181 protein-coding genes (1 of these 181 running past the window's edge) are annotated in these 190,862 nt (G+C 59.5%); 80 read left to right on the top strand and 101 right to left on the bottom strand.

All coding sequences use genetic code 11. The features are described 5' to 3' along the window. Positions 1-470: 470 nt before the first annotated feature. The 6 genes from ICA15_RS27935 to ICA15_RS27910 all read right to left on the bottom strand — a co-directional run bounded on the left by ICA15_RS27935 (position 471) and on the right by ICA15_RS27910 (position 8,252). Positions 471-1,859 carry a VOC family protein gene (locus tag ICA15_RS27935; protein WP_210555063.1) on the bottom strand — a complete coding sequence of 463 codons (1,389 nt, stop codon included), beginning with the start codon at positions 1,857-1,859 and terminating at the stop codon, positions 471-473. 88 nt (positions 1,860-1,947) lie between these two features. Continuing rightward, positions 1,948-3,168 (bottom strand): glycolate oxidase subunit GlcF, encoded by a 1,221-nt coding sequence (gene glcF, locus ICA15_RS27930; protein ID WP_210555064.1) that lies wholly within the window; start codon positions 3,166-3,168, stop codon positions 1,948-1,950. A 2-nt stretch (positions 3,169-3,170) separates the two neighbouring features. Then, positions 3,171-4,220 (bottom strand): glycolate oxidase subunit GlcE, encoded by a 1,050-nt coding sequence (gene glcE / locus ICA15_RS27925; RefSeq protein ID WP_210555065.1) that lies wholly within the window; start codon positions 4,218-4,220, stop codon positions 3,171-3,173. After that, positions 4,220-5,719, bottom strand: coding sequence for a glycolate oxidase subunit GlcD (gene glcD, locus ICA15_RS27920; RefSeq protein ID WP_210555066.1), 1,500 nt, complete (start codon positions 5,717-5,719; stop codon positions 4,220-4,222). The genes glcE and glcD overlap by 1 nt, the downstream gene beginning before the upstream one ends. A gap of 130 nt (positions 5,720-5,849) precedes the next feature. Beyond that, the gene (locus tag ICA15_RS27915) at positions 5,850-6,776 is read right to left on the bottom strand and encodes an alpha/beta fold hydrolase (protein WP_210555067.1); all 927 of its coding nucleotides are present in this window, start codon (positions 6,774-6,776) and stop codon (positions 5,850-5,852) included. A gap of 21 nt (positions 6,777-6,797) precedes the next feature. Further along, positions 6,798-8,252: a flavin-containing monooxygenase gene (locus ICA15_RS27910; RefSeq protein WP_210555068.1), complete on the bottom strand. Its 1,455-nt coding sequence runs from the start codon at positions 8,250-8,252 to the stop codon at positions 6,798-6,800. A gap of 315 nt (positions 8,253-8,567) precedes the next feature. On the opposite strand from ICA15_RS27910, the gene ICA15_RS27905 reads away from it, so the two are divergent. Further along, positions 8,568-9,641, top strand: coding sequence for a diguanylate cyclase (locus tag ICA15_RS27905; RefSeq protein ID WP_210555069.1), 1,074 nt, complete (start codon positions 8,568-8,570; stop codon positions 9,639-9,641). Positions 9,642-10,162: 521 nt separating this feature from the next. On the opposite strand, the gene ICA15_RS27900 is transcribed toward ICA15_RS27905, so the two are convergent. From ICA15_RS27900 to ICA15_RS27865, 8 genes are all read right to left on the bottom strand, one after another. Beyond that, positions 10,163-11,032, bottom strand: a complete 870-nt coding sequence (locus tag ICA15_RS27900; protein ID WP_042559747.1) for an oxaloacetate decarboxylase — start codon at positions 11,030-11,032, stop codon at positions 10,163-10,165. A 397-nt stretch (positions 11,033-11,429) separates the two neighbouring features. Beyond that, complete coding sequence (gene astA / locus ICA15_RS27895) at positions 11,430-12,464, bottom strand: arginine N-succinyltransferase (RefSeq protein WP_150604532.1); 1,035 nt, start codon at positions 12,462-12,464, stop codon at positions 11,430-11,432. 61 nt (positions 12,465-12,525) lie between these two features. Further along, the gene (locus ICA15_RS27890; protein WP_210555070.1) at positions 12,526-13,542 is read right to left on the bottom strand and encodes an arginine N-succinyltransferase; all 1,017 of its coding nucleotides are present in this window, start codon (positions 13,540-13,542) and stop codon (positions 12,526-12,528) included. 118 nt (positions 13,543-13,660) lie between these two features. Continuing rightward, entirely contained in the window at positions 13,661-15,010 is a 1,350-nt protein-coding gene (locus ICA15_RS27885) for an APC family permease (RefSeq protein ID WP_210555071.1), read from the bottom strand. An 81-nt stretch (positions 15,011-15,091) separates the two neighbouring features. Further along, entirely contained in the window at positions 15,092-15,844 is a 753-nt protein-coding gene (locus ICA15_RS27880; RefSeq protein ID WP_150616488.1) for an N-formylglutamate amidohydrolase, read from the bottom strand. Beyond that, positions 15,828-17,159, bottom strand: a complete 1,332-nt coding sequence (locus ICA15_RS27875) for a glutamine synthetase family protein (protein WP_210555072.1) — start codon at positions 17,157-17,159, stop codon at positions 15,828-15,830. The genes ICA15_RS27880 and ICA15_RS27875 overlap by 17 nt, the downstream gene beginning before the upstream one ends. After that, positions 17,156-17,800: a cysteine hydrolase family protein gene (locus ICA15_RS27870; protein ID WP_210555073.1), complete on the bottom strand. Its 645-nt coding sequence runs from the start codon at positions 17,798-17,800 to the stop codon at positions 17,156-17,158. Before ICA15_RS27870 ends, ICA15_RS27875 begins: the two co-directional genes overlap by 4 nt. A gap of 2 nt (positions 17,801-17,802) precedes the next feature. Next, positions 17,803-18,657: a MurR/RpiR family transcriptional regulator gene (locus ICA15_RS27865; protein WP_150604538.1), complete on the bottom strand. Its 855-nt coding sequence runs from the start codon at positions 18,655-18,657 to the stop codon at positions 17,803-17,805. 330 nt (positions 18,658-18,987) lie between these two features. Here ICA15_RS27865 and ICA15_RS27860 point away from each other — a divergent pair, with 330 nt between their 5' ends. Further along, a complete protein-coding gene (locus ICA15_RS27860) occupies positions 18,988-19,557 on the top strand; it encodes a histidine phosphatase family protein (RefSeq protein ID WP_210555074.1) in 570 nt (189 codons plus the stop codon). After that, the gene (gene cobF / locus ICA15_RS27855; RefSeq protein ID WP_210555075.1) at positions 19,557-20,312 is read left to right on the top strand and encodes a precorrin-6A synthase (deacetylating); all 756 of its coding nucleotides are present in this window, start codon (positions 19,557-19,559) and stop codon (positions 20,310-20,312) included. The genes ICA15_RS27860 and cobF overlap by 1 nt, the downstream gene beginning before the upstream one ends. A gap of 261 nt (positions 20,313-20,573) precedes the next feature. On the opposite strand, the gene ICA15_RS27850 is transcribed toward cobF, so the two are convergent. Genes ICA15_RS27850 through ICA15_RS27840 form a run of 3 tightly spaced genes read right to left on the bottom strand, consistent with a single transcriptional unit; the run spans position 20,574 to position 23,155 of the window. Continuing rightward, positions 20,574-21,755: an acetyl-CoA C-acetyltransferase gene (locus ICA15_RS27850; RefSeq protein ID WP_210555076.1), complete on the bottom strand. Its 1,182-nt coding sequence runs from the start codon at positions 21,753-21,755 to the stop codon at positions 20,574-20,576. 11 nt (positions 21,756-21,766) lie between these two features. Continuing rightward, a complete protein-coding gene (locus tag ICA15_RS27845) occupies positions 21,767-22,432 on the bottom strand; it encodes a CoA transferase subunit B (protein ID WP_150604542.1) in 666 nt (221 codons plus the stop codon). Positions 22,433-22,456: 24 nt separating this feature from the next. Beyond that, entirely contained in the window at positions 22,457-23,155 is a 699-nt protein-coding gene (locus ICA15_RS27840) for a CoA transferase subunit A (RefSeq protein WP_150595564.1), read from the bottom strand. 308 nt (positions 23,156-23,463) lie between these two features. Here ICA15_RS27840 and ICA15_RS27835 point away from each other — a divergent pair, with 308 nt between their 5' ends. From ICA15_RS27835 to ICA15_RS27825, 3 genes are all read left to right on the top strand, one after another. Continuing rightward, positions 23,464-24,339 (top strand): LysR family transcriptional regulator, encoded by an 876-nt coding sequence (locus ICA15_RS27835; RefSeq protein ID WP_150604543.1) that lies wholly within the window; start codon positions 23,464-23,466, stop codon positions 24,337-24,339. A gap of 155 nt (positions 24,340-24,494) precedes the next feature. Continuing rightward, positions 24,495-25,853, top strand: coding sequence for an MATE family efflux transporter (locus tag ICA15_RS27830; RefSeq protein WP_210555077.1), 1,359 nt, complete (start codon positions 24,495-24,497; stop codon positions 25,851-25,853). A 137-nt stretch (positions 25,854-25,990) separates the two neighbouring features. Next, complete coding sequence (locus ICA15_RS27825) at positions 25,991-26,548, top strand: YceI family protein (RefSeq protein ID WP_210555078.1); 558 nt, start codon at positions 25,991-25,993, stop codon at positions 26,546-26,548. A gap of 15 nt (positions 26,549-26,563) precedes the next feature. Here the strand turns inward: ICA15_RS27825 and ICA15_RS27820 are convergent, their stop codons facing one another. Both ICA15_RS27820 and ICA15_RS27815 read right to left on the bottom strand, forming a co-directional pair. Next, on the bottom strand, positions 26,564-27,601 hold the full coding sequence (locus ICA15_RS27820) for an AraC family transcriptional regulator (RefSeq protein WP_210555079.1): 1,038 nt from the start codon (positions 27,599-27,601) through the stop codon (positions 26,564-26,566). Between the two features lie 8 nt (positions 27,602-27,609). Next, positions 27,610-28,524: a GGDEF domain-containing protein gene (locus tag ICA15_RS27815; protein ID WP_150604547.1), complete on the bottom strand. Its 915-nt coding sequence runs from the start codon at positions 28,522-28,524 to the stop codon at positions 27,610-27,612. A gap of 404 nt (positions 28,525-28,928) precedes the next feature. Between ICA15_RS27815 and ICA15_RS27810 the strand changes: the two genes are divergently transcribed. From ICA15_RS27810 to ICA15_RS27785, 6 genes are all read left to right on the top strand, one after another. Next, entirely contained in the window at positions 28,929-31,472 is a 2,544-nt protein-coding gene (locus ICA15_RS27810) for a TonB-dependent receptor (RefSeq protein WP_210555080.1), read from the top strand. Between the two features lie 60 nt (positions 31,473-31,532). Further along, on the top strand, positions 31,533-33,437 hold the full coding sequence (locus ICA15_RS27805) for a phytase (RefSeq protein ID WP_210555081.1): 1,905 nt from the start codon (positions 31,533-31,535) through the stop codon (positions 33,435-33,437). Positions 33,438-33,527: 90 nt separating this feature from the next. Continuing rightward, entirely contained in the window at positions 33,528-34,238 is a 711-nt protein-coding gene (tolQ, locus tag ICA15_RS27800) for a protein TolQ (RefSeq protein WP_150595556.1), read from the top strand. 14 nt (positions 34,239-34,252) lie between these two features. Beyond that, positions 34,253-34,699 (top strand): protein TolR, encoded by a 447-nt coding sequence (gene tolR, locus ICA15_RS27795; RefSeq protein ID WP_150616474.1) that lies wholly within the window; start codon positions 34,253-34,255, stop codon positions 34,697-34,699. Further along, positions 34,696-35,514, top strand: coding sequence for an energy transducer TonB (locus ICA15_RS27790; protein ID WP_210555082.1), 819 nt, complete (start codon positions 34,696-34,698; stop codon positions 35,512-35,514). Before tolR ends, ICA15_RS27790 begins: the two co-directional genes overlap by 4 nt. Positions 35,515-35,693: 179 nt before the next feature. Then, positions 35,694-36,380, top strand: coding sequence for a GNAT family N-acetyltransferase (locus tag ICA15_RS27785; RefSeq protein ID WP_210555083.1), 687 nt, complete (start codon positions 35,694-35,696; stop codon positions 36,378-36,380). Between the two features lie 105 nt (positions 36,381-36,485). On the opposite strand, the gene ICA15_RS27780 is transcribed toward ICA15_RS27785, so the two are convergent. Then, positions 36,486-37,124 carry a TetR/AcrR family transcriptional regulator gene (locus ICA15_RS27780; protein WP_210555084.1) on the bottom strand — a complete coding sequence of 213 codons (639 nt, stop codon included), beginning with the start codon at positions 37,122-37,124 and terminating at the stop codon, positions 36,486-36,488. A gap of 85 nt (positions 37,125-37,209) precedes the next feature. On the opposite strand from ICA15_RS27780, the gene ICA15_RS27775 reads away from it, so the two are divergent. Beyond that, positions 37,210-37,797, top strand: a complete 588-nt coding sequence (locus ICA15_RS27775) for an NAD(P)H-dependent oxidoreductase (protein WP_150616470.1) — start codon at positions 37,210-37,212, stop codon at positions 37,795-37,797. 106 nt (positions 37,798-37,903) lie between these two features. Here the strand turns inward: ICA15_RS27775 and ICA15_RS27770 are convergent, their stop codons facing one another. Next, positions 37,904-38,845, bottom strand: a complete 942-nt coding sequence (locus tag ICA15_RS27770; RefSeq protein WP_210555085.1) for a class I SAM-dependent methyltransferase — start codon at positions 38,843-38,845, stop codon at positions 37,904-37,906. A 199-nt stretch (positions 38,846-39,044) separates the two neighbouring features. Here ICA15_RS27770 and ICA15_RS27765 point away from each other — a divergent pair, with 199 nt between their 5' ends. Continuing rightward, positions 39,045-39,458, top strand: a complete 414-nt coding sequence (locus tag ICA15_RS27765) for a response regulator (RefSeq protein WP_150604556.1) — start codon at positions 39,045-39,047, stop codon at positions 39,456-39,458. A 78-nt stretch (positions 39,459-39,536) separates the two neighbouring features. Continuing rightward, positions 39,537-40,205 (top strand): HAD-IA family hydrolase, encoded by a 669-nt coding sequence (locus ICA15_RS27760; protein ID WP_210555086.1) that lies wholly within the window; start codon positions 39,537-39,539, stop codon positions 40,203-40,205. A 154-nt stretch (positions 40,206-40,359) separates the two neighbouring features. On the opposite strand, the gene ICA15_RS27755 is transcribed toward ICA15_RS27760, so the two are convergent. Then, entirely contained in the window at positions 40,360-41,253 is an 894-nt protein-coding gene (locus ICA15_RS27755; protein WP_210555087.1) for a LysR substrate-binding domain-containing protein, read from the bottom strand. 112 nt (positions 41,254-41,365) lie between these two features. Between ICA15_RS27755 and ICA15_RS27750 the strand changes: the two genes are divergently transcribed. The 3 genes from ICA15_RS27750 to ICA15_RS27740 are packed head-to-tail and all read left to right on the top strand — an operon-like array spanning position 41,366 to position 43,616. Continuing rightward, a complete protein-coding gene (locus ICA15_RS27750) occupies positions 41,366-42,388 on the top strand; it encodes an aldo/keto reductase (protein ID WP_210555088.1) in 1,023 nt (340 codons plus the stop codon). Then, positions 42,385-43,182 (top strand): SDR family NAD(P)-dependent oxidoreductase, encoded by a 798-nt coding sequence (locus ICA15_RS27745; RefSeq protein WP_150616465.1) that lies wholly within the window; start codon positions 42,385-42,387, stop codon positions 43,180-43,182. The genes ICA15_RS27750 and ICA15_RS27745 overlap by 4 nt, the downstream gene beginning before the upstream one ends. Before the next feature lie 23 nt (positions 43,183-43,205). Further along, the gene (locus ICA15_RS27740; protein ID WP_210555089.1) at positions 43,206-43,616 is read left to right on the top strand and encodes an SRPBCC family protein; all 411 of its coding nucleotides are present in this window, start codon (positions 43,206-43,208) and stop codon (positions 43,614-43,616) included. Positions 43,617-43,786: 170 nt separating this feature from the next. Here ICA15_RS27740 and ICA15_RS27735 read toward each other — a convergent pair whose 3' ends face one another. Both ICA15_RS27735 and ICA15_RS27730 read right to left on the bottom strand, forming a co-directional pair. Continuing rightward, positions 43,787-45,181, bottom strand: coding sequence for a sensor histidine kinase (locus ICA15_RS27735; protein ID WP_150616463.1), 1,395 nt, complete (start codon positions 45,179-45,181; stop codon positions 43,787-43,789). Beyond that, entirely contained in the window at positions 45,159-45,842 is a 684-nt protein-coding gene (locus tag ICA15_RS27730) for a response regulator transcription factor (RefSeq protein WP_042559723.1), read from the bottom strand. Before ICA15_RS27730 ends, ICA15_RS27735 begins: the two co-directional genes overlap by 23 nt. A 171-nt stretch (positions 45,843-46,013) precedes the next feature. On the opposite strand from ICA15_RS27730, the gene ICA15_RS27725 reads away from it, so the two are divergent. The 5 genes from ICA15_RS27725 to hcnC all read left to right on the top strand — a co-directional run bounded on the left by ICA15_RS27725 (position 46,014) and on the right by hcnC (position 50,940). After that, a complete protein-coding gene (locus ICA15_RS27725; RefSeq protein ID WP_155401188.1) occupies positions 46,014-46,343 on the top strand; it encodes a hypothetical protein in 330 nt (109 codons plus the stop codon). A gap of 191 nt (positions 46,344-46,534) precedes the next feature. Continuing rightward, complete coding sequence (locus ICA15_RS27720) at positions 46,535-47,476, top strand: hypothetical protein (protein WP_210555090.1); 942 nt, start codon at positions 46,535-46,537, stop codon at positions 47,474-47,476. A gap of 491 nt (positions 47,477-47,967) precedes the next feature. Further along, on the top strand, positions 47,968-48,282 hold the full coding sequence (locus tag ICA15_RS27715; RefSeq protein WP_042562120.1) for a (2Fe-2S)-binding protein: 315 nt from the start codon (positions 47,968-47,970) through the stop codon (positions 48,280-48,282). Then, a complete protein-coding gene (gene hcnB, locus ICA15_RS27710; protein WP_210555091.1) occupies positions 48,279-49,688 on the top strand; it encodes an NAD(P)/FAD-dependent oxidoreductase in 1,410 nt (469 codons plus the stop codon). Before ICA15_RS27715 ends, hcnB begins: the two co-directional genes overlap by 4 nt. Further along, positions 49,681-50,940: an NAD(P)/FAD-dependent oxidoreductase gene (gene hcnC / locus ICA15_RS27705; RefSeq protein ID WP_210555092.1), complete on the top strand. Its 1,260-nt coding sequence runs from the start codon at positions 49,681-49,683 to the stop codon at positions 50,938-50,940. Before hcnB ends, hcnC begins: the two co-directional genes overlap by 8 nt. 165 nt (positions 50,941-51,105) lie before the next feature. Here hcnC and ICA15_RS27700 read toward each other — a convergent pair whose 3' ends face one another. After that, positions 51,106-52,914, bottom strand: coding sequence for a monovalent cation:proton antiporter-2 (CPA2) family protein (locus ICA15_RS27700; protein ID WP_210555093.1), 1,809 nt, complete (start codon positions 52,912-52,914; stop codon positions 51,106-51,108). A 264-nt stretch (positions 52,915-53,178) separates the two neighbouring features. Between ICA15_RS27700 and ICA15_RS27695 the strand changes: the two genes are divergently transcribed. Continuing rightward, positions 53,179-54,093 carry a LysR family transcriptional regulator gene (locus ICA15_RS27695; RefSeq protein WP_150604567.1) on the top strand — a complete coding sequence of 305 codons (915 nt, stop codon included), beginning with the start codon at positions 53,179-53,181 and terminating at the stop codon, positions 54,091-54,093. Here ICA15_RS27695 and ICA15_RS27690 read toward each other — a convergent pair. Both ICA15_RS27690 and ICA15_RS27685 read right to left on the bottom strand, forming a co-directional pair. Then, positions 54,083-54,850 carry a substrate-binding domain-containing protein gene (locus ICA15_RS27690; protein WP_210555094.1) on the bottom strand — a complete coding sequence of 256 codons (768 nt, stop codon included), beginning with the start codon at positions 54,848-54,850 and terminating at the stop codon, positions 54,083-54,085. The genes ICA15_RS27695 and ICA15_RS27690 overlap by 11 nt on opposite strands. Positions 54,851-54,862: 12 nt before the next feature. After that, entirely contained in the window at positions 54,863-56,155 is a 1,293-nt protein-coding gene (locus ICA15_RS27685) for an MFS transporter (RefSeq protein ID WP_210555095.1), read from the bottom strand. A 779-nt stretch (positions 56,156-56,934) separates the two neighbouring features. Here ICA15_RS27685 and ICA15_RS27680 point away from each other — a divergent pair. Next, the gene (locus ICA15_RS27680; RefSeq protein ID WP_150604572.1) at positions 56,935-57,243 is read left to right on the top strand and encodes an RcnB family protein; all 309 of its coding nucleotides are present in this window, start codon (positions 56,935-56,937) and stop codon (positions 57,241-57,243) included. A gap of 102 nt (positions 57,244-57,345) precedes the next feature. Beyond that, positions 57,346-57,816, top strand: a complete 471-nt coding sequence (locus ICA15_RS27675) for a hypothetical protein (protein WP_210555096.1) — start codon at positions 57,346-57,348, stop codon at positions 57,814-57,816. A gap of 75 nt (positions 57,817-57,891) precedes the next feature. Here the strand turns inward: ICA15_RS27675 and ICA15_RS27670 are convergent, their stop codons facing one another. Beyond that, positions 57,892-58,203 (bottom strand): protealysin inhibitor emfourin, encoded by a 312-nt coding sequence (locus ICA15_RS27670; protein WP_042559711.1) that lies wholly within the window; start codon positions 58,201-58,203, stop codon positions 57,892-57,894. Continuing rightward, positions 58,200-59,264 carry a M4 family metallopeptidase gene (locus ICA15_RS27665; protein WP_150616454.1) on the bottom strand — a complete coding sequence of 355 codons (1,065 nt, stop codon included), beginning with the start codon at positions 59,262-59,264 and terminating at the stop codon, positions 58,200-58,202. Before ICA15_RS27665 ends, ICA15_RS27670 begins: the two co-directional genes overlap by 4 nt. A 143-nt stretch (positions 59,265-59,407) precedes the next feature. On the opposite strand from ICA15_RS27665, the gene ICA15_RS27660 reads away from it, so the two are divergent. Both ICA15_RS27660 and ICA15_RS27655 read left to right on the top strand, forming a co-directional pair. Continuing rightward, entirely contained in the window at positions 59,408-59,746 is a 339-nt protein-coding gene (locus ICA15_RS27660; protein ID WP_210555097.1) for an FKBP-type peptidyl-prolyl cis-trans isomerase, read from the top strand. Positions 59,747-59,840: 94 nt separating this feature from the next. Beyond that, positions 59,841-60,560, top strand: coding sequence for a hypothetical protein (locus tag ICA15_RS27655; RefSeq protein ID WP_210555098.1), 720 nt, complete (start codon positions 59,841-59,843; stop codon positions 60,558-60,560). Between the two features lie 14 nt (positions 60,561-60,574). Here ICA15_RS27655 and ICA15_RS27650 read toward each other — a convergent pair whose 3' ends face one another. The 6 genes from ICA15_RS27650 to ftrA form a co-directional block, all read right to left on the bottom strand. Further along, the gene (locus tag ICA15_RS27650) at positions 60,575-60,826 is read right to left on the bottom strand and encodes a bacteriocin immunity protein (protein WP_210555099.1); all 252 of its coding nucleotides are present in this window, start codon (positions 60,824-60,826) and stop codon (positions 60,575-60,577) included. After that, the gene (locus ICA15_RS28730) at positions 60,826-60,990 is read right to left on the bottom strand and encodes a hypothetical protein (RefSeq protein WP_342345749.1); all 165 of its coding nucleotides are present in this window, start codon (positions 60,988-60,990) and stop codon (positions 60,826-60,828) included. The genes ICA15_RS27650 and ICA15_RS28730 overlap by 1 nt, the downstream gene beginning before the upstream one ends. Beyond that, a complete protein-coding gene (locus ICA15_RS27645; RefSeq protein ID WP_210555100.1) occupies positions 60,935-61,141 on the bottom strand; it encodes a hypothetical protein in 207 nt (68 codons plus the stop codon). The genes ICA15_RS28730 and ICA15_RS27645 overlap by 56 nt, the downstream gene beginning before the upstream one ends. A 166-nt stretch (positions 61,142-61,307) precedes the next feature. Continuing rightward, complete coding sequence (locus ICA15_RS27640) at positions 61,308-61,577, bottom strand: hypothetical protein (protein ID WP_210555101.1); 270 nt, start codon at positions 61,575-61,577, stop codon at positions 61,308-61,310. A 2-nt stretch (positions 61,578-61,579) separates the two neighbouring features. After that, complete coding sequence (locus ICA15_RS27635) at positions 61,580-61,960, bottom strand: DUF6124 family protein (RefSeq protein ID WP_210555102.1); 381 nt, start codon at positions 61,958-61,960, stop codon at positions 61,580-61,582. Positions 61,961-62,396: 436 nt separating this feature from the next. Continuing rightward, positions 62,397-63,371: a transcriptional regulator FtrA gene (ftrA, locus tag ICA15_RS27630; protein WP_210555103.1), complete on the bottom strand. Its 975-nt coding sequence runs from the start codon at positions 63,369-63,371 to the stop codon at positions 62,397-62,399. 102 nt (positions 63,372-63,473) lie between these two features. On the opposite strand from ftrA, the gene ICA15_RS27625 reads away from it, so the two are divergent. Further along, positions 63,474-63,902 carry a rhodanese-like domain-containing protein gene (locus tag ICA15_RS27625; RefSeq protein ID WP_210555104.1) on the top strand — a complete coding sequence of 143 codons (429 nt, stop codon included), beginning with the start codon at positions 63,474-63,476 and terminating at the stop codon, positions 63,900-63,902. On the opposite strand, the gene ICA15_RS27620 is transcribed toward ICA15_RS27625, so the two are convergent. Further along, complete coding sequence (locus tag ICA15_RS27620; protein ID WP_210555105.1) at positions 63,867-64,202, bottom strand: hypothetical protein; 336 nt, start codon at positions 64,200-64,202, stop codon at positions 63,867-63,869. The two genes, ICA15_RS27625 and ICA15_RS27620, sit on opposite strands and share 36 nt — an antisense overlap. Before the next feature lie 28 nt (positions 64,203-64,230). Between ICA15_RS27620 and ICA15_RS27615 the strand changes: the two genes are divergently transcribed. The 3 genes from ICA15_RS27615 to ICA15_RS27605 all read left to right on the top strand — a co-directional run bounded on the left by ICA15_RS27615 (position 64,231) and on the right by ICA15_RS27605 (position 67,223). Continuing rightward, positions 64,231-65,010 (top strand): ABC transporter substrate-binding protein, encoded by a 780-nt coding sequence (locus ICA15_RS27615; protein ID WP_115146805.1) that lies wholly within the window; start codon positions 64,231-64,233, stop codon positions 65,008-65,010. A 197-nt stretch (positions 65,011-65,207) separates the two neighbouring features. Next, on the top strand, positions 65,208-66,320 hold the full coding sequence (locus ICA15_RS27610) for a succinylglutamate desuccinylase/aspartoacylase family protein (RefSeq protein WP_210555106.1): 1,113 nt from the start codon (positions 65,208-65,210) through the stop codon (positions 66,318-66,320). Between the two features lie 186 nt (positions 66,321-66,506). Beyond that, positions 66,507-67,223 (top strand): alpha/beta hydrolase, encoded by a 717-nt coding sequence (locus ICA15_RS27605; RefSeq protein WP_210555107.1) that lies wholly within the window; start codon positions 66,507-66,509, stop codon positions 67,221-67,223. On the opposite strand, the gene ICA15_RS27600 is transcribed toward ICA15_RS27605, so the two are convergent. After that, on the bottom strand, positions 67,213-67,776 hold the full coding sequence (locus ICA15_RS27600; RefSeq protein WP_150604581.1) for a hypothetical protein: 564 nt from the start codon (positions 67,774-67,776) through the stop codon (positions 67,213-67,215). The two genes, ICA15_RS27605 and ICA15_RS27600, sit on opposite strands and share 11 nt — an antisense overlap. Positions 67,777-67,850: 74 nt before the next feature. After that, entirely contained in the window at positions 67,851-68,621 is a 771-nt protein-coding gene (locus ICA15_RS27595; protein WP_150604582.1) for a hypothetical protein, read from the bottom strand. Positions 68,622-68,769: 148 nt separating this feature from the next. On the opposite strand from ICA15_RS27595, the gene ICA15_RS27590 reads away from it, so the two are divergent. Beyond that, a complete protein-coding gene (locus tag ICA15_RS27590) occupies positions 68,770-69,306 on the top strand; it encodes a chalcone isomerase family protein (RefSeq protein ID WP_210555108.1) in 537 nt (178 codons plus the stop codon). Positions 69,307-69,559: 253 nt separating this feature from the next. On the opposite strand, the gene ICA15_RS27585 is transcribed toward ICA15_RS27590, so the two are convergent. Further along, on the bottom strand, positions 69,560-70,699 hold the full coding sequence (locus tag ICA15_RS27585; protein WP_210555109.1) for a cytochrome P450: 1,140 nt from the start codon (positions 70,697-70,699) through the stop codon (positions 69,560-69,562). 79 nt (positions 70,700-70,778) lie between these two features. Here ICA15_RS27585 and ICA15_RS27580 point away from each other — a divergent pair, with 79 nt between their 5' ends. The 3 genes from ICA15_RS27580 (at position 70,779) to ICA15_RS27570 (ending at position 73,675) form a co-directional block, all read left to right on the top strand. Beyond that, positions 70,779-71,540, top strand: a complete 762-nt coding sequence (locus ICA15_RS27580; RefSeq protein ID WP_210555110.1) for an ArsR/SmtB family transcription factor — start codon at positions 70,779-70,781, stop codon at positions 71,538-71,540. Positions 71,541-71,636: 96 nt separating this feature from the next. After that, a complete protein-coding gene (locus ICA15_RS27575; RefSeq protein ID WP_150595510.1) occupies positions 71,637-72,857 on the top strand; it encodes a putative DNA modification/repair radical SAM protein in 1,221 nt (406 codons plus the stop codon). Then, positions 72,854-73,675, top strand: a complete 822-nt coding sequence (locus ICA15_RS27570; RefSeq protein ID WP_210555111.1) for a TIGR03915 family putative DNA repair protein — start codon at positions 72,854-72,856, stop codon at positions 73,673-73,675. The genes ICA15_RS27575 and ICA15_RS27570 overlap by 4 nt, the downstream gene beginning before the upstream one ends. 191 nt (positions 73,676-73,866) lie before the next feature. On the opposite strand, the gene ICA15_RS27565 is transcribed toward ICA15_RS27570, so the two are convergent. The 5 genes from ICA15_RS27565 to ICA15_RS27545 form a co-directional block, all read right to left on the bottom strand. Further along, a complete protein-coding gene (locus ICA15_RS27565; RefSeq protein ID WP_150604587.1) occupies positions 73,867-74,886 on the bottom strand; it encodes a branched-chain amino acid aminotransferase in 1,020 nt (339 codons plus the stop codon). Between the two features lie 239 nt (positions 74,887-75,125). Continuing rightward, positions 75,126-76,499: a dihydrolipoyl dehydrogenase gene (gene lpdA / locus ICA15_RS27560; protein ID WP_210555112.1), complete on the bottom strand. Its 1,374-nt coding sequence runs from the start codon at positions 76,497-76,499 to the stop codon at positions 75,126-75,128. 7 nt (positions 76,500-76,506) lie between these two features. Beyond that, a complete protein-coding gene (locus tag ICA15_RS27555; protein ID WP_210555113.1) occupies positions 76,507-77,781 on the bottom strand; it encodes a dihydrolipoamide acetyltransferase family protein in 1,275 nt (424 codons plus the stop codon). Next, positions 77,782-78,840 (bottom strand): alpha-ketoacid dehydrogenase subunit beta, encoded by a 1,059-nt coding sequence (locus ICA15_RS27550; RefSeq protein WP_042559684.1) that lies wholly within the window; start codon positions 78,838-78,840, stop codon positions 77,782-77,784. It lies immediately after the preceding gene. A gap of 1 nt (position 78,841) precedes the next feature. Beyond that, positions 78,842-80,077, bottom strand: a complete 1,236-nt coding sequence (locus ICA15_RS27545) for a 3-methyl-2-oxobutanoate dehydrogenase (2-methylpropanoyl-transferring) subunit alpha (protein WP_150604590.1) — start codon at positions 80,075-80,077, stop codon at positions 78,842-78,844. 185 nt (positions 80,078-80,262) lie between these two features. Here ICA15_RS27545 and bkdR point away from each other — a divergent pair, with 185 nt between their 5' ends. After that, entirely contained in the window at positions 80,263-80,751 is a 489-nt protein-coding gene (gene bkdR / locus ICA15_RS27540) for a Bkd operon transcriptional regulator BkdR (RefSeq protein WP_103305884.1), read from the top strand. Here bkdR and ICA15_RS27535 read toward each other — a convergent pair. Together ICA15_RS27535 and ICA15_RS27530 are read right to left on the bottom strand one after the other, a co-directional pair. Beyond that, positions 80,726-81,622 (bottom strand): tyrosinase family protein, encoded by an 897-nt coding sequence (locus tag ICA15_RS27535; protein WP_210555114.1) that lies wholly within the window; start codon positions 81,620-81,622, stop codon positions 80,726-80,728. The two genes, bkdR and ICA15_RS27535, sit on opposite strands and share 26 nt — an antisense overlap. A gap of 125 nt (positions 81,623-81,747) precedes the next feature. Next, positions 81,748-82,611 carry an MBL fold metallo-hydrolase gene (locus ICA15_RS27530; RefSeq protein ID WP_210555115.1) on the bottom strand — a complete coding sequence of 288 codons (864 nt, stop codon included), beginning with the start codon at positions 82,609-82,611 and terminating at the stop codon, positions 81,748-81,750. A gap of 96 nt (positions 82,612-82,707) precedes the next feature. Here ICA15_RS27530 and ICA15_RS27525 point away from each other — a divergent pair, with 96 nt between their 5' ends. From ICA15_RS27525 to ICA15_RS27515, 3 genes are all read left to right on the top strand, one after another. Then, positions 82,708-83,049, top strand: a complete 342-nt coding sequence (locus ICA15_RS27525) for an ArsR/SmtB family transcription factor (protein WP_150595589.1) — start codon at positions 82,708-82,710, stop codon at positions 83,047-83,049. Between the two features lie 167 nt (positions 83,050-83,216). Then, entirely contained in the window at positions 83,217-84,461 is a 1,245-nt protein-coding gene (locus ICA15_RS27520; protein WP_210555116.1) for an FAD/NAD(P)-binding oxidoreductase, read from the top strand. A 9-nt stretch (positions 84,462-84,470) separates the two neighbouring features. After that, positions 84,471-85,271 (top strand): sulfite exporter TauE/SafE family protein, encoded by an 801-nt coding sequence (locus ICA15_RS27515; protein WP_210555117.1) that lies wholly within the window; start codon positions 84,471-84,473, stop codon positions 85,269-85,271. A 100-nt stretch (positions 85,272-85,371) separates the two neighbouring features. Here ICA15_RS27515 and ICA15_RS27510 read toward each other — a convergent pair whose 3' ends face one another. The 6 genes from ICA15_RS27510 to ICA15_RS27485 form a co-directional block, all read right to left on the bottom strand. Then, complete coding sequence (locus tag ICA15_RS27510; protein WP_150604594.1) at positions 85,372-86,652, bottom strand: TRAP transporter large permease; 1,281 nt, start codon at positions 86,650-86,652, stop codon at positions 85,372-85,374. Beyond that, positions 86,652-87,179, bottom strand: coding sequence for a TRAP transporter small permease (locus ICA15_RS27505; RefSeq protein WP_150604595.1), 528 nt, complete (start codon positions 87,177-87,179; stop codon positions 86,652-86,654). Before ICA15_RS27505 ends, ICA15_RS27510 begins: the two co-directional genes overlap by 1 nt. 77 nt (positions 87,180-87,256) lie before the next feature. Next, entirely contained in the window at positions 87,257-88,228 is a 972-nt protein-coding gene (locus ICA15_RS27500) for a TRAP transporter substrate-binding protein (protein WP_150616433.1), read from the bottom strand. 60 nt (positions 88,229-88,288) lie between these two features. Continuing rightward, the gene (locus tag ICA15_RS27495) at positions 88,289-89,182 is read right to left on the bottom strand and encodes an SMP-30/gluconolactonase/LRE family protein (RefSeq protein WP_210555253.1); all 894 of its coding nucleotides are present in this window, start codon (positions 89,180-89,182) and stop codon (positions 88,289-88,291) included. Positions 89,183-89,226: 44 nt separating this feature from the next. Continuing rightward, positions 89,227-90,051: an NAD-dependent epimerase/dehydratase family protein gene (locus tag ICA15_RS27490; RefSeq protein WP_210555118.1), complete on the bottom strand. Its 825-nt coding sequence runs from the start codon at positions 90,049-90,051 to the stop codon at positions 89,227-89,229. A gap of 399 nt (positions 90,052-90,450) precedes the next feature. After that, positions 90,451-91,746, bottom strand: a complete 1,296-nt coding sequence (locus ICA15_RS27485; RefSeq protein WP_210555119.1) for an OprD family porin — start codon at positions 91,744-91,746, stop codon at positions 90,451-90,453. Positions 91,747-92,052: 306 nt separating this feature from the next. Between ICA15_RS27485 and ICA15_RS27480 the strand changes: the two genes are divergently transcribed. The 3 genes from ICA15_RS27480 to ICA15_RS27470 are packed head-to-tail and all read left to right on the top strand — an operon-like array spanning position 92,053 to position 95,518. Then, positions 92,053-93,717: an MFS transporter gene (locus ICA15_RS27480; RefSeq protein ID WP_210555120.1), complete on the top strand. Its 1,665-nt coding sequence runs from the start codon at positions 92,053-92,055 to the stop codon at positions 93,715-93,717. Then, positions 93,714-94,859 carry an HlyD family secretion protein gene (locus tag ICA15_RS27475; protein WP_210555121.1) on the top strand — a complete coding sequence of 382 codons (1,146 nt, stop codon included), beginning with the start codon at positions 93,714-93,716 and terminating at the stop codon, positions 94,857-94,859. Before ICA15_RS27480 ends, ICA15_RS27475 begins: the two co-directional genes overlap by 4 nt. A gap of 38 nt (positions 94,860-94,897) precedes the next feature. Next, a complete protein-coding gene (locus ICA15_RS27470; RefSeq protein WP_095190174.1) occupies positions 94,898-95,518 on the top strand; it encodes a TetR/AcrR family transcriptional regulator in 621 nt (206 codons plus the stop codon). Positions 95,519-95,597: 79 nt separating this feature from the next. Here the strand turns inward: ICA15_RS27470 and preA are convergent, their stop codons facing one another. The 3 genes from preA to hydA all read right to left on the bottom strand — a co-directional run bounded on the left by preA (position 95,598) and on the right by hydA (position 99,835). Continuing rightward, positions 95,598-96,872 (bottom strand): NAD-dependent dihydropyrimidine dehydrogenase subunit PreA, encoded by a 1,275-nt coding sequence (preA, locus tag ICA15_RS27465; protein WP_210555122.1) that lies wholly within the window; start codon positions 96,870-96,872, stop codon positions 95,598-95,600. Then, positions 96,873-98,240, bottom strand: coding sequence for an NAD(P)-dependent oxidoreductase (locus ICA15_RS27460; protein ID WP_210555123.1), 1,368 nt, complete (start codon positions 98,238-98,240; stop codon positions 96,873-96,875). It abuts the gene before it with no gap. A gap of 155 nt (positions 98,241-98,395) precedes the next feature. Beyond that, positions 98,396-99,835, bottom strand: coding sequence for a dihydropyrimidinase (hydA, locus tag ICA15_RS27455; protein ID WP_210555124.1), 1,440 nt, complete (start codon positions 99,833-99,835; stop codon positions 98,396-98,398). A 624-nt stretch (positions 99,836-100,459) separates the two neighbouring features. On the opposite strand from hydA, the gene ICA15_RS27450 reads away from it, so the two are divergent. Together ICA15_RS27450 and ICA15_RS27445 are read left to right on the top strand one after the other, a co-directional pair. After that, positions 100,460-101,944, top strand: a complete 1,485-nt coding sequence (locus ICA15_RS27450) for an NCS1 family nucleobase:cation symporter-1 (protein WP_210555125.1) — start codon at positions 100,460-100,462, stop codon at positions 101,942-101,944. Positions 101,945-102,079: 135 nt separating this feature from the next. After that, positions 102,080-103,363 (top strand): Zn-dependent hydrolase, encoded by a 1,284-nt coding sequence (locus ICA15_RS27445; RefSeq protein WP_210555126.1) that lies wholly within the window; start codon positions 102,080-102,082, stop codon positions 103,361-103,363. 146 nt (positions 103,364-103,509) lie between these two features. Here the strand turns inward: ICA15_RS27445 and ICA15_RS27440 are convergent, their stop codons facing one another. Further along, positions 103,510-104,376 (bottom strand): CAP domain-containing protein, encoded by an 867-nt coding sequence (locus ICA15_RS27440; protein ID WP_210555127.1) that lies wholly within the window; start codon positions 104,374-104,376, stop codon positions 103,510-103,512. 231 nt (positions 104,377-104,607) lie between these two features. Next, positions 104,608-105,378 carry an alpha/beta hydrolase gene (locus tag ICA15_RS27435; RefSeq protein WP_210555128.1) on the bottom strand — a complete coding sequence of 257 codons (771 nt, stop codon included), beginning with the start codon at positions 105,376-105,378 and terminating at the stop codon, positions 104,608-104,610. Positions 105,379-105,490: 112 nt separating this feature from the next. On the opposite strand from ICA15_RS27435, the gene ICA15_RS27430 reads away from it, so the two are divergent. Beyond that, a complete protein-coding gene (locus ICA15_RS27430) occupies positions 105,491-106,435 on the top strand; it encodes an aldo/keto reductase (RefSeq protein ID WP_210555129.1) in 945 nt (314 codons plus the stop codon). Here the strand turns inward: ICA15_RS27430 and ICA15_RS27425 are convergent. After that, on the bottom strand, positions 106,432-107,331 hold the full coding sequence (locus ICA15_RS27425) for a LysR family transcriptional regulator (RefSeq protein WP_150604608.1): 900 nt from the start codon (positions 107,329-107,331) through the stop codon (positions 106,432-106,434). The genes ICA15_RS27430 and ICA15_RS27425 overlap by 4 nt on opposite strands. Positions 107,332-107,546: 215 nt before the next feature. Between ICA15_RS27425 and ICA15_RS27420 the strand changes: the two genes are divergently transcribed. Beyond that, on the top strand, positions 107,547-108,023 hold the full coding sequence (locus ICA15_RS27420) for a cupin domain-containing protein (RefSeq protein WP_150604609.1): 477 nt from the start codon (positions 107,547-107,549) through the stop codon (positions 108,021-108,023). A gap of 198 nt (positions 108,024-108,221) precedes the next feature. Here the strand turns inward: ICA15_RS27420 and paoC are convergent, their stop codons facing one another. The 4 genes from paoC to ICA15_RS27400 form a co-directional block, all read right to left on the bottom strand. Further along, on the bottom strand, positions 108,222-110,420 hold the full coding sequence (gene paoC, locus ICA15_RS27415) for an aldehyde oxidoreductase molybdenum-binding subunit PaoC (protein WP_210555130.1): 2,199 nt from the start codon (positions 110,418-110,420) through the stop codon (positions 108,222-108,224). Further along, the gene (locus ICA15_RS27410; RefSeq protein WP_150618139.1) at positions 110,417-111,370 is read right to left on the bottom strand and encodes an FAD binding domain-containing protein; all 954 of its coding nucleotides are present in this window, start codon (positions 111,368-111,370) and stop codon (positions 110,417-110,419) included. The genes paoC and ICA15_RS27410 overlap by 4 nt, the downstream gene beginning before the upstream one ends. After that, on the bottom strand, positions 111,367-112,041 hold the full coding sequence (gene paoA / locus ICA15_RS27405; protein ID WP_210555131.1) for an aldehyde dehydrogenase iron-sulfur subunit PaoA: 675 nt from the start codon (positions 112,039-112,041) through the stop codon (positions 111,367-111,369). The genes ICA15_RS27410 and paoA overlap by 4 nt, the downstream gene beginning before the upstream one ends. A gap of 246 nt (positions 112,042-112,287) precedes the next feature. Continuing rightward, positions 112,288-114,042, bottom strand: coding sequence for an L-lactate permease (locus ICA15_RS27400; protein ID WP_210555254.1), 1,755 nt, complete (start codon positions 114,040-114,042; stop codon positions 112,288-112,290). Positions 114,043-114,285: 243 nt separating this feature from the next. Here ICA15_RS27400 and ICA15_RS27395 point away from each other — a divergent pair, with 243 nt between their 5' ends. Further along, a complete protein-coding gene (locus ICA15_RS27395) occupies positions 114,286-114,492 on the top strand; it encodes a hypothetical protein (RefSeq protein ID WP_210555132.1) in 207 nt (68 codons plus the stop codon). Between the two features lie 57 nt (positions 114,493-114,549). On the opposite strand, the gene ICA15_RS27390 is transcribed toward ICA15_RS27395, so the two are convergent. Further along, a complete protein-coding gene (locus ICA15_RS27390; protein WP_150618141.1) occupies positions 114,550-114,825 on the bottom strand; it encodes a hypothetical protein in 276 nt (91 codons plus the stop codon). Between the two features lie 300 nt (positions 114,826-115,125). On the opposite strand from ICA15_RS27390, the gene ICA15_RS27385 reads away from it, so the two are divergent. Further along, positions 115,126-116,208 (top strand): hypothetical protein, encoded by a 1,083-nt coding sequence (locus ICA15_RS27385; protein WP_150618142.1) that lies wholly within the window; start codon positions 115,126-115,128, stop codon positions 116,206-116,208. Between the two features lie 2 nt (positions 116,209-116,210). Beyond that, on the top strand, positions 116,211-116,567 hold the full coding sequence (locus ICA15_RS27380; RefSeq protein WP_210555133.1) for a DUF1428 domain-containing protein: 357 nt from the start codon (positions 116,211-116,213) through the stop codon (positions 116,565-116,567). 385 nt (positions 116,568-116,952) lie between these two features. On the opposite strand, the gene ICA15_RS27375 is transcribed toward ICA15_RS27380, so the two are convergent. Beyond that, entirely contained in the window at positions 116,953-117,147 is a 195-nt protein-coding gene (locus tag ICA15_RS27375; RefSeq protein ID WP_150605187.1) for a hypothetical protein, read from the bottom strand. Positions 117,148-117,254: 107 nt separating this feature from the next. Here ICA15_RS27375 and thpR point away from each other — a divergent pair, with 107 nt between their 5' ends. Next, entirely contained in the window at positions 117,255-117,794 is a 540-nt protein-coding gene (thpR, locus tag ICA15_RS27370) for an RNA 2',3'-cyclic phosphodiesterase (RefSeq protein ID WP_210555134.1), read from the top strand. A 254-nt stretch (positions 117,795-118,048) separates the two neighbouring features. Here the strand turns inward: thpR and ICA15_RS27365 are convergent, their stop codons facing one another. From ICA15_RS27365 to ICA15_RS27345, 5 genes are all read right to left on the bottom strand, one after another. Next, positions 118,049-119,146: a polyamine ABC transporter substrate-binding protein gene (locus ICA15_RS27365; protein WP_210555135.1), complete on the bottom strand. Its 1,098-nt coding sequence runs from the start codon at positions 119,144-119,146 to the stop codon at positions 118,049-118,051. A gap of 221 nt (positions 119,147-119,367) precedes the next feature. Next, a complete protein-coding gene (locus ICA15_RS27360) occupies positions 119,368-120,243 on the bottom strand; it encodes an ABC transporter permease subunit (protein WP_210555136.1) in 876 nt (291 codons plus the stop codon). Beyond that, positions 120,240-121,121, bottom strand: a complete 882-nt coding sequence (locus tag ICA15_RS27355) for an ABC transporter permease subunit (protein WP_191626509.1) — start codon at positions 121,119-121,121, stop codon at positions 120,240-120,242. Before ICA15_RS27355 ends, ICA15_RS27360 begins: the two co-directional genes overlap by 4 nt. Before the next feature lie 29 nt (positions 121,122-121,150). Beyond that, complete coding sequence (locus ICA15_RS27350) at positions 121,151-122,293, bottom strand: ABC transporter ATP-binding protein (protein WP_150605182.1); 1,143 nt, start codon at positions 122,291-122,293, stop codon at positions 121,151-121,153. A 348-nt stretch (positions 122,294-122,641) separates the two neighbouring features. After that, positions 122,642-123,403, bottom strand: a complete 762-nt coding sequence (locus tag ICA15_RS27345; protein ID WP_210555137.1) for a gamma-glutamyl-gamma-aminobutyrate hydrolase family protein — start codon at positions 123,401-123,403, stop codon at positions 122,642-122,644. Between the two features lie 281 nt (positions 123,404-123,684). On the opposite strand from ICA15_RS27345, the gene ICA15_RS27340 reads away from it, so the two are divergent. The 5 genes from ICA15_RS27340 to ICA15_RS27320 all read left to right on the top strand — a co-directional run bounded on the left by ICA15_RS27340 (position 123,685) and on the right by ICA15_RS27320 (position 129,830). Continuing rightward, positions 123,685-125,061 (top strand): glutamine synthetase family protein, encoded by a 1,377-nt coding sequence (locus ICA15_RS27340; RefSeq protein ID WP_150605179.1) that lies wholly within the window; start codon positions 123,685-123,687, stop codon positions 125,059-125,061. 181 nt (positions 125,062-125,242) lie between these two features. Further along, positions 125,243-126,733: an aldehyde dehydrogenase gene (locus ICA15_RS27335; protein WP_210555138.1), complete on the top strand. Its 1,491-nt coding sequence runs from the start codon at positions 125,243-125,245 to the stop codon at positions 126,731-126,733. A 52-nt stretch (positions 126,734-126,785) separates the two neighbouring features. Beyond that, positions 126,786-128,069: an NAD(P)/FAD-dependent oxidoreductase gene (locus ICA15_RS27330; protein WP_210555139.1), complete on the top strand. Its 1,284-nt coding sequence runs from the start codon at positions 126,786-126,788 to the stop codon at positions 128,067-128,069. A gap of 488 nt (positions 128,070-128,557) precedes the next feature. Beyond that, positions 128,558-129,106, top strand: coding sequence for a cupin domain-containing protein (locus ICA15_RS27325; RefSeq protein WP_042558757.1), 549 nt, complete (start codon positions 128,558-128,560; stop codon positions 129,104-129,106). A gap of 304 nt (positions 129,107-129,410) precedes the next feature. After that, positions 129,411-129,830 (top strand): hypothetical protein, encoded by a 420-nt coding sequence (locus tag ICA15_RS27320; protein ID WP_210555140.1) that lies wholly within the window; start codon positions 129,411-129,413, stop codon positions 129,828-129,830. Position 129,831: 1 nt separating this feature from the next. Here ICA15_RS27320 and ICA15_RS27315 read toward each other — a convergent pair whose 3' ends face one another. Next, positions 129,832-130,527, bottom strand: coding sequence for a DUF4225 domain-containing protein (locus ICA15_RS27315; RefSeq protein ID WP_210555141.1), 696 nt, complete (start codon positions 130,525-130,527; stop codon positions 129,832-129,834). Continuing rightward, positions 130,520-131,020 (bottom strand): Hcp family type VI secretion system effector, encoded by a 501-nt coding sequence (locus ICA15_RS27310; protein WP_210555142.1) that lies wholly within the window; start codon positions 131,018-131,020, stop codon positions 130,520-130,522. Before ICA15_RS27310 ends, ICA15_RS27315 begins: the two co-directional genes overlap by 8 nt. 853 nt (positions 131,021-131,873) lie before the next feature. Here ICA15_RS27310 and ICA15_RS27305 point away from each other — a divergent pair. Then, complete coding sequence (locus ICA15_RS27305; RefSeq protein WP_224450927.1) at positions 131,874-132,296, top strand: hypothetical protein; 423 nt, start codon at positions 131,874-131,876, stop codon at positions 132,294-132,296. Positions 132,297-132,395: 99 nt separating this feature from the next. On the opposite strand, the gene ICA15_RS27300 is transcribed toward ICA15_RS27305, so the two are convergent. Next, positions 132,396-132,827: a hypothetical protein gene (locus ICA15_RS27300; RefSeq protein WP_210555145.1), complete on the bottom strand. Its 432-nt coding sequence runs from the start codon at positions 132,825-132,827 to the stop codon at positions 132,396-132,398. A 222-nt stretch (positions 132,828-133,049) separates the two neighbouring features. On the opposite strand from ICA15_RS27300, the gene ICA15_RS27295 reads away from it, so the two are divergent. Both ICA15_RS27295 and ICA15_RS27290 read left to right on the top strand, forming a co-directional pair. After that, positions 133,050-133,472, top strand: coding sequence for an HD domain-containing protein (locus tag ICA15_RS27295; protein WP_150605172.1), 423 nt, complete (start codon positions 133,050-133,052; stop codon positions 133,470-133,472). 129 nt (positions 133,473-133,601) lie between these two features. Then, complete coding sequence (locus ICA15_RS27290) at positions 133,602-134,621, top strand: AbrB family transcriptional regulator (RefSeq protein ID WP_210555146.1); 1,020 nt, start codon at positions 133,602-133,604, stop codon at positions 134,619-134,621. A 5-nt stretch (positions 134,622-134,626) separates the two neighbouring features. Here ICA15_RS27290 and ICA15_RS27285 read toward each other — a convergent pair whose 3' ends face one another. Further along, positions 134,627-135,247: a hypothetical protein gene (locus ICA15_RS27285; protein WP_210555147.1), complete on the bottom strand. Its 621-nt coding sequence runs from the start codon at positions 135,245-135,247 to the stop codon at positions 134,627-134,629. 164 nt (positions 135,248-135,411) lie between these two features. On the opposite strand from ICA15_RS27285, the gene ICA15_RS27280 reads away from it, so the two are divergent. Then, positions 135,412-135,858: a YMGG-like glycine zipper-containing protein gene (locus tag ICA15_RS27280; protein ID WP_210555148.1), complete on the top strand. Its 447-nt coding sequence runs from the start codon at positions 135,412-135,414 to the stop codon at positions 135,856-135,858. On the opposite strand, the gene ICA15_RS27275 is transcribed toward ICA15_RS27280, so the two are convergent. Genes ICA15_RS27275 through ICA15_RS27265 form a run of 3 tightly spaced genes read right to left on the bottom strand, consistent with a single transcriptional unit; the run spans position 135,843 to position 139,534 of the window. Further along, entirely contained in the window at positions 135,843-136,868 is a 1,026-nt protein-coding gene (locus ICA15_RS27275; RefSeq protein WP_210555149.1) for a DUF2955 domain-containing protein, read from the bottom strand. The genes ICA15_RS27280 and ICA15_RS27275 overlap by 16 nt on opposite strands. After that, entirely contained in the window at positions 136,858-137,988 is a 1,131-nt protein-coding gene (locus ICA15_RS27270; protein WP_210555150.1) for an HlyD family secretion protein, read from the bottom strand. The genes ICA15_RS27275 and ICA15_RS27270 overlap by 11 nt, the downstream gene beginning before the upstream one ends. Beyond that, entirely contained in the window at positions 137,981-139,534 is a 1,554-nt protein-coding gene (locus tag ICA15_RS27265) for a TolC family protein (protein ID WP_210555151.1), read from the bottom strand. The genes ICA15_RS27270 and ICA15_RS27265 overlap by 8 nt, the downstream gene beginning before the upstream one ends. 119 nt (positions 139,535-139,653) lie before the next feature. Between ICA15_RS27265 and ICA15_RS27260 the strand changes: the two genes are divergently transcribed. Further along, positions 139,654-140,172, top strand: coding sequence for a transporter suffix domain-containing protein (locus tag ICA15_RS27260; protein WP_150605166.1), 519 nt, complete (start codon positions 139,654-139,656; stop codon positions 140,170-140,172). Between the two features lie 63 nt (positions 140,173-140,235). Here ICA15_RS27260 and ICA15_RS27255 read toward each other — a convergent pair whose 3' ends face one another. Then, positions 140,236-141,012 (bottom strand): NAD(P)H-dependent oxidoreductase, encoded by a 777-nt coding sequence (locus ICA15_RS27255; RefSeq protein WP_210555152.1) that lies wholly within the window; start codon positions 141,010-141,012, stop codon positions 140,236-140,238. Positions 141,013-141,096: 84 nt separating this feature from the next. On the opposite strand from ICA15_RS27255, the gene ICA15_RS27250 reads away from it, so the two are divergent. After that, entirely contained in the window at positions 141,097-141,990 is an 894-nt protein-coding gene (locus tag ICA15_RS27250) for a LysR family transcriptional regulator (RefSeq protein WP_210555153.1), read from the top strand. A 250-nt stretch (positions 141,991-142,240) separates the two neighbouring features. Continuing rightward, entirely contained in the window at positions 142,241-143,026 is a 786-nt protein-coding gene (locus ICA15_RS27245; protein ID WP_042558769.1) for a DeoR/GlpR family DNA-binding transcription regulator, read from the top strand. 159 nt (positions 143,027-143,185) lie between these two features. On the opposite strand, the gene ICA15_RS27240 is transcribed toward ICA15_RS27245, so the two are convergent. The 5 genes from ICA15_RS27240 to ICA15_RS27220 all read right to left on the bottom strand — a co-directional run bounded on the left by ICA15_RS27240 (position 143,186) and on the right by ICA15_RS27220 (position 149,585). After that, complete coding sequence (locus tag ICA15_RS27240) at positions 143,186-144,469, bottom strand: NAD(P)/FAD-dependent oxidoreductase (RefSeq protein WP_150605163.1); 1,284 nt, start codon at positions 144,467-144,469, stop codon at positions 143,186-143,188. Between the two features lie 147 nt (positions 144,470-144,616). Continuing rightward, entirely contained in the window at positions 144,617-145,981 is a 1,365-nt protein-coding gene (locus ICA15_RS27235) for a glutamine synthetase family protein (protein WP_210555154.1), read from the bottom strand. Between the two features lie 502 nt (positions 145,982-146,483). Continuing rightward, positions 146,484-147,383, bottom strand: a complete 900-nt coding sequence (locus tag ICA15_RS27230; RefSeq protein ID WP_047300729.1) for a bestrophin family protein — start codon at positions 147,381-147,383, stop codon at positions 146,484-146,486. A gap of 35 nt (positions 147,384-147,418) precedes the next feature. Further along, the gene (moaA, locus tag ICA15_RS27225) at positions 147,419-148,417 is read right to left on the bottom strand and encodes a GTP 3',8-cyclase MoaA (RefSeq protein ID WP_047300730.1); all 999 of its coding nucleotides are present in this window, start codon (positions 148,415-148,417) and stop codon (positions 147,419-147,421) included. A 316-nt stretch (positions 148,418-148,733) separates the two neighbouring features. After that, positions 148,734-149,585 carry a CAP domain-containing protein gene (locus ICA15_RS27220; RefSeq protein WP_210555155.1) on the bottom strand — a complete coding sequence of 284 codons (852 nt, stop codon included), beginning with the start codon at positions 149,583-149,585 and terminating at the stop codon, positions 148,734-148,736. 199 nt (positions 149,586-149,784) lie between these two features. Between ICA15_RS27220 and ICA15_RS27215 the strand changes: the two genes are divergently transcribed. After that, complete coding sequence (locus ICA15_RS27215) at positions 149,785-150,405, top strand: cell wall hydrolase (protein WP_210555156.1); 621 nt, start codon at positions 149,785-149,787, stop codon at positions 150,403-150,405. Here ICA15_RS27215 and ICA15_RS27210 read toward each other — a convergent pair. After that, positions 150,402-151,289: a LysR family transcriptional regulator gene (locus ICA15_RS27210; RefSeq protein WP_210555157.1), complete on the bottom strand. Its 888-nt coding sequence runs from the start codon at positions 151,287-151,289 to the stop codon at positions 150,402-150,404. The genes ICA15_RS27215 and ICA15_RS27210 overlap by 4 nt on opposite strands. 103 nt (positions 151,290-151,392) lie before the next feature. Between ICA15_RS27210 and ICA15_RS27205 the strand changes: the two genes are divergently transcribed. After that, positions 151,393-152,805 carry an MFS transporter gene (locus ICA15_RS27205; protein WP_210555158.1) on the top strand — a complete coding sequence of 471 codons (1,413 nt, stop codon included), beginning with the start codon at positions 151,393-151,395 and terminating at the stop codon, positions 152,803-152,805. Positions 152,806-152,956: 151 nt separating this feature from the next. Here the strand turns inward: ICA15_RS27205 and ICA15_RS27200 are convergent, their stop codons facing one another. Next, entirely contained in the window at positions 152,957-153,670 is a 714-nt protein-coding gene (locus ICA15_RS27200; RefSeq protein WP_150618168.1) for a murein L,D-transpeptidase catalytic domain family protein, read from the bottom strand. Between the two features lie 151 nt (positions 153,671-153,821). Between ICA15_RS27200 and ICA15_RS27195 the strand changes: the two genes are divergently transcribed. Then, positions 153,822-155,438: a murein L,D-transpeptidase gene (locus tag ICA15_RS27195; protein WP_210555159.1), complete on the top strand. Its 1,617-nt coding sequence runs from the start codon at positions 153,822-153,824 to the stop codon at positions 155,436-155,438. A gap of 3 nt (positions 155,439-155,441) precedes the next feature. Here ICA15_RS27195 and ICA15_RS27190 read toward each other — a convergent pair whose 3' ends face one another. The 4 genes from ICA15_RS27190 to ICA15_RS27175 all read right to left on the bottom strand — a co-directional run bounded on the left by ICA15_RS27190 (position 155,442) and on the right by ICA15_RS27175 (position 158,879). Continuing rightward, positions 155,442-155,957, bottom strand: a complete 516-nt coding sequence (locus ICA15_RS27190) for a DoxX family protein (RefSeq protein ID WP_210555160.1) — start codon at positions 155,955-155,957, stop codon at positions 155,442-155,444. A 389-nt stretch (positions 155,958-156,346) separates the two neighbouring features. Then, on the bottom strand, positions 156,347-156,964 hold the full coding sequence (locus tag ICA15_RS27185) for a DNA-3-methyladenine glycosylase family protein (protein ID WP_210555161.1): 618 nt from the start codon (positions 156,962-156,964) through the stop codon (positions 156,347-156,349). Between the two features lies 1 nt (position 156,965). Continuing rightward, positions 156,966-157,763: an isocitrate lyase/phosphoenolpyruvate mutase family protein gene (locus tag ICA15_RS27180; RefSeq protein ID WP_150605151.1), complete on the bottom strand. Its 798-nt coding sequence runs from the start codon at positions 157,761-157,763 to the stop codon at positions 156,966-156,968. Positions 157,764-157,796: 33 nt separating this feature from the next. Next, positions 157,797-158,879 (bottom strand): bifunctional transcriptional activator/DNA repair enzyme AdaA, encoded by a 1,083-nt coding sequence (locus ICA15_RS27175; protein ID WP_150605150.1) that lies wholly within the window; start codon positions 158,877-158,879, stop codon positions 157,797-157,799. 179 nt (positions 158,880-159,058) lie between these two features. On the opposite strand from ICA15_RS27175, the gene ICA15_RS27170 reads away from it, so the two are divergent. From ICA15_RS27170 to ICA15_RS27155, 4 genes are all read left to right on the top strand, one after another. Next, positions 159,059-159,472, top strand: a complete 414-nt coding sequence (locus ICA15_RS27170) for a VOC family protein (protein WP_210555162.1) — start codon at positions 159,059-159,061, stop codon at positions 159,470-159,472. A gap of 232 nt (positions 159,473-159,704) precedes the next feature. Continuing rightward, a complete protein-coding gene (locus tag ICA15_RS27165) occupies positions 159,705-160,319 on the top strand; it encodes a biliverdin-producing heme oxygenase (RefSeq protein ID WP_210555163.1) in 615 nt (204 codons plus the stop codon). After that, the gene (locus ICA15_RS27160) at positions 160,316-162,553 is read left to right on the top strand and encodes an ATP-binding protein (protein WP_210555164.1); all 2,238 of its coding nucleotides are present in this window, start codon (positions 160,316-160,318) and stop codon (positions 162,551-162,553) included. Before ICA15_RS27165 ends, ICA15_RS27160 begins: the two co-directional genes overlap by 4 nt. Before the next feature lie 208 nt (positions 162,554-162,761). Continuing rightward, complete coding sequence (locus ICA15_RS27155; RefSeq protein ID WP_150605145.1) at positions 162,762-163,349, top strand: LysE family translocator; 588 nt, start codon at positions 162,762-162,764, stop codon at positions 163,347-163,349. Between the two features lie 99 nt (positions 163,350-163,448). On the opposite strand, the gene ICA15_RS27150 is transcribed toward ICA15_RS27155, so the two are convergent. Further along, positions 163,449-164,282, bottom strand: a complete 834-nt coding sequence (locus ICA15_RS27150; protein ID WP_210555165.1) for an AraC family transcriptional regulator — start codon at positions 164,280-164,282, stop codon at positions 163,449-163,451. A gap of 35 nt (positions 164,283-164,317) precedes the next feature. Beyond that, a complete protein-coding gene (locus ICA15_RS27145) occupies positions 164,318-164,821 on the bottom strand; it encodes a VOC family protein (RefSeq protein WP_150618176.1) in 504 nt (167 codons plus the stop codon). 144 nt (positions 164,822-164,965) lie between these two features. Between ICA15_RS27145 and ICA15_RS27140 the strand changes: the two genes are divergently transcribed. Next, on the top strand, positions 164,966-165,358 hold the full coding sequence (locus tag ICA15_RS27140) for a GFA family protein (protein ID WP_210555166.1): 393 nt from the start codon (positions 164,966-164,968) through the stop codon (positions 165,356-165,358). 569 nt (positions 165,359-165,927) lie between these two features. Here ICA15_RS27140 and ICA15_RS27135 read toward each other — a convergent pair. Beyond that, a complete protein-coding gene (locus ICA15_RS27135) occupies positions 165,928-166,758 on the bottom strand; it encodes an alpha/beta fold hydrolase (protein ID WP_150618178.1) in 831 nt (276 codons plus the stop codon). A 262-nt stretch (positions 166,759-167,020) separates the two neighbouring features. Here ICA15_RS27135 and ICA15_RS27130 point away from each other — a divergent pair, with 262 nt between their 5' ends. The 4 genes from ICA15_RS27130 (at position 167,021) to ICA15_RS27115 (ending at position 171,267) form a co-directional block, all read left to right on the top strand. Further along, positions 167,021-167,476: a (2Fe-2S)-binding protein gene (locus ICA15_RS27130; protein WP_007965305.1), complete on the top strand. Its 456-nt coding sequence runs from the start codon at positions 167,021-167,023 to the stop codon at positions 167,474-167,476. Positions 167,477-167,496: 20 nt separating this feature from the next. Then, entirely contained in the window at positions 167,497-169,659 is a 2,163-nt protein-coding gene (locus ICA15_RS27125; protein WP_210555167.1) for a xanthine dehydrogenase family protein molybdopterin-binding subunit, read from the top strand. 1 nt (position 169,660) lies between these two features. Further along, complete coding sequence (locus ICA15_RS27120; protein ID WP_210555168.1) at positions 169,661-170,239, top strand: hypothetical protein; 579 nt, start codon at positions 169,661-169,663, stop codon at positions 170,237-170,239. 62 nt (positions 170,240-170,301) lie between these two features. Next, positions 170,302-171,267: a sensor domain-containing diguanylate cyclase gene (locus ICA15_RS27115; protein WP_210555169.1), complete on the top strand. Its 966-nt coding sequence runs from the start codon at positions 170,302-170,304 to the stop codon at positions 171,265-171,267. Between the two features lie 29 nt (positions 171,268-171,296). On the opposite strand, the gene ICA15_RS27110 is transcribed toward ICA15_RS27115, so the two are convergent. After that, the gene (locus ICA15_RS27110; RefSeq protein WP_210555170.1) at positions 171,297-172,244 is read right to left on the bottom strand and encodes a hypothetical protein; all 948 of its coding nucleotides are present in this window, start codon (positions 172,242-172,244) and stop codon (positions 171,297-171,299) included. Between the two features lie 448 nt (positions 172,245-172,692). On the opposite strand from ICA15_RS27110, the gene ICA15_RS27105 reads away from it, so the two are divergent. Further along, on the top strand, positions 172,693-173,841 hold the full coding sequence (locus tag ICA15_RS27105; protein WP_210555171.1) for a hypothetical protein: 1,149 nt from the start codon (positions 172,693-172,695) through the stop codon (positions 173,839-173,841). A 184-nt stretch (positions 173,842-174,025) separates the two neighbouring features. Here ICA15_RS27105 and ICA15_RS27100 read toward each other — a convergent pair whose 3' ends face one another. The 9 genes from ICA15_RS27100 to gloB all read right to left on the bottom strand — a co-directional run bounded on the left by ICA15_RS27100 (position 174,026) and on the right by gloB (position 188,162). Beyond that, complete coding sequence (locus tag ICA15_RS27100) at positions 174,026-177,178, bottom strand: hypothetical protein (RefSeq protein WP_210555172.1); 3,153 nt, start codon at positions 177,176-177,178, stop codon at positions 174,026-174,028. Positions 177,179-177,329: 151 nt separating this feature from the next. Next, positions 177,330-178,124 carry an enoyl-ACP reductase FabI gene (gene fabI, locus ICA15_RS27095; RefSeq protein ID WP_007910591.1) on the bottom strand — a complete coding sequence of 265 codons (795 nt, stop codon included), beginning with the start codon at positions 178,122-178,124 and terminating at the stop codon, positions 177,330-177,332. Between the two features lie 19 nt (positions 178,125-178,143). Further along, entirely contained in the window at positions 178,144-179,754 is a 1,611-nt protein-coding gene (locus tag ICA15_RS27090) for an ABC transporter ATP-binding protein (protein ID WP_150618183.1), read from the bottom strand. A gap of 1 nt (position 179,755) precedes the next feature. After that, positions 179,756-180,775 carry an ABC transporter permease gene (locus ICA15_RS27085; RefSeq protein ID WP_150605136.1) on the bottom strand — a complete coding sequence of 340 codons (1,020 nt, stop codon included), beginning with the start codon at positions 180,773-180,775 and terminating at the stop codon, positions 179,756-179,758. 1 nt (position 180,776) lies between these two features. Next, positions 180,777-181,850 carry a microcin C ABC transporter permease YejB gene (locus ICA15_RS27080; RefSeq protein ID WP_150605135.1) on the bottom strand — a complete coding sequence of 358 codons (1,074 nt, stop codon included), beginning with the start codon at positions 181,848-181,850 and terminating at the stop codon, positions 180,777-180,779. Positions 181,851-181,854: 4 nt separating this feature from the next. Next, positions 181,855-183,696, bottom strand: a complete 1,842-nt coding sequence (locus ICA15_RS27075) for an extracellular solute-binding protein (RefSeq protein ID WP_150618184.1) — start codon at positions 183,694-183,696, stop codon at positions 181,855-181,857. Beyond that, positions 183,693-185,525 carry an extracellular solute-binding protein gene (locus ICA15_RS27070; protein WP_210555173.1) on the bottom strand — a complete coding sequence of 611 codons (1,833 nt, stop codon included), beginning with the start codon at positions 185,523-185,525 and terminating at the stop codon, positions 183,693-183,695. The genes ICA15_RS27075 and ICA15_RS27070 overlap by 4 nt, the downstream gene beginning before the upstream one ends. A gap of 306 nt (positions 185,526-185,831) precedes the next feature. After that, on the bottom strand, positions 185,832-187,295 hold the full coding sequence (locus ICA15_RS27065; RefSeq protein ID WP_150605523.1) for a transglycosylase SLT domain-containing protein: 1,464 nt from the start codon (positions 187,293-187,295) through the stop codon (positions 185,832-185,834). 99 nt (positions 187,296-187,394) lie between these two features. Next, a complete protein-coding gene (gene gloB / locus ICA15_RS27060) occupies positions 187,395-188,162 on the bottom strand; it encodes a hydroxyacylglutathione hydrolase (protein WP_150605522.1) in 768 nt (255 codons plus the stop codon). A 66-nt stretch (positions 188,163-188,228) separates the two neighbouring features. Here gloB and ICA15_RS27055 point away from each other — a divergent pair, with 66 nt between their 5' ends. The 4 genes from ICA15_RS27055 to ICA15_RS27040 all read left to right on the top strand — a co-directional run. Beyond that, on the top strand, positions 188,229-188,987 hold the full coding sequence (locus tag ICA15_RS27055) for a class I SAM-dependent methyltransferase (protein ID WP_150605521.1): 759 nt from the start codon (positions 188,229-188,231) through the stop codon (positions 188,985-188,987). Positions 188,988-189,078: 91 nt separating this feature from the next. Then, the gene (rnhA, locus tag ICA15_RS27050) at positions 189,079-189,540 is read left to right on the top strand and encodes a ribonuclease HI (protein ID WP_150595434.1); all 462 of its coding nucleotides are present in this window, start codon (positions 189,079-189,081) and stop codon (positions 189,538-189,540) included. A 190-nt stretch (positions 189,541-189,730) separates the two neighbouring features. Then, the gene (gene dnaQ, locus ICA15_RS27045; RefSeq protein ID WP_150605520.1) at positions 189,731-190,489 is read left to right on the top strand and encodes a DNA polymerase III subunit epsilon; all 759 of its coding nucleotides are present in this window, start codon (positions 189,731-189,733) and stop codon (positions 190,487-190,489) included. A gap of 189 nt (positions 190,490-190,678) precedes the next feature. Beyond that, a protein-coding gene (locus tag ICA15_RS27040; protein ID WP_210555174.1) for an Orn/Lys/Arg decarboxylase N-terminal domain-containing protein crosses the window boundary here: on the top strand, positions 190,679-190,862 show its 5' end (the start). The gene runs 2,072 nt beyond the window's last position; the window shows 184 of its 2,256 coding nt (coding positions 1-184); its start codon is at positions 190,679-190,681; its stop codon lies off the right edge, out of view.

The raw sequence follows: 190,862 nt of genomic DNA, 5'->3' as shown, positions 1-190,862 counted from the left end.
GCCGGTAACCGACATGTACGCTGGTGTTGCCATGGGGTGCTCTCCTTGCGGATAAATTTAAGGTGCCCGGGAGGCGAAATCGCCCGGTGGGTGCCTGACTGTTATCAAGGAGCGTGCCAGGTTTTGCAAAGTCCCCGGAGCGCGGGGGGCAAAGTGCTCTGGACTGCGGTTGCGAGGGTTTTTTACACAGAATCGAAGGCGAAAGTGCGCAAGAAGTTGCGCAGTACTGCGCAACTTCTTGCGCACTTGGCTGCAGGCCTCGTGACGTATAGGCTGTAGCGCTTCAGAGGGGTGTTTTATTATGGGGTACTGCGCAACTTCTTGCGCAGTACGGCCGAAGGCCGTCACTGGCAGTGCGATGAGTCAAAAGCAAAAAGATCGCAGCCTTCGGCAGCTCCTACAGGAAAAATACATTCCAGATGTAAGAGCTGCCGAAGGCTGCGATCTTTTGATCTACCGACGACCTGCCGTTAGATTATTTTCAGGCCCAGCACTTGCGCGCATTCTTCAATCGAACGCCTCTGCGTCTCGGCATACAACCCCAACTCATCAATGGTCGGGCGCCCCAGCGCCTGTTCGAACGCCTGTCGATTGGAGTGCTCGCCATAGTGCGCCTGCGCCGCATCCCCAAGGTTCGACTGAAAAATCCCCGCCGCACTGACCGGCAGGAAATCTTCGTACACCAGTGGCTCAGCTTTCACATAGCCATCGCGCAACAAGCCCTCCAGCGAGGTATCACCGAGACTACCCGCCCCCAAGCCTTTTTCAGTAGTGAAATAGCGAAAGTACGCCAGGCTCTGTTCACGCATGCCGTCGACGCTGTCGGGAAATTCGCCAAAGTGTTGAATCATCAGCGTGTTGTAGCGTGAGGCATTGCCTTCGTTGGGGAAATCACCGAGCTCATCGCGGGCAGCATTCAGTAATCGGTCATACAGCGCCCGGCCCTTGGGGGTCAGCGCGGCGCCGCGTTGTTCGATTTCGCCGAAACGCGCGCTGTGGCTGCCTCGGGTTTCGCTCTGATCGGTGAATGCGATTGGCTCATCCAGCGCTTTGAAACTGGTCTGGCGCAGCAGGATCGGGCATTGCCGGCGAGGCGGGCCTTCGACCACCGCTTTGGGCGTGATGCCATGGGCGGGCATCTGTTCCTGGACGATGTCGATGTCCAGCGTGCGTGGGGTCAGGTGATTGATGTGTGGGCCTTTGAACGCCACGACATCAGCGATCAACCGGTGTTGGGCGCTCAACGTCTGGTACTGCGCAGCGGTAACAGTTGCGCTGTGATGCCAGCGAAAGGTTTCCAATGCCTGTAGGACGAATTCCTGCGATTCGGTTTCGTCGAGTCCGCCAGCCGTTTCAGCTTGGGCGATCAAACGCAGCGCCGCGTCGGTAAAGATCGAACGTTTGGCCAGGACTGACTCGGCGAAAGCGCGCAGCTCAGGGTCTTCAATCAACTCCAGCCGCAACAACGACGTGAACACCCGGAACGGACTGGTCTGCAGCGCATCTTCATGCACCGCGCGAAATGCCGTGGAGTGCACCGGCACGCCCGCAGGCGTCAGGTCGTAGTAACCCACCGGTTGCATGCCCATGACCGCGAACAAGCGGGCGAGGGTGGCCAGTTCCGTCGCGGTGCCGACGCGGATGGCGCCATGGCGTTCCATGTCCAGGCGTTCGATTTCGCCGGTGCTGTCTAGCTGCCGAGCGATGCCTGGCTCACGGGAAAGCACGTCACGGTTGGTCTGTTCCACCAGTTCCATCAGTGCGCCGTACAGAGGCACCTCTTCGCGGTACATGTCGGACATCGCTTTGGAGAAGCGTTGGCGGATCAGGTCGGGGCTGACGAAAGGCTGCACGGTCATGAAATTAATTCCTGCCACGGTCACGTAATGGATAGGAGAAAAGATCGCAGCCTTCTCCTGCGCGGGCAAACGAAGAATCCTACGAACTTCATTCTGCCAACGACTGATCCACCAGTTCGATCCAGTGCAAAACCGGTGTGCGTCCGGCGCTGGCCAAGTGGCTCTGGCAACCGATGTTGGAGGTGACGATCAGCTGCGGGCGGCCGCTTTCCAAGGCATTGAGGCGGTTGTCGCGCAGTTGCCGCGCCAGTGTCGGCTGGGTCAGGGAATAGGTGCCCGCCGAGCCGCAGCACAAGTGGCCGTCCGGCACCGCCGTCAGGTTGAAGCCGAGGCGGGTCAGCACCGCTTCCACCGCACCGCCGAGTTTCAATGCGTGCTGCAAGGTGCACGGGCAATGCACGGCGATCCGCTGTTCGCTGGCGGCGCAGACCTGCTCCAGCGGTTCTTGCGCGAGAACCTGCACCAGATCGAGGGTCATTTCGCTGATCCGCCGTGCCTTGTCGGCATAGACCGGATCGGCCTCGAGCAAATGCCCGTAATCCTTGATGAACGCGCCGCAGCCGCTGGCGGTCTGCACGATGGCTTCGGCGCCGTTTTGCAGATGTGGCCACCAGGCGTCGATGTTCTGCCGGGCGCGGTCGAGGCCTTTGGCCTGGGCGTCGAGGTGATAATCCAGCGCACCACAGCAACCGGCCTCGGCTACCGGGATGACGCTGATGCCGAGTCGGTCGAGCACACGCGCCGCGGCGTCATTGGTGTTCGGCGACAAACCCGGTTGCACGCAACCTTCCAGCAACATGACGCGGCGCGCATGCCGAGGGGCGGGACGCAACCCCGACGTCAGCATGGGCTGCGGCAGTTTGCTTTCAAACATTCGCGGCAACAGCGGCCGAAACGTAGCGCCCACCCGCAGCAAACCTTTGAACAATCGCGGATTCGGCGCCAGTGCGCGCAGGCCTTCACGCAACAAGCGTTGCGCCGCCGGACGCGGCACCGCTTGATCAACCACGGCCCGACCGATGTCGAGCAAGTTGTGATAGTCGACGCCGGACGGGCAGGTGGTTTCGCAATTGCGGCACGACAGGCAGCGGTCCAGATGCAGTTGCGTTTGTGCGGTCGCCGGTGCGCCTTCGAGCACTTGCTTGATCAGATAGATGCGCCCGCGCGGACCATCGAGCTCATCGCCGAGCAATTGATACGTCGGACATGTCGCGTTGCAAAAGCCGCAATGCACGCAGCTACGGAGGATCTTTTCCGCCTCGGCGGCGCGGGGCAACTGTCGGGATTGCTCGCTGAGGGTTGTTTGCATGGCTAAAACTCCGCGTACATCCGGCCGGGATTGAACAGCCCTTGCGGGTCGAGTTGCGCCTTGAGTTGCCGGTGATAGCGCAGCAGCGTGGCGGGCAATGGCTGGAACGGTGACGAGGTGGCGCCATGGGTGAAGCAGGTAGCGTGGCCGCCGAGTTCCTGGGCAAGGATATGAATGTGTTGGCTGTCGGATTTCAACCAGCGTTGCGCGCCGGCCCAGTCGATCAGTTGCGCGCCGGGCAGATCCAACGCGCCGAGACTGTTCGGCAGCGACAGGCGCCACAATGGCAGGCCTTCGTCAAAGAATGGCGAACGTTGCTCGTTCAAATCACGCCAGAACAGCGAGTCCAGTGGTTCACCGCCCAAGCGTTGATGCGCCGCCGTCACCGAGCCCTCGCCACCCTCAAGTCGCAGATACAAACTGTCGCCATCGTGGCACGCGGCGCTGATTGGCAGCGGTTGCTGGCCCCATTCGGCGAGATTGGCCAGTGCCCGGGCGCAATCGATATCCAGGCGAATGCTCAGGCATTGCCGGGGTTTGGGCAGGACTTTGAGCGAGACTTCGGTGAGCACGCCGAGGCAGCCGTAACTGCCGGCCATCAGCCGCGAGAGGTCATAACCGGCAACGTTTTTCATCACTTCGCCGCCGAAACGCAGGTGTTGGCCCAGACCGGTAATCACTCGTGTACCCAGAACGAAATCGCGCACCGAGCCAGACCATGGCCGCCGAGGGCCCGACAAACCCGTCGCAATCATGCCGCCGACCGTGGCGCTTTCACCGAATGCTGGCGGCTCGCACGGTAACATTTGCCCGGCGGCATCCAGTGCCGCGAGCAACTCGGACAATGGCGTCCCTGCGCGCACGCTGACCACCAGTTCGGTCGGCTCATAGCGCACGATGCCGCGATGCACGCGGATGTCGAGTACCTCACCGGCCACTTCGCGACCGAGAAACGCCTTGCTGTTGCCGCCCTGAATTCTCAGTGGCGTGGCATTGGCCCGCGCTACATTGACCTGATCGAGCAGGATGCTGGCGCCGTCGAAGTCAGCCATCAGAAGCGCTCCAGCTCGGGAAATGGCAGTTGCCCGGCATGAATGTGCATCGCGCCAAACTCGGCACAGCGGTGCAGTGTCGGGATGTTCTTGCCGGGGTTGAGCAGACCTTGCGGGTCGAACGCGGCTTTGACGGCGTGGAAAAGGCTCAATTCTTCGTTATTGAATTGCGCGCACATCTGATTGATTTTTTCGCGGCCGACCCCGTGTTCGCCGGTGATGCTGCCGCCGACCTGCACGCACAATTCCAGAATTTTGCCGCCCAGGGCTTCGGCGCGGTGCAGTTCGCCGGGCTGGTTGGCGTCGAACAGAATCAGTGGATGCATGTTGCCGTCGCCGGCATGGAATACATTCGCCACGCGCAAACCGTATTCCTCGCTGAGGCGGGCGATGCCTTGCAACACGCCGGGTAATTCGCGCCGCGGAATGGTGCCGTCCATGCAGTAATAGTCCGGCGACAAGCGGCCGATGGCCGGAAAAGCGTTTTTGCGCCCGGCCCAGAAACGCACGCGTTCAGCTTCGTCACGAGCCTGACGCACCTCGGTTGCACCGGCCTCGGTCATCACGTCGCGAACCCGTTGGCAGTCGTCGTGGACATCCGCTTCGACGCCGTCGAGTTCGCACAACAGAATGGCTTCGGCGTCGACCGGGTAACCCGCGTGAATGAAGTCTTCGGCGGCGCGAATGGCGAGATTGTCCATCATCTCCAAGCCGCCGGGAATGATCCCTGCGGCGATGATTTCGGCCACGGCGCGTCCGGCCTTTTCCACGGAATCGAAACTGGCCAGCAGCACTTTGGCGACCTGCGGTTTGGGCAGCAGTTTGACCGTGACTTCGGTGATGATCCCCAGCAAACCTTCGGAACCGGTGAACAGCGCAAGCAAGTCGAAACCAGGCGAATCGAGGGCTTCGGAGCCCAGGGTCAGGCGTTCGCCTTCAATCGTCAGCACTTCGATTTTCAGCAGGTTGTGCACGGTCAGGCCGTACTTGAGGCAATGCACGCCACCGGCGTTTTCGGCGACGTTGCCGCCAATCGAACAGGCGATTTGCGACGATGGATCCGGCGCGTAATACAGCCCGAACGGCGCGGCGGCCTGGGAAATCGCCAGATTGCGCACGCCGGGCTGAACCCGCGCAGTGCGGGCGGCCGGGTCGATGTGGAGGATGGTGTTGAAGCGCGCCATCACCAGTAACAGGCCTTTTTCCAGCGGCAACGCGCCGCCGGACAAACCGGTACCGGCGCCGCGGGCGACCACCGGAACGTTTTGTTGATGGCAGAGTTTAAGCAGGGTTTGCACCTGCTCGAGCCGCCGGGGCAGGGCGACCAGCATCGGCGTGGTGCGGTAGGCGGATAGTCCATCGCATTCGTAGGGTTTGAGTTCTTCCTCGCGCCAGAGAATGTCGAGGTCGGGGATGGCCTGTTGCAAGGCCTTGAGCAGACCGGCCTTGTTGACGTCAGGCAGCGGACCGTCGAGGCGTTCGTCGTAAAGAATGTTCATCTCAACCTCTCAACCACTCCCCCTGTAGGAGCTGCCGAAGGCTGCGATTTTTTGATCTTGCTTTTGATTCTTAAAAACCAAAGTCAAAAGATCGCAGCCTTCGGCAGCTCCTACAGGGGTGTGCAGGTTTTCATTTTTGCTTGCCCAAAAACTCTCGATACAAGCGCGCGGTGTCTGCGGGCTGTTCGACCATTGGCATATGCCCGACGTGGTCCCACACATCCACCTGCAAATTGGCGATGCCTTTGCTCCAGATCGGCACGCTGCTGACATCGATCAAGCGATCCTTGCGGCCCCACAGCAGCAGCGATGGGCATTTGATGTCGGCCAGTTTTGGCTCCATCGGCGGGCTGGCGCGGAAATCGCGGAAGATCTCTTCCAGTTCATCGCGCTGGTTTTCATAACGCTGGGCGATCGCATCCAGCACGGGTTTCGGCACCCAGGGCGGCGAGGCCATGGTCATCGCATAAAACTGCTGGAATTCTTCCCGGGAGTTGATCAGAAACGGGTTGTGCCCACGGGCCAGGTGGCGCTCCATGTCGCTGACCTCGGGGGCGGTGACGCCGGCCGGGTCAATCAACGCCAGCGAAGCGATCCGCTCCGGATACGTTGCCGCCAGCCAGGCGGCGATGTAACCGCCCATGGAGTTGCCGATCACGTGGACTTTCTCCACGCCGCAGACGTCGAGCAACTGGATCATGCGCTTGGCCTGAACCGCAATGTCGTAGCCGCCACCCGCCTTGAAGCCGGTTTCACCGTGGCCGGCCAGATCCGGAATGATCACCCGGTACTCGCGCACGAAATGCCGGGAGAAGCGCAGCCACAGGTTTTTGTCGCCGCTATAGCCGTGCAGCATCAGGATCGCACTGGGCGCTTCATATGGCCCGCCCTGCCAGGTCGAGACTGTCATCTCGGCGATCGGCACTTCGATCTTGTGCAGTTTGTACAACTTGGCCTCAATGGCCATGTTCAGGTCATACAGCCAATGGCCGACCGCCGGATAACTCAACCAGCTCCAGGCCACGAACACCGCGAGGGCGACAAACAGCAAAAGCATCGACGTCTTCCTTATACGTAGTCAGGACAAAATGTGGTCGGCCGGTTTCAGCGCCCGGGTCAAACGGTGATAGCTGAAACTGAAGCCGGGAAACATCGCGATCACATGACCGCTCTTGCTTTGATACCAACTGTGGCAGCCGCCGGACTTCCAGACCGTGCGCTCCATCTCCCGGTGGATAATTGCAGTGTAGGTACGTTCTGCCTCGGGGCGCACTTCGATGCTGCGCAGACCTTTGGCTTGCACGGTGCGGATGCAGTCGATGATGTAGTTCATCTGCGATTCGATGATGAACAGCGCCGAAGTGTGGCCAATACCGGTATTGGGCCCGGTGACGATAAACAGGTTGGGAAAGTCCGGCAGGCTGGTGCCGAGGTAGGCGCGAGGATATTCGGCCCAGACATCTCTGAGTTGCACGGCGTTCTTTCCGCTGACGGGGTAGGAAATAACGCCGTCGGTAGCGTCATAACCGGTCGACCAGACGATCAGATCAACATCGATGTGCTCGCCGTCCTGGGTGTTGATTCCGCTTTCATCGATTGACGCGATGCCCTGCTCGCGGCTGTGCAGGCTGACATTGGGCCGGGTCAGTGCCGGGTAGTAGGTGCTGGAGACCAGCACCCGTTTACAGCCGATGGTGAAGTCCGGCGTGAGTTTTTGCTGGAGCACGGGATCGGGCACTTGGCGTTTGAGAAAGCGCAGCGCCTGTTTCTGCACCATGTGAATCGCCGGTTTCGAGTATTTGAAGGCGATCACCCGTGTCTCGAACTGCCAGTAAATCAACCAGCGCAGCAGTTTGTAGGCCGGTTTCAAACCGAGTAACCAGCGCTGAAACGGCCCGAATACGCGATCGGCTCGCGGCAGCACCCAATGCGGCGTGCGTTGGAATACATGCAGTTGCTCAACCTGCGGGGCGATCACCGGGATTACCTGCGCGGCGCTGGCTCCGCTGCCGACGATGGCCACGCGTTTACCGCGATAGTCGTAGCTGTGATCCCAATTGTTTGTATGAAATGTCTTGCCCTGAAAGCGATCCTGCCCAGGGAAGTGCGGGATTACCGGTTGGCTCAATGGCCCGCTGGCATTGATCAGGAACTGCGCATGGAACGTGCCTTTGGTGGCGGTGTGGACGGCCCAGCGTTTTTCCGTGTCATCCCATTCGACGTGTTCGACGTTGGCTTGCAGCTCCACGCGCTCACGCAGGCCAAACGTATCGATCACGTGCTCGGTATAGCGATGCAATTCCGCTTGTTCGGCAAACATCTGTGACCAGCGGTACGGCGCGAACGACAGCGAATAAAGCGGAGAGGGCACATCCACCGCCGCGCCGGGGTAGGTGTTCTGGCACCAGGTGCCGCCAAAAAAGTCGCGCCGTTCGAGCAAGCGAAAATCGTCGATCCCGGCCTTGAGCAGGTTGATCGCCGCGCACTGACCGCCAAATCCGCTGCCGATGATCAACACTTGGTAAGTCTGCATGGGCCTCCTTCTTATAGTTGTTTTTCCGTTTTACTCCTTTCATGTATAGCCAAAAATTTGCACTGTGCCCGGTCGCAAGGGTTACCGCATCTTTCCCCATTCCTCCGTCCACCCCAAAACCCTGTAGGAGCTGTCGAGTAAAACGAGGCTGTGATCTTTTGATCTTGTTTTAAGGTTCAAGATCAAAGGATCGCAGCGTGCCGCAGCTCCTGCATTCAGGGCGCTGACCGGTGATGGCTATTTAACGTTGCCCTGTTAGACTCCGAACACATCCGTCCTGCATTTTGCAGGTTCCGTCGAGTGGTCGAGGCCCTTATGGGAAAAACGGGAGGTAAGGGACTTTCACTGGCCAGGAGGCTGTACACATCGAGAACCCTCGGGCTGTTGCTTGGGCTTTTATGTGTGTCTGTGTCGATGTACTCGCTCGATCCGCCGTTGTGGGTCTGGGCGCTGATGTTGTCCAATGGCCTGGTCTGGCCTCATCTGGCTTATCAGCTGGCGCGCCGCGCTCGGGTGCCTTTTCATGCCGAACATCGCAACCTGTTGATCGACGCCTTTTTCGGTGGCTTCTGGGTCGCCGCCATGCACTTCAATCCACTGCCTACTGCAACAACCATCTCGATGATGGCGATGAACAACGTTGCCATCGGTGGGGCGCGTTTTCTGCTGGCCGGTTCTGCGGCGCAGCTGCTAGGCGTCGGCGTTGGGTTGGTGGTGTTTGCCCCGGCGTTCATTCCGCAAACCACGCCGGCGCAGATGTATGCCTGTTTCCCGCTGCTGCTGTTGTACCCGTTGGCGCTCGGCTGGATCTGCTTTCGGCAGGCCTACACGTTGGGCGTGCATAAACGTGAATTGCTGGCGCTGAGCCGCACCGACAGCCTCACTGGCCTGCTCAATCACGGTGCGTGGAAGGATCAACTGGAAATCGCCTTTCAGCGTTGCAAACGGCAGAAGCAGGGCGCGGCCATTGCGTTGATCGACATCGACCATTTCAAGGCAATCAACGACACCTACGGGCATGTGGCCGGCGATATTGTGTTGCGACAGTTGAGCAAGATGCTCAAGCAGAACCTGCGTGCGACCGACGTTGCCGGGCGTTACGGCGGCGATGAGTTCTGCGTGATTCTCCCGGAGTTGCCGCTGTTCAATGCCGCCCAGGCCATGGAAGCGTTGCGCGAGCGTTTCGCGACGTTGGGTTATGAGCAGAATCCGGCGTTGAAAGTCAGTTTGAGTATTGGCCTGGCGGCGTACGATCCGGCGCACCCCGATGCGACCCGTTGGCTCAGTGATGCCGATCAGGCGCTGTATGAAGCCAAGGCGAGCGGACGGAACCGGGTGATTTGTAACAGCGATAGTTTGCCAAAGCAGCCGTTGCTGGACTCGGTCTGAGATAAATCCCCCCTGTTGGAGCTGCGGGAACCTCGTCGGATTTGTGGTGTGGCCGCCCCTCACCCTAACCCTCTCCCGGAGGGAGAGGGGACTGACCGCGTTGTTTGCAGTCAATGCAGATCAATTTGAATTCACGATTTCCATTCAGCGCAGTGCATCACGTCGGCGCCGGTCCCGAGCATCTCTCAATCAGTTCCCTCTCCCTCTGGGAGAGGGTTAGGGTGAGGGCTATTTCGTAGGAAAAGTGGTCCAGCCTCAACCTCAAAGGCATTTCAGACGTTGACCTGACGCGGGTCACCAGCGCGGTGCACCTGTTGATGCGGGAAGGGTGTGCAATTCTGGATGTGATTCAAGCGCGGGCGGCGCAGCGGGAAGAGGCTTACAAAACACCGGTGTAGCGGCTGGCCCCTTCGCTGGCAAGCCAGCTCCCACAGGGTTTTATGGTGACCGCAAGTTTGTCGCCAATCACATAACCTGTGGGAGCCTGGCTTGCCAGCGATGGCGTCAGCTCGGCCAGCACATCACTCCTTGACGCTCATATATTCCTTCGCCCAGAGAATGTATTCCTCCGGCTGGGTGTAGGTGTGCGTCAGTTCGGTCGCGCTCAGGTCGGAGGCCTGGGTAAAGATCTGCCGCTGTTCACGCAAGCTGTCGTATGTGGCCTTGATCGCCGCGAAGTAAGCGCCGTGGCCGTCGATGGTCACGCGCACACCCAGTTCGGCCAGACGCTTGTCGTCGCGCAGCGCCGGGTTGCCGTAGGTGACCAGCATCAGTGGCACGGTCAGGTGCTCGGCGATCTGCTCTAGCTGATCGAAGTCCTGCACGCCAACCATGCAAATGCCATCGGCACCCGCACCCTGGTACTGGCGGGTGCGGCTGATGATTTCCTGGATCGGCAGGATCCCGGCATTGGTGCGGGCGATGATCGCCATTTCCGTGTCAACCCGGGCTTCCAGCGCCGCGCGAATTTTGCCAACGCCTTCGGCCACGGTGATCAGGTCGGTGGATTTGCGCCCGAATTGCGCGGGCAACAAGGTGTCTTCGATGGTCAGGGCGGCGACGCCGGCGCGTTCCAGTTCGACGATGGTGCGCATCACGTTGAGGGCGTTGCCATAGCCGTGGTCGGCGTCGGCAATCACCGGCAATTGGGCGACGCGGCCGATGCGGGTGGCTTGTTCAGCGAACTCGCTGAGGGTGATCAAGGCAAAGTCCGGGGCGCCCAGCACCTGCAACGAGGCCACGGAGCCACCGAGAATCCCTACTTCAAAACCCAGGTCAGCGGCAATCCGGGCGGACATCGGGTCGAACACCGAAGCCGTGTGGTAGCAAGTGTCGGAGGCCAGCAGTTGACGGAAATTGCGGCGCAAATCTTGATGAGAAAGCCTGGTCATACGAGTTCCACCAATACCAAAGGAATGGAACGGCTTGAGCAAAGGTGTCAACGCCGAAGGATGAAAAGGCTATCACGCGAATGGGTCAAGGATCATGACGAATTTTCGAGGGGGGCATTTTCAGATGATCTTTAGCTGAAAGGATTCATCTTTGGTGCGGGGATTTGACTGTGGGGAAGGATTTATCTGTGGTGAGCAGATCTGTAAGGGCAGGGAATTTACCTGTGGCGAGGGGATTTATCCCCGATGGGCTGCGAAGCGGCCCCCTTATCCGCACAACTGATTTTCTTTCGGGTACATCGCGGTTACCGGTTTTGCGACTGCTGCGCAGCCGATCGGGGATAAATCCCCCGCCACAGGAGGTTTTCCATAACGGGGAGAATGTGATCCCCGAGGTTCAGGCAGCCACAGCCTGTTGCTGTTGATTGGGCAGCATCACCGCCCGCACCGAATTCCCCGGTTGCAGCTGCAGGCGTTTGGCCGTGAGACGGTCGATGACCAGGCTGCTGCCGACCCGGCGCGCCGGTGCGACGGTGATACGGCAGTTTTCCAGGCGCCGGTTGTGGATCAGCCACAGCGGTGCCTGTTCGTCCGGGCTGCCAAGGCTCAAGGACAATTCCAGGCTGTCACGTACCGTGCGGATGTTGCGGATCGGCGCTTCAATGACCGGCCCACCGTCGAAAATATCGATATAGCCCTTGTGGGCGAAACCCTCGGCCTGAAGGATTTTCAGCGCCGGCTCAGTGTTCGGGTGCGCCTGACCGATGGCCGCCTGTGCCTGTTCGGTGAGCAGGCAGGTGTACAGCGGTTGGCGCGGCATCAGTTCGGCGATGAACGACTTGTTGCCCAGCCCCGACAGGTGATCGGCGTGGCAGAAATCCATCTGGAAGAAGTGCCGGCCAAGGCTGTCCCAGAACGGCGAACAGCCCGTTTCATCGGCGCTGCCGCGCAGTTCGGCGATCATCTTCTCGCCAAACAGATGCGGAAACTCGGCAACGAACAACAGGCGCCCCAGCGACAGCAAGCGACCGTTGCTGCCGTGGCGATGGTCATGGCCCAGGAACAACGAGCACAGTTCCGATTGCCCGGTCAGTTCGTTGTTGAGGAACAGGGTCGGGATCTGCCGTTGAATGCCCAGATCCGGCGCCGAACTCACGGTCAACCCGACCCGATAGTTGTACCAGGGTTCACGCAGGCCGACCGCCCCGGCCAACGCACTGACACCGACCACACGCATGTCATCGTCTTCGAGCACGAACAGATAATCGGCGTCGGCACGCTCGACCTGCTCGGCGAACGCACGTTGTGCCCAGCGCACCCGGTGGGACAGACGATCTTCATTGACCGGCAGGGTGGTGAACCCCGGGCCGGCCTGTTCTACCAGCGCCATCAAGGCTCGCAGGTCGCTGATTTTAACCGGGCGGACAATCATGCTGTAACTCCTTCTGCGCGCCTGTTCGGGCACTGTCGTTGAGTGCGGAACCGGGCGTGGTTCACAGGGCGATCAGCCGAATCGGGCTGCCATTGGTCACGTTCAGCGCCGCACACATTGCAGGGGTGAGGGACAGGGGTTGATCGGGTTGATAATCCAGTTCGGCGACGATGGCGCGAAAACCGTGCAGCGCATCATTGCTCAGCAGGTAACGGCCACGGGCATCAATGTGGGGTTGTTGCTGCACAGGCGCGATCTGGCTGCGGACGATCGAGTGGATGTTTGTCGTGCGTGCATACAGTGTCGGTCCGGCGTCGAACAGGTCGATGTAGCTGTTGGTTTCAAAGCCTTCACGCTCAAGAATGTCGAACGCTTCCTGGCCGTCCGGATGAATCCGGCCGATACAGTCCTGAGCCGCTTGCGGCAGCATCGGGACATAAATCGGGTATTGCGGAAACAATTCGGCGAGAAACGCGCGGCTTTGCATTCCGCACAGCCGCTCGGCTTCGACGTAAGGCAGATCGAAGAAGTGCTTGCCCAGTGCGTCCCAGAACGGCGAATGGCCGGTTTCGTCGCTGTAGCCGACGATTTCGGTGATCACTGCGTCGGCGAAGCGTTGTGCGTGGGCCGCGATGAACAGCAATCGTGCCCGCGAGAGCAATTCGGAAAATGGCGTTCGCACCAGCGCGGCGTCGATATGGAAACCGCGCAGCAGCGTGTGGTCGTTGAGGTCGTGACACAACGACAGCGCCGGCACACCGTGCTCGATGTTCAATTCCCGCGAGGCACTGGTGAAGTGACGGTTGCGCAGGCTGTAGAACGGTTCGTCGAAGCCGGCGGTGGCGAGAATCTCCGAGCAGCCGACCAGACGTTGACTGTCGAGCTCTTCGAGCACGAAGAAGTAGTTCTCCGGGCCGTGGGCCGTGGCGTCACTGGCAAACGAGGCACAGGAATTGGCGATTTTCTCGCGCAATCGCTCGCTGTCGTCCGGCAGGGAGGTTACCCCCACTAGACTGTCACGGGCCAATTGTTGGAGCTGGGTCAGGTCAGTCTGTTCGACTGGGCGTAAGACCAGCATGGATGTACTCCTGTATCAAAAGGTTCGGCAAATTTGCCGAACCTGACTATCACTGTCGGTTTCCACGCATTAAATCGGCGGTCGCCTGATTTGTTGTCAGACGCCGCTCTTTTTCTTGTCAGCCGTTGCTCGGGTCAGGCAGCGCGGTAGTGGCGCTGAATTTGTTGAGGAAGAACAGGTACACCAGGCCCAGAGCGATCCAGATCAGGCCGAGTTTCTGCGCATCGACACCCATGTTGACCATGATGGCCGCGACGATGATGAAGCCGATCACCGGACAGATCAGGTGGCGCACAACCTGACCGGACTTTTGCCGACGCCAGTAGTAGTTGATCACTGTCAGGTGCAGCAGCATGAAACCGCTGAGCGCGCCGAAGTTGACCAGCGAGGTCAGGGTGTCGACCGAGTTGATGAACAGGTAGCAGATCACCAGCGACAGCACCGCCACCAGATAAATGCTCATGTACGGCGTGTTGTGTTTCGGATGAACCCTGGCCAGTATTTTTGGCAGCTTGCCGTCACGGGCCATGCCGAACAGCAGGCGCGAGACCGCAGATTGCGAAGTGACCGCCACAGCGATACCCCAAGACAGCGCCGTGGTGATTGCCGTCAGGGTCACCAGCCAGCTTCCGGCTGCGAGTTCGGCGATTTCATAGAACGCGGTGTCGGCGGACTTGAAGCCCAGACCTGCTGCCAGATCGGTAGCGATCCAGGTTTGCACGACGAAAATCGTGCCCATCACCACCAGCGTGATCAACGCAGCTTTGCCAACACTACGACCCGGGTCGCCCTTGATTTCTTCGGCGAGGGTGGAAATCGCATCGAAGCCCAGGAACGACAGCACGGCAATCGACACGGCTTGCATCAGCAGGGCGAAGTTGAAGGTTTGCGGGTTGTACAGCGGCGCCAACGTCAGCTCGCCATTGCCGCCACCGTTGTGCAGGGCAGTCCAGGCGTAGAACAGGAAGATGCCCAGCACGACCAGTTGCGCCAGCAGAAAGACAATGTTCATCCGTGCGGTAAACGTGATACCGCGCAAGTTGACGAAAGTAGCGCTGACAAGAAATGCCAGAATGAAGCCGACTTTCGGAATGTCCGGGTACAAGTGGTTGAGCGCCATCGCCGCGTACACGTACAGCAGCGGTGGGATCAGCAGGTAGTCAAGCAGCATCAGCCACCCGGCGATGAAGCCGACGTGTTGATTGAGGCCGCGTTGCGCGTAGGAATACACCGAGCCTGCAACCGGAAAAGCGCGGGCCATGCTGCCGTAGCTCAACGCGGTAAACACCATGGCCACCATGCCGATGATGTACGCCAGCGGCACCATCCCCGGTGCCTCGGCGTTGACGTAGCCATACACGCCGAACGGGGCGATGGGGATCATGAAGATCATCCCATACACCACCAGGTCGGTGAGCGTCAGGCTACGTTTCAACTCTTGCTTGTAGCCGAATTCTTCAATTTCCATGAAGCGCAACTCCTTGTAAGCCAATCAGTCGTTTTAGTTGTTATATCGGTCCATCGTTTACAGCTTCAGCAGTGTTTTCCATTACAGCAGTGGCGCGAGGTATCCAGCCCAGCGCGACACCGCTTCAGGACTGCGCAGCAAGTCGTTGCGCACCTCGATCAGCACCGAATCCAGGCCACGGGCATCGCCGTGTACCGGGACTGTCATGTCGCCCAGCGGATCAATCCTGTACGGCTGATTACCCGCGACTACCAGCGGATGTGCTTCGAGGCCGTCGAGCACTTGTTGGGCGTAGGCCTTGGCCTGGCCAAACAGCACACCGACTTCCATGGTGCGCGGCTGGCCGTAATACACCGGCGTAAAGCTGTGAATCCCGACTATGCGCACCGGTTGGCCCTTGGCAATGCGCGCGTCGATCAGTGTTTGCAAGCGCGTGTGAAACGGCTTGAACAGCGTCTGCCGGCGGTACTCGCGCGTGGCTTCGTCCAGCTCGCGGTTGCCCGGCACCTGATAGATCTCGCTCTGCGCCGGAATGCTGTCGGGGGCATGTCGTGGCCGATTGAGGTCGATCAGTAGCCGCGAATAGTTGGCGCTCAACAGCGTTGCGCCGAGTGTTGCCGACAATTGCTCGGCCAGTTCCAGTGCGCCGATGTCCCAGGCGATGTGCTCGCGGGCGGCTGTATCGTCCAGTCCCAGATTGTTCAGGGCCTCGGGGATGTAGCAACTGGCGTGCTCGCACACCAGAATCAACGGATGCGTCGAGTCGGCGCGGCTCAGGTTGTAGACCGGTCTGGTAAACAACCCCAGCTCGGCGGATTCAGTACACGCGTGCATAGTGCTCACAAAGTTCAGCGATCGAGAGCTGTTCCGTCAGCGCCAGTTCCTCGGTTTTAAGGGCGTAATAACTGTCGAGCAACGGTTTGGGCAGCCATTCGTTGAGGGCTGCACTGTCGCGCAGGCAATCCAGTGCCTGAGCCAGCGAGGCGGGCAGTGCAACGATGCCCCGCGCCTGACGTTGCTCGTCATTGAGTGAATCGGGAATTTCATTGGTGATTGCGTTCAGCGCCAGACGCTGTTCGATGCCCAGTCGTCCGGCGATCAGCAGCACAGCCATCGCCAGATGCGGCGAGGCGGTGGCGTCCATGGCGCGAAATTCCAGGTTGAACTGCTTCGCCACGGATTTGCTGCCCAACGTCGAGGTCGGGCAGATGCGCAACGCCGCTTCGCGGTTCTGTTGCCCCAGGCAGGCGTAAGAGGCGCTCCAGTGATGTGGCTGCAAGCGCTCGTACGAGAGCGGTGTCGGTGCGGTGATTGCACACAGCGCCGGCAAGTAATGCAGGATTCCCGCCGCCCAATGCTGGCCGAGGCTCGACAGACCATTGCTGGTGCCTGCGTCGTAGAGCATCGGCTGGCCGTCCAGATCAAGCAGGCTGACGTGCAGGTGCACACCGTTGCACATCGCCTCCGCGGCAGTCTTCGGTGCGAAGCTCAGGTCCAGGCCCATCTGCCGGGCGATCTCACGGGCGATTTCGCGCACGTTCACCGCGCGGTCTGCGGCCGCGACGCCCAGCGCTGGTCGGCAAGTGATTTCGAATTGATGCTTGCCGTACTCGGGCAGAAACATCTCCGGCTCGACGCCGCCGGCACGCAGAGCGCTGAGCAGCCAGCCGCCGAACTCGGCGCCCTGACGCTGGGCTTCAAGCGAGAACGCCGGAGGTTCGGCAAGGTCTGCATGCAGGTTGAATTCGTGTTCGAACGCGGCGTTGACCTGCAAGCCCAAATCGTCGCGGTAACGCTCGACCTCATCGCGCAGCAGCGTGCGCGGGCAGGCGCCGAATGGCTGGCCATCGGTTTCGCGAAGATCGCCGTGGATGAAGTCCAGCGGCGGGGCGTTCACATCCGGCCCGTTGCTCACGGTGACGCGGCTGCTCAGATCCGGAACCAGGCGCAAGTCGCCATAAGCGCCCCACGGGCTGGTCGAAGCGATGGAATCCTGCGGGGTCAGGGCGCTGTTGGCTGGCACCCAGCCACAACCGGGGGCTTGGTAATGCTCAAGTTCGTCGGTGGGGAACGAGCGGCCACGGGTAATGCCGATCAGGTCAGTGGTGACGATAGTGGTCATCGGCAGCGGCGTCAGACGGGCGCTCATGGCTGCATCTCCTGCAACCGCCCGAGCACGGTGTCGGTGTCGGTAATCCAGCAGTAACCCTTGATCGCGTTCAGGCAGGCGTGATGGCGTTCGGCAGTGCGGGTGGCGCAGGCGTCCTCGACCAGGGTCACCAGATAACCGCGGTCGGCAGCGTCGCGCACGGCCATGTCCACGCACTGATCGGTAACGATCCCGGCGATGATCAAATGGCGGGTCGCGAGGTTGCGCAGCACATAGTCGATGTTGGTCGAGTTGAAGACCCCGGACGAGGTTTTCGGCAAGAAGATTTCGTTTTCTGCGGGCGCCAGTTCGGCGATGATCTGTGCCTGCGGGCTGCCTTTGGGGACGTTCAGATTCGACAGTTTGTGGTCCAGCGAACGGTCGCGGCCATCGGCGGTAAGGCTCTCGATGACGGTGTGCAGCACGTTCTGCTGCGCCTCGCGAAAGCCATTCAGCAGGCGTTGTTGATTAGGCACGACCTGCGTCTGGACGCGGTTCAGAAAGTATTCGCCATCCGGACTTGTGAGGTGAGGTTCAAACTGCGGATCGAGCCAAGCGTGCTGCATGTCCACCAGCAACAAGGCCGTATGGTCGGTGACAAATGGCAGGTCTCGCGGCGAGCGGTGTGGAAGGGTGAACATCCTTATTTATCCTCCAGAAGGTGCGTATTGAAGTCGTTGCGCAGGGCGTCGATGCCTTCCAGGCGATCGGCCAGATTCGTGGTGCGCAGGGTCAGGCTGGCGATCAGTGCTTCGACTTGCGCCAGCGCCGGCACCATGGTGTCGAACGGCGAGGCCGACTCTACGGGGGCGCTGATAATCAGGTCGGCTAGTTCGCGCAGTGGCGAGGCGTAGATGTCGGTGAAGAGCACCACTCGCGCGTTGTTGTTTTTCGCCGCGCTGGCCACGCGCAGGGCCTGGGACTGGTAGCGGCGATAGTCAAACAGCAACACCACATCCTGGCGTTGCAGATCGAACAGGCGATCAGGCAGTTGCGCGTTGTCTTCCAGTGCAAAGCAGCCGGTGCGCAGCAGGCGCAAGTGATTGAGCAAGTAGCTCGCCAGCAGGCTGCTGAAGCGTCCGCCGAAGCAGTGCACCTGATGCCGGGTATCGAGTAGCCAATCCGTGAGGATGCGCACGTCTTCGGGTTGAGTCAGCGATTGCGTTTCAACCAGCAGGCGATGGCTGTCGGCCAGATAATGACCCCAGGCGTCGTCCTTGTTTTGCTGGGCACGAGGTTGCAGCAGGGTGCGTGGTGAGCGCAGGCGATGATCCATGTCGCTGAGCAGCGCATCCTGGAACTCGGCGTAACCGCCGAAACCGAGTTTTTTCACCAGGCGCACGATGGTCGGGTCGCTGACGCCGGCGTGTTCGGCCAGACGTGCCATTGGTCCCAGACCGTTGCGTGGGTATTGATCAAGCAGGGCGCGAACGACTTTGCGTTCTGACGGTGTCAGATCGAGGCCGGGATCGGTGATCAGGTCTCTGAGAGGGGGCATCCTGGCTCCTGCTGGATGGGTGTGTCGAATTCGTTTCACAATCCGTTAAAACAGTATTTATGTAACTGACGCTACATGTCTAGTGAATTTTTCAGTGTGTTGAAAAGGCCCTGAAATGGGGCAAGATGCTTGTGTAACAAGGGCTACACGGTTGGCGACAAGCTTTGTAGTCCATCGCCCATGGGCATGTCAGACATTGCCGATTTTTTGGCATCTTAAAGTGATAAGGCGATGCAGCTAACAGCCTTAAAGCCCTTGAAGTACGGCACAATTGCCCACTAACCGGCATTGCGCCGTTGTTTTTCATGACTCTCGACAGAGTGATTGATTGTGCACACCACCCGTTTGACCCTGATGTGCCATGCGCGAACCGTCGCACAAAAACTGGCGCGTTTTCCTACGAATGAGCCTGTTGAAAATATCGGCCTGGCTTCTGACGTATTGGCTGCGCGCTTCGACGCCTCACGGCGCCTGACCTGTGCTCCTGAACTGCGTACACGTCAGACCGCCGCGTGGTTGGGTGCCGACGCACATATTGATCAAGCGCTGCGCGATTGCGATTGGGGGCAGTGGCACGGGCAGGCGATCAAGGATCTGCAACGCTCGCACCCCGCGGCGCTACAGGAATGGCTGGAAGATCCGCACGCCACGCCCCATGGCGGTGAATCGATCGCGCAGGTGTGCGAGCGTGTGTCGAGGTGGCTGGTCAGTCTGCAAACCACGCCGGGGCATGTGGTGGCGGTCACGCATCCGTTCATCATCCGTGCTGCGTTGATTCACGTTATGCAGGGCTCGGCGTTTCATGACATTGATGTCGAGCCGTTGTCAGCGGTTGAACTTCGCTTCACCGGGCGCTGGCGGCTACGCTTGCCAGGTCACGACATTGAAGGAACACGCTGATGAAGCAGCTGCTGGTGATCGGTATCGGCGCCGGTAATCCGGACTACATCACGATGCAGGCGGTGAAAGCGCTGAATCGGGTGGATGTGTTCTTTTTGCTGGATAAGGGCCAGAGCAAGGACAAATTGATCGATCTGCGTCGCGAGATTTGTCAACGCTATATCACCGATCCAGCGTATCGCTTCGTCGAAGCCCACAGCCCGGAACGCGAGCGCGGCGACGTGGACTACATCGCCAGCGTCGATGATCTGAACCGCACCAAGCAGCAAACCTTCGAACGGCTGATCAACGACGAATTGTCTGACGGCGAGTGCGGCGGTTTTCTGGTGTGGGGCGATCCGGCGTTGTACGACAGCACCCTCCGCATCCTGCACGCGATTCTGGCCTCGGGCCGCTGTGCCTTCGAGTTTGAAGTGATTCCCGGGATTACCAGCGTTCAGGCGTTGGCCGCGCAGCACAAAGTGCCGTTGAATACGATTGGCCGCTCCGTTGAAATCACTACTGGCCGGCGCTTGGCGGCAGGGCAGGTAAGTGATGCCGACAGTTTGGTGGTGATGCTCGATGCCGAAGATTCCTACCACCACGTGGCTGATCCGCAGACAGAGATTTTTTGGGGGGCTTACCTGGGCACGCCGGATGAGATCTTGATCAGCGGCAAACTCGGCGATGTGGCGGATGAAATCGAGCGGGTGCGCAAGGCTGCGCGGTTGGAGCATGGATGGATCATGGATACTTATTTGCTGCGCAAGCCCTAGATCTTTGGTGCTTGAATGGGCCCCTTCGCGAGCAGGCTCGATCCCACATCGACCTCTGTAGGAGCTGTCGAGTGAAACGAGGCTGCGATCTTTTGATCTTGTTTTTCAAGAGCAAGATCAAAAGATCGCAGCCTTCGGCAGCTCCTACAGTTGATCAGTGTCGTACACAAATCTTGCGGCGAACATTGATCCCCTAAGGATCTGTGTGTTGGGGAGACAGCGAGCGGATGTCGTGGATCCGCCCGCGGTCGGTAGTGCTCTTTATGCGCGTTCCAGCGCCAGGGCCACGCCCTGTCCGCCGCCGATGCACAGGGTCGCGAGACCTTTTTTCGCATCACGCTTGATCATTTCATGCAGCAAAGTCACCAGCACCCGGCAACCCGACGCACCGATCGGGTGACCCAGCGCGATGGCGCCGCCGTTGACGTTGACCTTGTCCAGATCCCATTGCAGGTCCTTGGCCACGGCCAGCGATTGCGCGGCGAAGGCTTCGTTGGCTTCGATCAGGTCGAGTTGCTCGATTGACCAACCCGCCTTGTCCAGGCAGCGGCGGGTGGCCGACACCGGGCCGATGCCCATGATCGCCGGGTCAACGCCCGCGTTGGCGTAGGCAGCGATGGTCGCCAGTACTGGCAGGCCCAGGGATTTGGCTTTTTCGGCGCTCATCAGGATTACCGCAGCGGCGCCGTCGTTCAGCGACGATGCGTTGCCGGCTGTAACACTGCCGTCCTTTTTGAACGCCGGGCGCAGTTTGGCCAGCGATTCAGCGGTGGTCTCGCCACGCGGTTGTTCGTCGACCTTGAAGGCGACCGGATCGCCTTTGCGCTGCGGGATCAGGATCGGGGTGATTTCATCGACAAAACGCCCGGCCTCGATGGCGGCAGCGGCTTTGCGCTGGGAGGCGGCAGCGAAGGCGTCCTGCTGTTCGCGGCTGATCTCATATTTGTCGACGAGGTTTTCCGCGGTGATGCCCATGTGGTAATCGTTGAACGCATCCCACAGGCCATCGCTGATCATGGTGTCGACGATTTGCGCGTGACCCATGCGCAGACCTGTGCGCGCGCCCGGCATTACGTAGTTGGACAGGCTCATGTTTTCCTGGCCGCCGGCGATAATCACGTCGGCGTCACCGCAGCGGATCGCTTGCGCACCGAGGTGCAAAGCCTTGAGGCCCGAGCCGCAGACCTTGTTCAGGGTCATGGCCGGCACCGCGTGGGGCAGGCCAGCCTTGATGGCGGCCTGACGCGCCGGGTTCTGGCCGGCGCCGGCGGTCAGCACCTGGCCCATGATCACTTCATCGACCTGCGCACCGTCCAGACCAGTCTGTTCGAGCAACTGGCGAATCACCGCTGCGCCCAGATCAACCGCGGATACGCTGGCAAGGGAACCCTGGAAACTGCCGATCGCGGTACGCGTAGCGGCAACAATGACGACGTCTTGCATTTTCAAATTCCTCACTGGGCAGCGAACTGCATTTCCGGCACATGATCAGGCACGATCAGTTTACCGGCGGTTTTGGCCACGATCTCTTCAACACTGACACCCGGCGCGCGTTCTTTGAGAATGAATGCGCCGTTCTCGATTTCCAGATAGGCGAGGTCGGTCAGCACACGCTTGATGCACCCGGCGCCGGTCAGCGGCAGGCTGCAACGGGCTAAGAGTTTGGACTCACCGTCCTTGGACGCGTGGGTCATGATCACGATGATGTTGTCCGCACCGGCCACCAGATCCATCGCGCCGCCCATGCCCTTGACCAGTTTGCCGGGGATCATCCACGAGGCGATATTGCCTTCGACGTCCACCTCAAACGCGCCCAGCACGGTGAGGTCGACATGGCCGCCGCGGATCATCGCGAAGGATTCGGCCGAGGAAAAAATCGAAGCGCCGATACGCGCGGTCACGGTTTGCTTTCCGGCGTTGATCATGTCGGCATCGATGGTTTCTTCCGTAGGAAAAGGACCCATGCCGAGCAGGCCGTTTTCCGACTGCAGCATGACTTCCATGCCTTCGGGAATGTAATTGGCGACCAGGGTCGGAATGCCGATGCCGAGGTTGACGTAGTAGCCGTCCTGCATTTCGCGGGCGACGCGCTGAGCCATTTGTTCGCGGGTAAGTGCCATGTTGTTGTTCTCCGTAGGCCTGAATTATTTGCGGATGGTGCGCTGTTCGATGCGTTTTTCGAACGTGCCGCAAATGACCCGGTCGACGTAGATGCCGGGAGTGTGGATGTGTGCCGGATCCAGCTCGCCGGGCTCGACGATTTCTTCGACTTCGACCACGGTGATCTTGCCGGCGGTGGCGGCCAGCGGATTGAAGTTCTGCGCGGTATGGCGATAGATGACGTTGCCGAAATGATCGGCTTTCCAGCCTTTGACGATGGCGAAGTCGCCAGTGATGGACTCTTCCATCAGGTACTTGCGACCGTTGAATTCACGCACTTCCTTGCCATCGGCCACCGGAGTGCCGACGCCAGTCGCCGTGAAGAAGGCCGGAATGCCAGCCCCGCCTGCACGCATTTTCTCGGCGAGGGTGCCTTGCGGGGTCAGGGTAACTTCGATTTCGCCTTTGAGCAGTTGCTCTTCGAACAGCTTGTTTTCGCCGACGTACGAGGCGACGACTTTGCTGATCTGGCGGTCGGTCAGCAGCACGCCGAGGCCAAAACCGTCGACGCCGCAGTTGTTGGAGACGACGGTGAGGTCGCGTGTGCCCTTGCGCTTGATCTCGGCGATCAGGTTTTCCGGAATCCCACACAGACCGAAGCCGCCAGCGATAACGGTCATGCCGTCTTCAAGCCCGGCGAGGGCTTCCTCATAGGAACTCACGCGCTTGTCGAAACCTGCCATATGCACCTCTTTTATTATTTGCGGGCGGCTGGCTAGCCGAATGGTTGGAGTGTCTCGCTGAAGGATATATTTGTTAAGTTGATTTTTAAGGTTGATTGATAGATAAAACTCAATAATCGCTAAGCTCACTGAATCGACGATTTTGCCTAATGGCCGAATCGACGAAATCCTGTAGGAGCTGCCGAAGGCTGCGATCTTTTGATCTTGACCCTTGAACATTCAGAACAAAATCAAAAGATCGCAGCCTTCGGCAGCTCCTACAGTTTTAACCGCGTTTATCCAGGCAGCATCGCAGGAAGCTATCCAGTATGACCATCAAACAAATCCGTGCCTTTCTTGCTGTGGCCCAGAGCCTGAGTTTTGCCGTGGCCTGCGAGCGGTTGCACCTGTCGCAATCGGCGCTGAGCCTGACCATCAAAGCCCTGGAAGAGGGCTTGGGTGGACGGCTGTTCAGCCGCAACACGCGCAATGTGGCGTTGACCGCAGAAGGTGAATCCCTGCTGCCGCTGGCCCGACGCCTGATTGCCGACTGGGACAACGCCGAAGACGAAATGCGTCAGCGCTTCAGCCTGCAACGCGGGCGGGTGACGCTGGCGGCAATGCCGTCGTTTGCCGGCAACCTGCTGCCGCCGATCCTCAAGACCTTTCGCGCGCGCTATCCCAACGTCAACGTGACGGTCAACGATGTGATCAACGAGCAGGTGCTGGAGATGGTGCGCGACCGTCAGGTGGAACTGGGCGTGGCGTTCGAACCGATGCAGAACACCTCGATGACATTCACACCGCTTTACATGGATCGGTTCGTCGCGGTGGTGCCGCAGGATTCCCCGCTGGCCGCCCGTACCGAGATCGACTGGCAGACGTTGTTACAGGAACCGTTCATTACCTTGCAGCGGCCGTCCACGGTGCGGGTGATGCTCGAAGAGCACTTGCAGGCGCGGGGCATGAAGTTGCCGGTGGAGTTTGAAAGCCACCAACTGGCAACAGTCGGGCGGATGGTTGCCAGTGGGCTGGGCGTGAGCGCTGTGCCGGCGCTGTGTGCCGAGCAGATGCAGGAATTGGGTGCGCGCTGCCTGACGTTGAATGACTCGGTGGAGCGGGCGATTGGCGTGCTGACTGAACCGGGCAATGAACTGTCGGCGGCGGCGCAGGCACTCTTCGACATCCTCAGGGCTGAGTATTGAACGCTGCCGCAGGCTGCGATCTTTTGATCTTCGCCCGTTCTCAATCTTGATGGGGAAATATAAACACCTGTCTTAAATGTTAATTGCACCCCGCTCACAACTCACCGAAGCTATCCTTCATCAGCTCTCCCGCCGTCGAGATGGACCTCTATTCAATGCAGACCCCCAGCGTCACCAAACCCCTCTGGCAAACCTACCTGCTGTTTCTGGCGCCGATGGTGCTGTCCAACTTCCTGCAGTCCATGTCGGGTACGGTCAACAGCATTTACATCGGCCAGATGCTTGGCACTCAGGCGCTGGCGGCGGTGTCGGGGATGTTTCCCGTGGTGTTCTTCTTTATCGCGCTGGTGATCGGCCTCGGCGCGGGTGCGGGTGTGTTGATCGGTCAGGCCTGGGGGGCGCGTGAGCCGCACATGGTCAAGGCGATTGCCGGGGCGACGCTGTTGCTGGGTGTATTGATTGGTCTGGTCGCGGCGGTGTTGGGCAGTGTGTTTGCGCGGCAGGCGCTGACGGGGTTGGGGACGCCCGCGGATGTCCTGGACGATGCGGTGGCATACGCCCACGTGATGATGTGGATTCTGCCGTCGCTGCTGGTGTTTGTGCTGTTCACGCAGTTGTTGCGCGGGGTCAGCGATACGGTGTCGCCGTTGCTGGCGCTGGTAGTGTCGACCTGTGTCGGGCTGGCGCTGACGCCGGCATTCATTCGTGGCTGGTTCGGCTTGCCGCAACTGGGCATTCAGAGTGCAGCGTATGCGGGGCTCGCGGGTAACCTGGCGGCGATGGCGTGGCTGGCGTGGCGGCTGATTCGCAAGAACCATCCACTGGCGCCGGACCGCGAATTTTTTGCGGCGTTGCGGCTCGACAGGGTGATCCTTGGCAAAGTCTTGCGTATCGGTTTGCCGACCGGCGTGCAGATGATTGTGTTGTCGCTGTCGGAATTGGTCATCCTGGCCTTGGTCAACCAGCACGGCTCGCAAGCGACGGCGGCGTACGGCGCGGTGACGCAAATCGTCAACTATGTGCAGTTCCCGGCGTTGTCGATTGCGATCACCGCTTCGATCCTCGGCGCACAGGCCATCGGCGCGGGGCGACTGGAACGGATGGGTCCGATCTTGCGCACCGGTCTGTTGATCAACGTGTGTTTAACCGGCGGCTTGATCGTGCTGGGTTACCTGTTGTCGCACTGGTTGCTCGGCTTGTTCCTGACCGAGGATTCCACCCGGGCAATGGCCGAGCATCTGTTGCACATCATGCTCTGGAGCCTGTTGGTGTTCGGCTTCCAGGCGATCATCGGCGGCATCATGCGCGCCAGTGGCACGGTGCTGGTGCCGGTGGTGATCGCTATTGTCTGCGTGGTGGGCGTGCAATTGCCGGCGGCCTATTGGCTGGACGGGCAGTTTGGTTTGCAAGGTGTCTGGATGGCGTTCCCGGTGGCTTACCTGGGGATGCTGGTGTTGCAGACGCTGTATTACAAACTGGTCTGGCAGCATCAGAAAATCGAACGTTTGGTTTGATCTGTGTAGGAGCTGCCGCAGGCTGCGATCTTTTGACTTGAAGTTTTCAAAAGCAAGATCAAAAGATCGCAGCCTTCGGCAGCTCCTACAGGGTAGGTAGATCAGTTGGCGCAACTGCCTGATGTTTGGAGAATCCCATGTCGATCCGCTTGCTGCTCGCTGCCGCTTTTTGCCTGTGTGTCGCTCCTGTAGCGCAGGCGGTTGAATACACCCGGGTCAACACCATCGCCAGCCAGATCAGCTTCACCTACAACCAGATGGGCTCGCGGATGTACGGCACCTTCGGCAAGTTTGACGCGACGCTGGATTTTGACACCGACAACCTCGCCAACGCCCACACCACCTTGCACATCGACCTCACCAGCATTGACGCCGGCAGCGAAGACGCCAATACCGAACTGGTGAAACCGGCGTGGTTCGACACCGCGAAATTTCCCGTGGCAGTGTTCGAATCGAGCCATTTCACGCAGGTTTCCGAAAACCACTACCTGATCACTGGTCGATTGACCCTCAAGGGCATCAGCCGAGAAGTTGCGGCCCCGGTGGAGTTGAAAGCAGGCAACGCCATCGGCATTTTCGACGGCGAACTGGTGCTCAAACGCGACGAGTTCGGCCTCGGCGCGGGGGAGTGGGCTGATACCGTGGTGTCCAAAGATATCGCCATCAAGTTCAAGGTTGTGGCGCCTCAGCAGTGACACCCGCCCAACACCTCAATGACTGCCGAACAACTGACGGATCAGGTTCGGGGTGCTGCCGGTCCAGCGTTTGAATGAACGCCGAAAGTTCGCTGCATCGGTAAAGCTCAGGTATTCGGCCACTTCGTCGTTGCTCATGCCTTTGACCTGATACAGGTACAGCGCCACGTGTTTGCGCACCAGATCCACCTGTTGCTGGAACCCGCTGTCGTGTTTCTGCAGCTTGCGTTTGAGGGTCGCCGGGCTCATGGCAAATGCCTGTGCAGCCTGTTCCAGGCTCGGTGGCTGACGGACGTGATCCTGCAAGTGGCTGTAGAGGCAATCGGTGAAGCTGGCGGCAAAACCCAATTGCTCGATCTGCCGCGTGGCTTCCTGGCGCGCGACCTGACCGGCCGTGGCGGAGGCGCCGGGCCACGGTCGGGCGAGAAATTCGCGCGGGATGCGCATCAGGTCCAGCGGTCGCTTGAACTGTGTGTGCTCGCCCAGATGCACCCAATACTGCTCGACATAACGCGGCTCGGCATGACTGAAGCTGCATTCCCACGGCAGGCGCTGGCCGCTGAGCCACTGACTCATGGCGATCAGCGAGGTCATGCCAGCTTCCAGCAGAAAACGCCATTGCTCGCCAGCGCCGCAACTGTCCAGCCAGTACACGTAGGCAAAACTGTCATCGAGCAACAGACGCGGTGTCATCAACGGGCTGAGCAAGGCCTGTTGCTGCACCAGTGTGTCGAGCGCCTGATGCAGATTCTGGGCGTGGCGCAAGGCATGGCTGGCCGCACCGTAATGACCGGGCAGCAAGCGTTGGCCGAACAGGAAACTGCTGTCATCGGCGTCGAGCAAGCGCCGACTGTTGTCGATCAAAGCGAGAAACTGCTGCGGACTGAGGCGCGTCTGCCCCGCCAGAATGTCTTCATGAAACAACCCGGTGCCACGCAGCAGTCGATGGCTGTCGATGTCACGCGACAGCGCCAGGTCGATCAGCGTCGCCGGTTGGTAATGCCCGGGGATGAAACGGCTGTCGCTTTCGTACCAGTTGGTTTTGACGGTCATGGTCGGCCTCAGGCGCTTTTGGCCAAGGGCGACTTGGCGCGTGCCAGTGCCAGGTTCAAGCGTTTGAGCAGCGCTTCGGGCGTCTCGTCGAGGGCCATGACAGCCGCGGTACTGGCCGCCAGTTGCAGGCGCTCGCCGTGTTGACGGGTTTTGTGCGCCAGCGCTTGCACGGCGAACTGCAGTTCCTGCGCGAGCAGTTGCGCCTGACGTTCGCCCGTATTGGGCAGCAACACCACAAAGCGGTCGCCGGCCAAGCGACAGAGCAGATCCTGACGGCGCAGGTTGAGCAGCAGCAAATGGCTGAGGGCCTGCAACACGGCATCGCCTTCGGCATGCCCATAGGCCTGATTGATCGCGGCGAAGTTATCCAGATCCAGCACCAGCAAGGACAGCGGTTGCTGCTGGGCGATGCTCTCGCCGAGGCTGTCAGCCAGTTGCCGTTTCAGATAATCGGCGCCGCCCAGCGGGGTGAGTTTGTCGAACAGCCGATGCTCGCGGAACAGCCGCTCGCGTTTCTCCATCTGCGCGCTGATCGCCAGTTGTTCGCGGTGCCAGTGATAGATGCCGATGGTCAGCAGCACCATGCCCACCGGCATCGGCCCCGACTCCAGCCAGTGATCCCAGGTGATGCTGTCGGGCAGGCGGATGAACTCGTCGAGGCTGTCGATCCACCAGGAAAAGAAGATGCAACTCAGCCCCAGCGCCAAGTAGTTGGTGACCCGCCCGGCCGGGCGGCTTTTCAGCACCAGCCCCAGCCAGACCAGCGCCAGCAGCGCCGAACCGCCTTCGCCGATGATGTCCAGCCAGACCCATTCGCTGACCGCTTTAAGCTCGCCGCACGCCAGGTGCAACAGCAAACCGAGGTTGGCCGCCAGCAGCAGTGCAACGAGTTTCCAACGATGGGGTTTGAGCACTGAGAACATGGCCGTGATCCTTTGGCGAAGAAGCAATGCGCGCCAGCACAGCAGATATTTATGACAGTCGGGTGACGGGCGGGGGAGGTCGAATCAGCTCACCGGCCAGTGCAATATTTCTTCAAGAACACCACGTCCCCTGTAGGAGTGAGCCTGCTCGCGATAGCGTCAAGTCAGCCAATATTAATGGTGACTGGAAAAACGCAATCGCGAGCAGGCTCACTCCTACAAGTGCCGTGGTGGGTGGAAGAGGTCATTTCAGCTCATTTGCACAGACAAACCGCAGCAAATGCCCGGTTTACAGGGCTCGGCCGTTATCCCTGTCACAGAAGCGTCATCCTCCGCCCCTAGCTTGCCCTTCCAGTTGCCGGGCCATTTGCCTGGCCTGACCGGATTCTTTGGGGAGGACACACATGTACCAGCGCAGCAGTTATCCGCGCAGCGGCACCGTCGGGCTCTTCAGTTTCACCCTGACCGCTTTGGCCATGGCGATGGCCAGCGCGCAACTGCACGCGGCCGATGCCAGTGCCAATGTTGAACACGTCGAAGTGGTTGGTCAGGCGGCGAGTATCGACTCGGCGCTCAAGGAGCAGCGTCGATCCGACAGCATCAAAAGCGTGGTACACGCCGACGGCATGGCGCAGTTGCCCGATGAAAACGTCGCCGAAGCGGCGCAGCGCATGCCGGGTGTCAGCGTCGAACGCGATCAGGGCGAAGGGCGTTTTGTCAGCGTGCGCGGCCTCGGGCCGGATCTGAACAGCGTGACCATCAACGGTACGCTGGTGCCGTCGCCGGAAAGCGAACGCCGTGCCGTGGCGCTCGACGTGTTGCCTTCGGAGCTGGTGCAGTCGCTGTCGGTCATCAAGACCCTGACCCCGGATATGGATGCCAACTCGCTGGGTGGTACGGTCGATGTCAAAAGCCTGTCGGCGTTCGATCACAAAGGGCTGTTCTACACCGGCGGCACCGAGGCCAGTTACGACAAGAACTCCCATCAGACCAGTCCCAAGTTCTCCGGTGCGGTCAGCGACCGGTTCAGCCTGGGCGACGGCATCGATAACTTCGGTGTCGCGGCCGCGTTGAGTTGGCAGAAGCGTGATTTCGGTTCGGACAACGTCGAAACCGGTGGCGCCTGGGATTTCGCCCGTGGCGCGCAACTGGAAGAGTTCGAACAACGTGACTACGACATCAGTCGCGAACGCACGGGCGGCGGTCTGAACTTCGATTACAAACCCGACGACCTCAGCAGCTATTACCTGCGCACCCTCTACAGCCGCTACAAGGACAGCGAAACGCGCAACTCGACGAGCATCGAGTTTGCCGACCCACAGGCCGGCGGCGTATTGGGCGACGCTGAAGGCAAACGCAAACTCAAGCAGCGCGAAGAAACCCAGGAAATCCAGTCGTACGTGTTCGGTGGCGAACGCATGATCGGTCTGTGGACGCTCAGCGGTCAGGCCGGCTACAGCCGCTCCAGCGAAGACAGTCCCGGGCACATCGCCAACGCGGAGTTCGCTGGCAATGACGATTTCGCCGACAGCGGTTTTTACAGCAACGACAAGCCGCGGCCGATCATGGGCCAGGATTTCTACGACGCCAATAACTTCAGCCTCGACAAGGTCGACTGGGAAAAGCAGAACACCCAAGACACCGAGAAAAACCTGCGTCTGGATCTGGCCCGTGACTATGACTTGAGCGGCTACGCGTCGCAGGTCAAGTTCGGCGGCAAAGTCAGCCGCCGCAACAAGGACAACGACCTCGATGCCTGGGTATATGAAGATTTCGATGACCTCGGTTTCAGCGACGATCAACTCAACCTCAGCCGCTTCGCCAAGGGCTCGGTGGATTATCGACTGGGGCAGTTCGGGCCGGGAATCAGTGGCAGTGCGATCAAGAACCTGATCGGCGGGCTGAACCGCGACGATTTCTATGACCCGGTCGAATCAACCGTCAACGACTTCAAGATGAGCGAGGTCATCAACGCCGGTTACCTGATGAACACGGTCGATATCGATGACTGGCGTTTTATTGCCGGTCTGCGCTACGAGGGCACCGAGTTCGAAGCCAAAGGCACCGGCGCCACCGACGGCGACTTCGAGCCTACCGAGACCAAGCGCAGTTATCACCACTGGCTGCCGGGCCTGCATGCGCGCTATCAACTGGACAAAAACACCCAGGTGCGTGCGGCGTGGACCAAGTCTGTGGTGCGTCCGACCTTCGGCCAACTGGCGCCGGGCTTTGTCATCGATGGTGATGAGGCGACGTTCGGCAACCCCGAGCTGAAACCACTGGAGTCGAGCAACCTCGACCTCGGTATCGAGCACTTCATGGGCCATGCCGGCACGGTGTCGGCGTTTGTGTTCTACAAAGACATCCAGAACTTCGTCTACAACACAGACGTGGCCGGCACGGGTGCCTGGACCGACTTCTCCGAAGCGCACACTTTTGCCAACGGCGACAGCGCCAAACTCTACGGTCTGGAGCTGGCGTACTCGCAAAAATTCGACTGGTTGCCGGCACCGTGGAACGGTCTGTTGCTGGGAGCCAACACCACGTTCAGTCGCTCCGACGCCGAAATAAAAGGCTTCGATGCCGCCACTGGCACTAACCGCAAACGCAGCATCGATCTGCCCAGCCAGTCCGACACCGTCGGCAACCTGATGCTCGGCTGGGAAAACGACAAGGTCAGCCTGCGCCTGTCGGCCAACTACAAATCCGACTACCTCTACGAACTGGCTTCGATCAGCGACAAGGCCCACGACCTGCACGTCGATGCGCAGACCTTCGTCGATTTCAGCGCGCGTTACTCGCTGACAAAAAACCTGCAACTGAGCTTCGAGGCGCAAAACCTCACCGACGAGTCGTACTTCGTCTACACCGGCCACCGCGCTTACAACGGCCAATACGAAGAATACGGCCCGACCTACAAGCTCGGCCTGACCTTCACCCATTTCTAAGCCTCGGAGGGCGGCCGGGTGCCGCCGTCGATCCACGCACGACAAGGATTCTGCCGGTTCATGAGTATTTCTTTGCGACACAAACACTGGCTGCTCGGCGCCCTGATCGCCCTGACCGCCAGCCAGACGCTGGCCGCCACGCCGAGCCTGGCACTCACGCCGTGGGCGCCCAAGTTGAAATTTGAAGCGCTGGGTTTTTTGCCCGGTGATGCGCGCCTTGGAATTAGTGCCGCTGAAGGCTTGCTGTTGCTTGATGGCCAGGGCGCGCAACGGGCGCGTTTGCCCGGTTCCTTCAGCGGGCTCGACAGCCGCGCTGACGAGCGTCACGTGTGGGTTGCCAGCCTGGACAACGCCAGTCAGCGAGCGTTGGTGGTCGGCCTCGATCCGGCGCTGCGGCAATGGGGTGCGCCGCTGTATCTGCCGACCCGAGACTTCGCGGTATACGGCGTGTGCCTGTACCGCGACAGCGCCGATAACCTGTTTGTGTTTCTGGTCGGCGAGGAGGGCAAGGGGGAGCAATGGCTGGTGGGCAACGGCGTCACGCTCAATGCTCAGGCGCAACGGGTGCGGGGTTTGCCACTGCCGCCATCGGCGCAGTTTTGCCAGGTCGACGATGCCGCCGAGCAACTGGTGGTCAACGAAGAGAACGTCGGCTGGTGGGCGTACCCGGCGGCTGCCGAAGCCGAGGTAAAACGCTCGCCGGTGGCGCTGCGCGAGCCGTTCGGTCAGATCAAGGACGAGGCCGGTGCCATGGCGCTGGTGCCTGGCGGCGTCATCGGGCTCGATCCGAAAGCGGCGCAGTTGCACCTCTACCAGCAACAGGGCGAGGGCTGGACGGCGCAAGCGACGTTGCCGTTGGCAGATTTGAAAGAGCCGGAAAACCTGGCCGTGCGCAACACCGCCAAAGGCCTGCAAGTGTTGATCCGCGACGATGACGATGGCCGCGTCTACCAGGGCAATCTTGACTGGCAAGCCACGCCGGTGGCGTTGCCGCCGAAGCTGCCAAATATCGCGGCGCAAGCGCAGAGCGATCCGGTCGCACGGCAGGGCGATGCTGCGGACGACCCGGCGATCTGGGTGCATCCGCGGCAGCCATCCCTGAGTCGCGTGCTTGGCACCAATAAAAAACAGGGCCTGATGGTGTATGACCTGCAAGGCAAGCAAGTGCAGGAGTTGCCGGTCGGTCGCCTGAACAACGTCGATGTGCGGCCCAATTTCAAATTGGGCGCGCAGACGGTGGACCTCGCGGTGGCCAGCCATCGCGATCACAACAGCCTCAGCCTGTTCGCCATCGACCGCAACAGCGGCGAGTTGCGCGACATTGGCGAAGTGCCGACGCCATTGAAAGACATCTACGGCCTGTGCCTCTTTCAGCCGGCCAGCGGCGAGATTTACGCCATTGCCAACGACAAGGACGGCACCTTTCTGCAATACCGCCTCGGCGCCCCGAACGGCACGGTGCAGGGCGAATTGGTACGCCGCTTCAAGGTCGACAGCCAGCCCGAGGGCTGCGTCGCCGATGATCAGCGTCAACGTCTTTTTATTGGCGAAGAAGACGTCGGAGTCTGGGCGGTGGACGCCCGCGCCGAGCAGCCGGCGACCCTCACCAGCGTGATCAAGGTGGGTGGGCCGCTGCACGCCGACGTCGAAGGTCTGGCGCTGTATCAGAGCCAGGCGCGGGACTATCTGGTGGTGTCCAGCCAAGGCAATGACAGTTATCTGGTGCTGGACGCCGAGCCGCCATTTGCCGTTCACGGCGCATTTCGGGTCGGGCTCAACGCGGCGGCGGGGATTGACGGGGCGTCGGAAACCGATGGCCTGGAGGTGACCTCAGTCAACCTCGGCGGGCCTTGGAGCCAGGGCCTGTTGGTGGTGCAAGACGGCCGCAAGCGCATGCCCGAGCAAAGCCAGAACTTCAAGTTCGTGCCGTGGGCCGAGGTGACCAACGCCCTGAAGTTGCCCTGATCCGTCATCAATCGGTCATCACTTTTTCATCGAATAGCGGCACGGTCGTTGCCTCGGCAACCCCGGCCATTGCCCACAAGGAGTTTCACCATGCAGGCCACGCTCGAACACATGACAATCTGGGGGCTGATCAGCGACGCCAGCCTGTTGGTCAAAGCCGTGATGCTGACCCTGTTGCTGGCATCGGTGCTCAGTTGGTACTTGATCATCCAGCGCAGCCGCGTGCTGCAACGGCGCGACCGCCAGTTGAACGGGTTTATCCAGCGCTTTCGCCTGGCGCCCGAGCTGTTGCCGCTGTACCGCGAAACCGCCCAGGTGCAAGAACCCGAGGCCGGTATCGAACCGATCTTCAACGCCGGATTCGCCGAGTTTCGGCATCTCAATCAGCACCCCGGCAGCCAGGCCGATGCGGTGCAGGAAGGTGTCGAGCGAGCGCTGCATGTCGCCATCAGCGAACAGGAGCTGCAACTGGAAAAGGGTTTGCAGTTTCTTGCCACCGTCGGCTCGGTCAGCCCTTACATCGGTTTGTTCGGCACCGTGTGGGGGATCATGAATTCATTCCTCGGCTTGTCTCAGGTGCAGCAGGCGACACTGTCGACCGTCGCCCCGGGCATCGCCGAAGCACTGATTGCCACGGCCATCGGCCTGTTTGCGGCGATCCCGGCAGTCATTGCCTACAACCGCTTTGCGGCGCGTAGCCAGATGCTGCTGACGCGTTACTACGCCTTCGGCAACGAGCTGCAAGTGCGGCTGCATCGCCAGTTGCACGGCACGCCGATGAACCTCGCCGCTGCGGCCTGAACAGGAGAACCACGATGCTAGTCAGGCCACAACGCAAGCATGGGCCCAAGGCTGAAATGAACGTGGTGCCTTACATCGATGTGATGTTGGTGCTGCTGGTGATTTTCATGGTGACCGCGCCGATGCTGACTCAAGGGGTGAAAGTCGAGCTGCCGAAGATCGCCAGCGAAGCCTTGGCCACCGACACCCGCCAGCAGATTCTGACGCTGTCGGTGAAGGCCGGCGGCGGCTATTTCTGGAATCTGGGCGGGGAACTCGATACGCAGCATCAGACCGATAGCGCCGTGGTCCTCGACGAAATGCGCGCCAAGGTCGAGCAGATTGTCGCGCAGCGCCCGGATACGCAGGTGTATATCCGCGCCGACAAGGACGCCGGTTATGGCAGCGTCGTTGCCGCCATGGCCGCGTTGCAGCAGGGCGGTGTCAGCAATCTCGGGCTGGTGACCGAGGCCCCGCAATGACGGCGATGATCATGCACAATCCTCCAACCCTTGCAGCGCCGAAGCCGCACCACGACTTCTGGCAACACAGCCTCGCGGCGACGCTGGCGCTGGCGTTGCATGCCGGGGTGCTGGCGCTGTTGATCAACACCTGGTCGCCGTCGGCACCCGAGGTCAAACCACCTCGGGTGTTGACCACGCAACTGGTGATGGTCGCACCCCCGGTCCAGCCGCCTGCGCCTGCGCCTGCGCCTGCGCCTGAACCGACGCCGGCTGCGATTGCCGAGCCGGTTGTCGCGGCGCCGGTCGAGCCGGTGAAACCACTGGCCGAGCCGCAACCTCAGGCGCCAAAAGTCGAACAAGCGGCACTCGCACGCAAGCGAGTGGAGGAGCGCAAACGCGAGCAACAAGCCGAGCAACAGCGCCAGCAAACCGAGGAGCGCAAGCGGGCAGACGCCGCCACGCAGCAACGCCTGGCACAACAGCAAGCCGCACAGCAACAAGCCAATCAGGCTCAGCAACAGGCACAACAGGCCGAACGCGCACGCCAGCAGGCACTCGCCGACAGCCGTCAGTATCTACCGCTGAGCAAAGATGCGCCGGAGTATCCGGAGCGGGCGCTGGATAAAAACATCGAGGGTGATTGCTCCGTGGAATACACGGTCAACCCGCAAGGCCGGGTCGAGCATCCCAAGGTGCTGGACGGCTGCCATCCACTTTTCATTCGCCCGTCATTGGCGGCGGCGCAAACCTTCCGTTATCAGCCGCGGATCGTCGAGGGTGTCGCGGTGTCGGTGCCAGCGGTGCGCAATACCTTTCATTACCGGATCAAGTGACCCGGGTGACCCTCCCTGTAGGAGCTGCGGCAGGCTCGGGCCGCGATCGGACGATCTTTTGACTTTGGGTTTTTACAATCAACAGCAAGGTCAAAAGATCGCAGCCTTCGGCAGCTCCTACAGAGGCAAGTGCTGTGACAGGTTATGATGTCGCGGTTTTCCGCCGGAGTTCAGCCGCCATGCACCGCATCACCCACTACAAAACCCCTTGCCCCGAGGGCGTCAACAGCCAGATTCTGCAGATGGTCGTCGACTACCTGACCGACATCAGCGCCGTGGGCCTGGGCCCGAGCAACCTGTTGTACAACGTCTATCAGTACGCGGTTGGCTACGAAATGCATCTGTATCTGGAAGCGTTGAATGGCGAGAAGGGCACCGAGGTGGAGTTGCTGGTGGCAACTGATGAGCAAGATCCGGAGCAGGTGATCGGCTTCCTGTTGTACCTGCCGGTGCAGGGCGATTGGGAGGCGTGCAGCGTCGCCTACATGGCGGTGCGTGAAGGGCATCGGCGTCAGGGTGTGGCGCGGGCGATGATCGGCGAGATGGTCGGGCGCTATCCCCACGCCGAACTGGCGTGCACCGTCGGCAAGGTCCCGTATTTCGAGGCGCTGGGCTTTGAAGTGATCGGCCAACGCGAGACGCAAGTGCTGATGAGTACACGGCATTACCGCAGCAACGGCCTGCGCGGATTTATCGATACCACGCCCATCTACCGTTCGCTGGAGGTGCAGCAGATTCATACTTATCTGCTGAACAAGAACAGCAAGCGCGCCATGCTCGACGCCGAGAAGCAACGTGATCGGCATTTGGACCAGACCACGCGTCATACCGAAGAATTTGTCCGCCAGCGCCTGACCGTGCACTGATCAGTCATTGGCATTCCAGGCTGGGCTCACAGCACTTATGCCTACGCACCTCTGGTCGAACAAAGCCGCTGCGCAACTCCATCGTGAGAATCTGCGCGGGCGCTCTTAAGTACCGCTAGCCCCTCGCGCGACGGCTCGTCCGACCATCGCCATGATGGTTGCATACAGTTCATCACTGGCTTGTTCAGCGCTGATTTCGCCATTGGCGGCAGCGTTGGACAGCGCTTCAGCGGCGCCAAGCATTGCGCGTAAACCGGCTTGAGTGATTTGCCCGCCGTTGGCATAAAGCGACAGGACGCTGCGACATTTTTCCAGGAAGATCGCCTCGTACTCGCGCTTGATCCTCTCCAGTTCCGGTGTGCTGGCCAGTGCAGCAATCACCCCGGGAATCTCGTTGCCTTGCAGCAGAACGCAATCGACGTACGCCGTGGCGATCACCGTTGCGGTGCCAGTCAATGTCGGATCGCAATCGGCGATGGCGGCGTCCATGACCAGCGTCTGCCGCGTATCGAAATCCCGATACAGCGCAGCGAGCAAACCTGCGCGGGTGACGAAGTGGTCATAGACAACGGGTTTGGTCACACCGGCCTGCTCGGCGAGATAGCCGAGGGTCAGGGCGTCGGTGCCTTCGGCGCGAATAATTTGCCAGGCGACGTCGAGCAACTGGCGCAGACGGTCTTCGCGGGACAGGCGTCGGCGTGGTTGGGCGGGGGAATTGGGATCGGGAATTTCTGTGGTTGACATGGCTATATACCAAACGTAACTTACGAAGCGTAACTTACCAAGAGTATATAAGACTTGGTCAACAATCACCAATTGGAGATTTCCCATGCACACATTGATCGTTGTCGCTCATCACGATCCTCGTTCATTGACTCATGGCGTGGCGACACAGATTGCCGAAGGTCTGACGCTGGCTGATCCGCAGAGCACCTTTGAAATCGCCGATCTCTACGCCGAAGGTTTTGAACCGCGCTTCGGCGCAGCGGATTTCGCCGTGCATCACCGCGAGGCCAGGCCGCCCGCTGATGTCCTGGCGGAACAGGCCCGTATCGATCGCGCCGACACCTTGGTGCTGGTGTACCCGGTTTACTGGTGGTCGATGCCGGCGCTGCTCAAAGGGTGGATCGACCGAGTGTTCAGCAACGGCTGGGCATTTGATTTCAGTGGCGATCTAAAGCATGTGAAGCTGCTTCAGCGCATGCGCGTGCATCTGGTTCAGCTCGCCGGGGCTGATGCGCGTACTTATGAGCGCCATGGTTACGGCGCGGCGATGAAGGCGCAGATCGAACACGGGATCTTCGATTACAGCGGCGCGACAGTGCTGAGTTCGACGTTGTTGCCTGAGTCTGAGTTACGCGATCCCAAGCAGCAGTTGGAAGTAGCCCGCGAACTCGGCAGCCAAATGCACACATAACCCCGTGTAGGAGCTGCCGAAGGCTGCGATCTTTTGATCTTGTTTTTATGGCGCAAGATCAAAAGATCGCAGCCTGCGGCAGCTCCTACAGTGGATATTTGTAGTGTCAGGAGGTGCGTTGGAAGATCAGGGCTTTGAGGCCGCTTTCGGCGTCGATGTCCGGAAACTCCGGCGGGTTTTCCAGGCGCTGCTCGAAGCGCAGACTCGGCGCCTCTTGCGTCACCCCGTCGATCAAAAAGTCCGAGCCGAACGCCGGATCATTCATGCACGCCAGCACAGTGCCCTGCGCGGTCAGCAGTTCCGGCAGGCGGCGCAGCACGCGCTGGTAATCCTTGGTCAGCAGGAAACTGCCTTTCTGGAACGATGGCGGGTCGATGATCACCAGGTCATACGGGCCGCTGTTGATCACCTTGCCCCAGGACTTGAACAAATCGTGGCCCAGGAAGCTGACCTTGCTCAGGTCATGCCCGTTCAGCCGATGATTGTCGCGGCCGCGGCTCAACGCCGCGCGGGACATGTCCAGATTGACCACATGGCTGGCGCCGCCTTCAATGGCCGCCACGGAAAAGCCGCAGGTGTAGGCGAACAGGTTCAACACCCGTTTGCCGTTGGCCTGCTCGCGTACCCAATCGCGCCCGTAACGCATATCCAGAAACAGCCCGGTGTTCTGCTTGCGGCCCAGATCGACGCGGTATTGCAAGCCGCCCTCGACGATGGTCATTTCGTCGATCTCATCCCCCAGCAGCCATTCGGCAGTGCTTTGAGGCAGATAGCGATGCTGGATCAACAGGGTATGCGCGCCGGATTGCTGCCACTGCGCCGAAGCGGTCAGATCCAGCAGCAAACGCTTGAGGTCGTCAAGCTGCTCGGGGACAGGCTCCTTGAACAGCGACACCAGCACCACGCCTTGCAACCAGTCCACGGTCAGCTGTTCCAGACCCGGCCAGCAACGCCCGCGCCCGTGGAACAGGCGACGGGTTTCGCTTGGCGCCGCCGCGAGCGCGGGCAACAAATGGGCGTGGAGGGTGGCGAGGGCTTCAGGATTCATCGATCAGGGTCGGCAAGCAAAAGGGTCGGCATTTTAACCATAATTACGTCATCGCGAACGCCTGTCGCGAACAGCCAAATACGACCTTTCGGAAAAGAGCTGTATCAAAAATGAATTTCTGCAAAAGTCGCCGCTCATACCAGATAAGCAGCGGATTTGAGCCGCTAAATCGTTAATGCAATTCAGGGAGTGCAGTTCCATGTGCCCAACACCGATGGCGGACACGCACCTTCCTGACGGATTGATTCTGGTGGTTGAGGATGATCCGTTGATTCTGGAGTTTCTCTGCGAAATTCTTCAGGAGGAAGGTTTCAAGGTCGAGCCGCAAGCCAGCGCCGACGCGGCATCGATTTATCTTGAGCAGCACGCACAGCAAGTGGCGTTGTTGCTGACCGACATCACCATGCCCGGCATTCTTAATGGCGCCGATCTGGCCAATCTGGTCGGCGATCGCTGGCCGGAAAAACCGGTGATGGTGATGTCTGGCTATGAAACGCCGGAGACCTCCGGGGTCAAGCGTCCGGTGGCCTTCATCAAAAAGCCTTGGGCTATCGGTCAATTACTGGACACTGTGGACAGCGCGTTGAAGTCGAAGGCGCCGCTGGCGCACTGACACGCAGGGTGCAACGGCCGGGCAAAGTGCTACATTGCCGGGCCAACCTGCCTGCCATTGCCAGAGGATGCGACCCTTTTGTCCGCTCACACTAGTGTTTTCGACCGCGCGTTCGGCGCGTTCCTGTTCGACATGGACGGCACCGTCCTCAACTCCATCGCAGCTGCCGAGCGTGTCTGGGCAGCGTGGGCGGTACGTCATGGCGTGGACGTCGCGACGTTTTTGCCGACCATTCATGGCGCACGTGCCATCGACACCATCCGACGTCTGAACTTGCCGGGTGTGGACGCGGAGGCGCAAGCGGCGTTCATCGCGCAAGCGGAAATCGCAGACGTTGAAGGCGTTGTCGAGATTCCCGGCGCGAGGACTTTTCTCAATAGCTTGCCCGCCGAGCGCTGGGCGATGGTGACGTCGGCCCCGCGGGATCTGGCCTTGCGCCGGATGGCAGCGGCTGGCATTCCCGCGCCTGCATTGTTGATCACCGCCGAGAATGTACAGACCGGCAAGCCGGACCCCGCCGGTTACCTGCTGGCTGCCAGCCGCTTGGGAATTGAGCCCGGCGACTGCCTGATCTTTGAAGACGCTACCGTCGGCATCCAGGCCGCCGAAGCCGCCGGCGCAGCGCTGATGATCATCACCACGACGCACCAGCATCCGCTCGAAACGTCGCACGCGACGTTGGCCCGCTACGATGCAATTAGCGTCAAGATCGACAGCACTGGCCACCTCCACCTGCAAAAAACCTGACCCACACATTCCCCCTGTAGGAGCTGCCGCAGGCTGCGATCTTTTGATCTGGTTTTTAACAGGCAAAATCAAAAGATCGCAGCCTGCGGCAGCTCCTACAGAGAATTCAGAGAATCCGGATAATCCGGAAATTCAGAGATTTCAGAGAGTGCCATCATTCCTGCGGGAGGGGGTGGGTCAGGACTTTCCGGAAGGTCTCCACCAACGGTCGCAAATTGATCCGGTGCCACGCCGCCCATAGCGGTGTGGTAAACGCCAGCCACGGCACTTCGCGCAGCACCACACCCGGCGGCGCGTTGTGGCTCAGCCCCTTCTGAATCATCGCAATCCCCAGCCCCGACGCCACCAGCCCCAGCGCGGTAAACGGCTCGGTGGCCTGCATGCGCACATCCGGAGTGAAGCCTGCGCGGATGCACGCGCTGACAAACTCGTCGTTTGCATCCTGGCGCGGCTGCACGCCGATCCATTCCTGATCGGCCAGATCCGACGGGTTCAGCGTGGTCTGGCGGGCCAGTGGATGCTGTTCCGGCAATGCCAGCAGCATCGGATCATCCAGCACCTGAAAGCCGAGCAGATCCGGATCGTCATCGGTCGGCGGTTCGCTCACCAAGGCGATATCGAGACTACGCTGACGCAGGCCTTCCAGTTGCTCGGCGGAGCTCAAGTTGTACAGCGCGACATGCACATTGGGCCGATCGACCCGCAGCACGCGCAAGGCGTTGGGCAGGACGCCGGCGTGCATGGCGTTCTCGATGTAGCCGATGCACAAGCCGCCTTCTTCGCCACGGCCCAGACGTTTGCCGAGGGATTCGAGGCGATTGGCATGAGTCAGCAGGGCACGGGTTTCAGCGAGAAAAGTCTGGCCATCGCGGGTCAGGCGTATGCGCTGCTGGCTGCGTTCGAACAGCGTCAGGCCGAGGCGTTCTTCGAGCTGGGCGATTTGTCGGCTCAGTGGCGACTGGGAAATATGCAGGCGTTCCGCTGCACGGCCGACGTGCTCTTCCTCGGCGACGGCGACGAAGTAGCGCAATTGGCGAATGTCGATCATGTCAGACCTCTGGGGACTCAAGTGCTGCGCATTATGTCTTGGACGGTCTCGTCGTCGCAATCTAGGATTTGCTCAACGGTCACGCAGACCACGAACGAATGAGGACAATCCAATGAGCTTGAAAGACAAACTGCCCGGCCAACTGGGCTTCGGCACCGCACCACTGGGCAACATGTTCCGCGCCATCCCCGAAGAAGAAGCGCTAGCCACCGTGCATGCCGCATGGGAGGCCGGCGTGCGTTACTTCGACACCGCGCCATTTTACGGCTCGGGTCTGTCGGAGATTCGTTTGGGTGAAGCACTCAAACAGTACAACCGCGATGACTATGTGCTCAGCACCAAGGTAGGCCGGGTCATTCTCGATGAAATCGAAGACGCTGCCGCCCGTGACCTGGGCGAGAAGAGCGGGGTGTTCGAACACGGTCGCCCGAACAAGATCGTCAACGACTACAGCGCCGACGCGACCCTGCGCTCGATTGAAGACAGCCTCAAACGTCTGCAAACCGATCGCCTCGATATCGTCTGGGTCCACGACATCGCTCAAGACTTCTACGGCGATCAATGGCTGGAATACTTCAATCAGGCCCGCACCGGCGCCTTCAAAGTGCTGACCCGTTTGCGCGAAGAAGGCGTGATCAAGGGGTGGGGCCTGGGCGTGAACAAGGTCGAGCCGTGTGAACTGACGCTGGACCTGACCGAAGCGCAGCCGGATGGCTTCCTGTTGGCCGGCCGCTACACGCTGCTCGACCACGAACGTGCGCTGCAACGCTTGATGGATTCTGCGTTGGCGCAAAACGTTGAAATCGTCGTCGGCGGGCCTTACAGCTCGGGCATTCTGGCGGGCGGCGCGCACTTCGAATACCAGAAGGCCAGCCCTCAAGTCATCGCCAAGGTCGAGCAGATCAAACGCATTGCTGCCGCTTATAACGTTGATGTGAAAGCCGCAGCACTGCAATTTTCTCTGGCCAATCCAGCGGTCGCCGCAGTGATTCCCGGGGCGAGCAAACCGGGGCGGATTGCTGAAGATGTCGCGGCACTGTCAGCGGTAATTCCTGCGGGGTTCTGGCAGGCCATGCGTGAAGCGAAACTGGTGTCCGAACGTGCACCATTGCCAATCGATGAGGTGAAAGCATGAAGATTGATCTGAGCGGGAAACTGGCAATTGTCAGCGGCAGCACCGCTGGCATTGGCTTGGGCATCAGCCAGTCGCTGGCCGAATCCGGCGCCACGGTGGTGGTGATCGGCCGCGACACGGCCAAGGTCGAACAGGCGCTGGCGAGCATTCGCCAGAAAGTGCCGGGCGCACAATTGCGCGGTCTGACCGCGGATCTGGGCACGGCGCAAGGTGCAGAAAAACTCTTCGCCGCGGAACCGAAAGCCGACATTCTGGTGAACAACCTCGGCATCTTCAATGACGTCGATTTCTTCGACGCACCGGACAGCGAGTGGACGCGCTTCTATGAAGTCAATGTCATCTCCGGCGTGCGTCTGGCGCGGCATTATGTGCCGGCGATGGTCGAACAGGGCTGGGGGCGAGTGATCTTCCTGTCTTCGGAATCCGGGGTGGCGACGCCGGCCGACATGATCAACTATGGCGTGACCAAAAGCGCCAATCTGGCGGTCTCCCACGGCTTGGCCAAACGTCTGGCTGGCACCGGCGTGACGGTCAATGCGATCCTGCCGGGGCCGACCTTCACCGATGGCCTGGAGGAGATGCTCAAGGATGCCGCCGCCGAGTCCGGCCGCAACCTGCGCGATGAAGCCGACGCCTTTGTGCGCAAGGCTCGTCCGACCTCGATCATCCAGCGCGTGGCCGATGTCGAAGAGGTCGCGCATCTGGTGACGTACATCGCTTCGCCGCTGTCCTCGGCCACCACCGGCGCCGCCCTGCGGGTCGATGGTGGTGTGGTCGACAGCCTGACTATCTGAATTTCTTGAGAGAGACGTTTTTTATGGCAACTGCATCAGCAACAATCGATATTCCGGCTTCGGCCGATCAGGTCTGGCAATTGATCGGCGGCTTCAACACGCTGCCGGACTGGCTGCCGTTTATTCCAAGCAGCGAACTGAGCGATGGCGGGCGTGTGCGCAGCTTGAAAACCGCCGATGGCGCGGTGGTGGTCGAGCGACTGCAAACGTTCGATAACGCTGGGAAGACCTACAGCTACTCGATTGAACAGGCACCGTTCCCGGCCACCGACTATCTGGCAACCATCAAGGTTGAAGCCCAAGGGCAGGGCGCGCGAGTCACCTGGTCGGGCCGCTTCAGCGCCAAAGGCGTGAGTGATGAGGAAGTGGAGGCGCTGTTCCAGGGCATTTACCAAGGTGGCCTAGAGGCGCTGCGCGCCAACTACCCGGCCTGATAGCCACAACATAAAACCTGTGGGAGCTGGCTTGCCAGCGATGGCGGTAGACCAGTCAAATTCATACCGACTGACCCACCGCTATCGCTGGCAAGCCAGCTCCCACAGGGTTTTGTGCTGTTCGCAGAGTGTGCTGGCAACCCAAAAAACTGTAGGAGTGAGCCCAATGATCAAGTCTGTGAAATCAGACTCTGCCGACAATCCAGCACCAGTTTCGCTCCGCCCACATCACTGCTGCCCACCGCCAGTTTGAAACCATGCAAGCTGACAATCGCCGCCACGATCGACAGCCCCAGGCCAAACCCGCCTTGCGGTTGCCCGGCCTCGGCGCGATAGAAACGCTGGAACACCGCTTCACGCTCGGCCTCCGGAATACCCGGCCCTGAGTCGTGCACTTCGATTCGCGTGTGCCCGGCATCATTCACCCCGCGCAAAATGACCGTGCCACCGGCGGGCGTGAATTTGATCGAATTGCTCAGCAGGTTCGCCAAAGCCTCGAACAACAACGCCCGATCACCATTGAGCGCAGGCAAGGTCTCCGGCATGTTCAGCTCAAAGCGCAGTTCGCCTTCCTCGGCCAGTGGCAGATAAAACTCGTGCAGTTCTTCCAGCAACGACACCGGATCGAGCTCGACAAAACCGGAACGGCGCTGACGATCCTCCAGTTCGGAAATCCGCAACAACCCGCGAAACCGCGCCATCAGGGTATCCGCCTCGGCCAACACCAGATCCAGTTGCGCCGCTTCTTGCGAGCCTTCGCCGGCCTGCTGTTGCATGCGATACAGCTGCGCGCGCAAGCGGGTCAGCGGTGTGCGCAAATCATGGGCGATGTTGTCGCAGACGCCTTTGACTTCGTTCATCAAGCGCTCGATGCGCTCAAGCATGGCGTTGACGATGGCGGCGAGCATGTCCAGTTCATCGCGGCGATTGGACAGCGGCAAACGGTGGGTCAAGTCCCCGGCCACGATGGACTGCGCACTCGCCTGAATCGCCCGGATGCGCCGCAACGGTCGCCGTCGCAGCAAGTGCCAACCGGCAATCCCCGGCAGAATCGTCAGCGACACTCCCCAGAACAACGCATGCAAAATGATCTTCGTCACCGCGAACAGCGAACCGTTATCGCGCAGCAACACCAGCCAGCGGCCGTCGCGGGTCTGGGTCGCGACGGCGTCGCAGCTGTCGCTGGGCAAGGTCGGATCATCGGAGTCGGCGCATTCAGCGAGCATGTGAATCTTGCCATCGAGCGGCAAGCCTTCGGGGATCTGCTGCAAGGCGCCGCTGAGGTAAACGCCTTGGGCATCGAACAGGCCGTAGGCGTCGATGCCGCGAATGTCGAAGGTCATGCTGGCGGCGAGGGCGTCTTCCAGTTGCTCACCGCGAAAGTGCGAAAACAGATGCTGGCGTTGCATCAGCGAATGTTTGGCGAGGTTGTCGAGGTAGCCGGAAACCTCGTAATACATGACCCCCATGAGGATCGCGCTCCAGGCCACGAACAGCGAACTGTACAGCGCCAGCAGGCGGCTGCTGGAAGAACGCCAACCGTCAGACGGGTTCGGCAATGACATAACCGGAGCCTCGTACCGTGCGGATCAGCGGCACATTGCCGGCCGCGTCGATTTTCTTGCGCAAACGGCCGATGTGCACGTCGATCAGGTTGGTCCCGGGGTCGAAGTGATAGCCCCAGACCTCTTCGAAAATCATCATTCGCGAGAGGATCTGGCCGCTGTTGCGCATCAGGAATTCCAGCAACTTGTACTCGGTCGGCAGCAGCGTCAGCACTTGTTCGGCGCGGCGTGCCTCGTGGCTGATCAGGTCCAGCTGCAGATCGGCGACCTGCAACGTGGTGGCCTGAGTAGCGCCGCTGTTCTGCCGGCGCAGCAAGACTTCGACGCGCGCCGCCATTTCGTCGGTGGCGAACGGTTTGGTCAGGTAGTCATCGCCACCGGCGCGCAAGCCGCGCACGCGCTCGTCGACATCGGAAAGGGCGCTGATCATCAGGATCGGCGTAGCGACGCCCATCGTGCGCAGGGTAGTGACGATGGCCAGGCCGTCGAGCTCCGGCAACATACGATCGAGAGTGATCAAGTCGTAGTTGCCGCTCACGGCACGGTCGAGGCCCTCGCGGCCATTGTCGACCCAATCCACATCGAGGCCGTGGCTGCTCAGTTCGGCGACAATTTCCCGGGCAGTCACGGCATCGTCTTCGATGGTCAAAATACGTGTCATAGGGCTGGCCTTGATCGGTTCAAACGGAATGGCAGCATTTTGCCAAGAAATTTCCGTGGCGCTTTAAATTAACTTTCATGTTGTAGCTGCCATTGGGCGGGGTCGAGGATTAATTTTCCGGAACATTGATATCATCTGGCCATAACCTCAACAGGGAGTGGTTCCGTGCGCATGTTCAATCGCTTTGGCTGGATGCCTGTTATCGCTGTGCTGCTGGCCTTGCTCAGCGCTTCGGCAGTCGCCGCCAATACTCCGTGCTCGGGCAAGAAAGGTGGAATTGATCGCTGCGACGGCGACCTGTTTCTGTGCAACGACGGCTCTATCAGTGGCTCGAAGAAAAGCTGTGCGGCGATGTACGGCAACCAGGGCCAGAGCCGACCGCAAACGCTGCTGCAAAGCGACGATGGATGCGCCTGTGGCACGGGTTCGTTTTGCACTGGGCCACGGGGTGGGGTGTACTGTCTTACCCCCAGTGGCAACAAGAGTTACAAGCGTAAGTGATCGTCTTTTGGCCAATGCATAAAACCCACCGAATTCAGCCACTTGTTGCAATTTGCAACGTCCTAAGAAGTTCAGATTTTCTAACGTGTTGAAATAAAAGGATTTATTAAATTCGCGCATCTGGCACGGTCGCTGCAATTCCTCTTCTGACGAGTTGTAACACCATTTTTCATGCCTGGAGCACTACAACAATGAATAGATCCTCTGATGGGTTTTATGCTGCCTACGAAGGAGAGTCGAGCAACGTCTCAGGGGTGTCCTGGGGCGCGATCTTCGCAGGTGCCGCGGCGGCCGCTGCACTGTCGATGATTCTGGTGCTGCTGGGCTTTGGTTTGGGTTTCTCTGCCTTATCACCGTGGGCCGGGGAGGGCGTGAGCGCCAAGGGCCTGGGTATTTCAACGATTGTCTGGCTGGCGCTGACGCAAATTATTGCTTCCGGGCTGGGTGGTTACATCGCCGGTCGCCTGCGGGTGAAGTGGGCGAACATGCACGGTGACGAAGTGTATTTCCGCGACACCGCCCATGGTTTCCTGGCGTGGTGTGTGGCGACTCTGGTCACCGCGATTCTGGTTGTTGGCTCGGTCAGCAGCGTGATCAGCGGCGGCGTGCAGGCCGGTGCCAGTGTTGCCGGTGGTGCAGCGAGCGCCATGACCCAAGCGGCCGGCACTGCTGCAGCCAATACCGATAGCAACCAGTACGGTTACTACATCGACAACCTGTTCCGCGATGACCGCCCAGCGTCCGTCAGCGATGACGCTGCACACGGCGCAGTGGCGCGGATCTTCACCCAGAGCCTGGCCAATGGTCAGCTCAGCGCTGAAGACCGCACTTACCTCGCCCAACTGGTTGCGCAACGGACCAACCTGAGTCAGGCCGACGCCGAACGTCGTGTCGATGAAGTCTATGCCCGCACTCAGAAAGCCATTGCCGACGCCAAGCTGAAAGCTCAGCAAGCCGCTGACACCGCTGCGAAAGTCGCTGCCATGACCTCGCTGTGGATGTTCGTCGCGCTGTTGGCCGGTGCGTTCTTCGCAAGCTTTGCAGCCATCTTCGGCGGTCGTCGTCGGGATGCGGTCGAGTACGTTGAAGTCGACACCTACACCACTACCTCCACACTGCCTCCAGTTCGCTAAACAGGGAGAATAACCATGCGCTCACTACTGCTGTTTTTCCTCGGTATCCCGATCCCGATCATCATCCTGATTGCGCTGTTCGTACACTGACCGCTTGCTCTATTGAGGCTCATGCCTCGGCCGCTTCTACCTTCGGGTAGAAGCGGCTTTTTAATGCCTGCACATTGACCTGTAGGAGCTGCCGAAGGCTGCGATCTTTTGACTTTGTTTTTAACAAGCAAGATCAACAGATCGCAGCCTTCGGCAGCTCCTACAGGGGGGGGGTGCAGATTTCACTGGCCTGGATCAATATTTCCGTTGGCGATATCGCCTAACGTAAATGATCCAGGCCTTTGCTAAAACATGAACTACATTGTTCTCGCGCGCACCTCGTTGCGCTGACGGAGTACCCCGCGAGCCCGCCCGAGCCAAGAATCAAACGGGCCGCCAGGTGTAGTGCAGCAAGGAGCTGACACAACCTCAACCGAACCTTTTCACGGATGAACATCGCAATGCACTGCCTAGAAAGAACCTTCGATATCCAGCCCTTGGCGCAGGCGGATATGACCGTGCACATCAACGGTCAGCCGGTCACTGCCGCCATCGGTGAAACCGTCCTCAGCGTTATCCAGTCCCTCGGCGTGCGCCAGATCGCGCGCAACGACCATGATCAGATCAGCGGCGCCTACTGCGGCATGGGCGTGTGCCAGTGCTGCCTGGTAAAAATCAATGGCCGGCATAAACGCCGTGCCTGCCAGACCGTCGTGCGCGATGGCATGCAGATCGAAACCCAGGTCAACCGGATCGCCGGGCAGGAGGTCGTATGAGCCTGCGACCGGTGATCGTCGGCGGTGGTCCGGCGGGGATGGCGGCGGCCATCGAACTGGCGCGCCATGGCGTGCGCTGCACCTTGCTGGAAGAGGCCTCGCGCCTCGGCGGTGTGGTCTATCGCGGGCCGCTGCGTGACGGCGTGCAGCTGGATTATCTCGGACCACGTTACGCCGAAGTGCTGGGCAAACTGCACGGCGAATTCCAGGAGCATTGCGGGTTGATCGACGTGCACCTGAACCATCGTGTGGTCGGCGCCGAAGGCACTCGCGCGCTGGTGGTGTTGGACGCCGACGAGCAACTGCACGAGATCGAGTATTCACAATTGTTGTTGTCGGCCGGTTGCCACGAGCGCAGCGTGCCGTTTCCCGGCTGGACACTGCCAGGGGTGATTCTGCTCGGTGGCCTGCAACTGCAAATCAAAAGTGGCGTGGTCAAACCGCAAGGCCCGGTGATTATTGCGGGGACCGGCCCACTGCTGCCGTTGGTGGCGACGCAACTGCATGCCTCGGGCGTCAAAGTTGCGGGCGTGTATGAGGCCTGCGCCTTCGGCAAGATCGCCCGCGAAAGCCTGGCGTTGCTGAACAAGCCGCAATTGTTCCTTGATGGCTTGAGCATGCTCGCCTACCTGAAACTGCACGGCATCGCCATGAACTACGGCTGGGGCGTGGTCGAAGCTCACGGCGAAGGCGAACTGAAAAGCGTCAGTGTGGCGCCGTACTCGCAGAACTGGACGCCGGACATGTCCCGTGTCGAGCGCTTCGAGGCGCAGACCCTGGCGGTCGGTTATGGCTTTATTCCGCGTACGCAACTCAGTCAGCAAATGGGCCTGGATCATGGCTTCAGTGATGACGGTTATCTGCGCGCCCATTCAAATGTCTGGCAGCAGAGCAACCAGCCTCGCATCCATCTGGCCGGCGACATGGGCGGGATTCGCGGTGGTGAAGCGGCGATGCTGGCCGGCAAGATCGCGGCGACGTCTATCCTGCTGCAGCGCAGTGTGCTCGACGAGGATCTGGCGCTGGTTCGCCGCGACCGCTATCTGGGCAAACTCAAAGCCATCGTGCGTTTTCGCGCGGCGGTGGATCGCTACACCGAACGCGGTGTTGGCCAGACAGCATTGCCGAACGCCGACACGGTGATTTGCCGCTGCGAACACGCAACCCGCGCCGACATCGATCTGGCGCTGGAGCAGGGCGTGCAAGACATTGCCAGCCTGAAAATGCGCACCCGCGTGAGCATGGGCGACTGTCAGGGGCGGATGTGCGTTGGCTATTGCAGCGACCGCTTGCGTCAGGCCACCGGACGCCAGGATGTCGGCTGGCTGCGCCCGCGTTTCCCGATTGATCCGATCCCTTTTTCCGCATTCCAGTCTGTCGGCACGGAGGCCGCTTCCCATGAGTAAGTTTTACGACGTGGTCATCGCCGGCGGCGGTGTGATCGGGGCGTCCTGCGCCTATCAATTGTCCAAACGCAAAAACCTCAAGGTGGCCCTGATCGACGCCAAGCGTCCGGGCAACGCGACCCGCGCGTCAGCCGGTGGTTTGTGGGCTATCGGCGAGTCGGTGGGCCTTGGGTGCGGGGTGATTTTCTTCCGCATGATGTCGGCCAACCGCAAGCGCGAAACCCAGGGCGCGGCGGTAGCGGTGGACGCCAGCACGCCGCACATCCTGCCGGAGTCGTTCTTTGATTTCGCCTTGCAGTCCAACGCGCTGTACCCGGCGCTGCACCGTGAGCTGAAAGACAATCACGGCATGGATTTCAAGTTCGAAAAGACCGGGCTCAAATTCGTGATTTATGACGATGAAGACCGGCTCTATGCCGAGCACATCGTCGGTTGCATTCCGCATCTGGCCGAGCAAGTGCGCTGGCTCGATCAAGCCGCACTGCGCGAAGCCGAGCCCAGCGTCAGTCATGAAGCACGCGGGGCGCTGGAGTTTCTCTGCGACCATCAGGTCAGCCCGTTCCGCCTTGCCGATGCCTACATGGAAGGCGCGCGGCAGAATGGTGTCGATATCCTGGTCAACACCAACGTCACCGGCGTGTTGCACCACGGCACGCGGGTGACCGGCGTACAGACGGCCGAGGAGGGCGTGTTCCACTGCAAGACGCTGATCAACGCCGGCGGTGCCTGGGCGGCGGACTTGAGCGAATGGGCGACCGGCATCCGCATTCCGGTGAACCCGGTAAAAGGGCAGATTCTGCTGACCGAGCGCATGCCGAAAATCCTCAACGGCTGCCTGACCACCAGCGACTGCTACGTGGCGCAAAAGGACAACGGCGAGATCCTCATCGGCAGCACCACCGAAGACAAAGGCTTCGACGTCACCACCACCTACCCGGAAATCGCCGGGCTGGTGCAGGGCGCGGTGCGCTGCTTGCCCGAGCTTGCGGACGTCAATCTCAAACGCACTTGGGCGGGTCTGCGCCCAGGTTCGCCGGATGAGTTGCCGATTTTGGGGCCGATGCGTGGGGTGGAGGGATATCTGAATGCGTGCGGGCACTTTCGTACCGGCATTCTGACCTCGGCCATTACCGGCGTGTTGCTGGACAAACTGGTCAACGACGAGCCACTGCCGCTGGACATCACGCCGTTTCTGGCGGATCGGTTTGAGACAGTCGCGGTCAAGCAAACACCGGAGTTAGAGCCGGCCTAAACCCAACCGCAATTACTGAAACACTGAATCACTGAACCCTGTAGGAGCTGCCGAAGGCTGCGATCTTTTGATCTTGCTTTTTAAAAACAAAGTCAAAAGATCGCAGCCTTCGGCAGCTCCTGCAGTGAATGTGATCGATCATTCCCGCGCAGGGTTTGGCAGCAATCAGGCTTTGCGTGATTCCTCTTCCAGTTGATCCGACTCAAACAAACGCGCCAGTTCCGCCCGGGCTTCCTGGGCGGTTTGCAGGACTTTGGCTGCGTCGTCGTACACCGCGTGTTGCGCCTCCAGCACCTGTTCGTCGTGGTGCTTGAAGCGTTTGATCCGCGCATCGGCCTGGGTCTGGGTCAGCCCGAGGCCAACCAGCGTGCGACGGCTCATTTCCAGACTTGAATAGTACGTCTCACGAATCGCCTCGGCGCCAACATCCACCAAGCGGTGAACGTGCTGACGGTTACGGGCCCGGGCGATGATCTTCATGTGCGGGTAGAGCTTGCGCACCACCTCGGCGGTCTTGATATTCGTCTCCGGATCATCCGTGGCGATGACAAAATATTCTGCCTCGCCGACCTTGGCCGCATGGAGAATTTCCGGGCGCATCGGGTCGCCATAGAACACCGGCACACCACCGAAACTGCGCGACAGTTCGATGGTTTCGACCGAGGTGTCGAGGGCGACAAACTTGATGTTCTGCGCCCGCAGAATCCGCGCAACGATCTGACCCATCCGGCCCATGCCGGCGATCACCACGCGCGGGGTATCCGTGTCGATGTCGCGGAATTTCTCGGGTACTTCCACCGGTTGCACTTTTGGGCTGACCAGCCTTGCGCAAATCAACAGCAACAACGGCGTCACCGCCATCGACAGGGTGATGGTCAGCACCAGCAGGTCATACAGCCGCGGCTCGAACAGCCCCTGATCGCGCCCGATCTTGAACACCACAAACGCAAACTCACCCCCCGCCGCCAGCACGATGCCGAGGCGAATCGCACTGACCTTGTTCAAGCCACCGGCCAGACGTCCCACCACAAACAGCAACGGCAGCTTCAAACCGATCAACAACAGCGTCAGCCCCAGCACGGTAATTGGCGCGCTGAGCAACAGACTCAGATTGGCGCCCATGCCGACACTGATGAAAAACAGCCCGAGTAGCAGACCCTTGAACGGTTCGATCTGCGCTTCCAGTTCATGGCGATATTCGGAATCGGCCAGCAGCAAACCGGCAAGAAACGCCCCCAGCGCCATCGACACACCGACCAGATCCATCAGCCACGCCGTGCCGATCACCACCAGCAGCGCAGTAGCGGTAGAGACTTCCGGCAGACCGGTTTTCGCCACCACGCGAAACACCGGGCGCAACAGATAACGCCCGCCGATCACCACCACGGCAATAACGCCGAGCACCTGCAGACTGTGCCGTATATCGTCGGCAGTGCTGGTGTGATGATCGACACCGGCAAGCATCGGCACCAGCGCGATCAACGGGATCGCGGCGATGTCCTGAAACAGCAGAATGGCAAACGCCAGACGCCCGTGGGGGCTGGTCAGTTCCTTGCGCTCGGCAAGGCTTTGCAGGCCGAACGCGGTGGACGACAGCGCCAGACCGAGGCCCAGCACAATCGCGCTGTTCAGCGGCTGGCCGAAGACCGACAACGCCAGAACGCCGATCACCGACGCGGTCAGCAGCACCTGCGCCATACCGACACCAAACACCGATTTGCGCATCACCCACAACCGTCGCGGCGACAGCTCAAGGCCAATGATGAACAACAGCAACACCACGCCCAGCTCAGAAATATGCGCCACGCTCTGCGGATTGCCGATCAGGCCCAGCACCGACGGGCCGATGATCACCCCGGCAAACAAATACCCAATCACCGCGCCCAATTGCAGACGCTTGGCCAGAGGCACGGTGAGCACCGCCGCGAGCAGAAAAACAACGGCGGCTTGCAACAGATTGCCTTCGTGGGGCATTGGTTTACTCCTGACAACGGTACGGCGGGGGCGACAAGGATAAGGGTTGAACCCACCTCAAACCAAATCCCCCTGATTCGGATGTTCAACACAATCCCCCATGTAGGAGCTGCCGAAGGCTGCGATCTTTTGATTCTGTTTTTAGAAGCAAGATCAAAAGATCGCAGCCTTCGGCAGCTCCTACATGGGGCGATTCAGATCTGTAACATATTGCATCAATTTGTTACATTTATAACCCAAGCGAATCAATCCCCGAGTCCCGCCATGGCCATCAACTTCGACCTCAACGACCTGCAAGCCTTTCGAGCGGTCGTTGAGCAGGGCAGTTTCCGCAAGGCTGCCGACACCGTGCGCCTCTCGCAACCGGCCTTGAGCCGACGCATCGAGAAGCTTGAAGACGCCCTCGGCGTGAAACTGTTCGAGCGCACCACGCGCAAAGTCAGCCTGACCCAGGCCGGGCGCGGGTTCATGCCGAGTGTCGAACGTTTGCTGGACGATCTGGACGTTGCACTGCTGGGCATCAGCGAAGTCGCCTCGACCCGATTGGGCCACGTCACCGTCGCTTGCGTGCCGTCTGCCGCGTACTACTTCATGCCGCGTGTGGTTGCGCGCTATCACCAGCAGTTTCCGCGAATCAGGATCAAAGTCCTCGACTCCAGCGCCCACGACGTATTGAGCGCCGTGGTCAATGGCGAGGCCGATTTCGGTTTGAGTTTTATGGGCACGCAGGATGCCAAAGTCGACTTCGAACCGCTTGTGCAGGAGTGCTATGTCGTGGCGTGCCGTCGCGATCACCCGTTGGCCGGGCGCAACAGCGTGACGTGGGACGAGTTCTACCAGCAGGATTACATCTCGCTGGACAAGACTTCCGGCAATCGGTTTTTACTCGATCAGGCCTTGAGCAGCGTGGTGCCGCAGCGTCAGAGCATCTGCGAAACGCGACATGTGACGACGATGATTGGCCTGGTGGAGGCAGGGTTGGGCGTAGCGGCGGTGCCGTTGATGGCGATGCCGGGGCCGGATCATCCGATCCTGACGCGGATACCGCTGACGGATCCGCAAGTGATGCGCAGCGTTGGCATTATCAAGCGCCGGGATCGCACGTTGACCCCGGCGGCACTGGAACTGGAGCGGCTGGTGGTGGAAATGAAAGTCCAGCCGCCGATTATCAACGCTTGACCGAATCCAGCCCGGTCGCCTGCACGTCAGCCTGTGCGGCCGGCGCAGCGAGGTAGGCGAGTAACGCTTTGGCCTCGACGGGATGTTGCGCGTTGACCGGAATACCCGCAGCGAAACGCGTCACCGATTGTACCGACTCTGGAATCTTCGCCACGAAACTTACTCCCGGCACGGGCAGCAATTCGCTGACCTGCTGGAAGCCCAGTTGATAATCGCCAGTGGCAACCACCGAGCCCACGGGGATTTTCGCGATCATCTTCGCCTTCGGTTTCAACTGATCTTCGATGCCGAGTTTCTTGAACAACTGCTGCTCGATGTACACGCCGCTGGCGCTGTCGGAGTAAGCCACCGATTGCGCGTCAAGCAGGGTTTTCTTCAGGCTCTCGACGTTGCTGATGTCCGGTTTCGGCGCGCCAGCGCGAACCACCATACCGATCCGCGAGTCCGCCAGTTCTACCCGCGACGCCGGGTCGACCTTGCCTTGTTTGATCAATTCGTCGAGGGCGTAGCCGACCATGATCACCACGTCGGCATGCTCGCCACGCGCGAGGCGATTGGGGATCGCCTCTGGCGCCTTGCCCATCGATGGGCCGAACTGGGTGTCGAGGGTGTTGCCGGTGGCGGTGGCGAATTTCGGACCGAGGATTTTATAGGCTGCCGTGAAGCCGCCCGAGGTCATCACGTTTACCTGTTCGGCGTGCGCCAGGGCGCTGAAAGCGAGGAGGGCGAGGGCGCCCAGATTCAACAGTTTTTTCATGGTGATGGTTCCTTATGCAGTAGCCGGTTGCAGACGGCCGCCCGCGCGGCGATAGAGGTAAAGCGTGGCGAGCAACGCGCACAGCGCGCCGATGCTCATCCAGTACCCCGGCGCGGCTTTGTCGCCGGTGTATTGGATCAAGAAGGTCGACATCGCCGGCGTGAAACCGCCGAAAATCGCTGTGGCCAGGCTGTAGGCGAGGGAGAAACCGGCGACGCGTACTTCCACCGGCATGATCTCGGTGAGCGCCGGAATCATCGCGCCGTTGTACAAACCGTAAATAAACGACAGCCACAACAGCGACAGCAGCATGTGGCTGAAACTCGGTGATTGCACCAGGTACGACAGCGCCGGATAGGTCGTGGCCAAGGCCAGCAGCGACATCGCGATCAATACCGGACGACGACCGATACGGTCGGACAACATGCCGCCGATCGGCAGCCAGAAGAAGTTCGACACACCCACCAACAGCGTCACCAGCAACGCATCGGACGTGCTCAGATGCAGCACGGTTTTGCCGAAGGTCGGCGCGTACACGGTGATCAGGTAAAACGCGGTGGTGGTCAGGGCGACCATCAGCATCCCGCCGAGCACCACGCCCCAGTTCTGGCCGAGGTTGCGGAACACTTCGCCCATGCTTGGACGGTGCTTGCGCGCGGCGAACTCTTCGGTTTCCGCCAGATTACGCCGCAGGAAAAAGATGAACGGGACAATCATGCAGCCGATGAAAAACGGAATTCGCCAGCCCCAATCGGCAACCACGTCCGGCGCCATCCACGCGTTCAGCGCGTAACCCAAGGCCGCCGCGACGATGATCGCCACTTGCTGACTGGCTGACTGCCACGCGGTGAAAAAACCTTTGCGGCCCGGTGTGGCGATCTCGGACAAGTACACCGAAACACCACCCAATTCCGCACCGGCCGAGAAGCCCTGCAACAGCCGCCCGATCAATACCAGCGCCGGGGCGAACAGGCCGATGGTTTCGTAACCGGGCACCAATACAATCAATATCGTGCCGCTGGCCATGATCGACAGGGTGACGATCAAACCTTTGCGCCGACCGACATCATCGATGTAGGCGCCAAGCACAATGGCCCCCAGCGGACGCATCAGGAAGCCTGCGCCGAACACTGCAAAGGTCATCATCAGGGAGGCGAATTCACTGCTCGCCGGAAAGAACACCGCCGCGATCTGGGTGGCGTAGAAGCCGAACAGAAAGAAGTCGAACTGTTCGAGGAAGTTACCCGAGGTTACTCGGAAAATGGCACCGGCTCGTGAGCCGCCTTGTGGGATTGAGGCTGTCATAGAAAAAACTCCACCGCTTTTATGACGTGCGCTACGGGGAGGCGGCGCACGGTTTTTATTGAGGCGGATGGTGGCGCAGATGTAACAATCTGTTAATTGCATTGTTGGTATGGATTGATGTTGAAAGTGGATCAATGCTGATCGGTTCTAGGCATGCACCTTTGTGCCTGAGAACAACACAAAATTTGTGGGAGCTGGCTTGCCAGCGATGACGACCTCTGGGCCGACCATGCTCTGGGTTGTTTTGGGTGAATATCCGGTTTTTTGGTGATGGCGACTTAGGGTTCCGCCCTTACGGCGGGTCACTTTTGGCAAACGCCCCAAAAGTAACCAAAAGGTCTGTGCCCTGACGTCCGGCCCGCTCGCTAGAGCTCGGGGTTCCTTCGCTCCGGAATCCATCCGGGGCATCGATTCCGGTTTGCTTCGCTGCACCTCCTTTCGATGTTCTCCCCGGATGAATCCCTGCACTCAGCCTCCCGACGGGCCTTCCAGATCAAGAGCTGCACTCGAGCTAACGCTCATTGTGTTGAGTGGTGAGAAGCGAGGGCGGTGGGGGTTGTGTTTTTGTTTTTCTGTGGGAGCTAGCCTGCTGGCGATGGTGGCCTGTCAGCCGACCTGTGTCTGTCAGGTGTACTCAAATCCCTGTGGGAGCTGGCTTGCCAGCGATGACGACCTGTGTAACGAAAGAAATCCCCCAGCCAGTCCAAACAAAAAACAAGGAATGATTTCGCCGCCGCGCAGTCGGAGTTCAGGTAGTACATATCTCTGGAGGTTCACCGATGAACAGCAAAACCCTAATCGCCAGCCTGGCCCTGGTCGCCGGCATTGCCGGGATCAGCCCGATTGTTCAAGCGGCGCAAACCTCGAACGACCCCTCCGTCCAGTCCCCCGTCAGCGATCGTGAACTAAAGATCAACGACCGCGCGCCAGACGTTTATCAACGCAGCGACAAAGCCTTGAAAAACTGGAAAGCGAAAGGTTTGAAAGCACCGGTTGAGCAAGCGCAGTGGGTGCAGATCAATGATCAGTACGTGATGGTGATGATCACCAACGGGACGATTGTCGAGATGCAGCCGGTAGAGCGTTAAGCCATTCGGTAACAATTGGCCAAGGAAGGCAGATTGCAATCGAGCACCGTTCGGGTAAAAACCTGGGGGTGTTTCGAGTGACGGGAAGTCAGGAGCAATGAGTTGGACAAGAAACCTCTTTATCGGAAAGAAAACACTCGTACTTGGGGTGTGCGTCGCAACGCGTTAGTCGCGCAATACCGCGATCAGCGTAATACCAAGAGCGAAAATCGCAGCGACGCCGTACGTGGTTCGATGCATGCAGGCAAACGCTACGGCATGGATTACACACCCTTGTTTCGCTTTCTTTTGTCTCGTGTTGGCGGTAACTGGGACGAGATTTTCAGCGAAGCGGTGTCGCGTCTGGATCGACCGGAGCCCGTATTCTGGATGGTCGCCATCTATGAGGAGGATCGCGAGGAAGTCGTACGATTGGGCGAGTCGAGTTACTTCAATGGTTTGTACGTCGATCAGCAAAAGCGCCTTCAAATTGTCAATCCGGCATTGAAAGCTGAGGACATGGCGCCGCGCTGTCAGTGCTGTACGCACACCTTTAACGGTGTGGTTTTTGGCCGGCGATTTGGGACTGACTGATTTCGTCAGGTGTTGGAATCCGTTTGAAACCGCGATTGGACCCATATCCTTGCGCTGAACTTTGTAGAATCTTGCTTACAACAACTGCCCCTTGTCCCAAAGATGCACCAGATCCCCCGGTGCCTGATCCTCCGGCACTTTCAGCACCATTTCCCCTGACCGGTAGCGCACTTCTATCTGATAGAAGCGCTGGTCACCGCGTCCGGTTTCAACGCTATCGAACGGCAGACACCCCTCCAGCACCGAACAGATGCGGCTGCGTTCGCTGATGTCGCATTGCGCAAATTCGATTTCACGCGGGCGGCTCAGGCTATGAATGGCCGCCACGCCACCCTGGCGTGATACCCGCACCACGGAATCGTCACCCAACTCGGGCAGAATTTTCATACAACCTCCACGACCAATTCGATACCGACCTGAGCCCAGGCCTCACGCACCGCAGTCACCTCTCTGGCACCGAAACGCTTGCCAGCGTTTTCGACCGTCAACCCGGCGAACGCCTCAAACGTTGCGTCCTGACTCAAGCGTTTGTCGCACAACGTGTCGTACCAGATTCGTCCGGCCTTCTCCCAGGCGAAGCCGCCCAATGCCCGCGCCGCCAGATAGAACGCGCGGTTGGGAATCCCTGAGTTGATATGCACGCCACCATTGTCTTCAGTGGTAATGACGAACTTACGCATGTGATCCGGTTGCGGATCCTTGCCCAATAACGGGTCGTCATACGCCGTGCCGGGATGCGACATCGAGCGCAAACCCTGTCCGTGGATTTGCGGCATCAGCAGATCGGCGCCGATCAGCCAGTCAGCCTGCTCCGCTGTGTGGCTCAGCGAATATTGCTTGGTCAACACGCCGAACACATCCGACAGTGATTCGTTAAGTGCACCCGATTGGTTCGCGTAAATCAGACCGGCCTCGCTTTCCGTCACGCCATGTGCGAGTTCGTGGGCGATGACGTCAAGCGAGCGGGTGAAACGCTGGAAAATTTCCCCATCACCGTCACCGAACACCATTTGAGCGCCATTCCAGAAGGCGTTTTCGTAGCCTTGGCCGTAATGCACGCTGCCGATCAGGGCAAACCCGTTGTTGTCGATCGAATCTCGACCTAACACCTTCCAGAAGAAATCATAGCTGGCGCCCAGCGCCTCATAAGCTTCATCGACCGCCGGATCGCCTGTCGCTGGCTGTCCTTCCACACGTACCTCAATCCCGGGCAGCAGCATTTTGTTTTGCGCATCATGCACACTGCGCTGAGCGATGCCGGGTTTGCTCGATGGAGCAAGAATGGCGCGAGTTTCCCGGCGCAAGGGCGCGCCGGGGTTGGGCAGCAGGCTGCGCACATGATTGAGGGTGAGCATCGCCGCGGTGCGCTGCGGCTGCGAACCATGAGCGATGATGCGGTTGAGGATGTACGGCGGAATAAAACTGCGCAGCAAGTGTGAGTCGGTCATCAGAGCTTCCCTGGCTGAATACGATGTCGATACTTATGTGAGCAGCGCCGCGTGTTTCGGTTCCATGCATTGCCATCGGCATCGAATTCTGCGAAAAACGCCGTCCGCGCCCCCAACGGGCCATCCTTTCTGAGTGAAGCGCCATGACCGACGAACTACAAATCATCGAGCTGCAACCGGGCGAGGGCAAAGCTGCCGTCAAAGGCGCGCTGATCACCACGCAATACACCGGCTGGCTGGAAGACGGCACCGAATTCGATTCTTCCTACAGCCGTGGCAAACCTTTCCAGTGCGTGATTGGCACTGGCCGCGTGATCAAGGGCTGGGATCAGGGCTTGATGGGCATGCAGGTGGGCGGTAAACGCAAACTGCTGGTGCCGGCGCATCTGGGGTACGGGGAACGGACCATGGGCAAAATTCCGCCGAATTCGAATCTGGTGTTCGAGATTGAGTTGTTGGAGGTTTTGACGCGGGAGGATTGAAGTGGGGGGGCTGAACTGTTTTGTTGTCAGGCGATCCTTAAAAATCTGCGAATAATTCGTAACATCATCGAGAAGCGATCCAACGGATGGCCCTATGCAGAATCCATGGAAACATTCCATTGCGGACGTTTACGCAAACAACTATGGCAACGTGGTGCAAGACTTTCTGTCATTGGTTGTCGAGCCTTCGCTCCACGCGCTTCTTCGGAGGTCTGATGAATTGATGGCAATCGCAGACGATGCGCTCTTTACCAAATCCTTTCAAATTGCTGATCACTTGGCGTTGGAGCAAAGGACGGCTATGGCGTTTTGTCTCGGCATCCAGTCTCTGTGGGAACAACAGATTCGCACTTACATGGCTGGTTGTACTCGTCAATTCTTCATTCCTGATGTACCAGAAGACCAAGTGGTAAAGGCAGTTGAGGATGAGATTGAGAAGATCCAAAAGGCCGGATGGGGTAGCGATTTCAACAAGCTATTTATGAAAGCGCGCGGGCTCGATCTTTCAAAGTTTCAATCCTATGATTCGCTCTGCCTGCTCATGCTTCTAGGTAACGTCTGCCGGCATGGTGAGGGAAGCGCGGCTAGAACTTTGCGGGAGAAACATAAATATCTTTGGGCAGCGCCTGATCCTCTGCTAGAAGAGGTTTTCGGTATACGCCCCGTGTCTGATATTCAGCTCCCGCTTGAGCTGCTCCGATCGTTTGTGCATGCGATTGTATTATTCTGGCGAGAGTTGGAGCGTCATGGCTTGCAAACCTTTATGGCCAGTGATGAGGTAGAAGCCCGACTAGCAAATCACATCCGTGATTGAGCGGGCTTTTTAAGTCAGATTTTAAATCCCGGCAGACCGTTAGCAAGACAGTAGTCACTCACTGTGCTTGTCACGCCAGCCGCTGAATCATCCTCGCCGGCTTCTGGATAGAACAGCAGGTCGCTTCCTGCAGGGTGGGGAACAATCTTGTTGAAGTGATCGACAAGTTCATCCCGTTCGTCTTCGGTCTTTGCGTCTTCAATAGCCTGAATCAGAGCCTTGAATTCCTGCTCGGTGTGGTCAGCCAGATTGCTTTTCAATCCCATTACTCAACTCCCCTGTGAATGTCGATATGGCGTCTTGGGGTGACGACATTGATGTTGTCGGTATCGTACACGGCACCACCATCCTTAATTAGCTCGATGTGGTGCAGCTCAAATGCAATCCGCTTTCCTGCATGTGAGTGCAGCAAAAGTTGTTTCAGTATCATTGAGAAGTGTTGGTCTAACGGGGAAATTCTCTCGTGAAAGCGCGCGCATCATATTTGTTAGCAGACGCATACGGGCAGCATCCTGCGGCGTGTCTTCCAGTGCATCCCAGACACTTGAGAAACGTTGGAAACCGGGGTGATGTTCTTTCATGGCTTAAGCCTTGCTGGGGGTTTGGCTTTCGGATAATCGATCGCAGAAAGAATGCTATCGCGAGCAGGCTCACTCCTACAGTTGATTGCGGTGGCTCATGGCAATGGAGTACACCGCAATCAACTGTGGGAGCGAGCTTGCTCGCGAACAGCGATCACGCGGTCAATCAGGTCCGATGCGCCATCTCGGCCAATGTGTCGGCCACGGTCCTTTGCAGTGATGGGAAGCGGCGTGTCACGCGGTGCAGTGCGGGTAGCACGGCGTCGACCTCCAATTCATCGAGTTGGGCGAGGGCGGTGACGGCGGAGGCGACGATGGTTTCTCGTTCGCTTTCGAATAGCACCAGACAGGCATCTTGTGCCCAGCGTCCTTCTCGTTCGTTGAATCCCATGGCCACCAAGGCTGCGACGACCTTTGCATCTGATTGTTTGGTCATGGTCATTGCCTCAGTGCGGGGTCGAGTTTGTCGAGGGCGCGGTTCACCGCGAGTTCGCCGAGCATGACCACTTGCTGGATGCCGAGTACGGTATTGCGGTAGGGCGAGTCGAGCAGGGCGGCGAAGTCGCTCAGCATGACGCTGGCCGAGGCCATGGATTCGCAGGCGTGGGCCATGAGGTCTTCGGTGCCTGTGTTCGGGTCAACGAGGAACATGGTGCTGGGTTTGCGCGGTGGCGCTGGGGGCGTGGGTTTCAGATAGTGATCGAGGGCGCGTTCGGCGGCTTCGTGGAGTTTTCTGGAGCCTGGCGTGGAATAGGGGGATGTTGGATTTGGATCAAGTTCCGCATCTGTTTCGGGCGGATTTGGCGTTATTTTGAACATATGCTGGGAAACCTCAATGAGGCTGACACCGTTCTGCGACTAAACATTAGGTGGCAGCTATACGCAGGTTAGTCGACCGGCATCCCAAGCATTACCGGCGCGCTCGAAAGCGCCCTGCGCACAGCCGCCATTGAGTGCAGGCATGGAAATGCCAGACTGAATAACAGCTTGCGAACTTGAGATAACACCGAGCGACTAAACCCGATCACTGAACATTCAGTGACGCGAACCAAGTTACCGGCGACCCCCAAGCCGCACAAGCCGGCGGATTCTGGCGTAGTTGTAGGCAAAGGCGCAAGGCGCTGTAGCCTCTTGGCTGATGTCGAAATGATGCTGCGTTTTACCGGGCGCTATCGCGAGCAGGCTCACTCCTACAGGAGGCACGCATCCAACCTGTAGGAGCGAGCTTGCTCGCGAAGGCGGCTTCAACATCAACTCAGGAAGTAGTTTTGAAACCCCGCCCAAACCGCTCCCGATACACCGACGGCGGCACTCCAACCACCCCGCGAAACGCCACCCGAAAACTCTCCACCGACCGATAACCGCAGCGCTCGGCAATCTGTTCGGTGTGTTGGTCAGTGCTCTCCAGCAACTCCCGCGCCCGCGCCAACCGCTCATGCTGCAACCACGCCTTGGGCGATTGCCCGCTGGCTTCGGTGAAACGCCGCAGGAATGTTCGCTCGCTCATCGCCGCTTCACTCGCCAGATCGCGCACCTCCAACGGCTCGTGCAAGCGCTCGCGCGCCCACTGCATCACGCGTGACAGATCGTTGCGCGGCGTCTGGCTGACGGGGGTTGGAATGAATTGCGCCTGGCCGCCGGTACGCTGCGGCGACATCACCAGTCGCCGTGCCACGGAATTGGCAACCTGAGTGCCAAAGTCGCGCGCCACCAGATGCAGGCAGGCATCGATGCCGGCCGCGCTGCCTGCCGAAGTGATCAACTGGCCGGAGTCGACGTAGAGCACATCCGGGTCGACTGCAATTGCTGGAAAGCGTTGCGCCAATTCCGCTGTGTAACGCCAATGGGTGGTGGCGCCGCGCCCATCGAGCAGGCCGCTGGCGGCCAGCACAAAAACGCCTGAGCAGATCGACAACAGCCGCGCACCCCGTGCGTGGGCCTGACGCAGCGCGTCAATCAATGCTGGAGGCACCGCAGCATTTCGGTCGCGCCAGCCGGGGATGATGATGGTGCGGGCCTCGGCCAGCAGCTCCAATCCGCCGTCAGCCAACACCTGAATCCCGCCCATGGCGCGCATCGGGCCTTGATCGACCGCCGCAATCGCGTGCTCGTACCACGGGAACTCAAACTCCGGCCGGGTCAGGCCGAAGATTTCTACGGCGATGCCGAACTCGAATGTGCAGAGGCCGTCGTAGGCCAGAATCGCGACCAAACCTGGTGAAGTAGGCATTTGGCGGAAAATTCCCGGTGAGTGTCTTATCCGCCACTGTAGCCATAAGCGTTCGCTGGATAAAGTCTGTTCACACCCACTCAGATGAAGGAGCAATACCTTATGCCCAGCCTGGTTTGCGAAATCCCTGCCGCCCCGTCGGCCATCGCCCTCATGCATTTCAGCAATCGTCTGACGTTTGAAACCGATTGTTCCGACGTGTTCAGCAGCCAGGAGGCCGGTGCGGTCGACTTTGTGCTGGTCGATGTTCGCGGGCCAGTGGCCTTCGAGCGCGGTCATGTACCGGGCGCGATCAATATCCCGAACCGGTTGCTGACGGCGGCGGAACTGGCCAGCTACCCGAAAACCACGTTGTTCGTGGTCTATTGCGCCGGCCCGCATTGCAACGGCGCGAACAAGGCTGCGGTGAAACTGGCGGCGCTGGGTTACCCGGTCAAAGAAATGATCGGTGGCGTGACCGGTTGGCTCGATGAAGGTTTTCAATTGAGCGTTAAGCTAGCCGCCAAAACCGCAATCGGCTGCGAATGCTGATCCCATTGTAGGAGCTGCCGCAGGCTGCGATCTTTTGATCTTGCTTCTAAAAAGCAAAGTCAAAAGATCGCAGCCTTCGGCAGCTCCTACACGAGATTTTTGGTACCGATTGAGGGCTTGTCCTACAGCCTTTGCACCACGACGGCGCACCTGTTGACCCCGGTCAATCAGTGCGCCGAACTTCTGTAAGTAATTGTCGCTTAAAAACAATTTGCCCTGTGCGCGCCGCCATAGACTGCCGACCACTTCGGTTTTTGCCGCTATATGGCCATGACCGGACGCTGAATCGAAAGCTGCCAATAAAAGCCTCCGCACACAGGAGTAATAAATGAAGAAGCTAGTGATGTTCGGTGCCCTGGCACTGTCGATGTTGTCCCTGACCGCTGTGGCCGAAGACGCCAAGCCGATCCGCATCGGTATCGAAGCCGGTTATCCGCCATTCTCGATGAAAACCCCTGACGGCAAACTCACCGGTTTCGACGTGGATATCGGCGATGCGCTGTGTGAGCAGATGAAAGTCAAATGTACCTGGGTCGAGCAGGAATTCGATGGTCTGATCCCGGCGCTGAAAGTGAAGAAAATCGACGCGATCCTGTCTTCGATGACCATCACTGACGACCGCAAGAAAAACGTCGATTTCACCATCAAGTACTACCACACACCGGCCCGTTTCGTGATGAAGGCCGGCTCCAATGTCACCGATCCGCTGACCCAGCTCAAAGGCAAGAAAGTCGGTGTACTGCGCGCCAGTACCCACGACCGTTTCGCCACCGAAGTGCTGGTACCGGCCGGGATCGATCTGGTGCGTTACGGTTCGCAGCAGGAAGCCAACCTCGACATGACGTCTGGCCGTCTGGACGCGATGCTGGCCGACTCGGTCAACCTCAGCGACGGTTTCCTGAAAACCGACGCGGGTAAAGGCTTCGAATTCGTCGGTCCGACCTACGAAGACGCCAAATACTTCGGCGGCGGCGCCGGGATTGCAGTGCGCAAGGGCGATGCGGCCCTGGCTGAGCAGTTCAACAAAGCCATCACCGAAATCCGCGCTAACGGCGAGTACAAGAAAGTGCAGGACAAGTACTTCGACTTTGACGTGTACGGCCATTAATACGCCGTAGAAAAAAGTGGCCCCGTTTACGCGGTGGCCACTTTTTTTGCACTCGAATAAAGATCAGAACCCTGTAGGAGTGAGCCTGCTCGCGATAGCGGTGTGTCAGCCAGAATATTCATTGAAGACAGACCGCTATCGCGAGCAGGCTCACTCCTACAGGGGATCTGTGTGATCCAGATATTGAGGAGTTACCCATGCAACGCATCGACCATCTTCTGCCCTGGAGCCACTTGGGCAGCGAACGTTCCCTCAGCGTGTTCCGTTACGGCGCGGGCGCCCGCAAGGTGTACATCCAGGCCAGCCTGCACGCCGATGAACTGCCGGGCATGCGCACTGCGTGGGAACTCAAGCAACGCCTGAGCGCACTTGAAGCGCAGGGTCGTTTGCAAGGCGTGATTGAACTGGTGCCGGTGGCCAACCCGATCGGGCTCGATCAGCATCTGCAAGGCAATCACATGGGCCGCTTCGAATTTGGCAGCGGCAAGAACTTCAACCGCGCGTTCGTCGAACTCAGTGCGCCGGTGGCAGCGTTGATCGGCGAGCGTCTGGGGGCTGACGCCGAAGCCAACATTGCGTTGATTCGTCAGACCATGGGCCAGGTTTTCGATGATCTGCCGGCCCCGGCCTCGCAACTGGAAGCCCTGCATCGTTTGTTGCTGCGACACGCCTGCGATGCGGACATCAGCCTCGATCTGCACTGCGATTTCGACGCCGCAATTCACCTTTATGCGCTGCCGCAGCACTGGCCGCAGTGGCAATCGCTGGCGGCACGGCTGAAGGCGGGCGTGGCGTTGTTGTGTGAAGATTCCGGCGGCAGTTCGTTCGATGAGTCCTGTTCGACGCCGTGGCTGCGCCTCGCAAAAGCCTTCCCGAACGCGGCCATTCCGCCCGCCAACCTTGCGACCACGCTGGAGCTGGGCAGCATGGGCGATACTCGGGTCGATCAGGCGCAGGCCAATTGCGAGGCTATTCTCGGGTTTCTCGCCGAGCAGGGCTTCATCAGTGGTGAATGGCCGGCGGCACCAAGCGATTGCTGTGAAGGCATGCCGTTTGAAGGCACCGAATACCTCTTCGCGCCGCACCATGGTGTGGTGAGTTTTCTGCGCTCGGCGGGCGAGTGGGTAGAGAAGGGGGATGCGTTGTTCGAGGTGGTGGATCCGTTGAAAGATCGAGTAACTACCGTGCGCGCCGGAACCAGCGGGGTGTTGTTTGCGATTGATCGCGGGCGTTACACCGAGCCGGGGATCTGGCAGGCGAAAGTGGCGGGGCGGGTGGCGTTTCGGACGGGGAAGCTGAATAACGACTGACGGATCTTCGGCGTGTTTGCGGGCCTCATCGCTGGCAAGCCAGCTCCCACATTGTTCTGGGGCGTTCACAAAACCTGTGGGAGCTGGCTTGCCAGCGATAGCGGTATCAGCGGCACCTCAATATTTGGATCCTTGCTTCAGGATGTTAGGCTCCCCCCGAACCCTGCACCCTGTGAAGGAAGACTTATGTTGAAGGCGTTTGCTCTGTTGACCCTCCTGGCGTCCACCGCCGTTCATGCTCAAACCACGCTGCAATCCGATCTGCCACTCAAGTACATCGAACAGGTTCACCCTGACGCCGATCCACGTCCGTTGGTGATTTTCCTGCACGGTTACGGCAGCAATGAAGCCGATCTGATCGGCATGAAATTTCAGCTGCCGGCGCAGTACAACTACCTTTCGGTGCAGGCACCGCTGGCGTTGGGCGAAGGGCGTTTCCAGTGGTTTCGCAAGAAAGGCGAAGGCGCCTACAACGGTGAGACCGATGATCTGAAGGTCAGCGGCCAGAAACTTCGGGATTTTGTCGCGCAAGCGGCGAAGAAATATCACGCTGCCCCGGACAAGGTTTACCTGATCGGTTTCAGCCAGGGCGCGATGATGACCTACGAGGTGGGCCTGCGACCACCCGTGGCGGTGGGCGGTATTGCGGCGTTGAGCGGGCGTTTATTGCCGGTGTTGAAAGCAGACCTGAAGACCGGACAACAACCGCTGCCGCTGAACATCTTCATCGGTCACGGCACAGCCGATGATCCAGTGCCATATCACCACGGTACTGAGGCCAATGCATTACTCCAGAAACTGGATTACAAACCACAGTTTCACGCGTATCCCGGCGTCGGCCACAGCATCACTGCGGCCGAACTGCGGGACTTGAACGCCTGGTTGCAGCAGCTCAATCCTTGACGATGGTCTTCACCAGCGCATCATGACCTTTCTTGTCGCTGACCCGGGAGATCACCTGAACCAGCGCCATGCGTGTCCCGGAACCGGCCATCAACGTCGTGTTGAGGGTTTGGCCGCCACCCTGGCTGGCGGTGCTGTCGACCTGACGCAGGCCCAGGCCAGTGCCTTTCTGGGTCAGGCTTTTTTCGCTGAGTTTGTTGAAGTCCGGTAGCGCTTTGCGCTGGGCTTCGATGAAATCGGACACGCTGCCGTCCAGAAACTCGCTGTCGTTGTCCTTGACGTTGTTGCCTTCGGGGATCTGGTTTTCTGCGGCGATCACCACGGTTTTGCTGGTCTGGTTGGTGTACATCGTGCCCTTGGCACCGGTCGGGCTGGCCGGCAACGGTTCAGCAACGAAGCCTTTGGGCAAGGTGAAAGTGAATTTGCCGCCCAACATCGAGACCTTCTCGGTGGCGGTTTTTTCCTTGGCCGTGGCCGCTTGAGCGTTGATGGCGCCGAGGCCGGCGACCGCCGCCAGCAACAGGACGACGGCTTTCTTGCTCAACAATGTCATTCGAATCTCCGGGAAGTGGTCATGCCAGGTGGGCGATCATCCCACGCAGCGCCGTGGCACTCCAGCCCGGCTCGTCAGGCTTGTGGTTGCGGTGCCGGTTTGGCCAGCAGTTTGCGCGTGACGCCAAGCATGGCCACCGACACAGCGACGCCCAAGGCGAATCCGCTGAAGCCCAGGCTTGGCAATGTCAGTGCTGACACCAGACAAAACGCCGAAAACGAGTACATCCCGGTCGCCGTGGCTCGCAACAACGCCGCCGTAAACTCGGGGCCGCGGGTCTGCTGGGAAAACACCGCCATGACACTGCCGAGCACCGGAAACACCGCGAGCAGTCCGCTCCAGCGCTCGCCGACGGTGCTGGCCAGCATCGTCACCAACAGCGTCAACGCCGCGCCGGCGATCATCCGCCAGATCAGTTTGTCCGACTTTGGCGCCGGGCGATTCAGCACCGGTTGTACCTTGGGAAACAGGTAGGGGGCTGCCAATAAAGCTACTGCGGCCGCCCCTATAGAAAACGGCAGCGACGCCGGGATCAGCGACAAGACCAACGCCAGCGCCGCCCAGACAGCCAGCGAAGCGCTCAGTGCCCACGGCCAGTTCGCCCGCTGCGCGACCTGCGCGTATGTGATGCAGAAGGCGATCATGGCAAACATCGCCGACAACGCGGCCACCGCTGACTGCGCGGCAAATTGTGGCCCCTGTTCGATGGCGAGGAAAAACAGAATCGGCCCGACCACTACCGGCAACCCCGACAGCCACCCGGCCACACTTGGCCCCCAACGCTTGCCGGCCAATGAGATCAGCAGCAGAAAACCGGGAATCAGTAGGAGTTTGAGGATCAGCACGCAGGTGTCTCCGTCTGTGAGAGACGGCCACGGTAGCATTGCCGGACGTACATTGCTGCAGATGTGTGCGGTTTTTGTATACAAGATTTTCGATGTGGTACTCGGCTATGCTTTGATTATCAGGGCCAATGCCGGAGTCGATGCTGCGATGAACAGAACACTGAGGTTATGGCGTGGATGCTGCGGCATTGGCCTTTGGGCATTGCTCGCCACGCCGGCCTGGGCCAATTGGCAGGATGCGGTGCCGGGCGCGCAAATCATTGGCCGCGGCGAATTCAGCGTGTTCGGCTTCGATGTGTACAACGCACGTTTATGGAGTGCCTCGCGTCCGTTGGCGGACGGCCAGCCGTTCGCTTTGGAGCTTATCTACCAGCGCAACATTTCCCGGGACGATCTGGTACAGGCCAGCGTCGATGAAATCAAACGTCTGGCCGGCAATACTATCAGTCCTGCACAACTTGCCGCGTGGCAGGTTCAGATGCGGCAATCGTTCGTCGATGTGCAGGCTGGCACGCGTATCACCGGGGTCTATCTGCCGGGGCAGGGCGCACGATTTTTTGTTGGCCAGCAGTTGCAGCACGAGATAAATGATCCCCGGTTTGCCCGGGCGTTTTTTGATATCTGGCTGGACCCGCGTACGCGCAACCCCGAGTTGCGCGAGCAGTTGCTGGGTGCGAGCCGGTAAAGATCAAAGGACGGCAGGCTTCGGCAGCTCCTGAATTGCAATGCGCCCCCTGTAGGAGCTGCGGCACGCTGCGATCTTTTGATCCTGATTTTTGAAGACAAGATCAAAAGATCGCAGCCTCGTTTCGCTCGACAGCTCCTACAGAGGATTTGTGCATGACGTAGACCCGGTGTGGTCTCTCAGGCTGCGATCTTTGATCCTGATTTTTGAAGACAAGATCAAAAGATCGCAGCCTCGTTTCACTCGACAGCTCCTACAGAGGATTTGTGCACGACGCAGACCCGGTGTGGTCTCTCAGGCTGAACAGTGGAATTCGCCCATTGAGCGAAGGCCGGTAGTGCCAGTTCAGGCGATTCAGTTCAATGCCGTGATTGAGAATCTCCCTCACGGTTGCACTGGCAATGCTCATCGCCAAGGCTTGTCCCGGACATTGATGCCGCCCGCTGCCAAAACTGAAACTGCGCCGATTCGGGCGATCCCAGAGAAACTGGTCCGGATCTTCATTGAACGCCGGATCACGATTGGCCGCAGCGAGCAGTACAAGAATCACCTCGCCAGCCTCCAGGCGCACACCGTCGATGTCGCAAGCGGCAGCGACAAAGCGCCGGGTGTTCTGCACCGACGGGTCGAAGCGCTGGACCTCCGCCAACAGCGCGTCCATTGGTGCTTCCCGTATTTCAGGTTGGCGCCGCAACGCCAGCAGCGCATTGCCGATCAGTCCGGCGCAGGCCTCGAATGTCTGCGAGCAGAGGCCGATCAGATTGGCGATGAGGATCTCCTTTTCGCCGTCAAAGCGCTGGCCGATCCCCGCGAGTAATGCGCTGTGCACATCAGGCTCTGCCAGCAACTCAGTGAAATGGCCGTGTAATTTTTGCGCCGCGACGTCGGCCGCCACCAGTTGCAATTCGTTGCTCAATGGCGACAGGCACGCCGCGAAATCGGCCGTCAGCGCACTGATTGTCCGTGCCTGTGCCGGGGTGAAACCAAGCAACGCCGCGACCACGCACACCGGGCCGCGGAACATGGCGCTGTATAGGCCATCGGCGTCTGTGGTTATCAACCGTGCGCTCACCCGGGCGCTGACGTCGTCCTGATCGATCAACCCCAGCGCCGGTTCAAACGCCGATCGTGGGCAGCGCTGGCGTTCGCCGTCGTTCATCCGCATCAGTTGGCCGAAGACCTTGCCGGCCATGCCTTGGGAGATCGCTTTGGGTATCGGCTCCAGCGCTGGGCGCACGTGGCAGTCCGGGTGAACCAAAACCGCGCAGACGGCGCGAGCGCTGCTGGCGACCCACAATTTCAGTTCGGGATCAAACGTCAGTCCACCCATGCCGCGTAGTGTTGCGTAGTAGGGATAGGGATCGGCATGAGTTGCAGCGATGATCGGGTCCATGGTTCGCAGCCTTGTCGATAGGGAAAGTGTTGCTACTATCTGCAGTCCGTAACGGCGATGATTCGTCCGGGAGCGAAATATGCACGCAGAACATCAAGACATCGGCGTCTCGCAGGTGGCCGCGGCCATCGCCGAGCCGGCGCGCACGAAAATCCTCTGCTCGCTGATGGACGGCCACGCCCGCACCAGCACCGAGCTGGCAGCCGTTGCTGAAGTCAGCGCCTCCACCGCCAGTGCGCACCTGGCCAAACTCAAGGATCTTGCGCTGGTGCGTCTGCATGTTCAGGGCCGCCATCGGTATTACAGCCTCGCCGACAAACGTGTCGCACAGGCGCTGGAAGCGTTGATGGTGATCGGCCAGAACGCCGCGCCAACCTTCAAGCCGCACACACCGGATCGCCTGCAATTTGCCCGCACTTGCTACGACCACATGGCCGGGACACTGGCGGTGATGCTGCACGACCGCTTGCTCGAAGCGGGGTGGTTGCTGGCGACCGACGAGCAGGCGTATCGCTTGAGCGACAGCGGTGAGGCGCTGTTTGCGGGGTTGGGCATTGAGGTCGAGGACTTGAATGCACTGCGGCGCAAATTTGCCTGCCCGTGCCTGGACTGGAGCATGCGCCGGCCGCATCTCGGTGGGGCACTGGGGGCGGCGTTGCTGCAAACGGCGTTGAAGCGCAAGTGGGTGACGCAGGATCTGGACAGTCGGGCGTTGGCGTTGACGGCGGTGGGGCGCAAGGAAATTCGTGCCAAGTTTGGTATCGAATTGACGATTGAGAACAGTCAGATCAACAGATCGCAGCCTTCGGCAGCTCCTACAAAGAGCGGTGATCACGTGTAGTGCGATCTTTTGATCTGCCGACGAAGGGCACGCTTACACCTTGAACCTGACAGGTCGACCCTATACTGTATATGCAACCAGTAAAGGGCCCGCGCCATGCAAATCATCGACAAGCTCAGTATTCTCGCCGACGCCGCCAAGTACGACGCCTCCTGCGCCAGCAGTGGCGCGCCCAAGCGCAGTTCCGAGGGCAAGAGTGGTCTGGGCTCGACCAATGGCATGGGCATTTGCCACAGTTATACGCCGGACGGGCGCTGCGTCTCGCTGCTGAAAATTCTGCTGACCAATTTCTGCCTCTACGATTGCCAATACTGCGTCAACCGCCGCTCCAGCGATGTACCTCGCGCGCGTTTCACGCCCGAGGAAGTCGTGGCGCTGACCATGGACTTCTACCGCCGTAACTGCGTCAGCGGGCTGTTTCTCAGTTCGGGGATTATCCGCTCGGCGGACTACACCATGGAGCAGCTGGTTCGAGTGGCTAAACTGCTCCGCGAAGAGCACGAGTTTCGCGGCTACATCCACCTCAAGACCATTCCCGAAGCCGATCCGGCATTGATCGCGGAGGCTGGGCGTTATGCCGATCGCCTCAGCGTCAACATCGAGCTGCCGACTGATACCAGCCTGCAAATCCTCGCCCCGGAGAAAGACATCGGTTCGATCAAGCAGGCGATGCAAACCATCTACACCGGCGAGCAGACCGTACTCAACGAGCCACGAGCGCCAAAGTTCGCGCCGGCCGGGCAAAGCACGCAGATGATTGTCGGCGCCGATGACACCGACGACAGCACCATTCTCCATGGCGCCCAGGCCTTGTACGGTAACTTCCGGCTGCGCCGGGTCTACTACTCGGCGTTCAGTCCGATCCCCGACAGCCCGAAAAGCGTGCCGCTGGCCGCGCCGCCGCTGATGCGCGAGCATCGCTTGTATCAGGCTGATTTTCTGTTGCGCAGCTACGGCTACAGCGCTGGCGAGTTGCTCAAGGGGCCGGGAAACCTGGCGTTGGACATCGACCCGAAACTGGCGTGGGCGCTGCAGAATCGCGAGGTATTCCCGCTGGATCTGAACAGTGCCGAACCCTCGTTGATCGCGCGCATTCCAGGCATTGGCCTGCGCACCACGGAGCGCCTGGTGGAGTTGCGCCGGCAGCGGCGCATCCGTTACGAAGACGTGGCGCGCATGCGCTGTGTGCTGGCCAAGGCCAAGCCGTTCATCATCACCAGCGATTACCACCCGCAGCAGGCCGAGGTCACCAGTCAATTGCTGTATCAGCAATTGCGCGACCGGCCGATGCCGCAGCAGATGGGGTTGTGGGGATGATCAATCTCGATTGCGACGACCTGTTCGACACCTGGCGCCAGCAGGCACGCTGGCTGCTTAGCCATGAAGTCGACCCGAGTGTGGTGAGTTGGGCCAGCGAGGGCGTCAGTGATCTTTTTGCCAGTGATCATCAAGTACCCGAAGGGCAGGGGCCATTCCAGGCGCGGATCCCGCGAGCATTGCTCGATACGCTTGGGCAAGCCGCACAATATCGCGGCGACCAGCGCTGGAGTCTCTTGTACGAAGTTCTATGGCGGGTCAGCCACGGCGATCGCACGGCGATGATGGCTGGCGACAAACTGGGCAGCGAGTTACAGCGGCGGATCAAGCAAGTACGCCGCGAAGCCCATCACCTGCATGCTTTTGTGCGCTTCATCGAGCGCCCGAAAGATTTGCCAGGTCCGCAATATGTCGCCTGGCATGAACCGGCCCACGACATCCTGCACAGCGCCAGCGAGCATTTCGTCGCGCGCATGGGCCGGCACCGTTGGCTGATCGCGACCCCGCGTGATGGCGTTTATTACGATGGTGAACAACTGATCCATGAGCGCCAATGCCCCGTGGAATGGCAGCAAATGGCACAGAACGTCGACGATCCGCACGGTGATCTGTGGCTGACCTACTACAGCCACATCTTCAACCCGGCACGGCTCAACCCGAAGGTGATGCAAGGTCATTTGCCGGTGCGGTTCTGGAAAAATCTGCCGGAGGGGGAGTTGATCCCCGGGTTGATCATGCAGGCGCGGATGGGCAAACAGCAGAATGGGCAGGCTAGCGGGATTGCCGGGCGTTCCGGGAAGCGGATTGCGCTTAAATAAAAGATCGCAGCCTTCGGCAGCTCCTACAGGGAAGCGTGAACACCCGATACACAAATGTCCCAAGCATACTGAGTCACTGTAGGAGCTGCCGAAGGCTCGGGCCGCGATCGGACGATCTTTTGATTTCGCTTTAAATAAAAAGCCCCCACCGGTTTCCCGGTGGGGGCTTTCGTACATCAGCAGCCGTCAGATCAAACCTTGACGATCCAGCCCGCTGGCGCTTCGATGTCGCCGGTTTGCACGCCAGTCAGCTCTTTGTAGAGCTTCTGGGTAACCGGGCCGACTTCGGTTTCGCTGTGGAACACATGCAGATGGTCGTTGTAGCTGATGCCGCCGATCGGGGTGATCACCGCAGCAGTGCCGCAGGCGCCGGCTTCCTTGAAGTCAGCCAGTTTGTCGATCAGCACGTCGCCTTCAACCACTTCCAGACCCAGACGCGTTTTCGCCAGCTCGATCAGCGACAGACGGGTGATGCCCGGCAGTACCGATGGTGAGCTCGGGGTCACGAACTTGTTGTCGTGGGTGATCCCGAAGAAGTTGGCCGAGCCGACTTCTTCGATTTTGGTATGGGTCATCGGGTCCAGGTAGATCGCGTCAGCGAAGTTGGCTTTCTTCGCTTTCGAGCCCGGCATCAGGCTGGCCGCGTAGTTGCCGCCGACCTTGGCTGCGCCGGTGCCTTGTGGGGCGGCGCGGTCGTAGCTGGAGATCTGGAAGTTGTGCGGGGTCAGGCCGCCCTTGAAGTAGGCGCCGACCGGGATGCAGAAGATCGAGAAGATGAACTCGGGCGCGGTGCGCACGCCGATGTTGTCACCCACGCCGATCACGAACGGACGCAGGTACAGCGCGCCGCCGGTGCCGTATGGCGGAATGAAACGCTCGTTGGCGCGAACCACTTCTTTGCAGGCTTCGATGAACTGCTCGGTTTCGACCATCGGCATCAGCAGACGCGCGCAGCTGCGTTGCATGCGCAGGGCGTTCTGGTCCGGGCGGAACAGGTTGATCGAACCGTCCTTGCAACGATAGGCCTTCATGCCTTCGAAGCACTGCTGACCATAGTGAAGGGCAGTCGAGCCTTCGCTGATGTGCAGCACGTTGTCAGAGGTTAAGGTGCCTTTGTCCCACTCGCCATCGCGAAAGTACGACAGATAGCGCTTGTCGGTCTTGATGTAGTCAAAACCCAGCTTGTCCCAATTGATGCTTTCGTTACCCATGACACCCTCTATCACTGAACAACCGCCGAAACGGTTCAAGGCTTCTGACGTTTTTTGGATGGGCACAACAATACTTCATTCTTGAGCGGTTTCGCAGCCCGGACTATCGGGAGATAGCAGATTTATAGCCTGCTTATGAAAATCCGCATCTACCATTAAAAGATCGCAGCCTTCGGCAGCTCCTACAAAAACTCAGCGAAGCCCTGTAGGAGCTGCCGAAGGCTGCGATCTTTTGATCTTCATAGATGAAGCGCATGCCCCAAAGCACGCAATGCCGCTTCCTGCACCGCTTCACCCAAGGTCGGATGTGCGTGAATGGTGCCGCCGATGTCTTCCAGCCGCGCGCCCATTTCCAGGCTTTGCGCAAACGCCGTGGACAATTCCGAAACCCCGACACCCACTGCCTGCCAGCCGACAATCAGATGATTGTCGCGACGCGCGACCACGCGTACGAAGCCGGTTTTCGATTCCAGCGTCATCGCCCGGCCATTGGCGGCGAACGGGAAGCTGGAAACGATGCAGTCGAGCCCGGCAGTCTTGGCCTCGTCCGGCGTTTTGCCGACCACCACCAGTTCCGGGTCGGTGAAGCACACGGCAGCGATGGCGGTCGGGTTGAATTCGCGGGTTTTGCCGCTGATCAGCTCGGCAACCATCTCGCCTTGCGCCATGGCGCGGTGGGCGAGCATCGGCTCGCCGCTCAGGTCGCCGATCGCGTAGACATTACGCATGCTGGTCTGGCAGCGGCCGTCGATCTTGATCGCCGAACCATTCATGTCCAGATTCAGCGCTTCAAGGTTCCAGCCTTGTGTATTCGGTTTGCGACCGACGGCCACCAGCACCTGATCGGTTTCCAGATTCAGGGTGTCGCCGTTTGGATCACGCACCTGCAACGTACCGTCGAAACCCTGCACGCTGTGGTTCAGATACAGTTTCACGCCCAGTTGCTTCAGCGCTTCATGCACCGGTTGCGTCAGCTCAGCGTCATAGGCCGGCAGAATGCGCTCCTGCGCCTCGACCACGCTGACTTCAGCGCCGAGCTTGCGATAGGCAATGCCCAACTCCAGACCGATATAGCCACCGCCAACCACGACAAGGCGTTTCGGCACGCTTTTAGGCGCCAGCGCTTCGGTGGAGGAGATGATCGGCCCGCCAATTGGCAGGATCGGCAGATTGACGCTGGTCGAACCGGTGGCCAGCACCAGATGCTCGCACTGAATGCGCGTGTCGCCGACTTCCACGGTTTTGCCGTCGATGACTTTGGCCCAGCCGTTGATGACTTGAATCTTGTTCTTCTTCAGCAGGGCAGCCACGCCAGTGGTCAGGCGATCAACAATGCCGTCCTTCCACTCGACGCTTTTGCTGATGTCGAGGGTCGGCGCCGAAACGCTGATACCCAACGCCGAATGCTGGTTGTGCTGCTGGGTCTGATGAAACTGCTCAGCGACGTGGATCAGCGCTTTCGACGGGATGCAGCCGATGTTCAAGCAAGTGCCGCCCAGCGATTGGCCTTCGACCAGAATGGTCTGAATGCCCAGTTGCCCGGCGCGAATCGCCGTCACATAACCGCCAGGACCGCCGCCGATGATCAGCAGCGTGGTGTTCAGAGATTGCATACGAGCCTTACTCCACAAACAAAGTGGCGGGTTGTTCGATCAAGCCACGAATGGCCTGGATGAAGAGCGCCGCGTCCATGCCATCGACCACGCGGTGATCGAAGGAGCTGGAGAGGTTCATCATCTTGCGGATCACTACCTGGCCTTTGACGACCATCGGGCGCTCGACGATTTTGTTGACGCCGACGATCGCCACTTCCGGCAGATTCAGCACCGGCGTACTGACGATGCCGCCCAACGCACCGAGGCTGGTCAGGGTGATGCTCGAGCCGGACAGTTCATCGCGGCTGGCCTTGCCATTGCGGGCGGCGTTGGCCAGGCGCGAGATTTCTGCAGCACTGTCCCACAGGCTGCGCGCTTCGGCGTGACGCACCACCGGCACCATCAAGCCGACATCGCTTTGCGTGGCGACCCCGACATGCACAGCGCCGAGGCGAGTGATTACCTGGGCTTCGTCGTCGTAACGGGCGTTCATCTGCGGGAAGTCGCGCAGGGCGACGACCAGTGCGCGGACGAGGAACGGCAGCAAGGTCAACTTGCCACGGCTGGCGCCGTGTTTTTCGTTCAAATGCGCGCGCAGTTCTTCAATCGCGGTGACGTCGATTTCTTCGACGTAACTGAAGTGCGCGGCACGCTGGGTGGCGTCCTGCATGCGCTGGGCGATCTTGCGGCGCATGCCGATCACTTGAATCTGTTCTTCGTCGTTGCGCTGGGCATAAGCCGCTGCCACTGGCGCTTGAGCGTTGGACTGACCTTGCGCCAGATAGGCGTCGAGGTCTTCGTGCAATACGCGACCGGCCGGGCCACTGCCACGCACGAGGCGCAATTGAATGCCCAGATCCAGCGCGTGTTTGCGCACGGCCGGAGAGGCCAGCGGACGTTCATCCGCCTCACGGGCAACCATCGGGCCCTGGCAAACGGCAGCCGAACGCGGTGCAGCGGCGGCGGGTTTGGTTTCTACGACAGCTTCGACTTTCGGTGCAGCAGGTTCCTTGGCAGCAACCGCAGCCGGCGCAGCCGATTCTTTCAGATTGCCCGCGCCTTCCACTTCAATGCTGATCAGCACGCTGCCAACCGCCATCACTTCACCCGGCTGACCGCCAAGCGCAATCACCTTGCCGTGCACCGGCGACGGAATATCGACCATCGCCTTGTCGGTCATGACATCCGCGAGTACCTGATCTTCAACCACCAGATCGCCAACCTTGACGTGCCACTGCGACAGTTCTACTTCTGCGATGCCTTCGCCAATGTCCGGCATCTTGATAACGTGCGTGCCCATTCAGACCTCCATAACCCGTTTCAAAGCCGCGCCCACACGGGACGGGCCAGGGAAATACGCCCACTCTTGCGCGTGCGGGTAGGGGGTGTCCCAACCGGTGACGCGTTCGATCGGCGCTTCCAGGTGATGGAAGCAATGCTCTTGCACCAGCGATACCAACTCAGCACCGAAACCGCAGGTGCGAGTGGCTTCGTGAACCACCACGCAGCGACCGGTTTTCTTCACCGATTTGACGATGGTTTCCAGGTCCAGCGGCCACAGGCTGCGCAGGTCGATGACTTCGGCATCGACGCCGCTTTCTTCAGCGGCCACTTGCGAGACATACACGGTGGTGCCGTAAGTCAGGACGGTGACGTCCTTGCCCGGACGGGTGATCGCGGCGACGTCCAGCGGCACGGTGTAGTAACCGTCCGGCACTTGCGCGGCAGGGTGTTTCGACCACGGGGTTACCGGGCGGTCGTGGTGGCCGTCGAACGGGCCGTTGTACAGGCGTTTTGGCTCGAGGAAGATCACCGGGTCATCGTTTTCAATGGAGGCGATCAGCAAACCTTTGGCGTCATACGGGTTGGACGGCATGACCGTGCGCAGGCCGCAGACTTGAGTGAACATCGCCTCGATGCTCTGGCTGTGGGTCTGGCCACCGTAGATGCCACCACCGCACGGCATGCGCAGGGTCATCGGTGCGGTGAACTCGCCAGCCGAGCGATAGCGCAGACGCGCCGCTTCGGAAATGATCTGGTCGGACGCCGGGTAGACGTAGTCGGCGAACTGGATCTCAGCCACCGGACGCAAACCGTAAGCGCCCATGCCGACGGCGACGCCGACGATGCCGCTTTCGGAGATCGGTGCGTCGAACACCCGCGAGGAACCGTATTTGGTCTGCAGGCCTTCGGTGCAGCGGAACACGCCACCGAAGTAACCGACGTCCTGACCGAACACGACCACGTTGTCGTCGCGCTCAAGCATCACATCCATGGCCGAGCGCAGGGCCTGGATCATGGTCATGGTGGTCGTGGTCATGGCGGTTTCCAGCTGAATATTGTTGTTGTGATCGTTCATCTCAGACCCCCAACTGCTGACGCTGGCGCTTCAAGTGCTCCGGCATCTCTTTGTAGACGTCTTCGAACATGGTCGCGGCGCTTGGAATCTGGCCGCCGGCGAGGGTGCCGTACTGCTCGGCCTGTTTCTGCGCGGCAATCACTTCGGCTTCGAGTTCGGCGCTGACGGCGGCGTGCTCTTCATCGGACCAGTGGCCGATCTTGATCAGGTGCTGTTTGAGGCGCGCGATCGGGTCGCCGAGCGGGAAGTGGCTCCAGTCATCGGCCGGACGATATTTGGACGGATCGTCGGAGGTCGAGTGCGGGCCGGCGCGGTAGGTGACCCATTCGATCATGGTCGGGCCGAGGTTGCGGCGGGCGCGCTCGGCAGCCCAGGCAGAAGCCGCGTAGACCGCGTAGAAGTCGTTACCGTCAACACGCAGCGAGGCAATGCCGCAACCGACGCCGCGTCCGGCGAAGGTGGTGGCTTCACCGCCAGCGATGGCCTGGAAGGTCGAAATCGCCCACTGGTTGTTGACCACGTTGAGGATCACTGGCGCCCGGTAAACGTGGGCGAAGGTGAGGGCGGTGTGGAAGTCCGATTCGGCGGTGGCGCCGTCGCCGATCCAGGCCGAGGCGATTTTGGTGTCGCCCTTGATCGCCGAGGCCATGCCCCAGCCCACGCCCTGAATGAACTGGGTGGCGAGGTTGCCGGAAATGGTGAAGAAGCCGAAGTCCTTGACCGAGTACATGATCGGCAGTTGACGGCCCTTGAGCGGATCGCGCTCGTTGGACAACAACTGGCAGATCAGGTCGACCAACGGCACGTCGCGCGCCATCAGAATGCTTTGCTGACGGTAGGTCGGAAAACACATGTCGTCGACGTTCAACGCCAGCGCCTGGGCGCTGCCAATGGCTTCTTCGCCAAGGCTCTGCATGTAGAACGACATTTTTTTCTGACGCTGGGCGACCACCATGCGGTTGTCGTAGATGCGCGTCTTGAGCATGGCGCGCATGCCTTTGCGCAGGATCTCGACCGGCACGTTTTCAGCCCATGGGCCGAGGGCGTTGCCCTGATCGTCGAGCACGCGAATCAGGCCTCGCGCCAGGTCGGCGGTGTCGGCAGGTTCTACGTCGATGGGAGGTTTGCGCACCGTACCGGCATCGGTCAGATGCAGGTAGGAAAAATCAGTTTTGCAGCCTGGACGGCCCGAGGGTTCAGGGACGTGCAGACGCAGCGGTTCGTACGCTTGTGTCATGGCTTCTACGCTCGATCTTGTGAATTTCTTGTAGTGAGCTGGCAGTCATTCTTCGGTAGAAGAAATCTTGTCCTACAACAATCATAGGCGCGGGCAAGAAGAATATTTCTCTCTGTTTCGTTGCGCTGGAGACGATTTGCAGATAAAAAATCTGCATAAACATAAAAAACAGGTGGTTTTGTCTCATGCGCAAACTGGACCGTACCGATATCGGCATTCTCAACAGCCTTCAGGAGAATGCGCGCATCACCAACGCCGACCTCGCACGCTCGGTAAATCTGTCGCCAACACCGTGCTTTAACCGGGTCAAGGCCATGGAAGAATTAGGCCTGATTCGCGAGCAAGTCACGCTGCTCGACGCCGATTTGCTGGGCCTGCATGTCAACGTGTTCATCCATGTCAGCCTGGAGAAGCAGGTCGAGGAGGCGCTGCAGCATTTCGAAGAGGCGATTTCTGATCGCCCTGAGGTAATGGAGTGCTACCTAATGGCCGGAGACCCGGATTACCTCATCCGGGTCCTGGTGCCGACGATTCAGTCGCTGGAACGCTTCATGATGGACTTCCTCACCAAGGTTCCCGGTGTGGCGAATATCCGATCGAGCTTTGCGCTCAAACAGGTGCGCTACAAGACGGCGTTGCCGCTGCCGGTCAACGGTCTGATTCTGGGCGCCTGATTGCGGCGCCATCACTCAAGTCATACCGATAATCAAGTGCCTCCGTGTCGAGGACCTGTCCAACCTTCCAGGTTCTTTGCCAAGGTGCAGGCTCGATGTCCGGATGAAAGATCAGGGTGACATCGAGCATGTCCTGGGAGGCGTCATCGGCAAACGCGATGGCGGGTTCGGCAGGGTGCTGACGCTTCCACCGTTCCCACAGGTAATCGAGGTGGCAGTGGTGCAGAAAGAATATCGGGTCGTTCGGCGATGTGGCTGTACCCATGTTGCCGCCCACCCACGAATGCACATTGTTGTGCATCTGCTCAATAGTGTTTTCCCACCCTTCAGGTTCAGACCAGTAGGGTGTTCGCATCATGACCGACTCGATTTCTTGCGCGTCAGGCAGTGGCGAGCCGTCCGCGCCGAAGTCGCGCCTGAGTTCCGGAGCTCCTTCGTCACCATTCCAGACCCTGACGTCAAAGGCGCGACCCTTGAAAGCAAATGGCCCGAGGGTTACACGCTGGTTTGACTGGGGATCGCCATCCCTGCCCATGAAGTCATCATTGAAGGGATTGTCTGCGCCGCTCATGCTCCAGTTCCAGTAAGGCAGGGTAATGCCGGGGTCGTCAGCCACGACTTGCAGTTCCCACTCGAATTGGCGAATCAGGATCCGGTGCCAGGGAAAAAACAGCGGGTTGCGATGGGGGTTGGGGGTGATCGGATTGCCCAGCCCCATGGAGTTCTTGTGAATCTGTACAAAGTCATCGTAGCGATACTGCTCGCCGGGCCGCAGAATGCTGGGGGTATGATTCTTCAGAATCAGGATCGCCCTGATGAACGCGGCTTTCTGTGCCGCTGACATGTCACGGTGATTACGACGAATATCCATATTGCGAAAACTCCATTGAATGTTTGTTCAATGGAGTTTGCTCGCTGAGAGGATTTTCACCAGTTCATCGCTATCGCCAGCGTTCGTAGGAAAAATAAGCTGGTGATGGTTCGAGTGACGGGTTCCTATAAAGAATTGAGCGGAATCTTCAGGTACACCACACCGTTGTCTTCCGCCGCCGGAAAATTCCCCGCGCGCACATTCACCTGAATCGCCGGCAGCAACAGCGTCGGCATGCCCAACCCGGCATCACGCTTGGTACGCATCTCGACGAACGCCGCTTCATCAATGCCGTCATGTACATGAATGTTGCTTTTACGCTGTTCACCGACGGTAGTCTGGCAGTGGGCCTCGCGGCCCTCAGGCGGGTAGTCGTGGCAAACGTAGAGTTTCACGCTGGCAGGGAAGGCCAGCAGTTTGTGAATCGAGTTGAACAGTTGATGGGCATTGCCGCCGGGGAAGTCGCAGCGCGCCGTGCCCACATCCGGCATGAACAGCGTGTCACCGACCAGAATCTGCTCGCCGTCGATCAAGTAAGCCATGTCTGCCGGTGTGTGCCCCGGCACATGCAGCGCCGTGGCTTTGAGGTTGCCGATGGTGAATGACTCGTTTGGCGCGAACAGGTGATCGAACTGCGAGCCATCGACACAGAATTCCGGCTCGAGATTGAACAACGCCTTGAACACGTTCTGCACTTTGCTGATCGACTCGCCAATCGCGATCTTGCCGCCAAGCTCTCGGCGCAGATACGGCGCGGCGGACAGGTGATCGGCGTGGGCGTGGGTTTCCAGTAGCCATTGCACTTGCAGGCTGTGTGCCCGCACAAAAGCGATGATCTTGTCGGCCTGAGCGGTGCAGGTGCGGCCGGCGGCGCCATCGTAGTCGAGCACCGGGTCGACGATTGCGCATTGTCCGCCGTCGGCCTCGTAGACCACGTAGCTGTAGGTCGAGGAGGCGGGGTCAAGAAAGGCTTCAATCAACGCGGGCATGGACATGAACCTGTGCAAGGGTGGAAAAGTCAGTTGCAACACTTTATGTAAAAACATAATGTTCGCAGCTTAAGTGACGTTGAAGGCATCATGCAAATGCAATCCAGTCTGACCGAATGTGAAGTCGCCCAATTGCGCGCCTCGGCCTCCAAGGCCTGTTCGCTGCTCAAGGCCATGGCCAATGAAGATCGCCTGTTGATCCTCTGTCAACTGACGCAGGGCGAACGCAATGTCGGCGAACTGGAAAAGATGACCGGCGTGCGTCAACCGACGCTGTCCCAGCAATTGGGCATCCTGCGCGATGAGGGATTGGTCGGAACCCGTCGTGAAGGCAAGTACATCTTTTACGGCCTGGCCAGTCCTGAAGTGATTCAGGTGATGAAGACATTGTCCGGGCTCTACTGCGGCGCTGTGCTGAAAAGCCTGGGTCACCAATAAATATCCGCCCACACACAGAACCTGTAGGAGTGAGCCTGCTCGCGATAGCGGTGGGTCAGTCAATGAAGATTTCGGCTGAACTACCGCTATCGCGAGCAGGCTCACTCCTACAGTTTGTTTTGTGTGGTGGCTGAGAAATCCTTGCGTGCAGCTAAAAGGAACAAGCAATGAACGATCAACACTGGGGCCCATCCATCAGTGCAGATATCGTGGTCATCGGCGGCGGCACTGCCGGTATCGCCTTCGTCGCCAGCCTGCTCAGGCGCGATCCGCACTTGAACATCACCGTCATCGAACCGAGTTCCCAGCATTACTACCAACCGGCGTGGACGCTGGTTGGTGGTGGCGCTTATGACGTGAAAGACACCGTTCGGCCGATGAGCAAAGTCATGCCGCGCCAGGCCACCTGGATTCAAGCGGCGGTTACCCAAATCGACGCGGACAACCGCCAACTCACCCTCAGCGATCAACGCAATATCAGCTATCAAAACCTGATCGTCTGCCCCGGCCTGCGTCTGGCCTGGGAGAAAATCGAAGGATTGCAGGACAGCCTCGGCCAGCACGGCGTCACCTCCAACTACAGCTATCAGCACGCGCAGTACACCTGGGATCAGGTGCAGAAACTACGCGGCGGCAAGGCACTGTTCACTCAGCCGGCAATGCCGATCAAATGCGCCGGTGCCCCGCAAAAAGCGCTGTACCTGTCCTGTGATCACTGGCTGAAAAGCGGCGTGCTGAACAACATTAATGTCGAATTCAATCTGGCGGGCGCCGCGCTGTTCGGCGTGGCCACGTTCGTGCCGCCGCTGATGAAATACATCGAGAAGTACAACGCACAACTGGCGTTCAACGCGAATCTGGTCAAGGTCGACGGCCCGGCGAAAACCGCGTGGTTCGAGGTCAAGGACGCCGAAGGCAACGTCACCCGCGAGGCAAAGACCTTCGACCTGCTGCACGTTGTACCGCCGCAGGTTTCGCCGGACTTTATCGCGCAAAGCACATTGGCCGACGCCGCTGGCTGGTGCGAAGTCAATCCGCACAGCCTGCAGCATCCACGTTATCCCGAGGTGTTTGCACTGGGCGATATCTGTGGCACCAGCAACGCGAAAACTGCAGCGGCGGTGCGCAAGCAAGTTGTGGTGGTCGCCCAGAACCTGCTGGCCCTGCGCAAGCAACAACCGTTGCCGCTTAAGTACGACGGCTACGGTTCCTGCCCGCTGACGGTGGAGAAGGGCAAAGTGATCCTCGCCGAGTTCGGTTATGCCGGTAAATTGCTGCCGACCTTTGCCCTGGACCCGACCGTGCCACGTCGTTCGGCATGGTGGTTGAAGGCAACGCTGCTGCCGTGGTTCTACTGGAACGGCATGCTCAAGGGTCGCGAATGGCTGACCAGCCTGTCCAAGGTCGATTGAGAAAACCCTATGTTGCTGGCAAGTCTGTTTGGCGTGGTGATGGGGTTGGTCCTCGGGTTGACCGGGGCCGGCGGCGGGATTCTCGCGGTGCCGGCGCTGGTGCTCGGGCTCGGCTGGACGATGACGCAAGCGGCGCCGGTGGCGTTGTTTGCCGTCGGCAGTGCGGCGGCGGTCGGCGCTATCGATGGCTTGCGTCATGGTCTGGTGCGTTACCGCGCGGCGCTGTTGATTGCCGCACTGGGCGCGGTGTTTTCGCCGCTGGGGATCTACTTCGCGCATCAGTTGCCGGAGAAAATCCTGATGATTCTGTTCAGCCTGCTGATGGTCATGGTTGCCTGGCGCATGTTGCGGCGCGAGCGTGAGCAAGCGGGGCCGAGTGATCATGGCCACGCCAGTTGGGGGCAGAAGAATTGCATGCTCGATGAAGAGACCGGACGCTTCGACTGGACGGCCAAATGCACGGCAACCCTGGCGGCATTGGGTGCGGTGACGGGCGTTGTTTCAGGGTTGTTGGGCGTGGGTGGCGGCTTCTTGATCGTGCCGGCGTTCAAGCAACTGACCGACGTGCAGATGCGCGGCATCGTTGCCACGTCATTGATGGTAATCAGCCTGATTTCGGCGATCGGTGTGATCGGCGCGTTTCATGCCGGGGTGCGGATCGACAGCCTGGGCGCTTCGTTTATTGTCGCCAGCGTTGTCGGCATGATCATCGGGCGCAAGCTTTGCGCGAGGGTGCCGGCCCGGGCGTTGCAGGTGGGGTTTGCGAGTGTATGTCTGGTGGTGGCGGGGTACATGTTGTTGCGGGCTTGAGCGCATGAAGGTCAAAAGATCGCAGCCTCGTTTCACTCGACAGCTCCTACATTGGAATGCGCTTCCTGTAGGAGCTGCCGAAGCTGCGATCTTTAGCGGCTTACAACACCAGATGCGGCAGCCACAGCGAAATAGCCGGTACGTACGTCACCAGCATCAACACCATGAACAGCACGGCATAGAACGGCAGCAGCGCTTTCACGGTGCTCTCGATGCTGACCTTGCCCACCGCCGAGCCGACAAACAGCACGGCGCCCACCGGCGGTGTTATCAATCCGATCCCGAGGTTGACCAGCATGATCATGCCGAACTGCACCGGGTCGACGCCAATGCCGAGAATCACCGGCATCAGGATGGGCGTGAGGATCAGGATCAGCGGCGCCATGTCCATCACTGTGCCGAGCAACAGCAGCATGACGTTGATGCACATCAGGATCACGTAGCGGTTGTCCGACAGGGTCAGGAACAGCGTGGTGATCTTCGCCGGAATCTGCATCAGGGTCATGATGTAGCCGAAGCTCGCGGCGAAACCGATCAGGATCATCACGATCGAAATCGTCCGCACGGTGCGATGCATCAGCTTGGGCAGTTCACTCCACTTGTAGTCGCGGTAGATGAACATGGTCACGAAGAACGACCACAGCACTGCGATGGCAGCTGATTCGGTGGCAGTGAAAATTCCTGACAGGATGCCGCCGAGGATGATCACCATCGCCATCAGACCCCACAGCGCTTCGCCGCAGATTTTCAGGGCCTGGCGCATCGGGATGACTTCGCCTTTGGGATAGTCGCGTTTACGCGCGAAAATCAGGCAGAGCACCATCAGGCACGCGCTCATCAACAGCCCGGGCACCACGCCGGCCATGAACAGCGATGCGATGGACACGGTACCGCCAGCGGCCAGCGAGTAGAGCACCGAGTTGTGGCTCGGCGGGGTCAACAGCGCTTGCACGGAACCGCTGACGGTCACCGCCGTGGAGAAATCACGCGGGTAGCCTTTGCGCTCCATTTCCGGGATCAGCACCGAGCCCACGGAAGCGGTGTCGGCTACCGACGAACCGGAAATGGCGCCGAAGAACGTCGAAGCCACGATGTTGACCAGCGACAGGCCACCACGGACGAATCCGACCAAGACACCGGCAAATGCCACCAGCCGCCGCGACATGCCGCCCTCGGCCATGATCGCCCCGGCCAGCACAAAGAACGGAATCGCCAGCAGCGAGAATTTGTTCACCCCGCCCGCGACCTGAATCATCAAGGCCTGGAACGGAATGTCGATCCACCACGCGCCGATCAGCGCCGACAAGCCGAGGGCGTAGGCGACCGGCATGCCGATCAGGATCAGTGCGATAAAACTGCCCAGCAGAATCAATGCGTCCATCAGGCAGCCCCTTCGTTTTCTTCAACCAGATCGAACCGCACCACGCGGCGATTGCTCTGGTCACCCAGCAAGAGTTTTTCGATGACGAAAATCAGTGTCAGCGCGCCGCCAACCGGGATCGGCATGTAGGTAATGCCCACGCGCAGGGTAGGCAGGGCGCTCATGAACTGGTTCCAGGTCGACATGCACAGCTTGGCGCCCCAGATGGTCATGAACAGGCAGATGATGCCCATCAACACCTGGGAAACGATGCTCATGGTTCTGCGCATGTTCGGGTTCAGGCGATCAGTGACCATGGCCACGGCCATGTGTGCACCCGCACGGTAACTGGCGGCAGCGCCGATGAAGGTGAACACCATCATCAGCAGAATGGCGGTGGGCTCCGGCCAGCTCGAACCGGTGCCAAGGATGTAACGGGCGAACACGCCCCAGGGGATGATCAGGGAAATGGTCAGCACCGACAGACCGGCGACCCAGATGCAGGCCATGTAGATCCGGTCATTGATGCTCAGCAGCAGATTCTTCATCGGGTTCCACCGTAACCGGGCAGGCGCTGACACCAAACGAGGTCAGCGCTGCCGGGCCTTTCATTGAGGACAGAGAGTTACTGAACGGCTTCGATGCGCTTGATCAGGTCGGCGTAAGGCGCGCCGTACTTCTCGCGGACCGAGGCGGTGGCCTCGTAGAACGGTTTTTTGTCGACGGTGATGAACTCGACGCCGGCAGCCTTGAGTTTCTCTTCACTGCTGGTGGACTTGGCGTCCCACAACGTGCGTTCCTCGGCCTGCGCGGCTTTGGCTGCTTTCTTGACCAGTACTTGTTGATCGGGAGTCAGTTTTTCCCAGGTGATTTTCGACATCACGATGGGCTCGGGCAGGATCAAGTGACCGGTCAGGCTGTAGAACTTGGCGTTCTGGAAATGGTTGTGTTCGAGCAGGGTAGGCGGGTTGTTTTCCGCCCCGTCGATCACGCCGGTTTGCAGGGCACTGAAAATCTCGCCAGTGTCCATCGCAATGCCGTTGCCGCCCATCGCATTGATGGTGTCGATGAACATCGGGTTGCCTTGCACGCGAATCTTCATACCCTTGAGGTCTTCGAGTTTGCGCACCGGTTTCTTGGTGTAGATGTTGCGCGTGCCGCCGTCCATCCAGGCCAGGGCTACCAGGCCGAATTCGGAATTGGTGATCTTGTCGAGAATCGCATCGCCGACTTCGCCGTCAATGACTGCGCGCATATGCGCCTGATCGCGGAAGATGAACGGCATGTTGAACACGTTCACATCCGGTACCACCGGACCGACGATGCCGAGACTGACGCGGGTCATCTGGATCGCGCCGACCTGCGCCTGTTCGATGACCTCTTTCTCCGAGCCGAGCACACCGCCCGGGAAATACTTGAAGGTCAGGTCGCCATTGGTTTCCTTGGTCAGGGCTTCGCCCATGCTTTTTTCGGCGACTACCGTTGGATAACCGGCGGGGTGGATGTCGGCGAATTTGATTTCCAGGGCCTGAGCGGCTCCGGCAAAGGTGAACATCAGAGGAAGTGCAGCGGCGAGCAAGGTGCGTTTGAAGTCCATGGGGGTGTCTCCAGTCTTGTTATTTTTGTGTTCAAGGCACAGCGGTGCAGCAGAGGCGGGTTAAAGCAAATCGTCGAAAAGTGGTTCCGGCAGGCCTTTGACGCCGGGGTTCAGGGCGAACACGCCGCCGGCCAGAGACTGCGGGTCGTGGTCATCGCCGGGGCGAATCGAAGCGACAAACAGGGTGTCCATTCGGGCGCCACCAAAGGCGCACATGGTCGGTTTTTTCACCGGCACCGGCAGCGAGTAATCAAGGCGACCATCGGGGGTGAAACGGTGGACGAGGCCGGCGTCGTTGGCGCAGATCCAGTAGCAACCGTCGGCATCGACCGCCGCGCCATCGGGGCGACCGCAGTGCTGATTCATGTCGACGAAGACTCGGCGGTTCGACGGTGTGCCGCTGGCAGTGTCGTAATCGAACGCCCAGATCAGTTGCACGTTGGGATGCGAATCGGACAAATACATGGTTTTGCCGTCGGGGCTGAAGCCGAGGCCGTTGGGCACGATGAAACCGTCGAGTTGCGCGTCGATCACTCCAGACTCGGTGGCGCCGTAGCGATAGAGCCGACCTTCGGGCGCGTTCAAACCCATGTTCAGCACCATGCTGCCCGCCCAGAAACGGCCCTGGCGGTCGCAACGACCATCGTTGAGGCGCATGTCTTCGCGGCTGTGTTCGACCGTGGCGAGCAATTCGCTGTCGAGGCTGCCGTCCGCGTTTGGGTGCAGGCGGAAAAAACCGGTTTCCATGCCCGCGACCCAGCCACCTCGGCTGTGAGGGGCGATGCAGGCAAGCATTTGCGGGGCTTTCCAGGCGTGAACATGCCCGGTGTCGGCGCTCCAGCGCTGCAGGCCGCCGTTGGGAATATCCACCCAGTAGAGGGCATTCTCCTGCGGCACCCAGACCGGGCTTTCACCGACCGCGTTGCGGGCGTCGACGATCAATTCGGCTTGCATACTCATTCCCTTGGTTCTTATTGGAGGGGGATCAAGTGGACAGGTCAGTCACCAAACGGGCCGGCCGCAACGAAGGCGCCGCCCTGATAGATGCGCGCCGGGTCATCGGCGGCCGGCATCGGTTGCGCCTCGACTTTTTCGCGGAACACTTCAGAGCTGTCCTTGGCTTCGAAGCCGAGGTGACTGGCGAAGCGGTTGTCCCACCAAACGTCCTTGTTGTCGGACATGCCATACACGATGGTGTGGCCGACGTTGGGGGTGTACAGCGAGCGTTCGAGCAGTTGCGTGAGGTCGTCGAAGCTCAGCCAGGTGTGCATCATCCGGCGATTCTGTGGTTCCGGGAACGAGGAGCCGATGCGAATGCTCACGGTCTCGATGCCGTAGCGATCGAAGTAAAAACTGGCCATGTCCTCGCCGTAGGACTTGGACAAGCCGTAGTAACCATCGGGACGGCGGGCGGAGCTGGCGTCGAGCTGCTCGTCCTGTTTGTAGAAACCGATGACGTGGTTGGAACTGGCGAAGATCACCCGTTTCACGCCATGCAGGCGTGCGGCTTCATAGATGTGGAAGACTCCGCAGATGTTGGCGCCGAGAATCTCTTCGAACGGTCGTTCAACGGACACGCCGCCGAAATGCAGGATCGCGTCGACGCCTTCGACCAGTTGATGCACGGCGTTTTTGTCGGCGAGATCGCACAGCACGACTTCTTCACGATCATCCACGGCCGGGGTGAGGGCGGCGATGTCGGACAAACGCAGCACATTGGCATAAGGCCGCAGACGTTCGCGCAAGACTTTGCCCAGGCCGCCGGCAGCACCGGTCAGCAGCAGGCGATTGAATGGAACGCGGGTGGTGGAGGTAGACGTCATGGCAAGCCCTTACACGTATTGTTTTTAGGGTTGTTGTAGGTTGTCGTATGACTGCGCTGAAGTATCGGTAGGGTTTCCGGATCTTGTCAACGCGACTTTCGGTGTAAATGACGGAAGGGCTGATTACCCGATTCTCGCCTGACAATGCGATCCCTGTAGGAGTGAGCCTGCTCGCGATGGCGCAGTGTCTATCAACATCAATGTTGAATCTGCCGCCCTCATCGCTGGCAAGCCAGCTCCCACAGGTATCAAAGGCACGTACGATTCCTGTATTCACCACCAACACTGTGGGAGCTGGCTTGCCAGCGATGAGGGCGGTGTAGGCAACATTTGCATTGACTGACATGACGCCATCGCGAGCAGGCTCACTCCTACAGGGGGTGGCGGTGACCCAGTGAGTTACAACAACGAAATCGGATAGCTGATAAAGAGCCGGTTCTCATCAAACTCGTTGGTGCTGAAGTCTCGGCGAATTGTCGCGTTGCGCCATTTCACGTTGAGATTTTTCAGCGGCCCGCTCTGTACGGTGTAGGCCAGTTCCGATTCACGGCCCCATTCCTTGCCATCGCTGGTGGTAGCGGTGTGGACGTTATCGCCGCTGATGTAGCGGTTCATCATGGTCAGACCGGGAACGCCGAGCGCGACGAAATTGTAGTCATGGCGAACCTGCCAGGAGCGTTCCTTGGCGTTGTCATAACTGGCGTTGTAACTGTCGTTGGCCAGGGTGCCGCCGCTGGTGCCGTTGACGCGCATCCACGCATCGTCGCCGCCGAGTTTCTGCAGGCCGACGTAGAAGGTGTTGCCGCCGTATTTGGCCGAGAGCATGGCGAATGCGGTTTTGTTGTCGAGATCGCCTGCCTGCGCGCTGCCGTCCTCCTTGCCGGTGAAGAAACCGAGGTTGGCGCCCAGCGTCCAGTCGCCGATTGGCTGGCTATGGCTGAGATTGAAGTATTGCTGCTGGTAGATGTCGGTGAGTTCGGCGTACCACACGCCGACCAGGGTGCGCTTGTCGTTGAAGGCGTATTCACCACCGCCGAAGTTGAAACGGTCGGACGTGAACGCGCCGCGGCCGTTCATTGACATGTCTTCCATGCTCGCGTCGTTGCGCGGGCTGTTGCCGCGAAACTGGCCGCCGTACAGGCTCAAGCCGTTGATCTCGGTGGACGTGATCTGGCCACCGCGAAAGGTTTGCGGCAGGGAGCGGCCATCGTCGGAACGCAGGATCGGCAGCACCGGCATCCACTCGCCGACCTTCAGTTCGGTCTTCGACACTTTGGCTTTCAATGCCACACCGAGGCGACCGAAGTTTTCTGCCGGGCGCCCGTCATCGTGGATCGGCAGCAGCTGTGTACCGCCGGTGCCTTTACCGCCATCGAGTTTCTGCGAGTACAGCCCGAGCATGTCTATGCCGAAACCCACTGTGCCTTGGGTGAAGCCGGACTTGGCATCGAGAATGAAGCTCTGCGTCCACTCTTCAGCCTTGCCCTGCGCATTGTTCGGGTTGGTGAAGTTGCGGTTGAAGTAGGCATTGCGCAGGTTCAGCGTGGCTTTGCTGTCTTCGAGAAAACCTTCAGCAGCGGCGCTCATTGGCAAGGCAAAGGCGAGGCTGCTGCAGCCGATCAGACTTAAGGTGAGGCGAGGGCGGGTGACAGAAAATCGGAAAGGGCGGACGGAATTGCAGACGAGTGTGCTCACTGGGTCGCTCCCTGTATCAGTTGTTGTTTTTATTATTTGTTATACGTCGTCGTACAACATGGGTGCGGATATTTCCTAGGTTTCACTGGAAAGTCAACAGGAAGTTATACGATGACTTCACGCCAGATGTCCCTGTAGGAGCTGCGGCACGCTGCGATCTTTTGATCTTGTCTTTGAAATCCAAATCAAAAGATCGCAGCCTCGTTTCACTCGACAGCTCCTACAGGGCTTTTTGTTGTCCATGGAAATGTGTGTTGCGGCAACTTTTGCGGCAAACTTCGTTCACCTCCCGCACAAGGCCTTTCAATGGATCAATACGCCCCGCGCAACTGGCAGCCTCACGAGAAGCCCAGTTTGCCCGGTTCCCCCTCGACGCCACTGCACTCCAATCCCAAGCGACTGGCCTATGCGCTGGTGGGTTTGCTGGTGGCGTTGACCGGCGGTTTGGGCAATTCGCTGGTGGTCGCCAATCTGATTTACCTGCAGGGCGCGCTCGGTGCGACCACGGCGGAAATGGCCTGGCTGCCGGCGGCGTATGTGATGACCAACGTGTCGATGAACCTGCTGCTGGTCAAGTTTCGTCAGCAGTTCGGTTTGCGTGCGTTCACCGAGGTGTTTTTGGTGCTGTATGCGCTGGTGACCTTCGGCCATTTATTCGTCAACGATTTGAACTCGGCAGTGGCGGTGCGTGCGGCGCACGGCATGGTCGGCGCGGCGTTGAGCTCCCTGGGTCTGTATTACATGGTCCAGGCATTTCCGGCGAAATGGCGGATGAAAGCGCTGGTGCTCGGCCTCGGCAGCTCGCAGTTGGCTTTGCCGCTGGCGCGATTGTTTTCCGAAGATTTGTTGCAGATTGCCGAATGGCGCGGGCTGTACCTGTTCGAACTGGGCATGGCACTTCTGTCGCTGGGTTGTGTCTTGCTGCTCAAGCTGCCGCCCGGAGACCGCTTCAAGACTTTCGAAAAACTCGACTTTCTCACCTTCGCGATTCTTGCCAGCGGTGTGGCGTTGCTCTGCGCGGTGCTGTCGCTGGGGCGGATCGACTGGTGGCTGGAGGCCGACTGGCTCGGCGTCGCCCTGGCCGGTTCGATCGCGTTGATCCTCACGGGCCTGGCCATCGAGCACAACCGCAGCAACCCGATGTTGATGACGCGCTGGCTCGGCAGCGGGGTGATGATTCGTCTGGCGCTGGCGGTGATCCTGATTCGCATGGTCACCTCCGAGCAATCCACCGGTGCCGTTGGCTTCATGCAATACCTCAACATGAGCAGTCAGCAGTTGTACAGCCTCTACGTGGTGATGATGATCGGCAGCGTCGCGGGATTGTTGACCAGTGCGCTGACCATCGACCCAAAACATTTGTTGATGCCGTTGATCATCTCGCTCGCATTGATGGCGACGGGTTCCGTGATGGACAGTTTTTCCAACAATCTGACCCGCCCCGAAAACCTGTATTTCAGCCAGTTTTTGCTGGCGTTCGGCAGTACGTTTTTCCTCGGCCCGACCATGGTTTTAGGCACGCGCAACGTGCTGACCAATCCGCGTAATCTGGTGAGCTTTTCCGTGTTGTTCGGGATCTGCAATAACCTTGGCGGCTTGATTGGTGCGGCGTTGCTCGGGACGTTTCAGATCGTTCGCGAGAAATTTCATTCCAGCCAGATCGTCGAGCACCTGACGCTGTCTGATCCGTTAGTGGCCGCGCGGGTGCAGAGCGGCGGTTCAGCCTACGGCTCGTTGCTGGCCGACCCGAACCTGCGCAATCTGGCCGGGATTCGCAGCCTGGCCAATGCCGCGACGCGTGAAGCCAATGTGCTGGCCTATAACGACGTGTTCATGCTCATCGCGGTGATCGCGGTAGCGACCATGATCTGGTTAACCATTCGTGCGCTGTGGCTGATGAGTACCACCAAAGCCGTCGCCGCTCCTCCCGATAAGCCTTCCGTACCTGACAGCGGTGCCATTTCTTCATGACCGAACCGACCACTACCACCACCACCAATGCCATTGCTGCCACGCCCGAGGGTGTGGCGCCGCCGTCATCGCCGAACACCGAGCCGCGTTCGCTGCGGGTGCGGATTATCTCGTCGTTAGGCTTTGCCGCGATTGCCATCGTCGGCGTGTTGATCGTGCTGTATGCCTGGCAATTGCCACCCTTCAGCAGCGCCGTCGAAACCACCGAAAACGCCTTGGTGCGTGGGCAGGTGACGATCATCGGCCCACAGCTCGCCGGCTACGTTTATGAAGTGCCGGTGCAGGATTTCCAGTATGTGAAGGCCGGCGATTTGCTCGTGCGTCTGGATGACCGCATTTATCAGCAACGCCTCGATCAATCGCTGGCGCAACTGGCCGTGCAGAAAGCCGCGCTGGCCAACGTGGTGCAGCAACGCAACAGCGCCGAAGCGACGATCAAGTTGCGTCAGGCAGTGGTCGCCGACAGCGAGGCGCAGTTACGCAAAAGTGCGGCCGATCTGCGTCGTAACAAGGAACTGGTGAGAGACGGCTCGGTGTCAAAACGTGAGATGGACGTAGCACTGGCGGCCGACGCACAAAGTATCGCGGCCGTCGCCCAGGCCAAGGCCAATCTGGAAATCGCCCGTCAGGATCTGCAAACAGTGATCGTCAATCGCGGTTCGCTGGAGGCCGCGGTGGCCAGCGCCGACGCCGCCGTGCAACTGGCGCGGATCGATCTGTCGAACACGCGCATCGTCGCCCCGCGCGACGGCCAGCTCGGGCAGATCGGCGTGCGTCTCGGCGCGTACGTCAACTCCGGGGCGCAGTTGATGGCTTTGGTGCCGAACCAGAAATGGGTGATCGCCAACATGAAGGAAACCCAGATGAACAACGTCCGGGTCGGGCAACCGGTGCACTTCACCGTCGACGGGTTGAACCACCGCAAATTTACCGGGCATGTGCAGCATATTTCCCCGGGCACCGGCTCTGAGTTTGCCTTGTTGCAGGCGGACAATGCGACGGGCAACTTCGTCAAAATCGCCCAGCGGGTGCCGGTGCGCATCACCATCGATCCCGATCAGCAGGAAGAGGAACGGTTGCGGCCGGGGATGTCGGTGGTGGTAAGTATTGATACGGCGGCGGGGGATACCCAGCCGCATTGACCAACACTCTTCGAAAACGTTGTTGCCAGGGAGCCCACATGGGCAATCACAAGATCGAGATTCGCCGCAGTAACGTCGAAAAAATCCTCCTCGCCGCGGAAAAAGTCTTCGCCGAAAAAGGCTTCGGCAGCACCGCCATGGCTGACATCGCCGCTGAGGTGCAACTGCCGCGTTCCAATCTGCATTACTACTTCAGCACCAAGAGTGAGCTGTACAGCGCGGTGCTGTTTGATCTGCTGGAAGTGTGGAAGCAGGACGCGTTGTGCTTCGAGATGTTCGATGACCCGCGGGTGGTGCTCAGCAGCTATATCCGCGCCAAGATGAACCACTCGCGCAGCCGGCCGTATGGCTCGAAAGTCTGGGCCAATGAGATTATTCATGGCGCGCCGACGTTGGGCGAGGCGCTGGATGTCAGCCTGTATGACTGGGCGAAGATGAAGGAAGCGAAGATCCGTCAGTGGGTTGAAGACAAGCGGATCTTGCCGGTAGAGCCGTCGAGCCTGCTGTACATGATCTGGGCGTCGACCCAGCATTACGCCGACTTTGATCATCAGGTGAATATCCTGAACGATCACCAGCCGCTGTCGGACATGCAGTTCGAGCGGGCGGTGCAGACGGTGACGAGTGTGATTTTGCGCGGGATCGGGTTGGAGCCCTAGCGCAAAAGATCACAGCCTTCGGCAGCGCCTACAGAGATTGTGTAGGAGCTGCCGAAGGCTGCGATCTTTTGATCTTGAATCAGACCGCAACGTGATACGGATTCCTCGGATCATGATTCCAGTCGAGAAACGGCTTCCCCGTCTCCATCGGCACCATCTCGATGCAGTCCGCTACCGGGCAGGTGATCTGGCAAAGATTGCAGCCCACGCACTCATCATCGATCACTTCATATTTATGCGTGCCATCGGCCTCGCGAACACTGCTGATCGCCTGATGTGAAGTGTCCTCGCAAGCAATGTGGCATCGCCCGCAACCAATGCACGCCTCCTGGTCGATCTTCGCAATCACCTGATAGTTGATGTCCAGGTACTTCCAGTCCGTGGTGTTGCCCACCGCACGCCCGGAAAACTCACTGATGCTGGCGTAGCCCTGACTGTCCATCCATCGCGACAGCCCATCCTTCATCTCCTCGACAATCCGAAAGCCATGCAGCATCGCCGCCGTGCACACCTGCACCGCGCCGCTGCCCAGCGCCATGAACTCCGCGGCATCACGCCAACTGCCGATGCCGCCGATGCCACAGATCGGCAGGCCCTGGGTCAGTGGATCGCGGGCAATTTCCGCCACCATGTTCAGCGCAATCGGTTTCACCGCCGAGCCGCAGTAACCGCCGTGGGTGCTTTTGCTGCCGACGGTGGGCAGGGCGACCATGTGTTCCAGATCGACGCTGGTGATCGAGTTGATGGTGTTGATCAGCGACACCGCATCCGCGCCACCGCGATGCGCTGCGCGGGCGGCGACGCGGATGTCGGTGATGTTTGGCGTCAGCTTCACGATCACCGGCAACGAGCAATAAGTCTTGCACCAGCGCGTCACTTGTTCGACGTACTCGGGCACCTGGCCGACCGCCGCACCCATGCCGCGCTCGGGCATGCCGTGGGGGCAGCCGAAGTTGAGTTCGATGCCGTCGGCCCCGGTGGCTTCCACCAGTGGCAGGATGTGTTTCCACGATTCCTCTTCGCACGGCACCATCAGCGATACGATCAGCGCGCGGTCCGGCCAGTCCTTTTTCACCTGGGTGATTTCGCGCAGGTTGATCTCCAGCGAGCGGTCGGTGATCAACTCGATGTTGTTGATGCCCAGCACTTCGCGGTTGTTGCCGTAGTGCGCCGAGTAACGCGACGACACGTTGACCGCCGCCGGGTCCTCACCCAAGGTTTTCCAGACCACGCCGCCCCAACCCGCCTCGAAGGCGCGGACCACGTTGTAGGCTTTGTCGGTCGGCGGCGCGGAGGCCAGCCAGAATGGGTTAGGGGCTTTGATGCCGGCGAAGACTATCGAGAGATCGGCCATTTACGCAGCCTCCACGTTAAGCATCAGTTGAGCATTGATCGCCTCGGCGGCGAGCTTGCCGTGTTGCACCGCTTGCACCGTCAGATCCTGATCGAGGCTGGTACAGTCGCCACCGGCATACACGCCGGGAATGCTGGTGCGCAGGTTTTCATCGACCTCGATACGTTCGCCCCGACGCTTGAGTTCACGGGCCATCGGGTCGGCGAGGGCGCTGCCGTCGAAGGACTGACCGATGGCTTTGAAGATCGCATCGGCCGCCAGGTCGAAGGTTTCCCCGGTGGTTTGCAGACGGCCGTCGACCAGATCCGTGCGGGCGAAACGCATGCCGCGCACGCGGCCCTGATCATCGAGCAGCACCTCTTCCGGTTGCGCCCAGGTCAGCAGGCGCACCTGATTGGCTTTGGCGATGTCTTGTTCGTGGCCGGTCGCGCCCATGTCCGCCGCGCCACGGCGATACACCAGATTCACATCGCGGGCACCGAGACGCGCCATTTGCACCGCCATGTCGATCGCGGTATTACCGGCGCCAAGGACGATGCAGCGCTCGGCCAGCGGCAGTTGCGTCAGGTCGTCGGCCTGACGCAGTTCGCGGATGTAATCGGTGGCCGCGAGCAGGCCGGGGGCGTCTTCGTGGGCCAGGCCAAGTTGTTTGCTGGCGTTGAGGCCGAGGCCGAGGAACACCGCGTCGAACTGTTGATGCAATTCGCTGAGGGTCAGGTTTTCGCCGAGTTTTTGCCCATGGCGGATTTCAATGCCGCCGATTTGCAGGAGGAAATCCAGCTCTTTCTGCGCGTAATCGTCGACCAGTTTGTACTTGGCGATCCCGTATTCATTCAGCCCGCCAGCCTTTTCCCGCGCTTCGAAAATCACCACATCGTGACCGTGCATGGCGCTGCGATGGGCGCAGGACAAACCCGCCGGCCCGGCGCCAACCACCGCGATGCGCTTGCCGGTGGCAGTGGCGCGTTGGAACGGATGTTCGGTGAAGTGCGCGTTGTCCACGGCGTAGCGTTGCAACAAGCCGATCAACACCGGCGCGCATTCCTGAGCGTTGTTGCGCACGCAGGCTTGCTGGCAGAGGATTTCGGTCGGACAGACCCGTGCACAACTGCCGCCGAGGATGTTCGCCGAAAGGATTTTCTGCGCGGCACCGGGCACGTTGTCCTGATGGATGTTGCGGATGAACGAGGGAATATCGATCTCGCTCGGGCACGCATTGACGCATGGCGCGTCGTAGCAATACAGGCAGCGCGACGCTTCCAGATGGGCCTGACGATCGTTGAGCGGCGGCGCCAGATCGGTGAAATGACCGGCGAGGGCGGCCGCGCTTTCGTGCGGGTGGGGGAGATGGTTCAGGGTCTCGATCACGGTTTTTTGCCTCACGGTTTGCTGCCTCTGACGGGCATTGGTTTTTGTGGCGTTCGGGATGGCCTCATCGCTGGCAAGCCAGCTCCCACAGGGATCTATGGTGCTCACATAACCTTGTGGGAGCTGGCTTGCCAGCGATAGGCCGAAGGCCGCTTTCAGCGTTTCACAGCAACTGGCTTATGTTGCTCGGCCCGCTTGCTCAGCAAATCAAACACCGCCGGATACGCCGGTCGTTCGATGTACCGTCCGGCACCCCGTTCGGCGCGCAAGTCGCCATCGGCCCAGACCACCCGGCCCTGGCTGACGGTATGGCTCGGCACACCGCGCGCGGTCTTGCCTTCGAAGATATTGAAGTCCACCTGCTGATGGTGGGTCTTGGCGGAAATGGTCCGCGTGCCTTGCGGATCCCACAGCACCAGATCGGCATCGGCGCCGACGCGAATCGCGCCTTTGCGTGGGTAGAGATTGAAGATCTTCGCGGTGTTGGTGGAGGTCAGCGCGACAAAATCCTGCATCGAAAAACGCCCGGTATTCACCCCTTCATCCCACAACAGCGCCATGCGGTCTTCGATGCCTGCCGTGCCGTTGGGGATCTTGCTGAAATCGTCGCGCCCGGCGGCTTTTTGCTCGGCGCAGAAACAGCAGTGGTCAGTGGCGGTGGTGTGCAGATTGCCGTTTTGCAGACCCTGCCACAGCGCTTCCTGATGGCCGCGTGGACGAAACGGCGGACTCATCACGTAACCGGCGGCCGTTTGCCAGTCCGGGTGCTGATAGACACTGTCATCCAGCAATAGATGGCCGGCCAGAACCTCGCCGTAAACCGGTTGGCCCTTGCTGCGCGCATAGGTGATTTCGTCGAGGGCTTCCTTGGTCGAGACATGCACCAGGTACAACGGTGTGCCGATTGTTTCGGCAATGCGAATGGCCCGGCTCGCGGCTTCGCCTTCAACCTGCGAAGGACGCGACAGCGGATGCGCTTCCGGCCCGGTGATGCCCTGGGCCATCAATTTGCGTTGCAGGTGATAAACCAGCTCGCCGTTTTCCGCGTGCACAGTCGGCACCGCGCCGAGTTCCAGACAGCGCTCGAAGCTCGCCACCAGCGTGTCGTCGGCGGCCATGATCGCGTTTTTGTAGGCCATGAAATGTTTGAAGCTGTTGATTCCGTGATGGCTGACGAGCTCGGCCATTTCCTCGCGTACCTGCTCGCTCCACCAGGTGATCGCGACATGGAAGCCGTAGTCCGAAGCCGATTTTTCCGCCCAGCCACGCCACTGATGAAACGCCTCCATCAACGACTGCTGCGGATTGGGAATCACGAAATCGATGATCGACGTGGTGCCGCCGGCCAGACCCGCAGCGGTGCCGCTGAAGAAGTCCTCGCTGGCCACGGTGCCCATGAACGGGAGTTGCATATGAGTGTGTGGATCGATGCCACCAGGCATCAGGTATTGACCGCTGCCGTCGAGCACTTCGGCGCTGGCGGGAACATCAAGGTTTTCACCGATGGCTTTAATCACGCCGTCAGCGCAATAGACGTCGGCGCGATAACTTTCATCATGGGTAACAACGGTGGCGCCACGGATCAACAGAGACATTCCGAGTTCCTCGCAGGCATGACCGACTTGTGCCGGTTCTAAATGTTTTATTGATGTACAGCGGTGAAGGGCGTATTCCTGTCAGCGCTGTCAGGAATAGAAACTAGTCTCAGTTTTGCAATAGATCAAGATTATTTTTTATAAGCTTATATCTGATTTAAGTAATTGAAAAATAACGATAAAAACTATAAATCACCAAAATGGTGAGCCCGCTCACCATTTTGACGCACTTGACAGGATGGAAATATGGTCAAGATTTCTTATGTGAAATCAGCCGCTTGAAGTTGAGCTGCGGTTGATCGCTCACAAACAAAAAAAGTGCAGTGCACCAGTTTGAGTCCTGTCTGTTCGGACAACTTGCCAGGCGTTTAGCCTGAGCGCCCAGACAAGTTTCCGAAGGTTCACCCGGTGAATAATTAAAATCGAGCAATATCAGAAAGTTGCAATGCGTTTAATGCACGGCCCGAGCGCTGAGCGGAACACCCGGCACGTTTATTGATGCCGCCGCTGACACCATGGCCGGTGCATGAAAGTTGTCAGTTCCTCCGGCCATCGTCCGGCTCGCGCCCCATGCGCCAGCCGCCTGATGAGCAAAAAAATAATCAGAAGAACAGTGGAGCGGCCATGCAACAGATCAGATCGCAAGTGACCGAGCGCGACGGCTTGTTTGAGCTTGAAGCCGGCAGCGACGTCCTCGACAGTCCCCGTTACAACCACGACATGGCACCGACCAAGGTGCGCGAACGAACCTGGAACAAATGGCACATCACCGCATTGTGGGTAGGCATGGCTATCTGCGTGCCGACCTACACCCTGGGCGGCGTGCTCACGGCGTATTTCGGCCTGAGCGTCGGTGAAGCGTTGTTGGCGATTCTGTTCGCCAACGTCATCGTGCTGATTCCGCTGACGCTGAATGCTTTTCCCGGCACCAAGTACGGCATTCCGTTTCCGGTATTGCTGCGCTCCTCGTTCGGCATTCTCGGTTCCAACGTGCCGTGCCTGATCCGGGCGCTGGTGGCGTGCGGCTGGTTCGGCATTCAGACGATGTTTGGCGGATTGGCCATTCACCTGTTTCTCGGTTCGGTGTTCGAGGGCTGGAAATCCCTTGGCGGCACCGGCGAAGTGATTGGTTTCATGGTGTTCTGGGCACTCAACCTGTGGGTGGTGATCCGCGGTGCAGAGTCGATCAAGTGGCTGGAAACCTTGTCCGCGCCGCTGCTGGTCGCGGTCGGTATCGGCCTGCTGGTGTGGGCGATGCCCAATGTGTCGATGACCGAACTGCTGGCGATCCCGCCCAAGCGCCCTGAAGGCGCAAGCGTGGTCAGTTACTTCGCCGCGGGGCTCACCGCGATGGTCGGCTTCTGGGCCACGCTGTCGCTGAACATTCCTGACTTCAGCCGTTACGCCAAGAGCCAGAAGGATCAGATTGTCGGGCAGATCATTGGCCTGCCGCTGACGATGTTCCTGTTCGCCTCCCTCGGCGTGATCATGACGGCCGCGTCAGTGAAACTGGTCGGTGTGACCGTCTCCGATCCGGTCACCCTCATCGGTCACATCCAGAGCCCGGTATGGGTCGCGGTGGCGATGGCGTTGATCATCATCGCGACGTTGTCGACCAACACCGCTGCCAACATCGTCTCGCCAACCAACGACTTTCAGAACATCGCGCCGAAGGTCATCAACCGCACCAAAGCAGTGTTGCTGACCGGGCTGGTGGGGCTGGTGTTGATGGCCCATGAACTGTTGAAAAAACTCGGTCTGATCGTCTCCGACGTCAGCCTCGAAACCGTGTATTCGAACTGGCTGCTGGGCTATTCAAGCCTGCTCGGGCCCATCGCCGGGATCATGGTGGTGGACTATTTCCTGATCAAGAAACAACAACTGGACCTGGCCGGGTTGTACCGCGACGACGTTTACCCAGCGTGGAACTGGGCCGGGTTCGTCGCGTTTGGTGTGCCGGTGGTGCTGACATTGCTGTCGCTGGGCAGTGATGCGTTCAGTTGGTTTTACAGCTACGGCTGGTTCACTGGTTCGGCGCTGGGTGGAATCATTTATTACGGGTTGTGCGTGATGCGTGCGCAGCCTTCCGGCGTGAAATCGGCGGTGTAGCGCAGGGCCTCATCGCGAGCAGGCTCACTCCTACATTTTGGAATGCGTCCCCCTGTAGGAGTGAGCCTGCTCGCGATAGCGGTTCACCCGACACCAGAAAAATATCCATAAGAAAAGCAGCCTGAGGAGATCCCCATGAACGCAGCTGTAGACGTTCTGCAATCGACCCATCAGCACATCAACCGCGACCGCTTGTGGGCGTCGCTGATGGAACTGGCCAAGCTCGGCGCCACGGTCAAGGGCGGTGTCTGTCGCCTGGCCCTGACCGACCTCGACCGGCAGGCCCGCGACCTGTTTGTGCAGTGGTGCAAGGACGCCGGATGCAGCGTCACGGTCGATGAAGTCGGCAACATCTTCGCCCGTCGCCCGGGGCGCAATCCGAGCCTGCCGCCGGTGATGACCGGCAGCCATATCGACACGCAACCCACCGGCGGCAAGTTCGACGGCTGCTTCGGTGTACTCGCCGGGGTCGAAGTGTTGCGAACGCTCAACGACCTCGGCGTGGAAACCGAAGCGCCGCTGGAAGTGGTGGTCTGGACCAACGAAGAAGGCTCGCGTTTCGCCCCGTGCATGATGGGTTCTGGCGTGTTCGCGGAAAAATTCACCCTCGAAGAAACCCTCGCCAAAGTCGATGCCGATGGCGTCACCGTTGGCCAAGCGCTAAATGCGATCGGCTATGCCGGACCGCGCAAAGTCAGCGGGCACAAGGTAGGCGCCTATTTCGAGGCGCACATCGAACAAGGTCCGATTCTGGAAGACGAACAGAAAACCATCGGTGTAGTGCTCGGTGCATTGGGGCAGAAATGGTTCGACCTCAAGCTGCGTGGCGTCGAAGCCCACGCCGGTCCAACCCCGATGCACCTGCGCAAGGACGCATTGGTCGGCGCCTCGGTCATCGTCGGCGCCGTCAACCGCGCCGCCCTCGGCCATCAACCCCACGCCTGCGGCACGGTCGGTTGCCTGCAAGCCTATCCGGGTTCGCGCAACGTCATCCCCGGTGAGGTGCGCATGACGCTGGACTTCCGCCATCTGGAACCGGCGCGCCTGGACTCGATGATCGCCGAGGTGAAGCAAGTCATCGAGGCGACCTGCGAAGAACATGGTCTGAGCTATGAACTGACCCCGACAGCCGACTTCCCGCCGCTGTACTTCGAGAAAGGCTGCGTCGACGCCGTGCGCAGTGCCGCCAATGGTCTGGGCTTGTCGAACATGGACATCGTCAGTGGCGCCGGCCACGACGCAATTTTCCTCGCCGAGCTGGGGCCTGCCGGGATGATCTTCGTGCCGTGCGAAGGGGGCATCAGCCACAACGAAATCGAAAACGCCGCACCGGATGATCTGGCGGCGGGGTGTGCGGTGTTGTTGCGGGCGATGCTGGCGGCTTCGGCGATGGTGGCGGGGGGACAACGCGCGGCTTGAAGATCAAAAGATCGCAGCCTGCGGCAGCTCCTACACGGGAGATACGAATCCTGTGTGGGCGCTGCCTTCGATTCTGCGCAAGGAGCTTTTGAAACTGGGTTTATCAGCATCCATAACTGATGTGCCGCCAATTTGCTCGGCGACGATCACGGCGCGCCAAACAGCATCGTCCAGTAAGTCCCCTCATCGCTGCGCGCCTCACTGGCAAACCCCGCGCCGACCTGAGTAAATATCGGGTTCATCAAGTTAGCGCAGTGCCCGGGGCTGGCCAGCCATCCCGCCATCGCCTTGCCCGGAGAACTCTGCCCGGCCGCGATATTTTCGCCGATCTGCCGACCCCGATAGCCCGCCGCCCGAGCGCGATCAGCTGGCTGGTCGCCGTCCGGATCGCGGTGGGCGAAATAGTTGCCGTAGGCCATGGCTTTACTGTGGCCTTGTGCGGCAGCGCCGAGCGCGGCATTCCAGCTCAACGGCCGCGCCGCAGCGAAACGCTGGCGCCCGCACAGTCGTGGCCGGGCGCGGGCGGCATTGACCTCGGCCAACAGGGCTTTACCGACGCTACGATTATCGCCGACACGGCTGTCGAGTACCGGTCGTGCCAAGACCACTTGCCATTCACTGAGCGCACGGCTGATGCCGATGTCGGCGTACTGAGCGTCCAGCAACGCACCGCAGTAGTCGCTTTGCAGCCTGTCGAAAGCTTCTTCGGCATCCTGCGCGCCGACAATGCGGATGCTGCGCACTGTCACCGCCGAGTAACCAGACGACTTCAACGCATCGCGCAAGCCACCGCCGTAACGATGACCGACCGGTAGCGCCAGGTTTGACTTCAAGGCCAACGGCGCCATGCGTTGCGCGGAGCGGCGATCGCAACGTTGCGGGTGGGCGCGGTAGTCATTGATGGCAGCCAGCAGTCGCTGCTCCGCACCGGCGTGGGCGGACTCGGCGAGCAGGGGGGAAAAGATCAGCAGGCACAGCGAAACGAAGCGAGACGAACGGACGGCGTGGCGCATGGGGCGAACAGCTCTGAAGAAGTACAGCGCTAGAGGTGGGTTGGCCGCAGAAAACGGCGCGACTAGGACTGGGTTTTTGCCACTTGGTTCAGCGGACCGCCCCCTTCGCGTGCAATTGCCCCGACAAACCCTGTAGGAGCTGTCGAGTGAAACGAGGCTGCGATCTTTTAAAGATCAAGATCAAAAGATCGCAGCGTGCCGCAGCTCCTACAGGATTACCGTGCGATGGAGTCAGCGATTCAACACATCCCCCATCCACTGTAAATACTCCCCCCGCTCGGAAATCGAGTTGTGCCCCGAAGCCGGCACAACCTTGAGCAGCGCAACACCTTTGGGGAAAATGCCCAGCAGTCGCTCGGTGCTGGCGCGGGGAATCACCTCGTCATCACTTGCCGCCAGCAACAACGTCGGCACGCGGATATGCGCGGCGTATTTGCCTGACTCGAAGCGATCCTTGAGCAGCCACTTCACCGGCACCCACGGATATTGCCGCGTGGCGATTTCTTCGAGGCTGTTGTAGGGCGTGACCAGAATCAACTGCTGCACCGGACGTTGACTAGCCAGGCGAACGGCGACACCCGAGCCCAGACTGCGTCCAACCACAGCAATCTGCGCATGGCTGGCATACACCTGATCGAACAGTGCCAAGGCATCTTCGGCAATCGCCTCTTCGGATGGCGAACCACCGCTGCCGGCGAAGCCTCGGTAATTGAGCAGGTACAACGCGTACTCGGGAAATGCTTCAGCGAACTCCGGCAAGTTGCGCGACACGTCCTCGGCATTGCCGCCGAAATAGATCAACGCACGCGGGCCGACGCGTTCGCGGGTGGTGACCCAGATGTCCGCGTCCGGCATCGACAGTTTCAGCCGCGAATCCAGCGAATCGACGGCGCTCGGCTGCGGAAAATAGATCAGCGAGCGCTGAAAAACGAACAGCGCCGCGCACAGCACCAGGTAAGCGCCGACAATCAATGCGACGAGTGACATCAGGGTTCGGGACATTCGGCTACTTTTAACGGGGTGGGCAGGTTCGCTGTCGCAGTGTAGTCCAGCGCTGGCAGGCGGCAGCCTGCGCACACAACGTGCAACAGATCCACGCAGCAGGGGAACCAGCATGAGCCACACTGAGGGTTACTCTCGTCGCCGATTGCTCACGCTGGCTGCCGGCGTTTCGGCGGTGTTCACCTTTGATCGGGCGTTGGCCAATGCCACGTCGTCCGCCGCTCCCGGAGGCCAAGCCATGCAGACCCGTGCCATCCCATCCAGCTCCGAGTCCCTGCCCATGGTGGGTCTGGGCACCTATCGCGGCTTCGACGTCGCGCCGGGCGATCCGGCCTATCGGCAACTGCCGGCGGTCCTCGACGAACTGTTCGCCAAGGGTGGCACGGTGGTCGACAGCTCGCCCATGTATGGCCGCGCCGAAGAAACGACCGGTGAACTGCTGTCGATCCACGAACCGCGCTCGCCGGCATTTTTGGCGACCAAGGTGTGGACGAGGGGGCGTGAGGAAGGCATCGCGCAGATGGAGCAGTCGTTCAGTCTGTTGCGTACCGAGCGTATCGACCTGATGCAGATTCACAATCTGCTCGACTGGCAAACCCACCTGCCAACCCTGCGCGAATGGAAGGCGCAGGGACGCATTCGCTACATCGGCATCACTCACTACACGTCGTCCGCTTATGACGAAGTCGAAGCGGTGCTGAAAGCCGAGCAACTGGACTTCCTGCAAATCAACTACGCCCTCGATGACCGTGGCGTGGAAAAACGCATCCTGCCGCTGTGCCGTGAGCGTGGGGTGGCAGTGATTTGCAATCGGCCGTTTGGTGGTGGTGGCTTACTTGCCCGGCTCAAGGGCCAACCCCTGCCAGCCTGGGTGTCGGACGTGCAGGTCAACAGTTGGCCGCAGTTGGCGCTGAAGTTTTTGCTGGCGCACCCCGCGGTCACTTGCGTGATTCCCGGTACCGGTAACCCGCGCTACATGGCGGATAACGTCAAGGCCGGGTTCGGGCCGATGCTCACCGATGCGCAGCGGCATCAGTTGATTGCGTTGGTGCGTTAGTTTTCACCGCGAAACCGCAACGCCTCCAGCAACAACGCAAACGCCGGTGCCGCCTGCCGCCGGCTCGGGTAGTAGAGGTGATAACCGGCAAACGTCGGGCACCAGTCTTCCAGCACTTGCACCAGACGACCCTCGGCCAGATGTTGCGCGACGAGGTTTTCCGGGATGTAACTCAGGCCGAAGCCATCCAGTGCTGCATCGAGCAACGGGTAGACGCCGTTCAAGGTGATTTGCCCGGACACCCGCACGTTCAAGCTTTCGCCGTCCTTTTCGAATTCCCAGGTGTACAGCCCGCCGTTGGTGGGCAGGCGCAGGTTGTTGCAGGCGTGCTCGGTCAGATCGCGCGGGGTATTTGGCGCTGAACGAGTGGCAAAGTAGGCCGGCGAACCGACGACGGCCATGCGCATGTCCGGGCCGATGCGCGTGGCGATCATGCCTTGCGCCACGTCTTCACCCAGACGTACACCGGCATCGAAACCCTGGCCTGCGATATCGACGAAGCCGTAGTCGCAGCAGATCTCAACGGAAATGTCCGGGTATTGCGGCAGGAATGTCTTGAGCACCGGGCGCAGCAGCCAGTCCAGCGAATGGTCGGTGGCGCTGATGCGAATCTTGCCGGCCGGGGTGTCGCGCAGGTTGCTCAGGGCGGCGAGTTCCTGCTCGATCTCTTCGAAGCGCGGGCCCACGGTTTGCAGCAGATGTTCGCCGGCCTCGGTGGGGGAGACGCTGCGGGTGGTGCGGGTCAGCAGGCGCAAGCCGAGGCGTGCTTCGAGTGCGCGAATGGTATGGCTGAGCGCCGACTGCGAGACGCCGAGCTTGGCCGCGGCTTTGGTGAAACTGCGCTCGCGCGCTACGGCGAGGAATGCGAGCAGGTCGCTGGCGTTTTCACGAAGCATTGATCAGTTTCCTGCATAAGTTTTTTCGAATTCTAGTCGATTATCTAAACAGTACGGCCCGGTAAAGTGAACGCACGTCTCGTGTAGGCGCTGGCGCAGGCTGCGATCTTTTGATCTTGCTTTTCTGCGGGTCAAGATCAAAAGATCGTCCGATCGCGGCCCGAGCCTTCGGCAGCTCCTACAGGGGGGATTGAATCATTTTTCTGGAGAATGTCATGAACCCGATTGCTGCCTCTGCGCTGACTCTTTCCTTGCTCGCTGGCGATGTTCAGGCCAATGAACCCGCGCGTGTGACCGTGACTCCCAATGGCTCGCAACCTTCGGCCAAGGGACCGAGTGACTGGTTTGTCGGCACGGTGCGCGTCGATGCGCCGTTCAAGGGCACCGACGAGGCGCGAGTCAGTGGCGCCACGGTGACCTTTGAACCCGGCGCACGCACGGCGTGGCACACCCATCCGTTGGGTCAGACGCTGATTGTTACTGCCGGTTCAGGTTTTGTGCAGGAATGGGGCCAGCCGATTCGCGCGATTCGGCCCGGCGACACGGTGTGGATTGCACCGGGGGCCAAGCATTGGCATGGCGCAGCACCGACGACGGCGATGACGCATATCGCCATTGCTGAAGTGTTGGACGGCAGTGTGGTGGAGTGGATGGAGCAGGTGAGTGAGGCGCACTATCCGCGCACCGAGTGACCCGATGACCCTCACCCCAGCCCTCTCCCGGAGGGAGAGGGGGCCGACCGAGGTGTCTGGCGCTATGCATCGACCTGAAACAACGATGTCGATTATGGATTCACAGATGAACGTTCAAGTCGGCGTACCTCTCGAACATCCCCGAATCGGTCCCCTCTCCCAGTGGGAGAGGGTTAGGGTGAGGGGCTCTTCAGGTCTTCAGATCATCGCCGGCAACGAATCGAGAATCTTGTCCAGCGTGATCGGATACTCGCGCACCCTTGCTCCGGTGGCGTTGTAGATCGCGTTGGCCACCGCCGCACTCACCCCGCAAATCCCCAACTCACCGACACCCTTGGCCTTCATGGGCGAGGAAATCGGGTCTGTTTCATCAAGGAAAATCACCTCCTGATGCGGGATGTCGGCATGCACCGGCACTTCGTATCCGGCCAGATCATGGTTGACGAAGAAACCGAGTTTTTTATCGACCGCCAATTCCTCCATCAACGCCGCGCCAACGCCCATGGTCATCGCGCCGATCACCTGACTGCGCGCCGCTTTCGGATTGAGAATCCGCCCGGCCGCGCACACCGCGAGCATACGCCGCACGCGGACCTCGCCCGTCGCCGCATCCACCGCTACTTCGACGAAGTGCGCGCCAAATGTCGACTGCTGATACTGCTTCTCGAGGTCGGCGAATTCGATGCTGTCTTCAGCCACCACCTCACCATTTTTCGCCGCATCACGCAGCGCGACGGTTTTGCCGCCGACCCGCACCTGACCGTCAACAAACTCAGCCTGATCTGCCGCCATGCCCAATTTTCCAGCGATCGCCTCACGCAATTTCACGCACGCGGCATACACGCCGGCAGTCGAGCAATTGCCGCCAAACTGGCCGCCGGAACCCGCCGACACCGGGAAATTTGAATCGCCCAGCCGCACCACGACATCGTCAATGCCTACGCCCATCATTTCCGCAGCCGTCTGCGCAATGATCGTGTAGCTGCCGGTGCCGATATCGGTCATGTCGGTTTCTACAGTGATCTTGCCATCACGCTCCAGCCGCACCCGCGCGCCGGACTTCATCAACAGGTTGTTGCGGATCGCCGCGCCGACGCCCATGCCGATCAGCCAGCGACCTTCGCGACGGCTGCCGGGTTTGGCGTTGCGCTTGTCCCAGCCGAATTTCTCGGCGCCGGTCTGCAGGCACTCGATCAAGCGCCGTTGCGAGAACGGACGCTCGGTTTTCACCGGATCAACCTGAGTGTCGTTGAGAATGCGGAACTGCACGGGATCAAGTTTGAGCTGTTCGGCCATTTCGTCCATGGCGATTTCCAGTGCCATCAATCCCGGCGCTTCGCCGGGGGCACGCATGGCGTTGCCCTCAGGCAGATCCAGCGGTGCCAGGCGCATGGTCACCAGACGATTTTGCGCCGCGTACAGCAACTGACTCGGCTGCGCCGCGACTTCGACCTTGCCCTCCGCGAGATTGCCCGACCAGCCTTCATGCGCGATGGCGGTGAGCTTGCCGTCCGCCGTGGCGCCCATGCGGATACGCTGGATGGTGGCGGGGCGATGCGTGGTGTTGTTGGCGACCTGCGGGCGGGCGAGGGCGACTTTCACCGGTCTGCCGGCCATGCGCGCACCGAGGGCCGCGAGGATCGCGTCGGCGCGAATAAACAGTTTGCCGCCGAAACCGCCGCCGATGTAAGGCGAGATCAAGCGGACTTTTTCCTTGGGCAGACCGAGGGTTTCGGCGATGTCGCCGACGCTCCAGGCGATCATCTGGTTCGATGTCCACAGCGTCAGTTGATCGCCTTTCCACGCGGCCAGCGTCGCGTGGGGTTCCATCATCGCGTGGGACTGGTCGGGGGTGGTGTAGGTCTGGTCGAATTGCACCGGGGCGCCGGCGAAAGCGGTCGCGAAATCGCCGTGGGTGACGTCGGGCATTTCTTCTTTCTGCTCGACGCCTTTGTCACGCACGCTGGCCAGATCGAACTCGCCTTTGCTCGCGACGTAATCGACCTTGACCAATTGTGCGGCGGCGCGGGCCTGCTCGAAGGTCTCGGCAACCACCAGTGCAACGGCCTGGTGATAGTGCTGAACCTCGGGCCCCGCCAACAAGTGCGCGGCGTTGTACTGGCCCTTGCCAAGCTTGCCGGCATTGTCGGCGGTGACGATGGCCAACACGCCGGGCGCAGCTTTTGCGTCAGCGAGCTCGATGTGGCTGATGCGACCTTTGGCGATGGCCGAACCGACCATGAAACCGTAGGCCTGATTGGCCACGGCTTCATGCTGTTCGTAAGCGTAAGGCGCTTGACCGCACGTTTTCAGCTTGCCTTCGATGCGATCGGTCGGCTTGCCGATCACCTTCAATTGATCAATCGGATTGGTCGTGGCGGGCGTGTCGAATTTCATGCTTCTTCCCTCGCTTGCGCCAACACCGAACCGAGCGTGCGCTCGACCAGAGTCAGTTTGAATTGGTTGTCGTGGCTCGGCGTGGCACCGTCGAGCAGGCGTTCGCTGACGGCTTTTGCACCCTTGGGCAGCAATGCGTCAGCCGCTTCCACTCGCCACGGTTTCGGCGCAATACCGCCGACTGCGACGCGACCGCTGCCGTCCTTTTGCAGGATCAAACCGACGGACACCAGAGCAAACGCGTACGACGAGCGATCACGTACCTTGTGATAAATGTGGGTGCCACCCACCGGCGCAGGTAACGTCACGGCCGTGATGAATTCGCCGGCGCCGAGGCTGGTTTCGATGTTCGGCGTGTTGCCCGGCAACAGATGAAAATCCGCCATGGCGATGCTGCGGGTGCTGCCATCGGGTTTCACCGTTTCAATCTGCGCATCGAGCGCGCGCATGGCAATCGCCATGTCACTCGGGTGCGTGGCGATGCAGGCATCACTGACGCCGATGATCCCCAGTTGCCGGGTGACCCCGCCAATTGCCGAACAGCCACTGCCAGGATTGCGTTTGTTGCAGGCCTGATTTGTGTCGTAGAAGTACGGGCAGCGGGTGCGTTGCAACAGGTTGCCGGCGGTGGTCGCCATGTTGCGCAACTGTCCGGAAGCGCCGGCGAGCAAGGCGCGGGACAGCAGTGCATAGTCTTTCCTGACCCGGGCGTCGGCCGCCAGATCGGTGTTGCGCACCAGCGCGCCGATGCGCAAACCGCCCTCGGGTGTGGCTTCTATCGTGTCCAGGCCCAGGTGATTGACGTCGATCAGGTGCAGCGGAGTTTCGATGTCGAGTTTCATCAGGTCGAGCAGGTTGGTGCCGCCGGCGATGAACTTCGCGCCCTCGATCTGCGCCGCTTGTGCAGCGGCGGCGGGGGAGTCGGCGCGTGTGTAATTGAACGGTCTCATGCCGGCACCTCCGCGACTTCAGTGATGGCTTCGATGATGTTCGAGTAGGCGCCGCAGCGGCAGATATTGCCGCTCATGCGCTCCTGGAATTCGGAAGCAATCAGCTTTGGCGACTCGGTCAGGCTGGGGCTGACGTGGCTGGGAATGCCGTCGCGGATTTCCTTGATAACCGCGACTGCGGAGCAGATCTGCCCCGGCGTGCAGTAACCGCATTGATAGCCATCGTGCTTGATGAACGCGGCTTGCATCGGGTGAAGGTTGTCCGGCATGCCGAGGCCTTCGATCGTGGTGATCGCACTGCCTTCGTGCATCACCGCCAATGTCAGGCATGAGTTGATCCGCCGACCATCGGCGATCACCGTGCACGCACCGCACTGGCCGTGGTCGCAGCCTTTTTTGCTGCCGGTCAGGTGCAGGTGTTCACGCAGCGCGTCGAGCAGGGTGGTGCGGTTGTCGACTTCAAGGGACTGGGGTTTGCCGTTGACTTGAAGGGTCACTTTGTTCATGGCCGGTTGCTCCAGGTTGGCGGCGTAGGCCTTGAGGCTGATGAATGGCGGCATCGCGAACGCCGTTGCGGTCACGGCGCCGAGAATCAAAAATTTACGTCGGGAAATCGGCATGGTTCGATTCCTTTTTCTCTCAATCAGGCGGCAGGGCTGTGAATGGCCCATAGGGGCTTGCCGGCATGTTTGCCAGTCTCGTTCTAGGAGTGACCGCTGGAGAGAGGAAAAGGTTTTTGCGGATTTTCGCTATAGAGTTATTTGCTCAGCTCATGAATCGCCAGATACGCAAAATCCCCTGTAGGAGCTGCCGAAGGCTGCGATCTTTTGATTTTGCGCTTTTAAGATCAAAAGCAAGATCAAAAGATCGTCCGATCGCGGCCCGAGCCTTCGGCAGCTCCTACACACGGGGTGCGTTCAGTTCCCGCCGACGACCATGTGGGTGAATGGTGAAACGTAGGCCTGCAACGTCACCAATCCACCCACCAGAATCGCCAGCACAATCGAATGGAAAAACACGTAGCGCAGAATCTCGCCCTCATGCCCATACCAACGGGTCGCGGTCGAGGCGACCACAATCGACTGCGCATCGACCATTTTGCCCATGACCCCACCGGAACTGTTGGCCGCCGCCATCAGTACCGGGCTGATGCCGAGCTGTTCCGCCGTCACCCGTTGCAGTCCGCCGAACAGCACGTTGGACGCGGTGTCGGAACCGGTCAACGCCACCCCTAGCCAGCCGAGCAGGGTGCCGAACATCGGGTAGAAAATCCCCGTCGCCGCGAACGCCAGGCCCATGGTTGCGTCCAGGCCCGAGTAGCGCGTGAGAAACCCCAGCGCCAGCATCGCCGCGATGGTGATCAGCGAAAAACGCACCACCCACAGCGTGCGCAGGTATTGCTTGATCAGCTGCGGGATCGAATAGCCCATCAGCAAACCGCCGACGATCGCCGCCAGCAAAATTCCGCTGCCGGTGCTGGTCAGCCAGGTGAACTTGTAGACTGCCTCTTCGGTTTTTGGCGTCGGCACCACGGGTGGCACTTTCTCGACTTGTTGATGCAGCGTCGTGAACACGATGGCCGGGGCGAAGATCGGGTTGGCCTCGCGCATCGGCTTGCCTTGCGGATCGAGCTTGGCCGATTGTGTGACCGGATCAATCGCCGGCCGGGTGTCAAACAGATTTTTGAAGCCCTGCGTGCCCCAGGCAAACACGAACACGGTGAGAATGAACCACGGCATCCACGCGCGCATCACGGCCGGGCGCGCCTGATCGCTGAACGCGGCGCTGGCGGTGACTTTTTCTTCATCGACTTTGGAGTTGTCGACCCTGCCCGATAGCGCCGCCGAGGTGTGAATGGTCGCCGGTTTCCAGACCTTCAGGAACAGCGTCAGGCTGGCCATGGAAATCAGCGCGGCGATCACGTCCACCAGCATCGGGCCGTGGTAGTTCGATACCAGAAACTGCGGCACGGCGAAGCTGACGCCCGCGACCAGAATCGCTGGCCAGACCTCGAGCATCTTGCGCCATCCGGCGAACGCCCAGATCAGCCAGAACGGCACCAGCACCGAGAAGAATGGCAGTTGCCGACCGACCATCATCGACAGCTCCATCTCATCCAGACCGGTGACTTTGGCGAGTGTGATGATCGGTGTACCGAGTGCGCCAAAAGCTACCGGTGCCGTGTTGGCGATCAGTGCCAGGCCAGACGCGGCCAATGGCGAAAAACCGAGGCCGATGAGGATCGCCCCGGTTACCGCCACCGGTGTACCGAAACCTGCCGCACCTTCGAAGAAAGCACCGAAGCAAAAAGCGATCAGCAACAGCTGCAAGCGGCGATCATCGGTGATCCGCGCCAGCGAATCCTGCAGCACTTTGAACGAACCGTTCTCGGTGGTCAGGCGATGCAGAAAGATGATGTTGAGCACGATCCAGCCGATTGGCAGCAAGCCATTGGCGGCGCCGAACAGTGCCGCCGACCCGGCCATGGAGGCGGGCATGCCGAACGCGAAGATCGAGATCAGCAGCGCCGATGCCAGCGCCAGCAGCGCCGCCAGATGCGCCTTGACGTGAAAGAACGCTAGCGCCGCCAGCATCACCACCACCGGGACGGCGGCCATGAGCGTGGAAATCACCGGATTGCCGAACGGGTCGTAGATTTGCTGCCAGACCATGGTCCACCTCTGCTTGTTGTTATTGAGGGTGCAGATCCATTGCATGGGGTTGGGCTGCAAGCAGTATAGGTGGCATTTCGCCGTCGTTCGGGATGGGCGGGCGAGGCGATAAACGGTCATTAGTGGCCACTGAATCATCGCTGTTTTACCCGGTCGTATTGACGGCTGCGCGCACCGCGTCCTGAAGGCGAGGGCAGCGTGGCCGATTCCGTCGTCAAGACCTTGGTTTTAGGGAAGTGTTGAATGAAGCGCGCTACAACGATGCTGCTGACCGTTACCGCCGCCGTATTGCTCGGCGGCTGTGTGGCGGATTTTGATAATGACCACCGCCACGGCCGGCATTACGACCGCGACCATGGGCGCCATTACGACAATGATCGGCGCTGGGATGACCGCGATGACGACCGCCGCGATGGCCGTCGCTATCACCGCGATCGGGATGATGATTGATTGAACACAAGAGGGCGTTCCCGCAAAGGAACGCCCTCGTTCATTAGCCCTCGGTCATCAAATAAAACGAGCGCTCGCCTGGACGCGGGAACGCGCAGGCACAGAGGCCTCGAGATCCAGCAAATGGGTGGCGAGGATGTCGCTCAGAAAGCGGAACTGATCGTTGATGCCGACCACTTCATTACTGAAATGATTGGTCGCGGCGGGCATCAGCAGATCTTCGAAATCTTCGTTGAATACCAGTGATTGTGCCTTGTGCGACACAACTTGCTGGTCGTAGTAGTTGCTGCCGAACACCGGAAAACTCACGGAGAGTGCGATGGTGTGAATCATGATGTGAACTCCTCGTTGCGGTTCGGATGTGGCAATCGTGCCCTTCGTGGGCGGCAGACGGAAGGTGATCGTGGCGATGGTGAATATCGACGGCATTGATGGTCGAGTTTTGCGGCGCTTTGGCTGGCCCCATCGCTGGCAAGCCAGCTCCCACAGTGATCTTCGGTGAACACAAATTCAGGAACGACGCGAAACCTGTGGGAGCTGGCTTGCCAGCGATGAGGCCGGAACATCCAGCAACACCGCTGACTGACCCACCTATACTCAAATGTGCTCCCTCCTCAAAAGGACACCCCCACCGTGAACCTGCGTGCGCTGGTCGTCGCCGCACTGTTTCTGCTGGCCGGTTGCACCACGTCGCCCCGGGCTCCGGTGACTGCTGCTCCAGCCGTCGTGGTGTCGCCCGCGACTTGGCAACAGATCGACCGGGAGATCGTCAGCGCCTCGCAACAAGCAACTGAGCAGGTCAAGTTGTTCGCCCGTGGCTCGATGGAACATTGGCGCACTCGCGTCTATCAGCAAACTGAAGAAAATTTCATCCCGTGGTTCAGCAGCTACTGGACCCAGGAATGGCTGTCGATGAAGGTCAGTTGGTACACGATCAGTGCCGGTGGCGAGCAGGATGCTTCGGCCAAGCGCTTGGCGACGTATCTGCTTGATCAGTATCAGAAAAGGGTGCTTGCGCCGGTCGCGGTGGAGGTTGATCCGGACGCGATCCTCGGCCAGGCCACGGCGTTCTATGCAGAGCTGATGGCTCGGCAGATGCCGCTCATCGCCCAGCGCCACCGCGTGCCGGTTGCCCAGCTCAACGGTCGTTTGCAGAAGATCCCGGCCATTGCCCTCGGACCACCGCCGGCGCGGGATGCCTCGTTGTACAAAGTCATCAGCACCGAACCGTTGACCACACTGCCGGCCTACGCGGCACTGATAGATAAAATTCACACCGACGGCGGCGCCAAAGGCATTGGTTCGACGGATGCCGGCATGGCCCCGGTAGCCAAGCGTGCGAGCCAGCGAATGGAGGCGGAAATGGCCCCGCGCGGTGCCGCCAGTGCGGTGGCAGCAGCGGCGGGCAAACTGGCCGGGGCGATGATTTCCGTCGGCGTGATGGGCATCCGCGCGATCCTCCAGGCCAACGACCGGCCCGACAGTGAGGCGCTGATCCGCAGCAGCCTGGGCAACACCTTCGACAAGGCCTGGCTGAAACTGGTGCAGAACCCGACCACTGGCGTGATGGCCGGCACGCTGCACATGGCCGGGCAGGTGGAGCGCAATTTGGGAGCGGGCGAAGAGCCGTCGGTCGGGTTTGGGGCGAATCGTGTCGAATGGCATCCGCCGGAATCGACTACCCAGCAGATCGAACCCAACGTACCAGGAGAATGATCATGGCTTACATCGATATTTTTGTAGCGCCGGTCCCGACTGCCAATCGCGAGCAGTACAAAAAGCACGCTGAAATCGCAGCAGTGATCTTCAAGGAATACGGCGCCCTGAGCGTCGCTGAATGCTGGGGTGATGATGTCCCGGACGGCAAGCTCACGTCGTTCCCGATGGCGGTAAAACTCAAGGAAGGTGAAACCGTCGCGTCCGGCTGGCTGATCTGGCCGGACAAAGCCACTCGCGATACCGGCATGGCGAAAATGATGGAAGACCCGCGCATGCAACCGGACGTCAACCCGATGCCGTTTGATGGACAGCGGATGATCTTCGGCGGCTTCCAGTACCTTATCGAACCTGAATAAATCCTCTGTAGGAGTGAGCCTGCTCGCGATTGCAATGTGTCAGTGATCACATATGTCACCTGACCCACCGCTATCGCTGGCAAGCCAGCTCCCACAGGTTTCTCGGGTGTTAACAGAAATACAAAATCCATCAAAATCCCTGTGGGAGCTGGCTTGCCAGCGATTTGACCCGCAAATCCTGTATCTGTCTTGGCTGACCCACCGCAATCGCCAGCAGGCTAGCTCCCACAGGTTTCTGTGTGATGGTATCGATGGTGAATACACCGCAGATCCCTGTAGGAGCTGCCGAAGGCTGCGATCTTTTGATCTTGCCCTAAAAAACAAGATCAAAAGATCGCCGCCTCGTTTCACTCGACAGCTCCTACATGGAGGGCGGGGCTTGGGGTCACTCTGCGGAGGGGGTGATCCGACAGCCTTTGCGGTTGCGGATCTGTTCGTCCGTCGGGCGTTCGCGGACGAATTCAAAACGCGGCTCACCTTCGCTGTAATGCACCAGCCAGCCCCATTCCAGCTCGGTTTCATCTTGCCCGGGATTCGGTGGTCGGGCCCACCACGGTTCTTTGCTGAGGATCTCGCGCATGGCGGCCTCCGGTCGATGGCAATCCTTGAACTATAGCCCGGTGTCGCGAGTCGTCAGATCAGGCTGTGTAGAATCACGCCGATCACGAGGAACGAAGGAGCCCGGCCATGACCGATGACGCGTACAGGGATGAACCCTCCAAACGATTGTTCTTCGCGCTCGACTGCCCGCCGGCGCAGCGCAAGGCAATTGCCCAGTGGCGCGCGGAGTTGGGCCTGAGAACCGGCAAGCCCGTGCCGGCGGATAACTTTCATCTGACGCTGCTGTTTCTCGGCGCCGTGCCACTGGCGCAGATCGGCGAAGTCTGCGAAGCCGCTGGCAAAGTACGTACACCGGGGGAGAGGTTGCAGATTTCACTGGATCGCTTGCAGGTCTGGCATCGCGCCGGGGTCTTGTCGTTGGCGCCGGAGCAGGCACCGCAGTCGTTGCTGCGATTGGTCTATGCACTTGAACAGGCCATGTTGCCATTCGGTTTTGAAGAGACTGCCCACGAGTTTCGCCCGCACCTGACCTTGGCCCGTGACTACCGAGCGCCGGAGCCGGAATCGGCCACGCCGCCAGAGTTTTTCCTGCGTGCCGAGCGCTTTGCGTTGTTTGAATCGCACAAGGGTCGCTATCGGATTCTGCAGGATTGGCCACTGAATTGAGCCACAAAAAAAGGCGTCCGAGGGCGCCTGAAATTCACCTGAGCCGAGGGAGCCAGGTGAGGCCGTTCATATGCAGGGTGCAGCGGTGGTAAGGCGCTGCGTGAACGGGAAACCATCAAATTCTTTTGCACATCACACCGATCCATTGTAGGAGTGAGCCTGCTCGCGATGAGGCCAGCACATTCAACATCACGGGCGCCTGACACACCGCTATCGCGAGCAGGCTCACTCCTACATTTGGATCGATGGTGTTCTTATTTACCGAGTTTCACTCGGGTCCAGCCGCGGGTCATGATCCGCTGGGTCGCAATCGGCTGATCCGGCACCGCATACAGTGTCGCCATCACCGCTTGCGAGGGGTACGAGCCCGGGTCGTTGCGGATCGCTTCGTCGACCAATGGCGTCGCCGCCGAGTTGGCGTTGCTGTAGCCGTTGCTGTTGGTGATCTCGGCGATGATGTCAGGGCGCATCAAAAAATCCATGAACAGATACGCGTTGTCGACGTTCGCCGCATCACGCGGGATGGCGACCATGTCGTAGAAACTGCCGGCGCCTTCCTTGGGAATGCTGTAGTCGATCTTCACCTTGTTGCCCGATTCCATCGCGCGGGCCTTGGCCTGCAGGACGTCCCCGGAGTAGCCGACCGCCACACAGATGTTGCCGTTGGCCAGGTCCGAGATGTACTTAGAGGAGTGAAAGTACGCCACATACGGGCGGATCTTCATGAACAGCGCTTCGGCTTCCATGATGTGCGCCTTGTCCTTGTCGTTCACCGGGTAACCCAGGTAGTGCAGGGCGGCCGGGATCATTTCGGTCGGCGAGTCGAGGAAACTGATGCCACAGGCCTTCAGCTTTTCCGCATTTTCCGGTTTGAACAGCAAGTCCCAGGAGTTGGTCGGAGCGTCGGCACCGAGCACTTCCTTGACCTTTGCCGGGTTGAAACCGATGCCGATCGAGCCCCACATGTACGGGAACGCGTGAGTGTTATCCGGATCACTGGCGGCAGCATTTTTCAGCAGCACCGGGTTGAGATTCTTCCAGTTGGGCAGCTTCGATTTATCCAGCGGCTGATAGACGCCAGCCTTGATCTGCTTGGCCAGAAAACTGTTGGATGGCACGACGAGGTCATAGCCGGATTTGCCCGCCAGCAAACGCGCCTCGAGGGTTTCGTTGCTGTCGAAGACGTCGTAGGTCACGCGGATACCGGTCTCGTCTTCGAACTTCTTGACGGTGTCCGGCGCGATGTAATCGGACCAGTTGTAAACACGCAGCACTTTGTCGTTGGCCTGGGCGCCCATGACGATTGCGCCCATTAAGGACAGTGTCAGCAGAGTCCTGCCAAACATTTTCATCGGTACAACTCCATTTTTTTTATTCAAAAACACAAACCGGGTGTGCATAGAACTTTGGGAGAGAGCTTCTGTGGCGAGGGGATTTATCCCCGATCGGCTGCGAAGCAGTCGCAAAACCATTGCATGCGGTGTTCCTGGTAAACCGCAAGTGCCTGGTTTAGGGCTGCTCCGCAGCCCATCGGGGATAAATCCCCTCACCACAATGGATCTCCATCAAGACGTCAAGCAGTTGTGGCCGCGCGCTGAGGCTGCCACGACTCATTCGCTGTCTGATCCATCGCTTCCTGAATCGCCCGCTTGCGGTTGGCTTCTGCCTTGCGGCCGAAGTACCAGACGAGGAAGGTCACCAGCGACACCGCCAGCAGAATAAGACTCGCCACCGCGTTGATCTCAGGCTTCACGCCCAGACGCACCGCCGAGAACACTTCCATCGGCAGGGTCGTGGAGCCTGGGCCGGAGACGAAGCTCGCCAACACCAGGTCATCCAGCGACAAGGCGAACGACATCATCCCGCCCGCCGCCAGCGACGGCGCGATCATCGGAATGGTGATCAGGAAAAACACCTTGAACGGCTTCGCGCCCAAGTCCATCGCCGCTTCTTCAATTGACAGGTCCAGTTCACGCAGGCGGGCGGAGACTACTACCGCCACATAGGCTGCACAAAACGTGGTGTGGGCGATCCAGATCGTGACGATGCCACGTTCCTGTGGCCAGCCGATCAGTTGCGCCATCGCCACGAACAGCAGCAACAACGACAGGCCGGTGATCACTTCAGGCATCACCAACGGCGCGGTGACCAGGCCGCCAAACAGCGTGCGACCCTTGAAGCGTGTTACCCGAGTCAGCACGAACGCAGCCAGAGTACCGAGTGCCACAGCCGCAACGGCGGTGTAGCAGGCGATTTCCAGCGAGCGTCCCACCGAGCCCATCAGTTGCGTGTTGTCGAGCAAACCGGTGTACCACTTGATCGACCAGCCGCCCCATACCGTCACCAGCTTGGAGGCGTTGAACGAGTAGATCACCAGGATCAGCATCGGCAGATAGATGAACGTCAGGCCGAAGATCAACATGAATTTTGCAAAACCGAAGCGTTTCATCCCCGTGCCTCCATCTCTTTGGCCTGGCTGCGGTTGAACAGCAGAATCGGCACAATCAGGATCAACAGCATCACCACCGCCAGGGCAGACGCCACCGGCCAGTCGCGGTTATTGAAGAACTCTTGCCACAGCACGCGACCGATCATCAGCGTTTCCGGGCCACCCAACAGTTCGGGAATCACGAACTCGCCGACCACCGGAATGAACACCAGCATGCAGCCTGCGATGATGCCGTTCTTGGCCAGCGGTACGGTGATTTTCCAGAAGTTGTTGAAGTTGCTCGACCCCAGGTCCGACGCGGCTTCCAGCAGACTGCCGTCGTGCTTCACCAGGTTGGCGTACAGCGGCAACACCATGAACGGCAGGTAGGCATAAACCACGCCGATATACACCGCCGTGTTGGTGTTGAGGATCTCGATCGAGTGATCGGTCAGGCCAGTCCACATCAGGAAGCTGTTGAGCAAACCGTTGTTGCTGAGAATGCCCATCCACGCGTAAACGCGGATCAGGATCGCGGTCCAGGTCGGCATCATGATCAACAGCAGCAGGACGTTTTGTGTTTCCTTGCCGGTCTTGGTGATCGCGTAAGCCATCGGGAAACCGATCACCAGGCACATCAGCGTGCTCAGTGCCGCGACCTTCAGCGAACCGAGGTAGGCCGACAGGTACAACTCGTCTTCGCCGAGCATGGCGTAGTTGCCGATGTTCAGCAGCAGCTGGAATTTCTGTTCGGCGTAGGTGTAGATCTCCGAGTACGGCGGGATCGACAACGCGGCTTCCGAGAAGCTGATCTTCATCACCAGGAAAAACGGCAGCATGAAGAACAGGAACAGCCAGATGAACGGAATACCGATCACCAGTTTTCGGCCACTGGGCACCAGGCGCAGGAATTGCTGATTGAAGGTTCTCATGAGCGCAGTACCACGCCGCTGTCGTCTTCCCACCAGACGTAAACCTTGTCGTCCCAGGTCGGTCGCGCGCCACGGCGTTCAGCGTTGGCCATGAACGACTGGACGATTTTGCCGCCCGGCAATTCGACGTAGAACACCGAGTGGCCGCCGAGGTAGGCGATGTCATGCACTTTGCCTTCGGACCAGTTGTAGCGGAACTCGGGCTGGGTGGTGCTGACGAGCATTTTTTCCGGGCGGATCGCGTAGGTGATCGATTTGTCCTGCACCGAGGTGCTGACGCCGTGACCGACGTAGATCTTCTGCTGCAAGTCCGGGCTGTGGATGATCGCGTGACCTTCAAGGTCTTCCACCACGGTGCCGTCGAAGGCGTTCACGTTGCCGATGAACTCGCAGACCATGCGGCTGACCGGTGCTTCATAGATGTCGATCGGGCTGCCGATCTGCGCGATCCAGCCCAGGTGCATGATCGCAATGCGCTCGGCCATGGTCATGGCTTCTTCCTGGTCGTGAGTCACCATCACGCAGGTCACACCGACGCGCTCGATGATCTCAACCAGTTCCAGCTGCATTTGCGAACGCAGCTTTTTATCCAGCGCACCCATAGGTTCGTCGAGCAGCAACAGCTTCGGACGCTTGGCCAGCGAGCGGGCGAGGGCGACACGTTGGCGCTGACCACCGGACAACTGATGCGGTTTGCGTTTGGCGTATTGGGTCATGTGCACCAGACGCAGCATTTCTTCAACGCGGGCGTCGATTTCACTGGCTGGCAAACGGTCCTGCTTGAGGCCGAAGGCGATGTTCTGCGCGACGGTCATGTGCGGGAACAGCGCGTAGGACTGGAACATCATGTTGATCGGCCGCTCGTACGGCGGCATGTCGGTGATGTCCACGCCGTCGAGCAGAATCCGCCCTTCAGTCGGGCGCTCGAAACCGGCAAGCATGCGCAGCAGGGTCGATTTACCCGAGCCGGAGCCGCCGAGCAGGGCAAAGATTTCGCCCTGATGGATCTCCAGGGATACATCGTCCACTGCGGTGGTTTCGTCGAACTTCTTGGTGACACGATCGACTTTCACCAACACCTTTTTCGGTTGCTGATGACCTTCAAGTGCCTTCCTGTAAGTGCTGGAGGCGTTTGCCATGTGAAACTCCCAACAGGTTTCAGTGCCTGGCCAACGTGGCCTGGCTTAAGTGGATTGCAAGCCTGGAAAAACAATTCCCGTCATCACACGGTCCCTGTAGGAGCTGCCGAAGGCTGCGATCTTTGGATCTTGATCTTTAACAACAAAGTCAAAAGATCGCAGCCTTCGGCAGCTCCTACAGGGGACTGCGTCTGTGGCAGGTTGCTCCGGCTTGTTCGGCGCCGCCGTCCTGGCTGCCTGGGTCGTACTTGTTGTTATTACGGGTGTTGTTTTTCACGAATGACGGATGCGCGCAGGCACACCCGACTTGCGTGGGGGCAGTAAATCGTTACGTATTCTTTGGTTGTGTCAGCGCTGGTTACGCCGCGCCGCACGCTGGCGGCAAGCCTCACCGAAGGCCTGGAAAATCTTCAGGTAGTTCGGGTTGTCGAGCACTTGCCACTCCGGGTGCCATTGCACGCCGAGGGCAAAGGTCGGGCTGTGCTCCACCGAGATCGCCTCGATCAGACCATCCGGCGCCACCGCTTCGGCACGCAGGCCGGGCGCGAGGCGGTCGATGCCCTGACTGTGAATCGAGTTGACCTGAAACTCGCCCGGCAACTCCAGCGCTTCGAACACACCACCGCCAAGCACAGTGACCGCATGAGCCGGTGCGTATTGCACGGCCAAATCCGGGCTGTCCGCTTCACGGTGATCGAGCATGCCCGGCAGCTCATGGACCTTCTGATGCAGGCTGCCGCCGAATGCCACGTTCATCTCCTGGAAGCCGCGGCAAATGCCCAGCACCGGAACGCCCGCCGCAATGGCTGCACGCAATAAAGGAAGGGTGGTGGCATCCCGCGCCGGATCGTGATCCGTGCCGGGAGTGCTGGCCGGGCCTTGATAGTGGAAGGGTTCCACGTTGGAAGGCGAACCGGTCAGCAACAGACCGTCGAGTTGACCGAGCAGGTCCTCGATTTCAGTCAGGTTGCCAAGGGAAGGAATGACCACTGGCAGCCCCTGAGCGCCAACGCTGACAGCACGAACGTACTTGTCGCCGCTGATGTGATAGGGGTGCAGGCCAATCTGTTTGACGCACGCAGTAACGCCGATCAATGGCTTGAATGCCATTTTTATTCACCTCGAGTCTGACACTTGAACGAGCTTTTCCGGAGCTTAGCCTCGTTGATTTTAATTAACAACTGCCATGTAAAAAATTCTAAACGCCTTTCATCAAATCTTCATGATTGGCGGGCATCTGGCGCCTGTTTTGGCACGCAGGTGTCAAGAAAAGCCCTAAAAATAAAGGCTGAGCGGCAGGGTGTTCGCTATTGACTTCACTTTGCCGTTCGGGTTGACTGGCTCGGCGAAACAGCAGTGAACATAATAATTAACAGCTAAATAGGTGCATCATGTCGGTCCCTCTGCGTACCGTTCAACTCAACGAAGCAAACGCATTCCTTAAGAAATATCCTGAGGTTTTGTACGTCGACCTTCTGATTGCGGATATGAACGGTGTGGTGCGCGGCAAGCGCATCGAACGCACCAGTCTTCATAAGGTTTACGAGAAAGGCATCAACCTGCCGGCTTCGCTTTTCGCCCTCGACATCAATGGCTCCACGGTGGAAAGCACCGGCCTGGGTCTGGACATCGGCGACGCTGACCGCATCTGCTACCCGATCCCCGGCACCCTGAGCATCGAGCCGTGGCAGAAGCGCCCAACCGCACAACTGTTAATGACCATGCACGAGATCGAAGGCCAGCCGTTCTTCGCTGACCCGCGTGAAGTGCTGGCCAACGTGGTGCGTAAATTCGACGACCTCGGCCTGACCATTTGCGCAGCGTTCGAACTCGAGTTCTACCTGATCGACCAGGACAACGTGAACGGCCGTCCGCAGTCGCCACGCTCGCCGGTTTCCGGCAAGCGCCCAGTGTCGACTCAGGTCTACCTGATCGACGACCTCGACGAATACGTCGACTGCCTGCAAGACATCCTCGAAGGCGCGAAAGAGCAGGGCATTCCTGCTGACGCCATCGTCAAGGAAAGCGCCCCGGCGCAGTTCGAAGTCAACCTGCATCACGTCTCCGATCCGATCAAGGCATGCGACTACGCCGTCCTGCTCAAGCGTCTGGTGAAAAACATCGCCTACGACCACGAGATGGACACTACCTTCATGGCCAAGCCGTATCCGGGCCAGGCGGGTAACGGTCTGCACGTGCACATTTCGATCCTGGACAAAGAAGGCAACAACATCTTCGCCAGCGAGGATCCCGAGCAGAACGCCGCGCTGCGACACGCGATCGGCGGTGTGCTGGAGACCCTGCCTGCGCAAATGGCCTTCCTCTGCCCGAACGTCAACTCGTACCGTCGTTTCGGCGCACAGTTCTACGTGCCGAACTCGCCGTGCTGGGGCATCGACAATCGCACTGTGGCGATTCGTGTGCCGACCGGTTCTGCTGACGCCGTGCGCATCGAACATCGTGTAGCCGGTGCGGACGCCAACCCGTACCTGCTGATGGCTTCGGTGCTGGCCGGTGTTCACCACGGCCTGACCAACCAGATCGAGCCGGGCGCCCCGGTCGAAGGCAACAGCTACGAGCAGAACGAACAAAGCCTGCCGAACAACCTGCGTGACGCATTGCGCGAGCTGGACGACAGCGAAGTCATGGCCCGCTACATCGACCCGCTGTACATCGACGTGTTTGTCGCGTGCAAGGAAAGCGAGCTGGCCGAGTTCGAGAACTCGATCTCTGACCTTGAGTACAACTGGTATCTGCATACCGTTTAAAGCCCAGCACCATTCCCTGTAGGAGCTGCCGAAGGCTGCGATCTTTTGATCTTGATCTTGATCTTGAAAAAACAAAGTCAAAAGATCGCAGCCTTCGGCAGCTCCTACAGGGGATCGGGTTACCAGATTTTGATCGGCGGCGTTCGTCCGCTGCTCACCACCCCCTCGTCGAGCCATAACAATGACAACGACCCGCAACGACTGGGAACAACGCTTCCAGTCCCTGACCATTGAATCCCGCGCGTTCATCAACGGTGAATACCGCCCGGCGATCAGCGGCGACACCTTCGAATGCCTGAGCCCCGTTGACGGCCGTTTTCTGGCCTCCGTCGCCAGCACCGATGAAGCCGACGCCAACCTCGCCGTCGAAGCCGCACGCCAATCGTTTGAATCCGGCGTGTGGGCCAACAAAGCCCCGGCCGAGCGCAAGCGCATCCTGATCCGCTTTGCCGATCTGATCCTGCAGAACCAGGATGAACTGGCGCTGCTGGAAACCCTCGACATGGGCAAACCGATCAGCGACTCGATGAGCATCGACATCCCGGCGACTGCCAACGCGATCCGCTGGAGCGCCGAAGCCGTCGACAAGATTTACGACGAAGTGGCCGCTACTCCGCACGACCAACTTGGCCTGATCACTCGCGAACCTTGCGGCGTGGTGGCGGCCATCGTGCCCTGGAACTTCCCGCTGATCATGGCCAGCTGGAAATTCGCCCCAGCGCTGGCCGCTGGTAACTCGTTCATCCTCAAGCCTTCGGAAAAGTCGCCGCTGACCGCGATCCGCATCGCCCAGCTGGCACTGGATGCCGGCATTCCGAAAGGCGTGTTCAACGTCCTGCCAGGCTTCGGCCACACCGTCGGCAAGGCGTTGGCGTTGCACATGGACGTCGACGTGCTGGCCTTCACGGGTTCCACGGCGATTGCCAAGCAACTGATGATTTATGCCGGTCAGAGCAACATGAAACGCGTCTGGCTCGAAGCAGGGGGCAAGAGCCCGAACGTGGTGTTTGCCGACGCACCGGACTTGCGCGCCGCGGCACAAGCAGCGGCCGGCGCCATCGCCTTCAACCAGGGCGAAGTCTGCACAGCCGGTTCGCGCTTGCTGGTCGAGCGTTCGATCCGTGAGCAGTTCATTCCGCTGCTGGTGGAAGCACTGCAAGCGTGGAAACCCGGCCACGCCCTCGACCCGGCGACCACCGTCGGTGCCGTGGTCGATCAGCGTCAACTCGACAACGTGCTGCGCTACATCAGCATCGGTCGCGAGCAGGGCGCCGAGCTGATTGCCGGTGGCCAGCGCACCCTTGAAGAAACCGGTGGCCTGTACGTGCAACCGGCGATTTTCGACGGCGTGACCAACGCCATGACCATCGCTCAGGAAGAAATTTTCGGCCCGGTGCTGTCGCTGATCACCTTCGACACCGTTGAAGAAGCGCTGCAGATCGCCAACGACAGCATCTTCGGCCTCGCCGCCGGCGTCTGGACCAGCAACCTGAGCAAGGCGCACACCTTCGCTCGTGGCCTGCGTGCCGGCAGCGTCTGGGTCAACCAGTACGACGGCGGCGACATGACCGCGCCGTTCGGTGGCTTCAAACAGTCGGGCAACGGTCGCGATAAATCGCTGCACGCATTCGACAAGTACACCGAGCTGAAAGCGACCTGGATCAAGCTCTAACTCTTTTACAGCGGCGGTTGCTGGCGTGTGCTGGCGACCCTCGGAGAACCCTATGAAACAACAACACGTAAACAGCTACTACGCCGCCACTCGCAACGAAGTCATCGACTTCCCGACCCTTGAGGAAGCGGTGGATTGCGACGTCTGCATCATCGGCGCCGGTTACACGGGCCTGTCCTCGGCACTGTTCCTCGCCGAGGCTGGTTATAAAGTCACGGTGCTGGAAGCGGCGAAGGTCGGCTACGGCGCGAGCGGCCGTAACGGCGGGCAACTGGTCAATTCGTACAGCCGCGACGTCGACGTGATCGAAGAACGCTACGGCGACAAGACCGCGGAAATTCTCGGCAGCATGATCTTCGAAGGCGCCGACATCATTCGTTCGCGCATCAAGCAATACGACATCAAATGCGACTACCGTCCGGGCGGTATCTTCGCGGCGATGAACAAGAAACAACTGAATGGCCTGGCCGAGCAGAAGAAAAACTGGGAACGCTACGGCAACCGCAATCTGAAGATGCTCGACGCTGCGGACATTCGTCGCGAAGTCGGCTCGGATGCGTACGTTGGTGGCTTGCTGGATTTGCAGGGCGGCCACGTTCACCCACTGAACCTGGCCCTCGGTGAAGCCGCAGCCATCGTCAGTTTGGGCGGCAAGATCTACGAACAATCGGCCGCGGTGGAAATCACCTACGGCGAGCCCAATGTCGTGCGCACCGCCAAAGGCCTGGTCCGCGCCAAGTACCTGTTGATCGCCGGTAACGCCTACCTGCCGCAAGGCCTCGACAACCGCGTGACCGCGAAAAGCATGCCGTGCGGCTCGCAGATCGTCGTCACCGAACCGTTGACCGAGAAGCAGGCACGCAGCCTGATCACTAACAATTATTGCGTCGAAGACTGCAACTATCTGCTCGACTACTACCGCCTCACCGCCGACAACCGTTTGCTTTACGGCGGCGGTGTGGTCTATGGCGCGCGTGAGCCGGACGACGTCGAACAACTGATCCGCCCGAAGATCCTCAAGACCTTCCCGCAGCTCAAAGACGTGAAAATCGACTACCGCTGGACCGGCAATTTCCTGCTGACCATGTCACGCATGCCGCAATTCGGCCGCATCGAGAAAAACGCTTACTACATGCAGGGCTACAGTGGCCACGGCGTCACTTGCTCGCACCTGGCCGGCAAACTGATCTCGGAAATGATCCGTGGCGATGCCGAACGCTTCGACGCTTTCGCCTCCCTGCCACACATGCCAATGCTCGGCGGCCGCACCTTCTCAGCCCCACTGACCGCACTCGGCGCCGTCTACTACTCACTGCGCGACCGCTTCGGCATCTAAGTTACCTCCCCGGCGGCGGCCCCAAGACCCCGCCGGTTTTTCTTATCGCAACACCGCAGATATCCAAATGTGGGAGCTGGCTTGCCAGCGATGGCGCCTATAAAGACGCCATAACTCCCACTGACACACCAATGATCAAATTGTAGGAGTGAGCCTGCTCGCGATGAGGCCAGCCCAGTCACCATCCTTCCCACAGAAACACCCCAATCCCTGTGGGAGCGAGCTTGCTCGCGAAGGCGGTCATCCAGTCAAAAATAATGGTGAATGTGCCATCCAATCGCGAGCAGGCTCACTCCTACAGGTCCGTATTACCAAGGCAAGAAGGACTTTTGCCGCACCACCCATCGAACCTGCTGAGCAACACCACCAAACGTGATTTAATAGCCGCCTTTCACGGTTCCGGGACACGGGAGCAACGTGACCCGCGCCCCGGCGCGTCACCCGCCACCCACCCCCATTACCCTTAAGTACCTCAACATAAGGCAGTCATGGATACGGGTTCTCGACTCAAACTAGTACGCGAAAGCTACAAACTCTCCCAGCGCGAGCTGGCCCGGCGTAGCGGCGTGACCAATGCCACCATCTCCCTGATCGAACAGAATCGCGTCAGCCCCTCCGTCAGCTCATTGAAAAAGCTGCTCGAAGGCATCCCGATGTCCCTGGCCGACTTCTTCACTTTCGACCAGCCGCCACGCGAACATCAATACGTCTTCCGTGCCAACGAACAGCCCGACCTCGGCCGCCACGGCCTGCGCCTGCTGCTGATCGGCGCCTCAGTCCCGAGCCGCCAGATGCGCCTGCTGCGCGAGCAATACGCACCGGGCGCGAGTTCCGGGGAAGAGCCGATTGTTCACTCGGAAGGTGAGGAGTGTGGGTTGGTGACGCGCGGGACGGTTGAGTTGACCGTGGATGGCTCGGTGAGCGTGTTGAATGCCGGGGATGGGTATTACTTTCCGACGACGTTGCCGCATAAGTTTCGCAATATCGGGGCGGATGAGGCTGAGATTATTAGTGCGAATACGCCTGCTAACTTCTGATTGATGCTCTAGGTAAAAACCATACGCTGTAAGTAAATCCGACGCCTTGTTGAAGGGCGTCGGATTTTTTTTGAGTCGAGGAAAGGTTTGTAGGTTTGAGGGTTTTCATTTGTAGGAAGGCTCTGAATGAGTGCGTGATGATGCAGGGTTAATGGCGTGATGAATTATCTCGCATGTTTACATTGCTTCGCGCGATTTTTTTAGGGCGAAGGTGTGGTGGGATTATGAGTGTTCGGGAAAAATGTCTTGTTTCGCGCTCAATGATAAAGGGGTGCCATATGACGTTCTTGAGGCGTGTGAAGTCATGACGTTAAGATTCATAACTCAAACAATATTTTTATTTTTCTTGACTGTTGCTTTGAGTGGTATTGGCGCGTTAGTGCAAGTGAATTTTTTCAGTGGGATTTTTTTATTGTTGAAGGATGTAAAAGAAATTGTAAGTGGTCTGATTTGCGTATTGCTTCTATATGTTAATTTTCGCTACTGCTTTCCTGATCAGCTGGCTGAGTTGCGAGGGCGAAACGTCCGAAGTGATCGGTATCCTGTATGGGTGAAGCAATATATTCTCTTTAATTGTGCGTTGTTTGTTGAGGAGGTTTTTTATTACACGATTAAGGATTTGGTGAGTCTGTCTGAAGTTGTTTATGGGTTGTTAGGTTTTGTGGTTTTTGCTTCTTTTTATGCGTACATGATGTCTGGTGATGAGTTTAAGATAAAGAAGTAATTTAATTATCTTGTCGAAATTCTATTTCTTTGTTTATGTTTTTGACTGTTATGCTGTCGGTCATTAGTTCGAGTGCCAAAGCCAGACTTCCCATTTGATTATAAGCTCGTTCATAATTAATAGGGTCGTGATTGAATAACTCCATTGAGCCTGGTTTTCGCACGTGCTGCAGCATGCCAAACCCGGAAAGAATTAAGTCTACGCTGTAGTAAGCAGTGTTTCCTAAATGTATGTCGTTTGCCATAAATTGATAAAATTTACGAATCGGACCCACTGTGCTTTGAGCATCAGGGCCGTTGTAGATATTTACTACCCCTTCATGAATGTTGTTGATGCCGTGCGCCGAATAGAGTGCTCCTGCAAATATACCTTGTGGGCTTTTGCTGGAGAATTGTATGGCACCTATGTGCAATTGCATCATCCCCGCTGCAACACCTACACCGTTTTGAGCATAAAACGATACTTTGTTCAATAACTCAGCGTGTTCCTCCCTAAGCTCTTGCAACCCCTGCTTGGCACTAATAATACCTTCATCAACAGCCCGAATAATTTCATTCGCATAGGACGAAACGATCTCGCTAAATCGCAGCTGATTGAAACTGTCATACAGTTGAGTCGCGCCGATCTGGCACCCGAATGCGACCAGATCGGAAGCAGCCCGGGTAACGTCGTTGATGTCACACGAATCCTCATTCATCGTCATTTCCCCAAGTGCTGAAACCGCACGTGCCTGCCTGGATATGTGTCCAGCTGATTTCGCGATAAGTAAACGACACCAATTCTTGCGGCTGGGCGTCGTTCAAATGGATGGCGTGGGGAACCTGGAGGTTGATGTGTGCGATTTTTGCGCCGGTTATGTGGATTTTGAAGTATTTGTCCTGCGTGCCAGCGGGGGAGGTTCGGTAGAAGAAGATTGTGCAGTCCAGCACTTCACGCTCATGAAGTGCGGCGGACAGTAGTGGTGAGGATTTGTCGATGTTCTTGGTGATCATGATCGGCAGGTGTTTGCCACGGTCAGCGGTAACGCCGCTGTTATTGCCGGTGGTCATGTTATGCGAGTAGGCCAGTACCATTATTTCGTCAAGGTGACCCAGTTGGCACTTGTTGCCGATGGAATTAGTGTCGGAACAACCGGCGGAGATCAGTCCTTGTCGGTTTCCGGTAATGCTCATGTAACTGTGGTTGGCCATGGATGCTCTGCTTTATTGAATGGAAAACTCTTGTTTGAAGAGTAACCGTCAACTAAAGCCGGAACAGTGAGGCGTCGGTTCGCTGTTGATGATGTTCAGACGCGTCTTACAAGGGGCGCGGAAGTCAGGAGGTGATTATTCCGAAGTGTCAACGAGGTTGATGAGTAGGACGAGGTTGTCGGTGGCGGGGTGGGACATGTGGGCGTAGTGGTGGAGCGGTTTGTCTGTCGGTATAAGTAAAACTTCCTCGTATCTTTGAGAGAAGCTACTGCCATTCGCTGCGAATCGAAGGGTGGTAGCTATGTGCGGGTTCGCAGACCGAGGATACGAGGAACCCGGCAGATCCGAAGATCTCCCACACACAGCCACCATTGAACGGATTTCGGACGCGGGTGCGACCGCCACCGTTTTTTGGGGCGCTAGGTTACTACACGTATCGTCAGGGCTGCGAAACCCTGTTGCTGAAAATCTTGTCAGCGACAGCCCAACTCTAGGCAGCAATTGCAAAAGCCACAACCGACCTGTAGGACGCAACCAGCACCCTGTGGCGAGGGGATTTATCCCCGTTCGGCGACGCAGTAGTCGTAAACCGGCGCCCACGGTGTGTCAGAAGAATCTGGCTCACGAGTTTGGGGTCGCTTCGCTACCCGTCCGGGATGAATCCCCTCACCACAAGGGGTGTTTTCCTACGCGCTTTTCAGACTTCAAATTCGGTCAAATCTCAAATCATGGCTTTGCATCCCGTTCGGAACTTTCCTTAAAAACGATGTCAATTTGATGGCGTGTCGCGACGCTCATTTTGAACGGATCAAGCAGTGCCAGGCTGATTCCTGGCAATCCAAGGAAGTGTGAGATGAAACTGATTTTTGCGATGTTGTTGATGTTCAGCGGTTACGCTTTTGCCGGTTGCGGCAATATTGATGACCATGACCAACGTGCCTATTGCTATGCGCGCGAGAGCGGTGGGAGTTGCGGCAACATTGAGGATCATGATTTGCGTGAACGCTGCAATGCGGAAAATGGCAATGGCTCGTGTGGCAACATTGCTGATCACGACCAGCGAGCCTATTGCAATGCCAGAAAGAGCGGTGGCAGTTGCGGCAATATCGATAATCATGATTTGCGCGAGCGCTGCAACGCCGAAAACGGCAACGGCTCTTGCGGCAACATTGCTGATAGCGACCAGCGTGCTTTTTGCAACGCCATGAAAGGCAATGGCAATTGCGGCAATATCAGCAACCACGACTTGCGGACACAGTGTGATGCGAAGCGTTGATGGGGTCATTTTGACCACGAGTGGTGCTTTCTAAGAAATAGCCCGGCATTGCGCTGGGCTTTTTCGTATTGAGTACTGCGGTTATTTCTTTCGAAGCAGTTACTTCGCCTTCCAATTCCCCCCACCACTTTCACAATCAATCTTCGCCTGCCCCAAATCCTCCGCGCCGTAGTAATACGTGGTCACCTGCGCACCATCCGGAATGTTCAACGCCTTGGCGTTTTTGTCCTTGCTGGTGGAATGCGGGTTGGCGAGCGATTCCTGGGTGAGGGTGGCGATGCAAGTGGCCTGGTAATGGTCGTCGCATTGCTGGACCTTTTTCTTGACGGCGTTAACCATGTCTTTGCTTTCGTTGCTGCACGACCAGTCGATGGCGTTGACCGGCGTGCCTTCGTATTCATAGCAACTGTGTCCGGATACTGCCGGCACGGCGGAGCTGGAAGAACGGGTCTGGACGTCGCAGCCTTCGGCCATGACGCAGGTGGGAATGACGCTAAAGGTGGCGACCAGAAGCAGGAATCGAATGTTCATCGGTGTTTCCTCTTCAATGGCGCCGGTTCTGAGCATTCAGTTGGCGCTATAGGGTTTCGAGAGGGCGTAGATGACGGAGGTTCAATCGGGTTTTTCATTTGCACGGTTCGCGTAGACTGCGAAACAATCGGAAACATTCGACGCGCCCAAGGAGTGGAAATTGCCCATGATTGAAATCAGCAGTCGCAACGACTCTCCCGCCCCGCACCAACGGAGATGCTCATGACTCAAACACTCGAACGCGCTATAGCCATCGCCGCAACGGCTCACGCCGGGCAGGTGGACAAGGGTGGGGCGCCGTACATTTTGCATCCGCTGAAGGTGATGCTGCGCATGACCACGCTGGAAGAACGCATCGTCGCGGTGCTGCACGATGTGGTCGAGGATTGCGAAATCAGTCTCGATGACCTTCGCAAGGAAGGTTTCAGCGAAGGCGTGCTTAGCGCGATCGAATCGGTGACCAAAGTGCCTGGCGAGTCCTACGAGGATTTCGTCGAACGCGCCGCGCAGAACCCGATCGGTCGCGTGGTGAAATTGGCTGATCTGGAAGAGAACAGCGACCTCTCGCGGATAGCCTCGCCGAGTTGGGAGGATCTGGAGCGGATCGAGAAGTATCGGCGCGCGATTGGCCGGTTGCGTTCATAAAACCACGCAATCCCCATTTAGGAGCTGCCGAAGGCTGCGATCTTTTGATCTTTTTAAGAGCAAGATCAAAAGATCGCAGCCTTCGGCAGCTCCTACAGGGGATCGAGTTTAATTGCCAGGAAGGCATCTATGAAATCCATTCTCTGTTTGTTGATCGCCGCCGGGTTTGGCGCGGTGTTGCAGTCCCTCGGCGTGCCTCACGGTTTGCTGTTGGGCTCGATTCTTGTCACCGCATTGGTCGCCACTAAATCAGGTTTCGCACCCGTGACGCCTTATGGCTTGGGCTACATACAGGTGGCGCTGGGAATCGCCACAGGGCTGATGTTCGAGGCGTGGGACAGCGCGACGGCATCGGCCATGTTGCCGAGCCTTGGCGTGTTGCTGCTGTGTCTGATCGTGCAGATTACGTTGGCCGCGCTGTGGCTGACGCGCGGGGCAGGGTGGAATCGCACTGATGCATTGTTGGCGGTATACCCGGGCGCATTGGCAGCGGTTTTCGATTTGCTGGAGTCGGAAAAGGCCTCAAGCAAAGTCATCATCGTGCACCTGATGCGGCTGTTGCTGATCACCGTGCTGGTGAGTTTTTTGATTCCGGGACAGGCATCGGTGGTGGTGATTGAAAGCGCTCCGTTGACGACCGGGATGGCACTGACCGTGTTTGCGGTGATCGGCTTGAGTGTCGTGCTTGGACGCTTGCTGCTGGTGATCGGCGTGCCGGCGCCGTTTATGCTCACGGCGATCATCATCACGGCGGTTTTCGTCAAAGCAGGATGGCTACACGGTTTTCACATGCCGGACTGGAGCTTGAATCTGGCGGCACTGATTCTGGGTGTACGAATCGGCTCGCGATTTCAGGGATTGGGCGTCAAGGAGTTGGGCCGGCATGGCCGCACGGCGCTGGTTTCGGTCGGGTTGATGATCGTGGTCGCGGCGGCGTTTGCCGAAGTGGCGGCGCGATTGTTGGACAGTGATCCGCTGTCGCTGTGGCTTGCGTACATGCCGGGGGCGATCGAAACGATTGCGATTGTCGCGTTCGCGGGCGGACTGAATGTGGTGTTTATCCTCACCCACCATTTGGCGCGGATGGTGCTGCTGCATTTTGCGCCGGCGTTGTTGGTGCAGGTGCGGCGGGTGCGTGAGGGGGCCTGAACGAATCAATCATCGCTGTACATCAACTCCAGTTGTTCTATCCACTCGGCGCTGGCATTGAATCTTGCGTAATAGCGCTGTTTTTCTGCGTCGCTCAAACAAGTAAAAAACGGCAGGAAATAGCGCTCGTTGTAGAAACCTTGGGCACCTTGCATATTCCCTCCCCACCACGAAGGGTTATAACTCTCGAAGGCAACCCACGGTGGGGGGACAGCGATTTTTTCGCGGCTCAACAAGTCAAGAAACCTGACGCTGTTTGTTACCAGCTGAATAGAAACGGCGTTGAACTCTTGGTTTGAGGTGAAAAATATCAGACGCTCGTTGCTCAGGGGCTCTTCATATTCAAACTTCGTTAGACCGTTGAATGCGCTTTCCTTGACCTTTCGGAAGGACGAGTCGACCAATCGTTGGAAACTACTGGCGTCTTTGATTTCAGTCAAAAGTGAGATGTGGTAGGCAGATACTTCGGATTGCTCCAGCGATGTGATCCCAGACAGGTTTGGCAGCTTGATGGACGATAACGGTGTCACAAAGTACGACTGAAGGGCTTTTAGGTTGTATCCGGCAAAAATTGGCCTGGCTTCAGGCTTGATGAGTGCGGTGATTCGGCTGAGTAAACGACGCATCGAGATCCGTGAACTAGGAAAATGAAGGTGTATTGATGGTATCCATCACTGTGAGGGGTGTCAGTCAGATTCGTCGCCCCTCAAGAATTCTTCCTCGGCACCATGAACTACACTTCCTCATTACCCCGCATCACCGCCAACCCCAGGCCCCGCCGGAGGTAATCATGAATCGCCTAACGTCCATCGCGCTGATGATCGCTGCCCTGTACGCCACTCACGTCAGCGCCGAATCCATCGTCCCGCTCAAAGGTCAGACCTCCCAGCAAACCCAGATCGACATCAACGACTGCCACTCCATCGCATCGACTTCAACGACTTCAACACCCCAGGCGGGTGGGCGTCTGAAGGGGGCCGCTGTCGGTGCCGCCGCTGGAGCCGCAGGTTCTGAAGTCCGCGGTCGTCAACACGATGAGGTTTACGACCGCGTCGACGATGATCGCAAGCAGGATTACCGACAGAACCGTGCCCAGCAAACCGCTGCGGCCGGTGCGGTAGTCGGCGGCTCTCGACAGCGGCAAGAGCGTCGCGCGCAGAGCAAAACCGATGCCGCGGCCAGTTCCAGTGCCTACACCGGGTGTTTGCAAGGACGCGGCTATCAGGTCACGCCTTGACGGCGGGTTCTGTGCCCTTGGAGCAGGTGCATCATCAAAACGCCGTAAAGCGTTACCAGGATAAACAGGCCCATGCGCACGGCAAACGCTGTGTAGACGTCTTTGCCTGCCGCGCTGTCCTGCACCGATTGGCCGAGCAGGATGATCATCGTTATCAGGGTGTTGAGCCAGAACCCCGGGCTGAACTGCGTCGGGCTGAGGCGATAGAGTTTGCGCGCCAGCCATAGCCCGATCAGCAGCATCCACAGGAAGAACATCCACAGGTGCACGAAAAGGCTTAATCCGCACCACACCAGCACCGCCAAAACGCCGGCGAGCAGGGTCGAACCGACCAGTTCGCGTCCCGCTTGATGAGTGTTGGTCGTGGAGCTTTGTTGGCCGAGGCTGACGGCTTTGAGGATGATCGGCATGTAGCTGGCCGGGTCGCTCAGGGCCAGCAAAAAGGTTGGCAGCACGATCAGCGTGGCGCGCAGGGCCACGCGCGGTACCTCGTCGGCGGGCATGGCGGGCGGCTTGGGCGGGACGGGGCTGTTTGCCGGTTCCGGGAATAATGCGTGGCTGACGCCGACCACCGCGACTGCCAGCAACAGGCCTTTGACCAACGCACCAATCACCGCTATCGCCAGATCGAATTCAGCGAACCCGGCGGCGGAGATCATGGTCATGCCGATCACCAGAAAGGTCACGATCAGCGGGTTGCCGCCGCGCAAACCAAAGCGGAACACCAGAAACAAACCGAGGCCGATCAACAACACGCCACTCACCGGGTAGTAACGCAGCAGCGGCATCAGCAGCAGGCCGATGCTGGTGGTGAGCGCCGCGACCAACGCCAGCACCAGCGCACCTTTGAGCGGCAATGGTCGGGGCAGACTGGCCAGCAGCAGCACCGCCAACACTGGCGAGATAAACGCCAGCGGCAGCGCCAGCGCATAACTGACGGCGGTGCATAGCGCGGTGCCGAACGCCAGGCGCAACGCCCGTTGCGCCGGGACGCTGCGCTCAGTAGGCATACGACAGCCAGCTCATCAGCCCGACAAACAGCCGCCCCAGCGGATTGAGCGGGTTGCCTTCGGTGGGGAAGGCCATGACTTCAGCCTGACCACCGGCACGGATCGCGCGGTTGTCGACCAGGCGTTTTTTCGCCTCCTCAGTGAGCTCGATAATCACCGGAAAACGCTGCGCCGGACGCAGCCAGTCACGGCTGTTCTGGATGCTTGGCAAGGTGCCGGGCGCGGATGTCTGGCCGACGCTGACGCCATAACCGACGCTGCGCACTCGGCCATCGAGGACTTCGCCGGGCAGCGCGTCGAGGACGATGGCCACCGGCGTTCCGGGCTGCACGCGGCCGAGGTTGTTTTCGGTGAGGTCGGCGCTGATCCACACATCATGAATGGCGATCAGGGTCATCACCGGGCTGCCGGCAGCGGTGAACTGGCCGACGTCGGTGCGCAGGTCCGTGATCAACCCGGCCGAACGTGCGCCGATGCGAGTGTTGGCCAGATCCAGTTCGGCTTTTGCCAATGCCGAGGCAGCGCTGCGCAGCTGCGCGTTGGTGTCGGTGTTGCCACCTTCCTGCTCCTGCGCGCGCTGCACTTCGGCGCGGGCGGCGGCGACTTGGGCGACCGCTTGTTCGCGGTTGGCTCGCGATACTTCAAGCAAGCGCACGGAGATGGTGCCCGGATCCTGTTTGTATAAACCTTCGAGGCGTTGATTGTCTTGCCGCGTCTTGAGTTCGTTGGCTTGCGCGGCGCGCAGCGAGGCTTGCGCCGAAGCGATGCCGGCGGTGCTGGCGCCGACCTGACGGCGGGTCGACTCCAGATCGGCTTTCGCCCGATCCACGGCGATTTGCAGCGGCTGCGGGTCGAGTTCAAAGAGCACGTCGCCAGCCTTGACGTCCTGATTGTTGCGCACGTTGACCCGGATGACCCGACCGGCGACTTCCGCCGCCACCGGAATCACGAATGCGCCGACCCGCGCCTGCTGGGTATAAGGCGTGTAGCGGTCGGCGAGCAGATACCAGGCCAGGCTCAGCACAATCAACAGCAGCACCCAGCGGATGCCTTTTTTGGCCGGATCGGTCGGGGCTGACGCGGGAGTCGGAGCCGGGGCGGGAGGTGCGGCGTCAGTCATGGCGGCTGTCCTGCGACGGGAGTGGATACAGCGGTTGGGCGGGCGGCGCGGTGAGCAAGTCGCCCCAATTTGTGCGTTGTTGCATCTGTTCGCGGGTCGGTTCATCGATCTGCGGCGAAGTGCTTTGCCAACCGCCACCCAGGGATTTGTAGAGGGCGATCAGGTTGCTCACGGCGTTGCTGCGACTGACTAGATAGTTGTCCTGCAATTCCAGCAGCGCGCGTTGCGCGTCGAGCACGCGCTGGAAGTCCGAATAGCCTTCGCGGTATTGCGTGTTGGCCAGCACCAGTGAACGCCGCGCGGCGCCTTCGGCCTCACGCAGAATCCGCTCGCGTTCCAGAGCTTTGCTCAAGCCACTGGCGGCGTCGTCGGCCTCGCGTGCGGCTTGGCGGACCTTGTCGCGATAGGCTTCGATCAGTTGCTGCAAGCGCGCGTCCTGCACCCGTATGTTGTTGCGGATGCGCCCGTAATCGAAGATGTTCCAGCGCAGGCTCGGCCCACCGATCAGGTCGAGGCTGCGCGGTGTGGCGCTGAGGGAGTCGGTAGACCAGACGATGCTGCCGAGCAAGGTCAGCGATGGGTACAGATCGGTTTCAGCGACACCGACCAGCGCCGATTGCGCAGCGACGTTCAGCTCCGCCGCGCGCACGTCCGGACGGCGTAGCAGCAGGTTGGCCGGGACGTCTTGCAGCACGGCGCGATCAACCAACGGAATCAGCCCCGGTTGTTCGGCCAGCAACGCCGCGCCACCGGGCGGCTGGCCAACCAGCACCGCCAGCGCATTGCGCGTGCGCAGCAACTGATCTTCGAACGCCGGGATGCTGCTCAGCGTGCCGAGGTATTGGGTTTTCGCCTGTTGCAGATCGAGTTCGGCGCTCTGGCCGCTGTTGAAGAGTTGTTCGGTGATCTCGAAATTGCGCTTTTGCTGCACAGCATTTTCCCGGGCGACGCGCAGCCGCGCTTCGGTGGTGCGCAGGGAGAAATAGGTGTCGGCAACTTGTGCGCGCAGCAATACAAGGGCGTCTTCATAGTTGGCTTGCGCGGCGAAATATTGCGCATCGGAAGACTCGATGGCGCGACTGAAGCGGCCCCAGAAATCCAGTTCCCAGCCAACATCAAACGCGGCGCTGTGCTGCCAGAAGTGCAGATCCTGCGGATTGTTGCCGCCGGACTGGTGACGGTCGACATACAGGCTGTCGACGCCGACCTGTTGCAATTGCGGGTAGCGACCGCTTTCGGCGATGCCCAGTTGTGCGCGGGCTTCGAGCACGCGCAGGCCAGCGATTTTCAGGCTGCTGTTGCGCGCATCGGCTTCGCTGATCAGGCGATCCAGCACCGGGTCGGCGAAGACCTGCCACCACTGGCGCAGATCCGGTTGCGCGGCGCGCTCACTGGCCTGCTCCAGAGCCGTGCTGTTCCATTGTTTGCTCCACGCTTCGCCTGGCGGCTGAAAATCAGGCCCCAGGCGCACGCAGCCGCTTAAGCTCAAGGCGCCAAGTAATAGCAGGTGACCGGGCCGCGTGAACAGGGTTGTTGTTGCAGGCATTACGCGTTTCCCAGGCCGCAAATATCACTGGAGCATAGACCGAGGATTACAGGTTGCTCGGGCGAATCTGCTGCTACGCTTTGCAGGCAACGGAACTCCACCCAGACAGGTAAGAAACCATGGACACTGCCCAAGATCCGCTGACCCCGCCGGCTCCCGCAACCTGGCGCTTCAAGGTTGGCGTGGGGATCATTTGCCTGATGCTCGGTTCGTGGCTGATGGTGCCGCTGGCGGCCGCGCTTGATGTGCCTGGCTCGAAAGTCGCCGCGCTGACCGGCGTGCTGTTTATCAGCAACAAGGTGTTGTTGCTGGTGGTGATCGCGGTGATGGGCAAGGCCGGATTCGCCGAGCTCAAGCGTACGATCGGGCGTTATGTCTCGGGGATCATTCCAGCCCCGGTGGACGAGGTCGGGCCGACGCGACATCGCATCGGCGTGGTGATGTTTTGCCTGCCGTTGCTGTCGTCCTTTCTGGAACCGTATTTCGATAACTTCTGGCCAGGGTTGCGGCCCAATCTGTGGCAGATGCAGTTGCTTGGGGATTTGATGTTTGTTGGCAGTTTCTTTGTGCTGGGGGGGAATTTCTGGGACAAGGCTCATGCGCTGTTTGTGCGTACCGCCAAAGTGGTTTCGCCTTGATTTTGAATTGGAATTTATTGTGGCGAGGGGATAAATCCCCTCGCCACAGGTTTGCATGACACTCTATTTAATATGTGCAGCAAACCCGATCAGATCCGGTGCAACATCGTCTTTCAACGTCAGCGCCGGAATCTCGTAATCCCCCGCATTTTGCTGCCGAAACGCAATCGGCCGCGTGCTCCACAACTCATCCAGTCGCCGTCCCAGTTCATCAGTTGTCTCGGCATAACGCGTTTCATCCATGCGGCTGGTGCGATAGACAAGGAAGGGCGGTAGCACGTCAAAACCGGGGTAGTGGAGTACCCCGTGCTGGATCGGAAACAGCAGGTCATCAATCGGCCCGTTGATCCCTCGTGGGTTGTAGTGCGACTCCCAGCCTCCGGTCGTAACCATCAACATCGCCCGTTTGCCGCTCATTTTCCCTTCGCCATAACGCTCGCCCCAACGGCTGTCGGAGTGTTCGCCGACGCCGTAGGCAAACCCGTAGGCGTAGACACGTTCGACCCAGCCCTTGAGGATCGCCGGCATCGAGAACCACCACAGCGGGAATTGCAGAATCAGCGCGTCGGCCCACAGCAGTTTCTCCTGTTCGGCGGTGATGTCGGCGGCTTGGGTGCCTTGGGCGTAGGCGAGTTTGGAGTCCAGCGATGGATGAAACGGCTGGCTGTCGTCGCGGGCGGGGGCATCGTCGGCGTCGAGTGTGGTTTTCCAGTTCATTGCATAAAGGTCGGAAACCTGCACGGTATGCCCCGCAGCTTGCAGGCGCTGGACGGTGAAGTCCCTGAGTGAGCCATTGAGCGAGGTGGGTTCGGGGTGGGCGTAAACCAGTAGTACTTTCATGTTGAAGCTCCGTTGCTGAGTGAGGGCAGGATCGGCGTTCAACAGGTATATTGGAAATGAATGTCTGACATATCTGGTATAGAGATGAATAATTTACGGCGACTGGATATCAATCTGCTATTGACCCTGGACGTGTTGCTGGCAGAGCACAACGTCACCCGCGCCGCGCAACGGTTGAACCTGTCGCAGCCGTCGGTGAGTGTTCACCTGGCCAAGTTGCGCGACATCTTCGCCGATCCGCTGTTGTTGCCCGGCCCCCGAGGCATGCGCCCGACGGCACGTGCCGATGAATTGCGTGAGCCGTTGCGCGAGGCGCTAGAGGCACTGGAACGCGCGGTGGCGCCTGCCAGTGCGTTCGACCCGGCGCAGGCGGTGCACACCTGGCGAATCGCCGCGACGGACTACGGCGAATCGACCATCGTCCTGCCGGCCCTGAGCGGGTTACGGGCAAAGGCGCCGGGCACGCGTTTGGCGGTGATCGACCTGACGCCGCCGCAATTGGTCAAGCAAGCCGAGCAAGGGGTGTTTGATCTGGCGCTGCACATCACAGAAGAGGCGCCGCTGGAGCTGCATCAACGCGTGCTGTTCACCGAGCACTACGTGTTGGCCGGTCGAATCGGGCATCCGAAGCTGAAGCGTAAACCGAGCCGCGAAGAGTTCTGCGCGCTGGAACACGTGATGGTTTCGCGCGAAGGCGGGGGCTTTTTCGGGGTGACTGACAAGGCGCTGGCCGATGTCGGGCTGCAGCGCAAAGTGGTGTTATCGGTGCCGCACTTTCTGATGGTGATGTCGATACTGGCGAGCACCGATCTGGTGGCGATGCTGCCGTCACGCTTGGTGCGCGGCAACCCGGCACTGCAAGTGGTCGACGCGCCGCTGGAAGTGCCGGGCTACGAGATGGCGATGTTCTGGGGCGAACGGCTGCATCGCGATCCGGCGCACAAATGGTTTCGCGAGCATTTGGCCGCGACGGTGTGACCGTCAGGCATGGCCGAGGGCAACCGCGAACGACACAACGATCATGCAAGCGAAGGCAAAATTGAGATTCATGCGGGGTCCATCCTGGCCTATTTAGAGTGGGTGAATTCTGAACAGGTTGAATGCAAAGGAAAAATTCGGCTTGTCGATTCCAATGATCGAAGCAATCGATAGCTGCCTGTTTGTGTTTGCCCAACGCTTTCGCTAATCTGCGTGAAACCTGCAACTACAAGCACAAACAGGCAGAATCATGCACGATCATTCCGTCACCGAGCTACCGTCCCTGCGCCGACAGAAAATCCTTTTGATCCTGGAACGCGACGGCAAGGTCATGGCCTCCGAGCTGAGCCAGCATTTTGCGGTGTCCGAAGATACGATCCGCCGCGATCTCGCCGAACTCGACAACGCCGGGCTGGTGCAGCGCGTACACGGCGGGGCGTTGCCGCGGCCCAAAGACACCGGCAAGGATTACTTCACCCGCATCAGCGAAACCGATGAAGTGAAGACCCGCCTGGCGCAGCTCGCTGCCGGACGGGTCAAGGACGGCCAGATCGTGCTGTTCGATTCCGGCACCACCACGTTGCAGATCGCGCGCTCATTGCCTGCGGACATCCGGATCACCGCTGTTACCACGTCGCCAATGACCGCGATCACACTCGCCGAATACCAAGGCATCAAGGTGATTCTTGCGGGCGGGCAACTCAATCTGGCGACGATGTCAGTCAGCGGCCACGAAACCGTACGGCTGCTGCAAAGTATCAAGGCTGACGTGCTGTTTACCGGGGTCTGCGCGATTCATCCGGAAGTCGGGTTGAGCTCGCTGTATTTCGATGAGGTGCCGGTGAAGCAGGCATTGTTCGAGAGCGCTGCGCAGGTGATTGCTGTGACCACGGCGGACAAGCTAGGGGCGGTCGAGCCGTTTGTGGTGACGCCGTGCAATCGCGTGCATACGCTGATTACCGAGCAGCATCTGGCATCGGGCAGTGTTGAGGATTATCGGCGGTTGGGGATTGAGGTGGAGCAGTTGCCTGACTGAGTTTTGTAATCAGCGCTCAACCCTGTAGGAGCTGCGGCACGCTGCGATCTTTTGACTTTGATTGTAAAAAACAAGATCAAAAGATCGCAGCCTGCGGCAGCTCCTACAGTGACCGTGGCCGATCAGGAATGCGCACGCGGCGGGCGGGTGGCAGTGCAGTCAACGCAATTTTTCAAGCATCTGGTAATACCACATCCCCGCCGCCAGCAACGGATTGCCGAGCAAATCCCCCATCGGCACGCGAATGTGCTGACATGCCGCAAACGTATCGTACTGCTCCATCTGCCCGGTAATCGCCCGGCTCATGATTTCGCCCATGATGTGCGTCGTGGCGATGCCATGCCCCGAGTAACCCTGGCAGTACCAGACGTTGTCCGAGAGTTTCCCCAGTTGCGGGATGCGGTTGATGACGATGCCCATCGCGCAACTCCACTGATAATCGATCTGCACGCCTTTGAGCGCCGGGAAAGTCTGCTCGATGCACGGGCGCAGTTCGGCAGCGATGTCGCGTGAGTCCTTGCCGCTGTAGTTGGCGCCGCCGCCAAACAGCAGACGACCGTCGGCGGTGAGACGGTAGTAGTCGAGGACAAAGCGGCAGTCGTACACCGCGAGGTCTTCGGGGTTGATTTGCCTGGCCAGATCGCCCAGTGGTGCGGTGGTGACAATGCCGCCCATGGCCGGGAAAATCTTGCCTTTGAGCTGGCCGGGTTCGAGCTTGTGATAGACGTCGCCGGCCAGCATCACCTGGTTGGCGTCGATCTGGCCGTGGGCAGTTCTCACGCCTGGTGTGTCACCGTGAATGATCTCCAGCACTTCGCTGTTTTCGAAGATCAGCGCACCGAGACTTTCCGCCGCCCGCGCTTCTCCGATGCACAGGTTGAGCGGGTGCAGGTGCATGTTGCGGGTGTTCTTGATCGCGCCGTGGTAGAGGTCGCTTTGCAGCAGATCGCGCACCTGGCTGCGGTCGAGCAGGCTGACCTCGTCACCCAGACCGCGACGCACGGCTTCTTCGTAGTCCTTGCGCAGATCGGTCATGTGGCTTGGCTTGTACGCGGCGTGCAGGTGGCCGTGTTTGAGGTCGCACTGGATGGCGTATTTTTCCACGCGCTGTTTGATGATTTCATGCCCGCGCCAGCGCAGGTGCCAGATGAAATCGTCGACCTCGTCACCGAGTGTCGGGCGCATCTGTTTGCGCATCGCGCCGTCGCCGGAGAGGCTGCCGGTGACCTGCCCGCCATTGCGCCCGGTGGCGCCCCAGCCGATTTTGTTACTTTCGACGATGGCGACCTTCAAGCCTTTTTCGGCGAGTTCGACAGCGGTGGCGACGCCGGTGAAGCCGCCGCCGATGATCACCACATCAACCTTGTGCCGGCCCTGCAGGGTCGGGTAGTCGGTCTCGTGGTTGAGGGTGGCGGTGTAGTAGGAATTGCAGCGATTGGTCATTTTAATGTCCACACAAATTCGGGAGACAGGATGCAGTCCCCTGTGGGAGCTGGCTTGCCAGCGATAGCGGAGTGTCAGTCACCAGAGATGCTGAAGGTGCCGACCCCATCGCTGGCAAGCCAGCTCCCACAGGTTGCAGTGGTGTAATCAGGCCTCGGTCAGATACCACCGCCAATCCTGCTCACCCACTTCAGCCATGAATTGCCGATATTCGGCACGCTTCACCGCCAGATACACCCCGAGAAATTCCTGGCCCAAGGCATCGCGTGCCCACACCGAATTTTCCAGTGCCTGCAACGACGTCAGCCAATCGGTTGGCAGCAATTCCTTGGCTTGCGCATAGCCGTTGCCCTCAACCGGCGCGCCCGGATCAAGGTTCTCCCGAATGCCCCGATGGATGCCGGCAAGAATCGCCGCCGCCGCCAGATACGGGTTGGCGTCGGCGCCGCAGATGCGATGCTCGATGTGCCGGGTGTTGGCCGGGCCGCCAGGTACGCGCAGGCTGACGGTGCGGTTGTCGACGCCCCAGGTCGGCGCCAGTGGCGCGTAGCTGTTGGCCTGAAAGCGTCGGTAGGAGTTGGCGTTCGGGCAGAACAGCAGCAGCGAATCGAGCAACGAGGCGAGCATGCCGCCAATCGCCGTGCGCAGCAGCGGCGTGCCGGCCGGGTCTTCGGAGGCGAACAGGTTGCGCCCCTCGCCATCGGCGAGGCTGACATGCATGTGCATGCCGGTGCCGGCCAGATCATCGAACGGCTTGGCCATGAATGTCGCCTGCATGCCGTGCTTGTGCGCCACGGCTTTGACCAGTCGCTTGTAGCGCACCGCCTGATCCATCGCCTCCAGCGCATCGCCGTGTTCGAGGGTGATTTCCACCTGACCCGGTGCGTATTCCGAGATTGCCGTACGCGCCGGAATGCCGTGCAGTTTGCAGGCGCTGTAAAGGTCGGCGAGGAACGGTTCGATCTGTTCCAGCTCGCGCAAACCGTAGACTTGGGTATGTCGCGGTCGACCACCGTCAGCATCGAGTGCCGGTTGCGGACGACCGTTGTGATCGCGTTTGGCGTCGAGCAGATAAAACTCCAGCTCGCAGGCCATCACCGGGTTGTAGCCCTCGGCCTTGAGGCCGTCGATGACCTTGATCAGTAGGTGTCGCGGGTCGGCAATGCTGGCGGGCATGCCCTCGGTCGGGTGCATGCTGACCTGCACTGCAGCGGTCGGAATCTTGCGCCACGGCAGGCGCACCAGACTGCCTTCCAGCGGATAGGCGCGGCAGTCGATATCGCCGACATCCCAGACCAGGCCGGAGTTCTCGACGTCCTCACCCTGCACGGTCAGACCGAGGATAGTGCTGGGTAGCGGGCGACCGCTTTCATACACGGCGAACAATTCTTCGCGGTGCAACAACTTGCCGCGCGGCACGCCGTTGGCGTCGAGGATGAACAGCTCGATCATGTCGATGTCGGGGTTTTGTTCAAGGAACAGGCGTGCGTCTTCAATGGCTGCGAATTTCATGGCAAACACTCACGTTGGCGCCGCACAGGCGCGCAGGTTCAGGCCGGACGCGGCGCGAGAATAGGCGCGGGCGTCCTGGCAGGGAATATCAGGGAGCAGGGGGCTGTCGCGGGTTTTAAACGGGCGCGATCAGAGCGTCCGGGCGATATCCGGCGGGCGTGCGGAGTGACGCAGCTTGGAACGGCGCAGGGCCATGGGGAGATTGACGATACGATTCATACGCCGCCCCTGTGAGAGAGGGCGCGCTGAGTAGAGACGGTCAACGATTCTGGTTGTTGTAGTGACGTGCTCATAACGCATGTTTCCGTTGGCGGAAAACGTCGGCGGCGGGACTGACCCGTCGACCGGTGTGCCCGGATAGTAAGGGGGAATCTGCGGGCGTGTAAACGACTGTTTCCGGGATGCGCTGTGACCGGTTACTCAGCGCAGCAGACGAACGCCCGGTCTCACGGAGACGCAAACGATCAACATGACATGGCTCCCGCGCTTGGGAACGGGGTGATCAGCTCAGGACATAATCGACCGGCTTCAGCGGCGGCGGAAGATCCGCCACGCCGAGTTCGGCGAGAATGTCGCGCTCGATCGTGCGCACCAGCGCGTCGGTCGGCAGATCATTCTCATCGCGGCCAAACGGGTCTTCCAGTTCATCGGCAATCGCGTCCAGACCAAAAAAGGTGTAGCTGACAATCGCGGTAAACAAGGGCGTCAGCCAGCCCAGCGGTTCGGCCATGGCGAACGGCAGCAGAATGCAGAACAGGTAGATCGTGCGGTGCAACAGCAGCGTGTAGGGAAACGGCAGTGGCGTGGTTTTGATTCGCTCGCACACGGCTTGCGCTTGCGTCAGGCTGGTCAGGTGATTGGCCAGCAGCATGTAGCGCCACTCGCTCAGCTCACCGTTTTGATGCAGATCGGAACACTGCTGGCCGACCTGTTGCAGGATCCGCGCGCTGTAATCCGGCACCCCCGCATCGTGTTTTGGGGTGATCCACTGACGGCTGGCGTCGGCTTCACTCTCCTTGCGCAACCGCGCATTGAGCGCATGGGCAAACCCGCACAGGTTGAGCAGCAGCGGTTTGCGTTCTGCGGATTCGCGGATGACATGGGTTTCGCGGATGACCGACCGAATGTGCACGATCACCTCACCCCAGGCCTTGCGTGCCTCGTACCAGCGGTCGTAACAGGCGTTGTTGCGAAAGCTCATGAAGATCGACAGCGACAAGCCGAGCAAAGTGAACGGCGTGGCGTTGACCTTGGTGAAACTGCTCGGATGAAGGATTTCGACCAGCACGATGGCCGAGGCCAGCAGCGTGACCATCAAGGTGCGCAACGCGATGCGCTTGGCAATCGAGCCCTTGAGGGTGAAGAGAATGGCGAACTGGCTGACCTTGGGTCTGATGATCATGCAGAGCGGTCCCGATAACGCAGGAAAGCGGCGGATCAGCCGCCGGTCATGTTCATGAAGCGTACGACCTGGACGTCGTCGTTGATTTCGAAATTATGCCGATACGGTTTGATTTTCATCGCCTCGATGATGGCGTTCTCCAGACGTTGCGGATGCCCCGGATGAGCGCGCAGCACTGCTTTCAAATCCACCGAATGTTCGTTACCCAGACACAGTAGCAGACGACCTTCGACAGTGAGCCGCACCCGATTGCAGGTGCCGCAGAAGTTGTGGCTGTGCGGCGAGATAAACCCCAGGCGAATCTGCGGAGCTTCGGCCAGACGCCAATAGCGCGACGGGCCTTGAGTCGATTCCGTAGAGTCGATCAGCGTGTAGCGCTCGGCGATTTTTTCGCGGACCTGCACGCTGGAAAAAAACGACTCCGCGCGGCTGTGGTCGCTGATGATCCCCAGTGGCATTTCCTCGATGAAAGAAATATCGAGCTGACGGTCGATGGCAAAACTCACCAGATCATTGATCTCGTGATCGTTGCGGCCCTGCATCACCACGCAGTTGAGCTTGGTGCGGGTGAAACCGGCCTGGCGCGCGGCATCGATGCCGTCGATCACTTGCGCCAGATCGCCGGTGCGGGTCATCTGCTTGAAGCGCTCGGGATCGAGGCTGTCGAGGCTGATGTTCAGGCGCTTGACCCCGGCGTCGAAAAGCGGCGCGGCGAGTTTGCCCAGTTGCGAGCCGTTGGTGGTCAGGCACAGTTCACGCAGGCCGGGCAGCGCGGCGATCTGTTCGCACAACTGCACCACGCCGCGACGAATCAGCGGCTCGCCGCCGGTGAGGCGAATCTTGCGGGTACCGAGCGCGACGAAGCTCTGCGCCAGTTGAAAGATTTCTTCCAGCGTCAGCACTTGCTGGCGCGGCAGAAACTGCATGTCTTCAGCCATGCAGTAGACACAGCGGAAGTCGCAACGGTCGGTCACCGACATGCGCAGATAGTCGACCCGGCGGTTGTGAGCATCGATCAGGACGCGCTCTGTCATGACTGCCTCGCAGTATTGAAACCGCTGATGAACGGGTTTGGACGGGCAGGGTAGGCGTAACTGCCACAGGCGTCCAATCAGTGAAAGTTAACGGCTGATTGATCGCGTCGATGATCAAGTGTGGGAGCTGTGTTGGTCGAAAATCCGTGAACACCGCAAGACCCTGTGGGAGCTGGCTTGCCAGCGATGAGGGCCGCACAGTCGACATTGATGTTGGCTGACCCACCGCCATCGCTGGCAAGCCAGCTCCCACACATTTTGTGGTGTGCACAGAATCAGTACACATCACCGAACATTGCAGGCGTGAGCCTGAGGGTTATTGCGCACCAAACATCGCGGTCCAGTAAATCCCCGCATCGCTTTTCGGATCGGTCGCATAAGCGGCCCCCAGTTCCTTGTATTGCGGGTTCATCAGGTTGGCGCAGTGGCCGGGGCTGGCGAGCCAGCCGTCGACGACTTTACCCACGGTGTCTTGGCCGGCGGCGATGTTTTCGCCAACCAGTTGCCCGCTGTAGCCCGACAGCTCAGCGCGATCGCCGGGGGTGCGGCCGTCGCGGTCTTTGTGGTCGAGGTAGTTTTTGTTGGCCATGTCGCGGCTGTGATCCTGAGCGACAGTGCCCAAGGTCGCATTCCACGCCAGCGGTGCGGCGGCGGCAAAGGCCTGGCCGCCACACTGGCGTGGCTGGCTGCGTGCGGTGTTGAGTTGTTCGAGCAATTTTTGCCCTTCACTCTGCGCGTCGCCAAGTTTGGCTGACAGCAGCGGCCGCGCCAGCACAATGCGCCAGTCGCGATCGGCGCGGCTGACGCCGACATCGACAAACTGCGGATCCAGCACCACCTGACAGAAGCTCTCCTGAATCGCCTTCATCGCCGACGCTGCATCGCGCGGGCCGTTAAGGGTGATCGCCTGTACGTTGACCATCGGGTAACTGGCGCTGGCCATGGCTTGCTGCAGATTGACGGCGCCGCTGGCCGGCAACCTCAGGCGTGGATCAGCCGACAGGGGCGGCAACTCACTGGACGCCTGCGTGCCACAACGTTGCGGCTGGCTGCGATAGCTGTTGATCGACTCGATCAGTTGCAACTCGTCGGTGGCCAAGGCCGAGGCGGCAAACATCAGGCCTGCGGACAGCGCGGCAAATCGCAAAACGGACGGCATGAAGCGCATGGAATTCTCCCTTGAGCTGAATGCGCACATGATGCGCGAAACGCCCCCGGTGGGTGCAATGTCTTTTTCTTCAGTCGACGGTTTTTTCTACGGAACGCTGTGCGCGATTTCGCCGTCTACACTCAGCCAAGACCCCGGGATCCGGGCGTCTCCCCGACGTAACACCTTGCCCGCACCGGGCCCTGCCGGAAGAATTCACATGGGATTGAAATGGTTGGCTGGCTGTTTCGCATTCACTCTGTTGGCCAGCGCTGCCTGGGCCACCGATCAAGCACCGATCAAAGCCAAGGCTGAAGAGAAAGCCCAGGTGCTGGAAGAAAAAGCCGCCGATAAAGTCAGCGCGGCACCGGCGCCGAAATCCGAGGCGATCACCCCGAAGGAAGTGCAAGCGGTAGACCCTGCCGGCGCCGCGCCGCTGGATGATCCGATCACTTGTCTGGCACGCAGCATCTACTGGGAAGCCAAAGGCAAGGACACGCCGGAAATGGAAGCCGTGGCCAGTGTGGTGATGAATCGCCTCGGCCACGAAGGTTTTCCAGACACGGTGTGCGCCGTGGTCAAGCAAGGTTCGGAAACCAGAAGCTGCCAGTTTTCCTGGTGGTGTGACGGGCGCCCGGATCAGGTCCAGGAAGACGCCGAGTACGCGCTCACCAAGGAAGTTGCCGGCAAAGCGCTGAACCGTCAGCTCAAGGATCGCACCAACGGCGCGCTGTATTTCCACGACCGCAACGTCCACCCGAGTTGGGCCAGGGAATACCGGAAAACCGCCGAGACGAAAAAATTCCTCTTCTATAAACCCGCCGGCGGCGATGCGCGCTAGGCGCAGACTTCCCGCACGCAATCGCGCAGCCAGCGATGCGCAGGGTCCGCATCCATGCGCGGGTGCCAGAGCATCGACACGCTGATCTGCGGCATCTTCAACGGCAGGTCGAAACTGTGCAGGCCCGTGCGCAGTTTGCTGGTGTGACGCTCCGGGACGGTGGCAATCAGGTCTGATTCACGCACCAGCGTCAGTGCCGCCGAAAACCCGCCGAACGACGTGACGATGTCCCGTGTCAGTCCGCACTCGAGTAGCGCTTCGTCTACCGGGCCGCTGCTGCGCCCGCGCCGCGACACCAGAATATGCTGGCCTGAGGCAAAGCGTTTGGCGCTGACTTTGCCTGCGCTCAAGGGATGGCCCTCACGTACAACACCGATCCAGTGATCGTGAAACAGGATGCGGCTGTGCAGCGTCGGGTCGGTGCTGTCGTCGACCACACCGGTCTCCAGATCTACCCGGCCTTCGCGCAGCAGCGTGCTGTCCTTGTCGGCTTTCTGCAAAAAACGCAGACGCACGTTGGGCGCCTCGGCGGCAATGCGGGCGAGCAGGGCGGCAGCGAAGGTTTCAACAAACCCGTCGGTATTGCGCAAGGTGAATGTGCGTTGTAGCCGGGCGGGATCAAGCACTTGCGCGGGGCGCAAAACCGCCTCGGCTTCCTGCACCAGGTGACTGACCCGTTCGCGCAATGCCAGCGCGCGCGGCGTTGGCACCAGGCCTCGACCGGCGCGCACCAGCAAAGGATCTCCGGTGGTTTCGCGCAGACGGGCCAGGGCACGACTCATGGCCGAAGGGCTCAACCGCAGGCATTTGGCGGCGCGGGCGACGCTGCCTTCACGCAGCAGCACGTCGAGGGTGATCAACAGGTTCAGATCCGGCGTGGTCATGACATGGCGTTCCATGCAGGTATTGAGTGCAAAGCATGCGTCTTGCGCCTTGTATTGTCCAGGCTCAGGCTATGGCGCATGTCCTTTGTACAGTGAGCACACCATGCCCAGACAACCCCTCAATACCCAAGCCCGCTGGGCGCTGACCAGTCTGGCGTTGTCGATGTTGATGCCGTCGCTGGACACCAGCATCGCCAACGCCGGGTTGCCGACACTGGCGGCGGCGTTTGATGCGACGTTCCAACAGGTGCAGTGGATTGTTCTGGCGTACCTGCTGGCAATCACCACGTTGATTGTCAGCGTCGGACGTCTGGGCGATGGCTTTGGTCGGCGGCGCTTGCTGTTGATCGGGATAGGCATTTTCACCAGTGCTTCATTGTTTTGCGCGCTGGCCCCGGGGCTTGGCTGGCTGATCGGCGCGCGGGCGGTGCAAGGCGTTGGCGCAGCGATCATGTTTGCGTTGACAGTCGCACTGGTCGCCGATGCGGTGCCCAAAACGCGGGCGGGCAGTGCGATGGGGTTGCTGGCGACGATGTCGGCCACCGGCACCACCCTCGGTCCGTCGCTGGGTGGGTTATTGATGGCGCATGTTGGCTGGCAATCGATATTTTTACTCAACGTGCCATTGGGACTGCTCAATGCGTGGCTGGTGTACTGCTATCTGCCCGCAGATCGGGCCGCAGGGCCGCGAGTCGCGTTTGATTATCTCGGCAGCGGGGTGCTGGTGTTGACGCTGGCAACCTATGCGCTGGCGATGACGCTTGAGGGTTTCACGCTGACGTTGCTGTTGATCAGCCTGTGCGGCGCGGGATTGTTCATCGTGGTCGAGATGAAAGCCAGGGCACCGCTGATTCGCCTGTCACTGTTCGCCGATCTGCGCCTGAGCGGCAGTCTGGCGCTGACGTTGCTGGTGACGACCGTGATGATGACCACGCTGGTGGTCGGGCCGTTTTACCTGAGTCGCGGTTTGGGTCTCAGCCACACCGTGGTCGGGCTGGTGTTGTCGGTTGGGCCGTTGCTGGCTGCGCTCGGTGGCGTGCCGGCCGGACGGCTGGTCGATCGTTTCGGCGCACAGCGGGTGGTGCCGGGCGCCTTGCTCGGGATGGTTTGCGGTTGCGGGTTATTGGCGCTGCTGCCGATGAGTTTCGGATTGCCTGCCTACGTGTTGCCGATGACGGTGATCGCCGGCAGTTACGCGCTGTTCCAGGCGGCCAACAATACCGGGCTGATGGCAGCGGTCAGTCAGGACCAGCGCGGCGTGGTATCGGCGCTGCTCGGGCTGGCCCGCAATCTGGGATTGATCACCGGCGCGGCGGCGATGGGCGCAGTGTTTGCCGTGGCCACCGGCAACCCGACCCAGGCGCCCGCCGCCGTCATCGGCAGTGGCATGCACATCACCTTCGGCGTTGGCACGGCGTTGATGGTCATGGCCCTGATCATCAGCCGAATGCAGATCAGCGGCAGGATTGAGCCTGCTGGCGATGGCATTGGTACAGCCAAAGCATCCGGTGACTGAGACTGCCTGGGCCGAAAAATTATGGACACCACAAATCCCTGTAGGAGCTGCGGCACGCTGCGATCTTTTGATCTTGATCTTTGAAAAAGCTGAATCAAAAGATCGCAGCCTCGTTTCACTCGACAGCTCCTACAGGGGATTGAGTAGGGTTTTAGCTGGCGTGGGTACTGATGATGCTCGCCACTTGCTGCGGCTGGCAGTTGAGATACGGCGACTTCCTCAGCCAGCGCTGATCCGGGTACCACGAGAACATGAACTGGCCGTTTTTCAGTTTGTCGATCACCTGTTTCGCAATCTGCGGGCGGACGGCCGGGCAGCCCTGGCTGCGACCGATGCGGCCCTGACGCTTGCTCCACAACGGATTCACGTAATCGGCGGCGTGAATGACGATAGCGCGATCACGCGCCAGATCATTGAAGCCGGGCTCCAGACCATCCATGCGCAGCGAGTAACCATGAGTGCCGCTGTAGCTTTCCTGGGTGCGGAACAAGCCGAGGCTGGACTGATAGCTGCCTTCGACATTGGAAAACTGCGTGGCGAAGTTTTCCCCGGAGTTGGAGCCGTGGGCGACCAGATCGCGCAGCACCAGTTTTTTCCGGTTGAGGTCAAAGATCCACAGTCGGCGTTCGGTGGACGGCTGCGAATAGTCGATGATCGCCAGGTGGCGGGACGGCTTCGCACCGTTATTGACCGCACATTGCATGGCGCTCAAGGCACCTTTCAGCGCTTGGGGATTGAGTTCTGGCGCGGCGTGCGCGAGGCTGGTGAAGAGAACCGGCGATGGTTTGCCGGCGGCAAAAGCTGGACTGGTCACGGCGACAAGGGTCGCGGTGGTCAGCAGAAGTCGGCGCAAATACGTCAACATTTATAAAGTGTCCTCAACTTGCTACTTATTTGGCACTTTGGCTCCTGACGTCCAGTCGTAACCTGCAAGCCCGAAGTTCGAGCCTGACTGTTCAGCGCACCTGATGTAAGGTTGGCCATCATCAAGGTGGCCATGGATTGGAGTAAAGCAGTTGTTCAAAAAGTACGCATGCTACTTGAGCATTTGTTTGCTCGCAGCGCCGTTTGTCGCTTGTGCCGATGAATCACTGCCGCCGTTGCAGACGCTGCCGACGCCTCCTGCCGAAATGCCGGTCGAGTTGCAAAGTCCATTGCATGCCGTATTGATCGGTCTGCCGCAGACCTGCCCTGCGCTCGCAAAGCAGCTCAGCGGCCCGTCGTTGCAACAGTTGCAAACCTTCTATCAGCAGCAGGACTGGATGCCGGTGTGGGCCAGCGAATCCGGGCGATTGCAGGCCTTGCAGGCGCAATTGCCTTTGTTGGCCGACGATGGCCTCAGTCCGCAACGCTATCCGGTCGCGATCACCGCGCCGCAGGATGGCGAGTTGTGCGCCGATATCGACATCAGCCGCTATTACCTGCAAGCCCTGCAGGATCTGCATTACGGCCGTCTGCTGCAATCGCACTTCGAGCCGTTGTGGCATGCCGATGACTCCCAGCGTGATCGTCAGGCCGAGCTGCTGGCGATTGCCGTGCCGGGTATGCATGACATTCCTGCTGCGTTCGACCTGGCCCGTCCGCGTCTGGCGCAATATCAGAAACTGCGCCAGCTCTACGCCGCACAACGGCTCACAGCCTTGCCGAAATGGCAGTCGGTGGGCAGCGGGCCGCTGTTGCGCCCGTCCATGGAAGACAAACGCGTGCCGGAACTGGCCCAGCGCTTATACAGCGAAGGCTATCTGAGCCACGCGGTCGGCACCACCGACATTCTTTACGAAGGCGCGTTGGTGGACGCGGTGAAAAGCTTCCAGGCCAATCATTCGTTGCAGGCTGACGGTGTGGTCGGGCCGGGGACGATTGCCGAACTCAACATCAGTCCGATGGCCCGCCGCGAACAGCTGCGGGTCAACCTGGAACGCTTCCGTTGGCTGGCCCAGGACATGGAACCCAATGGTTTGCTGGTCAATGTCGCAGCGGCGGAACTGACTTTGTATCAGGGCGGCGAACCGGTCTGGCAGACTCGCACCCAAGTCGGCCGTGCCGAGCGCCAGACGCCGCTGCTCAAATCCCGCGTCACGCGGCTGACGCTGAACCCGACCTGGACCGTGCCGCCAACCATCTGGAAGGAAGACAAACTGCCGGAAATCCGCAAGGACCAGACCTTCCTCAGTCGGCATAATCTGCAAGTGCTGGATGCCAACGGTCAGCCGTTGGCAGCCGCAGACATCGACTGGGACCACCCCGGCAACATCCTTTTGCGCCAGGACGCGGGGCCACGTAACCCGTTGGGGCAGATGGTCATTCGCTTCCCCAATCCGTTCTCGGTGTATCTGCATGACACGCCGAGCAAGGCGCTGTTCGAAAAAGGCCCACGGGCGTTCAGCTCAGGCTGCGTAAGGGTCGAGCACCCGATGCAACTGCGCGATCTGTTGCTCAGCCCTGCGGAAAGGGCGCGCACCGACACCTTGCTCGCCACCGGCACCACCCATGAGTTTCGCTTGTCGGCGCCGGTGCCGATCCTGATGACCTACTGGACGGCGCAGGTCGACAGCGCCGGTCACGTGCGTTATTCGCCAGACATCTACAGTCGTGACAATGCCTTGTTGGTGGGCCTGGATCGCGCGCATTGAGGTTCAGCGGTCGCGGCGATTCCACAACACCCGCGCCAGCCACGCATCAATGCTCAACTTGCCGGCGCCGGCGAATACCAGCGGCACCAAAGCTGCCAGGTAAATCGCCGGCAGCTTGAAGTTGCCGAAGCCTTTGTTGGTGATCGCGTAACCCTGCGCCAGTTCGCCCAACGACGACCAGTCGGCGGGCCAGTGCACGGCGGCAGTAGCGACGACGGTCACCACGATCAGCGAAATGGCCGAGATTCGCGTGCCGAAACCGATGAGAATCGCCAACGCGCAGATCAGCTCGGCCCACATCGACAGTTCCCAGTTCAGCGTCGCCGGCAGGTGATCGAATGGGAACGGGAATTTGTCCTGAATGTCTTCGAACCAGTTCTGCCCGTTGAACTTCTCAAGCCCCGACTCGAAAAATTCCCAGGCGATAAACACGCGCAGGGTCAGCGGCGCCAGCCAGGCACCGGCGCGGTCAAGGTTCAGGTGCAGGCCTTTGACGGCGCTAGATAGGGTGGTGGTCATGGGGAATCTCCGGTGGATCGGGTGAGTGGGATCGACCGGGTGATTTGAGCGTTGGGGTGTATCGTTGGTGTGTCGCCACTGTGCGGATTTGTGCATTGGACGTGTCTGCCGCCTGTCGGTACACAGTGCGATACAGTCCACCGCATTCCCCTGTAGGAGCTGCCGAAGGCTGCGATCTTTTGATTTTGTCTTTAAAAAAACCAAATCAAAAGATCGCAGCCTTCGGCAGCTCCTGCATTGGGGTAGTGTCTGGTCTTGGAACATGTGCGGAACGTGTAGACGCCATCGCTGGCAAGCCAGCTCCCACAGTGTCTGGCGGCGAACACAAGTTTTCCATCCGACACAAAACCTGTGGGAGCTGGCTTGCCAGCGATGAACGATGATGCGGTCTACAGCTTGGGCACCCGCCACAAATACCAGGCCGCCACCGTCCGATACGGACTCCAGCCCAAACCAATCTCAACCATCTGCTTACGGGTCGGCTGCACCTCTAACCCCTTCAACCGTCGAAACCCCTCGCGCACGCCAAAATCATCCGCCGGCAGGATATCCATCCGCTCAAGGCTGTAAATCAACAGCATCTCCACCGTCCAGCGCCCGACCCCGCGCAGGCTGACCAGTCGCTCGATCAACGCTTCATCATCCGTCGCCAACGCCGTGGCGTAATCCGGCACCACGCCATCCAGCGTCGCTTGGGCGATCCCCTGAATCGTCGCAATCTTGCCCGCCGAAAACCCACAGCTGCGCAATTGATCAAACCCGGTGGCGAGGATTTGCTCCGGTCGCGGAAACGATTGCCCGGGAAACAACCCGACCAACCGAGCGACAATCGCATCTCCAGCCTTGGCATGCAGTTGCTGATAGGCAATCGCCCGCACCAGCGATTCGTACGGGTCGCGCGCCGGATGCGGTTGATGCAGGCAAGGGCCGACAGCGGCGATGTGTCGTTGCCAGTCGGCATCGAGCGCGGCCAGAAATGAGCTGGCCGCCTGATAAACATCGGTCATGTTATTTCAGCAAACCGTTGACTTCGCCGTAGGTGAACCCCTTCAGGTCGTGGGTATCGAGTTTGCCGCTGGTGAGGAAACTCTTCATCAGCCCACCCATTGCGCCGTACAGGAATTCAGCGATGCCGGAGCCCGCGCTCAATCGGCGCACGCCCAGCGCTTGCAGCTCGGACGGCGAGGGCAGACCGGCGAACCCCAGCACATTCACTGGCAATGAAGTGCCCTTGCAGATCGCTTCGATCTCGTAGGCTGCCGTGACGCCGGCGGCGAACAAACCATCGGTGCCAGCCGCTTGATACAGCGCGGCACGGCGCAGCGTTTCGGCGACGCGATCTTCGGCCGGCACCAGAGCGCGCAGGTAGACGTCGGTGCGCGCGTTGATGAACAACTTTACATCGCGTTTGTTGGCGACCGTTCGGGCCAGTTCGATCTTGCGCGCCAACAGGTCTGGATCAGCCGAGCCGTCTTCGATGTTGATCCCGACAGCGCCGGCCGCGATCACTGCATCGAGTACTTCGGCAACGCGCCCGAGGTCATCGGAATAACCCGCCTCGACGTCTACGGTCAACGGTACGTTGATCACCCGGACGATCGATTCCACGGTCGAAATCAGCCGTTCGAGAGGCAGGGCGTTGCCGTCCGGATAACCATGCGCCCAAGCGACTGCAGCGCTGCTGGTGGCGACGGCGTTGCCGCCCAGCTGTTCGACCAGTCGTGCACCGGTGGCGTCGGCGACGTTGGTCAGGATCAGCAAGTCCTGTTGGTGCAACTGGTGAAACCGAGTGTCGAGCGCGTCCATCGAAATTCCTTTTTTGCAGGTTGATTCAAGTCGTCAGAAAGCCAGTTGTTGCGTGAGCTGTACGGCGGCGTTTTCCAGCCTCAACAGGAACGCCTTGCGCGGCTGACCTCCACCATAGCCGGTGAGCGAGCCGTCCGCGCCGATCACCCGATGACAAGGCACCACAATCGATAGCCGATTTTGACCGTTGGCCAGGCCCACCGCGCGACTGGCGCCGGGTTTGCCCAAGCCTGCGGCAACGGCGCCGTAGGTGCTGGTGTGACCGTAAGGGATTTGCTGCAGGGCCGACCAGACTTGCCGGGCGAACTCACTGCCGGGCAGGTGCAAGGCGACGGTAAACGCGGTCAAGCGGCCGGCGAAATACTGCGCCAGTTCACGCTCGATCTGCTGCAAATGCGCGTTATGCCCCGGTGCGACCACGTAGCCATAGCGGTTTTGCAATTCCTCGACTTCCCGGGTCAATGCCGGCCGGTCGAGGAACTCCAGCAGCACCAGACCGCGTTGTTCAGCCATGGCAATCATCGGCCCCAGCGGCGTGGTCAGTCGGGTAAACAACAGCGGCTCACTGTGGGCGGTGCGGCCCGGGGTGATGTGGAATGACTTCTGAAAGGCATCGCGAAACCCGCTGAGCGATTCATACCCGGAATCGAACGCCGCGTGGTCGATCGAAGTGCCTTGCTTGATCCCGCCCAGTGCCATGCCCAGGCGCCGGGTGCGCAGCCAGGCATGAAATGTCATGCCGAAATGCTGCTTGAACCAGCGCCGCAGCTTCAGCGGTTCGATGCCTTCGGCGAGCAATTGCGCATCGCTCCAGCGCAGCTCGGGGTCCGCGTCGACGGCCGCGAGCAAACGCTGTACCCAGTCCGGCGCGATGGCCGCAGCGTCCAGCGGTTTGCAGCGCAGACAGGCGCGGTAACCGGCGCTCATGCATTCATCGGCATGGGCGAAGAACTCGACGTTCTCCGGTTTCGGTTTGCGCGCCGTGCAACTGGGACGGCAGAAGATCCCGGTGGTTTTCACGGCCGTGAAGAACACGCCTTCATAGGCAGTGTCGCGTTCGAGCATGGCGCGAACCATCTCGGCGTGGGGCGGCAGGGCAGCGGTTTGTATGTTCATGGGGTGAGAGTAAAACCAGATTCTCGATGGCTCCACCGAAAAATCGACAATGAATTCCGGCTAACGCTGAACTATTGTAGGAGCTGCCGCAGGCTGCGATCTTTTGATGTTGATCGTGAAAAAACAAGATCAAAAGAACGCAGCCTGCGGCAGCTCCTACAGTTTGTTGAGGTCTGCCCATGCATCCGTTTGTAATTCAGCACATTGATCACATCGTCCTGCGCGTCGCCGACTTGCAACGCAGCATCGATTTCTACGGCCAGGTGTTCGGTGCTGAAGTGGTCAAGCGCAATGAACCGCTGGGGCTGGTGCACTTGCGCGCCGGGACGTCGATGATCGATCTCGTTGACCTTGCGGGCGACATCGGCCGCCAGGGTGGTGGGGCGGCGGGTGCGGAGGGGCGCAACGTCGATCACTTCTGCCTGCGCATCGAGCCATTCGATGAAGCGGCGCTGATCGAGCATTTGCGGGCGCACGGCCTTAGCGTGGAAAAAGCCGCCACCCGCTTCGGTGCCGAGGGCAACGGCTTGTCGCTGTACTGTTTCGACCCGGATGGCAATCAGGTCGAACTCAAAGGTCCGTCGCAGGCTTAAGCCCGTTTCGCAGGCCCATCCAGTCAGGCGGTGCTGTCGCGGTACAGCAACCGCAGGTGCGTCAAGTCGGGTCGAACTTTTTGCGTCAGAAGGAACTCTGAAATGTCCGAGGGCTGTGGTTTCGTTAGAAAAAACGATCTGCGCGGTCAGAAATGTCGTTTGACGTGTAAAATTTCACGCGACGTTTTTACACCCCGAATGGCCCCAGGCGGCCTCACCAAGAGCGACATACATGCAAGCAAAGGCCCGTGAGGTTTATGTGCCACCGGTGCTGCAAGATTTGCGGGCCGGTACTGCCGAACTGCACATCGCACTGGAAAAACGCCTTCCTTTTTTCTCCGATACGCTCGATATACCTGCTTTTGAGCGCTTGATGGCGGCCTATCACGGCTTCTATTTTCCGCTGGAAAGCGCATTGCAGCGCAGTGGTTCAGTCCCCGACGATTTCGACCTGACGCCACGCCTCAAAACCTCGACATTGCGCGGCGATCTGCAAGCGTTGGGGTTAGCGCCCGCTTCGCTGGAAAACCTGCCGATCTGCGATCAGTTGCCCGTGATTGATTCGAGCGCCGCGTGCCTGGGTGTGCTGTACGTGCTCGAAGGCGCAACCCTCGGCGGACAGATCCTGCGTCGAGAAATCTCCGCACGGTTGGGCCTTGAAGCAGACAACGGCGCTGCCTTCCTCGATGTCTATGGCGCTGCCACCGGCCGTCGCTGGCGCGAATTTATCGAGTACCTGGGCAATCGCCCGATGGACGCCGATGAGCGCGAAGCCGTTGTGATCGCGGCGCAAACCACATTCAGTTGCTTCGAGCGCTGGCTCGATTGCCAGGAGGTATTGGCATGAACCCGCAAGACAAGAAAGATTTTGAAGAGCTGCTGGCCAACTGTGCTGACGAGCCGATCCGCTTCCCCGGCGCAATCCAGCCTCACGGGTTGCTGCTGACGTTGAGCGAACCGGCGCTTGAGATCATTCAGGTCAGCGCCAACGTCGAAACCTTGCTGGGCCGTGCGCCAGAGGCGTTAATTGGCCAGCCATTGGTGGATTTGCTGGGTGAAGTGCACACAGCACAGGTGCGTGAGGCCTTGCAGCAAGCGGCGTTCTTCGACGCGCCGCGGTTGTACCTCCACCTCAATGGCACCGCGTTCGAGGGGTTGCTGCACCGACATCAGGGCGTGTTGATTCTTGAGCTGGAGATTCACGTCGAAAACTTCCAGCCGCGCAACGTCGCCGGCAATCAGACAAACCTGGGGCGCATGCTCCAGCGTCTGCAAGCGGCCACGACTTTGCAGGCGCTGTACGACATCAGCGTCAAGGAAATCCAGGCGATGACCGGTTACGACCGGGTGCTGATCTATCGTTTCGAAGAGGAGGGCCACGGTCAGGTCATCGCCGAAGCGTCCGATCCGTCGATGGAAGTCTTCAACGGCCTGTTCTTCCCGGCCTCGGATATTCCCGAGCAGGCGCGCGAGTTGTATCGCACAAACTGGCTGCGCATCATCCCCAACGCCGACTATCAACCGGTGCCGCTGGTGCCGAAGTTGCGTCCGGATACGCAGACGCCGCTGGATCTGAGTTTCGCGACACTGCGCAGCGTGTCGCCGATTCACTGCCAGTACATGAAGAACATGGGCGTGCTGTCGTCGATGAGCATTTCCCTGCTCAAGGGCGACAAGCTCTGGGGCTTGATCAGTTGCGGCAACCGTCAGCCGCTGCATGTACCGCATGAATTGCGTATCGCGTGCCAGACCATCGGCCAGGTGCTGTCGCTGCAGATCAGCGCGATGGAGGCGCTGGAGGTCAGTCGCCAACGTGAAGAGAAGGTCGAAGCGTTGGCGCTGCTCAATCAGGCAATGATCGATTCGCCGCAAAATGTCTTCGACGGCCTGGCCAATCAGCCACAGGTTCTGATGGCGCTGGCCAATGCCGGCGGTGTCGCAATCATTGAAGACAAGCAGTTGCATCGTTACGGCAACTGCCCGGAACCGGAAGAAATCCGCGCCCTGCACAAATGGTTGCAGGACAGCGCTGAGCCGGTGTTCGCCAGTCACCATCTGGCCAGCGTTTATCCACCCGCCGCGCAGTTTCCCCAAGTGGCCAGCGGCGTACTTGCCATGAGCCTGCCGAAACCGGTGGACAACGGCGTGCTGTGGTTCCGGCCGGAAGTGAAAGAGAACATCAACTGGAGTGGCGATCCGCGCAAGCCGCTGGATCTGGAAAATTCTGATGCGGGCATGCGCCTGCGTCCGCGCACCTCGTTCGAAATCTGGAAGGTCGAGATGGCCGGGATTTCCGCCAAGTGGAGCCATGGCGACTTGTTTGCGGCCAACGATTTGCGTCGTTCGGCGCTGGAAAACGATCTGGCCCGTCAGGTACGGCGTGAGCAGGAGGCCGTGCGTGCCCGCGATGAACTGGTGGCGGTGGTTTCCCACGACCTGCGCAATCCAATGACGGTTATTTCGATGCTCTGCGGCATGATGCAGAAAGCGTTCAGCTCCGACGGCCCGCACACCTCGCGGCGAATCTCCACGGCCATCGACACCATGCAACAGGCGGCCGGGCGTATGAATACGCTGCTGGAAGACTTGCTGGACACTTCCAAGATCGACGCCGGGCGCTACAGCATCACACCGCAGAAACTCGACGTCAGCCAGATGTTCGAAGAGGCGCAAGCCTTGCTCGCGCCGCTGGCGCTGGACAAGGACATCAGCATTTCCTTCGCGGCTGATCCGGATCTGCGCATCCATGCCGACCCGGAGCGGCTGTTCCAGGTGTTGTCGAACCTGGTGGGCAACGCCATCAAGTTCACCCCGCGTCTCGGCACGGTGGGCGTGCACGCGAAATCAGTTGGCAATCAAATCGTCTTCACCGTGCGCGACAGTGGCGAAGGTATTCCCAAGGAACATCTGCCTCACGTGTTCGACCGTTACTGGACGGTGAAAGAAGGTAATCCGACTGGCACCGGCCTGGGTTTGTACATCAGCCAGGGCATCGTCGAGGCTCATGGCGGCCGGATCTTCGCCGAGAGTGAACCGGGGCAGGGCAGCGAGTTCCGCTTCACCGTGCCCCGCCTCGACTGATCCAATTGCCTGCACTTCGCCCCTGTAGGAGCTGCCGAAGGCTGCGATCTTTTGATCTTGATTTTAAAAAACAAAGTCAAAAGATCGCAGCCTGCGGCAGCTCCTACAGGGGTTAGTCGTTTCAGTTTCAGGGTGATTTTCTTCAATACCGCAAATAAGACGCTGGTTACCTTGAGCACCTTGTTCCTCGATTTGAAGCAGGTGTGCGATGAGTCTTGTTCTTTCGATGGCGGCGTTTGCCTTGGCGGCGTCCATTACTCCCGGTCCGGTCAACATCGTGGCGCTGAGCTCCGGTGCGCAGTTCGGCTTTCGCGCCAGTCAGCGACATGTCGCCGGGGCGACGTTGGGGTTTGTGCTGTTGCTGGTGCTGATGGGACTGGGCCTGCACGAAATCCTCAAGCTCTGGCCATTCATGACCCGCGTGGTGCAACTGGCCGGGGTGGCGTTTCTGCTGTTCATGGCCTGGAAGCTCGCGACCGATGACGGGCAACTGAATGCCGGCGACTCGGGGCGTGCGCCATCCATGCTCTATGGCGCCGTCATGCAATGGCTCAATCCGAAGGCCTGGCTGGCTTGCGTCGCCGGCATGGGCGCGTTTGTTGCTGATGGCGAGGCACGATTGGTCTGGCAGTTTGCGGCGGTGTATCTGGTGATCTGCTATGTATCGGTGGGCTGCTGGGCGTATGCCGGTACGTTTTTGCGTGGGTATCTGGGCAATCCGGCGGGGATGCGCCTGTTCAATCGGCTGATGGCGGGGTTGTTGGTGGTGAGCGCGGTTTATCTGTTGCTGCCGTAGTTTGCTTGAGGATCAAAAGATCGCAGCCTTCGGCAGCTCCTACACCGATCCCTGCAGGAGCTGCCGAAGGCTGCGATCTTTTGAATTTAAACGACCCGGTCAGCCGCGATACTGGCCGGGCGTCGCCGCCAGATGCTGCTTGAACGCCCGTTGGAAATGCGCCTGATCGGCAAACCCCGCCTCTAGTGCCACATCGGCAATCAACTGCCCGTTGCGTAACCGCTCGCGAGCGAACTGGATGCGTTGGTTGACCAGAAAAGCATGGGGCGTCATGCCGAAATGTTGCTTGAAGGCGCGGATCAGGTAGGACGGTGACAGCTGCGCCGCGCGACAAATGTCATCCAGGCTCAGCAGATCGGTGCAGTGTTCACGGATGTAGTCGGCGGCGCGTTCAAGCTTGAAGTTCGGTTCGCGCAATGGCGGTTGCGCCGGGTTCAGGCGCAATTGCAGATCGCTGAAAAACTCCACCGCTGCGCTCTGTTTGCGCAAGACATCCTGCTGGTTATCGACCAGTACCTCATACAACCCGTTGAGATCACGGAACAGCCCGGCGTCGTCGAGATGGGTGGTCGCGAAACGCCGGAACTCAAGCTCGGCGGCAAACCCCAGTTGATGCTGCAAGTCCGTCAACCACGGTGTCTCGACGTAAAGCATCACGTACGACCACGGCTGATCATCGATCGGATTGCACGCATGCACATCCCCCGGATTCATCAATACCACGGTGCCCGCCGCCACCTCGAACTGCGCCTGTTCATGCACATACGTGCTGCGCCCGGCAGTGATCGCACCAATGGAAAAATGCGCGTGGGAATGCCGCGCGTAGCACACCTCGCGACCATCGGCGATGGCCCGCGCTTCGATGAACGGCAGGGCCTCATCTCGCCAGAAGCGCGGGGCTTTTTCAGGGTTTTTGGCGGCAGCGTGTTTCATCATCGTCCTTCCCGGCGGGCCAGCGTCCGAGTGTATTAGCTCCGGCCGGCAAAGGCTCGTTCCAGTTCGGCGATGTCGAGTTTTTTCATCGTGAACATTGCCTGCATTGCCCGTTGCGACTTGCTGGTGTCCGCATCCAGCATCATCTGCATGAAGGCCACCGGCACGATCTGCCACGACACGCCAAACTTGTCCTTGAGCCACCCGCATTGCTGGGCTTCTACGGGGCCTCCGGCAGAAAGGTTGCCCCAGAAATGGTCGACTTCTTCCTGATTCTGGCAGTTGACCTGGAACGATATGGCTTCACTGAACTTGAACAGCGGCCCGCCATTGAGCCCGGTAAAGGTATGCCCATCGAGTTCAAAACTGACGGTCATCACGGCACCTTCCGGCTGCCCGTGAAACTCCTGGCCGACCTTGCTGTAGTGGGTCAGACCGGTGATTTTCGCGTGATCGAAGATCGAGCAGTAGAACTTCGCGGCGGCTTCAGCCTGATTGTCGAACCACAGGCACGGGGTGATTTTTTGAAAGCGTTGCATGGCAGTCGTCCTCGGCAGGTAAGACATGCTGGATTAACAGCGTAGTCAGTCCTTGGTCGATTAGTGGTGCCGTAGATCGGTTTAAACTGGCTTGCGGGAATGTGTTTACGCACGGTACACACAGGTGAACAGAGGAGACCCACCATGGACCGATTCACTGGCGGCTGCCTTTGCGGCGACATCCGTTTCGAAGCTTCAGGCCAGCCCTATCGCGTGGGGCTTTGTCACTGTCTTGACTGCCGCAAACGCCATGGAGCGTTGTTTCACGCGTCGGCGATTTTTCCTGAAAGCGCAGTGACGGTTACCGGCGAAACGCGTGACTACAACGGGCGGTTTTTTTGCCCGCGCTGTGGGTCTCCGGTGTTTACGCGTTCGGCTGATGAAGTTGAGGTGAACGTGGGATCGCTTGATCAGCCTGATCAATTGAAACCCACTTATGAGCTCTGGACGATTCGGCGTGAGTCCTGGTTGCCGGCGCTGCCCGTTGCTCACCATTACGAGCGGGATCGAGAGAGTAGCGGGCGTTCTGAGGATTAGTCGGTGACAGGTCAATTGCAGGCTTTTAGCTGAGCTTTTTTGGGTTTATTTGGGTGTATATCCGTTTTTTTGGTGATGGCTTCTTAGGGTTCCGCCCTTACGGCGGGTCACCTTTTCCAAACGCCGAAAAGGCAACCCAAAAGGCTTTGCCCTGACGTTCGGCCCGCTCGCTGGAGCTCGGGGTTCCTTCGCTCCGTGATCCATCCGGGGCATCGCCTCCGGTTTGCTTCGCTGCACCTCCTCTCGATGTTTCCCCCCGGATGAATCCCGGAACGAAGCCTGCCGACGGGCCATTTAGATCAATAGCTGCAGCCGAGCTAACGCTCATCCTGTGGAGTGGTGGAGGAGCAGAGCGGGGCGGTGTGTTACTTGTTTTGCTTTTTTGTGGGAGCCAGCCTGCTGGCGATGACGGCCTGATAGTTGGCCAATCTCGACAAAATGTACTCAAACCTTGTGGGAGCTGGCTTGCCAGCGATGAGGCTGGCGGCCTCGACATCGATAGTGCCTGACCTGATGCCATAGCTGGCAAGCCAGCTCCCACAGGGTCGGGTGTGTGGCTCGCGCAATGATCACTCGCGAATAAACGCCAACAAATCAGCATTAATCGTCGCCGCCTCAGTCGTCGGCATCCCGTGCGGGAATCCCGGATACGACTTCAACGTGCCATTTGGCAGCAATTTCGCCGACAAAGGCCCCGAGTTCTCATAGGGAACAATCTGGTCATCTTCGCCATGCATCACCAGTACCGGCACGGTTACGCGCTTCAAATCCTCAGTGAAGTCGGTCTGCGAGAACGCCACGATGCCGTCGTAATGCGCCTTCGCGCCGCCAATCATGCCCTGACGCCACCAGTTGGCGATAACACCTTCCTGCGCCTTGGCCCCCGGTCGGTTGTAGCCGTAGAAAGGGCCGCTCGGTACATCCCGATAGAACTGCGCGCGATTGGCCGCGAGTTGCGCCTGCAAGTCGTCGAACACCGATTTCGGCAAACCACCCGGGTTGCTTTCAGTCTTGACCATCAGCGGTGGTACCGCGCTGATGATCGCGGCCTTGAGGACTTTGTCCTGGCCATGGCGAGCGATGTAGTGGATGACTTCACCGCCGCCGGTGGAGTGGCCGACGTGCACGGCTTTTTTCACGCCCAGATGGTTGACCACCGCCAGCACATCATCGGCGTAGTGATCCATGTCGTGACCGTCCCAGACCTGGCTCGAGCGTCCGTGGCCACGGCGATCATGGGCAATCACCCGAAAGCCTTGCCCCAGAAAGAACAGCATTTGCGCATCCCAGTCATCGGAGCTGAGCGGCCAGCCATGGTGAAAGTGAATGACCGGGGCGTCCTTCGGTCCCCAGTCCTTGTAGAAAATTTCGACGCCGTCTTGGGTGGTGACAAATCCCATGTTCGCTACTCCTGACCAATGTGGAGGGGCGACCCGCGAGGTGTTCGCGAATCGGTTCGCTGGTACGCGTGTTGCGGTGGCGGCGCAGTGCGAGCCGTTATCAACTGTAGGATTAAAGACGACATGTGCATGACCGGTGGTCGCAACATCTGGCTTGAAGCGCAATTTAGGCTTTGCTGAAAGGGATAAGCCGAGGCGCGCGCAGGCTTTTATGGCCGCAGTGACGCCCCTTCAGAACACCGTGAGTCTGAGGAAAACCCCGATGCTGACTTTGAATATCAATGGCAAGGATCAAGAGCTCGATGTCCCCGCGGACATGCCGTTGCTCTGGGTCCTGCGCGATGTCGCGCACCTGACCGGGACCAAATTCGGTTGCGGCATGGCGCAGTGCGGCGCGTGCACCGTGCATGTCGATGGCGCGCCGCTGCGTGCCTGTATCACCCCGGCCACGGCCGTCGCCCACGGGCAGAAAATCCTCACCATCGAAGGCTTGTCCACGGATGGCTCGCACCCTGTGCAGCAGGCCTGGGCCGAACTCGATGTGGTGCAGTGCGGTTACTGCCAGTCCGGGCAGATCATGTCGGCCGCTGCATTGCTGGCGAAAATCCCCAAACCTACCGACAGCGATATCGATCAGGCGCTCTCCGGCAACATTTGCCGCTGCGGCACCTACCCAAGAATTCGCGCAGCGGTCAAACGTGCGGCCGAGATCGGTTGAACCCGACGGGGAGAGAGACGATGAACAGTCCCGTATCGCGTCGGGGTTTTCTTAAAGGCAGTGCCATGTTGGGCGGCGGTCTGGTGGTGGCGTTTGCCGTGCCCGGCGGTCACCGGTTTGCCATGGCGGCTGAGAATGAGGGCAAGGTCTTTGCGCCGAATGCCTTTCTGCGCATCGGCGCCGACAACAGCGTCACCGTACTGCTCGGGCATTCGGAAATGGGCCAGGGCATCTGGACCGGCCTGACCATGCTGATCGCCGAAGAACTGGACGCTGACTGGTCGACCATCCGCGTCGAACATTCGCCCGCGTCGGCGGCGGATTACGGCATGCCCGCTTTTGGCGGCATGCAGATTACCGGCGGCTCGACGTCGACCTGGATGGAGTTCGACCGTTATCGGTTGGCCGGTGCAACGGCCCGGCAGATGCTGGTCGAAGCGGCGGCCAAACGTTTTGACGTCGCGCCTTCGACGATTCGCACCGAATCGGGTGTGGTGATTGCCGGCGATAAACGCGCGACCTACGGCGAATTGGCGGACGCTGCCGGGCAACTGCCGGTACCGGATCCGAAATCCATCACGTTCAAGGAGGCCAAGGACTGGAAAGTCATCGGCAAACCGACAAAACGCCTCGACACCCCGGAGAAAATCACCGGCCGCGCCAAGTTCGGCATGGACGTGCAATTCGAGGGTTTGATGACCGCCATGGTCGCCCGAGCGCCGGTTTTTGGGGCAACGGTCAAATCCTTCGAAGGCGCCCAAGCATTGGCGATCCCGGGCGTACATAAAGTGCTGCAGGTGCCGACTGGCGTGGCGGTGATTGCGCAGCATTACTGGGCGGCGAAGCTGGGCCGCGATGCGCTGAAAGTCGATTGGGATCTGGGGCCTCACGCGGATCTGAGCAGCGAAAAACTACTGGAAAGCTTTCGCAAACTGGCCACCACACCGGGCACTTCCGCCAGTCAGGCCGGGGATGCGAAGGGCAACTTTACCAACGCGGCGAAGAAGATTGATGTCGAGTACAGCGTGCCGTATCTGGCGCACGCGCCGATGGAGCCTTTGAACTGCACGGTGAAAATCAGCGCGCAGAAATGCGAAATCTGGACCGGCACGCAGTTTCAGACGCTCGATCAAATGGTCGCCGGCAAGATCACCGGATTGAAACCCGAGCAGGTGGAAATCCACACTGAATTTCTCGGCGGTGGGTTTGGCCGCCGGGCCAATCCGACGTCGGATTTTGTCGCTGAAGCCGTGCAAGTGGCGAAAGCGGCGGGTCTGCCGGTGAAAACCGTGTGGTCGCGGGAGGACGATATCCGCGGCGGTTATTACCGCTCGATGTTCCTGCATCAGGCGCGAATCGGCCTTGGCGCGGATGGTCTGCCGCTGAGCTGGCAGCATGTGCTGGTCGGGCAATCGATCATGACCGGCACGCTGATGGAAGCGACCATGGTCAAGAACGGCATCGACCCAACGTCCGTCGAAGGTGTCAGCGACAGTCCGTACGTCAAAGGTCTGGCCCACCATCAGGTCGATCTGCATTCGCCGCAGACCGGAATCAACGTGCTGTGGCTGCGTTCGGTGGGGCATAGCCACACGGCGTTTGTCATGGAATCGCTGATTGACGAAATGGCCACGGCGGCGGGCAAGGACCCGGTCGAATACCGGCGAACATTGCTCAAGGAGCATCCGCGGCATCTCGGTGTGCTCAATCTGGCGGTGGAAAAGGCCAACTGGACAGCGCCGCTGCCGGACGGCCATGCCCTCGGTGTCGCGGTGCACGAATCGTTTGGCAGTTATGTGGCGCAGGTCGCGCAGGTCTCCCAGGACAATCTGGCGATTCGCGTGCATCGGGTGGTGTGTGCGGTGGACTGTGGCATTGCGGTCAACCCGCAGAGCATCGCGGCGCAGATGGAATCGTGCATCACCTTCGGTCTGGGCATGGCGCTGCACAGCAAGCTCACGCTCAAGGACGGTGCGGTCGTGCAGTCCAACTATCACGATTATCAGGTGCTGCGGCTCAACGAGATGCCGGTGGTCGAGGTGCACATCGTGCCCAGCAGCGACAAACCCGGCGGCATCGGTGAGGCCGGTGTGCCGCCGACCGCGCCGGCCGTGGCCAACGCGGTGTATGCCCTGACCGGGCAACGCTTGCGCGAACTGCCGCTGCAACTGTCGGGGGTGTGAGATGAAACGACATTTAGTCTTGGGAACGCTGGTGTTGGTCGGTCTGGGCGGCTATGCCTCGGATTTGTTCGCCGATGATCAGGAGGCCCTGAAAGCCTTCGGCACGGTGCAGAAGGTATTCCAGAGCCCGCGCTGCCAGAACTGCCACATTCCCGGCGATTCGCCGCTGCAATTCGACGCCGGTATCCCTCATGCGATGAACGTGGTGCGCGGTATGGACGGCAAGGGCGCCGCCGGTTTGCCTTGTGCCACGTGTCATGCTGACAACAATCCGCCGGCCAGTTACGGCCCCCATGCCCCTCCGGGGGCGCCGCACTGGAGCCTGCCGCCAGCGGCGCACAAAATGGCCTGGATCGGCCTGCCGCCAGACAAACTCTGCGCGATGATCAAGGATCGTTCGAGCAACGGCGACCGCGACTTCGCCGCACTGCTCAAACACGTCAGCGAGGACAAACTGGTGCTCTGGGGCTGGAACCCCGGCACAGGGCGCGCGCCAGTGCCGGTGCCGCACGACATATTCGTCAACCAGTTCAAGCTCTGGGCCGATGCTGGAGGGCCATGTCCGGTGGTGGGTGGTTGATTGAGTGAGTCCGGGTAGATTTAGCGCTACTCTTAGGAACATTGATGCCAATGGAGTGTGTGATGCTGGTTCCCGGAAAACCTGCCAACGAAGAGGCGCGCATCCAGGCGCTGCGTGGCCTCAATCTTCTCGATTCGGCTCCCGAAGAGCGTTTCGACCGACTCACGCGGTTGGCCAAACGCCTGTTCAATGTGCCGATCGCGCTGGTGACACTGGTGGACAAGGACCGTCAGTGGTTCAAATCCTGCGTCGGGCTCGATGCCACGCAAACATCGCGGGATGTCTCGTTCTGTGGTCACGCGATCCTCAGTGACGACCTGCTGCTGGTGCGTGATGCCCGCGAGGATGAGCGCTTTCATGACAATCCGTTGGTGATCGGCGAGCCGAACATTCGTTTTTACGCCGGCTATCCGCTGACCGTGCCCACGGGCAATAAACTTGGCACGTTGTGCCTGATCGACACCAGACCCCGTGATCTCGACGAAGAGGAGCGTGCACTGCTGCGTGACCTGGCCGAAATGGCCGAGCAAGAGCTGACGGCGGTGCAGATGGCGAGCATGGACGAGCTGACGCTGCTGTCCAACCGTCGCGGCTTCAAGCAGCTGGCCCAGCATGCGCTGGACGCCTGCGCACGCCTCAAACGGCCGGCAACGCTGCTGTTTTTTGACCTCAATGACTTCAAGCAGATCAACGATCTGTACGGCCATGCCGAGGGCGACAGTGCACTCAAGACCTTCGCCGATGTGCTACGCATCGCCTTTCGCGAGAGCGACGTGGTCGGGCGCTTGGGCGGCGATGAATTTGTCGCGCTGCTGACCGGCTCCAGCCATATCGAAACCACAGCGGTCATGGCACGCCTGAAGGAAATACTCGAAGAGCGTAACGCCACGCTGCACCGCGGCTACGCCATCCGCTTCAGCGTCGGCCAGATCGAATACGACCCGAAGCGCCATGAAACCGTGGATCGATTACTGGCCGATGCGGATGGCGCGATGTATGCGCATAAGCAGGCGTTGAAGGGTAGTTGAATCGGAAACAGCCACGAGCAGGCTTGCATTCACGTAATTGCCTGCTCGGATATTGCGTGCAAAGGGGTTACGCATACCGATGGACTAAGAAAGTCGATGTGAAAGCCTGATGAACCGTCACCGATCGCTAGATGAACGCCGTTGATACCTTCATTCATTTGGGAATTTATTTTGTAGTCAATGTCTGGCGCAATAGCTTCATTCACTCCGATGGCAAACTCCGTCAATTTCAGGCCACGAATGCCGGCAGCAAGATCAAGGAGTTTTATTTGTTCCTCGTCGTTTGTCTTGAATGAAATTATCGTGTTGTCTTGTATCGATAGAAGTGCACCCTCTTGAGCGATGCGATCACTCAGCCATCTAAGTGAGGATTTCAAGCCCGCTGGTAATGTTGGGTTTGGCTTTCTGAGTACCGTCAATATTCCTGCGACTCTTAATGTGCCGGTAAAAGAAAATGGGCTGGGTTCTTCAGGGTGCATATGTGCGTAGTGGACTTCAAAGAACTCCGCAACGGACTGAACAAAATTGCCAGATATATCTTCCGGCAGCAGCGCGTAAGGTTTTGCGTGAGAGTGAATCGAAACTGAGGCTGTGGCGTTATTACCAGACAGGGAGAATTCCTGGTTGGAGTTCAACATGCTCAGCACCGATCGTTGCATCAAGAGGGAATGTTCAAAATTGCTGCGGAGCAGAAGTTTGAGACTGTAGATTGCCGCAGTCACGGTGGGCTCGAACACTTGAGTCGCGCAGAAAATACTCTTTTTGCTATCTGTGACTTTTGCGATTTCAAACATCGCTCTTGCAGCTCGGTTGCTAAATGAAAAAACGATTGTGTTTTTGGGTAGTTTCGTCAGCTCAAAAATGTTAGCCGTTTTGAAACCCAGGAGTGCACATTCTGTAAGAAAAACATCCGAGTCGGCGATGATTGAAAATCCCTCATGGCCGAAGAGTGTCGATATCATGTTTGAGGTTGACATGGAACTCTCCTGATGGACAGGCGCGCGGCGTGAGTGTCGCCACGCGCTATTTTTGTTTAATCTTCAGAGTTGGCCCAAGCGAGTGGGGCCCATCCGAAATTTTCAGGTCCAGAAGTAATTCGCTTGAGTTTTTCGTTGATGGTTATTTCGATGCTCATTTGATTTTCCTTTTTTAGTTTTTGTTTTTTACTCCCGGAACTGCTGGGGAGGGATGAATTAGTACCTGAGTTTTTTGACGTGTTAAATGGTTCATTTGATTTTTTTAAGAATAATTTTATCTATCTGTTTTGTCGGTGGCGTGTTTTAGTTATTTGTCTGGGTTCTGGCTGTAGTACCGATCTGAAAATTGAATATCAGTGGTTTTTGTTGTTGTGAGGGGTGAGTGTTTTGTAGTTAGGTCTATTTATGGTTTTTGGGTTTATATAAAACTTGGTCGGAGGGAAGCACAGTGCACGTATCAAAGAAATACCTGACAGAAGCATCTGTTCACGAGGCTTTGCTGTTGGACGATTTAACTGAAAAAAGCAATCCTGACCACGCTGTACGGCTATTGCTCGATGAAGTTCTTCTGGGGCTTGCCGAAAATGGCTGGCCTCAAGCCCAGTTGCAAGTGGGACCACGGATCGTCTCCGCTGAAGAAAATTACGGATTACTTGGATACGACCCGAAAGAGATCACGCTGGGTAGTGAACACACTCGATGGGTCGATGAACACTTCCTCTTGCGAACCCAAACCACGAGTCAGATCCCCAAGGCGCTTCAACTAGCCGCTCAGGTTCGACAACCGGGGCAGACGATCTTGTTGGCTGCGCCGGGAATAACGTTCAGGCGTGATAGCCGGGATCGCTGGCATTGTGCGGAGCCTCATCAAATGGATATCTGGGTATTGGGCGATCCAGAACTGGCATCACATGAAAATTTATTGCGTCTGATCGGCGATATTCTCAAAGTTGCTGCTCCCGAAAAACCCTGGATTTACAGCGATAGCCCACATCACTACACCGAGGGTGGAATCGAAGTGAACGTTCTCATGGACGGTACGCCGGTGGAGGTCATTGAGTGCGGCCTTATAGCGAAGTCTTTGCTGGAGCGTTTGAATATTGACCCGCTGCGACATGGCGGGCTGGCGCTTGGGATGGGGCTGGATCGCCTCACGATGTTACGAAAAGGAATTCCTGATATTCGCTTGTTGCGCGATCAGAACGTGCGCGTGCAGGCGCAAATGCATGATCTGAGTCCATGGACTTCGGTATCGCGCCTGCCTTCAATTGCACGGGATATATCATTGGCGATAACGCCAGGCCTTAGTGAGGAAGTGCTGACTGAAAGGATGTTGCAGGCGGCGGGGGATTGCGCTGACTGGATTGAAGAGATGCAGATAAAGGGACGTTGGCCGTATGCGGATCTTCCAGTCCAAGCCATTGAACGGCTCGGCCTGCTGCCGGGGCAGGAAAATGTGCTTTTGCATGTGGTTTTGCGCGATTGTTCGCGATCAATCACTACCGCCGAGGCGAATGCCTTGTACGCCGAAATTCAGGCGGCAATGCATGAGGGCGCCCCCGGTGCAGGATACAAAATGGATCTGTCCAAGGCGTGACATGTACTGACCACAACCGATACACCACGGACCATGTAGGTGTGAGCCTGCTCGCGATGACTCAGTGTCAGGTGGCAAGGATTCAAAAAGTGCCACCGCCATCGCGCGTAAGCCCACTCCCGCAAGGGCTATGGTGTACTCGGATTTCAAGCATTCCAGAAGATTCTGCATGAGTGAAATTTCATCACTCCGACGGACTCAACGCCTGATAAAACGCCATCCACGTCGAGTGGCAGGTTTCGGTGTCCTTAAGATCGACGGCGGTCATTGCACGTTCCAGCGCCGCGGCTTCGTGCACTTTGTACAACTGGTTGACTGCGGCTTGGGCGATGGCGTTGACCTTGGCGGATGAAAAGGTGTCGGGGACCGTTACGGGCTGTCGTGCGAATGGCGCTCCCTCGACGGTGAGACGTTCAATCCTGACCTTGCTGCTTGCCGGGTTCTTGGGGCGAGTTCCTCGCAGGTATGCGTCCCCGTCGATTGCCAGTGAAGGCGGTGGCGCGCTGTCGGCTGTTGGCGCCAACAATCTCCAGTCGATATCCCTGCGCAACTGAACCTGCGAGTGTCGGACGAAGACTTCGAAGACCCGGGGCGTGTAGTCGCGTAGCAGCGCGATTATGGCGAACGGCCCCGTGTCGTTCCTCGGTTTGACTGCCGCGCCTGGCTGCGGCACCGGACTCAGTGCAAACAGCTCCAGTGTGGAATCTTCGATATCAATCCGTTGTTGCAAAGGTAGCTCGCAAAACGCCTCCTTGATCAAGGCCAGGCTGGCTTTTTTCATTTGAGCCAAGCGGTTGGTGAGGACGAAAGAGAACTGCTCGCAGACCTTCTTCAATCTGGAAAACTGCGGCGTCATTGTTTCCAGATTCAATTGGGCAAGCCTGGAGTTCCAGCCCGTCATGTCGGGCATCAGTCGGTTGGCCATGTGCAGATCCACCAGGGAATATTGCGGCGGATCGGTTTGCGGTACCGCGATTGCGTCGGTCCAGACCAGCACCTTGTCTTCGAGGTGACGGTGATTGGGGAAAATGCTGCGCAGGTCAGCCAATGCCACCGTATAGGGAGTGGGAAAGACCGGGTGAAAACCGTCACGGCACAGTTGGTCCAGCTGTTGAGTGTGCGCGCGGAAGGCCGTGCCGGCCTTTTCCAGCGTGGACGAATCGTAGGTGCTGACATCAAGGTCGGGCTCTGACCGGATCAAGCCTCTGGCGATGGCCCATTCGACCAGCACCAAAGTGCACGCGTGCCCGGCCCGAAAGGTCTGGAATTGAGGGGGTGGATGTTTGGCCAGAGTCATCAGTTGTTCGAATGTGAGCACCCGCGCCAGTCCCGCTTTTAACTGTTCGACGTACAACACCATCTGTTTGAGCATGACCCAACGGCACGAACTCATGTAGCCGACGGACTGGGGAATATCCCGAACCAGAAACTCTGGCGCTATGCCCGATAGCATCAGGTGTGTGGCCAGTACTTTGTTTCTGACTTGCGTCAGGTCGGGTTGACCGTCGATAAAGCGGCGTACTTCGCTGAAACTCTCGCCCCAGAAAAAGCGGTCGTTCAAGGGTTGGCCAATGACCTGTCGGGTGTGTTTTCCCATACTCGGGTCGAGACTCAATATCAGGGCAGCAAGGACCAGGCGTTCGCGGTTTATCGCGTCGAGTGCCTTTGCCATGTCAGTCAATCTGAATTTGCTCAACAATTGGTTGCCAAGATCCTGAGCCCGGGGCGCGCTCAGGATCTGGTTGAACAGGTAATCCGCTTTCGCGCGCAGAGCGGATCGGGGCAGGTCGGTTGCAATGCCTTCGTTCAAATAATCGATCAGCGGGGCTGAGCCTGATGGAAGAAACGCTGCAGTGGTGTCGATGATGAGCTGGCGTTCCTGCGAGGTGAACTGTTCAGTTTCATTTCCGGGAGGGCCCAACAGATACCAGTGGTCCATGTGCACCGGATGCAGTATCAGAAGGGTTTTTTCCCACTGCGCGGTGGTGCGGGCGGCGCCGACGTTTTCAGGTACGTCCATTTCGTAGTAGCGCATCATCTGTACCAGGCTGACTTTACCGTTGGTACGTATCTCTCCTCCTGCATCGCCCGCCAGGGTTTTTAGCTGCTCAAGCAACACTTTCAGTCCCGCGTGTCGCTCGACTTGCCGCTTCAGGGCAATCCACTTGTGGTTGTTGTCAGCGGTGCCTACCCGACCTGATTCGGTCACAAGCAATTGACTGTCCGGCGGGAGGTTTTTGCCTTTGAGAATCGCCTGAAAGGCCGGATTGGACCTGAACTTCAGCAGTGACTCCATGTGCCTCGCCACCAGTCGGCCCAACGTCGATGCAGGTTCCGGTCTGCTGAACTCCTCCAGACTGATCGCCTGGGAGCTTTCCTTGTTCCAGCTCAGCGCCTCCAGGCGCCCGATGATGTACTGACAGTTCTCGATGTCAGCAAACGCTTCCTGGTAGTGCCTGATGAGCAGATTGGTCTGCACGTAGCCACTGACAAAGGGCGGGAGTGGCCATTTTGCCTGGCGCAACTGCAGGATCAGCTCGCGGGTGTCCTTGGCATTGGCCGGCAGTTCGAAGCCATAGCGCGTTATGACGTAGCCGAGGTTGAGTTCAGACTCTGTCCTGGCAATTAAAGAGTCGGAGGTCAGCGATACCGACGTTGCGGCAATGCGAAACTGGACGAAAGGCTGTTTGCGCTCCTCTGCGGTCTGCAGGGCCTGCTCCAGTTCTGCCGCGATGACGCGATAATCTTCAAGCTGCGCGGTGCGCTCTTTGATCACCGCAGACGCCGTGTAGCCGTCGTTGTTGATCGGGGCAATTGCGCTGCTTTTCAGCTCATTGACAATCACCTGCGCCTGCTGGGTGTTTTGCGGTTCTGGATAGCCGTAGAACGCCAGCACCAGCCGGCGCGGAAAACGGGACTGCGGGTTGGCGGATTTACCGCCAATACAGGGCAAGCCGATCCCGGCCGGATCGATTCGTTGCGAAATCGACAACAGGACCGGCGCCATTTGCCACCAGCCGGAATCATCTTCCAGGGTGAATATCCTGAGGGCAGGCGTCGTTAGCGACGCAGTCAGGGCCTGCAATGTCTCGCCTTTGGGGCTGAACGTGTCGAGGTTGAGGTCGAACTGGCTGGCCCAATAGAGAAAATCCGGACGCTGCAGAGCGGTCCAGTAGAGTTCGGTCCACTCGCGCAACAGGCAGCCGCGCGGAATCTCAAGGGTGCGCGAGGGCGCCGTGGCATTTGCGACGGGCACTGCGGTCAATTCGTCGATCAGGCATTGGATCAATGCCTGATCGCCCTGGTCGGCAGCTGGATCTGATTCGGTTTCGTCCATCAGTGTTCTCCTATAGGCGGTTGAAAACCGCTGAGCGCCGATTGTCGAACGACGGGGAGAATCTCCGGTGGTACATAGTTATTGCCCGTGCGCGACTTTTGCGCAGGCGAAAAAAAACCGCCTCGAAAGGCGGTTTTTTTCTACATCGAGATTACTCTTCGATGTTGCCCATGGCGGTGGTGTTGAAGCCGCCGTCCACGTACATGATTTCACCGCTGATGCCCGACGCCAGGTCAGAGCACAGGAACGCGCCGGCGTTGCCGACTTCGTCGATGGTGACGTTGCGACGCAGTGGGGTTTGCGCTTCGTTGGCGGCCAGCATCTTGCGGAAGTTCTTGATGCCGGAAGCGGCCAGCGTACGGATCGGGCCAGCCGATACGCAGTTGACGCGGGTGCCGTCCGGGCCCAGGGAACCGGCCAGGTAACGTACGCCAGCTTCCAGCGAAGCCTTGGCCATGCCCATCACGTTGTAGTTAGGCATGGTGCGCTCGGCGCCCAGGTACGACAGGGTCAGCAGGCTGCCGTTGCGGCCTTTCATCATTTCGCGGCCGGCTTTGGCCAGGGCCACGAAGCTGTAGGCGCTGATGTCGTGAGCGATGCGGAAACCGTCACGGGTGGTGGCTTCGGTGAAGTCGCCGTCCAGTTGGTCGCCCGGGGCGAAGCCAACGGAGTGCACGATGCAGTCCAGGCCGTCCCACTTCTTGCTCAGTGCTTCGAAGACCTTGGCGATTTCTTCATCGCTGGCCACGTCGCACGGGAAGCACAGCTCAGGGCTCGAACCCCAGCCTTGGGCGAATTCTTCAACACGACCTTTCAGTTTGTCGTTCTGATAAGTGAAGGCAAGCTCAGCGCCCTCGCGATGCATGGCGGCAGCGATGCCGGATGCGATGGACAGCTTGCTGGCGACACCGACGATCAGTACGCGCTTACCGGCGAGAAAACCCATGTGTTGCTCCTCTTTCAGGTTATTGCGCAGTGGCTGGTGCCAAAAAAGCGGCTTCCAGCAACTGCTGTGTATACGGATGTTCAGGGGCGGCAAAGATTGCTTGCGCGTCTCCCTGTTCGACCACTTGGCCATGCTTGACCACCATCAACTGGTGGCTCAGCGCTTTGACGACAGCCAGATCATGGCTGATGAACAAATACGTCAGGTTGTACTTGGCTTGCAGTGAACGCAACAGCTCCACCACTTGCCGCTGCACCGTCCGGTCGAGCGCCGACGTCGGCTCGTCCAGCAGGATCAGCGCCGGTTTAAGCACTAACGCTCGAGCAATGGCGATGCGTTGCCGTTGCCCACCGGAAAATTCGTGAGGGTAGCGGTGCCGGGTTTCCGGATCCAGACCTACCTCCTTCAATGCCGCAATAATTGCCGCTTCCTGTTCGGCAGCGGTACCCATCTTGTGAATCCGCAGGCCTTCACCAACGATGTCGCTGACGCACATCCGCGGGCTCAGACTGCCGAACGGGTCTTGAAACACCACCTGCATCTCCCGGCGCAACGGGCGAATCTCGTTCTGCGTCAGGCAGTCTAGCTGCTTGCCTTCAAAACGGATCGCGCCTTTGCTGCCGATCAGCCGCAAAATCGCCAGACCCAGCGTGGATTTACCGGAACCGCTTTCGCCCACAATCCCCAAAGTCTGACCTTGAGGCAGGCTGAAATTGATGCCGTCCACTGCCTTGACGTAATCCACCGTGCGCTTGAGCAGGCCTTTCTTGATCGGGAACCAGACTTTCAGGTCCTCGACCTCAAGCAGCGGCGCCCCGATTTTATTGGTCGCCGGGCCTCCGCTGGGCTCCGCGCCGAGCAATTCCCGAGTGTACGGATGCTGCGGCGAACGGAACAGCTCTGCGCACGATGCCTGTTCGACGATGCAACCGCGCTGCATGACACATACACGATGCGCAATTCTTCGCACCAGGTTCAAATCGTGACTGATCAGTAGCAACGACATGCCCAATCGGGCCTGAAGTTCCTTGAGCAAATCGAGGATTTTCAGCTGAACGGTCACGTCCAGCGCCGTGGTCGGCTCATCTGCGATCAACAGTTCCGGCTCGTTGGCCAAGGCCATCGCGATCATCACCCGCTGGCGCTGGCCGCCGGACAGTTCGTGGGGCAGGGCCTTGAGGCGCTTGTGCGGCTCGGGGATGCCGACCATCTCCAAAAGCTCCAGCGTGCGCTTGGTCGCGACTTTGCCGGTCAGGCCCTTGTGGATGCCGAGCACCTCGTTGATCTGCTTCTCGATCGAGTGCAGCGGATTGAGCGAGGTCATCGGCTCCTGAAAAATCATCGCGATGCGGTTGCCGCGGATGTGGCGGATGGTTTTCTCGCTCAGGTTCAGCAGGTTTTGCCCGGCGTAATTGATGCTGCCGGCCGGATGCCGCGCCATCGGGTAGGGCAGCAAACGCAGGATGGAGTGGGCGGTCACCGATTTGCCGGAGCCGGATTCGCCAACCAGCGCCAGGGTTTCGCCGCGTTTGATGTCGAAGCTCACGCCCTCGACCACCCGGTGCAGGCGCTCGCCGAAACCGAATTCGACGGCGAGGTCGCGCACTTCGATCAGATTGTCCTGATTCATTTCACTTCCTCGGGTCGAAGGCATCGCGAGCGGACTCGCCGATAAACACCAGCAAACTCAACATCAGCGCCAGCACCGCAAACGCACTCATGCCCAACCACGGCGCTTGCAGGTTGGATTTACCCTGAGCCACCAGCTCGCCCAGCGACGGGCTGCCGGCCGGCAAGCCGAAACCGAGGAAGTCCAGCGCGGTGAGGGTGCCGATGGCGCCAGTGAGGATGAACGGCATGAAGGTCATGGTCGACACCATGGCGTTGGGCAGAATGTGGCGGAACATGATCGCCCCGTTCTGCATGCCCAGCGCCCGCGCTGCGCGCACATATTCGAGGTTACGGCCACGGAGGAACTCGGCACGCACCACATCAACCAGACTCATCCACGAAAACAGCAGCATGATCCCCAGCAGCCACCAGAAATTCGGCTGGACGAAACTGGCCAGAATGATCAACAGGTACAGCACCGGCAAACCCGACCAGATCTCCAGAAAACGCTGTCCGGCCAAGTCGACCCAACCACCATAGAAGCCCTGCAAGGCCCCGGCGATCACGCCGATGATCGAACTCAGAATGGTCAGCGTCAGGGCAAACAGTACCGAAACGCGGAAGCCGTAAATCACCCGCGCCAGCACATCGCGACCTTGATCATCGGTGCCCAGCAGGTTGTCCGCCGACGGCGGGGCAGGGGCCGGGACTTTCAGGTCGTAGTTGATGCTCTGATAGTTGTACGGAATCGGCGCCCACAGCACCCACGCATCCTTGGCCTTGAGCAGTTCGCGGATGTACGGGCTCTTGTAGTTGGCCTCCAGCGGAAATTCGCCGCCGAAGGTGGTTTCCGGGTAGCGCTTGATCGCCGGGAAGTACCAGTTGTTGTCGTAGTGCACCGCCAGCGGCTTGTCGTTCGCGATCAATTCGGCGCCCAGGCTTAGCCCGAACAGGATCAGAAACAGCCACAGCGACCACCAGCCGCGCTTGTTGGCCTTGAACAGTTCGAAGCGGCGGCGGTTGAGAGGGGACAGGTTCATCTCAATGCTCCCGGCTTTCGAAGTCGATACGCGGATCGACCAGGGTGTAGGTGAGGTCGCCGATCAGTTTCACCACCAGCCCCAGCAGGGTGAAGATGAACAGGGTGCCGAACACCACCGGGTAATCGCGGTTGATCGCTGCTTCGAAACTCATCAGACCGAGGCCGTCGAGCGAGAAGATTACCTCGACCAACAACGAGCCGGTGAAGAAGATACCGATGAATGCCGACGGAAAACCGGCGATCACCAGCAGCATGGCGTTGCGGAAGACATGGCCGTAGAGCACGCGATGGCGGGTCAGCCCCTTGGCCTTGGCGGTGACCACGTATTGCTTGTTGATCTCGTCGAGGAAGCTGTTTTTGGTTAGCAGGGTCATCGTCGCGAAATTGCCGATCACCAATGCTGTCACCGGCAGCGCCAGGTGCCAGAAGTAATCGAGGACCTTGCCGCCCATGCTCAGTTCGTCAAAGTTGTTCGAGGTCAGTCCGCGTAACGGGAACCAGTCCAGATAACTGCCGCCGGCAAACACCACTATCAGCAGGATTGCGAAGAGGAACGCCGGGATCGCGTAGCCGACGATGATTGCCGAACTGGTCCAGACATCGAAGTGACTGCCGTGCCGCGTGGCTTTGGCGATCCCCAGCGGGATCGACACCAGGTACATGATCAGCGTGCTCCACAGCCCCAGCGAGATCGATACCGGCAGCTTTTCCTTGATCAGGTCGATGACCTTGGCGTCGCGGAAGAAGCTGTCGCCAAAATCCAGCGAGGCGTAGTTCTTGACCATGATCCACAGACGTTCCGGGGCCGATTTGTCGAACCCGTACATGTGCTCGATTTCCTTGATCAGCGCCGGGTCCAGGCCTTGCGCGCCGCGATAGGCGGAACCGGCCACCGACACTTCGGCACCGCCGCCGGCGATGCGACTGGTGGCGCCTTCGAAGCCTTCGAGCTTGGCGATCATCTGTTCCACCGGCCCGCCGGGCGCGGCCTGAATGATCACGAAGTTGATCAGCAAAATGCCGAACAGGGTCGGGATGATCAGCAACAGTCGCCGAAAAATATACGCCAGCATCTGATTACTCCGTGCCCGCAGGGTCGGCTTGCAGTTTGGTTTCGACTTCTATTGCCGGTTTTGCGTCAGGTTTGACCCACCAGGTATTAATCCCGATGTCGTACTTGGGCGAGACTTTCGGGTGGCCGATGTGGTTCCAGTACGCAACGCGCCAGGTCTTGATGTGCCAGTTGGGGATCACGTAATAGCCCCACTGCAACACGCGGTCGAGCGCGCGGGCATGGGCCACGAGGCTTTTGCGCGTATCGGCGTTGATCAGGTTTTCGACCAGTTGATCGACGATCGGGTCTTTCAAGCCCATGGTGTTGCGGCTGCTCGGCTTGTCAGCGGCGGCACTCATCCAGAATTCGCGCTGCTCGTTACCCGGTGAATTGGACTGCGGGAAACTGCCGACAATCATGTCGAAGTCCCGCGAACGCACGCGGTTGATGTACTGCGAGACGTCGACACGGCGAATCACCAGATCAATGCCGAGGTCGCTGAGGTTGCGCTTGAGCGGCAGCAGCACGCGTTCGAAGTCGGTCTGCGTCAGCAGAAATTCGATGACCACCGGTTTGCCATTAGCGTCGACCATTTTGTCGTCGACGATCTTCCAGCCGGCCTCTTGCAGCAGTTGATAGGCCTCGCGCTGCTGCGTGCGGATCATGCCGCTGGCGTCGGTTTTCGGATTCTCGAAGGCTTCGCTGAACACCTGCGCCGGCAGTTTGCTGCGGAAGGGCTCGAGGATCGCCCGCTCATCGGCGTCAGGCAGGCCGGTGGCGGCCATTTCCGAGTTCTCGAAATAGCTGCGGGTGCGCGCATAAGCGCCGTTGAACAGTTGCTTGTTGGTCCATTCGAAATCGAACAGCAGGCTCAAGGCCCGTCGCACGCGCATGTCCTGGAACACCGGGCGACGCAAGTTGTAAATGAAGCCCTGCATGCCGGTCGGGTTGCCGTTGGCGATCTGTTCCTTGATCAACCGACCTTCGGTGACGGCCGGGATGTTGTAGGCGTTGGCCCAACTCTTGGCGGTCATTTCCAGCCAGAAATCGAATTGGCCGGCCTTCAGTGCTTCGAGGGCGACGGTGTTGTCGCGGTAGTAATCGGTGGTCATCGTGTCGAAGTTGTAGAAACCGCGATTGACCGGAAGGTCCTTGCCCCAGTAATCCTTGACCCGTTCGTAGCGCACCGAACGCCCGGCTTTCACTTCGGTGACCTTATAGGGGCCGCTGCCGAGCGGAATTTCCAGGTTGCCCTTGTTGAAGTCACGGCTGGCCCACCAGTGTTTCGGCAGCACCGGCAACTGGCCGAGGATCAGCGGCAGTTCGCGGTTGTTGGCGTGCTTGAATTTGAACAGTACTTTCAACGGGTCTTCTGCGATGACTTCGGCAACGTCATTGTAGTAGCCGCGAAACAGCGGTGAGCCTTCCTTGGTTAGCGTCTCGAAACTGAACACGACGTCGTCGGCGCGTACCGGGTGGCCGTCGTTGAAACGCGCTTCGGGACGCAGATAGAAGCGTACCCAACTGTTGTCCGGGGCCTTTTCGATCTTGCCGGCGATCAGACCGTATTCGGTGAACGGCTCGTCGAGGCTGTGCTTGGTCAGGGTGTCGTAGATCTGGCCGATGTCATCGGCAGGCACGCCTTTGCTGATGAACGGGTTGAGGCTGTCGAAGCCGCCGGACCCGGCCTGGCGAAAGGTCCCGCCCTTGGGCGCGTCGGGATTCACATAGTCGAAATGCTTGAAATCGGCCGGGTATTTCGGCGGCTCGTTGTACAGGGTCACGGCGTGTTGCGGGGCGGCAAACACCAGCCCGGCGAACAGCAAGCCGCTGGCCTGCACGAGCAGGGCGCGGATCGGTTTCATTGATCTTTCTCCGAAGACTTCAGCCACCACGCGCTCAGGCCCAGGGTGTAGGGCGGCGTGGTGACAAAGGCCAACCGGTTGCGGTAGGCCAGACGATGATAATTGAGGTACCAGTTGGGAATGATGTAGTGCTGCCAGAGCAGTACGCGGTCGAGGGCCTTGCCGGCGGCGACCTGCTCGTCGCGGGTGCGCGCCGCAAGCAATTGTTCGAGCAGGTGATCGACCACCGGATTGGCGATGCCCGCGTAATTCTTGCTGCCCTTGATCCCGACCTGGCTGGAATGGAAGTACTGCCATTGCTCAAGGCCCGGGCTGAGGGTCTGGTTGAGCGTCATCAGGATCATGTCGAAGTCGAATTGATCGAGGCGTTGTTTGTACTGGGCGCGATCCACGGTGCGCAGGCGCGCGTCGATACCGATGCTTTTGAGGTTCTCGATGTACGGCTGGAGGAGGCGTTCCAGGTTCGGATTGACCAGCAACAGCTCGAAGCGAAATGGCTGGCCAGCGGCGTTTTGCAGGCGTTGGCCATTGAGCTTCCAGCCAGCCTCGCCGAGCAACGCCAGTGCCTTGCGCATGGTGTCCCGAGGGACGCCGCGCCCGTCGGTCTGCGGCAGGGTGAACGGCTCGGTAAACAGCTTGGCCGGCAGTTGCTCCTTGTACGGCTTGAGCATCAGCCATTCGTGCCCGACTGGCAGGCCGCTGGCGGAAAATTCGCTGTTGGGGTAGTAACTGGTGGTGCGCTTGTACGCATTGCTGAACAACGCGCGGTTGGTCCACTCGAAGTCGAACATCAGGCCCAGCGCTTCGCGAACCCTGGTGTCAGCGAAGGTCGCTCGCCGGGTGTTCATGAACAGGCCCTGACTCTGGGTCGGGATCTGATGCGCGATCTGCGCCTTGATCACCTCGCCACGGCGCACGGCCGGGAAGTTGTAGCCGTTGGCCCAGTTCTTCGCCTGGTGCTCGATGTAGATGTCGAACTCGCCGGCCTTGAAGGCTTCGAAGGCGACGTCGCTGTCGCGGTAGAACTCGACTTCCATGCGATCGAAATTGTACTTGCCGCGATTGACCGCCAGGTCCTTGCCCCAGTAATCCTTGACCCGCTCGAAGATCAGCTGGCGCCCCGGCGTCACCGAAGTGATGCGGTACGGGCCGCTGCCCAGCGGCGGTTCAAAGGTGGTGGCCTTGAAATCGCGGTCTTTCCAGTAGTGTTGCGGCAGCACTGGCAGCTCGCCCAGGCGCAGGATCAATAGCGGATTGCCCGAGCGCTTCATCACGAAACGAATGCGCTGCTTGTTGAGGATGTCGACCCGCAGCACTTCCTGCAGCGCGGTGCGATACAGCGGATGACCTTCCTTGAGCAGCAACCGGTAGGAGAACGCGACGTCGTAGGCGGTGATGGGGGTCCCGTCGTGGAAGCGTGCTTCCGGGCGCAGATTGAACACTACCCAGCTGCGATCTTCGCTGTACTCCACCGATTGCGCGATCAAGCCGTAGCTGGATGCCGGTTCGTCACCGGATGGCGAATACTGGCCGGTGCCGACCATCAACGGTTCGTTCAGCTCGTTGATGCCGTACTGGAGGAAATTCCCTGTGGAAACCGGGCTGGTGCCTTTGAAGGTGTACGGATTGACCGTATCGAAGGTGCCGAACGCCATTACCCGCAACGTACCGCCCTTGGGCGCTTGCGGGTTGACCCAGTCGAAGTGGGTAAATCTGGCCGGGTACTTGAGCGTGCCGAACTGCGCATAACCGTGACTTTCGGTAATCGTCGCGCTTGCGGATGAGCTCAAGGCCAGGCTGATCAGGAGCAGGAGGAGGGGACGCTTCAAGTCAGATCTGATCCAGGCGGCTTGGGCTTTGTGGGCCGTACAGTAACAGCTTGTCTGGGCAGGAAAAAGATAGCGGGTTAATGCGGGGTTAATCGTAGCTCCCTGAGTAGTCTTTTTCCCCTGTGGCGAGGGGATTCATCCCCGTTGGACTGCGCAGCAGGCCTGCCTTTTGGGGATCAAAAGAGGGGCCGCTGCGCGCCCCAGCGGGGATAAATCCCCTCGCCACAGAATTCCCTGGGCATAAGAGCCCCTCAATATTTTTTCATAAAAAAAAAAGCCCCTGAATTTCAGGGGCTCTTTCATCAATCAATGCGGCGAATAAACCGTGAGCATCTGCCCAGGCTTCAGCGCCTTGCCGGCGCCCGGGTTCCAGCGTTTGAGATGTTGCATCTCTACGTTGAAACGCTTGGCCACCACATACAGCGTGTCGCCGCGCTTGACCTTGTACTTGGTCTGCTGGGCGCTCTCGGCCTTGCCTTTGGTCTTGCTGTTGGCCGCGATTACGGTGTTGACCCGGCCACTCTTGCGCGCAGGGCTGCGCTTGGTGTTGTCCTGCATCACCAGGGTCTGGCCGACCTTGAGATTCTTGCCGGTCAATTTGTTCCAGCGCTGCAGATCCTTGACTTCAACCTTGTTGGCCTTGGCGATGGTGCCAAGGTTGTCGCCGCGCTTGACGCGATAGGCGCGCTTGAGTTGCGCCACTTCGGTCGGGTCGGCACCTTCGAATACCGGCTTCAGCGAACGCGGGCTGATCAACTCGTCAGGTCGCATGGTTTGCAGGCTGGCGGTCAGCAGTTGCGCCTTGGACGTCGGCACCAGCAAATGCTGAGGGCCGTCGATGGTGGTGCGCTGCTTGAAGGCCGGGTTGAGCTGGAACAGTTCGTCTTCGTCGATGTTGGCCACCGCAGCGACTTTCGACAAATCCATGCGCTGGTTGATTTCGACGACCTGGAAGTACGGTTCGTTGGCGATCGGGTTGAGGTTCACCCCGTAGGCTTCCGGCGCCAGGACTACTTGCGACAGGGCCAGCAACTTTGGCACGTAGGCCTGGGTTTCCGCTGGCAACGGCAGGTTCCAGTAGTCGGTAGGCAGGCCGAGCCTTTCGTTACGCTCGATCGCGCGGCTGACCGTGCCTTCACCGGCGTTGTAAGCGGCCAGCGCCAGCAGCCAGTCACCGTTGAACATGTCGTGCAGACGGGTCAGGTAGTCCATGGCAGCGGTGGTCGAGGCGGTAATATCACGACGGCCATCGTAGAAACGGGTCTGACGCAGATTGAAATAACGACCGGTAGACGGAATGAACTGCCAGAGACCCACCGCGTTGGCCCGGGAATAGGCCATCGGGTTGTAGGAGCTTTCAATCACTGGCAGCAGGGCCAGTTCCAGCGGCATGTTGCGTTCTTCGAGGCGCTCGACGATGTAATGAATATAGAGACTGCCGCGCTCGCCAGCGCTCTCGAGAAAAGAGGGGTTACTGGCGAACCACAGGCGCTGCTGCTCGATGCGCGGGTTCACACCCAGGCCTTCCTGCAACTGGAAGCCCTGGCGCATGCGCTCCCAGACATCCTGAGGAACCTGAGGGGTGGGCTTCTCGGTCAGCCAGATCGGCTTCTGCTTGGCTCGCGCAGCAATGTTCGGCGTATGGGTCGCTTCAGGCTGCGGAGCATGGCTGGAGCAGCCCGCCAGCGTGGCGGACACAGCCACCGCGATGGCTTGTGCCAGGCGGGTCAGCGCGTCTGAATTGACGGACTTACGTATGGATGACGACATTGGCTGGAAGTAAGTTCCGGGCGAAAATGTCGGGCGATTCTAGAAAGCGCACCCCTTGCGGTCAACCATTCAGAATATTTGTATCAGGCGATGGGGTACTTAGAACGTATCTTTCCATGCTCGCAGAGCCGCAAAAACCTCGCTCGGCGCCCGGTTTTGAGCGCCTTCCCGTTCGTCCACTTTTTGTGTAACTAATGTTTCAGCGGTGCGCAAAAACGGATTTGTGAGCTTTTCCAAGGCCAGAGTCGAAGGCAGCGTCATGACCCCGTTCTGCCGTTGCTGGGTGACCTTTTCCAGACGGGCGGCAATGTCTGCGTTGCTCGGTTCAACCGCGGCGGCAAACTTTAGGTTGCTCAGGGTGTATTCGTGGGTGCAATAGACCAGCGTATCCTCGGGCAGCGCGGCGAGTCGACTCAGCGAGTGGTGCATCTGCTCGGGCGTGCCCTCGAACAGGCGGCCACAACCGGCGGCGAACAGTGTGTCGCCACAGAACAGCAAGCCGTGGTGATAATAGGCAATGTGTCCCAAGGTGTGACCGGGCACCGCGTAGACATCGAAGTCCCAGCCGAGCACGCTGACGCTGTCGTTGTCCTTGAGGGCCACGTCCCGTGCCGGAATGTTTTCGCTGGCCGGGCCGTAGACGGTGGCACCGCTGGCCTGCTTCAGGCGCTCGACGCCGCCGACGTGATCGTGATGATGGTGGGTGATCAGGATATCGCTCAGCGTCCAGCCAGGATGGGCGTCGAGCCACGCCAGCACGGGCGCGGCATCGCCCGGATCGACCACCACGCAGCACTGGGTGCGGTGATCCTGTAACAACCAGATGTAGTTATCGGTGAACGCGGGCAGGGCACTGATCTGTATCATCGTCGGAATTCGCCAAGCGGAAAACATTGGCGCATCTTAGTAGTTCCTGGCGCGTTGGAGAATGACATGACCGATAAAGCGTTCGCTCAGGCTGATCCCGACTGGCTGGCGTTGATCAGCGCCGCCCGTGAATGGCTGGCGGGCCCGCTCGGGCAATTTCTGCTGGATGAAGAGCGGCGCATGCTCGAAGACGAGCTGGGCCGGTTCTTTGGTGGCTATCTGGTGCACTACGGCCCCTCGGCCGAAACCCCGCCGTCAGCGCCGCAAGTGCAGCGCAATGTGCGACTCGGTGCGCCGCTGCCGGGTGTCGAGATCGTCTGCGAAGAGCAGGCCTGGCCATTGAGCGAGCACGCCGCCGACGTGGTGGTGATGCAACACGGTCTGGATTTCTGTCTGTCACCTCACGGCCTGTTGCGCGAAGCGGCGAGCAGCGTGCGCCCAGGCGGGCATTTGTTGATTATCGGAATCAATCCCTGGAGCACCTGGGGCCTGCGCCATGCGTTTGCTCATGACGCCTTGCGCAAGGCACGCTGCATCTCGCCATCGCGGGTTGCCGATTGGCTCAATCTGCTGGGCTTTGCGCTGGAGAAACGCCGCTTCGGGTGCTATCGTCCGCCGCTCGCGTCGCCCAAGTGGCAGGCCCGTCTGGCCGGCTGGGAACGCAAGGCCGGTGACTGGCAATTGTCGGGAGGCGGTTTCTACTTATTGGTGGCGCGCAAGATTGTGGTCGGGCTACGGCCATTGCGTCAGGAGCGTCGCGAGCCGATGGGCAAGCTGATTCCGCTGCCGATGGCCAAGGTCAACCGCCGCCGCATCGAACCGTAAACCTTCTTTTTATAGTGGCCGGACTTGCTTCGGCCGCGGTCATCGTCGATCCGCGATTGGCGAGGCACGCATTTTTTCTGGATAGATTGGCATGAGCGAAAGCGTCGAAAGCGTAGAACTGTTCACCGATGGCGCCTGCAAGGGCAATCCCGGCCCGGGCGGCTGGGGCGCCTTGCTGGTGTGCAAGGGCGTCGAAAAGGAGCTGTGGGGCGGTGAAGCCAACACCACCAACAACCGCATGGAACTGCTCGGCGCGATCCGTGGCCTCGAAGCCTTGAAGCGGCCCTGTGAAGTGCTGCTGGTGACTGACTCGCAATACGTGATGAAGGGCATCAACGAGTGGATGGTCAACTGGAAGAAGCGCGGCTGGAAGACAGCTGCCAAAGAGCCAGTCAAGAACGCTGATCTGTGGAAAGAGCTGGACGAACAGGTAAACCGCCACAAGGTCACCTGGAAGTGGGTGCGCGGGCACATTGGTCATCACGGTAACGAGCGCGCCGACCAGTTGGCCAACCGTGGGGTTGATGAGGTTCGCGGGTACAAGCAGAGCTGATTTCTCCTGATGCACCGTGGAGGCCCAATCGCCAGCAGGCTGGCTCCCACAGGGGATCTGTGAATGACATAGATCTCGTGTGGGAGCCAGCCTGCTGGCGATGGCCGCGCCACGGTCTGACTGAAACACCCCGTCGAGCGTGTTAACATCCGCGTTTTTGCACGATAGACCCGTTGAGAGCTGAGCACTGATGGCCACCAGATCCGTTGTACTCGATACCGAAACCACCGGCATGCCGGTGACCGATGGTCACCGGATTATCGAAATCGGTTGTGTCGAACTGATCGGTCGGCGCCTCACGGGCCGACACTTTCACGTCTACCTGCAACCGGATCGCGAGAGTGACGAAGGCGCCATCGGCGTCCACGGCATCACCAACGAATTCCTCGTCGGCAAACCGCGTTTCAACGAAGTCGCTGATGAATTCTTCGAGTTCATCAAAGGCGCACAACTGATCATCCACAACGCGGCGTTCGACGTTGGCTTCATCAACAACGAATTCGCTTTGATGGGTCGACAGGATCTCGCCGACATCACGCAACACTGCTCGATCCTCGACACCCTGATGATGGCCCGGGAACGTCACCCGGGTCAGCGCAACAGCCTCGATGCTTTGTGCAAACGTTATGGCGTCGACAACTCCGGTCGTGAACTGCACGGCGCCTTGCTCGACTCGGAGATTCTCGCCGACGTTTACCTGACCATGACCGGTGGCCAGACCAGTCTGTCGCTGGCCGGCAATGCCTCCGACGGCAACGGCACGGGCGATGGATCGGACAACTCCGCTACCGAAATTCGCCGCTTGCCGGCTGATCGCCAGCCAGCACGGATTATTCGTGCGACTGAAGATGAACTGGCTGCGCATCTGGTGCGGCTGGAGATCATTGCCAAATCGGCCGGTGGCCCGGCGTTGTGGACGCAGATTGCCGAGGCTGACGCCCAAGCCTGAAGATCAAAAGATCGCAGCCTGCGGCAGCTCCTACAGGGGATTGCATTCCAATGTAGGAGCTGCCAAAGGCTGCGATCTTTTGCTTTTGGCGCCATGAAGCCAACTGGCCACCCTCGCCACTTTCGCTGCAACCCTCTACCCTGAATGCATTGGCAGATTTGAATCCGCCGCCTCAGGACACTGAGCCCCATGTACAAAGATTTGAAATTTCCGGTGTTGATCGTCCATCGCGACATCAAGGCCGACACGGTCGCCGGCGATCGTATCCGAGGCATTGCCCGGGAGTTGGAGCAGGAAGGTTTCAGTATCGTTTCGGCCACCGACTACGCGGAAGGGCGTCTGGTGGCTTCGACCCATCATGGTCTCGCGTGCA

It is taken from the genome of Pseudomonas sp. P116 (assembly GCF_020149425.1).
Classification (GTDB): Bacteria; Pseudomonadota; Gammaproteobacteria; order Pseudomonadales; family Pseudomonadaceae; genus Aquipseudomonas; species Aquipseudomonas anatoliensis.
Note: the sequence above shows the minus strand (reverse complement) of the source record. Positions and strands in the feature narration are given on the sequence as shown.

Coding starts and splice junctions, on each gene's coding strand:
- glcE (WP_210555065.1), bottom strand. CDS start 4,220: ATGGCTGACTTCGACGGCGCCAGCATCCTGCTCGATCAGGTCAATGTA.
- ICA15_RS27685 (WP_210555095.1), bottom strand. CDS start 56,155: ATGACAGCCTCAATCCCACAAGGCGGCTCACGAGCCGGTGCCATTTTC.
- ICA15_RS27720 (WP_210555090.1), top strand. CDS start 46,535: ATGAATAGATCCTCTGATGGGTTTTATGCTGCCTACGAAGGAGAGTCG.
- ICA15_RS27500 (WP_150616433.1), bottom strand. CDS start 88,228: ATGGACTTCAAACGCACCTTGCTCGCCGCTGCACTTCCTCTGATGTTC.
- ICA15_RS27235 (WP_210555154.1), bottom strand. CDS start 145,981: ATGAAATTCGCAGCCATTGAAGACGCACGCCTGTTCCTTGAACAAAAC.
- ICA15_RS27360 (WP_210555136.1), bottom strand. CDS start 120,243: ATGAAACGCTTCGGTTTTGCAAAATTCATGTTGATCTTCGGCCTGACG.
- ICA15_RS27430 (WP_210555129.1), top strand. CDS start 105,491: ATGAGCCACACTGAGGGTTACTCTCGTCGCCGATTGCTCACGCTGGCT.
- ICA15_RS27310 (WP_210555142.1), bottom strand. CDS start 131,020: ATGGCCAACCACAGTTACATGAGCATTACCGGAAACCGACAAGGACTG.
- cobF (WP_210555075.1), top strand. CDS start 19,557: ATGAAGCAGCTGCTGGTGATCGGTATCGGCGCCGGTAATCCGGACTAC.
- ICA15_RS27115 (WP_210555169.1), top strand. CDS start 170,302: ATGCTGGTTCCCGGAAAACCTGCCAACGAAGAGGCGCGCATCCAGGCG.
- ICA15_RS27625 (WP_210555104.1), top strand. CDS start 63,474: ATGCCCAGCCTGGTTTGCGAAATCCCTGCCGCCCCGTCGGCCATCGCC.
- ICA15_RS27690 (WP_210555094.1), bottom strand. CDS start 54,850: ATGAAAAAACTGTTGAATCTGGGCGCCCTCGCCCTCCTCGCTTTCAGC.
- ICA15_RS27380 (WP_210555133.1), top strand. CDS start 116,211: ATGGCTTACATCGATATTTTTGTAGCGCCGGTCCCGACTGCCAATCGC.
- ICA15_RS27915 (WP_210555067.1), bottom strand. CDS start 6,776: ATGCTTTTGCTGTTTGTCGCCCTCGCGGTGTTCGTGGCCTGGAGCTGG.
- ICA15_RS27125 (WP_210555167.1), top strand. CDS start 167,497: ATGAACAGTCCCGTATCGCGTCGGGGTTTTCTTAAAGGCAGTGCCATG.
- ICA15_RS27610 (WP_210555106.1), top strand. CDS start 65,208: ATGCAACGCATCGACCATCTTCTGCCCTGGAGCCACTTGGGCAGCGAA.
- ICA15_RS27695 (WP_150604567.1), top strand. CDS start 53,179: ATGGCCATCAACTTCGACCTCAACGACCTGCAAGCCTTTCGAGCGGTC.
- hcnB (WP_210555091.1), top strand. CDS start 48,279: ATGAGCCTGCGACCGGTGATCGTCGGCGGTGGTCCGGCGGGGATGGCG.
- ICA15_RS27480 (WP_210555120.1), top strand. CDS start 92,053: ATGGATCAATACGCCCCGCGCAACTGGCAGCCTCACGAGAAGCCCAGT.
- ICA15_RS27615 (WP_115146805.1), top strand. CDS start 64,231: ATGAAGAAGCTAGTGATGTTCGGTGCCCTGGCACTGTCGATGTTGTCC.
- ICA15_RS27550 (WP_042559684.1), bottom strand. CDS start 78,840: ATGAACGATCACAACAACAATATTCAGCTGGAAACCGCCATGACCACG.
- ICA15_RS27750 (WP_210555088.1), top strand. CDS start 41,366: ATGAGCTTGAAAGACAAACTGCCCGGCCAACTGGGCTTCGGCACCGCA.
- ICA15_RS27780 (WP_210555084.1), bottom strand. CDS start 37,124: ATGTCAACCACAGAAATTCCCGATCCCAATTCCCCCGCCCAACCACGC.
- ICA15_RS27885 (WP_210555071.1), bottom strand. CDS start 15,010: ATGGAAATTGAAGAATTCGGCTACAAGCAAGAGTTGAAACGTAGCCTG.
- ICA15_RS27665 (WP_150616454.1), bottom strand. CDS start 59,264: ATGACCGACTCACACTTGCTGCGCAGTTTTATTCCGCCGTACATCCTC.
- tolQ (WP_150595556.1), top strand. CDS start 33,528: ATGCAGGCCACGCTCGAACACATGACAATCTGGGGGCTGATCAGCGAC.
- gloB (WP_150605522.1), bottom strand. CDS start 188,162: ATGATACAGATCAGTGCCCTGCCCGCGTTCACCGATAACTACATCTGG.
- ICA15_RS27425 (WP_150604608.1), bottom strand. CDS start 107,331: ATGCTTCGTGAAAACGCCAGCGACCTGCTCGCATTCCTCGCCGTAGCG.
- ICA15_RS27160 (WP_210555164.1), top strand. CDS start 160,316: ATGAACCCGCAAGACAAGAAAGATTTTGAAGAGCTGCTGGCCAACTGT.
- ICA15_RS27330 (WP_210555139.1), top strand. CDS start 126,786: ATGAAACAACAACACGTAAACAGCTACTACGCCGCCACTCGCAACGAA.
- ICA15_RS27055 (WP_150605521.1), top strand. CDS start 188,229: ATGACCGATAAAGCGTTCGCTCAGGCTGATCCCGACTGGCTGGCGTTG.
- paoC (WP_210555130.1), bottom strand. CDS start 110,420: ATGAAATTCGACACGCCCGCCACGACCAATCCGATTGATCAATTGAAG.
- ICA15_RS27230 (WP_047300729.1), bottom strand. CDS start 147,383: ATGATCATCAGACCCAAGGTCAGCCAGTTCGCCATTCTCTTCACCCTC.
- ICA15_RS27745 (WP_150616465.1), top strand. CDS start 42,385: ATGAAGATTGATCTGAGCGGGAAACTGGCAATTGTCAGCGGCAGCACC.
- paoA (WP_210555131.1), bottom strand. CDS start 112,041: ATGGGCCATTCACAGCCCTGCCGCCTGATTGAGAGAAAAAGGAATCGA.
- ICA15_RS27145 (WP_150618176.1), bottom strand. CDS start 164,821: ATGCAACGCTTTCAAAAAATCACCCCGTGCCTGTGGTTCGACAATCAG.
- astA (WP_150604532.1), bottom strand. CDS start 12,464: ATGATTGTCCGCCCGGTTAAAATCAGCGACCTGCGAGCCTTGATGGCG.
- moaA (WP_047300730.1), bottom strand. CDS start 148,417: ATGACAGAGCGCGTCCTGATCGATGCTCACAACCGCCGGGTCGACTAT.
- ICA15_RS27285 (WP_210555147.1), bottom strand. CDS start 135,247: ATGCGTCGTTTACTCAGCCGAATCACCGCACTCATCAAGCCTGAAGCC.
- ICA15_RS27650 (WP_210555099.1), bottom strand. CDS start 60,826: ATGGGATTGAAAAGCAATCTGGCTGACCACACCGAGCAGGAATTCAAG.
- ICA15_RS27470 (WP_095190174.1), top strand. CDS start 94,898: ATGGGCAATCACAAGATCGAGATTCGCCGCAGTAACGTCGAAAAAATC.
- ICA15_RS27490 (WP_210555118.1), bottom strand. CDS start 90,051: ATGACGTCTACCTCCACCACCCGCGTTCCATTCAATCGCCTGCTGCTG.
- ICA15_RS27335 (WP_210555138.1), top strand. CDS start 125,243: ATGACAACGACCCGCAACGACTGGGAACAACGCTTCCAGTCCCTGACC.
- tolR (WP_150616474.1), top strand. CDS start 34,253: ATGCTAGTCAGGCCACAACGCAAGCATGGGCCCAAGGCTGAAATGAAC.
- ICA15_RS27910 (WP_210555068.1), bottom strand. CDS start 8,252: ATGCAGACTTACCAAGTGTTGATCATCGGCAGCGGATTTGGCGGTCAG.
- ICA15_RS27205 (WP_210555158.1), top strand. CDS start 151,393: ATGCCCAGACAACCCCTCAATACCCAAGCCCGCTGGGCGCTGACCAGT.
- ICA15_RS27325 (WP_042558757.1), top strand. CDS start 128,558: ATGGATACGGGTTCTCGACTCAAACTAGTACGCGAAAGCTACAAACTC.
- ICA15_RS27825 (WP_210555078.1), top strand. CDS start 25,991: ATGTCGATCCGCTTGCTGCTCGCTGCCGCTTTTTGCCTGTGTGTCGCT.
- ICA15_RS27170 (WP_210555162.1), top strand. CDS start 159,059: ATGCATCCGTTTGTAATTCAGCACATTGATCACATCGTCCTGCGCGTC.
- ICA15_RS27900 (WP_042559747.1), bottom strand. CDS start 11,032: ATGACCAGGCTTTCTCATCAAGATTTGCGCCGCAATTTCCGTCAACTG.
- ICA15_RS27590 (WP_210555108.1), top strand. CDS start 68,770: ATGAACAGAACACTGAGGTTATGGCGTGGATGCTGCGGCATTGGCCTT.
- ICA15_RS27545 (WP_150604590.1), bottom strand. CDS start 80,077: ATGACACAAGCGTACGAACCGCTGCGTCTGCACGTCCCTGAACCCTCG.
- ICA15_RS27190 (WP_210555160.1), bottom strand. CDS start 155,957: ATGACCACCACCCTATCTAGCGCCGTCAAAGGCCTGCACCTGAACCTT.
- ICA15_RS27390 (WP_150618141.1), bottom strand. CDS start 114,825: ATGATTCACACCATCGCACTCTCCGTGAGTTTTCCGGTGTTCGGCAGC.
- ICA15_RS27905 (WP_210555069.1), top strand. CDS start 8,568: ATGGGAAAAACGGGAGGTAAGGGACTTTCACTGGCCAGGAGGCTGTAC.
- ftrA (WP_210555103.1), bottom strand. CDS start 63,371: ATGCCTACTTCACCAGGTTTGGTCGCGATTCTGGCCTACGACGGCCTC.
- ICA15_RS27660 (WP_210555097.1), top strand. CDS start 59,408: ATGACCGACGAACTACAAATCATCGAGCTGCAACCGGGCGAGGGCAAA.
- ICA15_RS27180 (WP_150605151.1), bottom strand. CDS start 157,763: ATGGACGCGCTCGACACTCGGTTTCACCAGTTGCACCAACAGGACTTG.
- ICA15_RS27670 (WP_042559711.1), bottom strand. CDS start 58,203: ATGAAAATTCTGCCCGAGTTGGGTGACGATTCCGTGGTGCGGGTATCA.
- ICA15_RS27255 (WP_210555152.1), bottom strand. CDS start 141,012: ATGAAAGTACTACTGGTTTACGCCCACCCCGAACCCACCTCGCTCAAT.
- ICA15_RS27295 (WP_150605172.1), top strand. CDS start 133,050: ATGACTCAAACACTCGAACGCGCTATAGCCATCGCCGCAACGGCTCAC.
- ICA15_RS27875 (WP_210555072.1), bottom strand. CDS start 17,159: ATGAGCGCCCGTCTGACGCCGCTGCCGATGACCACTATCGTCACCACT.
- fabI (WP_007910591.1), bottom strand. CDS start 178,124: ATGGGTTTTCTCGCCGGTAAGCGCGTACTGATCGTCGGTGTCGCCAGC.
- ICA15_RS27350 (WP_150605182.1), bottom strand. CDS start 122,293: ATGGCAAACGCCTCCAGCACTTACAGGAAGGCACTTGAAGGTCATCAG.
- ICA15_RS27300 (WP_210555145.1), bottom strand. CDS start 132,827: ATGAACATTCGATTCCTGCTTCTGGTCGCCACCTTTAGCGTCATTCCC.
- ICA15_RS27165 (WP_210555163.1), top strand. CDS start 159,705: ATGCAAGCAAAGGCCCGTGAGGTTTATGTGCCACCGGTGCTGCAAGAT.
- ICA15_RS27770 (WP_210555085.1), bottom strand. CDS start 38,845: ATGAATCCTGAAGCCCTCGCCACCCTCCACGCCCATTTGTTGCCCGCG.
- ICA15_RS27140 (WP_210555166.1), top strand. CDS start 164,966: ATGGACCGATTCACTGGCGGCTGCCTTTGCGGCGACATCCGTTTCGAA.
- ICA15_RS27110 (WP_210555170.1), bottom strand. CDS start 172,244: ATGTCAACCTCAAACATGATATCGACACTCTTCGGCCATGAGGGATTT.
- ICA15_RS27935 (WP_210555063.1), bottom strand. CDS start 1,859: ATGACCGTGCAGCCTTTCGTCAGCCCCGACCTGATCCGCCAACGCTTC.
- ICA15_RS27365 (WP_210555135.1), bottom strand. CDS start 119,146: ATGAAAATGTTTGGCAGGACTCTGCTGACACTGTCCTTAATGGGCGCA.
- ICA15_RS28730 (WP_342345749.1), bottom strand. CDS start 60,990: ATGATACTGAAACAACTTTTGCTGCACTCACATGCAGGAAAGCGGATT.
- ICA15_RS27345 (WP_210555137.1), bottom strand. CDS start 123,403: ATGGCATTCAAGCCATTGATCGGCGTTACTGCGTGCGTCAAACAGATT.
- ICA15_RS27535 (WP_210555114.1), bottom strand. CDS start 81,622: ATGGATATTCGTCGTAATCACCGTGACATGTCAGCGGCACAGAAAGCC.
- ICA15_RS27755 (WP_210555087.1), bottom strand. CDS start 41,253: ATGATCGACATTCGCCAATTGCGCTACTTCGTCGCCGTCGCCGAGGAA.
- ICA15_RS27810 (WP_210555080.1), top strand. CDS start 28,929: ATGTACCAGCGCAGCAGTTATCCGCGCAGCGGCACCGTCGGGCTCTTC.
- dnaQ (WP_150605520.1), top strand. CDS start 189,731: ATGGCCACCAGATCCGTTGTACTCGATACCGAAACCACCGGCATGCCG.
- preA (WP_210555122.1), bottom strand. CDS start 96,872: ATGGCCGATCTCTCGATAGTCTTCGCCGGCATCAAAGCCCCTAACCCA.
- ICA15_RS27495 (WP_210555253.1), bottom strand. CDS start 89,182: ATGCAAGCCGAATTGATCGTCGACGCCCGCAACGCGGTCGGTGAAAGC.
- ICA15_RS27400 (WP_210555254.1), bottom strand. CDS start 114,042: ATGGTCTGGCAGCAAATCTACGACCCGTTCGGCAATCCGGTGATTTCC.
- ICA15_RS27815 (WP_150604547.1), bottom strand. CDS start 28,524: ATGTTCTCAGTGCTCAAACCCCATCGTTGGAAACTCGTTGCACTGCTG.
- ICA15_RS27520 (WP_210555116.1), top strand. CDS start 83,217: ATGAACGATCAACACTGGGGCCCATCCATCAGTGCAGATATCGTGGTC.
- ICA15_RS27080 (WP_150605135.1), bottom strand. CDS start 181,850: ATGCTGGCGTATATTTTTCGGCGACTGTTGCTGATCATCCCGACCCTG.
- ICA15_RS27565 (WP_150604587.1), bottom strand. CDS start 74,886: ATGGGTAACGAAAGCATCAATTGGGACAAGCTGGGTTTTGACTACATC.
- ICA15_RS27515 (WP_210555117.1), top strand. CDS start 84,471: ATGTTGCTGGCAAGTCTGTTTGGCGTGGTGATGGGGTTGGTCCTCGGG.
- ICA15_RS27135 (WP_150618178.1), bottom strand. CDS start 166,758: ATGGGATTTGTCACCACCCAAGACGGCGTCGAAATTTTCTACAAGGAC.
- ICA15_RS27725 (WP_155401188.1), top strand. CDS start 46,014: ATGTTCAATCGCTTTGGCTGGATGCCTGTTATCGCTGTGCTGCTGGCC.
- bkdR (WP_103305884.1), top strand. CDS start 80,263: ATGCGCAAACTGGACCGTACCGATATCGGCATTCTCAACAGCCTTCAG.
- ICA15_RS27570 (WP_210555111.1), top strand. CDS start 72,854: ATGATCAATCTCGATTGCGACGACCTGTTCGACACCTGGCGCCAGCAG.
- ICA15_RS27865 (WP_150604538.1), bottom strand. CDS start 18,657: ATGCCCCCTCTCAGAGACCTGATCACCGATCCCGGCCTCGATCTGACA.
- ICA15_RS27605 (WP_210555107.1), top strand. CDS start 66,507: ATGTTGAAGGCGTTTGCTCTGTTGACCCTCCTGGCGTCCACCGCCGTT.
- ICA15_RS27155 (WP_150605145.1), top strand. CDS start 162,762: ATGAGTCTTGTTCTTTCGATGGCGGCGTTTGCCTTGGCGGCGTCCATT.
- ICA15_RS27270 (WP_210555150.1), bottom strand. CDS start 137,988: ATGACTGACGCCGCACCTCCCGCCCCGGCTCCGACTCCCGCGTCAGCC.
- ICA15_RS27600 (WP_150604581.1), bottom strand. CDS start 67,776: ATGACATTGTTGAGCAAGAAAGCCGTCGTCCTGTTGCTGGCGGCGGTC.
- ICA15_RS27395 (WP_210555132.1), top strand. CDS start 114,286: ATGAAGCGCGCTACAACGATGCTGCTGACCGTTACCGCCGCCGTATTG.
- ICA15_RS27830 (WP_210555077.1), top strand. CDS start 24,495: ATGCAGACCCCCAGCGTCACCAAACCCCTCTGGCAAACCTACCTGCTG.
- ICA15_RS27075 (WP_150618184.1), bottom strand. CDS start 183,696: ATGAAACCGATCCGCGCCCTGCTCGTGCAGGCCAGCGGCTTGCTGTTC.
- ICA15_RS27320 (WP_210555140.1), top strand. CDS start 129,411: ATGACGTTAAGATTCATAACTCAAACAATATTTTTATTTTTCTTGACT.
- glcD (WP_210555066.1), bottom strand. CDS start 5,719: ATGAACATTCTTTACGACGAACGCCTCGACGGTCCGCTGCCTGACGTC.
- ICA15_RS27240 (WP_150605163.1), bottom strand. CDS start 144,469: ATGACCAATCGCTGCAATTCCTACTACACCGCCACCCTCAACCACGAG.
- ICA15_RS27245 (WP_042558769.1), top strand. CDS start 142,241: ATGCACGATCATTCCGTCACCGAGCTACCGTCCCTGCGCCGACAGAAA.
- ICA15_RS27645 (WP_210555100.1), bottom strand. CDS start 61,141: ATGAAAGAACATCACCCCGGTTTCCAACGTTTCTCAAGTGTCTGGGAT.
- ICA15_RS27715 (WP_042562120.1), top strand. CDS start 47,968: ATGCACTGCCTAGAAAGAACCTTCGATATCCAGCCCTTGGCGCAGGCG.
- ICA15_RS27850 (WP_210555076.1), bottom strand. CDS start 21,755: ATGCAAGACGTCGTCATTGTTGCCGCTACGCGTACCGCGATCGGCAGT.
- ICA15_RS27290 (WP_210555146.1), top strand. CDS start 133,602: ATGAAATCCATTCTCTGTTTGTTGATCGCCGCCGGGTTTGGCGCGGTG.
- ICA15_RS27420 (WP_150604609.1), top strand. CDS start 107,547: ATGAACCCGATTGCTGCCTCTGCGCTGACTCTTTCCTTGCTCGCTGGC.
- ICA15_RS27150 (WP_210555165.1), bottom strand. CDS start 164,282: ATGAAACACGCTGCCGCCAAAAACCCTGAAAAAGCCCCGCGCTTCTGG.
- ICA15_RS27525 (WP_150595589.1), top strand. CDS start 82,708: ATGCAATCCAGTCTGACCGAATGTGAAGTCGCCCAATTGCGCGCCTCG.
- ICA15_RS27530 (WP_210555115.1), bottom strand. CDS start 82,611: ATGCCCGCGTTGATTGAAGCCTTTCTTGACCCCGCCTCCTCGACCTAC.
- ICA15_RS27280 (WP_210555148.1), top strand. CDS start 135,412: ATGAATCGCCTAACGTCCATCGCGCTGATGATCGCTGCCCTGTACGCC.
- ICA15_RS27375 (WP_150605187.1), bottom strand. CDS start 117,147: ATGCGCGAGATCCTCAGCAAAGAACCGTGGTGGGCCCGACCACCGAAT.
- ICA15_RS27410 (WP_150618139.1), bottom strand. CDS start 111,370: ATGAGACCGTTCAATTACACACGCGCCGACTCCCCCGCCGCCGCTGCA.
- ICA15_RS27700 (WP_210555093.1), bottom strand. CDS start 52,914: ATGCCCCACGAAGGCAATCTGTTGCAAGCCGCCGTTGTTTTTCTGCTC.
- ICA15_RS27735 (WP_150616463.1), bottom strand. CDS start 45,181: ATGTCATTGCCGAACCCGTCTGACGGTTGGCGTTCTTCCAGCAGCCGC.
- ICA15_RS27275 (WP_210555149.1), bottom strand. CDS start 136,868: ATGCCTACTGAGCGCAGCGTCCCGGCGCAACGGGCGTTGCGCCTGGCG.
- ICA15_RS27890 (WP_210555070.1), bottom strand. CDS start 13,542: ATGCTGGTCTTACGCCCAGTCGAACAGACTGACCTGACCCAGCTCCAA.
- ICA15_RS27445 (WP_210555126.1), top strand. CDS start 102,080: ATGAACGCAGCTGTAGACGTTCTGCAATCGACCCATCAGCACATCAAC.
- ICA15_RS27340 (WP_150605179.1), top strand. CDS start 123,685: ATGTCGGTCCCTCTGCGTACCGTTCAACTCAACGAAGCAAACGCATTC.
- ICA15_RS27730 (WP_042559723.1), bottom strand. CDS start 45,842: ATGACACGTATTTTGACCATCGAAGACGATGCCGTGACTGCCCGGGAA.
- ICA15_RS27120 (WP_210555168.1), top strand. CDS start 169,661: ATGAAACGACATTTAGTCTTGGGAACGCTGGTGTTGGTCGGTCTGGGC.
- ICA15_RS27220 (WP_210555155.1), bottom strand. CDS start 149,585: ATGCGCTTCATGCCGTCCGTTTTGCGATTTGCCGCGCTGTCCGCAGGC.
- ICA15_RS27555 (WP_210555113.1), bottom strand. CDS start 77,781: ATGGGCACGCACGTTATCAAGATGCCGGACATTGGCGAAGGCATCGCA.
- ICA15_RS27655 (WP_210555098.1), top strand. CDS start 59,841: ATGCAGAATCCATGGAAACATTCCATTGCGGACGTTTACGCAAACAAC.
- ICA15_RS27440 (WP_210555127.1), bottom strand. CDS start 104,376: ATGCGCCACGCCGTCCGTTCGTCTCGCTTCGTTTCGCTGTGCCTGCTG.
- ICA15_RS27820 (WP_210555079.1), bottom strand. CDS start 27,601: ATGACCGTCAAAACCAACTGGTACGAAAGCGACAGCCGTTTCATCCCC.
- ICA15_RS27185 (WP_210555161.1), bottom strand. CDS start 156,964: ATGACCGATGTTTATCAGGCGGCCAGCTCATTTCTGGCCGCGCTCGAT.
- ICA15_RS27870 (WP_210555073.1), bottom strand. CDS start 17,800: ATGTTCACCCTTCCACACCGCTCGCCGCGAGACCTGCCATTTGTCACC.
- ICA15_RS27265 (WP_210555151.1), bottom strand. CDS start 139,534: ATGCCTGCAACAACAACCCTGTTCACGCGGCCCGGTCACCTGCTATTA.
- ICA15_RS27475 (WP_210555121.1), top strand. CDS start 93,714: ATGACCGAACCGACCACTACCACCACCACCAATGCCATTGCTGCCACG.
- ICA15_RS27640 (WP_210555101.1), bottom strand. CDS start 61,577: ATGACCAAACAATCAGATGCAAAGGTCGTCGCAGCCTTGGTGGCCATG.
- ICA15_RS27435 (WP_210555128.1), bottom strand. CDS start 105,378: ATGTCCCGAACCCTGATGTCACTCGTCGCATTGATTGTCGGCGCTTAC.
- lpdA (WP_210555112.1), bottom strand. CDS start 76,499: ATGCAATCTCTGAACACCACGCTGCTGATCATCGGCGGCGGTCCTGGC.
- ICA15_RS27840 (WP_150595564.1), bottom strand. CDS start 23,155: ATGGCAGGTTTCGACAAGCGCGTGAGTTCCTATGAGGAAGCCCTCGCC.
- ICA15_RS27580 (WP_210555110.1), top strand. CDS start 70,779: ATGCACGCAGAACATCAAGACATCGGCGTCTCGCAGGTGGCCGCGGCC.
- ICA15_RS27215 (WP_210555156.1), top strand. CDS start 149,785: ATGGGATTGAAATGGTTGGCTGGCTGTTTCGCATTCACTCTGTTGGCC.
- ICA15_RS27100 (WP_210555172.1), bottom strand. CDS start 177,178: ATGGACGAAACCGAATCAGATCCAGCTGCCGACCAGGGCGATCAGGCA.
- hcnC (WP_210555092.1), top strand. CDS start 49,681: ATGAGTAAGTTTTACGACGTGGTCATCGCCGGCGGCGGTGTGATCGGG.
- ICA15_RS27250 (WP_210555153.1), top strand. CDS start 141,097: ATGAATAATTTACGGCGACTGGATATCAATCTGCTATTGACCCTGGAC.
- ICA15_RS27090 (WP_150618183.1), bottom strand. CDS start 179,754: ATGAATCAGGACAATCTGATCGAAGTGCGCGACCTCGCCGTCGAATTC.
- ICA15_RS27845 (WP_150604542.1), bottom strand. CDS start 22,432: ATGGCACTTACCCGCGAACAAATGGCTCAGCGCGTCGCCCGCGAAATG.
- ICA15_RS27575 (WP_150595510.1), top strand. CDS start 71,637: ATGCAAATCATCGACAAGCTCAGTATTCTCGCCGACGCCGCCAAGTAC.
- ICA15_RS27790 (WP_210555082.1), top strand. CDS start 34,696: ATGACGGCGATGATCATGCACAATCCTCCAACCCTTGCAGCGCCGAAG.
- ICA15_RS27450 (WP_210555125.1), top strand. CDS start 100,460: ATGCAACAGATCAGATCGCAAGTGACCGAGCGCGACGGCTTGTTTGAG.
- glcF (WP_210555064.1), bottom strand. CDS start 3,168: ATGCAAACAACCCTCAGCGAGCAATCCCGACAGTTGCCCCGCGCCGCC.
- ICA15_RS27305 (WP_224450927.1), top strand. CDS start 131,874: ATGAAACTGATTTTTGCGATGTTGTTGATGTTCAGCGGTTACGCTTTT.
- ICA15_RS27200 (WP_150618168.1), bottom strand. CDS start 153,670: ATGTTGACGTATTTGCGCCGACTTCTGCTGACCACCGCGACCCTTGTC.
- ICA15_RS27805 (WP_210555081.1), top strand. CDS start 31,533: ATGAGTATTTCTTTGCGACACAAACACTGGCTGCTCGGCGCCCTGATC.
- ICA15_RS27635 (WP_210555102.1), bottom strand. CDS start 61,960: ATGTTCAAAATAACGCCAAATCCGCCCGAAACAGATGCGGAACTTGAT.
- ICA15_RS27785 (WP_210555083.1), top strand. CDS start 35,694: ATGCACCGCATCACCCACTACAAAACCCCTTGCCCCGAGGGCGTCAAC.
- ICA15_RS27740 (WP_210555089.1), top strand. CDS start 43,206: ATGGCAACTGCATCAGCAACAATCGATATTCCGGCTTCGGCCGATCAG.
- ICA15_RS27130 (WP_007965305.1), top strand. CDS start 167,021: ATGCTGACTTTGAATATCAATGGCAAGGATCAAGAGCTCGATGTCCCC.
- ICA15_RS27260 (WP_150605166.1), top strand. CDS start 139,654: ATGGACACTGCCCAAGATCCGCTGACCCCGCCGGCTCCCGCAACCTGG.
- ICA15_RS27065 (WP_150605523.1), bottom strand. CDS start 187,295: ATGTCGTCATCCATACGTAAGTCCGTCAATTCAGACGCGCTGACCCGC.
- ICA15_RS27210 (WP_210555157.1), bottom strand. CDS start 151,289: ATGACCACGCCGGATCTGAACCTGTTGATCACCCTCGACGTGCTGCTG.
- ICA15_RS27680 (WP_150604572.1), top strand. CDS start 56,935: ATGAACAGCAAAACCCTAATCGCCAGCCTGGCCCTGGTCGCCGGCATT.
- thpR (WP_210555134.1), top strand. CDS start 117,255: ATGACCGATGACGCGTACAGGGATGAACCCTCCAAACGATTGTTCTTC.
- ICA15_RS27175 (WP_150605150.1), bottom strand. CDS start 158,879: ATGAACATACAAACCGCTGCCCTGCCGCCCCACGCCGAGATGGTTCGC.
- ICA15_RS27880 (WP_150616488.1), bottom strand. CDS start 15,844: ATGCACGCGTGTACTGAATCCGCCGAGCTGGGGTTGTTTACCAGACCG.
- ICA15_RS27835 (WP_150604543.1), top strand. CDS start 23,464: ATGACCATCAAACAAATCCGTGCCTTTCTTGCTGTGGCCCAGAGCCTG.
- ICA15_RS27585 (WP_210555109.1), bottom strand. CDS start 70,699: ATGGACCCGATCATCGCTGCAACTCATGCCGATCCCTATCCCTACTAC.
- ICA15_RS27505 (WP_150604595.1), bottom strand. CDS start 87,179: ATGAAGAATCTGCTGCTGAGCATCAATGACCGGATCTACATGGCCTGC.
- ICA15_RS27775 (WP_150616470.1), top strand. CDS start 37,210: ATGCACACATTGATCGTTGTCGCTCATCACGATCCTCGTTCATTGACT.
- rnhA (WP_150595434.1), top strand. CDS start 189,079: ATGAGCGAAAGCGTCGAAAGCGTAGAACTGTTCACCGATGGCGCCTGC.
- ICA15_RS27085 (WP_150605136.1), bottom strand. CDS start 180,775: ATGAACCTGTCCCCTCTCAACCGCCGCCGCTTCGAACTGTTCAAGGCC.
- ICA15_RS27510 (WP_150604594.1), bottom strand. CDS start 86,652: ATGGACGCATTGATTCTGCTGGGCAGTTTTATCGCACTGATCCTGATC.
- ICA15_RS27765 (WP_150604556.1), top strand. CDS start 39,045: ATGTGCCCAACACCGATGGCGGACACGCACCTTCCTGACGGATTGATT.
- ICA15_RS27315 (WP_210555141.1), bottom strand. CDS start 130,527: ATGAATGAGGATTCGTGTGACATCAACGACGTTACCCGGGCTGCTTCC.
- hydA (WP_210555124.1), bottom strand. CDS start 99,835: ATGTCTCTGTTGATCCGTGGCGCCACCGTTGTTACCCATGATGAAAGT.